Here is a 225,057-nt window from a genome sequence, read left to right on the forward strand (position 1 = left end):
AGGCGTTCTACGCCAGGGACCTGGCCGGCCGCGTCGTCCTGGTGGGCGTGCCCACCCCTGGCATGGAGCTGCAGCTGCCCCTGCTGGAGGTCTTCGGTCGCGGTGGCGCGCTGAAGTCCTCGTGGTACGGCGACTGCCTGCCGGAGCGTGACTTCCCGATGCTCGTGGACCAGTACCGTCTGGGCCGCCTGCCGCTGGACGAGTTCGTCACGGAGACCATCGCCCTGGACGAGGTGAACGAGGCCTTCGAGACGATGAAGTCCGGCGATGTCCTGCGCTCGGTGGTGGTGCTCTGATGGCGCGCATCGATCACCTGGTCACCTCCGGCACGTTCTCCCTGGACGGGGAGACGTTCGACGTGGACAACAACGTGTGGATCGTCGGCGGCGCGGAGCAGTGCGTCGTCATCGACCCGGCCCACGACGCCTCGGCCGTCTGGAAGAAGGTGAACGGCCGCCAGGTGCTGGCCATCGTCCTCACCCACGGCCACGACGACCACATCCGCCAGGTCCAGGAGTTCCGCCAGATGGTGGACGCCCCCGTGCTGCTCCACCCCGCCGACCGCATGCTCTGGGACGACGTCTTCCCCGACGAGGAGCCCGACGGCGCGCTCGCCGAGGGCGACGTCCTGCGCGTGGCCGGCGTCGAGCTGCGGGTGCTGCACACCCCCGGCCACTCCCCCGGCTCGGTCTGCCTGTACGCCCCCGCCCTGGGTGAGGCCGGCGACGACGGCGCCCCGACCGGCGTCGTGTTCTCCGGCGACACCCTGTTCCAGGGCGGGCCCGGCGCCACCGGCCGCTCGTACTCGGACTTCGACACGATCATCGAGTCCATCCGCGAGCGCCTGTTCCCGCTGCCGGAGGCCACCGTGGTCCACACCGGCCACGGCGACTCCACCACGATCGGCACGGAGAAGCCGCACCTGCAGGAGTGGATCGACCGCGGCCACTGAGGACGCGCCGAGGTGGGGAAGAATGGTCCCCCGTGACCATCCTCCCCGCCTCGCCCCCTCCCTCCGTGATCCTGCTCGGCGGCGCGTCGGGCTCCGGCAAGTCCTACCTGGCCCGGCGCCACGGCCGGCCCCACCTCTCGCTCGATGCGTTCTACCGTCCGCAGTCCGACGACGGCGCCGCGGGCGGGCCCGGCCCCGTGTTCCCGCGCACCCCGTACGGCGAGATCGACTGGGACCACCCCGGAACGTGGGATGAGCAGGCGGCCGTGGACGCCGTCGTCGAACTGCTCGAGGAGGGCGCCACGCGCGTGCCCGACTACGACATCTCCACGTCCTCCGTCCGCGGGCACAGCACCGTCGCGCTCGAGCCGGGCGGGGTGATCGTGGCGGAGGGCATCTTCGCCGAGCGCATGCCCGCGGCCCTCGACCGGGCCGGGGTCGGCTACGCGGCCTGGTACATCGACCAGGCGCGGACCACGACGGCGGCCCGCCGGTTCGTGCGCGACGTCGCCGAACGCCGCAAGCCGGTGCCGTTCCTCGTGCAGCGGGGCTGGTCCCTGTATCGGACGGACGCGGCGCGCCGGGCGGCGGCCGTGGCGGCCGGCTTCACCCCGCGGCGCAAGCGGGAGATCATCGCCGACCTCACGGCCTGACGGCCCGCCCGCAGCCGGGCCGCCCGTGCCCTCAGCCGGAGGTGCCCGCGCCGAGGACGGCGAGCTGCTCGTCCACGACCTCGAGCCCGGCGGCGGCCGCCCACGCCGTGTACTCCTCCCGCAGGGCCGCGGCGAACGCGGGCACGCTCACCCCGGGGCGCACGTCCTCGGCCGCGCCCGCCGTGCGCGGGTCCATGCCCAGGCCGAGCTCCCGGTAGACGTCGACGAGCACGGCCCGCAGCGGGGCGGGGTCGGACACCACCACGTGGGTGGAGAACAGGAACGCCCCCTTCACCACGCGCTGCGCGGAGCCGGCCAGCTTCACCGGGTAGGCCGGCGCAGGACCCTGCACGGAGAACTCGCCCGGGCAGTACTCCCCCGGGATCTCGCCCACGGAGGCGGGCACGCCCATGCGCGCGAACGCCCGCACGAACAGGTCGGCGAACTCCGCGAACCGGGCCTGCTGCGTGAGCGTGGCGTCCTCCTGCTGGCTCAGGTGGTCCACCACCAGGCAGCCGTGGTGGTAGGCCGCCGCCCGTCCGCCGGCCCGGCGCACCGCCGGCTCGAAGCCGTGGGCCCGGGCCGCCGCGGCCGCGGCCTCGAAGCCGGGCAGCCGCGCGTCGCGCTGGCCGAACGCGACCGTCGGTTCGGGCACGTAGACGCGGATCAGGTCGTCGAGGGCCCTCCCCTCGGCCGCGGCGGCGCGGAAGACGGCCAGCTCGCCCATGGCCCAGTCGAGGTCGTCAGCGGCCCCGAGGGTCCGTTCCTGCACGGCCCAGCGCAGCCGGGGAGCTGCGCTCACAGGCCGCCCTCGACCGGCCAGGAGCGCAGGGTGAGGGTCTGCTCGACGTGGGCGAACGGGCCGTCGTCGTCGTGGAGGACGGTGCTGGTCAGGCCCACGCCGTCCGGGCCCACCGTGACCTGCCCCGCGAGGCCGAGCCAGGGGCCGGTGGGCTCGCGGTACAGGTGGATCTGCAGGTCCACGTTGGGGAAGAACCACCCGCCCGGCTTCGCCGGCAGGGCCGGGGCGATCCCGTTGGCCGCGTCGGTGAGGCTGATCAGGCGCACCAGGTCGCTCGTGCTCTCCCCCGCCACCATCTCGCGGTCCGTGGTGAGCCACACCCGGCCGTGGCCCGGCCCGTGGCCGGGCAGGATGACGCCGTCGAGGGAGGCGATGTACCCGCCTCCCCATCCGTGGAGCGCGTTGTGCGCCTGCGCCTGCGAGCGCGGCGGGAGGGGCTCGTCCGGCAGCTGGGCGACGGCGGAGGTGTCCGAGGTGGACAGCAGCCAGGCGCGCAGCGTCAGCACGGTGCGGCCCCGGGCGTGAAGCACGGACTCGACGAGCTCGATGGTGCGGCCCGGGCGCAGGGTGCGCGTGACCACCTCGAGCTCGCCCGACCAGAGCGTGCCCAGGATGTCGTAGGAGAGCCGTCCCACCCGCAGCCCGGGGGTGGTCTCGTGCGCGGCCACCTCGTGCAGCAGCAGGCCCGAGACGGCGGCCATGTGCATCTCCTCTTCCCGCCATGCGCCCTGAGCGTGCACGGTGGAGCGCACGCGGGAGGTGCGGACGCCGTCGGCGTCCACGGTGGGCTCGCCGAGGCGGACGTAGAAGGCCAGGGGATCGTCGGCGACGGAGGTCGCGGGGGTGGAGGTGATGTCGGTCATGGGCCGAAGTCTGCCAGAACGACGACGACGGCCGGTGACGTCCCCGCGGGGATGTCACCGGCCGTCGTGGCGTGGGCCGAGCCGGGGTTCAGCGGCGCATGACCTTGCGGGCGATGCCGTTGCCGATCAGCTGCAGCGCCTGGACGAACACGATCACCACGATCACGGCCAGCCAGGTGACCTCCGGACGGAACCGGTTGTAGCCCTCCACGATGGCGAAGTTGCCGACGCCGCCGCCGCCGATGATGCCCGCCATCGCGGACATGTCCACGAGCGAGATGATCACGAACGTGAAGCCGAGGATCAGCGGGCCGAGGGCCTCGGGCAGCACCACGGTGCGCACGATCCGCATGCGGGAGGCGCCCATCGCGCGGGCGGCCTCGATCACGCCGGGGTCGAGGGAGACGAGGTTCTGCTCCACGATGCGGGCGATGCCGAACGTGGACGCCCAGATCATGCAGAACACCACGGCGGTGTTGCCGATGCCGCTGCCGAGCACCGCGATGGTCAGCGGCTGCAGGGCGGCGATGAGGATGACGAACGGGATGGGCCGGATCAGGTTCACGACGAAGTTCGTGACCAGGTAGACGGCACGGTTGGCGAAGATGCCGCCCGGACGCGTGGTGTAGAGGACGAGCCCGACCAGCAGGCCGAGGATGCCGCCGAGGATGAAGGCCCAGCCGACCATGTAGAGGGTGTCCCCCACGGCGGTCATCAGCTCGGGGCCGTAGTACCCCCAGTCGAGGTTCTGGAATCGGTCGATCACTGGTGCACCTCCTGCACGTCCCCGGCGCCGGCCAGGTCCGCGACGAACGCGTCCACCGCGGCGGCCTCGCCCGTGAGCGCCACGGTGAGCAGGCCGTACGCGGAGTCCTTGGTGGCGGACATGCCGCCGTGGACGATCTCGAAGCCCACGCCGCGCGTCGAGGCGGTGCCGAGCACGGCCGAGACCGCGGCGGAGTCCTTGAGCGAGACCATGATCAGCCGACCCTCGGTGCGCGCTCGGATGCGGGCCACCTCGTCGGCATTCGGCCGGTCCTTGAGTGCCGTGGCCACGAAGGACGCGGCGTCGGCGGAGTGGGCGGGCCGGGAGAAGAGGTCGTAGACCTTGCCGGTCTCCACCACGCGGCCGGTGTCCATCACGGCGACGCGGTCGGCGATCGAGCGGATGACCTCCATCTCGTGGGTGATGGCCACGATCGTGACCCCGAGCTCCTCGTTGACGCGGCGCAGCACGGAGAGCACCTCGTGCGTCGTCGAGGGATCCAGGGCGCTGGTGGCCTCGTCCGCGAGCAGGATCTCCGGCTCGGCGGCCAGGGCGCGGGCGATGCCGACGCGCTGCTTCTGGCCGCCCGAGAGCTGCTCCGGGTAGTGCTTGGCCTTGTCCGCCAGGCCGACGAACTCGAGCAGCTCCGCCACGCGAGCGCGGCGCGTGGACCGCGGCCAGCCGGCCGTGTCCAGGGCGAACTCGATGTTCCCGGCCACCGTGCGGGAGGTCAGCAGGTTGAACTGCTGGAACACCATGCCGATGCGGGTGCGCAGCGGACGCAGCTTCGCCTCGGAGAGGTGGGAGACCTGCTGGCCCAGCACCGTGACGGTGCCCGACGTCGGCTTCTCCAGCCCGTTGATCATGCGGATCAGGGTGGACTTGCCGGCGCCGGAGAAGCCGATCACACCGAAGACCTCGCCGCGGTTCACGCTGAGCGAGACGTCGTCCACGGCTGTGACGCCGCGGCCCTTCTTGGCGGCGTAGACGCGGCTGACGTGGTCGAAGACGATGACCGGCTCCCCCGGGGCGCCCTCAGAGTGGCGCCCCGGGGTGACCGCGTCACGGTCGGACGAATGGGAACCTGCCATGGATCAGGCGCCCTGCTTCGCGATCGCGTCCTGGTACTGCTTCAGGGTCTCGTCGATCTGGGCGGCGTCGAGCTGCACCGGCACGCTGGTGCCGGAGGAGAGCTTCGCGGACTCGTCCAGCACGGCCTGCTCGTGGTACAGGGCCGCGATCTTCTTGTAGGTCTCGTTCTCGCGGTCCGCGCGGCGCACGGCGAAGCCGTTGACGAACGGCTTGGCGGAGTCGGCCTTGGGGTCGTCCTTGAACAGGGCGGTGTTCGTGTCGATGCCGGCATCCGCCGAGAACGTGTTGTTGATGACCGAGCCCTGGACGGACTCGAGCGCGTTCACGGTCTGCTGGGCGGCCACGGTCTGGACCTTCACGGTGGAGGCGGCCTCGTCGATGTCCTTGGGCTCCGGGCGGATGGTCTCGTTGGACAGCTTCAGCAGGCCGGCGGCGACGAGCACGTTGATGGCACGGGCCTGGTTCACGGTGTCGTTCGGGATGGCGACGGTGTCGCCCTTCTGGAACTCGGAGACGTCCTTGTACTTCTTGGAGTACAGGGGCAGCGGGATGATCTCGGTGGTCCCGATCAGCGTCAGGTCCTTGCCGGAGGCCTGGTTGTAGTCGGCCAGGTAGGCGATGTGCTGGAACCAGTTCATGTCGATGTCGCCGTTGTCCAGCGCCGGGTTCGGCTGCGTGTACTCCGTGAAGTTGCGGATCTCGACGTCGATGCCGTGCTTCTCCTTGGCGAGCTTCACCAGGGCGCGGTGCGTCTCGTTCTCGGACACGACGCCGATGCGCACGGTCTGGGCGCCGTCGTCGCCCTTCTTCTCGGCCTGCGAGTTGCAGGCGGTCAGGGCGAGCGCGCCGACGGCGGCCAGGGACAGGCCGGCGAAGGAGCGGCGGGAGATGTTCGAGGGGGTCGTCATGGGGTTCTCCTTGGAGGACGGGGCGACGTCGCCGGCGCGGGTGGGCACGGCGGGTGCGGAACGGTGCGGGGTGGGCCGTGCGGTGGGTGATTCCCCGCGGGGCACAGCACGGCGGGCGGGGGCGAGAGACGCCCCGAGCCGGAGGCCGGGATCCTTTCGAACGCTGCTCTTGCCCGTCCCCCAGTCACCGCGGGCTCCCCTCGGGGGGTCTGCACGCAGCGGAGGCGGGCCGCTTCTCGGTCCGTTGCCACCCGTGAACATGGGGTTGGCGAGCGGCTCGTCATGGGACCACGTGGACCCGCCGAGGCGGGGTCCACAGCCGCTTCTCCTGAAGCTGGGCCCAAGCGTATCGCAGCGTGTGCGCTCCATCGGGCAGGGCGGTGACGCGCAGCGTCATACTGCGGGGCCCGGGGCCGACGAGTGATGCCCCTCGCGGGACGACGACGGCCGGGCGCCTCCGCGGGGAGGCGACCGGCCGGCGTCGGGACGGGGATCAGGCGGACGGGATCAGAAGTCCCAGTCCTCGTCCTCGGTGGCCTCGGCCTTGCCGATCACGTACGAGGAGCCGGAGCCGGAGAAGAAGTCGTGGTTCTCGTCCGAGTTCGGGGAGAGCGCGGAGAGGATCGCCGGGTTCACGTCCGTGGTCTCGGCCGGGAACATCGGCTCGTAGCCCAGGTTCATCAGCGCCTTGTTCGCGTTGTAGTGCAGGAACTTCTTCACGTCCTCGGCCAGGCCCACCGCGTCGTACAGGGAGTGGGTGTACTCGACCTCGTTCTCGTACAGCTCGAACATGAGCTCGAAGGTGAACGCCTTGAGCTCCTCGCGGCGCTCCTCGGGCAGGGTCTCGATGTTCCGCTGGTACTTGTAGCCGATGTAGTAGCCGTGCACGGCCTCGTCGCGGATGATCAGGCGGATCAGGTCCGCCGTGTTGGTGAGGCGCGCGTGGGAGGAGAGGTACATCGGCCAGTAGAAGCCGGAGTAGAAGAGGAAGGACTCCAGCAGCGTGGAGGCGATCTTCTTCTTGTATGGGTCCTCGCCGTCGTAGCGCTCCAGGATCAGCTGGGCCTTGCGCTGCAGGTTCGGGTTCTCGCGGGACCAGCGGAAGGCCTCGTCGATCTCCTTGGTGGAGGCCAGCGTGGAGAAGATCGAGGAGTAGGACTTCGCGTGCACGGACTCCATGAACGCGATGTTCGTGTAGACGGCCTCCTCGTGTGGGGTGATCGCGTCCGGGATCAGGGAGACGGCGCCGACGGTGCCCTGGATCGTGTCCAGCAGGGTCAGGCCGGTGAACACGCGCATGGAGAGCAGGCGCTCGTCGTCGGTGAGCTGGTTCCAGGACTGGACGTCGTTGGACAGCGGCACCTTCTCGGGCAGCCAGAAGTTGTTGACGAGGCGCTGCCAGACCTCGTTGTCCTTCTCGTCCTGGATGCGGTTCCAGTTGATGGCCTCGACGAGGTGATCGTGGACGGAGGGTCCGTGGTGCGGCTCAGTCATGGCAGGCACATCCTTCTGGAAGACATCGGTGGAATCATGCGGATCTCGGGGCGCGACGGCGGCGCGCGCGGGGCATGAAGTCGCGGGCCAGTCTAGGCCAGCGCACCTCCTTCGGCACTCGCGCCCCGGCGTGGTCGGCACGTGATCTTCGTCGTGCGCCTAGGGCGTGTTGCTAAAGGGTAGTAGTCAGCCAATGCAGTGTCGCGGCGAGGCAGAGCCCGGCGTGATAGCTCCGGGCGTACTTGTCCGAGCGCATCGCGATTCCTCGCCACTGTTTGAGCCGGTTGAAGCACCGCTCCACGACATTGCGGCCCCGATAGCGCTGGCGCTGGTCTTCACCGAAGTCGATCGGTCTTCCTGGGCGGCGGCGCCGGTGCGCGATCTGATCGGCCCGCTCGGGGATCGTGGCCGCGATGCCATGCCGGCGCAGCCAAGACCGGTTCGCCTTCGAGGGGTAGCCCTTGTCCGCAATCAGGCGGTCAGGCCGCGCCCTGGGCCGCCCACGGGCGCCGGCCACGCTGATCAGCTCCAGCGTGGTGGCCAACATCGAGGTGTCCGCCACCTGCCCGCCGGTCACCACGAACGCCAGCACCCTGCCCTTGCCATCACAGACCAGATGAGACTTCGTCGTCAGACCGCCGCGGGAGCGTCCGATGGCATGATCAGCCGGCTCGTCCCCGGATTTCTTGTAGTTCATCAGGGCCCCCTGTGGGGCGGGGCAGGGTCGCCCCGTGCTGATGGACGCGCACGATCGTGGAATCGATCGAGGCCACCCAATCCAGCTCGCCAGCCTGCTGTGCCATCGACTGAGTGCGCTCGAGCACGCGCTCCCACACACCCTGGGCGGCCCACCGGTTGAAGTTCTTGTAGATCGTGTTCCAGTTCCCGAACCGCTCGGGCAGATCCCGCCACGGAGCTCCGGTGCGGAAGCGCCACGCGGTGGCCTCGACCACCGCGCGCCGATCCACCGGGGGCCGACCCGTGGACTTCGGGGCAGGGAACAGCGGGCCGATCACGGCCCAGACCTCGTCCGAGATGACATCACGCGACACCCCTCAAGACTGGCGCACCCAAAGCTTGAAACCCTTTAGCAACACGCCCTAGGGTGACGACCATGCACGACTCCCTCCGCCCCACCCGGTCCTTCGTGGCGCTGCTCCGCAATCCGCGCATCCGGCGCGCCCTCGGCGCACTGCTGACCGGCTCAGAGGTCGCCGCCTCCGACCGCGGCGCGCTGAAGGCCGCCGAGTCCGTCGGCCTCACCCGCGCGGACGACGACGACACCCCGGTCCTGCAGGAGGCCTTCCTTGCGGACGCGGTCGCCGCCCTCGATCGGGCCCTCGGCCCGCTGGCCGTGCTGGACGGCGGGCGGATCCGCGTGGGCGACCTCCCGCACGGGGAGGTCGACGCGGCGGTGGGCGCCGTCGTCGAGCGTGTCCTCTCCCCCGGCGAGCGCGTCCCGGAGGCGACCCTCAACGACCGTCTGGCCCTCTTCGTCGTGGACGTGGCCTTCTTCCGCCGCCACGCCTACGACCTCGGCCTCGTGGACCGGGAGCTGGACGGCTCGGCGTACTGGCGGAGGTGACCACTCACCCGGCCGGGCTCCGGACGAACGACGGCGACGCACCCGCTCAAGGTGCGTCGCCGTCGTCGTGGGGCGAGCCGAGGCTCAGAGCATGCAGCTCACGCAGCCCTCGACCTCGGTTCCCTCGAGGGCGAGCTGGCGCAGGCGGATGTAGTAGATCGTCTTGATCCCCTTCGTCCACGCGTAGATCTGCGCGCGGTTCAGGTCACGGGTGGTGGCCGTGTCCTTGAAGAACAGCGTCAGGGACAGTCCCTGGTCCACGTGCTGCGTCGCCGCGGCGTACGTGTCGATGATCTTCTCGTAGCCGATCTCGTACGCGTCCTCGTAGTACTCGAGGTTCTCGTTGGTGAGGTACGGCGCCGGGTAGTACACGCGGCCGAGCTTGCCCTCCTTGCGGATCTCGATCTTCGAGGCCACCGGGTGGATCGAGGAGGTCGAGTTGTTGATGTAGGAGATCGAGCCCGTCGGCGGGACCGCCTGCAGGTTGCGGTTGAACAGGCCGTGCTCCATGACCTTTGCCTGGAGCTCGCGCCAGTCGTCCTGGGTGGGGATGTCGATGCCGGCGGTCTCGAACAGCTCGGCGACGCGGGCGGTGGCCGGCGTCCACTCCTGCTCGGTGTACTTCGCGAAGAACTCGCCGGAGGCGTACGTCGAGTCCTCGAAGCCGCCGAACTTCTGGCCGGTCTCCTGCGCGATCAGGTTCGAGGCCCGCAGCGCGTGGAAGAGCACCGTGTAGAAGTAGATGTTCGTGAAGTCCACTCCCTCCTCGGAGCCGTAGTGCACGTGCTCGCGGGCCAGGTAGCCGTGCAGGTTCATCTGGCCCAGGCCGATCGCGTGGGAGGCGGAGTTGCCCTTGGCGATGGACGGCACGGACTGGATGTCGCTCATCACGGACACCGCGGTCAGCGCGCGGATCGCGGTCTCCACGGAGCGCCCGAAGTCCGGGGAGTCCATGGTCTTCGCGATGTTCATGGAGCCGAGGTTGCAGGAGATGTCCTGGCCCACGTGGGCGTAGCTCAGGTCCTCGTTGTACTCGGAGGCCTCGGAGACCTGCAGGATCTCGGAGCACAGGTTGGACATGGTGATCCGGCCCTTGATGGGGTTGGCGCGGTTCACGGTGTCCTCGAACACGATGTACGGGTAGCCGGACTCGAACTGGATCTCGGCCAGGGTCTGGAAGAACTCACGCGCGTTGATCTTGGTCTTCTTGATCCGCGCGTCGTCCACCATCTCGTAGTACTTCTCCGTCACGGAGATCTCGGAGAAGGCCTTGCCGTACACGCGCTCGACGTCGTACGGGGAGAAGAGGTACATGTCCTCGTTGCGCTTGGCCAGCTCGAACGTGATGTCCGGGATCACGACGCCGAGGGAGAGCGTCTTGATGCGGATCTTCTCGTCCGCGTTCTCGCGCTTGGTGTCCAGGAACCGGTGGATGTCCGGGTGGTGCGCGTGCAGATAGACGGCGCCGGCGCCCTGGCGGGCCCCCAGCTGGTTCGCGTAGGAGAACGAGTCCTCCAGCAGCTTCATCACCGGGAGCACGCCCGAGGACTGGTTCTGGATGTGCTTGATGGGGGCGCCCTGCTCGCGCACGTTCGTCAGGGACAGGGCGACGCCGCCGCCGCGCTTGGACAGCTGGAGGGCGGAGTTGATGCCGCGGGCGATCGACTCCATGTTGTCCTCGATGCGCAGCAGGAAGCAGGAGACGAGCTCGCCGCGCTGGGCCTTGCCGGCGTTGAGGAACGTGGGGGTGGCCGGCTGGAAGCGGCCGGAGATCATCTCGTCCACGAGGTGGGTGGCGAGGGCCTCGTCGCCCGCGGCCAGGTGGAGGGCCACGACGGCGACGCGGTCCTCGTAGCGCTCCAGATAGCGCTTGCCGTCGAAGGTCTTGAGCGCGTAGGACGTGTAGAACTTGAACGCGCCGAGGAAGGTGGGGAAGCGGAACTTCGCCTTGTACGCGCGGTCGAACGTCGCCTTGACGAACTCCGGGGCGTACTGCGCGAACGTCTCCGGCTCGTAGTAGTGCTTCTCCTGCAGGTACTCGAGCTTCTCCTCGAGGTCGTGGAAGAACACCGTGTTGGTGTTGACGTGCTGCAAGAAGTACTGGCGGGCGGCGGCGTGGTCCGCCTCGAACTGGATCTTCCCATCCGACCCGTAGAGGTTCAGCATGGCGTTGAGCTCGTGGTAGCCCAGGTCCTGCCAGGCCTCGGGCATGTGCTTGGCCTGCTGGATGAGGTCGGCCTCGGTGACGGTCATGCGTGCTGTCCTTCTTCCAGGCGCTCGAGGCCCTCCCGGACGGCGACGACGTCCTCGGGGGTGCCCATGAGCTCGAACTTGTACATCAGGGGGACCTGGCACTTGCGGGAGATGATGTACCCCGCCGCGGCGTAGGCCCCGGAGAAATTGGTGTTGCCGGAGGCGATGACGCCCCGGATCAGCGCCCGGTTGCCCGGGACGTTGAGGAACTTGATGACCTGCTTGGGCACCTCCCCCCCGGTGTCCCCGCCCCCGCCGTAGGTGGGGGTCAGCAGCACGTAGGGGGCGGTGGCGCCGAGGGTCGGCTCCCGCGTGAGGAGGGGAAGGCGGGCGGCCTGTCCGAGGGGCAGGCCGAGCTTCTCGACGAATCGGTGGGTGTAGCCGGAGGCGGAGGAGAAGTAGATGAGCCGCGCGTCCGTGGGGACGAGCCCCTGCGCCTCCGCGTCCCGCATGTGGTTCGGGCCGGCGGTGGCCGTGGTCATCGCGGCGTCAGGCCACCTGGGTGGCCGCGGACTCGGCCAACTCGGCGATCTTGTCCGGACGGAAGCCGGACCAGGAGTCGGTGTCCGTGATGACCACCGGGGCCTGCATGAAGCCCAGGGCGCGCACGCGGTCCAGGGCCTCCGGGTCCTGGGACATGTCCACGGTCTCGTAGGCGATGCCCTTCTTGTCCAGTGCACGGTAGGTGGCGTTGCACTGGACGCAGGCCGGCTTGGTGTAGACGGTGACGGTCATGGCGGCTCGTCCTTCTTCCTCGGTGTGGTGAGTGCTGTCTCGGCCCGGAGGCCGTGGGAAGTCTGGTGCGACGGGCCCCTCTGCCGGCGATCCGGCGAGGGGCCTCGGTGCGCTGAATCGATACTACATCTGGGTGCCACGGGGTGCACTGAGCACTACATGTAGTAGTTACACCCGTGTGCTTCGAGTTGACATCCCGTCCACACCACGCTCCACAGGAGGGGGCGAATCACAACGGCGTAACCATGCGGGAGACGCGTGGTCGGGGTGTCGCTGTCCACAGCCGGCCGAGGCTGTGGAGGACCCCGTCCACACCCGGAGAGTCGATCCGGCCACACCGGAAGACGGCGTGTCCGGGGGTGTCGCGGACACAAGATGTGGGGCGGCGGCGGCCGTAGGGTCCCACCCGAACGCCCCGGTGGACTGGAGAGGACTTCGGGCGGGTCCCACGAAGAGACCCGCCCGGAATCACGGCATCAGAGCCGTTGAGCGCCTGTCACCTGCGGAGGATCACCGCGTCACGCGGCCAGCCCCAGACGACGCCGGGCCGCCACCAGCGCGCCCGCCCCCAGAGCGGCGACGCCGGCCAACCACCATGCCGCCTCGTCGCCCGTCTGGACCTTGGACGGGACCGTGTGCCCACCCTCGGCCGGGGCCGCGGCGTCCTCGACCGCGCGGTCCACGTATGGATGCAGGAGCGCGAGGCGGGAGCGGGTCACGCCGTCGGCGTCCTCGCCGTACACCAGGGCGTAGTCCGTCCCGTCGAACCGGGCCAGGGCCTCCGACATCCATTCCTTGTAGCCGTAGCCTCCGTCGACCTCCTTGAGTGCCGCCACCGGCTCGTCCACGCCGAAGAACGAGCCCTCCTGCCAGACCCCGGCGACGGGCAGGGAGTGCGTCTCGCCCTCGACGGTGACCTCGACCGCAGCCGGGGTGGAGGAGACGCCGAACGCAAAGGAGCCGTCCGCCGGACGGCCCAGGTCCGCCGGCTGGTGCAACGGCACGTCGATGCGCTCGACCTGGGGGCCCATGACCTCGGTGCCGTACTCGTAGGCGAAGCAGGCCTGGTCGGCGGCATTGGTGCCGGTCTCCACTTCCAGGACGGTGGCGGCCTCGGTCACGCCGTCCACACGCACCTCGACGACCGCCTGCCTCACGTCCGGACCGAGGGCCGCCACGATGTCGCGCGTCTCGAACGCACCGACCGGATCGCCTCCCGCGAAGGGGATCTGCACGGCGTCGGCGGCGTCGGAGCCGGCGGGTCGGACCGCCACAGTGACATCCTCGGCCGTGTGGGCCTCCGGGTCGGCCGCGGCGTCCTGGAGCACGAACGGGACGGACGCCGAGGAGGCGGTCGCGCCCGTCTCCTGGTCCGTGAAGGTGTACACACCGGCGGTGTCATAGACGCAGCCCCAGACCGCCTGCTCGCCGAGGTGCGGGGTGGCGGAGGCAGGGGCGGCCAGCACGGCGGCGGCGAGGCCGACGGTCCCTGCCGCGGTGATCAGGCGCATGGAGGCGGGGCGGATGCGGGGGTGTGAGGCGACATGGTCCACGACGGGCTCCTTCGGTGCGGTGCGGCCGAGCGGCCGCGGGTGAGTCCGGCCCTCCCGGCCGGATACTGCGAGTGTGGAGCCCGATGCCCCGCCCACGCAACAGCTGTGACGGAAGCGAGACCACCCCGTGTCCGGCTCGTGGCCGGAGCGGGCCGGCCGCCCCAGGCGGTCACCGAATGAGCAGGACGGCCGCGCCACGCTGCTGGCCGTGCTGGACTACCGCGACAACGGCACCGCCGTGTCCCTGACGCGGGCCTTCACCGTGCCGACGTTCCGCGGCCAGGGCCACGCGCCCACGCTGACCGCCGGGGCGGTGCAGGACATCGCCGAGTGCGGCGGGGCGGCCGGCGGCACGCACGTGGTGCCGATGTGCTGGTACGTGGCCCAGTGGTTCGACGAGCACCCCGAGCGGCAGGCCATGCTCGCCCGCGTCTGACCTCGCCCCCCGCGGAGCGAGACCTCCTCGGACGTGCGACGGGGCGGCCACCGGTCCTCCGGTGGCCGCCCCGTCGCGCATGCGGGATCAGCGCGTCACTTCGTGGTGATCCGCCGAGGTGCCGGATGCTCGGTCGTCCGATGGACGGGCTTGCCGCTCGTGGAGGGGGCCGCAACGGGCAGTGGCCCCGTGGATGCTAGGACAGCGGCGGCGAAGCGGGTGGTGCGCTGGGACAGGACGGCCTGCCGGTGGCGGGCGGCGCTGCGGGTGCAGGGCCGGGTGCGGGCCATGACGGGACTCCGTTCTCGAACGGCGCACCATGTGGTGCCCCTCACACGCTAGGGGCGCCCTCCGAGCCCGCCCAGCACGGGACGGACACGCTTCGGCGCCGATCCGGTTTCGGACTCGGGATGCGGCGCGCCCATTGCCCGGACGGCCCAGCGCGCATACGGTAAACATCGGTTTCACGATGAGCAACACCTGGCCCTGACATCGTCACACCCCGACCCCGAGCACCCCCGAGGCCCATGAAATCCCTGCCGCTGCACCCCACGCCGACCACCCCGCAGGTGGGCCGCCGCCTCCGCGCCCTGCGCGAGCAGGCGCGCATCTCCCTGGCCGACCTCGCCCAGGTGACGGGCCTGTCCAAGGGGTTCCTCTCGCGCGTCGAGCGGGACCTCACCAGCCCCTCGGTGGCCTCCCTCGTGGCCGTGTGCCAGGCGCTGGGCACCAGCCCGGGCCACGTGCTGGACGCCCCCGAGGTGACCGTGGTGCGCGGCGGCGAGGCGCCCGCGATCAGCCTCGGCGGCCAGGGGATCACCGAGAGCCTGCTCTCCCCGCCCGGGCTGCGGCCCCTGCAGGTGATCCGCGCGGAGATCGCCCCCGGCGGCACCGGTGAGGACGAGCTGTACACGGTGGACTGCGAGGTCGAGTCCGTGCACGTGGTCTCGGGCCGGCTGACGCTGCGCACCGTGGACGGCGCCCACGCCCTGGCCGCCGGGGACACCGCCACCTTCAGCGGCCAGGAGCCCCACTCCTGGCAGAACCCGGACCCGGACTCCCCCGCCCTGGTCCTCTGGATCCTCGCCGGACGCACCTGAGCACCTCCGTCCCGCGCCACCCCGTCCCATCCCCACCCCGCCCGACAACCCCAGGAGAGCACCATGCTCGAGATCCCCCGCGTCGAGGACAACGGCCGCCTCGGCCCCGTGAACTCCGCCCTCGTGCCCCGCTACGGCGGCGCCCCCACCTACGCGCTGCTGCCGCGCCTGGACGAGGCGGCCGCGGCCGGCGTCGCCCCGGAGATCAAGGTGGTCGGCGTGCCGTTCGACGCCGGCGTCTCCTACCGCCCCGGTGCACGTTTTGGGTCCGGCCACGTGCGGCAGTCCTCGCGGCTGCTGCGCCCGTACAACCCGGCCACGGAGACCTCCCCCTTCGCGCAGGCCCAGGTGGTGGACACCGGGGACATGGCGGTGAACCCGTTCCACATCGGCGAGGCCCTCGAGTCGATCCAGCAGGACGCCATGGACCTCACCGAGGACGGCGCCTCGCTCATGACCATCGGCGGCGACCACACGATCGCCCTGCCGCTGCTGCGCGCCGCCTCCGCCCGTGCGGGTGAGCCCGTGGCCCTGCTGCACTTCGACGCCCACCTGGACACGTGGGACACCTACTTCGGCGCCGCGTACACCCACGGCACCCCGTTCCGCCGCGCCGTGGAGGAGGGGATCCTGGACACCGAGGCCATCTCGCATGTGGGCACCCGCGGCCCGCTCTACGGCAAGAAGGACCTCGACGACGACCACCGCATGGGCTTCGGCATCGTCACCTCCTCGGACGTGTTCCGCAAGGGCGTCGACGAGATCGTGGACCAGCTGCGCCAGCGCATCGGGGGCCGGCCGCTCTACATCTCCGTGGACATCGACGTCCTCGACCCCGCGCACGCGCCGGGCACCGGCACCCCCGAGGCCGGCGGCCTCACGAGCCGCGAGCTGCTCGAGATCCTCCGTGGCCTGCGCGGCCTGGACATCGTCGGTGCCGACCTCGTGGAGGTGGCCCCGGCCTACGACCACGCCGAGCTGACCGGCGTCGCCGCCTCCCACGTGGCCTACGACCTGATCTCCCTGATGGCCGACCGCCGCGCCACCCGCGCGGCCGCAGAGGGCGGGGTGGACGCATGAGCGCCCGCCACGACGCGGCCGTCCCCCAGGAGGCCGCGGACATGGCGGCCGCCGCCGGAGGCGCTGGCGGCGGCACGGCCCGCCGCAACGGCGGCGACCTGGCCGTCGAGACGCTCCACGCCCTGGGCGCACGGACCGTGTTCGGCATCCCCGGCCAGCACGCGCTCGGCCTGTTCGACGCCCTGTCCCGCTCGAGCCTGCGGTTCGTGTCCAGCCGCGTGGAGAACAACGCCGCCTTCGCCGCGGACGGGTACGCCCGTGCCACCGGCGAGGTCGGCGTCCTCTTCCTCTCCACCGGCCCGGGCGCGCTGACGTCCCTCGCCGGCCTGCAGGAGGCGTACGCCACGGGCGTGCCGATGCTCGTGATCGCCTCGCAGATCCCGCTCTCCGGGCTCGGTGCCCGGCGCAAGGGCATGCTGCACCAGCTGGACGACCAGAAAGCCTCCGCGAAGAACGTGACCAAGGCCCAGTTCACGGTCCACCACGCCTCGGGCATCCCCTCGGCCATCCAGGACGCGTGGGCCGAGGCCGTCACCGTGCCGCAGGGGCCGGTGTGGGTGGAGATCCCGCAGGACGTGCTGCTCGGCGAGGTCATGGTGCCCCCGGTGCAGGACGCGCTCGCGGTGCCCTACGACCATCCGCCGCGCGCCGAGCTCGTGGCCGAGTCTGTGCGCTGGCTGCGCGGGGCGGAGCGGGTGGCGATCGTGGCCGGCGGCGGCGTGCGCCGCTCCGGCCGGGCCGCGATGGCGAGCCTGCGGGAGGTCGCGGAGCTGCTCCAGGCGCCCGTGGTCTGCTCGCCGGGCGGCAACACCGCCTTCCCGTGGGGGCACCCGCTGTCCCTGGGCGGCTGGGTGGAGGACCGGCACGTCACGGAGCTGCTGGAGGACGCCGAGGTGCTGCTCGTCGTGGGCTCCTCCCTGGGCGAGGTCACCTCGAACTACTTCACGCTCGAGCCCCGCGGCCGGCTCATCCAGGTCGACGCCGAGCCGCGCGTGCTGGAGACCAACCATCCCACGCTGGGTGTGCGGGCCGATGCCGGGCAGGCCCTGGCCGCCCTCGCGGACGCGCTTCGCGCGGACGAGACCGCCCGCCCGGCCGAGCGCCCCTGGCACGGCCGCACCCCCGCGGACGTGGTGGCCGAAGTCAACGCGAAGGTCACGGCGCGCCTGGACGCCCAGGACCTGGGCCGCGAGCGCCGGCTCCTGGCGGACATCCGGGCGGCGGTCCCGTCGACCATGCAGACGTTCTGGGACATGACCATCGCCGCGTACTGGGGCTGGAACTGCTGGGACGCGCAGGACGGCGAGTTCCACTCGGCGCAGGGCGCCGGCGGGCTGGGCTACGGCTTCCCCGCGGCGTTCGGGGCGTCGGTGGGCCTGGCCTCGGCCGGGCGCGACGCGCGGGTGCTGGCCGTGGCCGGGGACGGCTCGGCGATGTACTCGATCGCCGAGCTCGCCGCGGCCCGCCAGCACGACGCGGACGTCACGTGGCTGATCATCGACGACGGCGGGTACGGCATCCTGCGCGAGTACATGGAGGGCGCGTTCGGCAAGGCCACGGCCACCGAGCTGGCCCGCCCGGACTTCGCGGCCCTGGCGACCTCCTTCGGGGTGCCCGCCGAGACGGTGGGAGTGGAGGACGTGCGCGGCGCGCTCGAGCGCGCGTTCCAGGAGGACGGGCCGAACGTCGTCGTGGTGCAGACCCGCCTGGCGATGTGGGCGCCCAGCCACCTCGAGGCCCCCGTCCCCGCGGACGAGGCCGGCCCCGGCCTCGCCGAGACCACCCGACCGGAAGGACGCGCCGCATGAGCACCCTCGACCCCGCGGGCGCACGCGCCCACCTGGCCCGCCGGGCCACCACCGTCCAGCAGTCGGCCGTGCGCGACGTCTTCGACATCGCCATGGACCCGGACCTGGTGTCCCTGGCCGGCGGCAACCCGTGGCTCGCCGGCCTGCCCCTGGAGGAGCTCGGAGCCACGGCCGCCCGCCTGGTGGCGGAGCAGGGCACCGCGTCCCTGCAGTACGGGCCGGGCCAGGGCCTGGAGTGCATGCGCGTGGCGGCGTGCGCGGTCATGGCCGCGGACGGGATCCCGGACGCCGACCCGGAGCTCGTGGTGATCACCCCCGGCTCCCAGGCCGCGATCGACACCGCCTGCCGCGCGTTCGCGGACCCGGGCGACGTCGTCGTGGTGGAGGACCCCACGTTCGTGGGCGCGCTGACCTCCTTCCAGACGTGGGAGCTCGAGGCCGTGGCCACGCCCACGGACGAGCACGGCCTGGTCCCCGCGGACCTGGACGCCACGCTGGCGCGACTCGAGGCCGAGGGCCGCCGTGTGGCGTTCCTCTACACGATCCCGTCCTTCGCCAACCCCTCCGGACTGCTGCTGCCCGCCGACCGGCGCGACGACGTCGCCGCGGTGTGTGAGCGGCACGGCGTGCTGATCGTCGAGGACAACCCCTACGGGCAGATCGCGTTCGACGGCGCCCCCGTCGCCCCGATCGCCGCCGCCCACCGCGAGCGCACCGTGTACTTGGGCACGATGTCCAAGATCTTCTCCCCAGGCGTGCGCGTGGGCTGGGCCCTGGTGCCCGAGGCGCTGCACCGCGAGTTCTACCTCTGCGCGGAGTCGGCGTTCATCCACGCCTCCACGACGTCGCAGATGCTCTCCACCGCCTTCGTCACGGAGTACGACTGGCAGGACCACGTCCGAGGGGTGACGGGCCTGTACCGGAGCCGCGCGCAGGCCCTGCAGGCGGCGATCGCCGAGCACTGGGACCCCGGCTTCACCTTCACGCCGCCGGCGGGCGGGTTCTTCCTCTGGGGCTCCCTGCCCGCGGGCGTGGACGCCGTGGAGCTGATGCATCGGGGCATCGCCGCCGGGGCCGTGTTCGTGCCCGGTGCAGCCTTCACGCCCGTCCCCGGGACGCACTCCACACTGCGCCTGGCCTACTCCTTCGTGGATGAGGAGACACTGGCCGAGGGTGTGCGCCGCCTGGCGCCCGTGGTCAACACCGCCGTGGAGGGGGCGCGGTGAGCTGACGTGGCGCGGTGCGGACGCCTCCCGGGGGCCCGGAACACCCGGGGCCGTGTGCGCGTTCCCCGTGGCATGGATGCATCCGACTCCCCGACCACGTTCACCCGGAACGACGCCGCCTCCCGCTATGAGCTCCACGACGCCTCCGGCGAGCTGCTGGCCGCGCTCGACTACCGCGACAACGGCACCGCGGTGTCCCTGACCCGCGCGTTCACGGTGCCGGTGCACCGCCGGCAGGGGCACGCGGCCACGCTCACCGCCGGCGCCGTGGCGGACATCGAGGCCCGCGGCGGGGCGGCCGGCGGCACCACGGTGGTCCCGATGTGCTGGTACGTGGCCCGCTGGTTCGAGGAGCACCCCGAGAAGGCGGGGCTCCTGGACGCGCGGTGAGCGGAGCGCACGACGACGGCCCCGCACCTCGACGGGTGTGGGGCCGTCGCGCGTCGGCGGGCTCAGCCGGCGTCGGGGACGTCGCGGGTCAGCGGGCCTCGCCGAGGCCGAACCGGCGCCGGGCGGCGACCAGTGCGCCGGCCCCGAGAGCCCCGAGGCCGACGGCCCACCAGGCCGCCTCGTCACCGGTCTGCACCTTCCCGGGCACGGCGTGCTCAGCGTCCGGCGCGGTCGGGGCGGGGTCCTCGCCCGCGCCCAGCTGGGCGAGGACGTGCGACTCGGCGTAGGGCAATGCGCCCTGCTCGCCGGGGACGACCACGAGTCGGCCGTGCTGGGGCTCCTCCGCGAGCACGGTGACGCCACCGCCGGGGGTGCCGGAGGAGGGGCCGCCCTGGAGGTACACCATCCGGGACCCGGGGGCGGACAGCAGCGTGCGCTCGTCCGCGTCGGGGCGGTAGGCGAAGTCGTAGTCCTGCGGACCGGAGGCCCCACCGGCTCGCCGGGGACGTCGTCGCCCAGGTGTGCGTCGGGGCCGTACACCGCCGAGCCGGTCTCGCGGCCGTCCACGTAGAGGGTGAGGACCACGTGGTCGACGCCCTCGTCGGCCAGCACGCGGCGGGCCCCCACGACGTCCACGACGCCGCGCTCCAGCTCTGAGTCGGAGGGGAACTCGACGTCCGTCTCCAGGCCCCGCTCCCCGGCGATCGGCGTGTCTGCGGCGGAGGTGACGGTGAAGGGGGCCACGGTCATGCGGATCTCGTCGGCGTCGACGTCGTGCTCGGTGTCCACGACGAGGACCGTCGGGTCCCCCGGCACGGTGGTGAACCTGGCGAGGTCCTGGCGAACGCCCCCGGCCTGGGCCCCGGCCGCGCCGGTGTCGGCGTCCCCGCCCGGTCGGCGGGGACGACCCCAGGTTGCGTCCGGCGAGGGGTCTGCACCAGACCTGTGGCCGAGTTGTGCCCGATCCGTTCTCCCTCGTGATCGGCGCGCGGTGATCGGCCCGAGCACCCGCGCCGCCGTCAGTCGACGCTGACGGCCCGGGACAAGGACCCGTCGGCATCGTCCTGCGCCTCCGCGACGTCGTAGCGGCGCCGGACGAACACCCGCAGCTGGGCGGCGACGCCCGCGATCTCCTCGGCGGCGAAGTGGTCGCGCCGCCACACGGCGTGCAGGTGGACCTCCAGACGTCGGCCCCCGGCCCGGATGGGCAGGGGGCGCAGCCCGAAGGCGGGGTCCTCCGTGACGACGGCGACCGCGGTGCCGTTCGCCGCGAGCGCCTGGGCGACGCGGCCGGAGTTGGCCTCCACCACCTGGCGCGGGGCCGCCCCGGCGACTTCGAGCGCGGCGTCGAACACACGGCGGGCCTTGAAGGAGCGGGACGGCAGCACGAGGCGGGCGCCGGCCAGCTCCGCGGCGTCCAGCTCGTCCCGGTCCGCCCAGGGGTGGCCCGGGGCCACGCAGGCCCACACGGGCATGCTCTGCAGCGGCAGAGCGGCGACGTCGTCGGGCGGGGTGGAGGGCAGGACCACCAGGTCCAGGCGCGCGACCGAGTCCTGCAGGGAGTCGTCGAGCTGGGTCTCGGTCACGCGCACGGCGGGGTCGCCCTCCCCCAGCACCGTGAGGAACGGGATCACGACGTCGATGAGGGTGGTGCCGGGCGCCCCGAGGGAGAGCTCCGTCAGCCGCCCCGCCGCGAGGATCCGCGCCGCCTGCCGCGCGTGCGCGTGCGCCGCGAGCAGGCTGCGGGCCACGGGAAGCCATGCCTGCCCCGCTGGCGTGATCCGCAGCCGCGCGCCCTCGGGCGCGAACAGGGCCAGGCCGAGGTCGCGCTGGAGGCGCTGCAGATGGCGGGTGAGGGCGGACTGGCCGAGGCCGAGTTCGCGTGCGGCGGCCGTGACGGTGCCCTCGTCGACCACCGCCACGAAGGTGCGCAGCAGCGCCGGGTCGAGGAGGTGGTCCAGGTCGAGGGCCCGTCCCCCCGCGGCGATGCTGTCCATGCCTCGAGAGAATAGCCCGCATCCACATTCATCATTGGACGTGATGCCCCCGCCGGCCGGACGATGGAGGCGCGCCCCACGGGGACGCCCCGATCCACCGTCCAAGGAGCCCCCGATGACCTCCCCCGTCACCGCCCCTGAACAGTCCCGCCACATCGCCACGGAGCTGCCCGGCCCGAAGTCCCGCGAGCTGGCTGCCCGCCAGGCTGGCGCCGTGCCCGCCGGCGTCGCCACCACCATGCCGGTGTTCGCCTCCCGCGCCGGTGGCGGCATCATCGAGGACGTCGACGGCAACCGCCTGATCGACCTCGGCTCCGGCATCGCCGTGACCTCCGTGGGCGCCTCCCACCCCAAGGTCGTCGAGGCCGTGCAGGAGCAGGTCGCCGACTTCACCCACACCTGCTTCATGATCACCCCCTACGAGGGCTACGTCGCCGTCGCCGAGAAGCTGGGCGAGAAGGCCCCGATCTCCGGGGAGACCCGCACCGCCCTCTTCAACTCCGGCTCCGAGGCCGTGGAGAACGCCGTCAAGGTGGCCCGCGCCTACACCCGCAAGCAGGCCGTCGTCGCCTTCGACCACGCCTACCACGGCCGCACCACGCTGACCATGTCGCTGACGGCCAAGTCGATGCCCTACAAGCACAGCTTCGGCCCGTTCGCCCCGGAGGTCTACCGCGTGGCCGGCTCCTACCCGCTGCGCGACGGCCTCAACGGCGCCGCCGCGGCGAAGAAGGCCATCTCCGCGATGGAGAAGCAGATCGGCGCCGACAACCTGGCCGCCGTCATCATGGAGCCCCTCCAGGGAGAGGGCGGCTTCATCGTCCCCGCCGAGGGCTTCCTGCAGGCGATCGTCGAGTGGTGCACGGCCAACGATGTGCTGTTCATCGCGGACGAGGTGCAGTCCGGCTTCGCCCGCACCGGCGCCTGGTCCGCCTCCGAGCTGGAGGGCATCGAGCCCGACCTGATGTGCACCGCCAAGGGCATCGCCGGCGGCATGCCGCTGTCCGCGGTCACCGGCCGCGCCGAGGTCATGGACGCCGTGCACCCGGGCGGCCTGGGCGGCACCTACGGCGGCAACCCCGTCGCGACCGCCGCCTCCCTGGCCGTGTTCGAGGCCATCGAGGAGGACGGCCTGCTGCAGGAGGCGCAGATGATCGAGCGCGTCATCCGGGAGCACTTCGAGCAGAACGCCGACGAGCGCATCGCCGAGGTGCGCGGCCGCGGCGGCATGATGGCGATCGAGTTCGTCGACCCCGCCAGCGGCGAGCCCGACGCCGCCCTCACGGGCAAGCTCGCGGCGGCCGTCCGCGCGGCCGGCGTCGTGCTGCTCACCTGTGGCACCTACGGCAACGTCGTCCGCTTCCTGCCCCCGCTGACCATCGGCGAGGAGCTGCTGCGCGAGGGCCTGGCCGAGGTCACCACGGCGCTGCAGTCCGCCTGACCCACGTCCCTGGCCACGAGGGCCTCCGCCGTCCGGCGGGGCCCTCGCGGCGTTCCCGGACCACCGGCGGGCATGACCGCGGCCCTCGTCGAGCGGCCGGGGCGGCGATGCCGCCGGCCGCCGCGTGGACCTCGTGCGATGACCCGCGCCGGGGTCAGCCGTTCCGGGTGGACGCGGCCCCGGTCGTGGAGGCGGTCGACGACGCCGCCCCCGGCTGGGCGGACGCGCCCGGCGTGGGCCGGGGGCTGGCCGTGTCCGCCGGCGTCGGCGTCGGCTGGGCGCTCGGGCTCGGGCCGGTGGAGGAGCCGTCCGCGGACGAGCTCGTCGCGGGCGGCGGCAGCGTGGACCACATCTCGTAGAGGGCAGAGGGCGTGTAGTCGACGTTGGCGCCGTCGCCGCCGGCCTGGCTGGGCAGGGAGATCGGGCCCTGGTAGCCGGAGTTGGGGGCCGTGGGCGAGGGCACGGCCGCCACCACGCCGTTCTCGCCGAGCTTCTCGAGGATCCGCTGCATGCGGGGCCGGTCCGCGTCGATCAGGTCCGAGGCGATCTTCTTGGTCTCCTCGTCCGTGCCCTCATCCGACTCCGTGCCGGCCAGACTCACGCCGCCCTGCAGCAGACGGTGGACCTGCAGCAGGTAGATGCGGCCGGCGGCGTCGTCGTCGGCGGTGACGAGGGCGGACTGATCGGAGGCCGTGAGCAGCCCCGCCCGGATGTCGGCGGCGGCCTGCTGACCCTTGGAGGCCTGGATCTCGGAGGGGTCGCCGGTGGGGCGGCCGCTCGGCTTCGTGTCGTCCACCAGGGGCTCGGGGGCGGCGGGCACCTCGAGGCCCCACGCCTGCAGGCGCGAGGACAGGTCGCCGATCCGCTGGTTCGCGACGTCCTTGTGCTGCTGGGCCATGTCCCGCACCTCGCCGTCCATGTCGGGGCGGGAGAGCACGTGGTCCGCCTCCTGGACCACCTGGTACTGGTTCTGCAGGAGCGAGGCGACGAACCGCTGGTCCGCCGCGAGCGGGTCGGCCTTGGTGGCGCTGGGGGTCGCGAGCACACCCTCGAGATAGGTGTTGGACCCGGAGCCGGCGGGCACGGGCTGGGCCGACGTGCCGCAGCCGGCCAGCACCAGCGAGAGCCCCAGCAGGCCGCCGGCGGCCGCGGACCAGCGCACAGGGCACACGGGGGCGGTGGCGTCGGTGGCTCGGTTCATGGAAGGCGGTCCTCTCGGGCGGATGACGGGCGCGGCCGGCGGCCCGCGGGACCTCCGGCCCTCAAACGGTACGCGCTCCGGAGCCCGCCTGGGAAACGGCGCGCGGCACGCGAACCCTTCAGCCGATGCGGGTGGCCTGCGTGACCCAGTTGTTCGTCGACCAGCCGGTCATCCCGGACCCGTCCACCAGGTCGCACGTGATCAGCGTGACCTTGTTGCCCGCCTCGGGCAGCTCCCACGCCCAGGCGTAGTCCGGGCTCTGCGTCAGGTCGTCCTTGTCCATGGAGCGCACGTCGAAGTCCGTGCGGAACTCGGCCTGCGTGCCGTCGTCGTACGTGATCACGACGATCGACCCGGCCTTGAGGGTCTGGAGGTTCCAGAACACGTCCTTCAGCCCGGAGTGGATGACGTGCCCGGCGATCACTCCCGGGTGCGCCGAGCGCTCGCCGGGGGTGGTCGTCCACTGTGGCGGCCCGTACCAGCCGGCCATCTGCGGGTCGGGGTTGAGCTCCCCGTCGTCCCGCGTCTGGACGAGCTCCACCGGCGCGCCGACGACCTGCTCCCCGTCCGCGTAGACGTCGATGTGGACCGGGGCCGCCGTGATGCGCTCCCAGGAGGCGGCCGGCTTCGTCATGCGGGAGTCCGTGCCCGTCGGGGTCGCGGACGACGACGCCGTGGCGGTCGAGGACGCGGCCCCCACGGCGGGAGCGGCCGCCTCGGTCGACGCGGGCGTGGTCGAGGACGTCGGCGACGCCGGCGTGGTCGTCGAGGACGTCGGCGACGCCGGCGTGGTCGTCGACGCCGCGGCCGAGGACGCTGAGGTGGCCGCGGGCACGGATGGGCCGGCCGACGCGGAAGCGGATGTCGAGGAGGGGGATCCCGTGGCGGCGGAGGGGGTGGAGGACGCCGTCGAGGCGCGGGCGGAGACCGTGGGCGCGGCGCTGATCGGCACGTCCCCGAAGGCGAACATCCCGCGGAGGGCGAAGGCGCCCACGCCGAGGCAGATCAGCAGGAGCAGCGCCCAGACGGCGCGCTTGACGGTGGTGCTCATGGCTTCCCTCCTGGGTCCTCGGACCCGTGCTCAGGCGCCGACCGGGGGCGGACCGTCTCCGGCCCGCCCCCGCTCGACGATGGACTCGACGGTCAGCCTGCCATGCCCGGGCGGCGACGCGCGGCCACGAGGGCCCCGGCGCCGAGGACGGCCGCACTGGCCAGCCACCAGATGGGCTCGCCGCCGGTCTGGACCTTGCCGGGCCTGGTGTGCTGCTCGGCCGAGACGGTCGTCTCCGGGACGGTGGCCTCCGGGGCCGGGGGCAGCGCTCCCATCTGCTGGAGCATGGCGGCGATCGCGGGGTCCTCGACGTCCAGGGGCATGCCGCCGAGGACGCCGTCCTGGGCGTCGGGGGCACCCGCCGCGGCCGCGGGGAGCTCCTGGCCGACGTGGACCGTCACGGTGGGCAGGTGGGCCACGTGGTCGCTGGTGAGATCCAGGGAGAAGGTGTCCGTGCCGGTGAAGCCGGCGTCGGGCACGTACCAGGTGCGCACGGACAGGTCCTCGCGGTCGCGGAAGGTGACCACCGTGCCATGGGCGGCCTCCGTCATGACCATCGGGTGCACGTCGTCGAAGAGGGCGGGGTCCACCGGGTAGCGGACCTCCATCGCCCGCACGCCGGGGGCCATGACGACGTCGGCGCTCCACGACAGCGGCATGTCCCCGAGCACGGCACGCACCGGGCCGGGAGCGGCGACGAGCGCGCCGCCCGTGGCGTCGGCGAGGTCGGCGTCGGGGCCGACGACGAGCGCCATGTCGAGCTCCTTCTGGTCGCCCGAGAACACGTGGTAGGCGACGGTGCCGGTGCCGGCCTCGCCCAGGACCCGGCGGGTCTCCAGGACGTCGATCGTGCCGCCGTCGAGGACGTCGACCGCGGTGAAGGGGACCGCCGCAGCCGGGCCGGTCGGCGTGCCCTCGGCGTCAGAGGGGGAGACGGTCACCGTCAGGTCGGCGGGGTCGAAGCCGTAGAAGGTCTGGAAGGTCGCCTCGTCGACAGACTCGGGGTCCATGCCGAAGAAGAGGCCGTGCGGGTAGCCGTGGTCATCGGTCCAGTCGTAGGCCTGCTCGGCGGAGGCCGGGGCAGCCAGGGCGGCGGCGGCCAGGCCGGAGGCGAGGACGGCGGCGGCGAGGCGGGGGGCGCAGGAGGGGCGGGTGACGAACATGGTGCGAGCTCCTGTCGCTGAGCTGTGGAAGGAAGTCCCCGGGGGCCGGCGCGGGGGTCGGTGGCCGGGGACACGGCCACCGTGTCACGGGTGCGGGAGCGCGATCCAGGGGGGCCGCGCATCGACGCGGAACCGTAGCCCCCCTGTGACCGCGCCGTGACCGGTGGGCGGGCCGCTCCTCCTCCGCGCCCCGGAGCGGGGCCAGGACGCCGACGAGGCCGACCCCCGGAGGGGCCGGCCCCGTCGTGCGACCGCGGAGCGCGGCCGTCGGCCCGCGGGCCGAGGGGGGTGTCAGCGGGTCAGGCCGAGGCGACGACGGGCGACGACCAGCGCGCCGGCACCCAGGGCGGCGGCGCCGGCCAGCCACCAGGCGGGCTCGCCGCCGGTCTGGACCTTGCCGGGCACCTCGTGGCCGTCGGCCGGCGTCGTGGGGGCCGTCTCCTCACCGGTCTCGGCCGGGGTGGAGGGGGCCGTGGTCGAGGGGGTCGGCTCGTCGGAGGGGTCCGTGGGAGCGGGCTCCTCGGTGGGGGCGGGCTCCTCGACGGGCTCGGCCGGGGCCACCGGTGCGTCGACGGACGGGGCCGTGCCCTGCTCGCCCTCGATGTCCTGGACGTAGGCGGAGTACTCCACGGTGCGCTTGATGCCGTCGGAGGTGAGCACCACGGTGAACGTGTCCAGGCCCTCGAAGCCCTCGGCGGGGGTGTACAGGTAGGCGCCCGAGCCCACGGTCACGGTGCCGTGCTGCGGCTGGACGGTCACCACGGCGGCGACGCCGGAGGCGGCGTTGCCGGCCTCGTCCACGGCGAGCGGCTCGTAGAGCCAGCCGTCGACGTCAACGGGGACGCTGCGGGTGGACACGGTGGCCCAGTCCTCGAACGCCACGAAGTCCTCGGCGTCGACGTCCTCGTAGCCGGCTCCGGGGGTGTAGGTCAGGCCGAAGGCCTCCTGGCCGGCGGCGTCGACGGTGAGGGTGTACGGCTGGTCGGCGCCGCCGGCGGCGGCCCGCACGTCCTCGAGGAGCACGACGCCGCCGTCGCTCTCCCCATAGAACTCGAACGGGACGGGCGTCTGAGTGCCGTCCGCGGCGGTGACGACGACCTTCACCTGGTCGGCGGTGAAGTTGTCCACCAGAGAGAAGCCGAGCAGGCCCTCGGAGGTGAGCGAGGTGTCGAACAGGCCCGAGGGCACGCCGTGGGCGCTGGTCCAGGTGGCGGCCGAGGCGGGGGCGGCACCGAGGCCGGTGATGAGGGCGACGCCGGCCGCCGCGGCGGCCAGGCGGGGAGTGGTCTTCTTCAAGGTGTCCTCCGTGATGGGGGCGGGGCGCGTCCGCGCGCCGCGCAGGGCGATGACGACGCGACGGGCCGACACGGTGTCAGCCGGGTCACAGCTGTGAATCTACTGGTCCACCGCCGTGCAGACCAGACCCTCCCCCCCGCCCTGGACGCCCCGGACGGGCAGGTCAGCGGCGGGCGGCCCGCGCCTGTGCGAACGCCGCCTGCCAGGCCTTCCAGGGCAACAGCACGCACTTGACCCGGCCGGGGAACTTCGCGGCCCCCACGAGGGCGACGCCGTCGCCGATCAGCTCCTCGTCCCCGGCTTCCTTGCCGCGCTGGTGCATGACGTGGTCGAAGTGGTCCCAGACCGCCTGGGCCTCGGCCTCCGGCCGCCCGTGCAGGAGCTCGGCCATGATCGAGGCGCTGGCCCGGCTCATCGCGCACCCGGCGGCCTCGTAGGAGACGTCCTCCACGACGACGTCGGGGCCCTCCCCCGTCAGGCGGACGCGCAGCGTGACCTCGTCCCCGCAGGTGGGGTTCACGTGATGCACCTCGGCGTCGAAGGGCTCGCGCAGCCCCGCATGCCGCGGATGACGATCGTGGTCGAAGACCAGGTCGGTGTAGAGGCTGGTGAGGTTCATCGGCCGAATCCCTGGAAGAAGGCGAGGGTCTGGGCGAGGCCGTCCGCGAACGCGTCCACCTCGTCCAGGGTGGAGTACACGCTGAAGCTGGCCCGGGTCGTGCCCGGCACCCCGTAGCGCCGGTGCAGCGGCCACGCGCAGTGGTGCCCCACGCGGACCTGCACCCCCAGGGAGTCCAGGACCTGGCCCACGTCGTGCGGGTGGATCCCCTCCACGGCGAAGCTCACCGCCCCTGAGCGCTCGGGGCCGGCCGGGGCGCCGATGACCCGCACGCGGTCCATGCCGGCCAGGTGCTCCAGCGCACGGGCGGTCAGCGCGTGCTCGTGCTCGGCCACCGCGTCCATGCCGAGGGCGGAGAGGTAGTCGCAGGCGGCGGCCAGGCCCACGGCCTGGGAGATCGGCGGGGTGCCGGCCTCGAACCGCGCGGGAGGCTCCGCGTAGGTCGAGCGGTCCAGGTGGACCACCTCGATCATCGAGCCGCCCAGCAGGAACGGGGGCAGCTCGGCGAGGAGCTCGTAGCGTCCCCAGAGCGCCCCGATGCCCGTGGGGCCGAGCATCTTGTGGCCCGAGAACGCGAGGAAGTCGACGCCCAGGGCGGCCACGTCCACCGGCATGTGGGGCACGGACTGGCAGGCGTCCAGCACCGTCAGCGCCCCGACGGCCCGGGCGGCCTCCCCCAGCGTGGCCACGGGATTCACCGTGCCGGTGACGTTGGACTGGTGGGTGAACGCCACGACCTTGGTCCGCTCGGTCACGAGGGAGCCGAGGTCCACGAGGTCGAGGGCGAAGTCCTCGCCCAGCGGGATGTGGCGGAGCGTCGCGCCGGTGCGGCGGGCGAGCTCCTGCCACGGCACCAGGTTCGCGTGGTGCTCCATCTCCGTCACGAGGATCTCGTCGCCCGCCCGCACGCGCAGGTGCTCGGGCGTGGCGTCGTCGCCGTTGCCGAGGGCATAGGCCACGAGGTTGAGGGCCTCCGTGGCGTTCCGCGTGAACACCAGCTCGCGAGGATCCGTGGCGCCGACGAACGCGGCGACGGTCTCCCGGGCGGACTCGTAGCGGTCCGTGGCCGCCTCGGCCAGCTGGTGGGCCCCGCGCTTCACGGCGGCATTGGAGATGGTCAGGAACTCGACCTCGGCCTCGATCACCTGCCGCGGCCGCTGGCTCGTGGCGCCGGAGTCGAGGTAGACGAGCGGACGGCCGTCCGCGAGGGTGCTGCGCAGGATCGGGAAGTCCTGCCGGACGGCGGCGACGTCCAGGGCCATGGTCACTGTCCTTCCGTGCTTCGGCGGGTGACGACGAAGGCCCGGTCCGTGCGGACCGGGCCTTCATGCTCGTGGACCTAGCGGGAGGCTTGTCGAAACTTGCCCCGCCGTTGGTTCGGATGGTGCGAGCACACCAGTTGATCCGCGCTGGGCGGCACAGGACGCACCGCCGGACGCGCCACCCACAGCAGGCGCCGCGAGCATCCGAAGACCTCCTCCAGCGAGCGGAAGCCGCTTACGCTGCAGGCGGGTCTCTGAAGACCGTGGCCCGACAGGTTGGTCTTGGACACGAGCGGCTCGCTCGTCTCCTTCGGGAACGCGGTGTCGTTCTCCGTAACCACTCACCGTCCAGCAGCGAGATTCGGCTGATGTGTGCCATGTATGAGCAAGGGGCTTCACTGGCGCGCGTGGGCGACAAGTTCGGCTACACGACGGCAACAGTCCGTAAGCATCTACGGAAGGCCGGCGTCCTGATGCGAGAGGCGCATGGGAGCGTCTCGAACGCGCGCGTACCAGCACGCTCATGCTCGAGCGCGTCGCCAGCTTGATGGAGTCAGGAGCGACGCGAACACGGAAGGGCGGACTGCGTACCACAGCCCAGGAGCCATCTGCGCCTAGGATTATGCCGAGCACTGGGGCGAGCGCCATCAGAGCCATGACCAGGAGGGCATGCCATGGCGGTAACACAATGGCCAATCGAGATGGCTGAGCTATCGAGTCTAGTCTTGGACCCTCGCAATGTTCGAGTTCGGGCAGGGCGAGGTGACGGCCTTGCGCATGCGGACGACGAGCACGCAGAACAAGCCATCGCGAAGTACATGGTCGAGGCGGAGGACCTCTTCGATCTAATGCGGGATATCCTGCGCGATGGGTATCTAGATAACGAGATCCCGGTCGTGGTCCGCGACGCGGATAAGTTCATCGTCGCGGAAGGCAACCGCAGGACAACCGCCTTGAAGATCATCGCAAATCCCAAGCTCCTGGGAAATCCCATGTCACTGCGAGTTGAGCGCATGAAGGCCCGGTACCCCGACCACGACTCCCCGACTTCTATTCGCGTGATGATTGCGCCGACATGGGAGGCTGCCCAGCCGTTGCTCGCGCGCCTCCACACAGGTCAGCCTAAGAAGTCCTGGATTCGAGAACAGCAGGCCATCTTCTACCATGCCCAACTTTCTGACGAAGTGACCGTCGACGATCTGAGGGTTCGATACCCATCTGAAGCCTCAACAATTCCAAAGAAAATTCGCATGGGCGAAATGCGCGAAGTAATTCGTCGCCTCAAATACGATGACTCCAGCCTGCGGGACTTCGTAATGAACAGCGAACTCAAGATGACCACATTCGAGTACGCCTACACCCCGAAAAAGCTCCATTCTGCCCTTGGCCTTGAATTCACTAAGGACGGGCTTCTTGTCAGTAAGGACATCAGCGATGGGCAGCGTCGTGGACTTATCTATCTCCTAGGACGATTCAAGGACAAGTCGCTAAACACACGGTCACCAGAACTTATCGCTAAGAACGCCACGGAGCATGAAGAATTTTCCAAGCTACTTCGCGGGATAGTGGAAGGCACGCCCTTGGAAGCCTCAACCGAGGATGAGGGAGCCACCAAGGATCACACCAACAACCAAGACGGCGAGCCAGGTGAGGCCAGCGGCGAGAGGAACAGCGCAGCCCCGGATGATATCTCCCGCGATGAAGGCCGACACCGTGGTACCAGTGAGACGGATGAAGCTTCCACGAGCGGAGACGCGACAGCCTCACGCGGCCCTAACCGGGGAGATACAAAGTCTCGGCTGAACATGGAAGGCTTTGAGTACCAAGGAACCTCTCCCGGCATGCGGAGGCGTTTCGAAGAGTTGAGACGGCTGGACGTACGCGATTTCCCCAACGCCACCCACGATTTGCTGCGTACAGTTCTGGAGTGCTCAATCAAAGACTATTTCCAATCCAAAGGTCAACCCCTGCCGCCGGGCAAGACCATTGGAGCATGCATAGGGGAACTGGCGCGCGAGTTCCAGGGCAATCCAAAAATGACAGCCCTGATCAATTCAATCAACCGCAAAGGCAGGCTCACTGCCGAGCAGTACGCAGGGACAACACCTTCCCTAAATGCTAGCAACCACGAATTAGACCACTTTGCAGTCGGCCCCGATGTCCATGCAGCGTGGGACAGGATTCAGCCGATTCTCAAAGAGATCGTGGGGACTAAGAAGCAGTCGTAATGCCTGCGATCGAGGGACTCAGGCGAGCACCCGGGCAACCGGCCTTGAAGCAATAAGAAGCTCGCGCGCTTTCCCGGTCCGATTTGCACTGTAGTTCAACTCATACTCTCGCACATCATGTTTGGCGTAGATGCGCCGTATAAAGTCCGAAGGATCGTATGTGACAATCCAGTTTCCGTCTGGACACCGATCCAGGCTCTTTGCAAGCTGGGCATGATCCCGATAAGTGAATGAGTTCAGGTAGAGACTTCCCCCCGCTTCCACATACGGCGGGTCGATGTAGGTGAACGAAGAAGGATCCCCCGCGTATTGCCGCGCAACCGAAGCACCATCAAGACTTATCACCGTAATCCTAGAGGAGAGTTCTCCAATGCGAGAGATTCTCTCCGCCAACTGCTGCCGGTTGTACCGCGCGTCGATCTTGTAGTTCCCCGATTGATCCATGCCTCCAATGGGGCCAGCATTGAGAATTCCCGATCTATTTGTTCTATTAAGATAGAAGAAAGCGAATCCTAACGCGAGATAGTTGCTCTCATTGGCTTCCCGATACACATGTTTCTGATTGCGCCACTCATCCACATTGAGTGGCGTATTGACGACTAGGTCAGCAAACTTGTCGGGATACTCAACAACGGCTCTCCAGAATGAGTGCACGGCCGGGTCAATGTCGTTGATGACGAGCTCTTGCACTCGATCTTGTCTGAGCAACGCGATTCCCGCCCCCACACCGCCAGCGTAAGGCTCCACATAGCGGGCGTTGCTGATGCCGAGCCGCTCGATGACGTCACCAAAGAAGTTGGCCAACGCAGCCTTGCCACCCGGATAGCGCAGTGGACTGAAGGCCGCATTTCGCCCACTAGCTCGCACCTGGAGCGGCGAGTCCATCACGAGCGCCGTCATCGTGCACCACCTTCTCGACCGGAGTCGCTCGATGGCTTGGCACGAAACGTGGCGACGCGGCATGCGCCTGAGCAGTACCGCGCATCTGCCCGGGCAACGAACAGCGAACCGCAACGGGCACACCTGTGCGTCTTGCCGGCACGTCGCATCTGTTCATGTCGCAGTCGCCGAATCTGCGCAGCCAACGCATCGTCAGATAGTGATTCGGGTCGAGCCATGTAACAAGTATAACCGTTACTGCCGGCTGAGGTGGACTCATCAGCGGCGTGTTGTACAGCCGCACCCGCTTCCATTGCACCCGCGCAGGGGGTAGCCTCGTAAACGGCGGCCTCTACCTGCGTGGCCCACCGTTGGATGCGGTGGTTGACCTGATGGCTTCGGCTTGAGTGGTCCTCTTGTTTCCTTGTCGCCGATGACGAGGAGAGGACTGTGCTCATGTTCCGCCTGATCTGGATCGCCAGCATCCACACGCGTGACCTCCTGCACCGCTACATGCCGACCAACATCGTGTTGGGCAAGCTCCGCACGCGGCGGGGGCTGAAGTGGGGCGTACCTGCGATGTTGCTGACCATCCCGTACCTCGCGGTCGCGAACATCCTGACGATTCTCATCGACCGCGGTGCGCCGGGTTGGTTCCACTTACTGGTGCTGCTGTTTATCTGGAACGCGTTCAAGTTCCTGGTCACGGGCCCGGTGAGCGTGGTGCTTTTGGTGCGAGCCCGCACGGTTGAGCGTCGCGACCGGCGCCTGCTGTCACGTTCGCCAGCGCCCACGGTTTGACAGCCGCGCGTGGCTCACGGGCTGTGTGGCGCACCTTCTCGGCGAAGTCTGTTCGAGGAGGGGCCGTCATGTCTGGTGTCGCTGGTCTTGGTGTTGATGAACGGCGTGCCCGGGTGGTGCTGGCGCTGTTGGCGGAGCCGGATGATCCCGTCACGGGCGGGCTGCTGCGTCGCCTGGGTGCGGTTGAGACGCTCGGGTTGCTCGACACCGACACGACTGTGCCTGGGTTGGGTCGGGTTGATGGTCAGGTGTGGCGTGACCGTCTCACGTCACAGGGCAGGCTGGATGGGCTGGATCAGCGGCTGCGCGTGCTTGAGGAGAGCGGGATCGTCATTCTGATTCCGGGGGATGCGCAGTGGCCTCGGGCCCTGGATGATCTCGGCGAGCGTGCCCCATATGTTCTGTTCGTGCGGGGCGCAGCGTCGTTCTTGGCGCGGCCAATGCAGGACTTGGTGACGGTTACGGGGTCTCGGGCGGCCTCTGCGTATGGGGAGTATGTCGCCGCCGAGCTGGCGGGCGACCTCGCGAACAGGGAGCGCGTACTGGTGGCTGGGGGCGCTTATGGTGTCGAGTCAGCTGTGCACCGTGCGGCGTTGGCGGCCGGTGGGGACACGATCGCAGTGCTCGCAGGTGGTGTGGACCGCCCCTACCCGAGCGGGAATCGTGACTTGCTAGACCGGGTGGGTGATGTGGGTGCACTGGTCAGCGAGCTTCCTCCCGGATCAGTGCCGACGCGGCACCGATTCCTGGCCCGCTCCCGACTGCTGGGAGCCATGTCAGCCGCGACGGTAGTCGTGGAGGCCGGCGCACGGTCGGGGGCAATAGGCGTGGCAGCCGAAGCCCACCAGCTCGGACGCCAAGTCGGTGCAGTGCCGGGGCCGGTCACCAGCGTCACCAGTCATGGTCCACATGAGCTGCTCCGTGCCGGCCACGCACGCCTGGTCACCTCCGCTGCCGACGTCGAAGAACTCACCGCCAACCGCGCGACCCATCGCCCGGGGCTGTCAGCCGACTTCACGCGGCACACGGCGCCGGCGGCTGGACCGCCGGAACGATCTCTGTAGCCCGGTCGGCAGACTCATGGGGTCTCGCACCATCCCTGCGGACGGTGCGAGACCCCTTCTTTGCGCCCGTCATTACAGGTCGAGGTGCCGCGTCGCCTGGGCAGCGGGACGTCCACGCTCGTCCTCCATGGTCGGGCGAGTCAGCGTCCGGACCGCTGTTTCGGCCCGGGCACGGTCGATCCTCTGCGCCGTGTCTTCGGGCTGGGCGCCGAGCGGGGTGGGGTCGGTGATCTGGTAACGGTCTCGGTAGGCGGCCACCACTACAGCGCGGCGTCGCCACTGCTGCCGCTCCCGCCCACTGGTGGGTATCGGACCGAGGGCTGTAACCCATGGTTCGTGGGTGTGGAGGGCTGTGTCGAGGACGGCTTCTGCTCGGGTTTCGATGAGGTGTCGGCGTTCGGTCAGGGCTTGCTGCATATCGGGGGTCATGGGGCCGGTGGCTTCCGGAATGAGCCCAGCGATAAGGCGCGGTGCCTGTCGGGTGCGGCCGGAGCCTGCGGGGCGGGTGGTGGCGTTGGCGAGGCGGTGGTGGATGACGGAGGCGATGTCGTCGGCGTCGGCGAACCCGCGCGCTCGGATGAGGCGTGGTAGGAGGGTGTCGACGTTGTGGTGGTTGGCTTCGGCCCGGCGCAGTTCCGCAGTCAGGGCGCTGAAGGCGTCGGAGTCGATGACGGCTTGGGCTTGATCGCCGGTGAGCCCGGAGCCGCGGACCAGGGTGGTCCAGCGGTCGTGTTGGGCTGCGGCGGCGATGGTTTCGTATTCGGCGGCGAGTTGAGCGATCGAGCCCCACCGGTCCTGCTCGGCAGTGATGGTCTCGTGCGCCGACAGTTCAGCACCGCTGTGTTGGAGCACGCCGTAGAGGACCGTGCGGGCGGTGGCGTCGGGACTGTCGCCCGGATGCGCCGTGGCGTGATCGTCGGGACGGTCGAGGATGACGTAGGCCTTGTTTGATTCCCGTCCGCGGGTCATGGCGACATACAGGTTCTCCCTGGTGGTGGTGGGTTCGACGAGGACGTGGGCGGTGTCGGTGGTGATGCCTTGGGCGCGGTGTGCGGTGACGGCGTAGCCGAGGTCGACGTGCTCGGCCACGTAGTCTGCGGGCAGGACGATGCTGTTGCCGAACCGGGTCCCGGGTGGGCGGATCGTGATGGACCCGTCGTCATGCACGGCGGTGATGGTCCAGGTTTGGCCGTTGCGGACCCAGCCGTGCCGGTTCCGCAGCCGCCGGTCGTTGCGGCGGGTGATGATCGTGTCCCCCACGCCCGCTGCTGATCCGTCGGACAGGGTGATTTCGGGGCCGGGCTTCAGCGTGCCGTCAAGGATGAGGTCGGCGCGGGCGCGGACGTTGAGGGCGGTGACGTTCTCGCGGGTTTCGGCGATCAGCACCGACACCAACCCCGCCTGGCGGTCGTGGCGCCAGGCGGTGTAGGCGGCATCGGTCATGGCCTCGGCGTCACCATCATGGATGCGATCGTGTGCCAGGTAGGTGTCGATGACTGGTGCGCGGCCGTGCCGCAGCTCCAGGGACGCGGTCTTCTCCCAGTCGTGGGTGAAGCGGTGAACGTCGACCAGCTCGGGGGCATCGTCGCGGTCGTGGATCAACAGGCTGAACGCACCACCGGCATCGACGGACTGGAGCTGGGCGTAGTCACCGACGAGCAGGACCTTCGCCCCCGCCTCCTCCGCTGCCTGCGTGATCCGGTCCAAGGACAGGGTGCCGGCGAGGGAGGCTTCGTCGATGATGACGAGCTGACCGGCATGGAAGGTGGCGCCGGTGTGTTGGTGGGTGGTCCACCACTTCGCCGTGTTCTCGGTGGCGATCCTCAGATCGTCGGCCAGCACCTGCGCCGCCACCGCCGACGGGGCCAGTCCTACTACCGAGCCGGCACCATGCTCGGTCTCCCATGCCCGGCGGAGAGCGTTCATGGCCGTTGTCTTCCCGGCTCCGGCCGGCCCCACCAATACATCCACGACCCGGCCCGACACCGCAACCGACGCCAAAGCTGCAGCCTGGTCACGACCGAGCACCCGCCCCTCCGCGTCAGGGCGACCGGTGATGGCCTCGACGGTGGCGAGGTCGACACTCTGCCCGGTGGTGGCCCGGGTCCGTTGCAGGAGGCGGTCTTCGGCGGCCAGGAGGGTGTCGGAGGAGAACACCGTGGAGTGCTTCGGACGAAACACGCTGGTGCCGTCCAGGCGACGGAACTCCACCGGGCTCGTGGTCAGCTCGGGTGGGGTCAGGCGCAGGGACGCGTGTTCGGCGGCGTCGGCGACCATGGCGGTGATGGCTTCGCGGTCCTCGACGGTGGCGAACCGCCACCCCATCGTTTGGCGGGCGGCTTCGGCCATCAGGTTCCAGCGCCGCCACGTCGAACGCTTCTCACCGACCACCTCGACCACCGACCGCCCGACCTGCCCGATCAGATCCAACGGCACATCATCAGCCCGCAACAGCATCTGCCGCTCCCCGACCGTGATGGTGCGCGCCCACACGGTTGCGTCCACGCCGAGCTGCTGGCTGGCGCGGGTGCGCCACTCGGCGGTCAGCTCCGCCAAGGATCGGAGCTGCTTGTCCGGACGGGTTCCGAGCGTGGCCTGGGCGCGCAACCGGATCACGGTGGCATCGGATGGCTGCCGTCCGTGGGTGGCCACGTACTCGGCCACCAGCCGGTCCTTCTCCACCTCGATCTGCCGCGCCCGCGTGGAGAACTCCGCTGCCAACTCCTCGGGGACGTCGGTGATCGCCCAGGACGGGTTCCGGTCCCGGCCCATCTCCCGCGGCTCCCAGCTCACGCCGAGGGTGCGGGTCATGTGGTCGGCGAACACGGCCTCGTGCAGCTCCGACAACGCGACCACTGCGGCATGCATCGGACGCCCATCCAGACTCCGCCACTTCCCATCCAACACCGTGCGGGCCTTGTTGCTGATCACCACATGCGTGTGCAAGTGCGGGTCCCCGGCGCGGGAGTCGAAGTGATCGAACGCCGTTGCGATCAAACCGGTGACGTCGACCTGTGCAACCGCGCCATCGCCAGCAGTTGCGCCCGTGCGGGTGGCTGCAACCTCGCGCTCCATGAACGCAACCACGGCCGCAACCGCCTCATGATGGGCTTGCGCAATCAACGCCTGCGTCCCCGCGTCCGCAACCGCCCATAACACCGACGCCGATTTCGGCACACTGAACGTGAAATCAAACCCCGCCACCGCACGCCGCGACCCCCGCGCAGCCTCCTCCGCCTCAATCTGCGCAACCCTCCGACCCCGCTCCACCGCCCCCAGCGCCGGGTCCAGTTGGTTGACACGGTCCGCAACCCGATCCGCCGTCGAGCTGTACACCGGATACGCCCGCCCCAACGGCACACCGGTGATCGGGTCCCGCCCCATCCCCACCAGCAACTGGAGCTGTGCCTCTGAGACCTGGGCGCCGGGGGCGATTTCGCCATTACCCAGAGCGGTGACGCCGGAGCCGAGCCAGCGTCCGGGCGGGGTGCCCGCCTCGGCGTAGTAGCGGGTCAACGGAGTCGACAGCGACCGGTCACCATCGCCAGCCGCCACGGTGCGCAGCAGGTACTTGTAGCCATCGCCGGCCGACATCACCCGCATCGACACCGTCACCCAAACCACCCCTTACCTGCTCGTCACACAGGTGAGCCGGCAGCCTCCCAACCTCGATCTGCAAGACGCGTGGCAGCTCTATGGGGTCACTCACGGAGGTGGAGGTTCGTCGGGCACGGACGGCCTGCAAGTCAGTTCTGGCCTGTGGCGATACGGATCTGCGCGTCTTTGACGCATGGACGGGTTATTGGGTCGCCGAGTGGCGGGGGTCGCCTACGCTGGTTGGCATGTTGGTTTACGGCACTGCTTCGCTGCGTCTGCGCAGCCGCTAACAGCGGCGAGCACCCTCCACAGGTTGTTGCTCCCGTCCCGGTGATCACGGCCGGGCGGCTCTTTCAGCGTGCCCGGCTCCGCAACAACCACGGAGCAAACAGTGCCTACCTATCGAGGTGGCCGTCATGAGCACGGCCAGAACTTCCTGACTGACCCATCCACCATTGCCACGCTCACACGGCTCGTGGCTGCCACCGAGGCACCGATCATCGAGATCGGCCCCGGTGACGGAGCACTCACCACCCCGCTGGCCAAGCTCGGGCGACCGGTGACCGCCGTCGAGATCGACACCCGGCTCGCCCGACGCTTGACCCAACGGCTCCCGTCGCACGTGGAGGTCGTCGCCGACGACTTCCTGGACTACCGGCTTCCAACATCGGCGCATGTGCTCGTCGGCAACCTGCCGTTTCACCAGACCACGGCAATGCTGCGACGCATCCTGCACGCCCCGGCATGGACCGATGCCATCGTGCTCGTGCAATGGGAAGTTGCGCGGCGCAGAGCAGGCGTCGGCGGTGCCACGATGATGACCGCGCAATGGGCGCCCTGGTTCACCTTCACGTTGCACAGTCGTGTTCCCGCTCACGCGTTCACCCCACGTCCGGGCGTCGACGGCGGAATCATCACCATCCACCGCCGCGAACACCCGCTACTGCCCCCGGCGCGGCGACGCCAGTTCCACGCCCTGGTCCACCGCGTCTACACCGGTCCCGGACGTGGGCTCGCCCAGATCCTCGCACGCACCACCACACTCGGCTCTCCACAGGCGGCACAGGCGTGGCTGACACGCCAGGGCGTGAACGCTGCCGGACTGCCGAGAGACTTGCCCGTCGAGGCATGGGTGGACTTGTTCAAGACCACGGGCTCCTCGCCACCGCCCCGCCGCACGCAGTCGTCCTCAGGAAGGCGGCGGCGATGAGTACCGAACCCTCGTGGCGAGTCTGCCCGGACGAGACCACACCCAGCCATGCGTGCCCGACCGAGACAGCCGCACACCATGCAGCACGGCTCCTCGCTCAAGACCCCGGACGGGATTGGCGGCTTCGTGACCTTGCCGACCTCGTGCACCTGTCAACGTCACAACTGGGCAGGGCCTTCAGCCAACGCTTCGGGATGCCTCCCATCCAGTACCTGGCTCACGTTCGCGCCCACAGACTGGCCGAGCTCCTGATAGAGACTGATCTTCCGATCGGTGTCGCCATGGCACAGGTCGGGTGGCGCAGCCGCGGCCACGCCGCACGACAGTTCACCGCCATCGTCGGGGTCAGCCCATCCGCGTATCGACGCACCGCGACCCAACGAGCAAGCTTGAGATGCCCGTGCTGTGGCCAGCGAAACGAGCTGCCCCGATGACGGCCACAGAGCGCTCTGGCCTCGGCCCTGCCAGGACAGAGATCCGTGACACGGTCATCCGGATGCGGGCTGACCTCGCTCACCGGTGGACCTTGGCCGAACTCGCACGAGATGCACACCTGTCGCGGTCACGGCTCGGGGGCCTGTTCGTGGAGCAGTTCGGCGTCCCTCCAATCGCGTTGCTGGCTCGGTTGCGGGTGCGGGAGATGGCTCGCCTGTTGCGGGAGTCGGACCTAACAGGCCTCTAGCGGGGCCGCCCCACCACGCAGGATCCATTCATGCTTACTGTTCATTGATGCTATGACAAAGATGCGTTGGACTCACGAATGGCTTCCCTGCAGGGTTGATACGGGAGGAACGCTCCCCCGTACGTGCGGGGCGGGGACCGTGCCTCGAAAACCACTACTCGAACGGAAGGTTGCAGGCGTGGACGTCACGATCGTGGGAACAGGTGCGATGGGAGCTCCGATCGCAGAGAACTTGTTGAAGGCTGGGTTTGAAGTCGGGGTGTGGAATCGGAACCCCGCTCGTTCCGAGGCCCTCGCTGGTTTGGGGGCTATTGCCGCGCCTGGACCGGATGAGGGATTCGGGTCGCCAGTGGTGTTGTCCGTGCTAGCTGATGACGCGGCCGTTCGCGAGGTGTTCCTCGACTCTCCCGCCCTGGAAGTGATGAACCAGGGATCGGTCCATGTGAACCTGGCTACCATCAGCCCGTCGCTCGCCTCGGAGGCAGCCGGACGGCATACCGGTGCGGGCGTGGGGTATGTGGCAGCCCCCATGTTCGGCGGTGTGCCTGTTGCTCAGGCGGGACGCCTCAACATCGTCACGGCTGGTCAAACTGAGGTGGTGGAGCGTGTTCGCCCCTATCTGGACGCGTTCAGCGCCGCCTTGTGGCCGGTGGGAGAGGACCCGGCGCAGGCGAACGTGCTGAAGGTCGCCGGACAGATCCTCATCGCCTCGGCGATTCAGGCGATGTCGGAGGCGGTCAGCGTCGTGGAGCGGTCTGGCGGCGATGTGAACCGGGCGGTGGAAGTTTTTACGTCAACGATCACGCCGGGGCCCGTGTACTCCATGTACGGGGCAATGATTGCGGAGTCGCGTTACGAGCCCGCACGGTTTACCCCGATCCTTGGCCGCAAGGACGTGGACCTCGCCCGCAGCCAGGCCGCTGCTGAGGGCCTTCGGCTCCCCTTCGGCGACTTGCTCTCTGGGTTGCTTCGCGAGGCGTTGGCTGCAGGGCACGAGTCGCGCGACTGGGCAGTCCTTGGAGAGATGCAGCGTCACCGCAACGGAGGCGAGGGCGCATGAGCGCGGTCTCGAATGCACCGCGTCCGCGGCTCCCCTGGGGCGCGCTGCTTGCCTTGTCCGCGTCGGGATTCCTGGCCATCTTCACCGAGACGATTCCGGCTGGCCTGCTTCCGGAGCTATCTCGCGGGCTCGGCGTCACCGAGTCTGCTGCGGGTCAACTGGTGACGCTGTACGCCATGGGATCGGTTGTCGCAGCGATCCCACTGGTGGCAGCAACACAGACGGTGAACCGCAAGAAGGTGTTGCTGGCAGCGGTCGCCACGCTGGGCGCGTTCAACCTCGTGACTGCCGCCGCGCCGTGGCTGCCCGTGATCCTCGCGGCGCGGTTCGTGGCAGGTGCGGCCGCGGCGCTGGTGTGGGGAGTCCTGGCTGGGTTTGCCCGGAGTTTGGTTGCTCCCCAGTTGCAGGGCCGCGCCTTGGCCGTCACTGGCTTGGGTCAGCCCATCGCACTGGCTGGTGGGGTACCGCTGGGCTCCTTTGCGGCTTCGGTCATGGACTGGCGTTGGGTCTTTGTCGCCATCTCAGTCGCTGCTGGTGGCCTTGCTGTGTGGATCGCTGCGGCCGTTCAGAACGTGGAGGGCTCGCCTCGGCGGCAACGAGAGCCTCTGCGGCGCGTGGTCATGTTGCCTGGCGTTCGACTCATTTTCGCCGTGACCGGCTGTTGGATCTTGGCCCACAACATGCTGTACACCTACGCAGCTCCGTTGCTGAACCGCACTGACCTGCGCCTCGACGTGGGGTTGGGGCTGTTTGGTGTCGCTTCCATGATTGGCATCAGCTTGGTCGGCATGGTGATCGATCGAGCGCTGCGTCTTGTGTCCGCGATTTGCGTGACGGCCATGTGCCTGGCCACGACAGTGTGGCTACTGCCTCAGGTCGGGATTGCGCTGGCCGTCGCGTCGGTTGTCGCATGGGGGTTGAGTTTTGGTGGCGCTCCTGTACTGCTGCAGACGGCTCTCGCTGATCGGGCGGGAGAGCACACAGACGCGGCACAGTCGGTGTTCGTCACCGTGTTCAATCTCGCTGTCGCTGGTGGTGGATTTATGGGAGGCATGCTGCTGGCATCAAGCGGTACGGCTGGCATTGCGACCACCTCGGCTGTGCTCTGCTTGGTAGCCGTGGGCATGATTGTTCTCGCTCGCGCGGCCTTCCCAGCGGGCCACCGTCACAAGGACGAGACTGACGAGTCTGTTGTTGCGCCATCGGAGTGCTCGGCATGATGAGAGGTGGCGAAGGCGAGAAAGGCCTTGGTGGCAGGGCTGGGGTTGAAGTCGTTCCACGCGAGGTACTCCACCCGGCGAGGGGCGTCGCGAACCTCCACGGAAATCAGATCATCACCGTCGGGGACCACATGCGCGGAGAGCAAGGCGACGGCGAGTCCGTGGCGAATCAGCCCGAGGATGAGATCCACGGTCATCGCTTCGAAAGCCACGTCTCGCTGAAGATTGGCGGCTTGAAATGCCAGGTCAGATTGAGCTCGACCTGCGGTGCCACTGGTGAAATCAACGAACCGTTCGCCGGCGATCTCCTCAAGAGTCACGTGGGGCCGCCGCGCCAACCGATGCGAAGCAGGAAGCACTGCAACCAGACACTCACGGGAGAGCTCCTCGGTCGCCACCTCCGTTGGTGGGGTGCACTCGGGCAGGCCCAGGAAAGCGGCATCAAGGCGGCCGGCATGAATGTCAGCCAGGAACTGCTCGCTACCCCCAGTGCGCAGGGAGATGCGGACCTCAGGGTGCGCCTTGTGATAGCGCGCCAAGAGAGACGGCACATCGACCGCGGTCACGGTGGGGATCACTCCGAGGCTGAGCGTGCCACGAATATCTCCCGTGGCGGCCGCAGCCTCGGCAATCGCACGGTCGGCCGCAGCCAAACTCTGGCGAGCGGCCTCGACAAACACCACACCCGACGGAGTGGGCTCCACTCGCCGCGACGTGCGGGCAAACAGTTGGATTCCGATCTCTCGTTCCAACGCCTTGATCTGATGACTGAGCGCCGATTGCACCACAAAGCAGCGTTCCGCGGCCCGAGTGAAGCTCCGCTCCTCAGCGACCGCGACCACGTATCGCAACTGCTGCAGTTCCATAGACCCATGATGCACCTGCATCCCTCATCTCCCAAGTATGCAGCAAGATCACTGACAGTGTCGGGAGAGTAGATGCCCATGTCGAGTGCCTCCCAGGCGCCCGCAGCCACGACCGAACCACCTGGAACACCGTCAGGGTGGATCGCGCTCACAGCAATTGCGCCCGTCGTGTGGGGCACCACCTACATCGTCACAACCCATTTGCTGCCATCGGGGCATCCACTCTTCGCGGCATTCATGCGTACCTTGCCAGCCGGGCTTATCGCAGTCATGATCGCTCGGAAATTGCCCCACGGTGAGTGGTGGTGGAAGAGCTTCGTGCTGGGAACCCTCAACATGGGGGTCTTCTTCCCACTTCTCTTCGTTGCAGCGCAACGGCTCCCTGGCGGTGTGGCTGCAACGCTAGGGGCAGCCCAGCCGATTGTGGTGGCTCTTCTCGCGTCTGCCATCCTCCACGAGAGGTTGACATCGTGGCGACTTTCGTGGGCTGTTGTTGGGCTGCTGGGGGTCGGAATGGTCGTCTTGGGCCCAGGTGCTTCCCTCGATCCAATTGGGCTCATGGCCGGTCTTGGCGGCGCGGTGTCGATGGGGTCCGGAGTCGTCCTGTCCAAGAAATGGCGGCAACCACAGGGGGTGGGTGCTGTCGCGTTCGCGGGTTGGCAACTCACAGGTGGTGGACTCTTCTTGGCGTTGCCTACACTGGTCGTGGACGGCATTCCAAACGGCATCGACTCGCGCGCCGTTGCTGGGTACGCGTGGCTCGGGCTCATCGGAGCCCTGATGGCCTACACGATCTGGTTCGCCGGAATCCGCAGGCTCTCCGTCACCCCGACCGCCTTGCTCGGCCTGCTCTCACCTCTCACAGCGGCAGCCTTGGGATCTCTTGTCGCGGGCGAAGCTCTCAACATCATTCAGCTGTGCGGTTTCGCAACCGCTTTGACCGCCCTGATCGCAGGCCAGCTTTCGCCGCGAGCGAGACGACGAGTCCTCCCATGAACGGGTTGCAACACCAGGCTGTGCCGAACGCTGACGCGCCCGGAGGCCTCATGTCCAGTGACACCGATGTTCGAATCGAGCGGAAGAGCCCCAGCTCAAATTCCAGCGCATTCATGGCAGTACCGATGCGGCGTGAAGTGTGGGCAGCGATCGATACGATGCGGCAAGACCTCGGGCATCAATGGTCGATCGCCGAGTTGGCTCGGATCGCGCATGTGTCGGGCTCACACCTGATGAGGCTGTTCACAGAGGAGATCGGACTTGCGCCGATCTCATGGCTCGCACGGGAGCGCGTTCAGGAGATGGCTCGCCTGCTACGAGAAACCTCCCTGTCGATCCTGGAAATTGCTCGGCAGGTCGGTTGGCGAGACCGGGGCCACGCTTCAGATCAATTCAAGCGGTTTACGGGGTTCACCCCTAGCCAATATCGTTTCAGGCAACGCGAGGTCCAAGAGCGGCACTGCTTGTGGTGCGGCCAACCCATCCCACCTGATGACACACGCGTTGAGGTCGGAGATCATCGCAATGCCATGGGCGATCTGATCATTTGAGGTCGTTCCACCTGACAGGAATCTGTTTCTGCTGCTAGTCACGGTGTGACACGTCGGGTTCGTTGGGTTCCTGGCGGTCACTGTAGGGGTTCCTTGTTGTCCGTCTTCTAGTGCTGGTGGTTCCGGCGTACCTGATGGTCACCGGGTCGGTTCTTCGACCCGGTGGGCAGGTTCGCGGAAGGAGACCGTCATGGCAACGTCGGGCAAGGATGCTCGGGCGGCGCGGGAGGCGAAGCTTGATGCTCTGCATGAGCGGCTGACGGGTGCGGTCGAGCAGCTGGTCTCGGGTGAGGATTGGGCCCGGGCGTTGGCGTTCGCGGCCCGGTTCCGCGCACGGTCGTTCGCGAACACGATTCTGATCTTCACCCAGCATCAGGAGGCCTACGGGCTGGGTCTGGTGCCGGACCCAGTGCCGTCGCATGTGGCGGGCTATCGGCAGTGGCAGCAGTTGGGTCGCCAGGTGTCGAAGGGGCAGCCGGGGTATCAGATTTTGGCGCCGGTGACGGGACGGTTCGCGTCGGCGACCCCGCAGGATGCTGAGTCGTGGCGACGGCTGGGGAAGGGCGAGAAGCCGCGTGCGGGTGAGACGGTGCGCACGAAGATGGTCGGCGTCCGCCCCGCCTACGTCTGGGATGCCTCCCAGACCACTGGCGAGCCGATTCCTGAGCCGCCGGCGCCGCGGCTGTTGGAGGGGCATGCTCCCGCTGGGTTGTGGGAGGGCCTCGCCGCCCAAGTCCTGTCTGCTGGGTTTGAGCTGCGACAGGTTGCGGATGCGTCGGAGATTTTCGGGGCGAATGGGCTGACCGATTACGCCAGTCGGGTGGTGTCGGTGCGTACGGACATGGACCCGGCCGCACAGGTGAAGACCCTGGCCCATGAGCTGGGCCACGTCCTGTTGCATGGCCCGGACGCTAGTGAGGCGCGGCAGCATCGTGGGATCGGTGAGGTGGAGGCCGAATCGGTCGCGTTGATGGTGGGTGCCGCGCATGGCATGGACACCTCCGGCTACACCGTCCCGTACGTGTCGACGTGGGCGGCCCGGGTGGAGGGCCAGGACCCGGTCGAGGTGGTCAAGACCACCGGGGAACGAGTCCGCAAGACCGCGCTGGGGATTCTAGAGCAGCTCGACACGGTGCAGGTCGGCAACGGCACACCTCCCGGCCTGGAACGCGACACCCCCACTCGCGACCCCGCGACACGGCAGGCCCCGGTTGCACCGGCGGTGTCGGAGCCGGCAGGGCGGGTGGTGTCGGGGCCTGAGGCGGTGGCGCTATGAGCCCGAACCTCTACCACCTGGCCCGGCTTCTCGCTCCTGGTTCGGACAGGTCGCTGGGGCGGGTGGCGGGTGATCTTGCTTCGGCGCATGTGCCGGTGTTTCCGTGCGTGCCCGGGCAGAAGCGCCCCCTCACTGCCCGAGGGTTCCACGACGCTTCCACTGACCTCGCCCAGATCGAGCATTGGTGGGCGCGGTGGCCGGAGGCGAACCTGGGGCTGCCGACCGGGGCGTCCGGTGTCGTGGTCGTGGATGTTGATGTCCGCGAGCACGTGGATGGCCGGGAGAGCATGCGCTGCGCCCTCAATGCGGGGCGGGTGGGGATGCCGGTGTTCACGGTGGTCTCCCCCTCGGGTGGACGGCATGGCTACTACCCGGCCACGCCGGATGTGGTGCAGCGGTCGTGGCAGGTTGCCCGGGCCGGTGTGGATTTCCGCGGGGATGGCGGCTACATCCTCATCCCACCCTCACACACCACTGCCGGCTCATATCGGCTGGCCACCGTCCGGCAAGGGGCGGCGTCCGGGATCGACAGCGACACCCTGCGGGACTTCCTCGACCCCCGGCCCGCCCTGAAACCGCGCGCTGCTGATCGCGGCATGGCTCAGAGTGAGCCTGGGGTGGTGGTGTGGCGGCTGGCTGCGTGGGTGGCGGGTTTGGGCGAGGGCGAGAGGAATCGAGGGTTGTTCTGGGCGGCCTGCCGGGCCGCGGAACACGACATCACACCAGCCACCGCAGTCGAAACACTTGGGGCTGCTGCCGCTGAGGCGGGGCTCGGTCCGCGGGAGATCGCCGCCACCGTGCGGTCGGCCTACCGCACCACCCACCCCACCACGTCTACCGCACGCAGGGCCACCGAACCAGCGGCAGCATCGCCGGTGCGGGTGCCGGTAGGCGCGGGGTGGGGGCTGGCGTGAGGGCGCGGCGGTGGGCGGTGCGGACGGCGGTCGCGGGGACGGTGTTCATCGCGATCGGGGCATTCTGGCTGTCCTTCACCGCCCTGGCTGATCTCGCGGCCCGTTCGGGCATCGGGGCAGGTCAGGCGTGGGCGTGGCCGCTGATCGTCGACGGCATCATCGTGGTCGCCACCGTCGCCGTCGTCGCTCTGGCTGGGCAGAAGGCTGCCTGGTATCCCTGGGCCCTGTTGATCGGCGGCGCAGTCGTCTCGGTCACTGCCAACGCCCTGCACGCCATCGTCGCCGCCGACGCCGACGTCCCGGCCTTGTTGGCGGCAGCGATCGCCGCCGTTCCGCCCGTGGTGCTGCTGGCGATCACCCACCTCACCGTCATCCTCACCCGCGCCACCAGCCCCGAGACGCAGACCGTGATCTGGCAAACCATCGCCCAACAGAACGACCAGCCCACACCAGCCCCAAGACCGGGCATCGAGGCAGAGCCTCCACCGGCGGCACTCCTACAGCACGACGTCAGCGACACCGTCGGCCTTGGCGATGAACGACCGACCACACCGGAATCCGGTCCGTCTCCGATGAAGCACGCCGAGGCAAAGCCCGCGCCCGAGGCTTCGACTCCGACAGCTCCTAATGGGGAGACCGTTCGAGGCGTTTCCGAGATGGCTGGGGTGGGTCGGCGGGAGCGGGCTGCCGGGTTGCGGAGTGAGGGGTGGTCGAACAAGCAGATTGCCTCCGAGCTGGGCGTGCATCCGTCCACGGTGGGCCGCTGGCTCACCTCCACACCAACGAGGAGCTCTGAACCTGACACCAACCCATCGATCAAGGAGGAATCATGAGCACCCACGAACACGAGCACCACCCGGTGGAGCCGCCGGTCCACGACGACTACGGCCCACCCGATCCCGAAGAACTCGCCCTGACCACCCCCAGCCCCCTCGCCGAGAACCTCGACCAGGAGACGGTGAGTGAGCGAGGCGATCTTGTCCCACCCAAGGCGCCGGTGGAAGAACTCAACGAGCAGCTCGCCCCCGACATCGACGGACCAGACGCGGGCTTCCCGGAGCTGGATGAGGGGGCGGAAGGAGTGCCGGAGGCGGTCAAGGCCCGCACCGCCCGGACAACCAGCCGGCCAGTGGGTCGGCAGGTGGGGCGGGGTGTGGAGTGGGTGCGTCCGACCGATCTGCTGGCCCGGCGTGGCGCCACAGTCGCTGGCCGCGGCATCCACTTCCAGACCGCACTGAGCCAGAAGACCCGCCACGGCATAACGGTGAGTACGCGGCGGATCGGTGATCGGGCCGCGTGGTTGGCGCCGTTGTCGGCCTTCGGCCGGGGCCGGGCCCAGTCGGTGCCGGGTCGGTCCGCGGTGGGGATGAGCTGAGCGTGGTGACCAGCAATGACGACTCTCGCCAACACGACGACACCACTGCCGCCGATGTCTGGGGTGGGGGTGCGCACCTGCTTGTCAGGAGGCACCACCATGACCCACACCACAACACCAACCACCGGCACCGCCGCGGAGACCGGGAGGGGGTCGTCTGCAACGCCGTCGACACCCCACCCCGACAGGGCTGACTTCCGCACCAGTGAAGGGCTGCGGGCTCTGCTGGAGCATCTGGCCGAGCACGGATGGCGCAACAACCCCCAAGCCAAAGAGCTGTTGGAGTTCGCGGCGGAGCGGTTCGCACCCTTGGCGCGCAAGCACGGCCTGGACGTGTGGGAGGCCGCATCGGCGGCGTTTGATGTGATGCGCACGCCGGCGGCAAGGAAGGCCGCAGACCCATGGGCGGTGGTCACGCATGCGGTGCGGATCACCTGCATCTACGAAGAACGCGCCCAAGGGCTCATGTGTTCAGTCCACCAGGCCCGCCGCGCCCACATCTCTGCCCACCACGACCCCGAACGGTTCTCCGACCGCGAAACACCCCTGTACGAATACCATCCCGCGTTCCATCTCACCGACCTACACCACCGTGAGGATGCGGAGCCAAGCGAGGATGTGGGGGCGAGTGTGCAGGCAGCAGTGGCGGATGCGACCGGTTTGTTCGCACTGCTGGGCTGGCCCGAAGCCTCCGCCCGAGCCGGCGTGGATCACGTCACCAATGCCTTGGCCCGGATCGGGTCACGGCGCGGCACCTACGAAGCCTTGCGGCGCGACAAACACGCCCGCGCCCTGCTCGACCTTCCCGCCCCAGCCTGGACCTGTCTCCTACGTGTCCTGCTCGGCCATCCCGAACCTGCCTACGCCACCACGACGGCCGGGCGCGGGATCCTGCTGCGTCTGCTGCTCGGAGAAACACTGGCTGACCTGTTGGGTGATGACGCCCTGGTGGCCTCCATCGTTCGTGCCACACCAGGGCGGGGACGGGTGCGGTCATGAGTACCCCGGGGCACATCGAGCTGGACCGCGCCGTTGACTCCCTGCATGTCGGTCGACGTCACCGTGCCGACCTGGGTGACATCGATGCGCTGGCGGCCTCGATTGAGCGCGATGGGTTGTTGCAGCCGTTGACGGTCAGCCCCGACGGGGTGCTGATCTGCGGGGCACGCCGGCTGGCGGCGATCAAGCAGCTCGGCTGGCGCACCGTCAACGTGTGGGTCCGCTCCGGCATCTCCGACCGGCTCGGCCATCTGCTGGCCGAACAAGACGACAACGTCCTACACAAGCCGCTCACCGCGCTGGAAGCCGCCGCCCTCTACCGCGAACTGAAATCACTCATGGCCGAGGATGCTGCGCGTCGCAAGGCCGCGACCCAGTTCCGCAGCGACAACCAGCCCGGAACCCACGGTCCCGGAAAATTTCCGGAACCGTCGGGAGCCACCGGTGAGGCTCGTGAGCAGGCTGCCGGAATGATCCCCGGCGGGGCCTCGTACAAGACGCTGGACAAGATCGGCTACCTCGAACACGCCGCCACCGACGAGACGCTGCCCGAACACGTGAGGGCCGCGGCGCAGCGGGGGTTGGAGCAGATCGACGCGGGCAGCCCGGTCCATCCGATCTACGAGACCATCCGCAACCACACCGCCAACCCCGATGCTGGCGATGAGGCGTTGCATCAGGCCGCGGCCGACGCCCTCGCCCGCGTCCAATCCGCCGGTAGACCGAAACCCGCCCCGGCCAAGAAACCCAACAGCACCCCCGAGAGCGGGCCGGTGCAGTACCCGGTGCGAGCGTTCGTGGTGACGTGGACCGAACTGGACCAGTGGTGGACCCACTACGACCCGGCCGTGCTCGCCGTCGAACTCACCGACGAACACGTCGCCACGTTCCTGCGCGTGATCGAACACACCATCGCGTTCGCCGACGCCCTCCAAGCCGCCCTCACCAACCATGACGACACCACCACCGCATCCGGCACTGTTACTGAGAGTGATGACGGACATGCAGGTGGGCGTCCGCAGTTACGCGCGGTCTAATTGTCCAATCCGTGGATGGTGATTGAGACGGCGCAGGATGTGGGATAGCGGTTTGATCTGGACGTGCTGGCCGGCGTGTTAACCGGCGGAGGCCGGGAGTCGTCCGAAATCAGTGGTGAGCCATTCCTCGATAGAGGGGCTGGGGAAGACGGGTACGTCGATGCCGGTGGCAGTTGGCTCGGGCGTGGCGTGTTGAATGCGGTCGAGCCGGAACAGCCGCCAGTCGGTGCGTTGAATGTCGTAGGCAATCAGGTACCAGGCGCCTTTGCGCAGCGCGTGCCGGTAGGGACGTATGTGGCGTTCGCTCACCTTGCTGTGCTGGTCAGTGTAGGTGAAGCGCAGGTTCTGTCCTTGGGCCACGGCCTCTGCCAGCACACCGAGGAGCCGCCAATCAACCGGCGCGGCGACGGGAGTGATCACTTGGGTCGCCAATGCCGTCGCTGCTGCCTGTTGACGCAGCTTCGGCGGGAGGAGCTGTTCCAGCTTGGTGCGCACCGTCGCTGCCTCGTTGACGCCGCCGGCTTCCAGGAGGAGTAGCCCGGTGACGAGTGAGCAGACCTCGTCGGCGTCTAGCAGCAGGGGCGGGATCTTGACGCTCGGCACGAGTCGATACGTTGCGCCAGGTCCGGGCGCGGACCGAATGTCGTATCCCAGGGATCGCAATCTGGCGACGTCACGGCGAACCGTCCGGTCTGCGATGCCGAGGCGCTGCGCGAGGTCTGCTGCTGTCCAGGCGCGTCCGGTCTGCAGCAGTGACAGCAGCTGTAGGGCGCGTGATGACGGACTTTCCACACGGCCATTATCGGCCTAGATGAGGACTAGAACAGGCCGGATCTGTCGTTAGCGTGGTGTGCGAGACCTCATGAAAGGAGACTCGCATGCGCATTGCGGTCACGACCCCGATGGGCCACGTCGGGAGGCACGTCACATCCATGCTGATCAGATCCGGAGTGCGCCCACTACTCCTAGCTCGAAGACCCGAGAACGTCACCCCGGGGCTACGGAAGCACGCCGACATCGTCAAGGCGAATTCCACCGACCCTGCGCAGGTGACCGCGGCGACACAGGGCGTAGACGCGATCTATTGGGTCGATCCCAGTGTGATGTCATCCGACCCCCTAGCCGACTACACCCTAGCCACGGAAGCTCTGGTGAAGGCGGTTACCGCCAACGGAATCGGCCGCGTCGTGTTCCAAAGCAGCATCGGTGCCGAGAAGCGTCACGGCGTCGGCGAGATTGACGGCCTGGCAGGCACCGAGGTCGCCCTGGACACCCTCGATGTAGATGTCACCCACCTGCGGTGCGGCTACTTCTTCACCAACCTGCTGCTGGACATTGATGCAGTGCGGCAGGGGCAACTGACGACAGTGCTGCCACTCGACCAGCCAATGAGCTGGGTGGCTCCACGCGATATCGCCGAGGTCGCCAGCCTCACCCTGCTCAACACGCAGTGGCACGGCCACCGAGTCCAAGCCGTCCACGGACCACAAGACCTGTCCTGGCGTCAGGTGGCCGAGACCTTGACTGCCCATGTCGGTCACCAGGTCCACGCGGAGCAAATCACTGACACCGAGATGCTCCAGCGCTACCTTGCCGCAGGGATGGCTCCAATGATGGCCGACGCCATCCTCGGCATGAGCACCGGACTGCGCGATGGCTTCCGCCCCGAACAGCCGAGAACTCTGGCAACGACCACACCCACAACTTTGACCAGCTGGATCCACGAGGAACTTATCCCGGTGCTCTGATTCCAAAGACTCGTCAACGTCCCTCAGCGGGCGGTCTCCTCGGTGTTCTGGTGGGTGCACCTGCTGGGCATGGACACTTCCGATCGTTCGTCGCGTCGCCGGCTCGTGCTGATCGCTGCCGGCTCAGTCACGGCCCTGGTGTGTGGGGTCGGGATCTACGGCCTGGCCACCGGCCCCCGCACCCCGACCAGCACCCCGGGCACGTCACCGACCATCACCACCAGCCCGTCCCCCTCCGCAACCAGCACCGCCAAGCCTTCGGCCTCGGGGGCGCCGCTGGTGCCACCGGTGGCGAGTAGTGCTGATCCGGAGCAGTTCGCTCGCAATGTCGCGACCACGCTGTTTGCGTGGGACACCACCACCGGGCTGCTGCCGCTGGACTACACCTCGGCGATCCTCGCCGTCGGGGACCCCAGCGGCACCGAACAAGCCGGCCTCGCCACCGACGTCGCCGCCTACCTGCCCTCGCGGACCGCCTGGCAGGACCTGCGTGAGTACGGCACCAGTCAGCATCTGACGATCGCCCGCGCCTACATCCCCGACCAGTGGGGCGAAGCCGTTGCCCAGGCACCCGAGGGGCAACTCGCACCAGGCACGGTCGCCTACACCATCGAGGGCACCCGGCACCGCACCGGAACCTGGAACGGCGAACCAGTCGCCTCGGCCCACAAGGTGGAGTTCACCGTGTTCGTAGTCTGCGCGCCGACCTACGACACCTGCCACCTGCTGCGCCTGTCACAGCTCGACAACCCGCTGCGGTGACCCGGCCGTGAAGAAACTCGCCGTCATCGCTGCCGTGCTCGTGCTGTTCAGTCCCGCCCTGCTCCTGCTGGGGGTTGGGATGATCTTCAGCCCCGGCGCCAACGCCTCCTGCACCACCAGCACGACTGGCCCGTCGGTGGTGGGGCCGGTGCCGGACTCGCTGGACGTGACGACCGCTGACGGGCAGACCTTCACGCTGAACACCACCCAGCTCACCCATGCCGCCACCATCATCCAGACCGGATCCCAGATCGAGGGCGTCACGCGTGACGGGCTGCAGATCGCGCTCATGGCCGCGCTCACCGAGTCGAATCTGCGGATGCTGGCCAACACCAGCGTCTACCCCGACTCCGGGAATCACCCCAATGACGGGGACGCCTCCGACCACGACAGCCTCGGCCTGTTCCAGATGCGACCCCAAGCCGGATGGGGCACCGTCCCTGACCTCATGGACCCTGGCTACCAGGCGCGCGCGTTCTTCGGCGGACCCACCGGCCCCAACCACCCCTCACCCCGCGGACTGCTCGACATCCCCGGCTGGCAGACCCTGTCCAAGGGCGAAGCCGCCCAAGCCGTCGAGGTGTCGGCCTACCCCGACCGGTATGCGAACTACGAGCCCGTCGCCGAACAGATCCTCACTACCCTCACCACCCCCACAGCCGACAGCCCCCAGCTGCCCGAGACCGGGCGTGTGGTCTTCCCGCTGCCCGAGGGCACCTGGGTCGCCACCTCGCCATTTGGGATGCGGGTCCATCCCATCACCGGGGAGAACAAGCTCCACACCGGCGCGGACTACTCCGCCCCCGACGGCACCCCCGTCCTCGCCGCCGCCGACGGCATCGTCACCCACGCCTCGATGTCCGGCGGGTACGGCGGGCTGATCATCATCGAACACACCACCGGCGGGCAGAAGATCGCCACCGCCTACGCCCACCTGTGGGAGACCGGCATCCACGTCAATGTCGGCGACCAAGTCACCGCCGGACAACACATCGGCGATGTCGGCTCGGCCGGCTACTCCACCGGCGCACACCTGCACTTCGAACTCCGCCAAGGCGGCAGCGACGGCGAGTTCACCGACCCCCAGCCCTGGCTCGACCAACACACCAGCGGCAACCTTCCAGCCCCCACCACACCGGTCGAGCAGGAAGGCTGCAACCCGGTCGCGACCCAGCCCGCGCCGCCCCAAGGGCCCGATGCCGGAGACCCGGACCGCAAGGTCGATGACCCTACCACCGACGGACAGATCACCGCCCGCATGCTCCACGTCTACACCCAAGCCCTCACCGCCTACCCCGACAGCTCCTGGGCCTGCTACTCACCCCGCCCCGGCACCAAATCCGAACACCCCCTCGGACGAGCCTGTGACGTCACCTTCGGCAACGCCATCGGCTCCCGACCCACACCCCAGCAGCTCGAAGCCGGATGGGCGCTGACGAACTGGCTCCAAGACAACGCCGAAACCCTCGGCGTCGAGTACCTGATCTGGCAAGGCCAGATCTGGTCCCTCGCTCGCGATGCCGAGGGCTGGCGCCCCTACAACGGCGGTGGCATGCACGACCCCACCGACGTCACCGGCGGCCACTACGACCACGTCCACATCACCGTCAAAGAAGGCAGCTGATACCCGTGAACATCTACCCCGACTTCGGCGCCTTCGGCGACAACACCACCCTCCACACCGTGATCGGCGCCCTCTTGACGTTCGTCCTCGTCACCGCCGTCCTCACCATGCTCATCAGCGGCATCACCTGGGCCATCGCCACAGCGAACGGCAACCACACCACCGCCACCAAAGCCCGCACCGGACTCCTCGTCGCCCTCGGCACAGCCACCCTCGCCGGCGCCGGCATCACCTGGCTCAACTGGCTCATCAACCTCGGCGACCAGCTGTGAGCAGCTCGAAGACAGCTGTCAGAACGGTGGTTCGTCGGTCTTCAGCCAAGGGTTGGGTGGCGAGGACGGCTGTGCTTCATCCGGCAACGGGAGGGTGCTGACGACGTACAGGTTCAAGATGTCGTCACGGTCCAAGAACATGATCTGGCTACGTTTGGATGCGTCAAGGGCGTTGCCCAGCCAGTTTCGAGCTGACTTGGTGATTTCGCCGCCAGCCACGATGAACGCGTGATCGACCAGCACTCGACGGTTGACTTCGGGATCGAAGATCTCGTGGGCGAGCATCATGAGGGCCTGGTTATGGATCTCGGCCATATTCGCATTGCCAGCCTTGGTGACGCCCGAGGCATCAAGCTTGCCCTTCTTGGCCTGAAGGCCGAAGTACAAGACGTGTTGCGTAGGCAGCGTGTAACGCATCCACACGTCCTTGCCATACTCCAACGATTTGTCCTTGTGCCCTGCCGCAGTGATGCGGTGGTAGCCGAGTTGTCTGAACATCGGGAGCAGGATCTTCTCGATGAGGTCGTCCTCGCTACACGAGTCCAGATAGGCAGCAAGGAGTTTGCGGCGCTCCTGCTCTGCCTTGCTGAACGGCCGATGCGGGTTGGCGGCCAGCACGGTCACTGACTGGGTACCCATGTGCCGGAGGTAGCAGTGGTTGTCCTCCGCGTAGAACGCGTGAAACCCCTCGCGCTCCAGAACAGCGTTGAGGAGAGCCAGAGCGCGGGGCCGGTCAGGTCCTTCGTTGAGGCGATCAGCGGGACTCATGAGCTGATCGATCAAGCGGCAGAACAACTCCGGAGGATGGCTCGGACCTTCGTGCGGTTGAGCCAAAATGTCGTCGAGAACGTCCGCAACCCACTCCCTGCGCGTCGAGCCGTCGTGTCGATACTCGGTATCAAGGTCCTGAAAGAACTCCGTAATCCGGGAACTCGACCGGTAGGGAAAGTACTTGGCCTCATCCTCGGTCTCGGCATCGTCACGTCCCACGTTACCGACCACCAAGTCAGCCAACGCGACCAGATTCCTGCGCTTGAACTTCACCCTCGAAGTATCGCAGCAGCACCGAGGGCCGTCGATCACAACAGGAGCAGGCTGCACACCTGACAGGCAGACCTCCCCTGGTTGCCTGCCCTCCCGGTCGTCCCGGGGGCGGGTCCCTTTCGTCCTTCTGTCTGTGAGGAGCTTGCTGTGCTTGATCTGATGACGTCTGTCCTGCCCACGCTGCCGATGATGCTGCCGATGGAGGTGGACATCACGCCGAACGATGATGGGCTGCCGGGGATCGCGCAGCTGCGCAACATCGTGGCGGCGGTGATGACGATCGGGCTGATCCTGTCGGTGCTGGCGCTGATCATCTCCGCGATCGTGTGGGGCTTCGGCGCGAACTCCTCCAACCCGCACCTGGCCGGCCGCGGCAAGGTCGGTGTCCTGGTCTCCTGCGGGGCAGCGATCATCTGCGGTGCCGCGGTCACGCTGATCAACTTCTTCTGGAACGTCGGCCAGTCCGTCTAACCCCTACCCAACCGTTCCAACCCCACGTGTGAGGAGTGATTGCGGTGGGTGTGTGCGATCTGCCCGTCATCTCAGGTGTCTGCGAAACCGCTGGCGAAGCAGCCGCCTCACTGGTGTCGGCTCCGTTCGACTGGCTCGCCCAAGCCATGGGCTCAGCCGCGGGCTGGTTGTTCGAGGCCGTGTGGAACGTCTTCGACGCCACCACCCTGGTCGACATCACCAGTGACGGATACCTGTCGGTCTACAACCTGCTGTTCGGCATCGCGGTGTTCGTGATGCTGCTGTTCTTCTGCCTCCAACTCATCACCGGCCTCATCAGACGTGACCCCACGGCCCTCACCCGGGCCGCCCTCGGCCTCGCCAAGAGCGTGTTGGGGTCGTTCGTGGTGATCACCCTGACCGGGCTGCTGTTGGAGGTGGTCGACCAGCTGTGTGTCGGGATCGTCCAAGCCGCCGGCGAGACCACCGAATCGATGGGCGAGAAGATCACGATCCTCGCCGGCGGACTGACCGCGATCAACATCGCCGCCCCCGGGGTGGGGGCGATCATCACGATCTTCCTCGCCGGGCTCGCGATCACCTCCGCGGCGATCGTGTGGCTGTCGCTGCTGGTGCGCAAGGCGCTGCTGCTGGTCGCGATCGTGTTCGCACCCCTGGCCCTGTCGGGCTCGTCGTGGGACGCCACCAGGGGGTGGATCAGCAAGTGGGCGATGTTCGTGGTCGCGCTGATCTGTTCCAAGCTCGTGCTGGTCGTGATGTTCCTGGTCGCGATCACCCAAGTCGCCGCCCCGATCGATGGAGACCTATCCTCGATCAGCGACCCGCTGGCCGGGGTGGTGCTCATGGCGATGGCCGCGTTCGCCCCCTACCTGACCTACCGGTTCATCAGCTTCGTCGGGTTCGACATGTACCACGCGATCGGCGCCGAACAGGACGCCAAGAACTCCCTCAACCGCCCCATCCCCCTCCCCGACCGCCAGCCGGGCAACCCCCAACAGGTCCTCGACGGTAACAACAGCGGCAACGGCGGTGGTGGCGGGAAGCAGCCGCCGAAACCCAGCAGCCCGAACCCCTCGGCCTCCCAGGGCGGAACCGAGGCCGGAGCTGGCACTGGCGGAGCAGCAGGATCTGGGGCCTCCGGGTCGGGTGCCGCATCGGGTGGGTCTGCTGCCGCTGCGGGTCCTGCGGCCGCGGCAGTGATCGGGGTGCAGGTGGCCAAGGACGCCGCCACCGCGGGCCCGAAAGCCGGCGCCGAACTCGGTCAGCAGGCCGAGACCGCGGCAGACGCCGCCGACCACACCCCCACCCCCAACGGAGGCGCAGGCAATGGTGGGAATACTCCGCCGGCGCCTGCACCCGGTGGAACGCCGCCACAGCCGGGCACACCACCTGCCAGTACACAACCCACCCCGCCCAGCACCCCAAGCTCACAACCACCGGGGTCGTCCTCACATGGTGGGGGTGAGCAAGTGTCGCCGTCCGCGCCAGTGCCGAACCCGCCGCCCGCTGACAATCCGCCACCGCCGTCGAGTGCATGGAAGGAGCCGCAGGCATGAGCAGCCGCAAGAAGAACAACAGCCACGAACCGGAGGCGACCGGTTCGGAGCTGGTGCCGGTGAAGTTCTCCCGGCTCACCCGTCGCGGCATCCTGCTTGGCCTGTCCGCGGCCCAGCTGGTCACCGTCGGGATCGCGATCGCCACCATCATCACCGCCCTGTACGCGGGGGGCGGGATGTGGCTGGCCTACACCGCCCCCGTCTGGGCCACCGCCGTCCTCCTCACCTGGGTACCTGTCGCGGGACGCCCGGTCATCGAGTGGGTGCCCGTGGCCGGCTGGTGGGTCTACCGCACCACCATCGGCCAGCTCCTCTACCGGCGCCGCATCGTCACCCCACGCCCCGCCGGAACCCTCGCCCTGCCCGGCGACCAAGCCCGGCTGCGCGAGTACGAGGACCCGACCACGGGGGCGGGAATGATCCACGACCCCCACCAGAACACGCTCACGGTGGTGTGCGAGATCACCCACCCCGCGTTCGTGCTCCTCGACCCCGCCGAACAAGAACGACGCGTCACCGCCTGGGGCCGCGTCCTGGCCACCGTCTGCCGCTCCGGCAGGATCGCCACCCTGCAGATCCTGGAACGCACCCTGCCCGACTCCGGCACCGGACTGGCCGAATGGTGGACCACCCACGGACAGCCCGATGACACCAGCTGGGCTGCCACCACCTACGCCGAACTCATCAACCGCGCCGGCCCCGCCGGCGAACGCCACGCCACCACCCTGTCGCTATCCCTCGACATGAGAAACGCGGCGAGGCAGATCCGCACCGCCGGCGGCGGCATCCGCGGCGCCGCCGCCGTCCTGCGCCAAGAAATGAACACCCTCACCGCCGCACTCCGCTCAGCCGACCTCACCCCATCCGGTTGGCTCACCCCCGGCCAGATTGCGGTGATCCTGCGCTCGGCCTACGACCCCGCCATCGCCGCCACCCTGGAACGCCACGGCGAGATCGGCCACGACCTCGCCACCGCCGGACCGGTCGCGGTCAACGAAACCTGGAGTCGTATCCGCACCGACTCCGCCCACCACGCTGTGCTGTGGATCAGCGAATGGCCCCGCTCCATGGTCTACCCAGGTTTCCTCTCACCCATCCTGCTCTCCAGCGGAATCCAACGATCGTTCTCCCTGATCTGCACTCCCATGCGGTCCGACCAGGCCGCCCGCGACATCCGCAAGAAGAAGGTCGAGCACATCTCCGACCAAGCCCAACGCGCCAAAATCGGGCAGATCGAGGACGCTTCCCAGACGGCTGAGTACCACGATGTCCTCCAGCAAGAAGCCGACCTCACCGCTGGCCACGGCATTCTGCGCTACACCGGCCTGATCACCGTCACCGCCACCACGATCGAAGACCTCGACGCCCACGTCGCCGCCCTCGAACAGGCCGCCATCCAAGCCAACTGCGAAACCCGACTCCTCGCCGGGCAACAAGCCAAAGCCTTCACCGCCGCAGCCCTGCCCCTGTGTCGGCAGGTCTGAGAGAGCTGTCGCCTGTCGAGTCGGGTCAGGAAGTGGTGATCGTGTTCAGACGGCTGGTGATCCCTCTGGACAGCGCGGCGCGTCCTTCACCGTTGTTCAGGTACTTGAGTGCCCGAATCCCTTGAAGGTCGAAGGGAATGTCACTCATGGACTGGGCAACCAGGATGGTGTCGCGTCCAAGCGTGTGCGCGATACCGGTTTCGTAGAAGACGTTGGGATTCTTTTCGCTGAGATCGGCGATGACGACGCGGGCGCGCCAGATGAGGCTGAGCACGTCGTCGAGGATGTGGTCTCGTTCCCAGATGTCGTCGGCACGCAGACAACGCATCCCTGCCGCTTCGATGCCTTCCTTCAGGGACTCATACACCGCCGAAAAGGCCGGGCTGAATGGCATCATCACCGCCACGAGGTCAGGGTCGAAAGGTTCTGAGGTTGGGAACTGGAACACCTTGGGCTTAACCCTGGCAGAGAGCTCTTGGTCGAGGACGCGGTACAAGTCAACATCCTTGACAGCCCAGTGCGTCCGATGGAACTCCCAATCAGTGATGTCCAAAACGCCCGCTGCCGCCTCGATTCTGGGCGAGGGAATCGGTGCAATCGCGGGGTTAGGGACAAAGGAAAACGTGTAGCCATACCTGGACTTGTTCACATTTGTGACATGGCCGACGCGAGCAATCTGCGGCTCATCATCGAAACCAGTCTCCGGCATGAGCAGCGTCGGTAGGTTCAAGAGACGCTCGATCCTGACCTGGCCTACCTCCGGAGCGAGGTACTCCCGGACATCATCGGCCGTGTGCTCAAGCAAGCGATCAGCTCCGACCTCACCTCGCGTCAGGCCGATCAGCAGGTTGTACATCCCAGCGTCCCCTCTAGCGCACTGACCTCGAACTTGTGTCGAAGTCTCGGGCACCCGTGGCAGCCACGAATGCTCAACCCAAGTATCGCGCACCCTCCCGACTGCCATGGGCCCACGGTCGATGACGCACACCTCCTAGGTGTGATGTCCAGGGAGGTTGTTGAGCCTGCTGGCAGGTGCGGCTCCGATCGCGGAGTGGACTCGGTGATGATTGTAGAAGTGCACCCACCCAGGCAACGCGGCCCTGCGTTCGGTCTCTGAGCCGTAGAACTTGGCGTAGGCCCACCCGTCAGCGAGCGTGCGATGGAACCGCTCGATCTTCCCGTTCGTCTGCGGTCGGTAGGGCCGAGTCCGCTTGGGCTTGATCCCGAGCTCGGTGCAAGCATCCCGCCAGGCATGCGAGCGGTAGGCCGAACCGTTGTCCGAGAGCACCCGCTCCACCTCCACGCCCAGCTGCGCGAAGTGAGCGACCGCGCGGCGCAGCACCGCGATGGCGGTCTGGCTGCGTTCGTCGGAGTGCATCTCGACATACGCGAAGCGGGAGTGGTCATCGATCACGGTGTGCAGGAAGCCCACCCCGAGCCGGGGCTGGTATCGGGCATCACGGGTTCCTTCTCGGTCCGAAGTCGCCGCGCGGTGCTTCATGCCCTGCTGACGCCCGACGAATCGGTGCCCGCCCCCGTCGGGGATGCGTCCGAACTTCGTGACGTCAACGTGGATCAGCGAGCCGGGGTGGGGGTGCTCATAGCGGCGGATCGGCTCGGCGGTGACCCGGTCCAGACGGGCGAGGCGGTTGATCCGGCAACGCACGAGCACGGCATGGACGGTGGATGCCGGCATCCCGAGTTCTGAGGCGATCTGCACGGGCCCCAGGCGCCGGCGCCATCGGGCGGCCACGATCTGTTTCACCACCGCAGGCGGTGTTCTGGTCGGCATCGTGGACGGCCGGCTGGACCGGTCGACCATGCCTGCAGGTCCCTCGGCCCGGAAGCGTGTGGCCCATTTGCGGGCGGTGGGTGGGGAGACCATGAACATCTTGGCCGCGGTGGCGACCGGCCAGTGCTCCTCGACGATGAGCTTGGCCAGGCGTAGGCGGGCGCGAGGGGTCAGGGCGGCGTTAGCGTGGGACATGAAGGCCTTCTGTTCGCGTGAGCGGTTTCTTGACAACTCCACTCTCGCAACAGGAGGCCTTCGCCTGTCAGCTGCTCACGCAACAACGTCCCTGGACATCACACCTAGGGCGTGTCTGAGAATAGATGCACGAGTCAGCTGAGACCCTGGGGACATGTCCCGGTTCCAGATGCTCTCTGACACCCAATGGGAGTTGATCGCCCCGATGCTCCCGACCCGGACCGGCCGCGCCGGCAGGCCGTTCGCCGACGCCCGCGCCATGGTGGAGGCGATCATCTACCGGTACCGGTGCGGAATCGCTTGGAGGGATCTGCCCGAGGTCTACGGGCCCTGGCAGACCGTGTGGACCTGGCATCGGCGCTTGGCCGAAAAAGGCACCTGGGACACGGTGCTGGCCACGCTGACCGCCGCCGCTGACGCCGAAGGCCTGATCGATTGGTCGGTCTCGGTGGACTCCACGATCGCCCGCGCCCACCAGCACGCGACGAACATCACCCGCCACACAGGGGGATGGATCGAACTACAAGAATCCGCGTGAGGAGCCGGCCGATCACGGCATCGGGCGCTCCCGTGGCGGGCTGAGCACGAAGATCCATCAGCTCGTCGATGGGACCGGGCTGCCGCTGGTCAGCCTGATCACCCCCGGCCAGGCAGGGGACTCCCCGATGCTGCTTCCTCTTCTGGAGCAGCTGCGCGTGACCCGGCCAGTAGGGCGGCCCCGGACCCGCCCCGAGGCCGTGCTGGGCGATAAGGCGTACTCCTCCCGGGCGATCCGCACCCACCTACGCGCCCGCCGGATCAAGGCGGTCATCCCCGAACCGGCCGACCAGCAGGGCCACCGCAGACGGCGCGGTGCCCGCGGCGGGCGCCCCGTCAGCCTCGACGCGGACGCCTACAAGGGCCGCAACGTCATCGAGCGTCAGTACGCTCACCTGAAGCAGTGGCGGGGTCTGGCGACCCGGTATGACAAGTACGCGATCATCTACAGGGCCGCTGTGGTCCTGAATGCTGTGCTCGCATGGTCAAAACGATTGTCAGACATGCCCTAGGCGTACCACCGCTACGTAGAGAGGACTGTTGGGATGGCGACGTTTGTTGATCCGGTTGCTGATGCTGCTGAGGCTTATGAGGGGTTGCGCGGGTTGGCGCATGCCACCCGGGCCTTTGAGGATCCGGCTGACACGTACCGAGTGTTGGGCGAAGTGTCGGGGTCGGTGCGGCTGCTGCGGCAGGTCCTGGACCAGCTCTCTCGTGCGCATGCTGAGCACCGCGATATCGCGTTCACCGATGACCGCGTGCCTGCGGAGGCGGTGGCGTTGGCGGCGGCGGATGAGTTGCATCAGGCCGCCGACGGGCTGGATGAGGTCGCTGACCGGGTGATGCGCGCGCACGAAGCGTCCGGTCGGATCGCCTGGCACACCCACACCAGCCTTGAGCCCGAGCGTTCGCAGCGGTGGGTGAATGTGGTCTTCCTCCAGGGCACCGAGGCCGATGAAGTCTTGGAGCTGATTGATGTGCAGGGGGTGCAGGCGGGGATCGCGCATCTGGCGCAGTGGGACTTCGGCGACGAAACCACTGGCGCGGCGTTCGTGAACGGTGAGGTGTACCACGAGCTCCCGGCCGGGCAGTGGGATTGCACCTTCGAGGCCGACGGGTATGTGCTGACCTACAACCCACAGATGGGATATGTCGGACTGGTCCGCGAACACCCTGACACCGCCCCTGACCCCAGTCACGACGGGGACGTGGTGGCGGCACGGGACGCGTTCAGCGGTGTCACGTCCGAGCCTTCGCGTCGAGCAGCCGCGGGCACGGATTGGTTCGCGCCCAAAGCGGGTGGCGCAGCAGCGTCGTCTTCGGTGGGGCGGTCGCTGTGAGCGGCGAGAAGGAACGGCTGCACGCTGCGGTGTTGGTGTCCCCGGCTGCGGAGCGGCGGAAAGCTCGTAAGGCTCGTCGTCAGGCTGCGGCCCGGCTGCAGGCTGAGCGGGCCAGGGTCGAGCGTGAGGCGGCGAAGGCGAAAGCGCTGGCGGAACGGGAGGAGCGGAAGGCGACGACGTTTCTGCCGGCGGCGGGCGAGGCGGGGCCGGCGGCGTTGCGGTCGCCGGGACGGTTGCGGTTGCCGCGGCATCAGGACACCTCGGCCACGTTGGCTGGGGCGTATCCGTTCATGGCCGAAGGTGGCCTGGGGTCGGATGGGGTGTTCGTCGGTCAGGATCTGTATTCGGGTGGCAGTTTCGTCTACGACCCGTGGGTCCTCTACGCCCGCGGGATCATCACCGCCCCGAACCTGGTGCTTGCGGGGATCGTCGGGTCGGGAAAATCGTCGTTGGCGAAGTCGCTGTATACGCGGTCGTTGCCGTTCGGACGCCGCGTCTACGTCCCCGGCGACCCCAAGGGCGAACACACCGCGGTCGCCGAAGCGGTGGGCGGGAAGGCGATCGTGCTCGGCCACGGCCTCCACACCCGCCTGAATCCCCTGGATGAGGGACACCGTCCCGGCGGGCTCACCGACCAGGAGTGGGCGAGCACCGTCGCTTCCCGGCGCCGGGACCTGATCGGCGCGCTGGCCGAGACGGTGCTGGCGCGGGGGCTGACGCCGTTGGAGCACACCGCCATCGACCTCGCCCTCACCGCCACCGTGGCGGAGAACGAGGTGCCGATCCTGCCCATGGTCGTCGACCACATCCTCACCCCCAGCCACGACCCCGGCGGACGCCTGGCTGAAGACGGACGCCTGGTCGGACACGCCTTGCGGCGTCTGGTCGCAGGCGACCTCGCCGGCTTGTTCGACGGCCCCTCAACCGTGGCGTTCGATCCGGATCTACCGATGATCAGCCTCGACCTGTCCCGGGTGACCGAGAACTCCACCCTCATCAGTGTGTTGATGACGTGTAGCTCGGCGTGGATGGAATCGGCGCTGCTGGACCCCAATGGTGGGCAGCGGTGGGTGATCTATGACGAGGCCTGGCGGCTCATGTCCCATCCGGCGTTGTTGAAGCGAATGGATGCGCATTGGCGTCTGGCCCGGCATTACGGGATCGCGAACATGCTGATCTTCCACAAACTCTCCGACCTTGACAACGTCGGCGACGAAGGCTCTGCCATGCGCTCCCTGGCCAACTCGCTGTTGGCGAATGCGGAGACGCGGATCGTCTACCGCCAGGAATCCGATCAGCTCGGCCCCACCGCCACCGCCCTCGGCCTGACCGGAACCGAACAGACCCTGCTGCCAAACCTTGGCGTGGGTCAGGGGCTGTGGCGGATCAAGAACCGCTCGTTCGTGATCCAGCACCAGCTCCACCCCGGCGAGCTGGAGCTGTTCGACACCAGCAGCCGCCTCACCGCAGGAGTCAAGTAATGCCCAAGCTTCCCGCCCTGAGGCACCGCCGCAACGACCCGAGCGAGGCAGTGCCGGTGGTGTTGCGGCACGTGGTCATCACCGTCGACATCACCGGCACCCTGACGGTGACCGTCGACCAACAGCCGCATCTTCCGCAGGCGGGTGAGGTGTGGGGTCGGGGTGACTTCGGAGCGATCCTTGATGACCTGACCGAGCAGCGCCGCATTCCCGTGCGGGTGGATGTGTATGAGTCCGACGGCAGCCATTTCACCGACATCATCCACGCCCACCGACCACGACGCGCCCCCGAACCCGAGCCCGACGACCCAGCCGCTGCCGACGAGGAAGCCGCCGCGGACACTCCAGCGCCCCCGACAGATGATCCGGGCCGGCTGGTGGGGTTCTTGCCCGGTGAGACGGTGTTCCTCGGCCAGATCGTTGAGGAAGTGGCGGCGGATGAGAACGGCACCATCACCCCACCCGACACTGCCTTGGGTCCGGTGGTGGTGGTCGGACGGGCCTCCGGAACCGTCATCGTGCAGGAGACGCGATGAGTGCCTCGCAGCGGCAGAGTGGGTCGATGGGTGAGGAACTGACCAACGCCGCCCTCATCGGCCTCATCGCCTTGTTCCTCCTCACCCTCGTGCTCCGCGCGGCCGGGTCGGTGGCCGCGTTCCTCACCGGAGCACCCCAGCCCACAGCGAGCTGGGCCGCTGGCGCCGGGGTGTTGTTCAACCCCGGTAACCCCGCAGTCGCGTTGGGGGCGCCTGGTCTCAGCCCCGTCGCCTATTGGGTCACCACCATCGTCGCTCTGGGCGGGCTGGTCGCACTCGCGGGCTGGGGGTGGGTCGTGTGGCGGCGCCGTTCTCATGCTCAGGTGGTGGATCCGCATCGGTTGGCGGGGATCGCGACGCGGCACGAGGTCGCCCAGGTCGCCTCGGAGAAGGCGCTGCTGAAACGCGCGTCGACGTTGCGGCCGTCGCTGAAGGACCCGGCCCTGGGTGAGGTGGGGTATCGGCTCGGGACGTCGAAGGGGCAGGGGGTGTGGGCGAGTGTGGAGGACTCGATCCTGCTGATCGGCCCGCCCCGCTCCGGCAAGGGCCTGCACATCGTCATCCCCGCCATCCTCGACGCCCCCGGCCCCGTGGTCACCACCTCGACCCGGCCGGACAATCTGACCGCCACTCTCCGCGCCCGGCAGCGCCGTGGCCCGGTGGCGGTGTTCGACCCCCAGCACCTGGCCGAAGGACTCCCGGCGGGGATGCGCTGGTCACCCGTCCGCGGCTGTGAGGACTCGCTCACAGCGATGATCCGCGCCACCGGCCTGGCTTCTGCCACCGGGTTGTCGGCTGGTGGTGTGGAGTCGGGTGGGTTCTGGGAGGGCAAGACCCGCACCGCCCTCCAAGCCCTCCTCCACGCCGCGGCGTTGGACTCTCGAAAGCCGGCGGACTTGTTCCGGTGGACCCTCGACCCCGCCGCCGCAGCCGAAGCCGTCGCGATCCTCGCCAACCACCCCGATGCGGCAGCTGGGTGGGCCGATTCGCTGGGGGCGATGATCGACGCCGACCCCAAAACCCGCGACTCCATCTGGCAAGGCGTCGCCCTCGCCCTCGGCGCCCTCGCCGACCCCCGCGTCCTCGACGCGGTCACACCCCGCGACAACGAGACCCCCTTCGACCCCGAAACCTTCCTCCGCGAGTCCGGGACCCTCTACCTGCTCGCCACCGGCGCCGGCGCCGGAGCGTCGGCCGCGCTGGTGGCAGCGTTCATCGAAGACCTCATCGAAACCGCCCGCCGCCTCGCCGCCCGCTCACCCGGCGCACGCCTCGACCCACCCCTGCTCCTGGCGCTGGATGAGATCGGGAACCTCGCGCCCCTGCCGTCGCTGCCGACGTTGATGGCCGAAGGTGGCGGGACCGGGATCACCACCCTGCCCGTCTTGCAATCGCTCGCCCAAGCGCGCGACAAGTGGTCCGACCACCAAGCCGGAGCGATCTGGGACGCCGCCATCGTCAAACTCATCCTCGGCGGCGCCTCCAACAGCCGCGACCTCCAAGACCTCACCACCCTCATCGGCGAACGCGACGAATACACCGACTCCGTCACCCTCGGTGACCACGGGACCAGGTCGAACCAGCGCTCCGTACGGCGGGTGCCGATCCTGCCACCGGACCGCATCCGCACCCTCCCCTTCGGCACCGGCGTCGCCCTGCTGCGCTCCGCGCCGCCGATCATCACCGACCTGACCGCCTGGCCCACCCGTCCCGACGCCGAGGCCCTCAAGCGGGATCGCGCCCGGCTCGAACAGCTCCTGCAGAACCCCCGTGCATGACCGGGGTCGCGGGGTGCACCTGACCGGTACCAGGAGCCCGCACCACCAGCGGGCTGCAGTCCACGAGTTGAGAGGTACCGCGTCATGGCCATCCGCACCCAGGAATCCCTGTCCGGGTTCATCGCATCCGACCCACAGCTGACCTACACCGAACGCGGCGATGCCCGCTTCTACGCCCGCTACGGCCAGGAGAACTTCCAGCGCGAAGAAGACGGCACCTTCACCAAACTGGAGCCCTCCTTCGGCAACCTCGTGCTCTACCGCGCCACCGCCGAACGCGCCTTCCAACGCTTCACCAAAGGCGACCAGTTCGTCGCCGAAGGCTACGCCCACGACTACACCTACGAACGCGACGGACAACGCATCGCCGGCGAAGAGTTCGTCGCCAAGAAGATCGGCCACGACACCGCCCGCACCCGCTACGACGTCGACCGCACGCCCCGCCAAGCACTCGAACGTCAGGCGGCTGGGCAGGCCTTCGAACCACCCCAGCACCACCAGGCGACGCCTGCTACCGACAGCCTCAGCATGTGACCCGGGCGGACCGATCATGAGCACTCACAGCCCCGAGCCCGACGACCAGTACGACGACCCCGGCATCCTCGACGACCAGCCCGACATGTTCGACACGAACGCGCTGCCCGAACCCCCGCACCCGATCAACTGGAACCTGCTATCCGCGCAGGATCTGGAAGCCGAACTGCTGGAGCTGAACCGGTGGGTCGACTGGCTCCGCCACACCTACGGGCTGCCTGCCTCAGTCATCCCGCCCTACTGGCATCGTCACCCCGAACTTCTGTGGGAACTGTCCGCGCTGCACCTGCACTGGCTGTGCGCCTACGACCCCGAACAGAACGGCTCCGCACCTTTGGGATGGCACCGCGACTTCGCCGACGCCCGCCACCGCCTGCGCGACTGGGTCACCGCCTCCGGCACCCGTCTCGACCGGGACCGGCCCACCCGGCAGACCACCTGGCCCGGCGAAGAACCCCAACCCACCCACGGGGAGTCCGTGATCACTGACCGGGATGCCGACTTCGTTCAGTTCATCATCGACCAAGTCAACGAACGACAGGCTGCCGAAGACGCCTTCTACGCCAGCCTGGATGACCGGATCGACCCGGCGACCGGTGAGGTTCGCGACGATGTTCTGGGTCCTGAGGGTGGTTGAGGATGGTGCGCCGGTATCGCCGCGCCACGGCCCGGGTCGAGGCGGATCGGCCCCTGCGCGTGCGGTATGAGCCGCGTGAGGAGATCGATGCCGCGAAGGTTGCGGAGGTGTTGATCCGGATCGCGCTGCGCACCGCTGGCGACCAGCCCGGCGGGCAGTCCGGTGCCCATCTTCGTCGCCTGCTCGTAGCCGGTCGCTAAACTGGATCCACATCAAGTTTCGGCGCTGTTGGCACCTGCCTTGCTAAGCCCCGTTCGCGGGGTGTTCTTTTCGACTCTGACGTGACCGCCTCCGGCGCCCCACCCGCCCCCAGTTATGTGGGGGCTTGTGAAAGGCGGTCACCATGACACTCGATCAGCTCTCCGGCCTCGACATCTCAGGCCTTCGACGCCTCGCCTGCACCACACCACGCCCAGACGCCACAGCGACCGGGGCTGAGGGGCAGGTGGCGGCGATCAGCTACCTGCGGGTCTCGACCAAGGATCAGGCCACCCGCAACGGGCTGGAAGAGGGTCTGTCGATCCCGGCCCAGCGCGAAGCCGCGCAGCGCAAGGCCGAACAGCTCGGTGCGGTCATCATCAAGGAGTTCATCGAGCCCGGCGAGTCCGCCAAGACCGCCCAACGACGCGCGCTCCAAGAGATGCTCGACTACGCGACCACGCATCCGGTGCGGTACTGCATCATCAACAAGGTCGACCGCCTCGCCCGCAACCGGCTCGATGACGCCATGATCCACGCCGCGCTGCGGGATGCGAACATCAGTCTGGTGTCGGTCACTGAGAACATCGACGAGACCCCCTCGGGGATGCTGATGCACGGCATCCTGGCCTCCATGGCCGAGTTCTACTCGCTGAACCTGGCCCAGGAAGTCCTCAAAGGCATGACCCAGAAGGCCGCGATCGGTGGCACCCCCACCAAAGCGCCTCTGGGCTACCTCAACGTCCGCACCACCGACGCCCGAGGACGCGAGTCCCGCGAGATCGAGATCGACCCCGAACGCGCCGACCTCGTCCGTTTCGCGTTCACCGCCTACGCCACCGGGGACTGGTCCCTGTCGCGCCTGGCCAAGGAACTCACATCCCGTGGCTTGACCACCCGGCCCACCCCCTCGCAGCCGGCCAAACCAGTCACCACCACCGGACTGCACAAGATCCTGACCAACCCCTACTACCAGGGCACCGTCACCTTCCGCGGCGTCACCTACGACGGCTCCCACGAGCCCCTCGTCGACGCCGAGACCTGGCTGCGCGTCCAGACCAACCTCGACGCCAACAACGCCCGCGGCGAACGACCCCAGAAGTACGACCACTACCTCAAAGGCACGCTGTACTGCGCCTGCGGAGCCAAGCTCATGATCGAACGCCCCCGCGACAAGGCCGGGGACCGCTACGAGTACTTCACCTGCTCCGGACGACGCCGCAAGACCACCAACTGCACCCGCTCCGCGATCCTTGCCGAACGCGCCGAAGCGGAGATCGAACGCACCTACCAGCGCAATTCCCTGACCCAGACCCAGGCGGAGCACGTCCGGAAGGTCCTCAACGACGTGTTCGATCAGCTCGAAGGATCGCGCGAGGACGAACGCAAGCTCCTGACCGCCCAGCGCGACAAGCTCGAAGCCGAACGCCTCAAACTCGTCCAAGCTCACTACGCCGACGCGATCCCCCTCGACCTCCTCAAAAGCGAACAAGACCGCATCCGCGCCAGCCTCGATCAGATCACCAGACGGCTCGACAACCTCACCGACACCTACGCCGACGCCCGAACAGGCTTGGACCAGCTCACCGAACTCCTCGTCGACCTCGACGAGCTCTACAACAAGTGCGACCCAGCCGAACGACGCATCCTCAACCGCGCCCTGTTCACCCGCATCACCATCGACGACGAAGAGAACGCCACCTACACACCCGAGCAGACCACCGCCAGCGTCCTCGTACACACCAGCATCGATGCCCCGGCCCACGTCACCGCAGAAACAAAACTGCCCCGCCATCAGGCGGGGCAAGTTTCGATTTTCTCATCTTACGTGGAGGTAAGGGGATTCGAACCCCTGACCTTCTGCATGCCATGCAGACGCGCTACCAACTGCGCCATACCCCCGAGATCGGGCGCCCCCCGGAACCCGTGGGCGCCGCGGCGACTCGAGAACTGTATCCGAGCCGCCGCGGCACGCGCAAATCGGCGGCGCTCAGACCGGGTCGGTCCCCGGGTCCAGGCGCTCGAGGGCGAGCCCCTCCCCCGGGAGCAGGCGGAGGTCCGCCCCCTCCTGGGTGTAGCCGCCGGCGGGGGCGTCCGAGGCGAACCAGAGTGGGGCGTCGAGGTCCACCATGGTCACCGCCGGGTGGGCCAGGGAGAGCTGCACCGCCGCGGCGATCGAGATGCGCGGCTCCATCATCGAGCCGACCATGCACCCGATGCCGTGCTCGGCCGCGAGGTCCGCGATGGCCACGGCGTCGGCGAGCCCGCCGGTCTTGGCGAGCTTGACGTTGAACAGGTCAGCGGCGCCGGCCTCGATGAGCCGCCGGGCGTCCTCCGAGGACCACAGGGCCTCGTCCGCCATGATCGGCGTGGTCACGGCCGCGCGCACGCGCGCCAGCCCGGCCACGTCGGCGGCCGCGACGGGCTGCTCCACGAGGTCGACGGGCAGGCCCTCGTCCTCCATGCCGGAGATGATCGCGATCGCGTCCTCCACCGACCAGCCCTGGTTCGCGTCCAGGCGCAGGCGGGCCTGTGGGGCGGCCTCCAGCACGGCGTGCAGCCGCCGGCGGTCCTCCGCGACGTCCCGGCCCAGCTTGATCTTCAGGATCCGGGTCCCGGCGGCCACCGCCTCGGCGGCGCGGGCGGCCATCGTGGCCGGGTCCTCGAGGGACACCGTCATGTCGTTCTCCAGGGTCTGCTTCACCGCGGTCCCCGCCGGGGCCAGCAACGCCGTGAGCGGCACGCCGGCGGCACGGGCGACCGCGTCGTGCACGGCCACGTCCACGGCCGACCGGGCGCTCGTGGCACCCCGGGCCGGGGCGGGCAGGCGGGCCAGCAGGCCGTCCAGCCCGCCCGTGGCACCGGTGAGAGCGGGGCCGAAGACCCCGTCCACGGCGGTCTCGATGGACGCCGCGTCCTCCCCCGTCACCGCGACGGTCTCGGCGGCGGAGCCCTGGCCGACGGTGCCGTCTGAGAGCTCGACCTCCACGACCACGTACTCGACCGCCTCGGTGCGGCGGGCGGCCGTCACGAAGGGGTGGAGCAGCGGCGCCCGGTGGCGATGCCGGCGCACGGCCGCCACCGACACGGGGGCCTGACCGGGGGCGGGACTCATCCGAAGAGCCTCATGACGGCACCGCCGCCGAGCCCGGCGAACGTGCCGATCAGCTGGCCCATGAGGGCGAAGAGGACGCCCACGGGGACGAGGCGCTTGTCATAGGCGGCGGCGACGACCGGGGCGGAGGCCATGCCGCCCACGTTGGCGGTGGACGCGACCGTCAGCGAGAAGAGGTCGGCCTTGGCGAGCTTGGCGTACACGACCATGATCGCGCCGTGCACCAGCACGATGAGGACGCCCATCAGCAGGTAGACGGGCGCCTGCGTGATGCCGGAGAAGTCCGACCCCGAGGCGATCTGCCCCACCACGACGAACAGCATGAGGGAGCCGACCTCGGACGAGCCCGCCACCTTGCCCAGCGGCGTCTGGGCCGCGATGAGGCCGAGAATCGACACGATGATGATGGTCCACGCGGTGCCGTTGATGACGTCGCCGACCTTGGGGAGCAGCTTGCCGGCCTCGATGGACAGCGCGCCGACGAGGATCGACCCGAAGACGAGGACGGCCAGCGAGGTGCGGGTGATCGGCGTGTCGTCGTGCTCGACGCGCGCCGCGTGCTCGTCGATCCGGGAGGTGTCCGCCTTGGTCCAGCGGTTGAACGCGCCGGCGACCGCGACGGAGGAGAACATCAGCATCAGCCAGAACGAGTAGACGACCGTGTCCGTGATCAGGGCGAATCCGAACAGGTTCTCCGGGCCCTGGAGGATGTCGTTGACGGCCACCATGTTGGAGGAGCCGCCGGTCCAGGAGGCCAGCAGGGACGCCATGGGGATCCAGGACTGGGGATCCAGGGCCTGCCCGTCCAGGAGGCTGCGGAAGAGGCCGAACACCAGGAAGAACGCGGCCATGATGGAGAGCACCGTGACGAAGAACGTCAGGAGCAGCTTCGGGCCGAGCTTGGCGATGCGGCGCAGGTCGCAGCCGAGCAGCAGGACGAAGATCATGGACGGCAGCAGGAGGTCCTTGGTGGCCTTGAGCGCGTCGCGGGAGCCCTCGGCGTCGCCGAGGACGCCGAAGGTGTTCAGGGCGGCGCAGCCGAGGTACATCAGGACGAAGGCCGGAAGGTACTTGAACACCTTCCAACCGGTGTACGACTCGAGGGCGATGAGCAGGCCTGCCAGGCCCACCACCACGCCGAGCACCAGGACGGGATCGTTGATCACGGGGGTCTCGTTTCCGTGGGGACCGGCGCGGGTGCGAGGGCGACCGGCCCCGCACGACGCGGCCGGTCGCCGCGCGTCGTGCGCGGATCTCTGCCGTGACGCCTGCCACAGGCTACCGTGCTCCGCCGCACTCCCCGGTCGCTGCCAGGGGCGGATCGTCCCACATCACCTCAGGGCGGCGTCTCACCGGAGACGACGAAGGCCCGGTCCGTGCGGACCGGGCCTTCGTGCTCGTGGAGGTAAGGGGATTCGAACCCCTGACCTTCTGCATGCCATGCAGACGCGCTACCAACTGCGCCATACCCCCGAGGGATGCCACCGCGGTTCACGGTCCGTTTCCGGCCCGTCCACCTCTCGGCAACTCGACGATCGTACACCACCTTGCACGTCAGCACCAACTCGGCCATGCCCGGCGGCTCAGCGGGCCCGCGTCAGACGTCGTAGCCGAGCAGGCTCCAGGCCCCGGGGCCCTCCCCCGCGAAGGTCCCGTCCAGGATCACGGCCCGGGCGTTCGAGACCCGCGCCAGGTGCGCGAAGTCGGCGCCCTCGAGGGCGAGCGCGAGGCCGGCGGCGGCGCGGATCACTGCACCGTGGGCCACGATCAGGAGGGTGCGGGCGTCGGGCACCCGCGCCGGACGCGGCGTGGACCAGTCCTCCGGGACGTGTGCGGCGGCCGCGGCCAGCACGCGCTCGCCGCCGGCCCGCAGCACCTCGCCGCCCACGGGTCCTCCGTCGAGGTCCGGCACGGTGCGCCAGGCGTGGTGCTCATGGGGCCAGCGCGCCCCGATCTCGGTGAAGTCCAGGCCCTCCCACTCGCCGCCGCCCAGCTCCACGAGCCGGGAATCCACGGCGAGCTCGACGGCGCCCACGGCGTCCTCGAGGACGATCTCCGCGGTGCGCCGGGCTCGGATCAGCGGGGAGGACACGGCCACGAGGTCCTCCGCCGAGCGCAGCAGCTCCCCCACGGGACCGGCCGCCGCGGCGGCGGCCTGCCGCTCCCCCAGTGCGTTCAAAGGGACGTCGGTGCGGCCCTGGTACCGGTCCAGGGCGTTCCAGTCGGTCTCCCCGTGCCGCAGCAGCACCAGCCTCACGGCGGATCAGTCCTGCGCGGCGGCGTCGAGGGCGTCGTCGGGGCGCGTGGCCTCCTCCGGCAGGCCTAGGTCGATGGCCGGGCTGTCCTTCCAGAGCCGGTCCAGGGCGTAGAACTCGCGGTCCTCCCGGTGCTGCACGTGCACCACGAAGTGCCCGTAGTCCAACAGCACCCAGTGGCCGTCCGAGCGGCCCTCGCGGCGCAGGGGCTTCAGCTGCTCCTTCACGAGCAGGTCCTCCTCGATGCCGTCCACGATCGCGTTGACCTGGCGCTCGGAGGCGCCGGAGGCGATCAGGAAGGCGTCGGTCAGGCCGAGGCGCTCGGCGACGTCGACCGCCACGATGTGCGTGGCGACCTTCTCCGCGGCCGCGGCGGCGGCCACCTGCAGGGCGTCGAGGGTGGTCTGGGGAACGGTCACGGTGCTCCTTGGCGGCGTGCGGACCGCGACGGCGGAGGCCGGCGCGGAAGGGGCCGCGGGCGCGGCCCCGGAGATCAGCGGTTCAGAGGGCTCAGCGGGTGAGTGCGATGGCGCCGCGTCCGCCGAGGTCTCTGCCGCGGCGGGCGTCTCCCCGGCGGCCCACTGGCGGCCGGCCGACGGGACGATGCTCTCGGTCCCCGTGGTCTCGGGCAAGTGGAGGCGGCCCCACGGGGACGACTCCGCGACGGCCCGCAGCTCCGCGGTGTCCGGCCCGGTGCGCGGCAGCCCCTGGGCCAGGGCGCTGTGGCCGGGCTCCTCGGCGGCCGGCCTGGACGTCGGCGGGCGTCTCGGCGTCGGCCCCGATGAAGACCTCCGGCGAACCGTCCCCCGCAGCGGGGACCGATGCCGCGCCGGGGGCGCCGGTCACGGAGCCGTCCGCGGTCGCGTCGCCCGGCAGGCCGACCGACGGGCGATCGACGGGGCCGTACACGTCCTCCACCGAGGGACGGTCCTGGGGCACCGGGGCCCCCGCCGTGCCGCCACGCAGGCGCGTGCGCGCGGCCGGGCTGATGGGATCGCGCCGCCCATGCTCCTCCGTGAGGGCCGCCTCCTCCTCGGCGAGGACGGCGCGCAGCAGCTCCTCGTCCGGGTCCGGGCGGTGGGACTCGTGGGGCGTTGTCATGGCCGGTCTCCCTCCGGGGTGTAGAGGTGGTGCTTGTTGATGTACTGCACGACGCCGTCCGGGACCAGGTACCAGACGGGCCGGCCCCGCTCCACGCGGCGGCGGCAGTCCGTGGAGGAGATGGCCATCGCGGGGATCTCCATGAGGGAGATGTCCTCGCTCAGCCCGTAGTCCTCCAGCTGGTAGCCGGGCCGGGTGACGCCCACGAAGTGCGCCAGGTCCCAGAGCTCCTCGACGTCCTTCCACGTGAGGATCTGGTTCAGCGCGTCGGCGCCGGTGATGAAGAACAGCTCGGAGTCCGGGCGCTTCGCCCGGATGTCCCGCAGCGTGTCCACCGTGTAGGTGTTGCCCGGGCGCTCGATGTCCACGCGGGACACGGTGAAGCGCGGGTTGGACGCCGTGGCGATCACCGTCATGAGGTACCGGTGCTCGGCCGGGCTGACGCGTGTGTCCGACTTCTGCCAGGGCTGCCCGGTCGGGACGAAGACGACCTCGTCCAGGCCGAACTCCGCGGCGACCTCGCTCGCGGCGACGAGGTGCCCGTGGTGGATGGGGTCGAAGGTGCCGCCCATGACGCCCAGCCGGTGACGGCGGGACGTGGGGGGCGGGGCGGGGTCGCGGGTGGCGGACGTCATCGACGGCGCGTCAGGACGCGGGGTCGGCCGTGGGGGCACGGCCCTTCCCGCGTGCGACGTCAGTGCCCGGCGCTGTGGGAGCCGGTGCCGTGGGTGCCGTGGTGCTGCACGGCGGTGGTGGGCTCGGCGTGGCGCAGGCCCACGGAGCGCATGGACAGGATCGCCAGGAGGCCCGCCATCAGGAGCAGGAACACGATGATGCCGAACCAGACCGGCGGGATCGGCAGCTCATTGACGACGTGGTGGCCCTCCTCGGCGGCGGCCAGGACCAGGGCGGAGTTCAGCATGGGGTGCTCCTCGGGGGCGTCGGTGCGGGGGCTGGGACGAGGTCCCGGCCCGTGGGCTCCCGGCCATCCTAGCCGGTGGGGGCCGCGGGCCGGGGCGTGCGTCAGCGGCGGACCTGCCCCGCGCCGCGCAGGACCCACTTGGTGGTGGTCAGCTCCTCGAGGCCCATGGGCCCCCGGGCGTGCATGCGCTGGGTGGAGATGCCCACCTCGGCGCCCAGGCCGAGCTGACCGCCGTCGGTGAAGCGCGTGGAGGCGTTGACGATCACGGCCGCGGCGTCCACCTCGGAGACCCAGCGGTCCGCGTTCGCGAGGTCGTTGGTGACGATGGCCTCGGTGTGGCCGGTGGACCAGCGGCGGACGTGCTCCATGGCCTCGTCGATGGAGTCCACGGTGCGCACGGCCATCTCCATGTCCAGGTACTCCCGGCCCCAGTCCTCGTCGGACGCGGCCTGCGGCTCCCGGGCGTCCTGGCCGCGGTCCGCCGGGGAGGGGAGCCGGGCGCGGGAGGCCTCGTCCACGTGGAGCAGGACCCCGGCGCGGGTGAGGGCGCGCAGCACCTCGCGGCCGGCGCGCTCGGCGTCCTTGTGCAGGAGCAGGGTCTCGGCCGCGTTGCACACGGACGTGCGGTGGGTCTTCGCGTTGAGCGCGATGTCCACGGCCATGTCCGCGGGTGCGCTCGCGTCGATGAACAGGTGCACGTTGCCCTCGCCCGTCTCGATGACCGGCACGCGGGCCTCGGCGACGACGCGCTGGATCAGCTCGCGGCCGCCGCGCGGGATCAGCACGTCGACGGCGCCGCGCGTGGACATCAGCGCGGCCACGCCGGGGCGGCCGAGGTCGTCGATCCCCTGCACCAGGTCGGACTCGAAGCCCTGGTCGCGCAGCGCCTCCCGCAGCACCTGGATGAGGACCGCGTTCGTGTGCTCCGCCGCGGAGCCGCCGCGCAGGAGGACGGCGTTACCGGACTTCAGGGCGATGCCTGCGATGTCCACGGTGACGTTCGGGCGGGCCTCGTAGACGGCGCCCACCACGCCGAGCGGCACGCGCACCTGCTGCATGTGGATCCCGTTCGGCAGGTCCCCGCCGCGGACGACGGCGCCCACCGGATCCGGCAGGGAGGCCAGGTCCTCGAGGGCGACGGCCAGGGACTCGAGGCGGGGCTCGTCGAGGCGTAGGCGGTCCAGCATGGCGGCCGAGGTGCCGTTCTCCTCGCCGCGGGCGAGGTCCTCGGCGTTGGCCGCGAGGATCGACGCGGCGGCGGCGCGCACGGCGTCCGCCATGGAGCGCAGGAGGGCGTCCTTGCGCTCGCGCCCGGCCCGGGCCAGCTCGGGGGCGGCCGCTCGGGCACGCGCCGAGCGGGACCGCACCTCGGCCACGACGTCCGCACCCGGGCGCCCGTCCGCCGACGCCCCCTGTTCGGGGGTGGGCGTCTGCTGGACGCGCTCGGCGGGCTCGGTCTCGGTGTGCTCGGTGGTCATCCCCCCACTGTAGCCAGGCGGCGGCATCGACCCCAGGGGCATCCGCTCAGCGGAACGCCGAGTGCGTGGGCGCCAGCCGGACCCAGTCGTCCGCGTGGACGACCACGCCGTCGTAGCCGGCACCGATCTCCTCCTTCAGCTGGGCGGTCTGGCGCCCGAGCATCCGCGGCAGCTGCGACGAGGAATAGGCGGCCAGGCCGCGAGCCAGGACCGTCCCCTGCGCGTCGGCGATCTCCACCACGTCGCCCGCGGTGAAGTCGCCCTCCGCGGCCGTGATGCCGGCCGCGAGGAGGGACCGGCCGCGGTCGATCGCCCCGGCCACCGCGCCGTCGTCGATGGTGAGGCGGCCCCGGACCTGCGCCGTGAGGCCCAGCCAGGCCGCGCGGGCGGTCCGGCGTCGCCCCGCCGCGGAGAACCAGGTGCCGACGTCCTCACCGTCGAGGGCGGCGGAGGCCAGCGCCGCCGAGGTGAGCAGCGTGGGGATGCCGGTCGTGGCGGCGATCCCGGCGGCGTCCACCTTGGTGACCATGCCGCCCGTGCCCACGCCGGCGCTGCCCGGGGTGCGCACGTCCACCCCGCCCAGGTCGGTCTCCGCCGTGACCGTGTCGATCCGCCGGGAGCCCGGCCGCGAGGGGTGCCCGGTGTAGAGCGCGTCGACGTCGGACAGCAGGACCAGCAGGTCGGCCTTCACGAGGTTCGCGGTCAGCGCCGCGAGGCGGTCGTTGTCGCCGAACCGGATCTCGCGCGTGGCCACGGCGTCGTTCTCGTTGACGATCGGCAGCACGTCCAGCGTGAGCAGCCGCGCCAGCGCGCGGTGGGCGTTGATGTACTGGCCGCGGCGCATGAGCTCCTCGGCGGTGAGCAGCACCTGCGCCACGGTGGTGTCGAACCGGGCGAACGACTGCGAGTAGTAGGCCACCAGTCGGTTCTGCCCCACCGCGGCGGCGGCCTGCTGCGTGGCGGTGTCCTTCGGGCGCCGGCTCAGCCCCAGCGCCGGGAAGCCGGCGGCGATGGCGCCGGAGGAGACCAGCACCACCTGCGTGCCGCGCCCGCGCAGCCGGGCCACCAGCTCGACGAGCGCGTCGATCGCGTCCGTGTTCAGGCCCGTGCCCGTGGTCAGGGAGGACGAGCCCACCTTGATCACGACGCGGCGCGCGGCCCCGATGTCCGCGCGGGTGTGGACCGGGTTGGCCTTGGGGTCCTCCGCGCCGCGCGAGGACGGGGTGGCGTGGCGGTGCACGGTGCTCGGGCGGCGGGCCATCAGTCCAGCTCCTCCTCCTCCACGGGGTCGCCGGTCCAGAGCCCGGAGCGGCGCTCGGCCTCCATCTCCGCGCGGGTGGCCGCGCGGGCGGCGCGGCGCTGGTCCTGCTCGGCGCGCTTCTCCGCGCGCGTGGCGCGGGTGCGCTCCTCGAGGCGCAGGTCCGAGCCGCGCGGGCCGGCGAGCAGCTCGGCGCCCGCGGAGAGCGTGGGCTCCCAGTCGAAGACGACGCCCGTGGCGTCGTCGCCGATCACCACGGCGTCGCCGGGGCGGGCGCCCGCCTTGAACAGCGCGTCCTCGACGCCGGCGCGCTGCAGGCGGTCCGCCAGGTAGCCGATGGCCTCGTCGTTCTGGAAGTCCGTCTGCGCGACCCACTTCTCCGGCTTGTCGCCGCGGATCCGGAACAGCGGCTCCAGGTTCCGCTCCTCGCGGCGCACGGTGAAGTCGGCCTGGTCCCCGCGACGACGGCGCCGCGGCACCTCCACGACCGGAGCCTCCTCGGGCTCGGGCTCGCGTGCGCGCGCCTCCTCCACGAGGCCCGCCATGGCGAACTTCAGGGACTCGAGGCCGTCGTGGGCGAGGGCGGAGATGTCGAACACGCGCAGGCCGCGCTCCTCGAGCTGGGCGCGGACCAGGTCCGCCATCTCCCGGCCGTCCGGCAGGTCCGTCTTGTTCAGGGCGACCAGGCGGGGGCGCTCGTTCAGCGGCACGACGCCGGCCCCGCCCTGGGAGAAGACCGGCTCCACGGCATAGGCCTCGAGCTCGGCCTCGATGGCCTCGAAGTCCGAGAGGGGGTCCCGCTCCGGGTCCAGGGTGGCGCAGTCCAGCACGTGCACGAGCGCGGCGCAGCGCTCCACGTGGCGCAGGAACTCGAGGCCCAGGCCCTTGCCCTCGGAGGCCCCGGGGATGAGCCCGGGCACGTCCGCGACGGTGAAGCGCACGTCGCCGGCCTGGACGACCCCCAGGTTCGGGACGAGCGTGGTGAACGGGTAGTCGGCCACCTTCGGGCGGGCCGCCGAGATCGCCGCGATGAGCGAGGACTTGCCCGCCGAGGGGTAGCCCACGAGGGCGATGTCCGCGACGGACTTGACCTCGAGGATGAGCTCGCGCTCCTCACCCGGCAGGCCGAGGAGTGCGAAGCCGGGCGCCTTGCGCTTCACGGAGGACAGCGCCGCGTTGCCGAGTCCGCCCTGGCCGCCGGCCGCGGCCACGAAGGAGGCCCCCTCCCCCACGAGGTCGGCCAGGATGTTGCCGTCCGCGTCCTTGACCACGGTGCCGGCCGGCACGGGCAGCACCACGTCCTCGCCGTGGCGGCCGGCGCGGTGGTCGCCCATGCCGGGCTGGCCGTTGTCCGCGCTGCGATGCGGGGCGTGGTGGTAGTTCAGCAGGGTGGTGGTCTGGTGGTCCACGACCAGGGTGATGTCCCCGCCGTTGCCGCCGTTGCCGCCATCGGGACCGCCGAGGGGCTTGAACTTCTCGCGCTTGACGGACACGCAGCCGTGCCCGCCGTTGCCGGCGGTGAGGTGCAGGACCACGCGGTCCACGAAGGCGGCCATGGGGGACTCCTGACGGACGGGGCGGGGAGGGAGAAGGGTGGGACGACGACGGCGGGGGCGGGTGCTGGAGTGCAGCGACCCGCCCCCGCCGGGGCGTCATGCGGCGCGGGCCGCCTCCTGGACGGGGGCGGCGCCGGCGCTCATGCCGGGAGCGAGCAGGTCACTCGCCGGCGGCGACGATGTCCACGACCTTGCGGCCGCGGCGCTGGCCGAAGGACACGGTGCCCGCCGAGAGGGCGAACAGGGTGTCGTCCTTGCCGCGGCCCACGTTGCGGCCCGGGTGGAACTTGGTGCCGCGCTGGCGGATGAGGATCTCGCCGGCGTTGACGTCCTGGCCGCCGAAGCGCTTGACGCCGAGGTACTGCGGGTTGGAGTCGCGGCCGTTCTTCGAGGAACTGCCGGCCTTCTTGTGTGCCATTGCTGTTGCCTGTCTTTCTGGGAGCTGCGGGGTCTGCCGGTCGCGTCAGCGACTCAGGCGATCCCGGTGATCTTGACCGTGGAGAGCTCCGAGCGGTGGCCCTGGCGCTTCTTGTAGCCGGTCTTGTTCTTGTACTTGACGATGACGATCTTCTTGCCGCGGGAGTGGGAGACGACCTCGGCCGTCACCTTCACGTCGGCGGCGTCGGCGCCGGCCTTGACCTTGTCCCCGTCCACCAGCATCAGAGCGGGGAGCTCGACGGAGCCGCCCTCCTCAGCGGGGACGCGGTCAAGGGTAACGAGGTCACCGACGGAGACCTTCTCCTGGCGGCCGCCAGCGCGGACAATCGCGTACACCACTGTGGACTCACTTCTCTCGACGTTGCATGGTTACGTGTTCCGGTTCCACTCGCCCGCACCTCGACCGCTTCGCGTCCGGGTCCGGCGGGTCCCTCTCGGGGACATGCGGGAGCATGCGGGGTGAACACCGAGTGTCCATCATACTCGGTGCCCCCACCGGGGGCCAAACGCGGGCCCGTCGGCGCGTCGCCCCGCCGGCGCGGGCGGGGCGACGCGCGGGCTCACTCCCCGCGGACGATGTCCGCGGCCTTGACGCCCACCCCGAGCATGACCGGGGCCGCGGTCTCCCCGGCCGGGGCCGCCTGCGCGGCCTGGGCGGTGAAGCGGCCGCCGCCGGCGGCGGCGCCCTCCTGCACCTGCACCGTGGCGCCGTCCGCGGACACCGCCCGGCGCGACCGCCGGCGGGGCGCGGCGGCGGCGGGCCCCTCCCCCGCCACCGGGGCCGGGGCGGGCTCCGGAGCCGCCGTCGGCGTGGCGGCCGGGGTCGCCGGCGAGCGCTGTGCCGCCGCGGCGGCGTCCTCGGCGCGCCGGTCGACGGCCGCCTCCAGGGCATCCATGCCGGAGGGACGCGGGGCACTCACACCGTCGCTGGTGGCCCGTCGGGAGCGTCGGCGACGCGGCACGGCCACCGGCTCGCCGTCGAAGGTGACCACGGCGGCGGGCTCCGGCGAGGCCGGGGCCTCCTCCGCGGCGAGGGCCTCCTCGGCCTCGGCCGCACCCGCCGGCTCCTCCGGGTCCTGCTCGGCCTCGACGGAGGCCTCCGGAGCGGACGCCGGCGCGCCGGAGCCCTGCGGGGACTCGGCGCGCCGGCCGCCCCGCCGACGGGACCGGCGGCGGCCGCCGGAACGACCGTCCTCGTCCGCCTCGGCCTGGGCGGCCGGAGCGTCCGACGCGGAGTCGGCGTCGGCGTCCTCCGTCGCGGTCTCGGCCGGGTCGGGCGCCCCGGCCTCCGCCGGCGCGGGCTCGCCGGCGGCCTCCGCGGGGTGCTCGGCCGGGGCGTCCTGCTCCTCCGCGCTCCGGGCCGCGTCGTCCCCACCGCGCCCGCGGCCGCGACGACGGCCCCGGCGCTTGCGGCGACGGCCGCCGGACTCGGACTCGCCCTGCTCCTCGGCGTCGCCCGCGGGAGACGGGCGCACCTCGTCCGCCGCCTCCTCCGGCGCGTCCTCGGCCCGCGGGGCGGCCTCCTCCGAGGGCTCCTCGTCCGCGGCCTTGCCGGAGGCCTTGGCGATGGACATCAGGGCGGTGCGCGCGGCGGCGGCGCGCTCGGCGCGCAGGCGCTCCTCCTCGGTGAGCTCCGCTGCGGTCGGCTCGGCGGGGCCGCCCTCGCCGGACTCGGTCCCGCGGCGGCGCTTGTTCCGCCGGCGGGCCTCCGGCTCGGCGCGGTGCTCGTGGCCCCACCTGTTCCGCTCCACGGGGGTGTCCTGGATGAGGATGCCGCGGCCCCCGCAGTGCTCGCAGACCTCGGAGAAGACCTCCACGAGGCCGGTGCCCATGCGCTTGCGGGTCATCTGGACCAGGCCGAGCGAGGTCACCTCGGCGACCTGGTGCTTGGTCCGGTCCCGGCCCAGGCACTCGACCAGGCGGCGCAGCACGAGGTCCTGGTTGGACTCCAGCACCATGTCGATGAAGTCGATGACGATGATGCCGCCGATGTCCCGCAGGCGCAGCTGGCGCACGACCTCCTCGGCCGCCTCCAGGTTGTTCTTGGTGACGGTCTCCTCGAGGTTGCCGCCGGAGCCGGTGAACTTCCCGGTGTTCACGTCCACCACGGTCATGGCCTCGGTGCGGTCGATCACCAGGGAGCCGCCCGAGGGCAGGTAGACCTTGCGCTCGAGGGCCTTGTGCAGCTGCTCGTCCACGCGGTGCGTGGCGTAGAGGTCCTCGCCGTCGTGGTCCTCCGGAACCCAGTGGTGCAGGCGGTCCAGCAGGTGCGGCGCCACGTAGGTCACATACGCCTCGATGCTGTCCCAGGTGGCCTCGCCCTGGACGAGCATGGCGGAGAAGTCCTCGTTGAAGACGTCGCGGACCGTCTTGATGGTCAGGTCCGGCTCGGCGTAGAGCAGCTCAGGGGCCAGCGTCTTCGTGGAGGACGCCTTCTCCTGGATGCCCTCCCACTGCACGCGCAGGCGGTTGATGTCGTTCTGCAGCTCCTGCTCCGAGGTGCCCTCGGCTGCGGTGCGCACGATCACGCCGGCGTCCTGCGGCAGGTGGTCCTTGAGGATCTTCTTCAGGCGGGCGCGCTCCACGTCCGGCAGCTTGCGGGAGATGCCCGTCATGGTCCCGCCCGGCACGTACACGAGGTAGCGGCCCGGCAGGGAGATCTGGCTGGTCAGACGGGCGCCCTTGTGGCCGACCGGGTCCTTGGTCACCTGCACCAGGACGGTGTCGCCGGACTTCAGGGCGTTCTCGATCTTCTTGGCCTTGCCGTCCAGCTGGGCGGCGTCCCAGTCCACCTCGCCCGCGTAGAGCACGGCGTTGCGGCCGCGGCCGATGTCCACGAACGCGGCCTCCATGGACGGCAGCACGTTCTGCACCTTGCCAAGGTAGACGTTGCCGATCATCGAGTCCTGCGTGGTGTTGGAGACGAAGTGCTCCGCGAGCACGCCGTCCTCCAGGACCGCGATCTGGATGCGGTGCTCGCGCTGGCGGACCAGCATCTTCCGATCCACCGACTCGCGGCGGGCCAGGAACTCGGCCTCCGTGATGACGGTGCGGCGACGCCCGCCCGAGCGGGACTCGCGGCGCCGCTGGCGCTTGGCCTCGAGGCGGGTGGAGCCCTTGACGCCCTGCACGGCCTCCGGGCCGGTGCTCAGGGCCCGGCGAGGGGCGCGCACGCGGGTGACGGTGTCCTCGGGGTCGCCGTCCTCGCCGCCGGCGAGCTCCATGTCCACGGTGCCGCGGCGGCGACGGCGACGGCGACGCGAGACCGCGGGGCGGTCCTCGTCGTCCTCGTCGTCCGCGTGCGCGTCGTCGGCGGCGCCCTCCGGCACCGGGTCCGCGGCGGGGCGGCGCCGCCGGCGCTCCACCGTCTCCGCCTCGATCAGGGGCAGCAGCCCCTCCGGCACCGCGAAGGGGTTGGTGGGGTCGAACCGGACGTCCGGGGCGGCCGTGGCCTCGGCGGCCTCCCCCGCGGGGGACTCGGCGACCTCCGCCGCGGTCTCCTCCTCCGTCGCCTCCACGGGGGTCGTCGACCCCTCGGCCGTCTCGTGGGTGTCCTGCGTCGTGCTCTCGTCCGCCGCCATGGCAGCACCTCCCGCCGGGCGGCGGTCCACACCGTCCGTCGCGCGGCGACTCAGGCCCGCCGCCGGCCGCGTTGCCCCGTCGACGCGCAGGGCGTCCTCGGGTGCGCCGGGAGACGGGCTCCAGGAAAGTCCGGTGATGGACCACGGGCGCCAGGGGCGTTCCCGCGGAACCGCTGCGACGCACCGATCCGGGCCCTCTCGGATGTCCTCGCCGGGCGGCGCCCCGGCCGTCCCGGATCCCGGGGCGGGCGCGTCCCGGGGTCCCGGGCGGGCGTCACGGCGGCGGCCCGTGGGCGGGCGCGCAGCGGGCAGACCCGCGGTGTGGGCACGGATCGACCGGTCGCCATTCTCTCATACCCGTCCCAAGGCGACCCCACGCAGGCCGCAACGCACCGCGGGCCCGCCCAGGGCCGGTGCCTAGATGTACTGATCGGGGACGTTGGTCAATCGTGAGAACGGCGGCTGGTTCCCGCAGGCGGTGTGGGGCCGGTGCTGGTTGTAGTAGTGCAGCCAGCCATCGAGCTCGCCGCGTCGTTCGGCCTCGGAGGTGTAGCAGCGGGCGTAGGCCCACCCATCGGCCAGGGTCCGATGGAATCTCTCGATCTTGCCGTTGGTCTGCGGCCGATACGGTCGCGTGCGCTTGTGCTTGATGCCGAGCTCGTGACAGGTATCCCGCCACAGGTGCGATCGGTAGGCGCCGCCGTTGTCTGACAGCACCCGCTCGACGGTCACACCTCGCCGGTTGAACCACTCCACGGCCCGCACCAGCACGGCCGAGGCTGTCACGGCGGTTTCGTCGTCGTGGATCTCGGCGTAGGCGACGCGGGAGTGGTCGTCGATGACGGTGTGGACGTAGGCCTTGCCCATCAACGGGTCGGAGTACTTGCTCCTGAGCTTGCCTGGTGTAGCTGCCCGGTTCTTCTCGCCCTGGCGGCGTCCGACGTAGCGCCAGCCTCCCCCATCGGGGATGTTGCCGAGCTTCTTCACGTCGACGTGGAGCATCGCGCCGGGATGGTCGTGCTCGTAACGGCGCACCGGTTCCCCCGTGGCGCGGTCCACATGCGACAGCCGGTTCAGGTGGGCGTCGGTCAGGATCCGGTGGACCGTCGACGGCGCGATCCCCAGCCGACATGCCAACTGCACGGGTCCTTCTCGGAGTCGGAGCCGCAGCTGGATACAGCGGCGAGTGACCGTCGGGCTGGTCTTGTTCGGTGAGTGGTGCGGTCGCGAAGAGCGGTCCTGCATGGACTCGCCCGCTCGGTGGCGGTCCGCCCAGCGCTTCACGGTGGGCCAGGAGACCTGGAAGCGGGCGGCAACCTCGCTGATCGGCCATCCGTCGTCGACGACGAGTTGGGCGACCTTCAAGCGGTGGCGAGGTGTGAGGGCGGCGTTGGCATGGGACATGGCTGCTCCATGCGGCAGCGGGCGGCCCAAGAGGGGCCGCCCGCTGCCGCTGTTGGTCGTTGAAGTGTCAGGTCACAAGGCGGGGATCAGTTCCTCTTGCATCCAGCCAGCAAGGCTCGTTGGAGTCGTGCTGGTTGCTGTGCGCAGTTGTTCCGGGTGGAAGTCGTCGCGCAGTCCAGTGCTCATGCCCAACACGGCGTCGGCCATTGCCGGGGGCATGCCAGCCGTGAGGTATTGCTGGCGCATCAGGTCATCGCTGATCTGCTCTGCCTGGACATGCCGCCCGGTCAGGTCGGTGAGAAGCGCGGCCACGTCGTTCCACGACAGATCCTGCGGGCCATGGACCGCCTGTACCCGATGTCCATGCCACGACGGGTTCAGCAGTGTCAGCGCGGCAACCTCGGCGATGTCGCGCGGCGAGACCCAGCTGAACTGATGGTCCAGAGGCAGGACCGTCCGCAACCGTCCCTGGCGCACATCCTCCATGCTCAGCAGCAGGTTGGTGAAGAAGTAGCCGCAACGCAGGTGCGTCACGTCCGCGTCCAGGCGGTCGAGGGCGACCTCGGTGGCGGCGAGGCCGTCGATCTCACCGACCCCATGCCGCTTCTCCGCACCGACGCTGCTCTGGAACACGACCCGAGCAATGGTATTCGCCTCGACCGCGGCGACGATGGCCTGCGTCGCCCTGGCGTAGTCAGCCAGCGGATCAGCCGATGCGGTGCTCGGGTCGACCCAGTAGATGGCATCTACCCCGCGGGTGGCCTTCACGACCTGCTCGGGGTCAGTGGAGTCAGCTTCCACGACGTCGACGTGTGTGAGGAGATCGATGGGGATCTTGGATGGGGTGCGGGCCAGAAGCAGTGGCCGCACACCGGCACGGATCATCATGCCGGTCAGGTGGGTGCCGACATTTCCTGTCGGGGTGGTCACAGCGATACGCATTGGAGTCTCTTCTCAGGGCCGCTCATGCTCCGACGCTACCGAGAGACGAGGCCTGTTCCTGGCCGCATCTCGACGGATAATCGATGCATGGACAGTCCCTCGGCACGCTCGCTACGCCTGTTGGCGCTGCTGCAAACGGGACGTCGGTGGACCGTGGCTGACCTGAGCCGCCGACTCGAGGTGGCACCTCGGACGGTTCGCCGTGATGTCGCCCGGCTGCGGATGCTGGGCTACGACATTCAGTCCCACCCGGGCCCCGGCGGGGCATACGTTCTTGCCCCGAGCATCAAGATCCCACCGCTTCTCCTGGACGCCGACGAGGTCTGCGCGCTTGTCACGGGGCTCCTCATCCTTGAAGCAGGCTTCGCAGACGACAGCGCAACTACCGTGAGAGCCAAGCTTGAGCGACTTCTACCTCCCAGCCTGCGTCAACGAGCCGTCGCCGCTGCCGCGGCTACCCAGGTCCTCACCGCCACGCACGCGTTCGATTGGCCCGCCCTGGGGATGATCGCGGACACCATCGCGGTTGGACAGCATCTGGGCTTCGCATACACCGACCAACACGGTCACGCGAGCAACCGGATCGTTCAGCCGTACCGCCAGGTCCTGCGCCACGGCATCTGGTACCTCGTCGCCTACGACACGCAGCGTGAGGACTGGCGCCTGTTCCGCAGCGACCGCGTTCACGAACCTGAGCCCCGAACGCCAGCACCGGGATACGAGGCCCACCCCTTCCCTGACGAGTCCATCCACCGCTGGCTCATCACCGACTTCGGACGCGCCGCACAACACGTCAACTAACGTCCTCGGGTAGTACAACTAAGCCAGTTCTCGAGCGTCAACGGCGTCGAGAACTGGTTGCAGCAGCCTGGGCACGCACACCATGGCTGAACCCTAGCCAGGGGCCCTGGTGGGACCGGGCCGCGCCTCATGCGGGCGGGGAATCGGGTCCCGTGGACCCTCACCGCCGCCCGAAGCCAGCCAGCATCACGGCGAGGTCGTCCTCTGCGCCGGCCCGAGCACCCGACGTGCTGCCCAGGGCCTCTGCGGTGAGGCGCCCGATGTGCACAGCGGCCGGCGCTGGTGCGGGTGCACCGGCGGGCAGGGCGAGGTCGTGATGGTGCACGGCGAGCTCCACGGCCCAGGTGGCCAGCATGTCCCCGGCGGTGAGCACATGGCCCTGGAACGCGATCGACTCCTCGATCAGAGTGTCCGCTGCATGTCGCAGTCCTGCACTCACCTGGTTCAGGTGCTCAAGCGCGTTCCTGGGACGGGCATAAGCGGAAGCGGTGCGGCGCGTCATGAGGATCCCGGGCACCGGGTCCTTCTCCGGTTCGTACGTGGTCCAGTAGGACGCGGCGTCGACATCGGGGGTGTCGTCCGTGCGGGCCGCCAGGCCGGCGAGCATCTCCTGCAGCCCCAGGCGCACGTGCACCAGGCAGTCGAGCCGAGACCAGCCGTGGACGTGGCTGACTCCGAGCAGGGTGAGGTCGTCGAGAGAGCTGGCGCCCTCCTCGAAGGCGTCGAGCGCGGCGAGGAACGCCGTTCGGGCCTCGGCCAGGGGGACGCTGTAGGGCTTCATGACTGTCGGTTCCTCCTCCAGGCTCCGGCCTCGGAGGTGTGACGCGACGGTGATCAGCTCGGCGTTCCCGGGCGCTGGGCGGCCGTCAGCGAACGTCACCATGTCCTCCAGCCCTGCTCGCGTGTCTAGTCCGAGCCGTCCAGCCAGCTTGAGGGCGGGCCAGGCAGACCGCTCCTCGCCGTGGAGCAGCAGGGGCATGGCCGGTTCAGCGCGGCGGACGCCCTGGACGAGCACGAGCGCCTCGGACTCCACCTCCTCCGCGGGTATGTCCTGCACCTCGATCAGCACGCGCAGGCACCGCGACCGCAGGGGTGAGGCAAGCCATGCGGTGAGGCCCTCCTGGTGCCAGATGCCGGCTTCGACGCCGATGCCTCGGTCCAGGAGCGTCGCCGCGATCTGGTCGGCACCGGGTTCATGCCAGTTCACGGAGGCGAAGTCCGGCAGCGTCTGCCAACCAACGATCGCCTGCCGTCGGTCCTCCACCGACGGTAGAGCCCAAGCTCCCGTCGTCACCCCCACCGGGACGCCGGCGCATCGCGCCCTCACTTCGCGGACCCAGCGGCCGACGTCGGGGTTCTGGAGGCTGTCCTGTCCGTGAGCGTCCTTCGGGTGGACGTGGACGGCGTCAGCTCCGGCCGCGACGGCCTCGGCACACTCGGCTGCCACGCGGACGGGGTCGGCGCTGAGAGCGGGGTGCTCGGCGATGTCGCGGGCTCCGTTGACGCAGACCTGAAGCATCATGCCCAATACACTACCGACCCTCTCGAGTCCCTCCATCGGTAGCGGCGCATAGCCATGTAGGAGCCGGGAGTGTCGAGTTGCAGCCCAGATTCCACACGACGCGCGGCGAACTCTTCGCATATCGGGCGGGATCCGGTTGGCGTGAAAACTGGGTGTCCAGGTGGGTGCTCCCGGGCGCCCCAAGACTCGCCAGAAACGTACGGGCGGCTGCGGCTCTGGCGGGTTGGTTGTGGCGAGTCATGTGGCGGGCGGACAGGGCCGGAGGTGGCGCGCACGGCGCACGGCGGGACCCCTCGCCACAAACGACCGATTCTGCCGCCCGGCCGTGGGCCAGGAGTCAGGACGGGAGGAAGAACTCAGTCAGAACAGCGGTGAGCTGTTCGGGGTTGTCTTCGGCCATGTGGTGGCCGGAGTCGATGACGGCGCTTTCGGGGCGATGGGCGCACCAGGATTCCCACACTTCCGCCGGGTTCCCGTAGAGGTCCTCCATGTCGTCGTGCTTCGACCATGCGACCAGCGTGGGGCACTGGATCTGATGGCCGCGTGCACGGTCGCGTGCATCGGCGTCTCGGTCGACGTGGAGGCTGGCCCGGTAGTCCGCGATCATGGAGCGCACGGTCTGAGGGTCGCTGATGGCGGCCACCATGTCCTGGTAGTTCTCCTGTCCCATCTTCTGGGCGTCGGGCTGGTACCAGGCCAAGGGGTCCGCGCAGATCACTCGCTCGGCGTGGGGGGAGGCGAAGAAGAACCAGTGCCACCACTTCTCCGCGAAGCGGGCATCAGCGCGCTCGAGGGCCTCCAGGATCGGGACGCAGTCCAATACAGCCATACGGTCCACCCGCTCTGGAAAGTCCAGGGCGGTGCGGTACGCCACGTAGCTGCCCCGGTCGTGGCCGACGACGCTGAAGTGATCGTGGCCGAGGTGCGTCATGAGCAGGGCGATGTCGCCGGCCATGGTGCGGTCGCTGTGGGTGTGAAGGTCGTCGCTGGGCTCTGGGGCGCTGGACTGCCCGTATCCGCGCAGGTCCGGGCAGACCACCCGGAGACCCGCGTCTGCCAGAGCGGGGGCGACCCTATGCCAGGTTGCATGGGTGCGAGGGTGGCCGTGGAGGAGGACGACTGCCGGCCCTTCGCCCCCGGTGGCGACGCGAAGCGTGACGCCCGACGGCAGCGGGATGTGTTCGAGGGCGAAGCCGGGAATCGTCATGACGCTCATCGTCGAGGACCGTTGCCCATGACACAAGGCGGCGATCGAAGTGGTGTCGGTGCCGAGTCTACTGGCGAAGAGGTGAGCGGCCACAAACGACCGTTTACGCCCGTGTCAGGGATCGCCAAAGCCCTGACTTGGCACCTCAACGGGATCGGTTTCGAGGGTGTTGACGCGCTTGACGCTCATTTCCTCTGCGGTAGTTGCCTGTCAGGCGCGCCATGAACTCCTGGGGGTCGCCCGCTTCGACGTCCTCTAAGAAGGAAGCCGCTCTGACGCCCCGCAAGACCGTCGCCTGCTTGCCGCGATGCGTAATGATCACTTCACCAGCTCGTTCGACGTAATCGAACCCCTCAGGTCTTGGCATAACGGCGAGCCTACTGATCAGGCCTCCCCTCGGACCAGCACATTTTTCTGAGGCGTGAGCGGCCGCAGCGCCGCCGTGTAGCTCAAACGAAGGTGAAGCGTCCCGGGTTTCGTGCCGCTCCTATGTGGGTGCCAGCTCTCGGTTGAGGGCGGCGTAGTAGGCAGTCTCGTACTCGGCCGGGGTGGTCATAGCCAGGGACGAGTGGAGCCTTCGATTGTTGTACCACTCGACCCATCCGGCGGTGGCGTACTCCACGTCGGCGATGGTCTTGTACGGGCCGTTGTGGAAGATCGTGGTGGTGATGCACTCGGTCCTGTACAAGCCGATGACGCATTCCATGAGCGCGTTGTCATACGCATCGGCGACGGTCCCGATGGACGCGGCGATGCCCTCGGCGGCCAGGTGCTCGGCGAAGCAAAGGCTCGTGTACTGCGACCCGGCATCGCTGTGCGCGATCAGCTCGCCGGGCTGCACAGGGTGCCCGTGCCGGTCACGGTCCCACAACGCGATCCGCAGCGGGGTCAGAACCAGCGGGGTCGTCTTGGCCGTCGCGGCATGCCAGGCGAGGATTCTCTGCGAGTAGCAGTCCAGCACGAACGCGACGTATACGAAGCCCGCCCACGTGCGCACATAGGTGAAGTCCGCGACCCACTTCGTGTTCGGCGCGGCCGCGGTGAAGTCTCGATTGAGCAGGTCACCGGCACGGCAGCCGTCCTTGGCCGGGACGGTGGTGCGCACTGGCCTGCCTCGACGCACACCGTTCATCCCCGCAACCCGCATGAGCCGGTCCACACGACCGGCGCCGACCTGGTGACCTTCTCGACGCAGCCACGCGGTCATCTTCCGACGCCCGTACAGCCCTTCCGGGGTGCCGACAAGGTCGTGCAGGACGTTGAGCAGGACCGCGTCGGACGTGTCACGAGCCGACGCGCTGCGGCGGCGCCACGCCCGGTAGGTGCGTGCGGCGATCTGACAGCCCTCCTGACGGAGCACCCTGCAGATCGACTCGACCGCATGCCCCTTGGCGCGCATCTGATCGATGAATCCCATGATCATCGGTTGCGGGGGTCGAGCTCCCCCGCGAAGAAAATCGAGGCCTTGCGCAGGATCTCGTTGTCCTCCCGCAATCGCTTGACCTCGCCGCGCAGGCGCTTGAGCTCGGCCAGGTCATCGCTGGTCGGCCCGTCCTTGAGGCCGGCGTCGACGCGGTGCTGACAGACCCAGCGGCGCAAGGTCTCGCGCCCCACGTCGACCTTCGGCGACACCAAAGCCACGGCCTTCGTGACTGACCCGGCTTCCTCGACACGGTCCAGGACCATCCGCACCGCGCGGTCCTTCACCTCGGGATCGAACTTCTTCGGCATGAACAACATCCTCTCGAACTCGAAAGGAAGCGGCATCACACCCTGGACGCTTCAGGTGCGCTGATGACGACACTTGAACCCGGTTGTCAACTCAAGTTGACGCGGCGAGCCTCGCTTGAAAGACGTGTGGCAGCTCATGAGGCGCTCCGGGCTGGGGTTGACTCAGGCGGGTCCGCTCGCGGAACAGACGTCTGGCCGACGATGATCAGGCGATGGGACGCTCCGGCTGGGCGCTGCTAAAGACGGCGGTCGTGCACCGGGCAGATGATCTTTCCCGGCGATGGACGTCGCGCGGGGTGCGCTCACCGGACTGGAGGCTCAGTCGCGGCTAGCTTAAAGTCGGGGTGCCAGCGTCTATGTAGTGTCGCAGGCTGGGTAAGGTGATCAGTCGCCGCTGTCGCTTCCGATGAGGTCGAGCAGGCCCGGGAAGCGCGCATCGAGGTCGCGCCTGCGCAGAGTCACCTCGCTGCGGTTGCCCCGGTCGACCTGGTGCACCAGCCCGGCCTCGCGGAGCACCTTGAAGTGATGACTGCGCGTGGACTTCGACAGGTCCAGGCCGAAGCTCGTGCAGGAGCGCTCGCTGCCGTCCGCATCGTTCACCAGGTCATGAATGACGCGCCGCCGATGAGGGTCGGCCAGCGCCGACAGCACCGCACCGAGCTCGATCTCGTCCGGCTCCACACCGTCGGTCCTGCCAGCCATCGTCGCCCTCCATCTCCGTACAGCATCAAAGGTTCGACTTGCATCGTACCTCATGGTCGTGCCAGTCTAGCTACGTTCGTTCTGTATCGAACCTCTGTCATGTATCGAACCAAAGGAGTGCCCCGTGCCTCGACCTAGACTGCTGCTGGCCGTGATCCTGCTCGCTCAGTTCGTGATCCCGTTGTCCATCTCCGGCACCGCCGTCGCGCTCCCTGCGATCGCCAGCGACCTGGGTTCGGACCCGACGCCGTTGCAGTGGGTAGTCAACGGCTTCAACGTCGCCTTCGCGGTCTGCACGATCGTGTGGGGCGCCTGCTCCGACCGGATCGGCTACACGCGCTCGTTCCGGATCGGCATCGCCATCGCCATAGCCGGGGGCATCGTCAGCATGTTCGCCCCGAACATCGCCGTGCTGGACGCGGGCAGGATCATCGCCGGAATCGGCTCAGCCGCGGTACTCACCAGTGCCGCACCGATCCTCAGCCACCTATTCGAGGGCAAGGCCAGAGCGCAGGCGTTCGCGCTGTTCGGCACAATCAACGGCCTCGGCCTCGCCGCCGGCCCTGCCCTATCGGGTCTGCTCCTGTCCGCCTGGGGATGGCAGGGCATCTTCGCCGCGCACACGATCGTCCTGATTGTCGCGTTCATCGGTGCCGCACGGCTTCCCCAGCTTGGTCGGGGCGGAACCTCGCTGCGGGAGATCCTCGACTTCTCCGCGCTGAAGGCTCCGAAGTTCCTCGCCATGACACTCGTGCCGATCGCCGGGGCAATCGGCTTCGTGACGTTCCTGACCTACCTCCCCAGCGCGCTCGGAGCCATCCACGGGCTCACCGCCGGAGTCACCGGCGCACTGATGCTTGTCATGACTATCCCGGTGCTCATCGCCCCGGTCGCGGTTCACCGTCTCATGGAACGCAGCCACCTCACCCCGACCGCCATCGTCGCCGTCTCGTTCGCGTGCCTCATCGTCGGCGGCATCGGCGTGCTCTTGTTGCTAAGGCCCGATCTGCCGGTCGCACTCGGCGTCACTCCGATGATCCTGCTCGGCCTGGGCTTCGGCCTGCCGCTCGGGTTCGTCGACGCCGAAGCGCTGGCGGCCGTGCCCGCTGAACGAGCCGGAGCCGCCTCGGGCGTCATCAACCTCTTCCGCATCGGCTCTGAGGCAGTGTTCGTCGCCGCCTACGGCGCGCTCCTCGCCGCCGTCATCACCACAACCCTCCCCGGCACCACCGGTGAACTGATCGCTTCCGGCAGCCCGGGCGAACCGTGGATATACCACAGCGGCCTCATGGCCGCCGCCGGAACCATGATCGGGCTCGTCGCCATCGCCGGTGTCACGTTCCTCGCTCTCACCCGCGCCGCCAACCGCAGTGCCGTCACCGCCAGGCAGGTCGAAGTAGCGCGCTGAGACGAAGAGGGGACTGTAAGAACAACGGTGTGTGAGGGTCCGGCCTGATCCGAAAGGAGACGGCCGTGTCAGAGTCCACGACCGAGATGACAGGCCCGATGATCGATCCCGTGACCGGAGAGATCATCGATCAAAAGGACCTCGCCGAGCAGCTGCTCGCCCAGGCCAAGGAGCAAGGCGTGCGCCTGGTCGGGCCCGGCGGCCTGCTGAACCAGCTCACGAAGAACGTCCTCGAGACCGCCCTGGAAGCCGAGCTGACCGAGCACCTCGGGCACGACCACGGGCAGACCCCGATCGCGGCCAACATGCGCAACGGCACGAGGTCGAAGACCGTGCTGACCGAGATCGGCCCGGTCGAGATCGAGGTGCCCCGGGACCGGGACGGGTCCTTCGAGCCGGTGATTGTGCCCAAACGGAAGCGGCGCCTGGACGGGACCGACCAGATCGTGCTCTCTCTGTCAGCCCGCGGGCTGACCACCGGAGAGATCGCGGTGCACTTCGAGGAGGTCTACGGTGCGAAGGTCTCCAAGGACACCATCAGCCGGATCACCGAGAAGGTCGCCGGCGAACTGGCCGAGTGGTCCTCCCGTCCGCTGGACCCGCTCTAACCGGTGCTCTTCGTCGACGCGATTGTCGTGAAGGTCCGCGACGGGCAGGTGCGCAACACGCCGTTCTACGTCGTCATGGGCGTCACCGTGCACGGGGAACGCGACATCCTCGGGATCTGGGCCGGCGACGGCGCCGAAGGCGCCCGGTTCTGGCTGCAGGTCTTCTCCGAGCTGAAGATGAATCGCCCCGGGTTTGTTAGAGGCTCGTAAGTGCCGTCCCGGCGGGCGCGGGCGCGGGGTTCTCATGATGGTAGACGTCCTCGAACTCGACCGGAGGGACCAGCCTGATCTCGCCGTGCACACGACGATGGTTGAACCAGTCGACGTACTCCGCGACCGCGATCGCCAGGTCCTCGATGGACGTGAACGGGCCCTTGTTCCGGATCAGCTCGGCCTTGAACAGCGAGTTGAACGCCTCCGCGAGGACACTTATCGTAAGAATCCCCCGCCGAGCCGACCGAGGCGACTGCGCCGGCCTCGGCCAGCCGCTGGGTGTTCGCACGGCGACGTACTGGACTCCTTTATCGCTGTGATGCCGTAGCCCGGCCACGTCTTGGCCTGCACGCTGACGCGTCCAGAACGCCATCTCCAACGCGTCCAGGGCCAGGTCCGTGCGCAGCGACTTCGACAGCTGCCAGCCCAGCACCCGTCGGGAGAACACGTCGATGATGAACGCGGCGTACACCCATCCGCTGAAAGTGCGGCAGTAGGTGATGTCAGCGACCCACAGCTGGTTCGGAGCCGCCGCGGTGAAGTCTCGCTGGACCAGGTCTTGACGCTCATCCGGGCCGCGGCCTGGGACCGTGGTCCTCGGTCCCTTCGCGCGGCTGATCCCGCCCAGGCCTGCGGCTCGCATGAGCCGCTCCACCGTGCACCTGGCCACCTGCAGGCCCTCCCTCCGCAGTTGCGCGTGGACCTTCCGGGCCCCGTAGAGCCCGTAGTTGGCCTCATGCACCCGCCGGATTTCCACGAGCACCTGCACATCGCGCAGGCTGCGCACTGAAGGAGGGCGCGTCTTGGCCGCGTAGTACGTGCTCGGTGCGATCTGTGTGCCTGCCGCGGACAGCGTGGCGCAGATCGGCTCGACACCGAACTCGTGCTTGTGTTCGTCGATGTAGTCCACGATCAGCGCTGTGGGCGTCTCGAGCATCCGCCGCGAAGAAAGCCGACGCCGAGCGCAGGATCGCGTTCGCCCGCCGTAGTTCACGGTTCTCCTTCTCCAGCTCGGCCACCCGGGCGGCTTCGCTGGTCGTGATTCCGGGGCGGTGGCCGTGGTCGATCTCGGCTTGGCGGACCCAGTTGCGCAGCGTCTCGGGATTGATCCCGAGCTGTTCTCCTACGCGGCGGAATGCTCCGGTCCTCGTGGCGGGGTCTTGACGGGCTTCCAGTGTCATCCGCGTGGCGCGTTCGCGGAGCTCGTCGGGGTACTTCCGTGGTGCGGGCATGCTCTGCATCCTTCCGTTGGATCAGAGCCTCCACCAGACCCGGAGCGATTCAGTCGCAGGTGTCGCGCCACAGGTGTGACCGGTATGCCCCGCCATTGTCAGACAGCACCCGTTCGATGGTGACGCCGCGGTTTGCGAACCACTCGACCGCCCGGTGCAGGACGGCGACGGCGGTGATGGCAGTCTCGTCGTCGTGGACCTCGGTGTACGCGACGCGGGAGTGGTCGTCGATGACGGTGTGCACAAACGCGTACCCAAGCTTTGGGTTGTGCCACTTGTTCTTCGGCTTCCCGGGCGTGGCGGCGCGGTTGCGTTCGCCTTGGAGTCGGCCGACATAGCGCCAGCCGCCGCCGTCGGGGATATTCCCGAGCTTCTTCACGTCCACGTGCACCAGCGAGCCGGGATGGGGGTGTTCGTACCGGCGGATCGGCTCGCCGGTGGCACGGTCGACGTAGGACAGCCGGTTGAGGCGTGCCGTCGTGAGGATTCGGTGCACCGTCGATGGTGCGATGCCGAGTCGAGCGGCGAGCTGAACTGGGCCTTCGCGCAACCGCATTCGCAGGCTGACGCACCGCTTGGTCACCGTCTTCGGGGTCTTGTTCGGCGACACCCTCGGGCGCGAAGACCGGTCTTCCATGGACTCACCGGCGAGGTAGCGGTCGACCCACCGCTTCACCGTCGGCCAGGACACCTGGAAGCGGGCAGCAATCTCGCTGATCGGCCACCCGTCCTCGACGACGAGGCGAGCGACCTTCAGGCGGTGGCGGGGTGTCAGGGCGGCGTTCTTGTGGCTCATGGGGGCTTTCGGAACGGGATGAAGGGGGACAGCGCAGTGGCTGTCCCCCTTCATCGGCGAGGAGGAACCTAGGAGGCGAGAGCGGCGGTGGCGATCGCCTTGCCCAGATCCTCGGGGCGGCTCCACATCGGCCAGTGACCAGTAGGCAGGTCGATGAACTGGACGTCGATCAGGTCGTTGACGGCGGCGAACATAGGGTGTCGTGCCTGGGCCAGCTCAAGGACCTGGCTGGACGGCAGGGAGCAGCAGATCAGAGTGGTCGGCACGCCGTAGCGCCGATCATTGTTCAAAGAGACCGAGGCGCGGGCGACACCTGCAGGCTCGGGAACAGCGCGGGCGCGGAAGGTCTTGAGCTGGCCGTCGCTAAGCCCTTCGAGGCTGGCCTGCTGACCGAGCGTGTCAAAGTCAGGCAGCGGGAGCTCCTCGATGTCTTGCGGGAGCTCCGGCGCGAAGGCTGCTCCGTCCGTCATGGGCCCGGAATCGACCCAGATGACCCGGCGGAGCAGCTGCGGGATCCTGTCCGTGACAGTGCTTACCGCGGCGTTGGCGCCGCTGTGGCCCACGAGAACGACGTCGCCGCCGGCCTGTTCGACAAGGGCCTGGAGGGCATTGACCTGCTCCTGCAGAGTGGCGTTCTTCCGGTTGAGATCTTGCTCGTCGAGGCCCGGCGGGGTGACGGCCTCGACGTCGAGCCCGTGCTCCTTCAGGGCGGGCACTACGTCATCCCAGGCCCAGGCGCCCAGCCAGTAGCCGGGAACGAGGATGACGTGCGGTTGGTCCGTTGCGTTCGATGTCATGTGCTCGATGCTGGCAGGGCTCCTGGACAACGGAGTGGCACTATTTGTGACATGAATGTGGCGATGGTTCCCTGATGAAGCGTTCGGAACGCCTCCACGCACTGTCGGAGGCGCTCAGGCGCGGCGGGAAGCGTGGGAGGAGCGCGGAGGGACTGGCCCGTGAGTTCGGGGTGTCTGTCCGGACGATTAAAAGAGACCTGGCGGCACTCGAAGCATCCGGAGCGCCGCTGTGGTCCCGCCCTGGCCCAGGCGGAGGGTACGGGATCGTAGAAGGTGGTTCCCTGCCGCCGGTCGCATTGTCACCGGCTCAGGCCTTGGCACTGCTGGCAGCGGTCAAGGCCGCACCCGATGCGCCGTACTCCGATCTCGCTACAGCCGCCGTCCGCAAGATCGTGGATGTCCTCGACCCGCGCACTCGGGAGAAAGTAAGCGAGCTCGCGCAGCGAGTCTGGGTCGACTCGCCCCCCAGCACCTCTCGATCCGTCCGCTCGACCTGCGAACAGGCCATGACAGATCAACGAGTGCTGCGCATCGACTTCGTCTCCGCCGCTGGCGAGCACACCCGTCGCGACGTCGAGCCCATTCTGTTCGCCGGCACCCGTGGTAGCTGGTACCTCATCGGGTGGTGTCGACTGCGCGGTGCTGTGCGGTGGTTCTCTCTCGACCGCATTCGCAAAGCTACGCTCACGCGCCATCCATGCTCGGGCCACACCGTCGACGAGATCGGCACACCACCGGACACCGCCGCCAGCGTCGCCTTGGACTGAACTCGATCGGGTCAATCAACGTCTCAGGGCAGTACACCTAGATGTGATGTCCAGGGAGGTTGTTGAGCCTGCTGGCAGGTGCGGCTCCGATCGCGGAGTGGACTCGGTGATGATTGTAGAAGTGCACCCACCCAGGCAACGCGGCCCTGCGTTCGGTCTCTGAGCCGTAGAACTTGGCGTAGGCCCACCCGTCAGCGAGCGTGCGATGGAACCGCTCGATCTTCCCGTTCGTCTGCGGTCGGTAGGGCCGAGTCCGCTTGGGCTTGATCCCGAGCTCGGTGCAAGCATCCCGCCAGGCATGCGAGCGGTAGGCCGAACCGTTGTCCGAGAGCACCCGCTCCACCTCCACGCCCAGCTGCGCGAAGTGAGCGACCGCGCGGCGCAGCACCGCGATGGCGGTCTGGCTGCGTTCGTCGGAGTGCATCTCGACATACGCGAAGCGGGAGTGGTCATCGATCACGGTGTGCAGGAAGCCCACCCCGAGCCGGGGCTGGTATCGGGCATCACGGGTTCCTTCTCGGTCCGAAGTCGCCGCGCGGTGCTTCATGCCCTGCTGACGCCCGACGAATCGGTGCCCGCCCCCGTCGGGGATGCGTCCGAACTTCGTGACGTCGACGTGGATCAGCGAGCCGGGGTGGGGGTGCTCATAGCGGCGGATCGGCTCGGCGGTGACCCGGTCCAGACGGGCGAGGCGGTTGATCCGGCAGCGCACGAGCACGGCATGGACGGTGGATGCCGGCATCCCGAGTTCTGAGGCGATCTGCACGGGCCCCAGGCGCCGGCGCCTTCTGGCGGCCACGATCTGTTTCACCACTGCAGGCGATGTTCTGGTCGGCATCGTGGCCGGCCGGCTGGACCGGTCGACCATGCCTGCAGGTCCCTCGGCCCGGAAGCGGGTGGCCCATTTGCGTGCGGTGGGTGGGGAGACCATGAACATCTTGGCCGCGGTGGCGACCGCCCAGTGCTCATCGACGATGAGCTTGGCCAGGCGTAGACGGGCGCGAGGGGTCAGGGCGGCGTTAGCGTGGGACATGAAGGCCTTCTGTTCGCGTGAGCGGTTTCTTGACAACTCCACTCTCGCAACAGGAGGCCTTCGCCTGTCAGCTGCTCACGCAACAACGTCCCTGGACATCACACCTAGGGCATGTCTGACAATCGTTTTGACCATGCGAGCACAGCATTCAGGACCACAGCGGCCCTGTAGATGATCGCGTACTTGTCATACCGGGTCGCCAGACCCCGCCACTGCTTCAGGTGAGCGTACTGACGCTCGATGACGTTGCGGCCCTTGTAGGCGTCCGCGTCGAGGCTGACGGGGCGCCCGCCGCGGGCACCGCGCCGTCTGCGGTGGCCCTGCTGGTCGGCCGGTTCGGGGATGACCGCCTTGATCCGGCGGGCGCGTAGGTGGGTGCGGATCGCCCGGGAGGAGTACGCCTTATCGCCCAGCACGGCCTCGGGGCGGGTCCGGGGCCGCCCTACTGGCCGGGTCACGCGCAGCTGCTCCAGAAGAGGAAGCAGCATCGGGGAGTCCCCTGCCTGGCCGGGGGTGATCAGGCTGACCAGCGGCAGCCCGGTCCCATCGACGAGCTGATGGATCTTCGTGCTCAGCCCGCCACGGGAGCGCCCGATGCCGTGATCGGCCGGCTCCTCACGCGGATTCTTGTAGTTCGATCCATCCCCCTGTGTGGCGGGTGATGTTCGTCGCGTGCTGGTGGGCGCGGGCGATCGTGGAGTCCACCGAGACCGACCAATCGATCAGGCCTTCGGCGTCAGCGGCGGCGGTCAGCGTGGCCAGCACCGTGTCCCAGGTGCCTTTTTCGGCCAAGCGCCGATGCCAGGTCCACACGGTCTGCCAGGGCCCGTAGACCTCGGGCAGATCCCTCCAAGCGATTCCGCACCGGTACCGGTAGATGATCGCCTCCACCATGGCGCGGGCGTCGGCGAACGGCCTGCCGGCGCGGCCGGTCCGGGTCGGGAGCATCGGGGCGATCAACTCCCATTGGGTGTCAGAGAGCATCTGGAACCGGGACATGTCCCCAGGGTCTCAGCTGACTCGTGCATCTATTCTCAGACACGCCCTAGACTGCCCCCATGGACGTCACCGAGACCGCCGAGAACCCCCCAGCCCCGCGCGCGCACCACGCGGCGCACGCCCTGCCCGAGGACCGCTCCCTCTCCTGGTACGCACGCCCGCTCGGCACCGCCTGGATGCTCCTGATCACCTCGATCGTGGCGGTCACGGCCACGATCATCATCATCGTGGAGCGCTCGATCCTCGCGGAGAACCCGAACTACAGGACCAGCTGCGACATCAACCCCTGGCTCTCCTGCGGCACGGTGATGCAGTCCTGGCAGGCGCACACCTTCGGCTTCCCGAACACCTTCGTCGGCATCGTCGCGTTCCCGGTGCTCATCACGGTGGCCGTGTCCCTGTTCGCCGGCGCCCGCTTCGCCCGCTGGTACTGGGTGCTGATGAACGTGGGGATCCTGGCCGGCTTCGCCTTCGCCGCGTGGCTCTGGTACTCGGCCGTGTACTCGATCGGCACCCTGTGCCTCTACTGCATGATCGTCTGGGCGATGGTCATCCTGCAGCTGGTGCTGGTCACCTCGCGCAACCTGCAGACCGGCGCCCTGCCCTCCTCCCCCGGTCTCGCGCGCCTGGCCCAGGACTTCGCCTGGCCCGTGATCGTGCTCCTCTACGCGCTGGTCTTCGCCTCCATCCTGCTGCAGCTCGGCCTGGGCGTGATCGGGATCCGCTGACCCTCTCCGACGCTCGACGACGACGGCCGCCCACCGATGCAGGTGGGCGGCCGTCGTCGTCCCGGGGCGTGCGCACCGGGGAGGGGAGGGTTCACGCGAACCAGATGGCGAGCTCGCGCTCGGCGGAGAGCGTGGAGTCGGAGCCGTGCACGAGGTTCTTCTGCACGCCCGCACCCCAGTCGCGGGCGTAGTCGCCGCGGATGGTGCCGGGGGCGGCCACCGTGGGGTCGGTGGCGCCGGCCAGGGAGCGGAAGCCCTCGATCACGCGGTCGCCGGCCAGGCGCAGCGCGACGACGGGACCGGAGCCCATGAACTCGAGGAGGGGTTCGTAGAACGGCTTGCCCTCGTGCTCCTCGTAGTGCGCGGCGAGCATCTCGCGGGTCGGGACCAGCATCTTCAGGTCGACGACCTCGTAGCCCTTGCGCTCGATGCGCGCGATGATCTCGCCGGTCAGGCGACGCTCCACACCGTCGGGCTTGACGAGGACGAGGGTCTCTTCGGGGTGATGGGTCATGGCGTGCTCCTGTTCGGGAAGGGGGGCGCGGCTCACGGGTGCCGTCGCATCCACCCTAGTTGCCGCCCCGGGCGCCGGGCCCGGGGCGGGAGGCGGCGGACGGCGTGGAGCCGCTCACGTCCGGGGGCCGGCCTCCTCGGGGTGGGAGGCCTCCCACGCGGCCTGGGCGCGGGCCCGGGCGGCGTTCTCCCGGTCGATCTGGTCGCCCTTGGTGATCGCGTACCACCAGGTCAGCGCGAACAGCGGGCCGATCACGAACATCGAGTACTCCCAGAACCCGGACGCGATCAGCACCGCCTGGATCGCCCAGCCGATCGCCACCCCCAGGGGCTTCCGGACGAGGGCGCAGTCCAGGACGGCGACGGCGGCGAGGGCCGTGAACGCGACGGCCACCCACGGGGCGTGGTCGGCCCCGCGGTTGAGGCCGAACAGCGTCATCCCGAGGAAGAAGAGCAGCACGGCCTCCAGGCACAGCACGGTGGAGGCGAACATCGCGCGCACCGACCGTGCGCGCTTCCGCTGCCCCGGCCGCCAGGCGCGCTGGGTCTTCGTCTCCCGTGCGGGGCGCCAGTCCTCGGCGCCGAAGCGCTCGTCGGCGGGGCGCCCGGGGCGCGGCTCGGTCGGTCCGCTCATCGGGTGTGCTCCTCTCGGTCGTCCAGCAGCTCCAGGACCTCGGGGTCCACGGCGTCCGCGTCGTCGTCCTCGAGGCCGACGGCCGCGAGCAGGTCCGCGGGGTCCATGCCGCGGGCGGCCACGGTGACCGGCCCGGCGTGGGCCGGCGCGCCCAGCAGGGACCGGACCTCGGCGGCCAGGGTGATGGAGCCGAGCACGAGCACGCCGCCGGCGGTGCCGGAGGCCAGGGCGTCGGCGCTGGTCTCCACCGCCTCGGCCCGACCCACGGCCCACTCCAGCGCGTCCGGCACGGACTCGGTGATGAAGAGGTCGTCCTCGGGCCAGCCGGCGTCCACCGCGAGCGCGGCCAGGTCCCCGGCGGGGATGGCGCGCGGCGAGGCCGACTGGGTGAGCGCGACGTCCGAGATGAGGTCGCCGAACTCGCGGTGGAGGACCTCGAGCATGGTGCGGGCGTCCTTCTCCTGCAGCACGCCGACCACCAGGGCCAGGCGGGTGAAGGAGAAGACCTCCTGCACGGCCCGGGCGGTGACGGCGACGCCGTCGGGGTTGTGGGCGGCGTCCACGACGACGGTGGGCGCGGTGCGCAGCACCTCGAGCCGGCCGGGCGAGGTGACCTGGGCCAGGCCCTCGCGGAGCAGCTCGACGTCCAGGGGGCGCTGACCGCCGCCGAGGAACGCCTCCAGGGCGGCGACGGCGACGGCGAGGTTCTCCGCCTGGTGCGCCCCGTGCAGGGGCAGGAACAGCTCGCGGTACTCGTCGGCGAGGCCGCGCACGTCCACCTGCTGGCCGCCGACGGCGAGCCGGCGCTCCAGCACGCCGAACTCGACGCCCTCGAAGCGGAACGGCACGTCGGCGGCGCGGGCGGCCTCGAGGAGGACCTGGGCGGCGTCGGCGTCCTGGGCGGCGGAGACCAGGAAGCCGCCCGGCTTGATGATCCCGGCCTTCTCCTCGGCGATCTCCGCCTCGGTGTCGCCGAGCAGGTCGGTGTGGTCGAGGGAGATGGGGGTGACCACGGAGACCGCGCCGTCGGCGACGTTGGTGGCGTCCGTGATCCCGCCCAGGCCCACCTCGAGGACGACGACCTCGACGGGGGCGTCCGCGAACACCGCGAAGCCGAGCACGGTGACGGCCTCGAAGTACGTCAGGCGGGGTTCGCCGGCGGCCTCCAACTCGGCGTCGACCGTGTGGACCATGGGGAGGATCTCGCCCCAGACGCGCACGAAGTCCTCGTCGGCCACGGGCTCGCCGTCCACGCTGATGCGCTCGGTGACGCGCTCCAGGTGGGGCGAGGTGTAGCGGCCGGTGCGCAGGCCGTAGGCCCGCAGCACCGCCTCGATCATCCGGGCCGTCGACGTCTTGCCGTTGGTGCCGGTCAGGTGGATCACCGGCGCGGCGTGCTGGGGGTCACCCAGCAGGGCGAGCACCCGGCGCACCGGGTCCAGGCGCGGCTCCATGCGGTGCTCGGGGGCCCGGGCGAGCAGGTCCGCGTAGACCTCCTCGACCGTGCCGGGCACGCGGCCCTCGGCGGGGGCGCTCATGCCTGGGCCTTCGCGACGGCGACGGCCACGGTCTTCATGGCGTCGTCGGCGGGGTCCCTACGCGGGTCCGCGGCGCCGGAGTCCACGAGGTCCAGCTCGACGGTGAGGGTCTCCTGCGCCACCAGATCGCGATGGGACTCGAGCGCGGCGACCACGGGCGCCGGGCCCTCGATGCGGGTGCGCACCCGGTCCGCGACGTCCAGGCCGGCGTCCTTGCGGGCGGCCTGCACCGCGCGGATGACGTCGCGCGCGACGCCCTCGGCGGCCAGCTCTGCGGAGACCGCGGTCTCCAGGACCAGGAACCCTCCGCCGGGGAGCACGCCCACGGCGGTGCCCTCCGGGGCACCGGTCGAGACGGTGCGCAGCTCGTAGAGCTCGGGCGCCAGCGTCACCACGGCGCCGTCGGCGAGGGTCACGTCCAGGCCCTGCTCCCCCTCGGCGTAGGCGCCGGCGTCGACCGCCTTCTTGATCAGCGGGACCTGCCTGCCGAAGTGCTTGCCCAGCTCGCGGAAGTTGAGCTTCAGCTCGGTGCCGATGCCGTACCGGGAGATGGCCTCCTCGGAGAGCTCGGTGAGGCGCACCTCCTTGAGGTTGAGCTCGTCCGCCACGATCCGCGTGAACGTGCCCTCCAGCGCGGCCGCGTCCGGCACGACGACGGACATCGCCGCCAGCGGCAGGCGCACGCGGCGCTTGGCCCCCTTGCGCAGGGCCGAGCCCGCCGAGGTGATGGACCGCACCAGGTCCATGCGGGCCACCAGGGCGTCGGCCTCCGGGCCGTGCGGGAACAGGTCCGCGTCGGGGTAGTCGGTCAGGTGCACGGAGCGCCCTCCGGTGAGGCCGCGCCAGATCTCCTCGGCCACCAGCGGCAGCAGCGGGGCCGCGGCACGGGTGAACGCCTCCAGCACCGTGGAGAGCACGTCCATGGCGGCCGTGTCCTCGGCGAAGAAGCGCTCGCGGGAGCGGCGGATGTACCAGTTGGTCAGGGTGTCCATGAAGGCCCGCAGCGCGTCGGCGGCGTCGGAGACCTCGTAGGCGTCCAGGGCGGCCTTGACCTGACGGAGCATGGTGCCGCAGGCGGCGAGCACGTACTGGTCCAGCGGGTCCTCCGCGGTGTGCCGCTCGGACGCGCGGTACCCCTCCGGGCGCGCGCCGCCGTCGTGCGCGGTGTTGGCGTACAGCGTGAAGAAGTGCCACGCGTTCCACAGCGGCAGGATGACCTGGCGGGTGGCCTCGCGGATGCCCTCCTCCGTGACGATCAGGTTGCCGCCGCGCAGGATCGGGGAGGCCATGAGGAACCAGCGCATGGCGTCGGAGCCGTCGCGGTCGAGGACCTCGGTGACGTCCGGGTAGTTCCGCAGGGACTTGGACATCTTCTGCCCGTCCGAGCCCAGCACGATGCCGTGGGAGATCACGTGGGAGAACGCCGGCCGGTCGAACAGGGCGGTGGCCAGGATGTGCATCGTGTAGAACCAGCCGCGCGTCTGCCCGATGTACTCCACGATGAAGTCCGCCGGGTTGTGCGTGGGGAACCAGTCGGCGCGCTCGAACGGGTAGTGCACCTGGGCATAGGGCATGGAGCCGGAGTCGAACCAGACGTCCAGGACGTCCTCGACGCGGCGCATGGTGGCGCCGGCCGCCGCGGCCTCCGGGTCCGGGTGCGGGCGGGTGAGGTCGTCGATCCACGGGCGGTGCAGGTCCACCTCGCCGTCGGCGTTGCGGGGCAGGCGGCCGAACGCCTCCTCCAGCTCGGCCAGGGACCCGTAGACCTCCTGGAGCGGGTAGTCCGGGTGGTCGGACTCCCACACGGGGATCGGGGAGCCCCAGTAGCGGTTGCGGGAGATCGACCAGTCGCGGGCGTTGGCCACCCACGTGCCGAACTGGCCGTGCTTGACGTTGCCCGGGATCCAGGTGATGTCCTCGTTCAGCTCCAGCATGCGGTCCTTGACCTTCGTCACGGACACGTACCAGGAGGTGATGGCCCGGTAGATCAGGGGCGTGCGGCAACGCCAGCAGTGCGGGTAGGAGTGCTCGTAGGAGGCCTCGCGGGCGATCCGGCCGAGGGCGCGCAGGGCGCGGATGATGGTGCGGTTGGCCTCGAAGACCTGGACGCCGGCGATGTCCTTCAGGTCGCCGCGCCCCTGGCCCTCGCGGGCGAACAGCGGCAGGAAGCGGGCGCCCTCGTCCACGGAGAGCAGCACCGGGATGCCGTTGGCCTCGCAGACGCGCTGGTCGTCCTCGCCGTAGGCCGGGGCCTGGTGGACCACGCCGGTGCCGTCGTCGGTGGACACGTAGTCGTCCACGAGGATGCGGTGCACCCCGTCCAGGGTGAGCGTGCGGGCGCCGACCGGGAACGTCTCCCCCGCGTGCGCCTCGAACACGTCCGTGAACAGGGGTTCGTAGCGCAGGCCGCCCAGTCGGGCTCCCAGCACGGTGCGCTCGACGGCGGCGCGGGCCGCGTCGGCGTCGGCGTAGCCGAGCTCCTTGGCGTGCGCGCCCACCAGGTCCACGGCCAACAGGAAGCGCTCGGCGGCGGCCACCGTGGCGCCCTCCGGGCCGGCCGGCACCACGGCGTACTCGATCTCCGGGCCGACGGCGAGGGCCGCGTTGGTCGGCAGCGTCCACGGCGTGGTGGTCCAAGCCAGGACGTGCACGCCGGCGAGCTCGTCCGCGAGCGCGGCGTCCGCACCGCCGGCCGGGACCAGGGCGGCGTCGTCGGGCAGGCCAAGGATCGGGAAGGACACCGTGACGGAGGGGTCCTGGCGCATCTTGTAGACGTCGTCGTCCATGCGCAGCTCATGGTTGGACAGCGGAGTCTCGTCGTGCCAGCAGTAGGGCAGCACGCGGAAGCCGCGGTAGGTCAGGCCCTTGCGGTGGAGCTCGGAGAACGCCCAGATCACGGACTCCATGAAGTCCGGGGTGAGGGTCTTGTAGTCGTTGTCGAAGTCCACCCAGCGGGCCTGGCGGGTGACGTAGCGCCTCCACTCCTCGGTGTACTTCAGCACGGAGGAGCGGCAGGCGTCGTTGAACCGGTCGATGCCCATGGCCTCGATCTCGGACTTGTCCGTCATGCCCAGCTGCTTCATGGCTTCGAGCTCGGCGGGGAGGCCGTGGGTGTCCCAGCCGAAGCGGCGCTCCACGCGGCGGCCCTGCTGCGTCTGGTAGCGGGCCACGAGGTCCTTGACGTACCCGGTGAGCAGGTGGCCGTAGTGCGGCAGGCCGTTGGCGAAGGGCGGGCCGTCGTAGAAGACGAACTCGTTCTGGCTGCCGTCCTCGTTCACCGCGGGACGGGCGTCGATGGAGGCCTGGAAGGTGCCGTCCTCGTCCCAGTAGCGCAGGATGCGCTGCTCGATCTCCGGCAGCAGCGGGGAGGCGGGCGTGGCGCCGGCGGGGTCGGTGGAGGCGAGGGGGTACACGGCGGTCCTTCACGGGTCGGGGGTGCGGTCCGTGCGAGGACGCTCGTCGCGGCTCCGGGGAGCCGGGCGGGCGCGGTACCACCTCGCTTGCCGGGCGCGCGGCCCGACCTCTTCGTGACGGCTGTGACGGGCCTGCCCGTCCGGGTCTACTGGGGTCCGCGGGAGGGCCTGTTCTTCCGGAGGCTCGCCGGTGATGGCCGGGTCGACGCCTGTGGGCGCCAGTCTAGACGACGCACGCGGCGGCGCCGAAGGGGGCGCCGCCGCGTGACGGTGCTGGCCGGCCGAGCCGACCGCGAACCCGGGGTCAGATCCCGCCGCGGACGACGGCGGCGTGGTCGCCGTCGAGGTCCACGTGGACGGCGTCGCGGCCCGAGGCCCAGAACAGGAGCTCGCCGACGGGGCCGCTGACGGTCACGGGGGCCTTCACGGCAACGGCCTCGCGGGCCACCGTGATGGGGGCGCGGCCGGGAGCCTGGAGGACGACCGGAGCGGCGGACTTGCGCAGCAGCAGCGGGGCCATGCGGCGCAGCGAGCGGTAGAGGGCGTCCTCCTCGGAGGGCGTGAAGTCGCGGGGCGCGGGCGTCACGCCGCCGGCCACGGCCTCGCCGCGGCGGACGTCCTCGAGGTGGATGAAGTGCTCGGCGGCGTTGACGTGCCTGTCCGCCACACGCATCGGATTCAGCGAGGCGGGGCCCTGGGACCACTCGCCGACAACGTCGACGTACTCGCGGCGCTTGGTGTGGGCGGTCAGGCGGTCGAGGTGGCCGGCGAGCGGCTTGACGAACATGGAGGCCATGGCGTCCGGGCGGTTCTCACGAAGCCACAGGTGGGCGGCGAGGTCCCGGGTGCTCCAGCCCTCGCAGAGGGTCGGGGCGTGGGGGCCCTTCTCGAGCAGGAGGTCAGCGAGGCGGGCGCGTTCGGCTGCGGCGAAGGTGGTCATGGGCACCACGGTAGGGAGCGGGCCGCGGCGCGGGCGAGGGGTGGACCGCGCCCGGCCTCGCATCCACCCGACGGGAGGGCTCAGCCTCCGGCGCCGAGGAGGATGCTCTTCCGGGAGATGCGGGTCATCTCCTCCCGGTCCACGACCTTCACCCGCTCCCGCGCCACCGGCCCGGCCTCCGTCGCCTGCGCGCCCAAGGACTTCTCATGGTCATCCAGAGCATGCCAACCAGCCCACGTGGTGTACGGGACCTCACGGGACTCCAGCAGCTCGATCACGGACTCTTCCGACGGCTCCTGAGCCCGCCACAGCCCCGGCTCGTCCTCGATCAGATGCGTGATCGTCTCCAAGGAGTCACCCTTGGTGTGCCCGATCAACCCCACCGGACCCCGCTTGATCCACCCCGAGGCATACAGCCCCGGCACCGGGGCACCGTCCGCGTCGAGCACCCGGCCCTCCGCGTTCGGGATCACCCCGCGCACCTCATCGAACTCCACCCCCTCCACCGGAGACCCGAAGTACCCCACCGCCCGGTACACCGCCTGCACCGGATAGTCCACGGTCTCCCCCGTCGGACGGACCCCACCGGAACCGTCCAACTCCATCCGGCGCATCCGCAGACCATCCACCCGGCCGTCCCCGTCCTCGTCCAGGAACTGCTCCGGGGCCTGCAGGAAATGCAGGTGCAGCCGACGCGAGGCGCTCTGCTGACGGTCCTCCTGCTCCATGAGCCAGTTCGTCAGCGTCCCCACCATGGTGCGGACCTGGTTGTTCTCCTCGATGGCCTGCTCCGAGGCCTCATCGAAGTCGAAGTCCTCCTCGTACAGCACGATGTCCACATCCCGGGAATGCGCCAGCTCCCGCAGCTCCAACGGGGTGAACTTCACCTGCGCCGGCCCGCGCCGACCGAACACGTGCACGTCTGTGACCGGGGAGGCGGCCAGGTCCCGGTACACGTTGTCCGGGATCTCGGTGGGCAGCAGGTCCTCGGCATGCTTGGACAGGATCCGGGCCACATCCAGGGCCACGTTCCCGTTGCCGATCACCGCCACCTGGGTGGCCTCCAACGGCCAGTGCCGCGGCACATCCGGGTGCCCGTCATACCAGGCGGCGAAGTCCGCGCCACCGAACGAGCCGGCCAATTCCACCCCCGGCACGTCCAGGGCCGCGTCCCGCACCGCCCCGGTGGAGAACACGATCGCGTCATAGTGCCGACGCAGATCCGCCAGGCTCAGATCCGTGCCGTAGTCCACATTCCCCAGGAAACGGATGTCCCCGCGGTCCATGACCTTGTGCAGCGCGTTCACGATGCCCTTGATACGCGGATGGTCCGGGGCCACCCCGTAACGGATCAGGCCGAACGGGGCCGGGTACCGGTCGAACAGGTCGATGCTGACCCGGAAGTCCCGCTCCTCCTTGGTCAGGATGTCCGCCGTGTACACCCCGGCGGGCCCGGCACCGATGATGGCGATGCGCAACGGGCGGTCGGGCCTCGAGGACGAGGGGGTCGGGGTCATGCTCGTGCTCCTTCGGAGGTCGGGTTCAGGGTCGAGATCGGGGCAGGGACACCGGCCGCAGGCGCGCCGGTGGCGTAGGGGCTCAGGCGCACGACGTCGCCCACGACGATCACGGCGGGGTTCTCCACACCGACGGCGGCCGCCTGCGCGGCGATGGTCTCCACCGTGCCCACGGTGACCCGCTGGTCCGGCATCCAGCCACGCTCGATGATCGCCACGGGCGTCGCGCCGTCGAGGCCGCGCTCCGTCAGTCGGCGCGCGGTGTCCGCGAGCCGGCGCACGCCCATCAGCAGGACGAGCGTGTGGTCGGCCCGGGTGGGCACTTCGGCCAGCTCTTCGTGGCCGGTCACCAGCGTGAAGCCGGTGGCGACACCGCGATGGGTGACCGGGATCCCCGCGGCGGCGGGCACCGAGACGGCGCTCGTGACACCGGGGACCACCTCGACGTCGACGCCATGGGCGCGGCAGTGCGCAGCCTCCTCGCCGCCGCGGCCGAGCACGTACGGGTCGCCGCCCTTGAGCCGGACGACGAGGCGGCCGGCCCGGGCCTCCCGGACCAGGACGGCGTTGATCTCGTCCTGCGTGGCCAGGTGGTTCCCGGGGGCCTTGCCGACCTCGATCACGGGCACCGCCGGGTCCAGCTCGGCCAGGAGGGCGCGCGGGCCCAGCCGGTCGGCGACCACCACGTCGGCCTCCGCGAGCAGCTGTCGGCCGCGCACGGTGATGAGCCCGGAGTCGCCGGGGCCGCCGCCGACGAGGGCCACGCGACCGGGCTCGGAGGACGCGCGCCGCCGGCGCAGCGGCAGCCGCCCCGTGGACAGGGCGAGGGTGATCGCGTCCTTCAGGGCGCGGGCGCGGCGAGGGTCTCCCCCGGCGTTGACGGCCACGGTCACGTCCCCGGCCCGGGCGACGGCGGGCGTCCAGGCGGCGGAGGACTCGGCGTCGGAGGCGTCGACACACCAGACGCGGCGGGCCTCGGCGTCGGAGGCCACGGCCCCGTCCACGGCCCGGTCGCCGGTGGCGGTCTGGGCGAACCAGACCCCGTCGAGGTCGGACGGGCGGTAGGGGCGGCGGTGCAGGGTGAGCAGGCCGGCCGCCGCCAGCCGCTCCACCTCCTCCCCCGGCTCCGGGGCCACCACGGTGACGAGCGCGCCGGCGTCGAGGAGGGCGCCCACGCGGCGGCCGGCCACGCGCCCGCCGCCCACGATCAGGACGGGACGGCCGAGCAGACACAGGGAGGTGGGGTACAGATCGGACGCGGTCATCGCGTGCTCCCTTCCAGCAGCCCCTGGCGGCGCAGCATGCGCCGCTCGACGGGGCCGAATGCGGTCAGTTCGACGAGGACGCCGACGGCCAGGATGGCCAGGACGGCGCAGAGGACGACGGCGAGGTCGGACTCGGCCCGTCCCTGGTGGAGCAAGGTCCCGAGTCCGACGCCCATGGGCCCGCCGACGGCGATGATCTCGGCGGCCATGAGGCCTCGCCACGCGAAGGCCCAGCCCTGGCGCAGGCCGGAGACGAAGGCGGGCAGGGCGGCCGGGAGGACCACCAGCAGGGCGGTCTCGAGGCGCGAGGCGCCCAGCACGCGGGCCGCGCGACGCAGCTGCGGCGGCACCTGGTCCGTGCCGGTGGTGAGGCCGGCGACCACGGCGGGGACGGCGCCGGTGAGCATCACGAAGTACGCGGTGGCGTCGCTGAGGCCGAACCACAGCACCGCGAGCGGCACCCAGGCCACGTTGGGCAGCACCATCAGGGCCGTGAGCAGCGGGCCGAACGCCCGTCGCAGGACGCTGACCTGTCCGAGCAGCAGGCCCAGCCCGACGCCGACGACCACGGCGAGGGCGAAGCCCACGACGGCGCGGCCCACCGACGTCGCCACTGCCTGCTGGACGAGGCCCTGGGCCCACAGCGTCCCGAAGGCCCTGAGGACGTCGCCGGGACCGGTGATCGGCTCGCCGCGCGCAGCGGCCAGCCACGCGGCGACCTGCCAGATCGCCACGAGCAGGACGACGGCGGCCACCGGGAGCAGGACCCGGCTCCAGTCCCACCCGGCCAGACCCGTCCGTCGGGTCGAGTCGACGGCCTGGAGCGCGTCGAGGCCGCTGTCGAGCTCGCGCAGCTCGTCGTCGGCGGCGGCCCCCGGCGCGCGGCCGGGGGCGTCGAGGGTGGGGGTGTCAGTGCGCATGGCGACGGATCTCCTGACCGAGTCGGGCGGTGATGGCGGCCGTGAGGGCGGCCGCGGCGGGCGCGTCGTGGTGGGCGGCTGCGGGCACGTCCCATTCGGCGACGACGCGACCCGGCCGTGAGGACAGCAGCAGCACCCGCTGGCCGAGGCGGACGGCCTCGGCCACGTTGTGGGTGACGAACACGACTGTCCGACCGGTCTGCCGCCACACGCGCTCGAGCTCGACGTGCAGCAGGTCGCGGGTGATCGCGTCCAGCGCGGCGAACGGCTCGTCCATGAGCAGCAGGGGGCGGTCCTGGGCGAGGGCCCGGGCCAGGGCGACGCGCTGGCGCATGCCGCCGGAGAGCTGGTGGGGTCGCAGGTCGGCGGCGTCGCCCAGATGGACGAGGCGCAGCAGCTCCCCGGCACGCTCCCGACGCCCCGCTGCGGGCACGCCGGCGAACCGGAGGGCGAGCTCGATGTTGCCGCGGGCGGTGAGCCACGGGAAGAGGGCGGCGTCCTGGAACATGAACGCGGCCCCCTCCCGGGGGGTCTTGACGACGCCCGCGGTGGGCGCCTCGAGCCGGGCGATGAGGTTCAGCAGGGTGGACTTGCCGCATCCGGAGGCGCCGAGCAGGCAGACGAACTCGCCCGGCTCGATCCGCACGGAGACGTCCTCCAGCACGGGCGTGGGCCCGCCGAAGCTCTTGCCCACGTCCTCCATCACCACGGTCATGACCGCTCCCCTCGCGCCGTCGTCATCCGGATCAGGCCTCGTCGCCGCCGCGCACCATGCCGGCGGCGAGCGTGGCCCCGTCCTGGGGGTCGATCACGAGGAACGCCCCGGTGCGCCGATGCACGGCGTAGGGCTCCACGGGCAGCGGCGCGGCCAGGTGCAGGCGCACCTGTCCGATGTCGTTGAGCCCGAGGGTCTCGGCCGGGTCGAGCCGCAGGGTGTCCAGGTCGAGCCGGCCGGCCACCTCCTGGACGAGCGCCCGGACGACGGCGGTGCCGTGCTTGACGAGGACCTGCTGCCCGACGCGCAGCGGCGCGGCGGAGAGCCAGCACAGCGCGGCGGCCACCTCCGCGGTGGGGCGCGGGGCGGTGTCCGCGGCGGCGATCGTGTCCCCGCGGGCCACGTCCACCTCGTCGGCCAGGCGCAGGACCACCGACTGCGGGGAGGAGGCCTCCTCGAGGGACTCCCCGGCGGCGTCCACGCCCACCACGGTGGTGGTGCGCGCCGGCTGCCCCGGGGTGAGGACGGCGACGGCGTCCCCGGGCCGGACGGTGCCCGCCACGACCTGCCCGGCGTAGCCGCGGTAGTCGCGGAACACCTCGGGGTCGAGGCCGGGGGCCAGGGCGCCCTGGGGGCGCACCACGAGCTGCACCGGGAAGCGGAAGGAGGCCGCGGCGTCGTCCTCGGCGTCCGCCCCGGGCAGGGACTCGAGCAGCTCCATGAGCGTGGGGCCGGTGTACCAGTCCGTCCGCTCGGAACGGGTGACCACGTTGTCGCCCTGGAGGGCGGACACCGGGACGCTCACCGCGTCGGAGAGGCCGAGCTCCCGGGCCACGCGCCGGACGTCCTCGGCGATCGCGGTGAAGACCTCCTCCGAGTAGTCCACGAGATCGATCTTGTTGACGGCGACGATCACCTGCGGCACCCGCAGCAGGGCCACCACGCTGAGGTGGCGCCGGGTCTGCTCCACCACGCCCTTGCGGGCGTCCACGAGCAGCACGACGGCGTCGGCCGTCGAGGCGCCCGTGACGGTGTTCCGGGTGTACTGCACGTGCCCCGGGCAGTCGGCCAGCACGAAGGTGCGCCGGTCCGTGGCGAAGTACCGGTACGCGACGTCGATCGTGATCCCCTGCTCCCGCTCGGCGCGCAGGCCGTCGGTCAGCAGCGCCAGGTCCAGCCCGCCCTCGGCGCCGCCGAAGCCGCGCTCGGCGGAGGTGCGGGCCACGGCCTCGAGCTGGTCGGCCAGGACGGCCTTGGAGTCGTGCAGGAGGCGGCCCACGAGGGTGGACTTGCCGTCGTCGACCGAGCCGGCCGTGGCCAGGCGGAACAGGGTCCCGGCGGGGGCGTGCCGGTCCAGCAGTGCGGTGCTCATCAGAAGTACCCGTCCTTCTTGCGATCTTCCATGGCCGCCTCGGAGATGCGGTCGTCGGCGCGGGTGGCCCCGCGTTCGGTCAGGGTGGAGGCGGCGACCTCGAGCACGACGTCCTCGACGGTCGCGGCCTCCGAGAGGACGGCGCCGGTGCAGGACATGTCGCCCACCGTGCGGTAGCGCACCGTCCGCGTGGTGACCTCCTCGCCCTCGGCCGGCCGGGAGTGCTCCCCCACGGCGCGCCACATGCCGTCGCGGCGGAAGACCTCCCGCTCGTGCGCGTAGTAGATGGAGGGCAGCTCGATGCCCTCGCGGGCGATGTACCGCCACACGTCCAGCTCGGTCCAGTTGCTGATGGGGAACGCGCGGACGTGCTGGCCGGGGGTGTGACGGCCGTTGTAGAGGTTCCACAGCTCGGGGCGCTGGTTGCGCGGGTCCCACTGCCCGAACGCGTCCCGCAGGCTGATGATCCGCTCCTTGGCCCGCGCCTTGTCCTCGTCACGGCGGCCTCCCCCGAAGACGGCGTCGAACCGGTTGGTCCGGATCGTGTCCAGCAGGGGGGTGGTCTGCAGGGTGTTGCGGGTGCCGTCGGCGCGCTCACGCAGCTCGCCGCGGTCGATGTACTCCTGCACGGAGCCCACCACGAGCCGCAGGCCGAGCCGCTCCACCGTGCGGTCGCGGAACTCGAGGACCTCGGGGAAGTTGTGGCCGGTGTCCACGTGGACCACCGGGAAGGGGATCCTCCCCGGCCAGAAGGCCTTCGCGGCCAGGTGGAGCATCACCACGGAGTCCTTGCCGCCCGAGAAGAGCATGGCGGGGCGCTCGAACTCGGCCACCACCTCGCGGATGATGTGGATCGCCTCGGCCTCCAGGGCGTCCTGGACGTCGGGCCCGGCGGGGCTCACGGTCCCCGGGTCGGGGGCATGGGTGAGGGTCATCGTGTCTCCTTGGTCTGTCTCGGGAGCGGCGCTCAGACGTGGATGCCGCACTCGGTCTTCGCGGTCCCGGCCCAGCGCCCGGCTCGCGGGTCCTCCCCGGGGGCGACGGGGCGGGTGCAGGGGCGGCAGCCGATCGAGGGGTAGCCGTTCTGCAGGAGCAGGTTCACGGGCACGTCGTGGTCCGTGGCGTAGCCGACCAGGTCGTCGAAGCTCCATGGGGCGACGGGGTTGACCTTGACCATGCCGTGGGCCTCGTCCCAGCCCACCAGCGGGGTGTTCGTGCGCGTCGGAGCCTCGTCCCGGCGGACGCCGGTGAACCACAGGTCGTATCCGGCCAGCGCCCGGTTGAGGGGCTCGACCTTGCGCATCGCGCAGCACAGCCCCGGGTCGCGGGCGAACAGGTCCTTGCCGTGGCGCTCGTCCTGCTCGGCCACGGTCAGCTCCGGCAGCACGTCCACCACGGTGACGTCGAGGCGGCGGGCCACCTCGTCGCGCGTCGCGAGGGTCTCGGTGAAGTGGTAGCCGGTCTCCAGGAAGAGGACGTCCACGCCGGGCATCCGCTGCGCCACCAGGTGCGGCAGGACGGCGTCGGCCATGGAGCAGGCCACGGCGGCCCGGCGGAGGTCCACATGGCGGGCGGCCCAGTCGACCACCGCCTCGGCGGGTGCGTCCCAGCCGAGCTCGGCGGCGCCGGACTCCGCGAGCGCCTGCAGGCGCTCGAGGTCCTCGGTCGGACGGGTGGGGGGAACGGTGCTCATCGGAGGGCCTCCTCGTCGACTCGGTGCGCCCACCGGGCGAAGGTCTCGCCCGGCTCGCGCTGCTCGTCGTACCGGCGGACGAGGCGCTCGACGTAGTCGACCAGCCCGTCCGCGCGGACCTTCAGGCCGCGGACGCTGCGTCCGAGGCCGGCCTCGGCGCGGTCCACGGAGGCCAGCCCGCCGCCCAGGTGCACCTGGAAGCCGGGCGTCTGGCCGCCGTCGTCGTCCGGGAGCAGCTGCCCCTTCAGGCCGATGTCCGCGGTCTGGATGCGGGCGCAGGAGTTGGGGCAGCCGTTCACATGCAGGCTCAGCCGCTCGGGGAGGCGATCGGCGAGGTCGGCCAGGCGCTCCTCGAGCTGGGCGATCGCCGCGGTGGCGGTGTCCTTCGTGTCCACGATGGCGAGCTTGCAGAACTCCAGGCCCGTGCAGGCGATGGTGGAGCGGCGGAACACGGACGGCTCCGGGTCCAGCCCCAGCTCCTTCAAGCCGGCCACGACGGCGTCCACCCGGTCCCGCTCCACGTCCAGCACCACGATCTTCTGGTGCGGGGTGGTGCGCAGCCGCGTGGAGCCGTGGGCCTCGAGCAGATCCGCGAGGGCGGTGAGGGTCGTGCCGCTGGAGCGTCCGACGACGGGGGCGGCGCCGATGTAGAAGCGGCCGTCCTTCTGCTCGTGGACCCCCACGTGGTCGCCGGGACGAGTGGGCGGGGCCGGGGCGGGCCCGTCGGGCAGGGCGTAGCCGAGGTACTCCTCCTCCAGCACGGTGCGGAACCTCTCCGGCCCCCAGTCCTCGAGCAGGTACTTCATGCGGGCCTTGTTGCGCAGGCGCCGGTAGCCGTAGTCACGGAAGATGCTCACGACGGCGTGCCACACCTCGGGGGCGCGCTCGGCCGAGACGAAGGCGCCGATCCGGTCGGCCAGGCGGGCCTTCGTGGACAGGCCGCCGCCGACCCACAGGTCGTAGCCGGGGCCCAGCTCGGGGTGGACCACACCGATCAGGGAAACGTCGTTGATCTCGTGGACCACGTCCTGGGAGGGGTGTCCGGTGATGGCGGTCTTGAACTTGCGGGGCAGGTTGGAGACCTCGAGGTCGCCGATCCAGCGGTCCGCGATCTCCCGGATCACGGGCGTGGGGTCGATGATCTCGTCCGCGGCGATCCCGGCCACCGGTGAGCCGAGGATCACGCGCGGCACGTCGCCGCAGGCCTCGGTGGTGGACAGGCCCACGGACTCCAGGCGCCGCCAGATCTCGGGGACGTCCTCGACTCGGATCCAGTGCAGCTGGACGTTCTGCCGGTCGGTGATGTCCGCGGTGTCACGGCCGAAGTCGGTGGAGATCCCGCCGATCACGCGCAGCTGCTCGGTGGTGAGGTCGCCGCCGTCGATGCGCACGCGCAGCATGAAGTAGCGGTCCTCGAGCTCGTGGGGCTCGAGGGTGGCGGTCTTGCCGCCGTCGATCCCCTGCTTCCGCTGGGTGTACAGGCCCCACCAGCGGAAGCGGCCGTGCAGGTCGTCCGAGGGGATCGAGTCGAAGCCCTCCCGGGCGTAGACCTGCTCGATGCGCTCGCGGACGTTCAGGCCGTCGTCCTGCTGCTTGAACTCCTCGTTGTGGTTCAGGGGGGCGGTCCCGTCCACCTTCCACTGGCCGTGCGGCTTGGCGGAGGGACGGCGCGGGGTGCGCGCCGGCCTCGACGTCTCGTTCACCTGGGTCATGGCCGCCACGCTAGAAACCGGGCATGCCGGCCCCAAGATCGTCGACGCGGTTCGTCACGTTCCCGGGGCCGGGCCGCGGCGGGGACCCGGCCCGGCCCCGGTCGTGTGACGGACGGCTCAGCGGCCTCCGGCGGCTCCCCTCGGGGCCTCGGCGAGGGCGGACCGCAGCCGGTCCAGGGCGATCCGCGCCACCAGCGGATGCGGCAGCAGGGGGTCGGTGACCGCGTCCGCGCCGCTCTCGCCGAGTCGGTCGTGGAAGTACCCGGGGGCCAGGAGGTGGGCGGCCACCACGGCGCGACGGCCGGTGGCGCGCACCCGGGCGACGGCGTCGGGCACCCGGGGGGTGGCCGCCGCCCCGAACGCCGCGGTCACGGGCAGTCCCGTGGCCCGGGCCAGGGCCGCGGCCAGGGCGTGCACCTGGGCCTGACCGTCCGCGGCGCGGGTGCCGGCCGCCGCCAGGATGATGTCCGATGTCGCGGCCTCACCGGCCGGCACCGCCTGGGCCACCCGTTCGGCCAGAACGGTCACCAGGCGCGGCTCGACGTCGTCCTCCGCCCCGGCCAGCGGTGCGGCGGCGATCGTGTCGGGTCGGGCGGCCGCGGCGTGGTGGATGTCGTGGTGGACGTGGTGGCCCAGGGACAGCAGCAGCGGCACGATCACGGCCGGCTCCCCCGGGGGCAGGGCCGCCACGACCTCGTCGAGGGAGGGGCTCTGCACGTCCACGTAGGCCTCGTGGACCTGGGCGCCCGGCCCCTCGGCGTCCAGGAGGGCCGCCAGGTCGGCACGGAGGCCGTCGATCACGACGCGGCCGGCCGCATCATGCGTGCCGTGGGCGCAGGCGATCACGTGCAGCACGGGCGCGCTCATGCCGAGCCCACCGCGTCGGCCCGCACGTTCCACGGCCCGCCGCTCACCGGCGGATCACCTTGTGCTGGGCGGCCTGGGCGACCGGCCGCATCACGATCTGATCCAGGTTCACGTGGTGGGGCAGCTCGACGGCGTGGACGCACACCTCGGCGACGTCCTCGGCGGTGAGCGGCTTCTCCACGCCCGCGTAGACGGCGTCGGCGGCGGACTGGTCGCCGCCCAGGCGGTTGCGGGAGAACTCCTCGGTGTGGACCATGCCCGGGAGCACCTCGATCACCCGCACGTTGTGCTCGGCCTCCTCCAGGCGCAGCGCGCCGGTGAGCCCGTGCTGGCCCATCTTCGCGGCGTTGTAGCCGGCGCCGCCCTCGTAGGCGGTGACGGCGGCGGTCGAGGTCAGGTTGAGCACGGTGCCCTCGCCGTGGGTGCGGAGCATGGGCAGGAACGCCTGGCACATCGTCAGGGTGCCGAGCACGTTGACGCGGTACATCCACTCCCAGTCGGCGCGGTCGCCGTCGCCCACCGCGTCCGTGCCGAGCGCGCCGCCGGCGATGTTGACGAGGGTGTCGGCGCCGCCGTCGGCCTCGACGCGCGAGGCCAACGCGGCGACGGCGGCCTCGTCCGTGACGTCCAGGGGGGCGGGGACGACGTCGCCGCTCACGCCCTCGGCCCGGGCGTCGGCAGCGAGGGTCTCGAGGCGCTCGGCCCGGCGGCCGACGGCGTACACGCGCCAACCGCGGCGGGCGAGCTCGAGGGCCGTGGCGCGGCCGATGCCGCTCGTGGCCCCCGTCACGACGGCGGCGCGGGCGGGGTTCTTCGCAGGTTCATGGGTGTGGCTCACGCCTCCGACCGTAGCCGAGCCGCGCCGTTCGGAGCACCGCCCGGATCACCTCCGCCAGGTCGACCGACTGGAAGGGCGGGACGTCCCGGGCGTCGTCGCAGGCCCGGCCCGCCGCCCCGGTCATGGGAGGATGGCGGGCATGGCTGAGAACACGCAGGGCACAGACACGCCCATCGACGCATCGACCCCGTCCACCCCCGCCGCCGGCGCCGTGGCCGTGCCGGACAAGCCGGCCCTCGAAGGCCTCGAGGAGAAGCTGACCGCCCGCTGGGCCGACGAGCGCACCTATGCGTTCGACACGCAGACCACCCGCGAGCAGGTCTACTCGATCGACACTCCCCCGCCGACCGCCTCCGGCTCGCTGCACGTGGGCCACGTCTTCTCCTACACGCAGACCGACGTGCTCGCCCGCTACCAGCGCATGAACGGCAAGAACGTGTTCTACCCGATGGGCTGGGACGACAACGGCCTGCCCACCGAGCGCCGCGTGCAGAACTACTACGGCGTCCGCTGCGACCCCGCCAAGCCGTACGTGGAGGGCTACCGACCGCCGGAGAAGCCGGCGAAGAACCAGCGCGACTGGGACGTGATCTCCCGCAAGAACTTCATCGAGCTCTGCGAGGAGCTCGCCGTCGAGGACGAGAAGGTCTTCGAGGACCTCTTCACCCGTCTCGGCCTGTCCGTCGACTGGGACATGACCTACCGGACCATCGACGACGTCTCCCGTGCCGTCTCCCAGCGCGCCTTCCTGGCCGGCATCGCCTCGGGCGACGCCTATCTGGCCGAGGCCCCCACCATGTGGGACGTGACCTTCCGCACCGCCGTGGCCCAGGCCGAGCTCGAGGACCGCGAGGTCCCCGGCGCCTACCACCGCTACGCCTTCACCGCTGCGGACGGCGAGCAGGTCTTCATCGAGACCACCCGCCCCGAGCTGCTGGCCTCCTGCTCCGGCCTGGTCGCCCACCCGGACGACGAGCGCTACCAGCACCTGTTCGGCACGACCGTCACCTCCCCGCTGTACGGCGTGGAGGTCGAGGTCTTCCCGCACCCGCTGGCCAAGCCGGACAAGGGCTCCGGCATCGCCATGGTCTGCACCTTCGGCGACCTCAACGACGTCACCTGGTGGCGCGAGCTGCAGCTGCCGACCCGCACCCTGATCGGCCGTGACGGCCGGTTCGCCGCCGACACCCCCGAGTGGATCACCACGGACGCCGGCCGACAGGCCTATGCGGACACCGTGGCCGGCAAGACCGTGTTCTCCGCCAAGCAGGGTGTGGTGGACGCCCTCACCGCGGCCGGCCTGCTGGACGGAGAGCCGAAGAAGATCATGCACGCCGTGAACTTCTACGAGAAGGGCGACAAGCCGCTCGAGGTCGTCACCTCCCGCCAGTGGTACATCCGCAACGGCGGCCGCGACGCCGACCGCCGCGCGGAGCTGATCGAGCGCGGCCGCGAGCTCTCCTGGCACCCGGAGCACATGCGCCACCGCTACGAGAACTGGGTCGAGGGCCTCAACGGAGACTGGCTCGTCTCCCGCCAGCGCTTCTTCGGAGTGCCGATCCCGGTCTGGTACCCGCTGGACGCGGAGGGTGAGCCCGACTATGAGAACCCGATCCTCCCGGCCGACGAGCAGCTCCCCGTGGACCCGGCCGCCGAGGCCGCTCCGGGGTATTCCGAGGACCAGCGCGACGTCCCCGGCGGCTTCACCGGCGACCCGGACGTCCTGGACACCTGGGCCACCTCCTCACTGACCCCGCAGATCGTGGGCCGCTGGTCCCGGGACGACGCGTTCTTCAGCAGCGTGTTCCCGTTCGACCTGCGCCCGCAGGGCCACGACATCATCCGCACCTGGCTGTTCTCCACGGTGGTACGCGCCCACGCCCTCAATGGCTCCGTGCCGTGGACGGACACCGCGCTCTCCGGCTGGATCCTCGACCCGGACCGCAAGAAGATGTCCAAGTCCAAGGGCAACGTGGTGGTCCCGACCGACATCCTGGACCAGTTCGGCTCGGACGCGGTCCGCTACTGGGCCGCCTCAGCCCGCCTCGGCGCGGACACCGCCTACGAGGTGGCGCAGATGAAGATCGGCCGCCGCCTGGCCATCAAGCTGCTCAACGCCGCCAAGTTCGTGCTGAACCTGGGCGCCACCCAGGACGCCGTCATCCGCACGGCCGACGACGCCGCGGCCGTCACCAACCCGCTGGACGCCTCCCTGCTGGCGCGCCTCGCGGTCTCCGTGGAGCAGGCGACCCGCGCGTTCGAGGCCTACGACTACGCGCGTGCCCTCAACGTGACCGAGCAGTTCTTCTGGGCCTTCACCGACGACTACGTGGAGCTCGTGAAGGACCGTGCCTACGGCGGCCACGGCGAGGCCGAGCAGGCCTCTGTGGTGACCACGCTGGCCACCACCCTGGACGCCCTGCTGCGTCTGCTGGCCCCGTTCCAGCCGTTCGCCACCGAGGAGGTGTGGAGCTGGTGGCGCGCCGGCTCCGTGCACACCGCCGCGTGGCCGGGCGCCGCGGACGAGGTGGCGTCCCTGTCCTTCGCCGCCTCTTCCGGCGACGCCGAGGTCCTGCCCACCGTGGCGCAGGTCCTGGGCGGCGTCCGCAAGGCGAAGTCCGAGGCCAAGGTGAAGCAGCGGACCGAGGTGCGCTCCGCCGTGGTGACCGGGCCGGCCGAGTGGCTCGAGAAGCTGCGCGGCGGCCTGGCGGACCTCAAGGCGGCCGGCAACATCGCGGACCTGTCCCTCACGCAGGGCGAGGCCGGCGAGGCCGCGCCGCTGACCGTCTCCGACGTGCAGCTGGCACCGGTCGAGGACGACTGATCCCCGCCGCGCGTTCCCGGACGGTGTCTCGGGAGCGCACGCGGCACGACGACGGCCCCGTCGCCCGTCACGGGCGGCGGGGCCTTCGTCTGCCCGTCGCCGACGAGCGCAGCCGGACGTCAGCGGAAAATGAACTCAGGACACCCTTGCCTGAGTGAATTTCGGCACCGGATAAATCCTATTTCCCTCCCAGGTCCTCCCTGGCCGGCCACCCGAATCCCCTCGTAGCGTCCAGGCCGTGAACAGCCTCCCCCTGCACCCGCTGATGGTGCACCTGCCCGTCATCCTCATCCCGCTGACCGTGCTCATGGCCCTGCCGGCCGTGCTCTCCCGCCGCTGGTTCCAGTGGTCCGCCCCGCTGACGCTCGCCTTCTCCCTCGCAGCGGCGGTCGGCTCCGTGCTGACCGCGGCCACCGGTGAACAGCTCGCCGCGTCCGACGGCGAGGCCTCCGCCCTGCTGTGGCAGCATGCGCAGCTCGGTGAGAAGACCCGCAACCTGGCGATGCTCCTGTTCCTGCTCCTCCTCGTCTGGACCGCTCTGTCCTGGCACCGCTCCCCCGCCGCGCTGCGCCGCATCGGCGAGCGGATCCCCGCCCTCCACCTGGTGCTGGCGGTCCTGGTCCTGCTGGTCGGCGTGGCGGAGGTGGTCGTCGCGGTCCAGGCTGGCCACGCGGGAGCCCAGCTCGTCTGGCAGGGCGAGGGCTCCGGGACGCAGAGCGGAGGCGGGCTGGGCACCGGCGGCGGCCGCCCCTGAGTCCCTGACGTTCCCGCCCCCGCCTGGCGACACGGAACGGCCCCGACACCTCGAGGAGGTGACGGGGCCGTCATCGCGCCCGTGGCAGGGGGCCCGCTGCCGTCAGCGTGGGATGTTCGTGGCCCGGAGCTGGTACGTCGCAGCGTACGTCGGACAGCCTGCCGCCGGATCGGAGTTCGTCGGGAGGCGGCGGCACCCCCGTGGGGTGTCGTGGTGCACGTCCCGGTCGTGCTCCTGCCGCATGTCTGAGTGCGGTCACCGCGGCAGGGGTGGACACTGAGAGGATGAAACCGACACCCGATCCCGCCCCGGCCGGCCGCCGCGCCTCCGATGGCTCCGCCCGGCGGATGTCCGCCGCCCTCGCCGCCATGGGCGTGCTCCACTTCGTCCGCCCCGAACCCTTCGACGGGCTGATCCCGCCGTTCCTGCCCGGCTCGGCCCGCGCGTGGACCCACGGCTCCGGCGTGGCCGAGCTGGCCGTGGCGGGTCTGCTGGCCGTCCCGCACACCCGGCGCGCGGGCGGACGCGCCGCGCAGGCGCTCTTCCTCGGCGTGTGGCCCGGCAACGCGTGGATGGCCTGGCGGTGGCGACGCCGGCCCTGGCCGGCGCAACTGGTCTCCCTCGGGCGGCTGCCCCTGCAGGTCCCCCTGATCCGCGCGGCCGGCCGGGTGGCGCGCCGCTGACCCCCGCCGCCCCGCGCCCCCGACAACGCCGGCCCCGCACCTTCGCGCTGAAGGTGTGGGGCCGGCGTCGTGCGAGCCGGGGGCTCAGTCGAACTGCGGGTCGGTGGTGCGGGCGCGCTTGATCTCGTAGAAGTACGGGAACTGCGCCAGTCGGACGGCCGCGTCGAAGATCTCGCCGGCCTCCTCGCCGCGCGGGATGCGGGTCATCACCGGGCCGAAGAAGGCGGTGCCGTCGAAGGACACCACCGGGGTGCCGACGTCGTTGCCCACGAGTTCCTCGGCGGCGCGCTGCTTGGCACGGAGGTCGTCGTCGGCGGCGTCGGTGCGGGTGGCCTCGAGGATCGGGGCGGCGTCGAGGCCGAGCTCCGCCGCGGCCCCCGTGACGACGGCTTCGTAGTCCTGGTTCCCCTCGTTGTGGATGCGCGTCCCCACGGCCGTGTACCAGTCGGACAGCAGCTCCGGGTGGTGCTCGCCGACGTGGAGGGTGGCACGGCCCGGCATGAGGCCGCGGTCCGTGTGCCGGCGGTAGTCCTCGGGCAGCTCACGGCCCTCGTTGAGCATGTAGAGGGACATCTGGTGGAAGGTGACGGAGAGGTCCCGGACCTTCTCCACCTCGAGGATCCAGCGGGAAGTGATCCACGCGAAGGGGCAGGTGGGGTCGAAGTAGAAGTCGACGACGGGGGCGGTGTTCTCGCTCATGTCCGGACCAACCCCCGCGCGGGGCCGGGCATTCCCGGCTCAGGCCGTGCGGCGGCGGCGCTTGCGCTCGACCTCGGCGGGGATGAGCAGGGGCTCGGCCTGCCCCGTGACCACATCCCCGGAGATCACCACGGTGCCCACGTCCGTGCGCGAGGGCAGCTCGAACATCACCGGCTTGAGGACGTCCTCCATGATGGAGCGCAGCCCGCGGGCGCCGGTGCCCCGGGCCTGCGCGAGCTCCACCACCGCATCCAGCGCCTCGGGCTCGAACTCCAGCTCCACGCCGTCCATGAGGAACATCTTCTGGTACTGCTTGAGGAGCGCGTTCTTCGGCTCGGTGAGCACCCGCACGAGCTGGTCGTGGGTGAGGTCCTCCACCGTGGTGATGACGGGGAGCCGGCCGATGAACTCGGGGATCAGGCCGAACTTGAGCAGGTCCTCCGGGCGGACGTCCGCATAGGAGACCTCCCCGGAGCCCAGGTGGTTCAGCGGGGCGCCGAAGCCGATGCCCTTGCGACCGGCCCGGGAGCCGATGATCTCGTCGAGGCCCGCGAAGGCGCCCGCCACGATGAACAGCACGTTGGACGTGTCGATCTGCAGGAACTCCTGGTGCGGATGCTTGCGGCCGCCCTGCGGCGGGACCGACGCCACCGTGCCCTCGAGGATCTTCAGCAGCGCCTGCTGCACGCCCTCGCCGGAGACATCCCGGGTGATGGAGGGGTTCTCCGACTTCCGGGAGATCTTGTCGATCTCGTCGATGTAGATGATGCCCTGCTCGGCGCGCTTGACGTCGTGGTCCGCGGCCTGGATCAGCTTGAGGAGGATGTTCTCCACGTCCTCGCCCACGTAGCCGGCCTCCGTGAGGGAGGTGGCGTCCGCCACGGCGAACGGCACGTTGAGCATGCGCGCGAGCGTCTGGGCCAGGTAGGTCTTGCCGGAGCCGGTGGGGCCCACCATGAGGATGTTGGACTTGCCGACCTCGACGTCCGCGAGGTCGTCCCGCTCCTCCAGGCGCTCGGCGAGGTCCCCGCCGCGGCCCTGCGGCCCGCGCACCCGCTTGTAGTGGTTGTACACGGCGACGGCGAGGGACCGCTTGGCGGCCTCCTGGCCGATCACATAGCGCTCGAGGTGCTCGAAGATCTCCCGGGGGGTGGGGAGTTCGAGCTCGTCCGTCTCCGCGGCCTCGCCGAGCTCCTCCTCGATGATCTCGTTGCAGAGCTCGATGCACTCGTCGCAGATGTACACGCCCGGGCCCGCGATGAGCTTGCGGACCTGCTTCTGGCTCTTCCCGCAGAACGAGCACTTGAGCAGGTCGGCGCTCTCTCCGATGCGCGCCATGGGGTTCTCCTCCGGGTCAGGGGCGACCGAGGGCGGCGCACAGGCGGCGTCGTCGTCGGGATGTGGATCCAGGATAAGCACAGGGCCGGACGCGTTAAGCGCGTGCGGCGGGTCGTCCCGGACGGGACGGGCCCCGCCCGCCGCGGCGCGGCGGGCGGGGCCCGGGGGCCGGAGCGGTCAGGCTCCGGTGCGGGTGATCTTGCGGGGGGCCAGCACCTCGTCCACGAGGCCGTACTCCTTGGCGCCCTCGGCGGAGAGGAACTTGTCCCGGTCGATGTCCCGGGAGACGTCCTCGGGCGTCCGGTTGGACAGGGAGGCCAGGGTCTGCTCCATCCAGACGCGCATGCGGTTGATCTCGTTCGCGTGGATCTCCAGGTCCGTGGCGGTGCCGCGGTCACCCTGCATGGCGGGCTGGTGGATGAGCACGCGGGCGTTCGGCAGCGCCAGGCGCTTGCCGGGGGCGCCGGCGGCCAGCAGTACCGCCGCCGCGGAGGCGGCCTGGCCCAGGCACACGGTCTGCACCTCGGGGCGGATGAACTGCATGGTGTCGTAGATCGCCGTCATCGCGGTGAAAGAGCCGCCGGGCGAGTTGATGTAGAGCGTGATGTCGCGTTCGGAGTCCATGGCCTCCAGCACGAGCAGCTGCGCCATGATGTCGTCCGCCGAGGCGTCGTCCACCTGGGAGCCGAGGAACACGATGCGGTCCTCGAACAGCTTGGCGTAGGGGTCCTGGCGCTTGAAGCCGTACGGGGTGCGCTCCTCGAACTGCGGGAGGATGTAGCGCGCGCTCGGGGCGGCCTGGCTGGGCGTGCCGACGGGGAGGCCGGCGGGGAACTGGGTCATTCTGCTTCTCCTCGAGAGGTCTGCGGGCGGTCCGGGCGCGGGCTCAGCCCTCGACGCCGCCGCCGCCGGTCACGGACGCCGCGGACTGGGCGATGCGGTCGATGAAGCCGTACTCGAGGGCCTCCTGCGCGGTGAACCACTTGTCGCGCGCGTTGTCCTCCAGGATGGTCTCCACGGACTGGCCGGTCTGCGCGGCGGTGAGCTCGGCCATGATCTGCTTCATGTGCAGGATCAGCTGGGCCTGGATCCGGATGTCCGACTCCGTGCCGCCGATGCCGCCCGAGGGCTGGTGCATGAGGATGCGCGCGTGGGGGGTGGCGTAGCGCTTGCCCGGGGCGCCCGAGGCCAGCAGGAACTGGCCCATGGAGGCGGCGAGGCCGGTGGCGACGGTCACCACGTCGTTCGGGATGTACTGCATGGTGTCGTAGATCGCCATGCCCGCGGTGACGGAGCCGCCCGGGGAGTTGATGTACAGGTAGATGTCCTTCTCCGGGTCCTCCGCGGAGAGCAGGAGCAGCTGCGAGCAGATCGCGTTGGCGTTGTCGTCCCGCACGTCCGAGCCGAGCCAGATGATCCGGTTCTTGAGCAGCTGGTTGTAGAGGTAGTCCTCGCGCTGCGTCGGCTCCACCGACGTCATGCGGGGGGTGAGGTCCGTCATCACGGCCGCCTTCCTGTTCGGGTCAGGGTTCGGGCCCCCGACGCCCGCCTGGGGAGGCGGCGCGGACGGGTCCCGGATCGTGGTCGAGACTAGCCCGCGCGTCCCCGGCGCGGGTGCCCCCGCCGGGCCGTTTCGCTCATGGCGTGCCCCCGGCGCCACCCTCGCCCCCTCACGACGACGGCGCCCCCTCCCAGCGGAAGGGGGCGCCGTCGTCGCGCGTCACGCGGAGCGGGGAGGGATCAGGCCTCCTCGGACTCCTCGGCCTCGGCCTTCTTGGCGGCCGGCTTCTTCGCGGCGGCCTTCTTGGCGGCGGCCTTCTTGGCGGGGGCCTTCTTGGCCGGCTTCTCCTCCGCCTTCTCCTCCTCGGCGGCGGCGGGGGTGACGAAGGCGGTGAGGTCCACGGCGTTGCCGTCGGTGTCGGTGACCACGGCGTGCTCGAGGACCTTGGCTAGGGCCTTGCGGCGACGGACCTCGCCCATGATCATCGGGATCTGGCCGGCCTGGTCCAGCATCATCGCGAACTGGTTCGGGTCCATGCCGTACTCGGCGGAGGTCGCGAAGATGTACTCGATCAGCTCGCCCTGGTCCACGGTCACGGACTCGGCCTCGGCGACCTCGTCGAGGATGACCTCGTTGGCGAAGGCCTCGCGGGTGTTCTTCTCGAGCTCCTCGCGGTGCTCCGGGGTGTCGTGCTCGTCGCCCGCGGAGTGGCCGCCCTGGGAGAAGTGCTGCTCGAGCTGCTCGGCGATGACGTTCTCGGGGACCGGCACCTCCACGAGCTTGCCCAGCTCGGCGAGGACCTTGTCGCGGGCCTCGACGCCCTGGCGGGTCTCGGCGGCCTCCGCGGCCTTCTTCTTCAGGTCCTCCTTGAGCTCGGCGATGGTGTCGAACTCGGAGGCCAGCTGGGCGAAGTCGTCGTCCGCCTCGGGGAGCTCGCGCTCCTTCACGGCCTGCAGGACGAGCTTCACGGTGGCGGTCTCGCCGTCGTGCTCGCCGCCGTTGAGGGTGGTCTCGAAGGTGGCGTCCTCGCCGGCGGACAGGCCCTCGAGGGCCTCGTCGATGCCGTCGAGCATGGTGCCGGCGCCCACCTGGTAGGACAGGCCCTGGGCCTGGTCGACCTGCTCCTCGCCGACGGTGGCGGTCAGGTCCATGGTCACGAAGTCGTCCTTCGCGGCCGGGCGGTCCACATCCTTGAGGGTGCCGAAGCGGGAGCGCAGGGCGTCCAGCTGGGCCTGCTCGTCCTCGTCCGTGGCCTGGGCGGGCTCCACGGTGACCTCGATGCCCTTGTAGTCGGGCAGCTCGATGGTGGGGCGCACGTCGAACTCGGCGGTGAACTCCACCGGGCCCTCGGCAGCGGCCGGGGTGGCGGTGACGTCGACCTCGGGGGTGGAGATCGGGGTGACCTCGGCCTCGGCGAGGGCCTGGCCGAACCAGGTGTTCAGGCCGTCGTTCACGGCCTGGTCGACGACGGCCTCGCGGCCGAAGCGCTGCTCGATCAGGCGCGCCGGGACCTTGCCCTGACGGAAGCCGGGGACCTGCACCTGCATGGCGATGTCCTTGTAGGCCTTGTCCAGGACGGGCTTCACCTCCTCGAACGGCACCTCGACGGTCAGCTTGACGCGGGTCGGGCTGAGGTTCTCTGCGGTGGACTTGACCACGGACGGCTCCTGTTGAACTGGTTGTCGGATTGGATCGGACGTCGAGTCGGGGTGACAGGATTTGAACCTGCGGCCTCACGCTCCCAAAGCGCGCGCTCTACCAAGCTGAGCTACACCCCGCTGCGGGAACACCGCGCGGGGGGACGCCCTGCCGCGGCGCGCCGGGCACCCGAGACTCTGCCCGGGGGCAGACTGTGGAATCCTAGCGTGCCCTGCCGTCGGGGGCGAAAATCCGCCGCTGCCGACACCGCGCACCGCCCCTCAGCGGCGGCCCGTGAACCCGTCCATGGCGCGGTTCACTCCGAGGACGTCCATGACGCGGTCGAACGCCGGCACGGGCAGGGCACGCAGCGGCGCGATCAGCTGCACCGCCGGGGGCAGCACGAGGCGCTCGCGCCCGGCCTCGACGGCGTCCACCACCTGCGCGGCCACGGCCTCCGGCTCGAGGATGGGCAGCAGGGCCGGCACCTTCGTGCGGACTCCGGCGAACATGCCGGTGGAGATGTAGAAGGGGCAGACCACCAGCGAGGTCACCGGCGCGTCGGCGCGGCGCAGCTCGGCCCGCAGGGACTCGGCGAAGCCCACGGCCGCGTGCTTGGAGGCGGAGTAGTCGGTCTGCCGGGCCACGCCCACGAGACCGGCGGCCGAGGCGACGGTGACGACCGCGCCCCGACCCCGCTCGAGCATCCCGGGCAGGAGGGCGCGCGTGGTCCAGTACCCGGCCAGGGCGTTCACCTCGAACGTCCGGCGGATCCCCTCCTCCGTGGTCTCCAGCAGCGGGGTGCCGGTGACCACGCCGGCGTTGTTCACCAGCACGTCGACCGCCTCGGCGCGGGCCGCGGCGGCCTCGACGGCGGCGGTGTCCGTCACGTCCACGCATGCGGCCTCCCCGCGCGCCCCGAGGGCGGCGACCTCGGCCGCGACGGTGCGGGCGGCGGCGTCGTCCCGGTCCCAGACGTGGACGACGGCGGCGCCGCGCCGGGCGGCCTCGAGTGCCATGAGGCGGCCGATGCCGGAGCCGGCGCCGGTGATCAGGACGGCGCGGCCGGCCAGGGGCAGCGGGCGGCGCCCGCGGAGTCGGTTCAGGATGGGGGTCATGGGGAGGCCGTTCTGCCGGGACGGCGCCGGGTCCGCCGGGGAGGCGGGGGCTGCGCGCGTGCTAGGGTGGACGCCGCCGGTCCGCCGTCCAGGGGACCCGCGGGGACGTAGCTCAATGGTAGAGCCCCAGTCTTCCAAACTGGCTACGCGGGTTCGATTCCCGTCGTCCCCTCCACGAGCACCACATGCCGCAGAGCCCGGAGCGATCCGGACCCTGCGTCGTCTCCGGTTCCGTCAGTACAGGGTGCCGCCCGTGGCACCCAGGACCTCCCCCGAGACGTAGCTCGCCTCCGTGCTCGCGAGGAACACGTAGGCCGGGGCCATCTCCGCCGGCTGGCCCGGCCGGCCGAGCGGGGCGTCCTGGCCGAGCACGTCCACCTGCTCGGGTGCCCGGCCCAGGCTCACCTGGATGGGGGTCCAGATGGCCCCGGGCACCACGGCGTTGACGCGGATGCCGCGCGGGGTCAGCTGCTGGGCGAGCGCCTTGGTGATGCTGACGATGGCGCCCTTGGTCCCGGCGTAGTCCACCAGGCCCGGCAACGGCGTCGTGGCCTGCGTGGACGCGGTGTTCACGATCGCTGCGCCGGCGGGCAGGTGCGGGAGCGCCTCCTGGACGATCCAGATCAGCGCGAACACGTTGATCTCAAACGTGTCGCGGACCTGCCGGGGGTCCAGCTCCGCGAGGTCGTCCACGTACCTCTGCTCGCCGGCCACGTTGGCGATCAGGTCCAGCCCGCCCAGGAACTTGACGGCGTCGCGCACGAGGGCCCGGGTGGCGGCCTCGTCGCGCAGGTCCACCTCCCGTGCGACGTGGCGCACACCTTCGGCATCCAGGAGCTCTGTGGTGCGCGCCGCGTCCTCGGCCTCCTCCGGCAGGTGCGTGAAGACGACGTCGGCCCCCTCCCGCGCGTAGGCCAGGGCCACGGCGCGGCCGATGCCGCTGTCGCCTCCGGTGACGAGCGCGCGCCGGCCCTTCAGCCGGCCGATGCCCACATAGGTGTCCTCGCCGCAGTCCGGCTCGGGGTCCATGCGGGCGGAGAGGCCCGGCTCCTCCTGCGTCTGGCGCTCAGGAGCGAAGCGCGGGAACTGGGTCAGCGGATCGGGAAGGTCGTGGGTGCTCATGCAGCCACGCTAGGACCGGCTCCCGGCGACGCTCGAGGGACGGAGGTCCGAGCCCCCTCGCCGGCTCAGCGCTGGCAGTCGGTGCAGCGGAACAGGTTCCGCGCGGCCATCTCCTCCCGGACGATCGCGTCCTGCCCGCACACCCGGCACGGCATCCCCTGCCGCCGGTACACATAGTTCGCGTGCTCCGGCCAGGCGTCCTCGGCGGCCACGCCGGGCCGGTGCTCCGGGGCCGTGGTGACGATGCGCCCCAGGCGCACGCCATCGCGCATCAGCGCCTGCGCGTCGGCGTAGAGCGCGGCCAGGACGTCCGCCCCCACGTCCCGGGCGGGCGTCCAGGGGTCGAGGCCGGCGCGGAAGAGGACCTCGGCCCGGTAGATGTTCCCGATGCCGCCCACCATGGACTGGTCCATGAGCACGACGCCGACCGGCCGGCCCGTGCGGGCGGCTCGGGCGACGAAGGCGGCCGGGTCGTCGTCGTTGAGAGGGTCCGGGCCGAGCTTGGAGGTGACCTCCGCGAGTTCCTGCGGGGTGAGCACCCGGCAGGTGCCGGCGCCGATCAGGTCGGCCCAGCCGTGCGCGGACCGCAGGCGAAGACGCACCGTGGGTCGGGCCGGCGGGGGCTCGGCCGCGGCGAGCGCGCCGTGGTCCTCGGTCTCGCCGATGCGCCGGGGCGCACCGATGGAGGAGGCAGCCGCGAACGCCTCGTCGCCGCCGAAGGTCATGGCCCCGTACATGCCCAGGTGCACGTTGAGCGTCAGACCGCCCTCGATGTCCGCGAAGAAGTGCTTGCCGTGCGCCCACGCGCGCTCCAGGACGCGACCGTCGAGGAGGGCGGCGCCGTCGGCGAAGCGGCCCTGGGGGCTCGACGCGGCGAGCGCCTGCCCGCCGAAGACGTCCTGCACCTGCCGGGCGAGTCGGTGGATGGAGTGCCCCTCAGGCACTCACATCACCACCTCGCCGGTCTGCTCGTAGTGGGCGATCTTGCCGATGCGGCGCACGTGGCGCTCGTCCTCGGAGAAGGGCTCGGCGAGGAACGCCTCGATGATCGCGGTGGCCTCCTCGAGGGAGTGCTGCCTGCCGCCCACGGCGACGACGTTCGCGTCGTTGTGCTCGCGGGCGAGCTTCGCGGTGTCCAGGTTCCAGGCCAGGGCGGCGCGGACGCCGGCCACCTTGTTGGCGGCGATCTGCTCGCCGTTGCCGGAGCCGCCCAGCACGATGCCGAGCGAGTCCAATCCCTGCTCGCGGTCGGCGACGACGGCGCGGGCGGCGTTGATGCAGAAGCCCGGGTAGTCGTCCTGCGCGTCGTACTCGGTGGGTCCGTGGTCCACCATCTCGTAGCCGGCGGCGGTGAGGTGCTCCACCAGGTGGGCGGACAGCTCCATGCCGGCGTGGTCGGTGGCGATGTGGACGCGCATGCGCAGACTCCTTATGGGCGGGGGCTCGGGGTCCACGCCAGTCTAGTGAGGGGCGGGGCGCCCCGAGGGCGACGACGTGTCCCGTTTCCCGATGCTCTCCGACGCCCAGTGGGAGCCGATCACCCCGATGCTGCCTGCTCGCACGGGCCGGCCGGCAGGCCCTTCGCGGATGCGCGGATGATGGTCGAGGCCATCATCTACCGGTACAGGTGCTTCGATCGCCTGGCGCGATCTGCCCAAGGTCTTCGGGCCGTGGTGGAGAGGTGTGGACCTGGCACCGGCGCATGACCGAACAGGGCACCTGGGACACGGTGCTGACAACACTGACCCCTGCAGCGGACGCGGAAAGCTCGGTGGACTGGTCTCTATCCCGGTGGACTCCACGATCACCCGGGCACATCGGCACGCCACGAACCCCACCCGCCACACAGGGGGATGGATCGAACTCCAAGAGTCCGCGGGATGAGCCGGCCGATCACGGCATCGGACGCTCTCGCGGCGGGCTGAGCACGGAGATCCATCAGCTCGTGGACGGGACCGGGCTGCCGCTGGTCAGCCTGATCACCGCTGGCCACACCGGTGACTCGCCCATGCTTCTGCCGTTGCTGGCGCAGCTGCGCGTGGCCCACCCGGTAGACAGCCCGTGGGCCCCGACGCGGCCGCCGACAAGGGCCGCAACGTCATCGAGCGCCAGTACGCCCAACTCAAGCAGTGGTGCGTGCTGGCAACCCGGTATGACAAGTACGCGATCGTCTACCGGGCCGCGGTGATCCTGAAGGCGGTGCTCGGGTGGTCGAAGGCATTGTCAGACACGCCCTGGCGGGTTCCACCCCTCGCCCCACGTGTCCCCCTCGTGTCCGCGGCCGCCTGGCCGCCTGCGCAGACTCTAGGGCCGGCCCGCCCCGGGGCGCGCCGCTCACGACATCCGGGCCAGGTGGCACACTGGGGGCCATCACCGCATCGTGGCCCCCACCACAGGGACCGCATGCCGCCATCGACCCCGACACCCAGGAGGACGCGCACCGTGACCACCGCCGCCGCCATGAACATCACCCGCGAGGAGGCCGCCGCGCGCGCCGCGGCGCTGACCGTGGAGTCCTACCAGGTCGCCCTCGACCTGACCCGCGGCGCCGAGCGCTTCGGCTCCACCACCACCGTGACCTTCTCCGCCGCCGACGAGGCCGTGGGCACGCAGACGTGGATCGACTTCATGGCCACGCAGGCCCCCGAGGTGACGCTCAACGGCCAGGCCGTGGACGTGGCGGACTTCGACGGCGCGCGCCTGCCCATCGGACCGCTGGCGGCGGAGAACACCCTCGTGGTGGACGGCCTGGCCGACTACACGACCACCGGCGAGGGCCTGCACCGCTTCGTGGACCCCGTCGACGACGAGGTCTACCTCTACTCCCAGTTCGAGGTCCCGGACTCCCGCCGCATGTTCGCCGTGTTCGAGCAGCCCGACCTCAAGGCGACCTTCGCCTTCACCGTGACCGCCCCCGCGCACTGGGCCGTGGTGTCCAACCAGCCGGAGGCCGCCCACCGGACGCTCGGCGTCGTCGAGACCCCGGAGGCCCCGGAGGGGGTGGACGCCGCCGTGTGGGAGTTCACCCCCACCCCGCGCATCTCCTCCTACATCACCGCGCTCGTGGCGGGCCCGTACAAGTCCGTGCACTCCGAGCTCACCAGCGCCGACGGCCGCACCGTGCCGCTGGGCGTGTACTGCCGCGGCTCGCTCTTCGAGCACCTCGACGCGGACGAGGTCTTCGACCTGACCCGCCGCGGCTTCGAGTTCTTCGAGGCCCAGTACGGCCACCCCTACCCGTTCGACAAGTACGACCAGCTGTTCGTGCCCGAGTTCAACGCGGGCGCCATGGAGAACGCCGGCTGCGTGACCTTCCTGGAGTCCTACGTGTTCCGCGGCACCGTCACGGACGCCGTCCGCGAGCGCCGCGCCATCACGATCCTCCACGAGCTGGCCCACATGTGGTTCGGCGACCTGGTGACCATGAAGTGGTGGAACGACCTGTGGCTCAACGAGTCGTTCGCCGAGTTCATGTCCACGCTGGCCGCCGCGGAGAACACGCGGTACGAGGGCGCGTGGACCACGTTCTCCTCGATGGAGAAGAACTGGGCGTACCGCCAGGACCAGCTCTCCTCCACGCACCCGATCACGGCGGAGATCCGGGACCTCGACGACGTCCTCGTGAACTTCGACGGGATCACCTACGCCAAGGGTGCGTCCGTGCTGCGCCAGCTGGTGGCGTGGGTGGGCCAGGAGAACTTCATGGCCGGCGTGCGCGCGTACATCGAGAAGAACGCGTGGTCCAACACGGAGCTGCCGGACCTCATGACCGAGCTGGAGGCGGCCTCCGGGCGCGACCTCTCCGAGTGGACCCGCCTGTGGCTGGAGACCTCGGGCGTGAACACGCTGGCCGTGCAGGTGGACGCGGACTACGCCGGCACCATCACCTCCCTGCGCCTGCACCAGTCCGCCCCGGACGGCTCCCCCGCCGCCCCCGGCGACGACGTGCTGCGCCCGCACCGCATCGCCGTGGGCTTCTACGACCTCGACGAGGCGACCGGCCGACTGACCCGCACCGAGCGCTTCGAGCTCGACGCCGCCGGCGAGGTGACGGAGGTGGCGGAGGCCGCCGGGCGTCGTCGCCCGGCGCTGATCCTGCCCAACGACGACGACCTGGCCTACGCGAAGATCCGCCTGGACGACGCGTCCTGGGAGACCGCGGGCGCCCGTCTGGCGGACGTGGACTCCTCCCTGGCCCGCACCCTGCTGTGGGGTGCGGCCTGGGACACCGTGCGCGACGGCGAGGCCTCGGCCGCCTGGTTCGTGGACCTGATCCTGACGAACATCGGCCGAGAGCAGGACTCCACCGTGATCCAGACGCTGCTGCGCCAGCTGGCCACCGCGATCTCGCAGTACCTGCCGGAGGAGCGGTCCGCGCAGGTGCGCGCCGACGCGGCGAACCGCCTCTGGATGCTGGTGGAGCAGGCCGAGCCCGGCTCGGACGCGCAGCTGCAGTTCGTCAAGGCGTTCGCCCTGCACGCTCGCGAGGAGGGGCAGCTCACCGCCCTGGCGGACGTGTGGGACCGCTCCTCCGAGCTGCCCGGCCTGGACCTGACCACGGACCTGCGCTGGGAGCTGCTCACGGCTCTGGTGGCCGCCGGCCGTGCGGGCGAGACGGAGATCGCGGCAGCCGAGACCGAGGACCCCACCGCCACCGGCGCGCTCGCCGCGGCCCTGGCCCGTGCGGCCGTGCCCACGGCCGAGGCCAAGCAGACAGCGTGGGACCAGGTGGTGGCCGGCACGCTGTCCAACACCACGCAGCGCCAGGTGCTGCTGGGCTTCCAGCGCGCCCACGACCCGGCCCTGCTGGCCCCGTTCACGGACGCGTTCTTCGGCTCCATCCAGGACGTGTGGGGCTCCCGATCCCACGAGATGGCCGAGACCGTGGCCGTGCTCGGCTTCCCGTCCTCGCAGGTGTGCCAGGAGGTCGTGGACCGCGCCACCGCGCTCTCCGACGAGGTGCGCGGCACGAACGCGGGCCTGGCCCGCACGCTCGCCGAGTCCCGCGACGAGATGGCCCGCGCGCTGAAGGCCCGCGCGGCGGCCTGATGACCCGAGGCGGTCACCATGCACGCGGTGACCGCCTCCCCGACGCCCCGGCACCACGACTGGTGCCGGGGCGTCGGCTGCCCGGCCGCCTCGCTAGGGTGGGGCCCATGAAGCACACGTTCTCCCTGCGCGCGGAGTGGACCGGCGACCGCGGCACCGGCACCACCGGCGTCCGCGACTTCGACCGCTCCGTGGTGATCCAGGAGTCCGAGGTCGGCGAGATCCACGCCTCCGCAGCCCGCCCCTTCCGCGGCGACGCCGCCAAGTGGAACCCGGAGACGCTGCTGCTCGGCGCGCTGGCCGAGTGCCACGTCCTGTCCTATCTGCACGCCGCCGCCACCGGCGGCCTGGTGGTCACCGGCATGACCTGCGCCGCCGAGGGCACCCTCGAGGTGGACTCCGACGGCGCCGGCCGCTTCGCCTCGATCACCCTGCGCCCCGAGGTCGCCCTCCGGGACGAGGCCGACCGTGCCCGCGCCGACGAGCTGCACGCCGAGGCGCACCGGATGTGCTTCATCGCCAACTCGATCTCCGCCCCCATCACCGTGGAGGCCGGCCCCGGATCCTCCCCCACCCGGGGCGACGGCGCGGCGCTGCCCGACCACTCCGCCCGCCTGGGCGCGCCGCTGGCGGTGCTGCGCCCGCGCGTCGCGAACCGACCCACCCGGGTCACCGGCCTGGCGGACCGCCCCACCGAGGCCGAGCCCGTGGTCCGCGCCGATGCCCCCTCCGGCGCCGAGCAGGCCCGCGCCCGCGACGAGGCCACCGCGCGCGGCGAGCGACCGCCGTCGGCCACGCCGATCGCCACCCCGGCGCCCGGCGCCACCCCCGCCGCCAGCCCCGCGACGGCCGCACCCGGCCAGGCCACCAGCTTCTATGAGGCCGTCGGCGGGCACCCGACCTTCGAGAAGCTCGTGCACGTGTTCTACCAGGGGGTGCGCGAGGACCCTCTGCTGGCCCCGATGTACCCGCACCAGGACTGGGACGGCGCCGAGGAACGCCTGCGCATGTTCCTGGAGCAGTACTGGGGCGGGCCCCGCACCTACTCCGAGCGGCGCGGCCACCCCCGCCTGCGCATGCGGCACATGCCCTTCACGGTCGACCCCGCCGCCCGCGACGCCTGGCTGCGCCACATGCGCGCCGCCGTCGACGCGGTGGAGCTGTCTCCGCTGCACGAGGCCGAGCTCTGGGACTACCTGGAGCGCGCGGCGCACTCCCTGCAGAACTCGGCGTGAGCCGGGCTCACAGGCCCAGGGGGTAGGCGCCGCCGCCGGGCTCGTCCGCGGGCCACGGGTCGGCGCCCAGGGCCACGCGGAGGGCGCTGTGGTCGGTGAGCCGCACCGGCAGCGGGGCCCCGGTCAGGGCCTCCAGCGTGCGGCGGGCGAGACCCGCCGCCGAAGGCACGACGCCGACGTCCAGCTGGACCAGATGGAGGGCGAGCTCCACGGACCACGTGCGTAGGAAGTCCATGACGGACAGCACCTTGCCCTGGAAGCGGACCGGCCGGGGGTCCTGGAGGGCCGACGCCGCACACGCCCGCTCGGCGGCGTCCCTCAGGTGCGCCGTCGCGTCCGTGGGGCGGGCATAGGCGGAGGCGGTGCGGCGGAGCCACATGTGTCCCGGAACAGGGTCCTGCTCGTCGGCCGCAAAGGAGCTCCAGTAGGTCACGTCGTCGTGGTCGGGCGCATCGTCGGCCCGGACGCCGAGGCCTGCGGCCATCTCCTCCAGGCCGAGCCGAACGTGCACCACGAGGTCCAGACGGCTCCAGCCCCGGCAGAGCGAGGGATCGAGCAGCGCGAGGTCGTCCAGCCCGGACGCGGCCTCGGCGAACTGATGGGCCTGCTGCGCGAACCGCTCCGCCTCCCCCGCCACGCTCACACCCCGACGGCCGAGCGGCCGAGGACGAACCCGCCCGGGGTGTCCAGGCGGACCCATGGCCCCGCAGTGCTCAGCCGCGCCCGGCCGCCGGGGCGCAGGAATCCCAGGGCGTGCGCGCCGAAGGCCATGCCCGCGGGGAAGCCGATCTCGCCGCCGAGCCTCGGTCCCCACATCTGGGCGCGGACCTGGCGCACCATCGCCTCGCCGGGGTCCTGCGGCAGCGCGTCGCGGATGGCCTCCGCGCCCTTGACCGCCACCTCCGCGAGCTCGTCGTCCGGCACCTCCGCCCGCACCGTCCACCCGGCCCGGGGCGGGGTCAGGGCCGTCCACGTGACCCTCTCCCGACCCGGGGGGACGGGCAGGTCCAGGGCGACGGGGGTGCCGCCGAGCATCCGGGCGGTCCGCTCGGTCACCGCGCCGAGGGGGACCACGGCGTCCAGGTCCTCGACCGCGTCCGCCGAGGTCAAGCCCACGGTGCGCAGCCCCAGGACCACCGGGACGCCGTCGCCCAGCCCGTGGGGCTGGAGCACCGAGACCCACTGGGCGAGCATCGGCGTCCGGCGGGGGCCGGCCTCCGGCACCACGTGCAGGCGCATGCCGGTGTCCGCCACTCGGCGGGCGCGTGTGGCGAACTGGTCCAGGTCGCGGACGGCGCGCTCGTCGGTCAGGCGCAGGACGGGGACGGCGGCGCGGGCGGCGTCACGCGCGTCGCGGCGGGAGGAGGGCTGATCGGGCATGCCACGATTGTCCCAGGTCCGCTCGCGCGCCGCGGCGGAGCCCGCACCACACCCCCAGGAGGATCCCCATGAGCCCGAAGCCCCCGGCCCGTCCCGCCACCGCGCCGCAGGATCCCACCGAGGCGCTGCGCGGGCTCCTGGACCTCACCGACGCCGGACCCGACCCCGTCACCGGCGAGCCCCGGTTCGAGGGCCGCACCCCCGCACAGGTGGGCCCCCGCGTGTTCGGCGGCCAGGTGCTGGGCCAGGCCCTGGCGGCCGCCTCCCGCACGGTGCCGACCGCCCGTTCCGCCCACTCGCTCCACGGCTACTTCATCCGCCCCGGGGACGCGCTGCAGCCCATCACGTTCACCGTCGAGACGCTGCGGGACGGCCGCTCCTTCTCCGTCCGCCGGGTCCTGGCCTCCCAGAACGAGAAGGCCATCCTCGCCCTGACCTGCTCCTTCCAGGAGCCCACCGGCAGCGCGCTGGACCACCAGGTGGCCATGCCGGAGGGAGTGCCCCGGCCCGAGGACCTGCCCACCACGGCGGACGTGCTGGGCGGCATCAACCACCCCGTGGCCCAGGAGTGGGCCTGGTCCCGGCCGTTCGACATCCGCCACGTCACCCCGGCCATCTATGTGGACCCGGCCGCGGAGACCGAGAACCGCAACATGGTGTGGATGAAGACCTTCACGCCCCTGGCGGACGACCCCGCGCTGCACCTGGCGGCGCTCACCTACGCCTCGGACTACACGCTCCTCGAGCCGATCCTGCGGCAGCACGGCGTCGCCTGGATCCAGCCCGGCATGTCGGTGGCCTCCCTCGACCACGCGATGTGGTTCCACCGCCCGGCCCGCGTGGACGAGTGGCTGCTCTACGTGCAGGACTCCCCCACCGCCCAGGGTGCCCGCGGCCTGGGCCGCGGCCACGTGTTCACGCGCGACGGGGAGCTCGTGGCCACCGTCGCCCAGGAGGGCATGATCCGCCTCCCCGAGGGGCACGCCGCCACCGCCGCGAAGGCGAAGAACGTCGTCCAGCGGGCCGCGATGAAGACCGTCCTGCGGCGCACCTGGCGCGGCTGACGTCCGGTCCCCGACCGCCGCCGGGCCCGGCGATCCTTGCCACGGGCGGGCGTCGCCGTCGTACGTTCTTCCTCATGACCGAGCAGACCCCCGCCCCCGGGCCCGGCGTGGACTCCGTGTCCACGGGCGTGCACCGCGAGCCCTTCTCCGCCGTCGGACCCTGGAAGGACGACCCCGCCGCCGCCGGCCAGGTGGTCTTCACGTCCGTCCACTCCGGGCACGCCCTGCGCCCGGAGGTGGCCGAGCGGATGGTCCTGGCCGAGGCCGACCGGTTCCGCGAGGAGGACCCGTTCACGGACGCGATCGGGGCCGGCGTGGGCTCCGGCCTGGTGATGCACCGCTCGCGCTTCGAGGTCGACCTCAACCGCCCCCGCGCCACGAGCGTCTACACGTCCCCCGAGCAGTCCTGGGGGCTGGACGTGTGGCGCGGCGGCCGCCTGGACGAGGACGTCGCCGAGCGCAGCCGGCAGGTCCACGACGCCTGGTACGCCGAGCTCGGCCGCCGCCTGGACGTGCTCGCCGGCCGCGGCCCCTACGTCGTGTTCGACGTCCACTCCTACAACCACCGCCGCGACGGCGCGAAGGCTGCGCCCGCCCCGCAGGAGCAGAATCCGGACGTGAACGTCGGCACCGGCTCCGTGGACCGTGAGCCCTGGGCCCCGGTGGTGGACGGCTTCATGGACTCCATGGCCCGCCCCCTGGTGGCTGGGCTCGGGCGCCGCCTGGATGTCCGGGAGAACGTGAAGTTCTGGGGCCAGAACGAGGCCCGCTGGGCGCACCGCCGTCACCCGGACCAGGCCTGCGTCCTGGCCTTGGAGTTCAAGAAGGAGTTCATGGACGAGTGGACCGGCCAGCCCGACGCCGCCGTGGTCCGCGAGCTCTCCGCCGCCCTGGCGGACGCGGCCGACGCCGTCGCGCAGGCCCTCGCCGACGTGAAGGTGCCGACGCCGTGACCGGGAACGCCGGCAGGACCGCGACGGAGGACACCCACGGCACCATGCCCGCCGAGCATGCCGCGCACGACGACGACGGCGGGGTCACCCCGGGGGTGCGCGGCACCTCCCGCGTGGTCGCCTCCCGCATGCTGTCCCGGTGGAGCGGCGAGCACCCCGGCGGGGGGCTGTCCCTGGCCGACCGCGCCGTCGACCACGAGCTCGGCATGCTCGCCTCGACGTTCCGCTTCCTGCTGGACGTCACGCCCACGAACGTCGAGTCCGCGCGTCGGGCCTTCCTGGAGCGGGACGAGCTGGAGCCCTTCGCCTACCGCCGCCTCGAGGACGACCCCGAGGTGCTGCGTCAGGTCCTCTACGACATCCCCGTCCAGGACGTGGAGGACCCCGTGCTCGGCACCCTGCTGCGCAACAAGGAGCGGGAGATCGACCTCCAGCTGGAGATGCTGCAGGCCCGGGACACGTCCGACTTCATGCCCCTGAGCATCGAGCTCTACGGCGCCATCACGCCCGCCCTCCGGGAGACCGCGGAGCACATCCTCGACCAGGTCCCCGTCCCCGAGCCGGACGCCGACGAGGCCGTCGACGCCCCGACGTTCCTGGCCCTGGCGCGGGAGGAGATCGAGCGCTACCGGGACCAGGACGCGGACATCGAGGCGCATGCCGAGATCCGCCGCGACGTCTCCGGGGTCATGGTCTCCGGCGACACGCTGCTGGTGGGCCCGGAGTCCACGGTCCAGCGCCGCCGCGCCGACGCCCTCGTCCAGCACGAGGTGGGCACCCACCTCGTCACCCACGTCAACGGCTCCGCGCAGCCGATCGCCTGCCTCGCCACGGGCCTCGCCGGCTACGACGAGACGCAGGAGGGCCTGGCCGTGCTCGCCGAGATCGCCGCCGGGCAGCTCACCGCATTCCGGCTGCGCCAGCTCGCCGCCCGCGTGGTCACCGTGCACCGCATGGTGGCCGGGGCCGACTTCCGCGAGTGTCACCGCGCGCTCGTGGACGACGGCATCCCGGCGTCGTCGGCGTTCACCACGGTGATGCGCGCCTTCCGCTCCGGCGGCATGACGAAGGACGCCGTGTACCTGCGCGGCCTGCTGGACCTGGTGGACCACGTCCAGCGCGGCAACGAGCTGGACCTGTTCCTGCTCGGCAAGTTCTCCCTGGCGGACCTGCCGCTGCTGGAGGACCTGCGCACGCGTGGCATCCTGCGCCCCGCACGCATCCGGTCCCGCTGGCTCACCGACCCCGTCCACCTGGCCCGCCTGCGGGCCCTCGCGGACGTCACCGATCCGGCGGCCCTCGTGAACGCCTGACCACGGCAGACGCCTGACCCCGCCGGCCGCGGCACCACGCCGCCCGCCCCTCCACCCCCCGACACCCCTGGGAGAGACATGAAGATCGGATTCGTCGTCAACGACGTCGCCACGGAGAAGCCCGTCTACACCACCACCCGCCTGGCCATGGCCGCGCTGCAGGCCGGGCACGAGGCATACCTCGTCGGCGCGGGCGACGTCGCTTACGAGCCGGACGGCTCGCTGTCCGTGCTGGCCCACGGCACGCAGAAGAAGCACCGCTCCCTGGAGCGCCTGCTCGAGGAGGTCCAGGACCCCGCCAACGCCGCCCAGATGCCCGTCGACGAGCTGGACGTCGTCATGCTGCGCAACGACCCCGCCGACGACGCCACCGAGCGCCCCTGGGCGCCGACCGCCGCGGTGTCCTTCGGGCAGCTCATCGCCGCAGCCGGCGTGCTCGTGGTCAACGACCCGCACACCCTCGCCAACGCGCTCTCCAAGGCGTACTTCCAGCACTTCCCCGAACTGGTGCGCCCCACCACGCTGATCTCTCGGGACGAGGCCCTGATCTCCGAGTTCATCGACGAGCGCGGCGGCAAGGCGGTCCTGAAGCCGCTGCAGGGCTCGGGCGGGTCCGGCGTGTTCCTGGTGGACCGGAAGGAGTCCCCGAACCTCTCCCAGATCGTGGAGGCCATCGCCCGCGACGGCTACGTGGTGGCCCAGGAGTACCTGCCGGAGGCGAAGAACGGCGACGTGCGCATGTTCGTCATGAACGGCCGCCCGCTCGAGGTGGACGGCCGGATCGCCGCGTTCCGCCGCCGGTCCTCCTCCGACGATGTGCGCTCCAACATGTCCGCCGGCGGCACCGCCGAGAAGGTGGACGTCACCGACGAGATGCTGGCGCTGGTGGAGGCGGTGCGCCCCAAGCTCCTGGCCGACGGCATGTTCCTGGTGGGCCTGGACATCGTCGGCGACAAGCTCATGGAGGTGAACGTCTTCTCCCCCGGCGGCCTGGGCTCGTGCCAGTCCCTCTACGGTGTGGACTTCGCCCCCGCGATCATCCAGGACCTGGAGCGCAAGGTCGCCACCAAGGACCACTACCTGGGACGGATCGACAACACGCGCCTCGCCGCCCTCTGAGGGGTCGGACCGGGGACGACGCCGGCCGGCGTCGTCCCCGGTCCGTGAGGATCCGGTGGGAGGCGTCAGTCGCGGGTGAGCTTGCGGTGCGTGACGCGGTGCGGACGCGCGGCCTCCGGGCCGAGGCGCTCCACCTTGTTGGCCTCGTAGGACTCGAAGTTGCCCTCGTACCAGTACCAGTTGGCTGGGTTCTCCTCGGTGCCCTCGTACGCCAGCATGTGCGTGGCGGTGCGGTCCAGGAACCAGCGGTCGTGGGAGACCACGACGGCGCAGCCCGGGAACTCGAGCAGGGCGTTCTCCAGGGAGGTGAGCGTCTCCACGTCGAGGTCGTTGGTGGGCTCGTCGAGGAGGAGCAGGTTGCCGCCCTCCTTGAGGGTCAGCGCCAGGTTCAGGCGGTTGCGCTCACCGCCGGAGAGCACGCCGGCCTTCTTCTGCTGGTCCGGGCCCTTGAAGCCGAACGCGGAGACGTAGGCGCGGGACGGCATCTCGACGTTGCCGACCTTGATGTAGTCCAGGCCGTCGGAGACGACCTCCCACAGCGACTTCTCCGGGTCGATGTTGGTGCGGTTCTGGTCGACGTACGAGATCTTCACGGTCTCGCCGATCTTGAGGTCGCCGCCGTCCAGGGGCTCCAGGCCCACGATGGTCTTGAACAGGGTCGTCTTGCCCACGCCGTTCGGGCCGATCACGCCGACGATGCCGTTGCGCGGCAGCGAGAAGGACAGGCCGTCGATCAGCGTGCGCCCGTCGAAGCCCTTCTGCAGGTTCGTGGCCTCGATGACGACGTTGCCCAGGCGCGGTCCCGGCGGGATCTGGATCTCCTCGAAGTCCAGCTTGCGGGTCTTCTCCGCCTCGGCCGCCATCTCCTCGTAGCGGGCCAGGCGGGCCTTCGACTTGGCCTGGCGGCCCTTGGCGTTGGAGCGCACCCAGTCGAGCTCCTCGGCGAGGCGCTTGGCGAGCTTGGCGTCTTTCTTGCCCTGGATCTCCAGGCGCTGGCGCTTGGTCTCCAGGTAGGTGGAGTAGTTGCCCTCGTAGGGGTAGAGGCGGCCGCGGTCGACCTCGCAGATCCAGCCCGCGACGTGGTCGAGGAAGTAGCGGTCGTGGGTGACCGCGACGACGGCGCCCGGGTAGGAGGACAGGTGCTGCTCGAGCCACAGCACGGACTCGGCGTCCAGGTGGTTGGTGGGCTCGTCGAGGAGCAGCAGGTCGGGCTTGCTCAGCAGCAGCGCGCACAGGGCCACGCGGCGCTTCTCGCCGCCGGACAGGTGCGAGACCTGGGCCTCGGGCGGCGGGCAGCGCAGGGCGTCCATCGCCTGGTCCAGCTGGGAGTCGAGGTCCCACGCGTCGGCCGCGTCGATCTCGGTCTGCAGCTGGCCCATCTCCTCCATGAGCGCGTCGAAGTCCGCGTCCGGGTCGGCCATCTCCTCGGAGATCGCGTTGTAGCGCTGGATCTTGCCGTAGATCTCGCCGACGCCCTGCTGGACGTTCTCGAGCACGGTCTTGTCCTCGTCCAGCTTCGGCTCCTGGAGCAGGATGCCCACGGAGTAGCCGGGCGAGAGCCGGGCCTCACCGTTCGAGGGCTCGTCCAGGCCGGCCATGATCTTGAGGATCGTCGACTTGCCGGCGCCGTTGGGGCCGACCATGCCGATCTTGGCCCCGGGGAAGAACGACATGGTGACGTCGTCGAGGATCAGTTTGTCGCCCACCTTCTTGCGGGCCTTGACCATCGTGTAGATGAATTCCGCCATGCGCTCCAGGCTAGTGGGTGGGGGCGGGAATCGACTCATCCGGCCCTCGGGGCCGGATGAGTCCTCCCGGGGCGCCCGCTCAGGCGACCGCGAGTGCCCCCGCGGCCTCGTGCGCGTCCTCCGCCGACGACGCCGGGGCGTCGCCCCCGGTGAACGCGGGCGGCAGCGCGAGGCCGAACCCGTCCGCCGGGGCGGCGTCCAGGGAGGCGCCGGCGTCGGCGTCCACCGGGGCGTCCGCGCGCTCGACGGCGTCCGCGCGGCGCCCGTTGCGCATGAACGCGGAGGCCCCGTACGCCAGGTCGAGGCCGACGGCGTCCGCCACGACGTCCACGGAGGTGCCGGAGCGGTCCTCGGTGGACCAGTCCCGCACGCGGAGGCGGCCGGTGACGATCACGGGGTTGCCCTTCTTCACGGACTGGGCGGTGTTGGAGCCGAGCTGACCGAACGCGGAGACGCTGTACCAGTTGGTGTGGGCGTCGACCCACATGCCGGCGTCGCGGTCGAAGCGCCGCTCCGTGCTGGCCAGGCGGAAGCCCACCACGGCGGCGCCGGAGGCGGTGTGGCGGGTGGTGGGATCCGTGGCGACGAAGCCGCGGATGGTGACGGTGTCCTGCATGGGTCCCCCTCGGGTGTCGGGCCGGCGGTCCGGTCCGGGTCTGCGACGGACCGGGCGGCCCGTCTGCTCCCATCCCACCCCCGGGCCGCTCCCCCACGCCCGGCCGCCGGACCGTTCCGTGGACGGGCCCACCCCGGCGGTCCGCTGTGCAGGAGGGGTCGGCGGCTAGACTGGCCCGGCCCAGCCCCAGTAGCTCAGCCGGACAGAGCAGCGGCCTTCTAATCCGCCGGTCGGGGGTTCGAATCCCTCCTGGGGCGCTTCCCGGCGCGCGACGCCGTCCATCGGGCCGCCGCGCCGGGCGTGGCGCCCCCGTCCCGAGGAGGCCCCATGCCCGCCCGTCGCTTCCCCGGTCAGGACCGCGTGCGCACCTGGCTCCACGCTCCCCGCCCCGCGGTCCCGGCCGTCGCCGTGACCCGCAGGCAGGGCCTGCACCTGGGCCTCGTCCTGCTCGCGTTCGCGGCCCTGAGCATCACGCACTCGTTCCTGCGGTTCGCCACCTACGAGGCCAAGGGCTACGACCTCGGCATCTTCGACCAGGTGGTGCGCCAGTACGCGCTGTTCAACGCCCCGCTCAGCTCCGTCAAGGGCGTCGACTTCAACATCCTGGGCGACCACTTCCACCCGATCCTCGCGCTCCTGGCCCCCACCTACTGGATCTGGCCGGACCCGAGGATGCTCGGGATCATCATGGCCCTCGCGCTCTGCGCCGCGGCGGTGGCCGTCTACCTCACGGCCCGCCGCCGGGTCTCCCACGGCTGGTCGCTCGCCGCGGCCGGCGTCGTGCTCTTCTCCTGGCCGTTCCAGGCCATGGTCAACTGGGACTTCCACGAGGTCACCCTCGGCGTGCCGATCATGGCGTGGCTCGTCTGGGCCCTCGACGGGGAACGCCCCTGGCTGGCCCTGGGCCTCGGCACGGCGCTGCTCACGGTCCGGGAGGACATGGGCGTCACGGTGTGCGCCCTCGCCGTGGTCTTCGCGCTGCGCCGCCGCTGGGTGCAGGCGGGCCTCGCGCTGGTCCTGGGCCTGGCCGGCTACTGGTTCGCGACCTCCGTGGCCATCCCCCACTTCTCCCCCACCGGCGGCTTCGGCTACTGGCAGTTCCAGGCCCTTGGGCCGGACATGGGCTCCTCGCTGCTGACGATCCTCACCCGGCCCTGGGAGGCCGTCGCGGCGCTGTTCGACCACCCGCTCAAGCTCGCCCTCTGGCTCCTGCACCTGGTGCCGCTGCTGTTCCTCCCCGTGCTCAGCCCGCTGACGCTGCTCGCGCTGCCGATCCTGCTCTCCCGCCTGTGGAACGACCGCCTGAACGTCTGGGCGCCGGTCTACCAGTACGACGCGATCCTCGCCCCGATCCTGCTGCTCGCCGCCCTCGAGGCGGCCACCGGCCTGGCCGCCCGGTTCCCCCGCGTCCGTCGGCTCCCGCAGGTCCTCCTCGCGTGGGCGGGTGCCGTCACGCTGGCCGGCACCGCGTTCCTCCCCCAGGTCTTCCCCTTCCACCGCACCCTCACGGGCCAGATGACGACGACGCAGCACGCCCGGGACCTCGACCAGGCGGTCGGGATGATCCCGGACGGGGTGTGCGTGGAGGCCGCCGACAACGCGGTCCCGCACCTCACGGACCGCACCCACGTGGGCCTGCACGGGGACATCGGCGACGACCTCGCCACCTGGATGATCGTGGACACCTCCGTCACCGAGCTCGGCGGCTGGGACCCGCTCACCCCGGACCAGGCGCTCGAGCGGGCGCGGCGCCTCGGCTTCGAGCGGGTGTGGTCTCAGGGCGACGTCGTCGTCCTCCACCACCCCACGCGCCCGGTCTCCGCGACCTGCACGGACTACCTGCGCCACCGCTGAGCGCGTCCCTCCCCCGGGGACGACGACGGCCCCGCCTCGATCAGGCGGGGGCCGTCGTCGGGCGGGGCGGCTCAGCGGGTGGGCTGGAGCCCGTGCCCGGCCGGGGGCAGGAGGAACCGGTCGGCGGCCCCGGTGAAGACGCCGGCGTTCGGGTCCTCGGCCACACCCGGGGCGAGGGGCTCGACCCCCTGCTCGAGGGCGGACCGGCGCACCGGATCCCGCTCGGGGTCGCGGATGTCGCGGATCACGGTCACGCAGATCCAGATCAGCGTGGCCATGTGCAGCACGATCCCGGAGGCGTACCAGACGGTGACCCAGGTCCCGCCGAACTCGCCGCCCGACGTGATCCGGGCGGACTCCATCCACACGCCGGCCCAGTGGAAGAACTCGGCGGCCTGCCAGATCCAGAACTGCTTGCGCCGCGGGGTGGCCAGCACCACGAGCGGGATCAGCCACATCACGAACTGCGGGGAGTACACCTTGCCCAGCAGCAGGAACGCGGCCACGATCAGCAGGCACAGCTGGGCCAGGCGCGGGCGGTGCCGGCTGGACAGGCCCAGGTATGCCACACCGACACAGCACAGGGCGAACAGCCCGTTGGAGATCACGGAGAACGCCGAGCCCGAGAGGCCCGTCCAGGTGAACGCCAGCCACATCGAGGAGAAGGACACCTCGCGGTCCCCGGAGAACGTGTAGAACCGGGACCACTGATCGAACGCGGTGAGCATGAAGGGCACGTTGACGGCCAGCCAGGCCGCAGCGCCGGCGGCCAGCGCGCCGAGGAACCCCCTCCAGCGGCCGGTGCGCAGGGCGAGCACGAGCAGCGCGCCGAAGAAGAACAGCGGGTAGAGCTTCATGGCGGCGCCGAGGCCCAGCAGGAGGCCGGAGAGGACGGGCCGGTCCTCACTCCAGGCCCACAGGGCGAGGGCGGCGAGCATCACGGCCCACAGGTCCCAGTTGAGCATGGAGGTCAGGATGATGCCGGGCGCCACGGCGACCAGCAGGGCATCCTTGGAGCGGCCGCGGGCCGTGAAGGCCGTGGCCACCACGACGGCCATCCAGCACAGCACCACGCCGGCCGCGTTGACGTCGAAGTACGTCACCGTGCGCTCGGCGAGCGTGCCGGTGGACGGCACCAGCCAGGAGCTCGCGCCCGCGACCACGGCCAGCAGCGCCGGGTACTCCATCCACTGCTCCTCCGGCAGCGGCGTGTAGAACGGGAAGTACCCGTCGGAGAGCCCGCGCGTCGGGAAGAGCTGCGCGAAGTCGGAGTAGCACATGTGCACGTGCACACCGGGGGTCGCCCAGCCGTTCAGCCGGCACCACTGCTTGGTGAGGAGGCCGACGACGGCGGCCGCCGCGGTGACGGCGATCAGCACGCCGATCCACCGCGGCGAGGGGCGGCCGGCGGGGCGGAGTCCGGCGGCGGGGCGGGGCGCGGCGTCGGCCGCGCGCGGATGCGAGCTCACGGTTCTCATTCCTGGACGGGGGCGGTGGGGGTCGTGGGGGCGGCCAGCGCCCGGCGCGGAGCAGGCCGGCCGCGGGGTTCGATGGTCTCATCCGGCGGCCTGCGGCGGCGCGGGAAGAGCACGGCGGTGGAGGGGTCCCGCCGGACCAGTGCCCAGGCGGCGACCAGGCAGGCCAGCGCGGCGACGACGCGCACCAGCCCCAGCGGCAGCCACTGCGCCACGGAGATCTGGTCCACCACGCCGACCCCGCACAGCGCGAGGACGAGGGCGGTCAGGACCCACCCCAGCCAGCGCGGGTGGTCGACGACGCCCGGAAGTGGACGCGGGGCGCAGGCCAGCAGCGGCAGGAACCAGAGCAGGTACCAGGGCTGGATGATCGGCGCCGTCACGATCGCGACGACCAGCACCGCCGCCGAGGCGACCAGCGGCTCCCGCGGGCTGCGTCGCAGCGCCATCCAGGCCGTGAACGCGAGGGCGGCGCACGTCATGGCGGAGTAGAACCAGCCCGCGGCCTGACGCGCCGGGACGTCCGAGACCAGGTCCACGGCCCAGCCGAGGCCCAGCCCCAGCAGGCCGACCGGGGCGTAGGGGAAGGCGGCGTCGCCGCTGGTGGTCATGGCCCGCACCCAGCCGAACCAGAGGCCGGTGCCGGCGCCGAGCACGGTGAGCACCGCGGCGGCGATCACGGCGGCCGTGATCCACGGGCCGATCCGCTCCACGCGGCCGAGCCGGCGGGCCCCGACGCGGAACCGGCTCCACCCCCCGGGCAGGAGCATGGCGAGGAACGGCAGGGTGAGCGCCGTGAGCGGCTTGATGGCCACGGACAGGGCCACCAGCACCAGCCCGGCCAACGCGACGACGCGGCGCCGCCCCACGCGGACGAGCAGGGCCGCCCCGGCGAGCAGGAGGCCGGTCATCAGCGCGTCGTTGTGGGCGCCGGCCACCATGTAGAGGAGGAACAGCGGGTTGGCCACCGAGACCCACACGGCCCAGGCGGGCTCGCGGCCCGCCGCGGCGGCGAGCCGGGGGACGGCCCAGAGGCAGAGCGCCAGTCCGGCCAGCGCCAGCAGGCGGAACGCGGCGACGGACAGCTCCACCTGTCCCCCGGTGAGCCGCCAGATCCCCTCGGCGGAGAGCAGGAACAGCGGCCCGTACGGGGAGGGCGACTCGGCCCAGATCGAGTCCGCGCCGTGCATGAACCAGCCCGGCAGGCGGGAGATCCCGTCCTCGTACGGGTCCAGGCCGAGGGCCACCAGGCGCCCCTGCTGGAGGTAGGAGAAGACGTCGCGGGAGAAGATCGGCAACGCCGCCAGCAGGGGCAGCGACCAGAACAGGGCGGCGCGCGCGGCCAGGTGTCCGTCAGCGGTCCAGCGGCCCTGCAGGGAGCGGCCCAGACGGAGCCAGGCGCGCACCAGGGCGAACACGCCGACGGCCAGGAGCACGGCGCACAGCAGCACGCCCGCCAGGCCCGTACGCAGGGGCACCAGGAGAGTGGAGCCGGAGAACACCGACAACGGCGTCATCGGCTGCCAGCCCACGCCCCAGGAGGCGACCATCACCGCCAGGGCGGCCCAGAGCCCCTCGCGGACGGCGGCGGCGGGCTCGGGCGCCGCGGCGGGACCGTTCAGGGCCCGGGATCCCCGCCCGGAGGGGCCGCCGTCGTCCCGGCGCGCGCCGTCCACCGCCAGGGTCACCGCGCGCCCCGGGCGGCCGCGTCCTCGGACCCGGACTCTCCCAGGCGCTCGACGGGATGCGGACGGGTGTGCGGGGCGGCAGCGCCGCCGGTGGGGCGGCGCCGCAGGCGACGCACCCCCTCGCGCAGGGCGGGGCGGACGTGCCAGTGGTCCTTGATGAACCGGCTGGTCTTGCGGTCGACGGCGAGGATCCAGACAAGGCTGACCCCGGAGACCAGGAGGGACGCCGCGCGCACCTCCTCCGCGATGTCCAGGAACTGCCAGGTGAACAGCTGGTCCATGGCCCCGAACGCGAGGAAGTAGCCGACCGTGAACACGACCCACTTGATCTGCCAGTTGTCCCGGAGGCCGATCACCGCGAAGAAGGGCAGGAGCCAGAGCAGGTACCAGGGCTGCACGATGGGCGAGAGCACCACCAGCGTCGTGAACGCCCAGGTCATGCGGGTGAACACGCGGTCCTGCCGGCCTAGGAACATCAGGGCGAGCACGATCAGCACGGACAGGAGGCGGCACACCGACTTGTAGAAGCCCTCGATGGCCTGCAGGTCCGGGCCCAGCTGGAGCACCTCCATGAGCACGCGCGTGGCGATGGACATCATGCCCACGGGGGCCCACGGCGAGGTGCCCGATCCGGTGCCGGCCATGACCTCCAGCCAGCCGAATCCGAAGCCGTTGAGCCGGCCCACCAGCACCATCAGCGCCAGGGAGAGGCCGCCGGTCACCGCCCAGTACACGAACTTCCGCGACCAGCCGGCGCGCGGGCCGGCCCAGAGCAGCCCGATGAAGGGCAGCAGCACCAGGGTGATGGGCTTGACGCCGAGGGATGCCGTGACCAGGACGACGGCGGCCACCCCCCAGCCCACGTGCGACGCGGTGGACTGCCCGCCGCGAGGATGCCCGGCGCGCAGCGCGCACCACGTGCCGGCCAGGGCCAGGCCGACCATGAGGGCGTCGTTGTGGCCCGAGGCCACGAAGGAGACCGTGAACAGCGGGTTCGCGGCGCTGACCCACTGCGCCCAGGCCCCGTTCACGGACAGGCGCCGGGCCAGCAGGGGCACGAACACCATGGTCAGCACGACGCCGACCACCGCCACCAGCCGGAAGAGGAAGATCGCGAGGTCCGGGTTCATGTCCCCGGAGATGCGGACCACGACCTCCTCGATCCAGAGGAACACCGGCCCGTAGGGGGTCTCCGAGCCGGCCCAGGTGGCGTCGGCGCCGAGCTGGAACCAGTTGTTCAGGGAGGAGATCGCGTCGGTGTACGGGTCCTGCCCGTTGACCATGAGCCGCCCCTGGCCCACGTAGGCGAAGATGTCCCGGCTGAAGATCGGCAGTGCGAACACCATCGGCAGGCACCACAGGGCCGTGGCGACGTTCACCGTCCGTAGGGCGCCGGGCCCGAACGGCCGCACGGTCTGCCCCAGGCGCAGCCACGCCCAGAACATCACCCAGCAGCCGAGGGTGAGCAGCACGGTGCCCGTCATCACGCCGCTCTCCTGGGTGCGCCACGGGATCAGCCACTGCCAGCGGTTGATCGGCGACGCCGAGGCCAGCCATCCGACGCTGAAGGAGCCGGCGACCAGCATCAGCGAGCCCAGCAGGCCCACGAGGATGGGCCACAGGGGGCGGCCCGCGACCTGGGGATCGGCCCGCAGGCCTCCGACTCCGATGTACTCGGGACGGAATGCGGTGGATCCGGAGGGCCCGGCGGCCGGCACGCCCATGCGGCGGCTCCTTCTCTGCACACGTCGACGGCGTCCCGGGTCCTGACGGGCGGGACCGGGGTTCAGGGGAATCTACCACCGTCCGCCCCGCGAGTAGCCTGGCCCCATGAGCGAGACGAGCACCCCCGCGCCCGAAAGCGCCCCCCTGGTCTGGATCGACTGCGAGATGACGGGCCTGGACCCTGACGTCGACGTGCTGGTGGAGGTGGCGGTCCTCATCACGGACTCGGAGCTGAACGTCCTCGACGAGGGCCTGGACCTCGTGATCCGCCCCACCCCCGAGGCCCTCGCCCAGATGGACCCCTTCGTGCGGGACATGCACACCTCCTCCGGCCTGCTGCCGGAGCTGGCGGAGGGCCTCGAGCTCGACGACGCCGCCGCGCGCGTCCTCGAGTACATCGCCGCCCGTGTGCCCGCCGGCAAGGGGCTGCTGGCCGGCAACTCGGTGGGCCAGGACAAGCTGTTCCTCGCCCGTTACATGCCCGCCGTCATCGACCACCTGCACTACCGGATCGTGGACGTGTCGACCGTGAAGGAGCTGGCCCGCCGCTGGTACCCGCGCGCCTACTACCAGGCCCCCGCCAAGACCGGCGGCCACCGCGCCCTCGGCGACATCAGGGACTCGATCACGGAGCTGCGGTACTACCGCGAGGCCGTCATGGTCCCGGCCCCGGGTCCGACCTCGGAGGAGGCCCGCGCCATCGCGGAGGTGGTGTCCGGGGCGCAGGCCTGACCTCCCTCCCGAGGAGTCGGGGGGCCGAATTCGGCGCCCCGGCCGAACTCGTGTACAGTGGAGCCCGCTGCGTCGCGCGGGGAGCCCCCGCAGGACGCGCATGGTGGGTGTAGCTCAGTCGGCAGAGCGTCTGGTTGTGGTCCAGAAGGTCGCGGGTTCAATCCCCGTCACTCACCCCAAATGGGTCAGGTTTGAACTTTCGACCAAGGGACCGCCGTTGGTCGAGGTTCGAACCTGACCCATCTTCTTTGCCTCGGCGGCCCAGGTGAGGGCGTCGGCCTGCAAGCCTTCGATGCTCAGCCCGTCGTACGGCGTCTTGTAGCCGACCCGAACGTCGTTGTCCTCATCGACGTAGATCGCCTTGAACAGCGCCTGGTTGCACAGCCGGCGGTTCGCGTCGTCGGCTGCCTTGACTGTAGAAAACTCTGTCGGTCTTCACGACATCGAGCGCAAGCACCGGACGGAAGGGAATGTCGATGGCAGTTGAGATGGGGCTGTGGCGGGCGGACGGTGACCGGCTCAGCCGAATCACGCCTACCGCGATCGGGCTTGAGTCTCAGCTGGAGACATACATCGAGTCCGATCCCGGAATGCTTGGTGAGACGTTGCTGGTCCTCGGCCCACAAGTCGCCACAGCGTTCGCCGGCTTCATCGATCTGCTGGCGCTCGATGAAACGGCGTGCGTGCACGTCATCGAGCTGAAGCGCGATAGGACGCCCCGTGACGTCACTGCACAGGCACTGGACTACGGATCGTGGGTATCCGGACTGGGGCGAGCCGAGATCCAGAGCATCTTCGAGGCTTACAAGCCGGGGGTGGCGCTCGAAGAGGCTTTCACCGAATGTTTCAACGAGACACTGCCCGAGGAATTGAACAGCGCTCAGACGTTCACGATCGTTGCAGCAAGTGTCGACGCGGCCACCGAGCGCATCGTGCGTTTCCTCAATGAAGACTTCGGTGTGCCGATCAACGTCGTGTTTTTCCGTCATTTCGCGGACAACGGGGCAAAGTACCTCGTTCGAACGTGGCTGGTTGAGCACGAAGGGCAGCAGCAGAGCGCCGCTACTCCCGCGCGGCAGACAAAGACTCGCGAAGCATGGAACGGCAGCGACTGGTACGTCTCCTTTGGCGAAGACTCCGGTACGCGGCAGTGGTCCGACGGCCGCAAGTACGGCTTCGTCTCGGGCGGCGGCGGAAAGTGGTTCTCGCAGACGCTGAAGAACCTCCCGGTCGGAGCGCGCGTCTTCGTTCACATCCCGAAGACTGGATACGTCGGTGTCGGCACTGTAACCGGTGAGGCTCGCCGATTCGATCAGCTGCAAGTCGAGGTCGATGGAGTAGATCGTCTCGTCAAGGAGCTACCACTCTCGGGTAGCTACGCGCACGAAGGCGACATCGAGGACGTGAACGCCGAGTGGGCTGTCCCAGTGGCCTGGACGCACACGGTGCCCCGCGAGCGAGCGATCTGGAAGAACGGCATGTTCGCCAACCAGAACACGGCCGCGAAGCTCCGTCAGAAATTCACCATTGAACATGTGCTTGAGGAATTCGATATTGCAGACTGAAGTTGTGTCGGAAGAAGGTGTCTTCAAGGTCACATCACTCGAGCATGGAGCGCGAGTATTGATTGAGTCACGGCTACCACCGCTATCTCTTCAGGCTAGACGAGCTCGTCTCCAAGCACTCAAGTCACGTCTCGCTGACGCTGTCTCTGAAGCGACAGACTTTCACTTCACCCACGATGTTGAAGCCACGTTCAACTGGTTTATCTCCGATCGCGAGCGGTACCAGACCCATACAGCTGCGGACCTCGACAACGTGCTGAAGCCGCTCCTTGACGCGACAACAGGGCCAAATGGCGTCATGATCGATGACAATCAGGTCCAATCGATCCGCGCCTGGTGGATGCCCCCAAGCCATCCTGATGTTGTATTCACGTTGGAGCTCGCGTCGTTGCACCCCGACGACACTCTCAAACGTGCTGGAGCCGCATTCGTCGAGTTCACCCCGGATACGAGCTACCTATTGCCTGGAGAAGCGAAGGATCATTGGGCGTTGATGGTTGATGATTATCGTCGCTCAGTTGAGCATCAAGCGTATGCGCGTTCGCTCGGGTTAGCCGATGACGTTGTCGCGATGTCCGGGCCAATCGCTCGACCATGGCACACGCAGAGACTCAGGATGCAAGGGTTCACCGTTATCCACGAAAGTAGCTTTCCGAGGTCTTCTGACCTCATCTGACGAGACGTTGCACGATCTCTCACGCGTCTGGCAGATCGAGGACGCCGGGACTGCTGCACGGATAGGTGACAACTGACGGGCCTAACCCGAGGGGTTGGGCTGGAAGGATGTCCACCGTGTCCAAGCCGTACCCCAAGGAGTTCCGTGATGACGTCGTGCGCATCGCTAGGAACCGTGAGCCCGGTGTCGAGCTCTCCCAGATCGCGAAGGACTTCGGGATCCACTTCACAACGCTGTACGCGTGGATGAAGAAGGCCGACATCGAAGACGGCGACCGGCCCGGCACGACTGAGGCACAGTACGCTGAGCTGCGTGAAGCCAAGCGCCGGATCAGGACCCTCGAGCAAGAGGTCGAGGTCCTGCGACGCGCTGCCGCCTACCTCTCCCAGGCGCACCTTCCGGGAAAATGATGCACCCGCTCGTCCGCGAGCTGGCCGTTGACGGGATCCCTGTCGCGGTGACGTGCCGGGTCCTCAAGATCGCCCGCCAGCCCTACTACCGCTGGCTCGCCAGCCCAGTCACGCCCGCTGAACTCGACGAGGCCTACCGCGCGAACGCACTGTTCGATGCCCACAAGGACGACCCCGAGTTCGGCTACCGGTTCCTGGCCGACGAGGCACGTGAGGCCGGCGAATCGATGGCTGAGCGCACCGCCTGGCGAATCTGCTCCGACATGGGTTGGTGGAGTGCGTTTGGGAAGAAGCGCGGGCGCAACGGCAAGAAGCCCGGCTCACCGGTCCACGACGACCTGTGTGCGGTGACCGACGAGAAGGGCCGGATCCGGCATCAGTTCAACGCCGACGCCGTGAACGAGCTCTGGATCGGCGACATCACCGAACACCGCACCGGCGAAGATCGCCTCTACCTGTGCGCGTTCAAGGACGTCTACTCCAACCGGATCGTGGGCTACTCCATCGACTCTCGGATGAAGTCCAGCCTCGCGGTGACGGCCTTGAACAACGCCGTCGCCAGGCGCGGTGAGGTCGCCGGATGCGTGGTTCACACGGACAGAGGGTCGCAATGTCGAAGCCGGAAATTCGTTCACGCCCTCAACCGCCACGGCATGGTCGGATCCATGGGCCGCGTCGGAGCAACGGGCGACAACGCAGCCATGGCATCGTTCTTCGCGCTGCTCCAGAAGAACGTCCTCGAGCGCCGGTCCTGGGCCACCCGGGAAGACCTGCGGATCGCGATCGTGACCTGGATCGAACGGACCTACCACCGCCGCCGACGACAAGTCGCGCTCGGCCGATTGACCCCGATCGAGTACGAAGCCATCATGACCACGCCAGCCAGTCAGGCTGCGTGACTAGCCACTGTCACCGGTCCATGCAGCAGTCCCAGCCGCTGATAGGCTCAAACCACGGTACCTGGGCCCTCCGGGTTGGGCTATCTCGTCCCGGGCAGGGTGCGAATTCAATCTCGAACCCGTGGTTCACCGAGCTACAGCTCGCTGCGCGAGCCGGTCAGGGGTCTCCGCACTCTCCCGACGGTAGGGTCAGACAACTGATGGACTGTACCCAAGGAGGTGAACGCATTGACGCAGGAGTCGTCGCATAGCGCTGCCGGCCAAGCCCTCGGATACGTCCACCAATGCATGTGGGCACTCGTTGAACTAGGAAAGCGCGCCACCTCAGAGCCGGCGGCTCAGCTTCGGCTCGAAACCTTGGATGATATCGAATTTGATAGCGCCGGTTCGCCTGCTGAACTCCTGCAGATAAAGCATCACACACGCGGCGATGGTCCGCTCACAGCTCAAGCAGTTGATCTCTGGCGAACTCTGAATGTCTGGATGGACTTGCCTTCGGCCGACAAACTCGTGCTGCGTCTGGTCACCACCCGGACACTCAGTGAAGAGTCGGGCCTGATTCGCCTTCGTGACGGGGAGAACCGCGACACTTCTGTAGCACTCGAAGAGCTGTTAAAAGCGGCAAGAACATCGACGAGCAAGGCCACTGATAAATGGCGTGAGAAGTTCCTTCACCTCAACGAAACCGCCAGGGTTGAGTTGGTAGACCGCATCATCATCGACGATGGATCGTTACCAGCAGCCCACATCGACAAGGAACTGGTCCGAACCTTCCGGTATGCATACCCAACCGGACGAGACGACGTCTTCCTTCACCTCCTCAAAGGATGGTGGTCAGGTGTCTCGGTGCAGCTCTTGAGCAGGACGCTGGAGGCTGTGACTGGTCAAGACCTGATCGTGCAAGTCACAGAGATTGCAGACCAACTTAAGAGCGACGCCTTGCCCATTGATCCAGCCGTCATGCAGGAGCACGACGAGTCGATCTCTGATCTATATAAGGATCGGCCGTTCGTGCAGCAACTCCTCTGGATCGCCCTAGAAAACAACCGTCTCTGGAAAGCGATCCGGGACTATCATCGATCATTCACTCAACGCTCGTTCTGGCTTCGCCATCAACTCCTGGCGGAGACTGAACTTGACCGATTTGCCTTTCGCCTTCATGACGAATGGGAGCAAACCTTCGACTCGCGAATAGCCGCCATGAAACGAGAAGGGCGGACCGACCACGACGTCGTCGGCCAAGAAATTCTAGAGGAACTGGCGCGAGAGTCACGGGCACGTCTGCGAGACCGCTTTGACGAGCCCTGGTTCAACCGTGGAATGTTCCATGCGCTCGCCGATGGCGAGCTGGGGTATCGGGTTGGCTGGCATCCCGACTTCGAGTCGAAACTGGAGGAGATGCTTAGCCATGTGTCATCCACCTGAAGCGCCTGCCTCACCTCCAGCCCGCCCGCCAGAGGCCGTGGCACTCTTCAATACCGTCCTGACCTCGGAGCTGCTTGTGAACGCCTGCTGGGCAAAAGCGCAGCGAGGCACCACCGGCCTCGCGTGGCCCGCTGCTTACCTCATCTTGCCGCTCACTCTGCACCCGGAGACACGAGACAGCCTGCCCCGTGATCGACGGATCACCCTCGCTCGTTGGGCTGTACGAAATCACGACTTGCTCGCGGACATGGAATATCGAGTGGCGAACATGGCACTGCCAACCAAACGAGCCATCCGCCACGGCCTCCGAGCCGGGCGACTCGGACTTGACGGAACCAACCTTGTAGCGCTCGCTAGACCAAAAGGTGCCACGTCGCAATGGCCCACCGAACTGAGCGATTCTGTCAAAGCAGCACGTTTTTGCGGACAATGGTTTAACGCCATCGAGACGCACATGGCGTTTGAGCTACTCGGGATCGGAGGTTAATCGTGCACATCGTGTCGTTGGGAGTGTTCAATGAGTCGGGGCGACGTCGTGATGTCGAGTTTCGTCTGGGGGCTCTGAATATCCTGACCGGAAAGTCGAAGACCGGTAAGTCTGCGATACTCGATATCGTCGAATACTGCCTCGGAAGAAACACAGTAACAATCCCGACTGGAGTCATTAGCGATCACGCATCTTGGTACTACGTGATCGTTCAGTTCGCGGATGAACGCGTGCTGATCTGTCGACCGAACCCGGAGGGTGCCAGCACTTATCGGGCGATGATTCGTACAGGCGGTCTCGACCTCGCTGCGCCTACGTTCGACGAACTCGAAGTCAACGCTGACACGGAGGTCGTGAAAGACACACTCACCGAACGGCTCGGAATTGACTCCTTCACCATCGATCCCGAGGGTGGCTCTCTCAGGCAGTCCTTCGACGTCTCAGTCCGACAAGCACTCTTCTACTGCTTCCAGAATCAAGGGGAGATTGCCAGTCGTGATGTGCTCTTTCACCGACAGGTGGAGAACAACATCAAAACAACGATCCGCGACACACTTCCGTACTTCCTCGGTGCAGCGACGCCTGAGCAAAGCGCCCTGCGGCGCCAACTCGTAGCAACACGTAGAACTTTGCAACGAACCCAAAACAGCATCCGAGCTGCGGAAGCAGACCTCAACGAGCAGGACAGCCGAGTCACCCACCTGATTGAATCTGCGGTCAGCCTCGATGTGCTGCCTGCTAATGCGGGAATCGGAGCCAGAGAAGGAATTCGCGCGGTGTTGGAAGGCATCTTGGCCTATCGATCCGATAGCTTGTCTGCCGAAGAATCGGAGGAGTCGCGCCGAAGGAGAGAACTCGCGGAAGAAGGGCGAACGATCCGGACTCGAATCCGTGAAGTTGACGATCAGCTCGAACTGCTTAGCAAATTACAAGACGAACATAGTAACTCGCAGATCGAAGGCCAGTACCAGACTGAAAGGCTTCGCGCACTCGACCTGCTCGTCCCGAAGTCCGCACTGACCGACGGAGACGTGGGGGTTTGCCCGCTGTGCGATCAAGGTCTGGACCACCCAGACGAGACCGTTGATGAGTTGCGATCACTCCTGAACGCTCTGGAAACTCGCCTCGAAGCGTCGAAGGGGGTCTCCTCTCGGCGCCAAGCAACGATTGAACGTCTGGAGGCGAGCCGCGAACCGCTCGTGGAGGCACTCCGAGAAAACGTTGTTGAACTCGATGCCGTTGCCCAACAAGAATCTGCGATCGCAGCGGGCCGTGAGCGACGCGAGCGAATCGCATTCCTCCAGGGCCGGGTCAGCCAAGAACTCGAACGAGGTGTCGACATCGCTGCTGATCTCGCTGAACTGCGAAACGCTGAACGCCGGTATCGCGGACAGCTCGCGCGGCTGGAAGACCTTAGCGAGCGCGACGATCCCGCCGCCGCTCTTCGTGCCGCCATCGACTCGGTGTCTGAACTGATGACGGACTATGCGCGCTACCTTCGGCTTGAGGGTTCCGAGCATTACGTCCGACTTGACCCAGTTGAGCTGACCGTAGCCGTTCAGCGGCCTGGAGGCCGCGTCCCGCTCGGCCGCATGGGAAGCGCTGAGAACTGGGTCGGCTACCACCTCGTCGCTCACCTCGCTCTCCACCACTGGTTCGCCACGAACGATCGACCTGTTCCGCGGTTCCTCATGTTCGATCAACCGACGCAGGCATTCTTCCCCGAAGAGGTCGTAGATGCTGCTGACGATGAGAACGCAGACTGGGAAGCAGTCCGGAGACAATTCACACTGATGCGAGATGTAGTAGCTGCGCTTACCGGTGATCTCCAGGTCATCGTGTGTGACCACGCGAACCTCGCAGACGACTGGTTCCAAGACGCAGTCGTCGAAAACTGGCGAAACGGTGTCGCCTTTATCCCCACGGACTGGTTGGAGGACGAAGCTGGATGAACGCCAGAGCGGCAGGTGCTCCTGCTCTAGAGAAGCAGGTGTGACCTACCGGGCTGGCCCGCGGCGAAGGCAAACGGTAGAGGGTCTGCTGCACCTTCCGCCCTGTGTATGGCTATCGCCGTTCGCGATGCTCCTAGCTGTGATGTCCAGGGACGTTGTTGTGTGAACAGCTGACAGGCGAAGGCCTCCTGTTGCGAGAGTGGAGTTGTCAAGAAACCGCTCACGCGAACAGAAGGCCTTCATGTCCCACGCTAACGCCGCCCTGACCCCTCGCGCCCGCCTACGCCTGGCCAAGCTCATCGTCGATGAGCACTGGCCGGTCGCCACCGCGGCCAAGATGTTCATGGTCTCCCCACCCACCGCACGCAAATGGGCCACCCGCTTCCGGGCCGAGGGACCTGCAGGCATGGTCGACCGGTCCAGCCGGCCGGCCACGATGCCGACCAGAACACCGCCTGCAGTGGTGAAACAGATCGTGGCCGCCAGAAGGCGCCGACGCCTGGGGCCCGTGCAGATCGCCTCAGAACTCGGGATGCCGGCCTCCACCGTCCATGCCGTGCTCGTGCGCTGCCGGATCAACCGCCTCGCCCGTCTGGACCGGGTCACCGCCGAGCCGATCCGCCGCTATGAGCACCCCCACCCCGGCTCGCTGATCCACGTCGACGTCACGAAGTTCGGACGCATCCCCGACGGGGGCGGGCACCGATTCGTCGGGCGTCAGCAGGGCATGAAGCACCGCGCGGCGACCTCGGACCGCGAAGGAACCCGTGATGCCCGATACCAGCCCCGGCTCGGGGTGGGCTTCCTGCACACCGTGATCGATGACCACTCCCGCTTCGCGTATGTCGAGATGCACTCCGACGAACGCAGCCAGACCGCCATCGCGGTGCTGCGCCGCGCGGTCGCTCACTTCGCGCGCCTGGGCGTGGAGGTGGAGCGGGTGCTCTCGGACAACGGTTCGGCCTACCGCTCGCATGCCTGGCGGGATGCTTGCACCGAGCTCGGGATCAAGCCCAAGCGGACTCGGCCCTACCGACCGCAGACGAACGGGAAGATCGAGCGGTTCCATCGCACGCTCGCTGACGGGTGGGCCTACGCCAAGTTCTACGGCTCAGAGACCGAACGCAGGGCCGCGTTGCCTGGATGGCTGCACTTCTACAATCATCACCGAGTCCACTCCGCGATCGGAGCCGCACCTGCCAGCAGGCTCAACAACCTCCCTGGACATCACACCTAGCTGTAGGAGGGCATGACGTTGTTGACTCGGGCCGGGTCCCGGTCAGCATGCCCCCGCTCGAGGTGGCTGCCGCGAGCGGGGCCGCCCAGCGGCCGGTTCCGTCGCTCAGCTTCGCAGGGACGCCGCCGTCGGGCATCAACCGTTCGACGGACTCCTGCTCCGCTGCCGGGCGTAGAGTCGGCCGGGAGGGCGTCGACCCGGCGCCGCACCCCCGCCGACGAGGAGGCCTGCCCGTGTCCGTCGTGAAGATCAACGCCATCAGCGTCCCTGAGGGCGCCGGCCCGGAACTCGAGAAGCGGTTCGCCGTCCGCAAGCACGCGGTGGACCAGGAGCCGGGCTTCGAGGGCTTCCAGCTGCTCCGGCCCACCGCGGGCGAGGACCGCTACTTCGTGGTCACGACGTGGGCGTCGGAGGAGGACTTCCAGCGCTGGCGGGACGGGCGCATGCCCGCCGCCCACGCCGACGAGCAGGGCGGCCGCCCGACGCCGGTCGCCACGGGCGCCGACCTGCTCGAGTTGGAGGTCGTGGACCTGGGCTGAGCGCCGTCGTCGTGATGTCCCCGGCGGTAGGCTGGGGGTTCGTCCCTCCCCTCCACGCAGGCCCGTCCGGGCCGGGAAGCGCAGCGCCATGCCCTCCATCCGTCCCATCACCGTCTACGGCGAGCCCGTCCTGCACACGCGGGCCGCGGAGGTCGAGGTGATCGACGACTCGATCCGCGAGCTCGTCGAGGACATGTACGTCACGCAGGACGTGGCCAACGGGGTGGGGCTGGCCGCTCCGCAGGTGGGCGTGGGCCTGCGCGTGTTCACGTGGACGTTCCAGGACACCGGCGACGCCCCGAACCTCGGGCACGTGATCAACCCCGTCCTCACCATGCTCTCCAAGCCGTCCACGGAGGAGCCGGACCGTCACGAGGACACCGAGGGCTGCCTGTCCGTGCCCGGCCACGGCTTTCCTCTGAAGCGCTCCGCGCACGTCCGGATGACCGGCCAGCGCATGGACGGCTCGACGGTGGACATCGAGGCCACGGGCTGGTTCGCGCGGATCCTCCAGCACGAGTACGACCACCTCAACGGCACCCTCTACGTGAACCGCCTCGAGGGGAAGTGGGCCCGCCGCTGGAAGCGCGCCCAGCGCGCCGAGCGGCTGAACGTGCCCGGGGTGACCTGGCTGCCGGGCACCGACCCGGACCCCTTCGGCCACGACGTGGACGTCGACGAGGACGCCCCGGCCCACGAGCATCACGACCACGACCACGAGGGTCACGACCATGCCCAGGAGGCCCGGTGAGCGGCGTCGCCCTCTCCGCCGCCGGCCGGCAGGCCGCGGACGTGCCGGGCCTCGAGCGCGCCGCGACCCTGTTCCGCTCCGTGCCGGACTTCCCCACCGACGGCGTGGTGTTCCAGGACATCACCCCGGTCCTCGCGGACCCGGCCGCCCTGCGCGCCGTCGTGGAGGCGATGATCGCCCCGTTCGAGGGGGCCTACGACGCCGTCGCGGGCCTCGACGCGCGCGGCTTCCTGCTGGCCGGGTTCGCCGCGGCGCTCACCGGCACCGGCGTGATCCCGCTGCGCAAGGCCGGCAAGCTGCCGGTCTCCGTGGCCCACGTGGACTATGCCCTGGAGTACGGGGCCGCCTCCCTCGAGGCACCCCCGGAGCTCGCCGTGCCCGGGGTGCGCGTGCTCATCCTCGACGACGTCCTCGCCACCGGCGGCACCCTGGCCGCGGCGCGCGACCTCGCCGAACGGTGCGGCGCCGAGGTGGCCGGCTCCGCCGTCGTGCTGGAGGTGGAGGGCCTGGGCGGCCGCGAACGCTGCCCTGACGCCCTGACCCTGTTCTCTGCCTGAGCTCGCCGCGTGCCGCCCGTCACGCCGCTCCCCCACGACGACGGAGCCCCGCCTCACAGCGTGAGGCGGGGCTCCGCGCTCCCGTGCGGCGCGCCGCGGCGGGCGGGTCAGGCCTTCGGGAAGGACGGCACCTGCTGGCCGGCCATCTTCTCGACGACGCGGACCACCTGGTGCGAGTAGCCGTACTCGTTGTCGTACCAGACGTAGAGGATGGCGTTCTTGCCCTCGTTGTTCACGATGGTGGCGAGGCCGTCCACGACGCCGGCGCGGTCGGAGCCGACGAAGTCGGTGGAGACGACCTCCGGGGAGTCCACATAGCCGATCTGGCCGCGCAAGTCGCCGGTGAGGGACTCCTGCTTCAGGCGGGCGTTGATCTCCTCGACGGAGGTGGGCTTCTCCAGGGCGATGTTGATGATCGCCATGGACACGTCCGGGGTGGGCACGCGGATCGCGTTGCCGGAGAGCTTGCCCTTGAGCTCGGGCAGGGCCTTGGCCACGGCCTTGGCGGCGCCGGTCTCGGTGATGACCATGTTCATGCCGGCGGCGCGGCCGCGGCGGGCGCCCTTGTGGAAGTTGTCCACGAGGTTCTGGTCGTTGGTGTAGGCGTGCACGGTCTCCACGTGGCCGTGCTGCACGCCGTACTCGTCCTGGATGACCTTGAGCACCGGGGTGATGCCGTTGGTGGTGCAGGAGGCGGCGGAGACGATGGTGTCCTCGTCGAGGATGTCGTCCGAGTTCACGCCGAACACGATGTTCTTCATGTCGCCCTTGCCCGGGGCGGTGAGTAGGACCTTCGTGGCGCCCTTCGCCTGCAGGTGCTGAGACAGGCCCTCGACGTCGCGCCAGCGGCCGGTGTTGTCGACGACCAGCGCGTCCTTGATGCCGTAGGAGGTGTAGTCCACCGTGGTCGGGTCGTTCGAGTAGATGACCTGGATCTCAGTGCCGTTGGCGGTGATCACGTTGCGGTCCTCGTCGACCACGATCGTCCCGTCGAACGGGCCGTGGATCGAGTCGCGGCGCAGCAGGGAGGCGCGCTTGATCAGGTCGTCCTCGGAGTTCTTCCGCACGACGACGGCGCGCAGGCGCAGCTTGGATCCGCCGCCCGCGTGGTCCAGGAGGATGCGGGCCAGCAGGCGGCCGATGCGCCCGAAGCCGTACAGCACGACGTCCTGGGTCTCGCCCAGGCCCTCACCCGACTTGCCCGTGACGTCCGCGAGCTCGGCGTCGAGGAAGGCCTGCACGTCCTGGCCGGAGGCCTGCTGCTTGGCGGCCAGCTCGGCGAGGTCGATGTTCGCGGCGCCCAGGTCCATCCCGGCCATGGCCTCGACCAGCGGGAAGGTGGCCTCCACGCTCAGCGGGGCCTCCTGCACGCGGCGGGCGTAGCGGTGGGCCTTGATGATGTCGATCACGCCGCGGTTCACGAGGGAGCGCCCGTAGATCGAGGTGACCACGTTGTGCTCGCGGTACAGGGTGCCCAGCAGGGGGACCATCTTCTCCGCGAGCTTCTGCTGCGTGTTCCACTCGGGGGTCTGGGTCGAGGCGGTGTCTGCCACGGGAGTCCTTCCTAGAAGACTGTGGGGCCCGTCCGGGGATGGCCCGTCCGGGACCACGTCGTCGCCGGACCCCGCCATTCTATGCCGGGGGCGGAAGCCGGGCGCCAGCGAGACGCCGCGCCCCGGGCGCGTAGACTGGTGCGCCGGGACGGATCGGCGGACGGCCGCGTGCCCCTGCGGGGGGTGCGAGGAAAGTCCGGGCACCGCAGAGCAGGATGGTGGACAACATCCACCCGGGGAGACCCGCGGGCCAGTGCCACAGAGAGAAGACCGCCTCCGCGCCGTGTGCGCGGCGGTAAGGGTGAAAGGGTGGTGTAAGAGACCACCAGCGGCCCCGGTGACGGGGCCGGCTCGGTAAACCCCATCCGGTGCAAGGCCGAACAGGACGCGTCATGAGGGCTGCTCGCCCCAGCGTCCGGGTTGGCCGCTCGAGCCCGTCAGCAATGGCGGGCCCAGATGGATGGCCGTCACCTCGCGCGGGGCAACGCGCGCGAGGTACAGAACCCGGCTTACAGCCGGTCCGTCCCCCCGCCCGCCCTCCTCAGAGGTCGTCGTCCTCCACGCGCTGGAAGTCCAGGATGTAGACGTGCTCCGCCTCCGTGCGGGAGACCAGGCGGTACCCGTGCGACGCGCCGATCCGCACGAGCTGGGCCAGCGTGGGACGACGGCGGTCGCGGGGCCACTCCAGGCGGGCCCGCGGCGCGCCGGTGAAGGTCCGCTCCCGCAGCCGCCGTTCCAGGTCCGAGTCCCCACGGGCGCCCCCGCTGGAGCGCACGCCCAACCAGAACGCCGCCGCGATCACCAGCAGCACCACGGGGAAGACCCACCCCATGACGGGAATCGTCTGCATCGGCGTGCTCCTTCGACGGGTCGGCGTCGGCCCCACGGGCCGGTTCCGCGAGCGCGGACCCCACCACTGTGCCAGGTCGGCCGCCCGCGCGTCGCGGCTGGCTACCCTGGTGCGGTGCTGATCCTGCTGCCGCCCTCCGAGGGCAAGACCGGGCCGCGCTCCGGCCGCCCGCTCGACCTGTCCTCCTTGACCCTGGCCGACGACGACGCCGTCACGGCCGCGCGCGCCGAGCTCCTCCCGCGGCTGGCGGAGGCCTCGGCCCGGCCGGACGCCCTCGACATCCTGGGCGTGGGCGCCTCCCTGGCGGACGAGGTGGCCGCCAACACGCGGCTGGCGACGGCCCCCTCGGCGCCGGCCCGGAAGGTGTACACCGGGGTGCTGTTCGAGGCCCTGGACCTGACGTCCCTCTCCCCCGCCGCCAAGCGGCGCGCGGCCTCCGACGTGCTCGTCTTCTCCGCCCTGTTCGGAGCCACGACCCCCGGCGACCGCATCCCCGCGTACCGGCTGCCCGTCGGAGCCCGGCTGCCGGGCATGCCCGGGCTGGCCGCCTGGTGGCGGCCCCGGCTGGCTCCGGCGCTGGACGGGTACGCGGAGGCCCGCGGCGGGGTCGTGGTGGACTGCCGCTCCGGCGGCTACGCGGCCCAGTGGAAGGCGCCGGCCGAGCGCTCCCTCGCGGTGGACGTGTTCCAACTGCGCGCCGGGCGACGCACGGTGGTGTCCCACTTCGCCAAGCACACCCGCGGCCTCGTCGCCCGGGCCCTTCTGGAGGCCGGATCCCGGGCGGCGGGCACCCCGGCCACGGCCGCCGACGTCGTCGCGCGCGCCGGCGACGGAGGCGTCCCCGGGCAGCGGTGGGAGGTGGAGCTGGTGCCGCCCACGGGGCGGAAGGCCGGCAGCCTCCAGGTGATCCTGCCCGAGGAGTGAGCGGGGAACCCCTCAGGCCGGGTCGGCCACGAGCTCGACCTCGAACCCGTCCGCGGTCTCCAGGTAGGCGGCGTAGTGGTCGCGCCCGCCGGCGAAGGGGTGCCGGTCCTCAAACAGCAGGGTGAACCCGTGGTCGGCGGCCTGGGCCGCGATCCGGTCCACGTCCGCGCGGGTGCCGGCCCGGAAGGCGAGATGGTTCAGGCCGGGGCGGAGCCGGTCGTGCCCTCCCGGGGCGACGTCGCGCCCGGACTCCAGGACCAGGTAGTCCCCGGCGCCCCGGTACACCCGACCCTCGGCCCAGGCGTCACCCGGGGCGTAGCCGACCTGCTCGAACAGCCAGCCCAGGCTCTCCACGGCGGCGTCCAGGTCCGCGGCCCAGATCTCGACGTGGTGCAGGCGGCCGACCGGGCGGGGGCGCGTGCGCTCCTCCGGCACGGGCGGCTCCTCGAGGGGCTCCTTGTCCGGCTCGGCGGCGGGGGCGCCGGCCGACGTCGGCGCGGAGGGCGCCGTGACCGGCACCTTCGAGGCGCCGGCGTCCCACCGGCCGCCGCGGGCGCCGGCGTCCATGGCCTCATTGGAGAGCTGGTCCGCGTCCTTGTTCTGCGCGCGCGGGATCCACTCGTACGTGACCCGCGAGGGCGGCAGCACGGCGCGCGCCTGCTGGGCGAGCCGGCGCATGTCCTCGTGCTTGATCTTCCACCGGCCGGACATCTGCTCGACGACGAGCTTCGAGTCCATCTTCACGTGCACCCGGGCGTCGGGATCGAGGGTCTTGGCCATCTCGAGCCCGGCGATGAGCCCGGAGTACTCGGCCACGTTGTTGGAGGCCTTGCCCAGCGGGGCGGCATCCGTCATCAGGACGTCGCCCGTGGCCGGGTCGCGCACGAGGGCGCCGTAGCCGGCCACGCCGGGGTTGCCGCGCGAGCCGCCGTCCGCCTCGACCTGCAGGGTGCGTTCCGCCATGCCGTCCTCCCGGGGCGCCGTGGCGCCGGGTCCGTCCCGACGCGCGGTGCCCCACTCTAGTCAGGCACGGATGATCAGGATCCCGGTCTCCGGGTCCACGGCGACCTCGTCGGCGGGCGTCGCCAGGACGGCGTCCAGGTCCGCGGGCGAGAGCTCGGTGCCGGCGCCGGTGCGGCGGCCCTCGAGGCGCGTGGCCCCGATGCCAGCGTTCGCCGCCCGAGCCTCCTCGTAGCGGGCCAGGAGGTCGGCGGGTAGGCGCCCGGCCAGTCCGGCGCGGAGCGCGGCGAGCTCCCGGCCCTCCTCGGTGACGCGGCGCCCCTCGGCCCGGACCTCGTCGGCGCGTGCGGCCACCGCCGCCCTGGCCTCGTCGACGGCGGCGCGGGCCCGGGCGAGGGCCTCCTCGGCCTCGTCTGCGGCCTCCATCGCGGCCAGGGCGGCGCCCTCGTGCTCCGCCAGCAGGGACTCCAGCCCCTCGAGCTCGTGCTGGAGGGCAGTCAGCTCCTTGGAGCCGCCGTCGCCGGCGTCGAGATGGGCGCGCGTGCGGTCTCGGCGGGCGCGGGTGGTGGTGGCGCGCTCGGAGGCCTGCGCGGCCGCGGCGTCGGTCTCGCGCTCGTGGGCCTCCTGCTCCGCCGCGGCCTCCTCCGCCGCGGCGACGGCCTTCTGGAGATCGGCGAGCGCGGCGTCGGCGCGCAGCTGGGCCAGGCGCGTCTTGGCGCGGCCGATGCCCAGGTCGAGCTGCTGCAGCTCCAGCAGGCGGGCCTGCTCGGCGGCGGGTGCGGTGACGCGGTTCATGACGTGGTCCTCTCTGCGAGGCCGGACGGGAGGTGGAGGTCCCAGGGGTCGGTGACGAGCTCGGAGACGGTCATCCGCGCGCGGTGGCCGCCGCGGGCGAGCTCCTCCGCGAGGGCGGCGGCGCCGTCGGCGAGCCACAGCCACTCGCCGGCGAAGTGGGCGGTGTCCACGAGGGCCGGGCGGCCCCCGGCGTGCCGCGCGGCCTCCCGGGCCTCGGAGGCGGGGTGGTGGCGGAGGTCCGAGGTGACGTAGACGTCCGCGTCGGCGGCGCGGACGGCGTCGAACAGGCTGTCTCCCGCGCCGCCGCAGACGGCCACGCGGCGCACGGGCAGGTCGGCGTCCCCGGCCACCCGCACACCGCCGGCCGTCGCGGGCAGGAGGGCGGCCACGGTGCGGGCGAACTCGACCAGGGGCACGGGGGCGGGGAGCTCGCCCACCCGGCCGATCCCCTCGGCCCCGGAGCCCCCCGCCGAGGGCTGCAGCGGGGACACGTCCGTCAGTCCCAGGCGCCAGGCGATCGCGTCGGACACGCCGCCCACGGCGGAGTCGGCGTTCGTGTGCGCGGCCACCAGGGCGATGCCGTGCTCGATCAGGGTGTGCACGACCTCCCCCTTGAAGGCGCCGCCGTGTCCGACGGCGGCCACGGAAGTGGTGCCGCGCAACATCAGCGGGTGGTGGGTGACCACGAGGTCCGCCCCGATCCGGACGGCCTCGTCGACCACGTCCTGCACCGGGTCCACGGCCCACAGGACGTGCCGGACGGGACGCCCGGCGCGGCCGACCACAGGACCGACGGCGTCCCAGGACTCGGCGAGGCGGGCCGGCCAGAGGCGCTCCACGGCGGCGAGGACGTCCGACAGTCGGGGGACGTCCGAGGCGACGGCGTCGGTGGCGACGGCGCGGCCGCACGCGCCCTCGCCCGCGCCCTGGAGGGGATGGTCCGGGACGGTCATGGGAACATCATGCCCCGGCGGGTGCCCGGCGCACAGCTGTGCGAGCCCGGGCGACGCGCCGCGGGCCGGCCCGGCGGGAATGGAATGGCGCCGCGTGTTGCTGAGCCCGGCATGAGCGAGACCCCGGAGACCCCCTCAACCCCCGCCGCCCACGCGCCGCGGGTGCGCGAGCTGACCCTGGCGGGCGGCTGCTTCTGGTGCCTGGACGCCGTCTACCGGCGCGTGCGCGGTGTGCTCGCGGTGGAGTCCGGCTACACCGGCGGCCACACCCCGGACCCGGACTACGAGGCCGTGTGCACCGGCCAAACCGGCCACGCCGAGGCCGTCCGCGTGCGCTTCGACGAGGCGCAGGTCCCCGCGGAGGTCATCATGGACCTGTTCTTCACCGGCCACGACCCGACCTCGCTGAACCGGCAGGGCGCCGACGTCGGCACGCAGTACCGCTCCGCGGTGTTCGCCCACGACGAGGCCGAGGCGGACTTCTTCCGCTCCCAGCTCGCGCGTGCCCAGGAGCTCTACGAGGCGCCGATCGTCACCACCATCGAGCCGGCGGCCGCGTGGCACCCCGCCGAGTGGTACCACCAGGACTTCTACGCGAGCCGGCCGGGCAACGGCTACTGCCGCGTGGTGATCGACCCCAAGCTCGCCGCGGTCCGCCGGCGCCACGCCGCGTGGCTCACGGACGGCGCCTGAACGGCGCCCCGCGCTACCCTGACAGACGACCCGTCCCCACCCCGAATCCCCCAGGAGGCCTCCCATGGCGAAGATCCTCGACAACATCACCCAGGCCGTCGGCGGCACCCCCCTGGTGCGCCTGAACTCCCTGACCGAGGGCCTGCCCGGCGACGTCGCCGTGAAGGTCGAGTTCTACAACCCGGCGAACTCCGTGAAGGACCGCATCGGCGTCGCCATCGTGGACGCCGCGGAGAAGTCGGGGCAGCTCACCCCCGGCGGCACCATCGTGGAGGGCACCTCCGGCAACACCGGCATCGCCCTGGCCATGGTCGGCGCCGCCCGCGGCTACAAGGTGATCCTCACCATGCCGGAGACCATGTCCGCCGAGCGTCGCGTGATGCTCCGCGCCTTCGGCGCCGAGATCGTGCTGACCCCGGGCGCGGACGGCATGCGCGGCGCCGTCGAGCGGGCCCAGCAGATCGTCAGGGACACCCCCAACTCCATCTGGGCCCAGCAGTTCGCCAACGAGGCCAACGTGCGGGCCCACTACACGACGACGGGCCCGGAGATCTGGGACGCGACCGGCGGCGCCGTGGACACGTTCATCGCGGGCGTGGGCACCGGCGGCACCATCACCGGCGCCGGCCGCTACCTGCGCGAGCAGAAGCCGGACGTCAAGCTGATCGCCGTGGAGCCGTCGGACTCCCCGATCCTCTCCGGCGGCCAGGCGGGCCCCCACAAGATCCAGGGCATCGGTGCCAACTTCGTCCCCGAGATCCTGGACACCGAGCTCTACGACGAGGTCTACGCGGCCACCTTCGAGGAGTCCATCGCCACCTCCCGCGCGCTCGGCGCCCGCGAGGGCATCCTCGGCGGCATCTCCACCGGCGCGATCGTCTCCGCCGCCCTGAAGGAGGCCGCGAAGCCCGAGTCCGAGGGCAAGCTGATCGTCGCCGTCGTCTGCGACTTCGGCGAGCGCTACATCTCCACCGCCCTCTTCGAGGACGTCCGCGGCTGAGCCGTCCCCGACCGAAAGGCACCCCCGCCGTGGGCATCCGCTCCCGCATCAAGGAAGACATCGCCACCGTGCGCAGCCATGACCCCGCCGCGCGCGGCGACCTGGAGGTCGTGCTGGCCTACTCGGGCCTGCACGCCGTGTGGTCGCACCGGGTCGCCCACCGCATGTGGCAGGTCGGCCGGCTGAAAACGCCGGCCCGGCTGCTCTCGCAGGCGGCGCGCGCGCTGACCGGCATCGAGATCCACCCGGGTGCGACGATCGGCCGCCGGCTCTTCATCGACCACGGCATGGGCGTCGTGATCGGCGAGACCGCGGAGATCGGGGACGACGTCATGCTGTACCACGGCGTGACCCTCGGCGGGCGGTCCCTGGAGAAGGTCAAGCGCCACCCCACGCTGCGCGACGGGGTGGTGGTCGGTGCGGGGGCCAAGATCCTCGGCCCCGTGGAGATCGGCGAGGGCACCTCGGTGGGGGCGAACGCCGTCGTCGTCAAGGACACCCCGCCCGACTCGATCGCCACCGGCATCCCGGCCTCCGTGCGCCTGCGCACCTCCCCGGCGGAGAAGAAGCCCCTGGTGGACCCCGCCGAGTACGTGGACCCCGCCATGTGGATCTGACGGCGGTCCGCTTCCCGGCGCGACGACGCCCCCGCCCCGCATCGCGCGGGGCGGGGGCGTCGTCGTCGGGGGGACGGGCGAGGTCCGCTCAGCGGGCGGTCTCGTCCGTGGGGTCGCCCTCGGCCGGCTGCGGCATGACCACGGGGGCGCCGTCGCCGTCGACCTCGGTGCGGTCGCCGGACCACAGCGTGTGGAACGAGCCGTCACGGTCCGTGCGGCGGTAGGTGTGCGCCCCGAAGAAGTCGCGCTGACCCTGGATCAGGGCGGCGGGAAGCCGGTCGGCGCGCAGGCCGTCGTAGTAGGCCAGGGCGGAGGAGAACACCGGCACGGGCACCCCGGCGGCGACGGCGGCGCCCACCACGCGGCGCCAGGCCGGCAGCGCCTCGGCCATGGCCTGGGCGAACTCGGGGGCGAACAGCAGGTTCAGGGGCTGACCCTCGGCACGGGTGCCGGGCTCCGGGTGGCGCGACGTGTCCCGTCCGCCGAACGCCTTCATGATCACGTCGAGCAGGTCGGCGCGGATGATGCAGCCGTCGCGCCACAGGGACGCGATGGTGCCCAGGTCCAGGGCCCAGCCGTACTCGATGGCGGCGGCCGAGAGCATGTCCAGGCCCTGCGCGTAGGCCACGAGCTTGGAGGCGAAGAGGGCCTGGCGCACGTCCTCCACGAACGCGTCGCGGTCCTGCGGGGAGACGGCGGGCGCGGACTCGACGCCGGCGGCGAGCACCTCGCGCGCCGTGGCCCGGACCTCGGTCTGGGCGGAGAGGGAGCGGGCGAACACGGACTCGGCGATCGCCGCCACGGGCGAGCCCACGTCCAGTCCGGAGATCGCGGTCCAGCGGCCGGTGCCCTTCTGCCCCGCCTCGTCCACGATCACGTCGACGAGCGGCGCACCGGTGGCGGCGTCCACCTGCTGGAGCACCTCGGCGGTGATCTCGATCAGGTAGGAGGCCAGCTCGGTCTGGTTCCACGCGTCGAACACCTGGGCCTGCTCGGCGGGCTCGATCCCGGCCACGCGGCGCAGCAGGTCGAAGGCCTCGCCGATGACCTCCATGTCCGCGTACTCGATGCCGTTGTGGACCATCTTCACGTAGTGCCCGGCGCCGTCGGTGCCGATCCACGCGCAGCACGGCTCTCCGTCGTACGACGCGGCGATGTCCTCCAGCAGCGGGCCGAGGGCGGCGTACGACTCCTCCGGGCCGCCGGGCATGATGGCCGGCCCGTTGAGGGCGCCCTCCTCGCCGCCGGAGACGCCGACGCCCACGAAGTGCAGGCCCTTCTCGGCGAGGGCGGCCTCGCGGCGGCGGGTGTCCTCGTAGTGCGAGTTGCCGGCGTCGATCACGATGTCGCCCTCGTCCAGCAGCGGGACGAGCTGGTCGATGACGGCGTCCACCGGAGCGCCGGCCTTGACCATGATCAGGACGCGGCGGGGGGAGGCCAGGGAGCCGACGAGCTCCTCCAGGGTCTCCGTCGCCACGAAGGAGCCCTCATGGCCGTGCTCCGCCACGAGGGCGTCGGTCTTCGCACGACTGCGGTTGTGCAGGGCCACGGTGTACCCGTGCCGGGCGAAGTTGCGCGCCAGATTGGCGCCCATCACGGCCAGGCCGGTGACACCGATGTCGGCGGTCCCCCGGACGGTGCTGGTCTCGGTCATCGCGTCTGGTCTCCTTCTCGGAACGGGTCTCGGGACGTCTGCCCCAGCCTACGTCGGGCCTCAGTCGCCGACGGCGTCGCGCCCGCGCTGGACGATCAGCGGGTCCGGGACGCCCACGACGTCATGGTCCTTGCCCTCGTACTCGAACCGGGACAGGAAGTAGCGCATCGCGTTGAGGCGGGCGCGCTTCTTGTCGTTGGACTTGATGGAGATCCACGGGGCGTGGTCGGTGTCCGTGTGGAGGAACATGGCCTCCTTGGCCTCCGTGTACGCCTCCCAGCGGTCGAGGGACTCCAGGTCCATCGGGGAGAGCTTCCACTGGCGCACCGGGTCGATCTGGCGGATCGCGAAGCGGGTGCGCTGCTCGGTCTGGGTCACGGAGAACCAGAACTTGGTGAGGTGGACGCCGTCCTCGACGAGCATCTTCTCGAACACGGGCACCTGGCGCATGAACAGGTCGTACTGGTGGTCAGTGGAGAAGCCCATCACGCGCTCGACGCCGGACCGGTTGTACCAGGAGCGGTCGAACAGCACGATCTCCCCGGCGGTGGGGAAGTGCTGGATGTAGCGCTGGAAGTACCACTGGCCGAGCTCCCGCTCGGTGGGTTTGCTCAGGGCGACGGTGCGGGCGGTGCGCGGGTTCAGGTGCTCGGTGAAGCGCTTGATGGTGCCGCCCTTGCCGGCGGCGTCGCGGCCCTCGAAGACGATGATGTGGCGCTGGCCGGTGTCCTCGCCCCAGTACTGCAGCTTCAGCAGCTCGATCTGGAGGCGGTACTTCTCGATCTCGTACTCCTCGCGGGAGAGGCGCTCCTCGTAGGGGTAGTCCTCCTTCCACGTCTCCACGGCGCGGCCCTGGGGGTCGATCAGGTCCGGGTCGTTGGTGTGGCCGTCGGAGACGGTGTAGCCGCCGTCGCGCAGATTGTCGATGAACTCGCGCAGGTTCTCTCGGGGGGCGTCGGGCTGCAGCAGCTCCATGGCGGACTCCTTCACGTGGCGGGACGGACGGGGCACGACGACGCCGCGCGCCGCGGCCCCCTGCTCGCCCCATTATGGCGGTCGGCCCCCGCCCGGGACGGGCCACGGCGGTCCGCACGGGTGAACAGCCGGTGAACGCGCGCGGGCTCACTCGAAACGCGGCACGGGGCGGTCCGGGTGCCGGTAGGCCTCACGCATGTGGTCGGAGGTGAGGATGTCCCCCACCCCGATCATCAGCAGGGAGAACACGATCTGTTCGGTGACCATCCACACGGGGTACAGGCCCGGGACGGCCGCGAGGACCAGGGTGATCACGGGGAAGACCTGGGCGAACAGGCGCAGGCGCTGGTAGGCCCAGCGCCAGCCGGCCGCGGCCCGGAGGGCGAAGTAGAAGAAGTAGAAGAGGGTGGCCGTCATGCCCAGCACCACCACGGCGCGCATCCAGGCGCTCATGGCCACCGGGTGGCCCTGCACGGTGAGCCAGACCGCGATCCCGACGGCGGCCGCTCCGATGACGAGTTCGGCCGTCAGGATCCAGGTGATCCACCGGAAGTCCCGCCTGGTGCGCGGGTGGTGCAGCGCCGCAGGGGCGATGCGCAGGTGCGCCTGGCGGCCTCCGGCGATCCGGTCGATGCGGCGCATCAGCTGTTCGAGTTCCACGGGCGCAGTGTAGGTCCGCCGCCGGGGCGGAGGGTGTTTGGGTGGGTCCATGGCCGCACCCGACTTCGTCCTGTCCCTGCGCGAGCATGTGGGGCACGCTCCGCTCTGGCTCTCCGGCGTGAAGGCGGTGGCGCTGCGTGCCGGGGACCGCGAGGTGCTCCTGGTCCGCCGAGCGGACGACGGCCGCTGGACCCTGCCGGCGGGCATCCTCGAGCCGGGTGAGGAGCCCGCGGACGCCGCCGTGCGCGAGGTCGCCGAGGAGACGGGGGTGCGCTGTGCTCCGCGGCGGCTGGCCGGCGTCGGGACGACGGCCGGGGCCGTCTACCCCAACGGGGACCGCGCCCGCTACCTGGACGTGGTCCTCGTGCTGGACGAGACGGGCGGCCACGCCCACGTGGCGGACGACGAGAACCTCGAGGTCGGCTGGTTCTCCGTGGACGGCCTGTCGGACCTGCCGCCGCTGCACGCCCGCGCGCTCTCCTGGGCGCTCGAGGACGGACCCGCGCGCTTCGTCGCGGGCGGGGACGTCCTGCCCTGAGCCCGGGCGCGGGCCGGGCCGGGGCTCCTCAGTCCGCCGCGGGCCGGGCCGCCCCGGGCCGGCGGGCGCCGATCAGCGCGTCGACGGCGTCGACCGCCGCGCGGGCCGTGCCGGCGTCCACGAACTGTGCGACGGCGTCGGCGTAGCGAGGGTGGCCCGGCAGCTTGAGGCCGACGCTCGCACCGTCCGTGGCGGGGAGGATCCAGAGGCGGGCGGCGGGGTCGGCCGCGGTCTCGTCGGCGGCGTCCTGCTCCTCGAACTCGCGGTCGTAGCCCGCCCACTCCACCCCCGGGCGCTCGGTGTCCGCGCCGTCCATCAGGTCCGCCCCGCCCATGCGCAGGTAGGTGACGGACTGCAGGAGCCGGTCCAGGGTGCGGGCCGTGGTCCGGCCGGCCAGCTCGTCCTGGAACAGAGCCAGCACGTGCCAGCCTGCGGCGTCCTGGAGGAACAGCATGGTCTGTTCGGCCTCGCCGCCGGTGATCACGGCCAGGTGACGGGGGCCGGCGTCGGAGGGGGCGGGCAGCTTCCAGAAGCCGTGGGGCGTCGCGGGCATGGGCTCCTCCTGCAGGGCCGGTGGGGTCGGGGGCGGGCGCCGGGAGGCGCCCCGCGGGCCGTCCCACCCTACGCCCCGGCGGGCCCCGCACGCCTGGCCCTTCGCCGCAGACTCGGGCACGCTGGCCGGATGGATCCCGTGACCGTGCTCTCCGCCTCCCTCGCCCACCCCGAAGCGATCGTCGCCGCCGCCGGACGGGCGCGGGTGCCCGTGTCGGTGGCCGCGGCCCTGGCCGAGCTGGAGTCGGGCGGCCGCAACGTGTTCGGCAACGACGTCGGCGGCGTGTTCTCCTCCCCCGGCGCCCCGGACGTCGAGGTGACGCCGGAGCGCGTCGCCGAGCTCCGCCGGCGAGTGGCGGACGGCGAGCGCTCCAACGGCGTGGGCCCGGCGCAGATCACCTGGCCGCCCCTCTTCGACCGCGCCGACGCCGAGGGCCTGGACCTCGCCGACCCCGAGGACAACATGACGCTCGGCCTGAGCCTGTTGCGGGACAGCGCCCGCGGGGACTTCTCCGTGGCCGGCCTCGAGCGGGCGGGCACGCTCTACAACGCGGGCACGCTTGCGGGCGGCGTCACCGACTACGGGCGCCGCCTGGCCGCGGCCGCGGCGGCCTGGGAGAGGCGCCTCACCGCACGGGGCTGACCCTGAGGACCCGCGCCCGCGCGCGGGACACGGATCGGTGAGACGCCCGGGACGAGCGCCACCGGCCGCCTCGATATGCTGGGCCTGTGTCTGGCGGCGACGTCGGACGTCCCGGCCGCCCACCTCATTCCCTGGAGAACCCCATGCCTCGACTGCACAGTGCCCACGACACCGCCGACAACGCCCCCGGCGCCCGTGCGCTGAGCGGCGTCGGCGCCGCCCGCCATCGGGCGCTGCGGCCCGCCGCCGTCCTGTTCACCGCGGGCCTGTTGCTCACCGGCTGCGCGGGCCCGGACGGCGCGCCGGCCGGAGGCTCCCCGGAGGCCGGTGCGTCCACCACCGAGGACGCGGGGGCCTCGAGCGGCACGGCCGGCGGGTCCGCCGGAGGCCAGTCGGGCGCGTCGGAGAGCCGGGCCGAGGGCTCGCCCCCCGTGGATCCGGCCGACTTCCCGGCGTCCAACACCACCAAGCTGACCCGCGTGGAGACCATCAAGGACCCCGGCCTGACGCCGAAGTCCATCGTCTCCAATCAGCACGGGCTCGCGATCGCCAACAACATGATGTACCGGCACAACGTCATGCTCTTCGACACCCGGAGCCGCGAGGTCGTCCAGACGCTCGAGGACACCGTGGACACGGACGCCATGGGCATCGACGGCCTGTCCGGCGTGGTCAACGGCTCGCCGGTGGAGGCCGCGTGGACCCAGGACGGCAGGTACGCCTACGTCTCCAACTACCAGCTGACCGGCGGCGAGGGCACCGGCGTCAAGCCGGATGACAACTGCACCGCCGGCTCGGCGATCTCCCCCTCCCTCGTGTACCGGTACTCGGTGGAGGAGAAGAAGTGGGACGCCGCCTACCGCGTCGGCCGGGTGCCCAAGTACCTGGCCCTGTCCCCGGACGACTCCCGCCTGCTGGTCAGCAACTGGTGCGACGCGACCCTGTCCGTCCTCGACGCCGAGACCGGGGAGCTCCAGCACACCATCCCCCTGGACACCATGCCCCGCGGCATCGTGGTACTGCCGGACAACAAGACCGCCTACGTCGTCGCCATGTGGGCGGACAAGCTCTACCGCGTGGACCTCGACGCCGGCACCGCCGAGCTGGTCATGAACACCGGCCCCCAGCCGCGCCACCTCTCCCTGTCCCCGGACGGGAAGACGCTGTACATGACGGTGGCCGGCGCCGACCGGATCGTGAAGCTCGACGCCGCCACCGGCAAGGTCCTCGCCAGCGCCTCCGCCGGCGATGAGCCGCGCTCCATGGACGTCTCCAGGGACGGCACCGCGCTGTACGTCGTCAACTACGAGGCGTCCACGCTGACCAAGATCGACGCCGAGACCCTCGAGATCCTCGACACGGCTCCGGCCGGCGAGAACACCGTCGGCGTCACCTACGACGACCCCACCGGGCAGGTCTGGGTGGCCAACTACGGTGGCACCGTCGACGTCTACGACGACACCGACGGCGTGGGCCCGGGCGCCGCCGGCTCCGCGCAGCCCACCGCCGACGCCCCGGGGGACTGACCTCGCACCGGCCGGCCCCGCGGGCCGGCCGGTCGCCGCTCCGGGCGGCTCAGAGGGCCAGGTTCACGAGCAGCACGTAGGCGAGCGTGCCCGCTCCGATGGACAGCAGGGTGCGCCGCCCGCCGAGCAGGTGCACGAGCACCGTCACGGCGCCCGCCGCGAGCGTGCAGCCGACGCGCGGCCAGTCCACCGGGTCGCCGGGGGCGAGGGCCGCGGAGTCGAGGACCATCACCACGGCGAGGATCGTCAGGATCCCGGCGGGCATCCACACCGCCAGGCGCGCCACGAGCCGGGACTCGCGCAGCGGGCGCAGCAGGACGAACGGCAGGGCCCGCAGCAGGAAGGTCACGCCGCCGGCCACGAGCGCGGCGGCCACGATGTACCCGGGGTGCACGACGCCGTCGATCATCGGCCCGCCTCCGCGTCCACCGTCGTCAGCTCGGCCGCCTCAGCGGCTCCGGGGGAGGTGGCACCGAGCTCCTTGACCGCCGGCAGCGGGAGGCGCGCCCCGCGCTCGGCCGCGACGTGCGCCGCCATCAGGGCCGCCACGAACCCGAGGAACGAGGCGACCAGCAGCGCGCTCGGCGCGACGACGAGCCCCACCCCGACGGCGGCCGCGGCGGCGAGCACGAGCAGGACGTGGCGGCGGGTGCGCGCGGCGTCGAGGGCGAGGACGATGAACAGGGCGGTGAGGGCGAACTCGAGGCCCTCCACCGGTGCCGGCAGCAGCCCGGCCGCCACGACGCCCACAAGACCGCCGACCACCCAGTACAGGTGGAGGCTGACCTGGGTGGCGAGCAGCCGCGGGGCGGTCCAGCCACGCGGATGGGCGGCGGTGATGGCGTAGGCCTCGTCGATGAGCCCGCCCATCGAGTACAGCCGGGCCAGCGGGTTCCGCACCACGCGCAGCGGGAAGCCGAACGCGTAGAACACGTGCCGGAAGTTCAGCAGGAACACGGTCACGGCGATCCCCGCCAGGGACGTCCCCGCGGCCAGCAGGCTCACCAGCAGCAGCTCCACCGAGCCGGCGAACACCACCACGGACAGCAGCGGGGCGGCCCACCCGGGGAGTCCGGCCTGCACCACGAGCATCCCGAAGGCCACGCCCAGCGGGAACAGCCCCAGTCCGGCCGGTCCCGACAGGCGGACCCCCTCGGCGACCTCCGCACGGCGGGTCGGCAGGGCGTCCGGCACGCCGGACGCCGCGGGCGACGGCGGTGTGATCTCAGTCATGGTCGGGCCAGGGTGCCACAGTCCATGCGCCCCGTCCGCCGCGACGACGCAGGGTGACGGGACGGCGCGGTGCGGAAGAGGACCCCCACAGCCCTCTCACGGTGAATGCGGGGCGGTTTTCCACGGGTTACCGTTGTCCATGACGTCCGGGCGCTCCGCGGCGCGCCGTCGGACCTCGACCGGACGTGCCGCGCCATTCCGGACCCCTCCGATCCGACCGCCGAGGGGCCCTCCTGCGTCCGAACCCGGCCCGCTGACCAGGAGTATCACCGCATGGAACACATCTCAGGACGCCCGCTCACCCGCCGCGGCACGCTGCTGGGGCTCGGCGGCGCCGGGGTCGCCGGGGCGCTGGGCCTGACGGGCTGCTCCTCCGCGCAGACGACCTCCGCTCCGCAGACCTCGGCGTCTCCGTCGTCCTCCCCCGTCGCGGCGACGGGGATCGAGGACCTCGCCGTGGGCCAGGACGCCGTGGTGCGCGCGTCGCTGACGACCGCCTGGCTCAAGCCCGACGTGGACCGTGGCTGGACGGACGAGCCCGTCACCCAGGCCGACCCCCGGCCTGACGAGTGGCTCCCCCGCATGGACGACACCCTGCAGCGGGGGCTGCTCGGCCGCAGCGACACCCAGGCGGCCCTCGGCTCCCGCGTCACCGTGCGCGAGCTCTCCGGGGACTGGGCGAGGGTCAGCTTCCTGGACCAGGCCGCGCCGAACGACTTCGGCCACCAGACCAGCTGGGTGCCGCGCGCCCACGTCGTGCGCGATCTCGGCTTCCTCTCCGCCCAGCAGGCCGACGGGGCCCCGATCATGCGCGTGACCGCGCACAGCACCGGGGTATACGAGGGCGAGGACATGGAGAAGACCCTCGTGGTCGTCCCCCTCGGGACGCGCCTGCCGCTGCTGGAGGAGGGCGACGAGGCCTCGAAGGTCCTGCTGCCGGACGAGCGGGAGGGTTGGATCGCCGCCGCGGACACGGCCGTGGGCGAGCCCGCCCTCGGCACGGCCGAGCAGGTCTTCGAGACCGCGCGCTCCTTCGAGGGCACGCCGTACCTATGGGGTGGCATGAGCCGGTTCGGCATCGACTGCTCCGGCTTCACCTACACGGTGCTGCGCGCGCACGGCATCCTGCTGCCCCGCGATTCCGGTCCTCAGCTCTACGACTCGGGACTTCCCAGGGTGGCCGCCGACGACCTCACCCCGGGCGACCTGCTGTTCTACTCGCACGTGCCCGGGGGCCGGCGGATCCGCCACGTCGCCCTGTACCTCGGCAAGGGGCGCGGCATCAACGCCCCCTTCGTGGGGCGCCCGGTCACCGTCGAGACGCTGGAGCAGCTCAACGCGAAACACGACTACGCCGGCGCGGTGCGCCCCCGGTACGCCCAGGCCTGACCGCCCCACGGGCCGGTGTTCCCTCGAGGTCGGACGACGACGGCCCCGGGACCACATCGTGTGGTCCCGGGGCCGTCGCCCACGGTGGACCCAGAGGGATTCGAACCCCCGACCTGCTCGGTGTAAACGAGACGCTCTGACCGGCTGAGCTATGGGTCCCGGCCGCACCGTCCGGACCGCGGACGGCACCCGCCCAGCCTAGCGCCGCCGACCGAGCGCGCCCTCCGCAGCCCGCCGGTGCGCCTGCGCCGTGCGGGGTCCGCCGGGCTCCCCGGGGCGGACCCGGACCAGCTCGGTCCCCGACTCGTCCACGAGGACGGAGACGCGTCGCGGGCGGCCCGTGGTCTCGTCCAGCAGGCCGAACCGGGCGGCCGCGGCACCGTGGGGCCAGAAGTCCGAGAGCAGCACGCACTCCGCCGGCAGGCCCGTCCGGTCGGCGACCTCTCGGAGGACGGGGGCGGCGTCGCAGGAGACCACGCGCAGGCCCACGTCCTCCGCGGCGAGCTCGACGGCCAACGGCCCCAGCCAGGCGAGCTCCCCCGCACAGACGGGGGTGAACGCCCCGGGAAGGAACACCAGCCAGGCGGCGCGCTCCCCCGAGACCACGGGCGGCCACGGCCAGGGCGTGCCGTGGATGTCCCGCAGGGCCGGCTCAGCCACCGCGCTTCTCGAGCCGCACGGCGGCCCAGTCCGCGCTGCCGCCGGCGCCCGTCGTGACGTGCAGCCCTGCCGTGGCGGCGGCCTCCGCGACGTCCGTGGGGCTCACGTGCCCGGGGCGGCCGTTGCGGGGCGTCATCAGCCAGACCGGGCCCGCGTCGAGGGAGCGCTGGGCGTCCACGAGCGCGTCCGTGAGGTCCGAGACGTCGCCGTCGTCCGTCCGCCACCAGAACAGCACCGCGTCCGCCGGCTCCTGGTCCTCCTCGGTGAGCAGCTCCTCGCCCAGGGCGTCCTCGAGCGCGTCACGGAAGTCGAAGTCGATGTAGTCGTCATACCCCCACTCCTGGACGAGCTCTCCTGCGGTCAGGCCGTAGGCGTCCAGCAGCTCCTGGTGCGTCGAGGTCCCGTCCGACGGGGTCTCCATGCGCGCGCTCCTCCTTGAGACGAGGACGGGGCGGAGCGGGTCTCCAGCGCCGTCCGGTGCGGGTGACACGCACCACCATACGCCGTGGCCCTCCGGACAACGGGGCCCGGACGCGGGCGCGCAGCCCCGTGCGCCATTAGGCTGGCCGACGACGCGTACCGCTGCCGGCGACCGGCCGCAGGCGCGAGCGGCCGGCCGGGCCTCACCGGCGGACCGCAGGACACCCCGCGGAGCACCCCTCCGCACGAGACCCCAGGAGGCACCGTGAGCGCAGCCGAAGAGAGCTCGCAGATCGTCAGCGGTCTGACCAGCCAGCGCCCGGACAAGGACCCGCAGGAGACCGCCGAGTGGATCGAGTCGTTCGACGGGCTCGTCGACGAGCGCGGCACGGAGCGCGCGGAGTACATCATGCGCTCGCTGATGCAGCGCGCCGGCGCCAAGTCCGTCGCCCTGCCGCACGTGACCACCACGGACTACGTGAACACGATCCCGGCCGACCAGGAGCCCGAGTACCCGGGCGACGAGGAGCTGGAGCGCCGCTACCGCAACTACCTGCGGTGGAACGCCATGGCCCTCGTGCAGCGCGCCCAGCGCGACGCCGTCGGCGTCGGCGGCCACATCTCCTCCTACGCGGGCCAGGCGACCCTCTACGAGGTGGGCCTGAACCACTTCTTCCGCGGCCAGGACCACCCGGGCGGCGGCGACCACATCTTCTTCCAGGGCCACTCCTCGCCGGGCAACTACGCCCGCGCGTTCCTCGAGGGCCGCCTGACCGAGGAGGACCTCGACGGCTTCCGCCAGGAGAAGTCCCGCCAGGGGCACGCCCTGCCCTCCTACCCGCACCCGCGGATGATGCCGCACTTCTGGCAGTACCCCACCGTGTCCATGGGCCTGGGGCCGATGAACGCCATCTTCCAGGCGCAGACCAACCGGTACCTGCACAACAACGGCATCAAGGACACCTCCGACCAGCACGTGTGGGCCTTCCTCGGCGACGGCGAGATGGACGAGCCCGAGTCGCGCGGCCAGCTGCACGTCGCGGCCAACGACAAGCTCGACAACCTCACCTTCGTGGTCAACTGCAACCTGCAGCGCCTCGACGGCCCGGTGCGCGGCAACGGCAAGATCGTCCAGGAGCTGGAGTCGTACTTCCGCGGCGCCGGCTGGAACGTCATCAAGGTCCTCTGGGGCCGCGAGTGGGATCCGCTGCTGGAGGCCGACGACGAGGGCGAGCTCGTGCGCATCATGAACGAGACGCTCGACGGCGACTACCAGACCTACAAGGCCGAGTCCGGTGGCTTCGTGCGCGAGCACTTCTTCGGCCGGTCCTCCGTCACCAAGGAGATGGTGGCGGACATGACCGACGACGAGATCTGGGGCCTCAAGCGCGGCGGCCACGACTACAAGAAGGTCTACGCCGCCTACAAGGCCGCCATGGAGCACAAGGGCCAGCCCACCGTGATCCTGGCCCACACCATCAAGGGCTACGGCCTGGGCAAGTCCTTCGAGGGCCGCAACGCCACCCACCAGATGAAGAAGCTGACGGTGGACGACCTCAAGGTGTTCCGGGACCGCCACCGCATCCCGATCTCGGACGAGCAGATCGAGAAGGACCCGTACAACATCCCGTACTACCACCCGGGCGCCGACGCCCCGGAGATCACGTACATGATGGAGCGGCGCAAGGAGCTGGGCGGCTTCGTGCCGGAGCGCCGCAGCACGTACCACCAGATCCCGCTGCCGCCCGAGTCCGTGTACAAGCAGGCCCGCAAGGGATCGGGCAAGCAGCAGGCCGCCACCACCATGGCGTTCGTGCGCCTGCTCAAGGACCTGATGCGGGACAAGAACATGGGACCGCGCTTCGTGCCGATCATCCCGGACGAGGCCCGCACCTTCGGCATGGACTCGTTCTTCCCGACCGCGAAGATCTACAACCCCAAGGGCCAGAACTACCTGTCCGTGGACCGGGACCTGTTCCTGTCCTACAAGGAGTCCCCGCAGGGGAAGATCTACCACGTCGGCATCAACGAGGACGGCGCCACCGCGGCGTTCAACGCGATCGGCACGGCGTACTCCACGCACGGCGAGCCGATGATCCCGGTGTACATCTTCTACTCGATGTTCGGTTTCCAGCGGACCGCGGACAACATCTGGGCCGCAGGCGACCAGCTCGCGCGCGGCTTCATGATCGGCGCCACCGCGGGGCGCACCACCCTCGCCGGCGAGGGCACCCAGCACATGGACGGTCACTCCCCCGTCCTGGCGTCCACGAACCCGGCCGTGAAGCACTACGACCCGGCGTACTCGTACGAGATCGCCCACATCGTGCGCCAGGGCCTGGAGGACATGTACGGCGACCACGAGGACGGCGACGCCCGCCGCAACGTCATCTACTACCTGACGGTCTACAACGAGCCGATCACCCACATCGAGGAGCCCGAGGGTCTCGACGTGGAGGGCCTGCTCAAGGGCATCTACCGTCTCTCCGAGGGCCAGGGCGACGGCCCGAAGGTCCAGCTCCTGGGCTCCGGCGTCTCCGTGCCGTGGGCGCTCGACGCCCAGAGGATCCTCTCCGAGGAGTGGGGCGTGAACGCCTCCGTGTGGTCGGTGACCTCCTACAACGAGCTGTACCGCGACGCCGTCGCGGCGGAGAAGGACGCCCTGAAGGACCCGTCCGCCACTCCCCGCGTGCCCTACGTGACGCAGGCGCTGCAGGGGGCCGAGGGCCCGATCGTGGCCACCTCGGACTACTCCACCTCGTGGACGAACCAGATCCGCCCGTTCGTGCCGAACCGCTTCTCGGCGCTCGGCGCCGACGAGTTCGGCTTCGCGGATACCCGCGCCGCCGCCCGTCGGTACTTCCTCATCGACACCCACTCGATGGTGGTCCGCGCGCTGCAGCTCCTCGAGGAGGAGGGCGGGGTCGAGCGGGGCACGGCCGCGAAGGCGCACGAGAAGTACCGCCTGGACGACGTCACCGCCGGCACCACCGGCATCGCGGGCGGCGACGCCTGATCCCCCCGGCCCGGCTCGCCCGCTGAGCCCGACGACGGCCGGTCGCCTCCCCTGCGGAGGCGGCCGGCCGTCGTCGTCCCCCGTGTAGGAATGCCACAACCGCCCCTAGGATGTGGCGCATGCCCGCTCCCCGCCCCTCCGCCCCCCGCAGGGTCAGCGCCGACGGACTGGCCCGCCTGCGCGCGCACCTGGGGACGTTCAACACCGCCACCCTGCGTCGGCTGGACGAGACCCTGCCCTGGTACCGGGAGCTCACCCCGGACGAGCGCAGCGCCCTGGGGCTCATCGCGCAGCGCGCCCTGCAGGGGTTCATCACCTCGTTCGAACGGCCGCAGACCACCACGGTGGACGTGCTGCGCGACGTGTTCGGCCAGTCGCCCACGGAGCTGACCCGGGCGATCTCCCTGCACCGAGCTCTGCAGCTGATCCGCACGATCGTCGACGTCGTGGAGACCGGGGTGCCGGACGCCGTCTCCGAGGCCGACCAGCCGGTGGTCGCGGAGCACGTGCTCCACTACTCGAGGGAGATCGCGTTCGCGATCGCCGACGTCTACGCCCGCGCCGCCGAGCTGCGCGGCGCCATGGACTCCCGGCTCGAGGCCGTGCTCCTGGACGCCGTGCTCCGCGGCCAGGAGCCGGACGAGATCCAGCACCGCGCCACCGCGTTCGGCTGGCGCGGCGGGGACGGCGTGATGGTGATGGCCGGCTCCGCGCGCGACGGCGCCACCGCCGCGTTCCTGCCCGGGCTCCGCCGCGACGCCGCCCGCCTCCAGTGCGAGCTGCTGGTGGGCGTGCAGTCCCGGCGCCTGGTGCTCGTGGTGGGGTCCGTGAGCGACCCCGACGCGGTGGCGGAGGCGCTGCTGCCCTGGTTCGCGGACGGGCCGGTGATCGTCGGCCCGGTCGTGGACTCCCTGCTGGAGGCGCACGTGTCGGCGCACCATGCGCTGGCCGGGCTCGGCGCGGCGGCCGCGCACCCGCGCGCCGGCCGCCCCGCCCGCTCGGACGACCTGCTGCCCGAGCGCGCCCTCGCCGGGGACGCGACCGCGTGCGCGGCGCTCGTGGACGGCGTCTACGCCGCCCTGGCCGACGCCGGGCCGAGCCTGCTCGAGACCGTGGACGTCTACACGGCGTGCGGGCACTCCCTCGAGGGGACGGCCCGCGAGCTGTACGTCCACGCGAACACCGTCCGGTACCGCCTGCGGAGGGCCGCCGAGGTGACGGGCTGGGACCCGCAGCGGCCCCGGGACGCCTACGTGCTGCAGACGGCGGTGGCGCTCGGCAGGCTGTCCGAGGGGGCTCCCCGGTTGTAGAATCCCTCCAAAGCGCGCGTCGGAGGTTCGGCGCCCGCACGGGCGCCGCCGGACGGTCCGGCCTGCCAGAGTGGAGACCATGCTTGCGATCGTCTGCCCCGGACAGGGCTCCCAGACCCCCGGCTTCCTCGCCCCCTGGCGCGAGCTGGAGGGCGTGCCCTCCCTGCTGGACCGCCTCTCCGCGGCCGCCGGCGTGGACCTGACCGCGCACGGGACGGTCTCGGACGAGGAGACGATCAAGGACACCGCCGTGGCCCAGCCGCTCATCGTGGCGGCCGGCCTCGTCGCCGCGGACGTGCTGGGCCTGGACGCGCTCGCCCCCGACCGCGTGCTCGCCGCCGGCCACTCCGTGGGCGAGATCACCGCCGCCGCCGTGGCGGGCGTGCTCTCCCCGGAGGACGCCCTCGCGCTCGTGCGGGTGCGTGCCACCGGCATGGCCGAGGCCGCGGCCGCCACCCCCACGGGCATGGCCGCCGTCGTCGGCGGGGACCAGGACGAGGTCCTGGCGGCCGTCGAGGCCGCGGGCCTCACGCCCGCGAACGTGAACGGGGGCGGTCAGATCGTCGCGGCCGGCACCCAGGACGCGCTCGACGCCCTCGCGGCGCAGCCCCCGGCCCGCGCCCGGGTGATCCCGCTCAAGGTGGCCGGGGCGTTCCACACGGAGCACATGCGCCCCGCCGTGGACGCGCTCGCCGCCCACGTCACGGGCCTCTCCCCCGCCGACCCCCGCCTGACGCTGCTCTCCAACCGCGAAGGCGCCGCCGTGGCCTCCGGAACCGAGGTCCTCGAGCGCATCGTGAACCAGGTGACCCGCCCCGTCCGCTGGGACCTCTGCATGGAGGCCATGGCGGAGCGCGGCGTCACCGGCATCATGGAGGTGCTGCCCGGCGGCACCCTGGCCGGCCTCGCCAAGCGCGGCCTCAAGGGGGTCCCCTCGCTGGCCGTGAAGGCCCCGGACGACCTCGACGCCGCCCGCGCCTTCATCGCCGAGCACACCGCCTGACGCCCTCCCGCGCCGCATCGTCACAGAGAAGAGCACCATGACCGTCACCCTGAAGCAGCACGAGCGTCCCGCCGGCAGCCGGATCGTGTCCGTCGGCGCCTACCGCCCCGCCACCCTCGTCCCGAACGAGGACCTGGTCGGGCCGATCGACTCGTCCGACGAATGGATCCGCCAGCGCACCGGCATCGTCACCCGCCAGCGGGCCACGCCCGAGGAGACCGTCGTCACCATGGCTGTCGGCGCCGGCCGGGAGGCCCTCCAGCGCGCCGGGCTGGAGGCCTCCGACCTCGGCGCGGTCGTCGTCGCCACCGTGACGTTCCCCTACCCGACCCCGTCCGCCGCGGCCGCCGTGGCCGACGCCCTCGGCGCCACCCCCGCCCCGGCCTACGACATCTCCGCGGCCTGCGCGGGCTACTGCTACGGCGTGGCGCAGGCCGACGCCCTCGTGCGCGCCGGCTCCGCGCAGCACGTCCTCGTGGTGGGCGTGGAGCGGCTCTCCGACTTCATCGACCCCACCGACCGCTCGATCTCCTTCCTGCTGGGCGACGGCGCCGGCGCCGTGGTGGTCTCCGCCTCGGACGAGGCCGGGATCGCGCCCTCCGTCTGGGGCTCGGACGGCTCGCGCTGGAGCACCATCTCCCCCACCCGCTCGCTCCTGGACCTGCGCGCCGAGGTGGAGCACGCCCGCGAGACCGGGGACGCCTCGGCCATCATCGGCGCCGAGGAGATGCTGTGGCCGACGCTCCGCCAGGACGGCCCCTCCGTCTTCCGCTGGGCCGTGTGGTCCATGGCGGAGAAGGCGCGGGAGGCGCTCGACGCCGCCGGTGTTGAGCCGGAGGACCTCGCCGCCTTCATCCCCCACCAGGCCAACATGCGGATCATCGACGAGTTCGCCAAGCAGCTGAAGCTGCCGGAGTCCGTCGTCGTCGCCCGGGACATCGCGGAGGCCGGCAACACGTCGGCCGCCTCGATCCCGCTGGCCATGCACAGACTGCTACAGGAGCACCCGGAGCTCTCCGGGGGCCTCGCCCTGCAGATCGGCTTCGGCGCCGGGCTGGTCTACGGCGCCCAGGTGGTGCGCCTCCCCTGAGGCCCCGCCGGTCTGATTCACTGACCACGTACACCCGTACACCCATCACCCCCATCTGAGAAGGAGACGCCCCATGGCTTCCAAGGAAGAGATCCTCGCCGGCCTGGCCGAGATCGTGAACGAGGAGACCGGCCTCGAGACCGCCGACGTCCAGCCGGAGAAGTCCTTCACCGACGACCTCGACATCGACTCGATCTCCATGATGACGATCGTCGTGAACGCCGAGGACAAGTTCGGTGTGAAGATCCCGGACGAGGAGGTCAAGAACCTCAAGACCGTCCAGGACGCCGTCGACTTCATCGACCAGGCCCAGGCCTGATCCCCACGGCGCGCTCGGCGCGCCGCCCCGGGCGGAGTCCGGGGACGCGGCCGGCGGGCTGAGCCCCGCCGGGCGTCCCCGGACCGCCTCGCCCTCCGGGGCCCCCGAACCTCTCCCACCCCACTCGAACGACAGCGAGGACACCGTGACCCGCACCGCACTGATCACCGGACTGGGCGCCACGACGCCGATCGGCGGCGACGTGCCCACGTTCTGGGCCAACGCCCAGAAGGGCGTCTCCGGCGCCGCCACGATGCAGCACGAGTGGGTGGAGCAGTACGACCTGCCCGTGACCTTCGCCGCGGAGCTGGCCGTGCCGACCTCCGAGGTGCTCTCCAAGGTGGAGCTCAAGCGCCAGGACCCCAGCACGCAGATGGCCACGGTCGCCGCGCGTGAGGCGTGGGCCGACGCGGGCCTCGCCGACGCGGACGTGGATCCCGAGCGCCTGGCCGTGGCCATGGGCACCGGCATCGGCGGGGTGTGGACCATCCTCGACGCGTGGGACGCCCTTCGTGAGCGGGGGCCGCGCCGCGTGATGCCCATGACGGTCCCCATGCTCATGCCCAACGGCGCGGCCGGCGCGCTGTCCCTCGAGTTCGGCGCCCGCGCGGGCGCCCGGACCGTGGTGGCGGCCTGCGCCGCCGGCACCGAGGCCCTGGACACGGCCCTGACGCTGATCCGGACCGGGCAGGCCGACGTGGTGCTCTGCGGGGCCACCGAGGCGGCGGTCCACCCCATGCCGATGGCCGCGTTCGCGGCCATGCAGGCGCTGTCGAAGCGCAACGACGACCCGCAGTCCGCCTCCCGCCCCTACGACGTGGACCGCGACGGCTTCGTGCTGGGCGAGGGCGCCGGCGTCATGGTCGTGGAGTCCGAGGAGCATGCGGCCGCCCGCGGCGCCCGCGTGTACGCCCGCCTGGCCGGCACCGGGGTCACCTCCGACTCCCATCACATCACCGCCCCCGAGCCCGAGGGCCTGGGCGCCACCCGCGCGATGCGCCGCGCCCTGGCCGACGCCGGGCTGCGCCCGGAGGACGTGGGCCACGTCAACGCCCACGCGACCTCCACCCCCAAGGGCGACGCCCCCGAGTACCTCGCGATGAAGGCCGTCTTCGGCACCGGACTCGACGACGTCCTGGTCTCGGCGACCAAGTCCCAGACCGGCCACCTGCTGGGCGCCTCCGGCGCGATCGAGTCCATCCTCTCGGTGCTGGCCGTCCACCACGGCGTCGCCCCCGTGACGATCAACCTGGAGAACCAGGACCCGGAGATCCCCCTCAATGTGGTGACCGGCACCCCGGCTGCCCTGCCGGCGGACCGTCGAGTGGTCGTGAAGAACTCCTTCGGCTTCGGCGGGCACAACGCCGTGGCCGTGTTCACCGGAGTCTGACCGGCCGCCACGGTGTCCGCGGCGGCGGGCACGTGGGGCGCCCCGCTCAGCCGGCCCGGTGGAGCCAGCGGACCGGCGCACCGGCGGCGGCCCGGCGGAACGGCTCCAGCTCGTCGTCCCAGGCCTCCCCGAGGGCGAGGGACAGCTCGTGGACCAACACGGTCGGGTCTCCTCCGCCGGCCTCGTAGGCGTACCGGATGCGCTCCTCGGAGACCATGATGTTGCCGGAGACGTCCGTGGTCGCGTGGAACACCCCCAGCTCGGGGGTGTGGGACCAGCGCGAGCCGTCGACGCCCGCCGACGGCGTCTCCGTGATCTCGAAGCGCAGGCCCGGCCACCGGCGCAGCGCCGACGCGAGCCGTGCCCCCGAGCCCTGGGCGGCGGACCAGTGGAGTTCGGCGCAGACGGTGCCGGCCTCTGCGGGCTGGTCGCGCCAGTCCACCGGGTCGCCCGGGCCCAGGACGGAGGTGAGCGTCCACTCCACGTGCGGGCACACCGCCGTGGGGGCGGAGAGCAGGTGGACCACTCCGTTCGTGGTGATGTCGGGCATGGGGCCTCCGGGTCTGGCCGCGCGCCGCGTCCGGCGGTGCGGCGGCACCTGACGGGCGTCCGGTCCGGTCATTGTCCCGGACGTCGGCCTGCGCGGCAACGGTGGGGCGGGCGACACGCCGACCCTGGGGGCGGTCAGGCCCGCGGATGGGCCCGCCGGTAGCCGTCCCTGAGGCGGTCGACGGAGACGTGGGTGTAGCGCTGGGTCGTCTGGAGGGACGAATGACCCAGCAGCTCCTGGACGGAGCGCAGGTCCGCCCCGCCGTCCAGGAGGTGGGTGGCGGCGGTGTGGCGCAGGGCGTGCGGGCCGCGGGCCGCGGTGTCCCCGAGGCGTTCGAGGGCGCGGTCGACGGCGCCGCGCAGGACGCGCACGTCGGCCCGGCCCCCGCGGGCGCCCAGCAGCAGGGCCACGCCGGAGTGCTCGGTGGCGAGCACCGGGCGGGCGACCCGCAGCCAGCGCTCGACGGCGGCGGCTGCGGGGGCGCCGAAGGGGACGGTGCGCTGGCGGTCTCCCTTGCCGGTGAGCCGGGCCGTGCGCCGGTCGAGGTCGAGGTCGTCCACGTCGAGCGCGGCGACCTCGGCGACGCGGGCCCCGGTCGCATAGAGCAGCTCGAACAGGGCCACGTCGCGGGCCGCGAGCGCCGCGCCGTGCAGGTCATCGGCGCGTCGGGCCTCGTGGACGCGTTCCTCGGCGGCCTGGAGGAGCCGCTGCGCCTGCTCTGCCTGGAGGACCTGCGGCAGCCGGGAGTCGGGTGCCGGCGCGCGCAGGCGAAGCGTGGGGTCGTCGGGGCGCAGGCCGGATCGGTGGAGCCACCCGAGGAAGGTGCGGGCGGCAGCGACGCGGCGGGCCACGGTCGCGCGGGAGAGGCCTTGGTCGCGCATCCGCGCGAGCCATCGGCGCAGGTCCTCGAGGTCGACCTCGGCGAACGCGTCGGCCCCGTCGTCCGTGACGTGGGCGGCCAGGTGGCGCAGGTCGGCCAGGTAGGCGCGGACGGTGCGGGGCCTGCGACCGCGCTCGTGGAGGAGATGCTCGGCGAACGCCTCGAGCCATGCCTCATCCCGGGCGGAGGCCGGTGGCAGCGGCGCCCCCGGGGCGTGGTGGGCGTGGGGCGGGTGCATGCCCTCCACTGTGCCATCCGTCGGGGGCGCTCCCCCACCGTGCGGCTCACTCCGGTGCCCGGCGCCAGAGGTCGCCTCGGCGTTCGGCCAGCCGCCGGCCCTCCAACCGGGTGAGGACGGCGAGCACCGTGGGGAGGGCGAGCCCCGCGGAGGAGGTCAGGTTGTCCACGGGGACGGCACGCCGCAGCGGCAGTGCCTCGTGGACGAGCAGCTCCTCCACGGTGAGCCCGTCCGTGGGCCGTCCGGGGCTGCGCGAGGCCTCACCCCGGGTGGTCGTGGCCGGGGAGGCTGCCGGCGGCTCCCCGGGTCGGGGCGGTTCCAGCAGTGTCAGGGCCTGCGCGGGGTCGGCGATCAGCCGGGTCGGCCCCTCCTGCAGGAGGCGGTGGCACCCGGCGGAGGAGGGCGAGGTCACCGGGCCCGGGACGGCGCCCACCTCGCGGCCGAGGCCGTGCGCGTGGCCCGCAGTGTTCTGGGCGCCGGAGCGCCAGCGGGCCTCGACCACCACGACGGCCCCGGAGAGCGCGGCGATGAGCCGATTGCGGTGCAGGAACCGGTACCGGGTGGGCGTGGCGCCGGGAGGCATCTCGGAGAGGAGCAGCCCCTCCTCCATGACGGCGCGCAACAGGCGTTCGTGCCCGGCGGGATAGAACCGGTCCAGCCCCCCGGCGAGGACCGCGACGGTCGGCGGCACTCCGGGTGCGGCGTCGTCGTGGGATCCGGGTCCGGAGCGCCGACCGGCGGCCGCGGCCGTCTCGAGCGCCGCCTCGTGGGCGGCCCCGTCGATGCCGTAGGCGCCCCCGGAGACGATGCACACGCCCGCCGCGGAGGCGCATGCGACGACGTCCCGGGTGACCTGCCGCCCGTAGGCAGTCGCCTCCCGGCTGCCCACGACGGCGAGGGCCCGGGGCAGGGGTGGCAGGGTGCCCCGCCCGCGGAACCACAGGCCCACGGGCGCGGCGTCGCCGAGATCGTCCAGACCCGCCGGCCAGGCCGGGTCCTCCGGGATGAGCAGGCCCCCGCCGAGCCGGTGGAGTGCGACCAGGTCCCGCACGGGGTCCAGCCGCGCTGACCGGGGCGCCCAGCGGGCGAGTCCGGCGCTCCACCGCCGGGCGAACGCGTCCTGGCCCAGCCGGTCGGCGAGGAGGTCCCGTTCTGCCGCCTCGATCCGCGCCGCGCCGGTGAGAAGCGTGAGCGCGCGCTCAGGGCCGAGCGCGGCGACGGTGGCGAGCGCGAGGTCGTCCCCGGGCTCCACGAGCCGGGTGAGGGCGGCCCGGGCGACCCGCGGGCCGTCCGGGCGGGCGTTCTGCGCGGTCTCCCCCGCGGTGGTCATCGGTCCTCCTCCGATCGGATCCGCAGCTGCAGGGCGATCTCGACGTCCTGCGCTTCCGGGCAGGAGGCCCCCCGCAGGTCGGCCAGCGTCCACGCCAGGCGCAGCACCCGGCCGTGGCCGCGGGCACTGAGCTCGCCGCGATCCACCGCGCGGTCGGCGGTGGCGCGCGCCTCCGGGGGGACGGCGAAGCGGCCGGAGCGCAGCAGGGCGGCGGGCACATGGGCGTTGCGGCACACCCCCGGCGGGAGCGATCCCTCGCGGGCCGCCGCGGCCCAGCGCGCATCCTGCGCTGCGACGGCGGCGGCCACCCGGGCGGCGACGGCGCGACTGGGCTCGGCCTCCGGGGCGGCGGCCAGCTGGTCCGCCCGGACGGGACGGACGGAGACCTGCACGTCCACACGGTCCAGCAACGGGCCGGAGAGCCGAGCGGCGTACTTGCGCCGCTGCAGCGAGGTGCACCGGCAGTGGGCGCCCGTCCCGGAGCCGAAGCCGCACGGACACGGGTTCGCCGCCAGCACGAGCTGGAACCGCGCGGGGTAGGCGACCGAGCCGTGCGCCCGGTGGACGATCATCTCCCCCGACTCCAGAGGCTGGCGCAGGGCGTCCAACGCACGGCGCTCGAACTCCGGCGCCTCATCCAAGAAGAGCACCCCGCCATGGGCCAGGGACACGGCGCCCGGGCGGCCGAGTCCGGTGCCACCCCCGACCAGCGCCGCCATGGAGGCCGAGTGGTGGGGCGCCTCGAAGGGCGGCGTCCGGCGCAGCCCCCGCGCGGACGGCTCGAGGCCGCGCAGCGAGCGCAGGGCGGCGGTCTCCAGTGCGGTGCGGTCGTCGAGGGGCGGGAGGATCCCCGGGAGCCGCTCGGCGAGCATCGTCTTGCCCGCGCCCGGCGGTCCGGACAGCAGCAGGTGGTGTCCCCCGGCGGCGGCGACCTCGAGCGCGAAGCGTGCCTCGGCCTGCCCGGCGACCTCGGCCAGGTCCGGGACCGGCCCCGAGGGGCCCTCCTGGCCGGCGGCCGGCCCCCGCCCGGCCGTGCCGGAGGGGCCCGAGGGGCGGGCCACGGACGCGTCGGGGCGGCCGCCGAAGGCGAGGATCGCCTCGTGCAGGTGCGCAAACCCCCGCACCCGCGCGCCGGGGACCAGCTCGGCCTCCGCCACGGCGTCCGCGGCCACCACGACGCGGTCGTGTCCCGCGTCCACGGCGGCCATGACCATCGCCACGGTCTCCGGGGCGCGGTGCAGGGTGCCGTCCAGGCCCAGCTCAGCGAGGAAGACGGGACCGTCCACGCCCTGCACCCGCCCGTCCGCGGCGTAAGCGGCGAGGACGATGGCAAGGTCGTGTGCGGCGCCGCGCTTGTGCACGCCGGCCGGCAGCAGGTTCACCGTGAGGTGGCGCCGGGTCAGGGGCAGGCCGGCGTTGCGGGCGGCCGAGCGGATGCGGTCCCGGCTCTCCTGAAGTGCCTGGTCCGGCAGCCCCAGCAGCGTGAACCCGGGCAGGGACTGGGCGATGTCCGCCTCCACGTCCACCACGGTGCCCCGCAGGCCGGTCAGGGAGATCGAGCGCGTGCGTCCGATGCCGCTCACGGCCGCACGTCCTGCACGAGGTCGAAGTGCACCCCGCCGGTGCGCGGGACGAGCACGGCGACGGCGTCCACCCGCCACTGCTGCGAGCGCAGCGGCCGTCCCTCCCGGGCTGCCGCCTCGCGCACCCACGCCGCGGTGAGCCGGTGCAGCCGCAGCAGCTTGCGGCGTCCGATCGCCTCCAGCGGGTCCCCGTAGGCCAGACCCGAGCGGGTCTTCACCTCGACGCCCACCCACCACGGCCCATGCCGGGCGACGAGGTCCAGCTCACCGTCCTCACCGCGCCAGTTGCGGGCCACGATCTGGTAGCCGCGCTCCGCGAGCCAGCGTGCTGCCGCGTCCTCGCCGTACCGGCCCAGCGCCGTGTGTGCCGTGCTGCCGCGCCGGGCGGCGGGCGTCGTCGTCGTCGTGTCCAGGGGGACCACCTCCTGGCCCCATGCTGGCCGCCGCCGCACCGTCCACGGGGGCGGGATCCGGCAATGTGGGGGACGGACCGCGCCTGGGGCACCTGTGCAGGACAGGTGGCCCGCTGCGGACGCCTCGGACCCCCGTCGACGCCCGGGCTCAGCGCCCCAGGTCGCCCCGCAGCCCGCCGTCCTCGGGGACCTGGAGCTCGTCGCGCGGGAGCTCCTCGATGTTCACGTCCTTGAACGTCAGCACGCGCACGCGGCGGATGAACCGGGCCGTGCGGTAGACGTCCCACACCCACGCGTCCTCGAGCGTGAGCTCGAAGAACACCTCGCCGTCGGTCTGGTGCGGGGTGAGCGTCACCGCGTTCGCCAGGTAGAACCGCCGCTCGGTCTCCACGACGTACCGGAACAGCCCCACGACGTCCCGGTACTCGCGGTACAGGAGCAGCTCGGCCTCGGCCTCGAAATCCTCGACGTCGTCCGTGCTCATGCCCGGGCCTCCTCACCGCTCGTCCCCGCGGCCCGGCGGATGCCGGACGCCCGACCATCCTCCCCCCGGCACCGCCCCCGCGTCGAACGCGCCCCGCCGACGGCGCGGCAGCGGCACCGCAGGGCGAGCCTCAGAAGAGCACGTCCGGCTCCGCCCCGGTGCCCGGCACCCCGAGGTTCCAGGAACGGCGATGGTGCTCGGTGACCCCCAGCTCCACGAGGGCGGACCGGTGCGCGGCCGCCCCGTAGCCCTTGTTCCCGGCCCATCCGTAGGCCGGGTGGGCCGCCGAGAGCGCGATCATGGCGTCGTCGCGGCCCACCTTCGCGGCGATCGACGCCGCCGCCACGGTGGCGCAGCGGTCCTCCGCCTTGACCATCATGTGCGGCGCCGGCGGGACGGGCCCGGTGACGACGTCGTCCATCCCGCCGCCGCGGGCGTGGCGCAGCCAGTCGTCGGAGCCGTCGAGGATCAGGGCCACGGGCTCCTCCCCCAGCGCGGCCAGGAGACCGGCCCACGCGCGGCACCCGGCCAGCGCGAGGGCCCGGGTGATGCCGAGCCGATCGATCTCGGCGGGGCTCGCCTCCCCCAGGACGACGCCGGCCGCCCACGCCTCGATCTCGGAGGCCAGGGCGCGCCGCCGCCGGTCAGTCAGGGCCTTGGAGTCCCGCACGGCCGGCACGACCCCGAGGGCGGGCACACGCGCGGCGCAGACGCCCACGGTCACGGGGCCGGCGAGGGCGCCCCGGCCGACCTCGTCCATCCCCGCCACCAGGGCGCTCGCCCCCGGGCCGATCGCGGCCTCGGCCAGGGACGCCTCCACGTCCAGTCCGGCGCGCACCACCGGAGGCCGCGGGCTCACGGCAGCTTCGCCAGGGGGCCGGGCCCCACGGCCCCGGCCCGGTCGAGGGGCCACACGACGCCCTCGACCCGGCCCACGACGTCGTCCACGGACACCATGCCGCCGCCCGGCCCGTGCTGGTGCTGACGGGAGTCCTGGGACGCGGACCGGTGGTCGCCCAGCACCCACAGGCCGCCGTCCGGCACGACGACGTCGAACGCCTCCTGCGCGGCCGGTCCCGCCACGTACGGCTCGTCGACGGGCACGCCGTTGACCTCCAGCCGCGCGTCCTCCGGGCTCCACCGGACCCGGTCCCCGGGCAGGCCGACGACCCGCTTGACCAGGTGACCCTCCTGCGTGCCGAGCCCGAGGGCGGCGACCGCGGCGTGCAGCGGGTCGGCGTGGACGGCCTCCGCGCCGGCGAGCCAGCCGCGCGCGTCGCGGAACACGACGACGTCCCCGCGGCGCAGCTCCAGCGGACCGGGCACGAGCAGGTCCACGGCCACGCGGTCCCCGGGCCGCAGGGTGGGCTCCATGGAGGCGGAGGGGATGGCGAACATGCGCACGAGGAGCAGCTGGACCGCCAGCAGGAGGGCCAGCGTGACGGCGACGGTGACGGCGGCCGCGCGCAGCGGGTGCCCCGGGTGCTCCGCCGCGGGCGCCGCCGCGGGATCCGCGGTCCCGGCCGCGGCGGGGGTGACGGGCGCCTCAGCCACGGGACCCGTCCTGCGCGCCCGCGGGGACGTCCCCGCGGCGGTCGAGGGGCCAGGCGACCGAGTCGACCCGCCCGATGACCTTCTCCACCGGGATGAGGCCGCCGCCGGGGGCGCCGAGCAGGGCGCGGGAGTCTCGGGAGACGTCGCGGTTGTCCCCGAGCACCACCATGCGTCCCTCCGGCACCTCGAAGGCCCACGTGCTCCGGGACGCCGGGGCGGCCGCGTCCACCGTGCGGCCGAGGTAGGACTCGTCGAGGGGCGCGCCGTTGCGCTCCAGGCGGCCGTCGGCGGTGCAGCAGGACAGGGTGTCCCCCGGCAGCGCGAGCACGCGCTTGACGTACACGTCCTGAGCGGCGCCGACGCCCCAGAACGCCGCCACGTCCTCCAGGCCCCGGTCGAGGGCCGTGCGAGAGCGGTAGGGGGCCAGGCTCCCGGCGCCGTCGAACACCACGACGTCCCCGTGCTCCAGGCCTGCGCCGTCGGCCGCGGCGGTGTCCACGTGCACCCGGTCCCCGGGCAGCAGCGTCGGCTCCATGGACCCGGACGGCACGAGGTAGACGGGGCCGGTGAACGCTCGCAGGAGCGCGGCCGCCACGACGGCGCCCGCGAGGGTCAGCAGGACGAGGGCCCACCAGGGCCGGCCGGCCTCCCCGGACGCGCGGGAGCCCCGCGACCGGTTCCGGTCACGGGGCTCCTGTGCGCGCATGGTGCGTCTCCGGACGGCCGCGGGGGCCGCCCGGAGCGAATCACTTGGCGTCGGCGCGCTTCTCGCGGATGCGGGCGGCCTTGCCGTGGCGATCGCGCATGTAGTACAGCTTCGCGCGGCGCACGTCGCCCTTGGTGAGGACCTCGATCTTGTCGATCACCGGGGAGTGCACCGGGAAGACGCGCTCCACGCCCACGCCGAAGGACACCTTGCGGACGCGGAAGGTCTCACGCACGCCGTGGCCCTGGCGGCCCATGACGTAGCCCTGGAAGACCTGCACGCGGGCGGTCTTGCCCTCGATGATGTTCACGTGCACCTTGACGGTGTCGCCGGGGCCGAACGCGGGGATGTCCTCGCGGAGGGAGGCCTTGTCGAAGGAGTCGAGGATGTGCATGCTGCTTCTCCCTGGTGGACGCCGCAGGTCATCCACGTGGTCTGCCGGGCGGCGTCGCCCCGCGCGTCGGCGGGGCGGGACGGCCGTCCCGAAGTCCTGGTTCCGGGCCGGCCGCGATCGCGGGGCCCGTGGTCCGTGCCGTCGACGCGCGCCCCCTGCGGCAGGTCGGGCGTCCGGTGGACACGAGGATCCATTATGCCACACACCCGACGCGCGGGCGGCGTCAGTCCTCCGCGGCGGACCCGGCGTGGTGGGCGGCCCAGAGATCGGGCCGACGGATCCGCGTGCGCTCCTCCTGCTGGTCACGGCGCCAGGCGGCGATCCTGCCGTGGTCCCCGGAGAGCAGCACGGGCGGCACCTCGCGGTCCCTCCACATGGACGGCTTGGTGTAGACGGGGTACTCGAGCAGGCCGTCCTCATGGGACTCCTCCACGAGGGACTCCGGGTTGCCCACCACCCCGGGCACGAGCCGGCCGACGGCCTCGATCACGGCCAACGCCGCGACCTCGCCGCCGTTGAGCACGTAGTCCCCGAGGGAGAACAGGCGCACGTCGAAGAGGTCCTCGGCCCAGCCGAACACGCGCTCGTCGATGCCCTCGTAGCGGCCGCAGGCGAACGCCAGGTGCTCGGCCTGGGCGAGCTCGCGCGCCGTGGCCTGGGTGAACGGCGTGCCCGAGGGGGTGGGCACCATGAGGATCGGCTTCGCCGGGGCGGCCATGGGGCTCGCGGCGGCGACCGCCTCCAGGGACAGGGCCCAGGGCTCGGGCTTCATCACCATGCCGGCGCCGCCGCCGTAGGGGGTGTCGTCCACGGTGCGGTGGCGGTCCGTGGTGACGTCCCGCAGGTCGTGGACGTGCACGTCCACGAGCCCCTCGCGGCGGGCCTTGCCCAGCAGGGAGACGTCCAGGACGGCCATGTACTCGGGGAAGATGCTGACGACGTCGATGCGCACGGCTCAGCCCTCGCCCGCCGTGGTCTCGGAGGCCAGCTCGAGCAGCCCGGGCGGCGGAGCGACCACCACGACGCCGGCCTCCTGGTCCACCTCGGGGACGATCTCCTCCACGAACGGGACGAGGGCGTCGTCACCGGTCGCGTCCAGGCGGACCTGCAGCAGGTCCTGCACGGTGCCCGTGAGCAGCCCGGTCACGACGCCCACACGGGCGCCGTCGACGTGGACCTCGAGGTCGAGGAGGTCGTCCTCGTACCAGGCGTCGTCCTCGACCTTTTCCAGGGGCGCGGCGTACAGCTGGGCGCCGCGCAGCGCCTCGGCGGCGTTGCGGTCGGGGACCTCGGCGAAGCCCACCACGAGGATGGCCTTGTTCCACCGGGCGCGCGTGACGGTGAGCGCCGCCGGGGCGCCGGGCGGGCCCTGGCGCACCTCGAGACGGGAGTCGGCGGCGAAGCGGGCCTCGGGGTCGTCGGTGAACAGCTGGACGGTCACCTCCCCTCGGATGCCGTGGGGCTTGCCGATCCGCGCGACGCGGACCTGGCCCTCGGTCTCGGCGGGCTGGGGTGCGGGGCTCATGGGTCTCTCTTCTTCGGCGGGCGGATCGGGGCGGGCGGTCGCGCCGGACGGGTGGCGCCCCGGTCCCGGGACGACGACGGCCCGCACCGTCGGGGGACGGTGCGGGCCGTGTCGGCGGGCGAGCCGGGGGCTCAGCGGGCCCGGTCGGTCTCCACCACGTCCACGCGGACGGGGTGGCCGGCCAGGCCGTCGAGCACGGTGCGCAGCGCGGTGGCGGTGCGCCCCTGGCGGCCGATCACGCGGCCGAGATCCTCCGGAGCCACCCGAACCTCCAGCATCTCCCCGCGCCGCTGGGGGCGCGAGGCGACGCGGACGGCGTCCGGGGTGTCCACGATGCCGCGGACGAGGTGCTCCAGGGCCTCGGCCAGCATGCTCACTCGGCCTTCTCGGCATCCTCGGCCGGGGCCTCGGCGTCGGCGGCCTCCTCGACCGGGGCCTCAGCCTCGGCGGACTCGGCCGGGGCCTCCTCCTGCTTGGGCTCCTCGGGGAGGATCACGGACTCCTTGGCGGGGGCCACGAAGGCCTCCTTCTCACCCTTGGTCTTCAGGGTGCCCTCGGCGCCGGCCTCGCCCTTGAACTTCTGCCAGTCGCCGGTGATCTTCAGGAGGGCGGCCACCTGCTCGGTCGGCTGGGCGCCGACGGACAGCCAGTACTGCGCGCGCTCCGAGTCGATCTCGATGAACGAGGGCTCCTCGGTGGGGTGGTACTTGCCGATCTCCTCGATGGCACGGCCATCGCGACGGGTGCGCGAGTCCATGACGACGACGCGGTAGTAGGGGGCGCGAATCTTGCCGAAGCGCTTCAGACGGATCTTGACAGCCACGTGTGTGGTTCTCCTTCAGGGATCTGGGGGCCGGTCGGCGGCGCCGCGTGGGGGCAGCGGGGCCGGGTGACCGACGAACGGAACGGAGCGCGCGGAGGATAGAGGGTCGTCCGGGCTCACGCTCAGTGCTGGACCATTCTGCCAGACGACGCCGCCCGCGCGCACCTCGGACGCGCGGGCGGGGCGGGGTGCACCCGGGCTGGCTCGGCTCAGCGGTCCTTGAGGTACTTCTCGAAGCCCGCGGGCAGGTTCAGCTGGGACGGGTCGAAGTCGGTCATGTCGGGCATCGTCCCGCCCTGCCCGAACACGCCGCCGGCGGCGGGGCGGGATCGGCGCTCCTCCAGGGCCCTGCGCTCGGCGGCCGCCTTGGCGGGGTTGCCGGACTTCACCTTGGTCTTCTTGGCGTTCCTGCCCTTGGACTTGCGGCCCGGGCCGGGGCCCATGCCCGGCATGCCGGGGACGCCGCCGCCGGCGAGCTTCTTCATCATCTTCTGCGCCTCGGCGAAGCGCTCCAGGAGGGCGTTCACCTCGGTCACCTGCACGCCCGATCCCTTGGCGATGCGGGCGCGCCGGGAGCCGTTGATGATCTTCGGGGCGACGCGCTCGTGCGGCGTCATGGAGTGGATGATCGCCTCGACGCGGCCGATCGAGGACTCGTCGAACTGCTCGAGCTGCTGCCGCATGCCCTGGGCGCCGGGCATCATGCCCAGCAGCTTCTTCATGGAGCCCATCTTCTTGAGCTGCTGCATCTGGGTCAGGAAGTCGTCGAAGGTGAAGTCCTCCTGGTCCGCGAACTTCTTGGCCATCTTTTCGGCCTCGGCGCGGTCCCAGTTCTGCTCGGCCTGCTCGATCAGGGAGAGCACGTCGCCCATGTCGAGGATGCGGGAGGCCATGCGGTCCGGGTGGAAGACCTCGAAGTCCTTCAGGCCCTCGCCGGTGGAGGCGAACATGATCGGCTTGCCGGTCACGTGGCGCACGGACAGGGCCGCGCCGCCGCGGGCGTCGCCGTCGAGCTTGGTGAGGACGACGCCGGTGAAACCGACGCCCTCGTTGAACGCCTGGGCGGTGGCCACGGCGTCCTGGCCGATCATCGCGTCGATGACGAAGAGGACCTCGTCCGGCTGGACGGCGGCGCGGATGTCCGCGGCCTGCTGCATCAACTCGGCGTCCACGCCGAGACGGCCGGCGGTGTCGATGATGACGACGTCGTGGTACTTGGTGTTGGCCTCGTCGATGCCGGCACGGGCCACCTGGACCGGGTCGCCCGTGGCGGCCTCGAACTCGGAGGACACGCCCGGGTGCGGGGCGAACACCGGGACGCCGGCGCGCTCGCCGTTGACCTGCAGCTGCTTGACGGCGTTGGGGCGCTGGAGGTCGCAGGCCACGAGCAGCGGGGTGTGGCCCTGGGACTTGAGCAGGTGGGCGAGCTTGCCGGCCAGGGTCGTCTTGCCGGCGCCCTGGAGGCCCACCAGCATGATCACGGTGGTGCCGGTCTTGGCGTGCTGGATGCGCCGGGTCTCCCCGCCGAGGATCGCCACGAGCTCCTCGTTGACGATCTTGACGACCTGCTGGCCCGGGTTCAGGGCCTGCGAGACCTCCTCGCCGAGGGCCCGCTCCTTGATCTGCGCGATGAACTGGCGCACCACGGGCACCGCGACGTCCGCGTCCAGGAGGGCGCGGCGGATCTCGCGCGCGGTGGCGTCGATGTCCGCCTCGGTGAGCCGCCCCTTGCCCTTGAGGTTGCGGAACGTGGCTGTGAGGCGGTCGGACAGGGAGGTGAACACGGCGGGTGTGGTCCTTCGAAGCGGGGTCGACTGATCCGGACTCGGTCGGTCGCGGGCGCCGGGGGTCTGCCCCCGGCGCCCGCCAAGCCTAGCAACCCGAGCCGGGGCTCACTCCGCGGCGGCCGTGCTGCGGGCCTGCGCGTCCGTCGGCACGGGCACGCCGCCGAAGCCGACGTCGTAGGCCGTCTCGTCGTGCAGCGTCAGGTCGACGCCGCGCTCCTCCTCCTCGACGCTGACGCGCAGGCCGAGGGTCGCGCGGAGCACGAAGGCGATCACCGCGGTGACGACGGCGGTGAACACCACCGCGACGACGACGGCGACGGTCTGCGCGAGGAGCAGGGATCCGTCCCCGCCGTGGAAGAGGCCCGCGTGCCCGGTCTCCGGCAGCGCGAACAGCCCGATCAGCAGGGTGCCCAGGATGCCCGCGGTCAGGTGCACGCCGACCACGTCCAGCGAGTCGTCGAAGCCCCAGCGGTACTTCAGGTTCACCGCGAGGGCACAGGCCGCGCCGGCGACGAGGCCGATGACGACGGCCCCCAGCGGGCTGACGAAGGCGCAGGCCGGCGTGATCGCCACGAGGCCCGAGACGATCCCCGAGGCGGTGCCGATCGACGTCGGGCGCCCCCGGCGCAGCCACTCGACGAGGACCCAGCCGAGCATGCCGGCGGCCGCGGCGACGAGCGTGGTGACCCAGGTGAGGCCGAGCTGCTCCACATCGGAGGCCGCACCGCTGTTGAATCCGAACCAGCCGAACCACAGCAGGGCCGCACCGAGCATCGTGAACGGCACGTTGTGGGGCCGGTGGGCGGCGTCGACGCCGAAGCCCTGACGCTTGCCCATCATCATGGCCAGGACGAGCGCGGCCACGCCGGCGCTGATGTGCACCACGAGCCCGCCCGCGAAGTCGAGCGCCTCGCCCAGCCGGGCGCCGATCGCGCCGTCGGCGGAGAGCAGGCCGCCGCCCCAGACCATGTAGGCCAGCGGCGCGTAGACCAGCGTGACCCACACCGGCACGAACACGCACCAGGTCGAGAACTTGGCGCGGTCGGCGACCGCGCCGGAGATCAGGGCCACCGCGATGATCGCGAAGGTGGCCGAGAAGCCGACGGAGATCAGGTCCCCGTCCGCCATGGACTGCACGGCGCCCAGATCGTTCAGCGGGCTGCCCACGATCCCGGCCAGCCCGTCGCCGCTGGTCATGCCGTAGGCCCACAGGATCCACGCCACGCCGATGAGGCCCATGGACACGAACGACATCATCATCATGTTCAGTGCCGACTTCGCGCGGGTCATCCCGCCGTAGAAGAGGGCCAGTCCGGGGGTCATCAGGAGCACCAGTGCGGCCGCCGTCACGGTCCACACCGCTCCGGCGTCCAGGGGTGTCGTCTCGGTCATCAGGGGCCGCCCTTCGGTCTGCGCCGGCGGGCCCCGCGCGAGCGCCGAACCCGTTCGGCGTCGCTGCCCGGCCCGTGATCGGGCCGTTGGGGGGAGCATAGCGTCCGCGTCGTTCCGCGACGGAATGTGACGCGCGCCTCTCTCGAGGGGTGCGCCGGGTCCGCGGGGTGCGGCCGCCCGGGACGCGAGCGGGCCCCGTCCGACCGTGTCGGACGGGGCCCGGAGGCGTGGCGGATCAGGCGGCCAGCAGCGCGTCCACGAAGCCCTCGGCGGAGAACGGCGCGAGGTCGTCCGCGCCCTCGCCCAGGCCGATGAGCTTGACGGGCACGCCGAGCTGGCGCTGGATCGCGACGACGATGCCGCCCTTGGCGGTGCCGTCCAGCTTGGTGAGCACGATGCCGGTGACGTCCACGACCTCTGCGAAGACCTTCGCCTGGGTCAGGCCGTTCTGGCCCGTGGTGGCGTCCAGGACCAGGAGGACCTCGTCCACCTCGGCCTGCTTCTCGATGACGCGCTTGATCTTGCCGAGCTCGTCCATCAGGTTGGCCTTGTTCTGCAGTCGGCCGGCGGTGTCCACGAGCACGACGTCCGCCTCGCGCTCGATGCCGGTCTTCACGGCCTCGAAGGCCACCGACGCGGGGTCCGCGCCCTCGACGTCCGAGCGGACCGTCTCCACGCCCACGCGGGCGCCCCAGGTGGCGAGCTGCTCGGCGGCGGCGGCGCGGAAGGTGTCCGCGGCGCCCAGCACCACGGTGCGGTCCTCGGCGACGAGCACGCGGGCGAGCTTGCCCACGGTGGTGGTCTTGCCGACGCCGTTGACGCCCACGACCATCGTCACGGCCGGGTGGCCGTCGTGCGGGGTGGCGGCCAGGCGGCGGTCCATGGAGGGGTCCACCATGGCGACGAGCTCCTCGCGCAGCAGCGCGCGCACCGACTCCGGGTCGCGGGTGCCGTCCACGGTCACCCGGGCCTTGAGCCGGTCCACGAGCTCCATGGTGGGCTCGGTGCCGAGGTCCGCCATGAGGAGGGTCTCCTCGATCTCGTCCCACACGTCCTCGTCGATGTGGTCGCGCGAGAGCAGGGCCAGCAGCCCCTTGCCGAAGACGTTGTTGGACTTGAGCAGGCGCGCGCGCAGGCGCTGCAGGCGGGTGCCGGCGGCCTCGGGGCGCTCCAACTGCCGCTCGGGGGCCTCCGCGGCCTCCACGGGCTCAGCCACGGGCGCGGCGGCGTGGGAGCCGGCCCGCCCCGTCTCCTCCAGCGCCTCCTCCGGGGCGGGCGCGGAGGACGGATCGGCCACGAGACCGGCAGGGGCGGGATCGTCGGAGTCGCGGAGCTCGGTGTAGGTGCCCTTCGGCGGGGCGACGGGGCGGTCGAGCAGACCGACCAGCACGACGCCGAGCAGCAGGGCCAGGACGACGGAGATGACGATGACTGTGATCACGGGTTCCAGTCTGTCACAGGGGACGGAGGCCCGGCCGGGGCCGCGGGCGGGCGAGGGACCGCGCCCCGCCGCCGCGCCCGGTGAGAGTGAGAGGATGTGCGGCATGCCCACCACCCCGTCCGCCGCCCGCGCGCCCCTGCCGCGCGAGATCAAGGTGCTCGTGGCGGCCGCGTTCGTCATCGCCATCGGCTTCGGCATCATCGCTCCGCTGCTGCCCCAGTACGCCGAGCGCTTCGCGTCGGACTTCGCGAACCCGGCCACCGCCGTGGCCGCCGTCGTCTCGGCCTTCGGACTGACGCGCCTACTGTTCGCGCCGCTGTCCGGACGGCTGACCAACCGCCTCGGCGAGACCCCCGTGTACATGACGGGCGTCCTGATCGTGGCGGCGTCCATGTACTTGATCGCGTTCGCGCAGGACTACACGCAGCTGCTGGTGTTCCGCGGCCTCGGCGGCGTGGGATCCACCCTGTTCACCGTCTCCGCCATGGCCTTCCTGGCCAGCAAGTCCCCGCCCTCGATGCGGGGCCGGGTGTCCGGGGCGTACGCCTCCGCGTTCCTGATCGGCAACATCGTCGGGCCGATCGTGGGCTCCGTCCTCTCCGTGTTCGGCTACCGGGTGCCGTTCCTGATCTACGGCACCTCCCTGGTGATCGCGGCGGCCATCGTGTTCTTCATGCTCAAGGACACCCGCCTGCATGACCGCGCCGCCGCCGACTCCCGCCCGGTGATGCGGCTCAGGGAGGCCCTGGACCACCCCTCCTACCGGGCGGCTCTCGTGTCCATGTTCGCCAACGGATGGGCCACCTTCGGCGTGCGCAACGCGGTCACCCCGCTCTTCGCCGCGAGCGCGTTCACCGGGACCGCCCTGCTGGGCTGGACGGTCACCCAGGAGAACCAGGCGCTCATGGCCGGTCTGGCGCTGTCCGTGTTCGCCGCGGGCAACGTGGCGGCCGTGACGTTCAGCTCCCGGCTCTCCGACGTCCGCGGTCGCAAGCCGCTCATCCTCCTCGGACTGGCCGTAATGGCCGTGTGCACGGGCGTGATCGGCTGGATGACCTCGCCCCTGCTGTTCCTGGTGGCCTGCCTGCTGGCCGGCGCGGGGACCGGCACGCTCAACGCCCCGCAGCAGGCCGCCGTCTCGGACCTGGTGGGCCAAGGCCGCAAGGCGGGGCCGGTGATGTCCGTAGCGCAGATGGCGGCGGACCTGGGAGCCATCTCCGGCCCGATGCTCGTGGGCCTCGTGGTGGACGGGGCCGGCTACGGCTGGGCGTTCGCCGTCACGGGCGCCGTCCTCGCCGTCGGCTTCCTCGCATGGCTCCGGGCCCCGGAGACCAACCTGCCGATCGTGCCCGGCGGTCCCCGCACCGGGTCCCTGCCGAAGATCGCCCCCGAGGACGTCGCGCCGCCGCACCACCGGGAGGCGTGAGGGGGCACCTAAGTTGCCCCCCCGAAACGGCAGGTCTTCAGAGGGCGTGGCGGGGACTGAATTCCACCTCCTGGACGGAAGGCAGGTGCATGTCCGTGGCCGGGAGGACGACGCGCGGCCGGTACGTGGTCCGAAGGTCCTCCACGAACGCCCTGGCCTCATCCACCTTCTGCGCGGCGAGCATCTCGTTGTACTGCTCATAGCGATCCATCACGCGCTGGGGGCTCCCCTCCATCACGGGACGTCCCTTGTCCAACCACAGAACCTTGTTGGACGAGTCGAGGATGGTCTTGTTGTCGTGGCTGACCAGGACGACGGCCCCGGCCTTGCGCTTGAGCTCCTGCATGCGCTCCTTGGCGCGGGCCCGGAACTGCGAGTCCCCCACGTTGAGCGCCTCGTCGATGACGAGCACCTCGGGATCACGGCTTGTGGCGATCGCAAATCGCAGCCGAGCACTCATGCCGGAGGAGTACGTCTCGATGGGCAGGTCGATGGCCTCCCCGAGACCCGTGCTGGCTGCGATCTCGGGCGTCTTGGCCATCACTTCGTCCTTGGCCATTCCGAGCGCCAGGCATCCCAGCACGATGTTCTGACGGCCGGACATGGCGGGCACCAATGCGGCGTTGACACCGAGCATCATGGGGGTGGCTGTGGCCAGCACACGGCCAGTGGAGGGGGCGAGCTTGCCCGCGATGATCTGAGACAGCGTCGACTTGCCCGAGCCGTTGCGGCCTACCAGCCCCAATGTGCGGCCCTGCTCCAGGCCGAGGGTCATCTCGTGCAATGCATGGACAGGTACCCGCGGCGGCTGGCGCAGCGCGCGGGCGAGCCCCCTCCGCCACGCAGGGAGCGCCGCCACGCTGTCGGCGGCACTGGACGGCACCCGGTAGGTCATGGACACACGATCCAAGACGAGGGCGTAGTCGACGGTCGTGTCGGTCATCGGTTGAGGTCCTTCGCATAGCGCTCCTCGCCGAGCCAGAAGACGACGACGCCCACCACCAGGAGCCCGACCGACCACGCAGCGAGGATGCCCCACGCGACGGGCGACGGGGACCGGCCGTACAGCAGAAGGTCACGGGATATGTCGAGCACCTGGTACATCGGGTTCAACTGCAGCACGGCGAGCACGTTCGGCTGGGAGACGAACCGGTCGAAGGAGTAGAAGACCGCCGACCCGTACATCCAGAGGCGGATGCCGAAGCCCACGATCTGCGAGAGGTCGCGGACCCGGGACACTGCGCGGGCTAGGAGCAGCCCGACACCCGCGACCAGCATCAGCTGCAGTGCGACGACGACGGGGAACAGGAGCCACCACCACGTCACCTGTGCATGCGGAGGCAGGATGAGCACCGCCAGGAGCATGGCGGCCAAGGTGAAGCCGTAGGCGAGCACCTCGCGTGCCAACGCTGTCAGCGGCAGGACCGCACGGGGAAGCTGGAATGCGTCTGCCACGTTGTTCCTCGCCGTCAGGGAACGGGACAGGGCCGTCACCGCCCGGGTGGTGAACGTGAACATGAACACGCCCACGGTGAGGTAGCCGATGAAGTTCTCGACACCCAGCGAGGTCCTCAGAAGGACACCGAAGACCAGGAAGTACGTGGCCCCATTGAGGATCGGGTTCAGCAACAGCCACACGTTGCCCAACCGATGTCGCCGGTTCTGTGCCTGCACAGCCGCCACTGCGTCGTAGCGCACGTAGTGACGTAGCCGCCAGAGACGAGTCACGTAGTCGCCCAGGCTGGGACGTCGCCCGACGCGCTCCAGTCTGCTCTCGTCCACCCTCAGCTCGACGGGCGGCGATGTCGCCTCGACACGATCGGTCACGCGGGTCCCTCCTGCACGGGCTTGACGGTGGAGCCCGCACCATCGGCACGGACGTCCCCGATTCGGATCGCAAGTATACGAGGGCCCACCCGCTCCCGATGCGGTTCGATAGGGTGAAGCGAGCCACGCGTCCACCGTGGCCAGCACCGACTCTGGAGCCGCGTCCATGCCCCTGAAGATCATGCCCATCTACGGCACCCGCCCCGAGGCCATCAAGATGGCACCGATCGTGAACGCCCTGCGCGCCGACGATCGGTTCGAGTGCTTCACGACGGTCACCGGCCAGCACCGCGAGATGCTCGACCAGGTCAACGCGATCTTCGGCATCACGCCGGACGCGGACCTTGACATCATGCGCCCGAACCAGACGCTCAACGGGATCATGAGCGTCATGCTGGAGGGACTCGACGAACTCCTCGTCCGTGAGCGTCCCGACGCTGTCGTGGTCCAGGGCGACACAACGACGTCGACCGCCGGCGCGATCGCAGCCTTCTACCGCGGCATCCCGGTGGTCCACGCCGAGGCCGGGCTGCGCTCCGGCGACCTGTTCTCCCCGTTCCCGGAGGAGGCGAACCGCAAGATCACCTCCCAGATCGCCTCGCTGCATCTGGCACCGACCTCGGTCTCGCGCGCCAACCTCGAGCGCGAGGCCATCGACTCCGCGGCGATCACCGTCACCGGGAACACCGTCATCGATGCGCTGCTCGAGACGGTCGCCCAGCAGCTGCCGTTCACCGACCCTCGGCTCGCTGAGCTCGCCGAGCGCCGTGCGGCCGATCCGCAGAGCCGCGTCCTCCTGGTCACCACCCATCGACGGGAGAACCAGGGTGAGGCCATGCGCGGAGTGGGTCGGGCACTGGCCCGGCTGGCCCAGAGCCACCCGAACTTGACGATCGTGCTCCCGGCCCACCGCAACCCGGTCGTGCGCGAGGCCGTCCTGCCGACGCTGGAGGGGATCGACTCCGTGATCGTGACCGAGCCCCTCCCCTACGGAGAGTTCACCCGGATGATGGATCTCGCCGATGTCGTGCTGACCGACTCGGGTGGCGTGCAGGAGGAGGCGCCATCGCTGGGCAAGCCTGTGCTTGTCATGCGGGACAACACGGAGCGTCCGGAGGCGGTGCACGCAGGCACCGTCCGCCTCATTGGCACCGACGAGGAGCGTCTGGTCGAGGAGACGTCTCTCCTGTTGACGGACCCCGACGCCTATGCCGCCATGGCCCACGCCGTGAACCCCTACGGCGATGGCCGTGCGGGGCTGCGAACGGTGGCCGCGATCGCCCAGCTCCTGGGAGTGGGAGATCGCCTGGACGAGTTCGGAGCCTGAGCCCCTCTCCGCTCATCACACCTGCCTCCGGTCGTCGACCGGGGGCAGGTGTGTCTCTGCCCCGCTCGCGACTGAAGAGATGCAAGTCTGAGACCATGGTCACGTCCGCCTCGTGACGTGGCCGGACCGGCGCGGGGGCGTGACCCCGCATTTGAGAGGACCCCATGAAGAAGATCACCCGCTCCCTCGCCTCCGTGGCCGCAGCGCTCGGCCTCGCCGGCGCCGGGCTCGTGGCCGCCCCCGCCGCTCAGGCAGCCGACCTGACATGCTCGGGCATCATCTCCGGCCGCACCATGACCGGGGACATCACCGTCCCCGGGGGCGCCACCTGCACCATCCGTTCCAGCACGGTCACGGCGGACTACGTGTACGTCGCTCCCAATGCCACGCTGATCACGGAGAACTCGTCTGTCAGCGGGTTCATCTCCGTGGAGCGTGGCGCTACCCTGCGTGCAACGGAGGGCTCCCTCGGCGACGTGCTCGCGGACAGCCAGAAGCTCATCCGCATCCACGGCACGTCGGTGGGAAGCCTGAACGTCTCGCAGGGCGGCACGGTCACCACCACCCGTATGCGGGTGCGCGACGATGCCTACTTCCACGGCATGGGCGGCACCGTCTCGCATTCCTGGGGCCGGTTCTCCAATTACGTCAGCCAGTACGGGTCCGCCCGCAACCGCTTCATGATCCGCTCCTCGGTCGTGGGTGCGGACGTGTCTGTGCAGCAGTCCGGTCACGTTCTCGTCGGCAGGAACACGGTCTACGGGAACATCTTCGTCCACGACAACCGGGGAACGATCTACATCGAGGGCAACCGGGCGGACCTTTACCTGTCGTGTGACGGGAACCGCTACCAGCCCACGGGTGGAAACAACACCGCTTGGGACAAGTGGGGCCAGTGCGCCGCCCTGTGACCCGTTGACGGGTCAGGGGCCCGCGGTCGTCTCGACCGCGGGCCCCTGCATTCCAAAGCCGTCACTCGCCGGCGACCAGCTCCGACCAGCGGTCGAGAGAGCGACCGCCGTCGAACCGAGCCGACGTCTCCCGCCGCGCGGTGTCGGCGGCGGCACGGAACACCTCCGGTTCGCGGAGACCAAGGATGCGACGGGCCATGGACTCGAGCGTGGGGCTGAGCCACTCGGCGGGGAAAATGCGGTCGGCGCCCGGCCAGGCGAGCACGGCCGGCACCGCGCCGTTTTGCGCGCCGTCCACCGAGGTGAAGTGGAACGACTCGAAGTCGGAGACGGACAGGCCGATGCCGATGGACGAGTACCAGCGGTCAAGTTCGGCGCGGTCGGTGCTGAACCCGTCCAGGTGGACGGCGCCCTGGAGCGCGGGGTCCTGTGCGATCCGCTCCCGGATCGTCCCGTAGTAGGCCATTTCCTCCTCACGGGCGGCCATCCACGGGTAGTCCTCGGGCTGCTTCCCCTTCACGCGCAGGGAATATCGGGGATCCTCGCGGCGGAGCATCGCAAGGAGGTCGAGGGCGCGGTCGAAGCGCTTGCCTCGCGGCACGATCCCCACGAGCCCGAGCACGAAGCGGGAGTCGGGGTCCCGCTTGAGACCCGCTCCGGGCAGGACGATGTTGGGGATCACTTCGGAGGGACGGGCCGCGACGCCGCGGTAACGGCGGGCGGAATCACGGATGTGCGGTGCAACGAAGATGAACCGGTCCACGGCGGGCAGGTTCATTCGAGACCAGTTGTCCCGGAAGAGCTCCTGCGAATGGACACGCACGTACAGCCGCTGGCCCTCACGCTTGTGCTTGGAGTACCAGACGGCGTTGCCCAGGCCCCACTCGCACAGGACGACGTCGGCCCAGTCGACGAGCTCGCGGCTGAGCTCATCGTCATGATCCTGGTGGGAAGCCCACTGGTCGAGGCGGACCTCGTGGCCGTCGGACCGGAATCGGTTGATCAGCTCGCCGGCGAACTTGAGGTCGTGGCCGGCGACGACCACGCGCAGGGGCCGTTCCATGCGGTCGAGCGCCTCAGGCGTCAGTGCGACGGCGGCCGGGCGCTGCTTCGCGCCCAGGTCCTCCACCGACTCGAGCAGGCCACGGCGCACGGTGACGACGCCGTCGTCACCCCCACCCCACCTGAGCACCAGGGAGGCGCCGGACGGCACGGGGGCGCCGCCTACGACCGCCAGAGGGGTCGCCAGGTCGGTCACCGGTGTCGTGTCCAGTACGGCGGCGCTGTAACCCGAGTCAAGGAGCACGTTGGCCAGGTCCTCGTGTACCACGCGGTCCAGCCGCGCTCCGTCCCACTCCCACGCCAGGTGTGCCGGGTCCAGACTCGCGCTCCCGGCGGATACCTCGATCCCGGCGGCGGAGAGCCGCTCCCGCACCGTCTCCGACATCTCGTCGGCCACCACCCTGTCGACCGGGCGTGTCTGGGCCAGGAGCCCGTCCCAGTCGGCCCGGTCCGCGGGGCCTGTCAGCACCACAGTCGTGCCGGGCGTCGGATCGGGGCTGACGGCCAGACCCAGCCGACGCAGCAGGACGAGGAGCCGGTCGGACAGCGTGTGGCTCCGGCGAACGAGCCGGCGGAGGTTCCATCCCTGCACATTGCGCAGACCGGGATCCGAGAGCAACGTGGACATCGCGCGCTCGGCAACCTCTCGGCGGCCGATGGTCGGGACCAGTCCGCGGAACATGTGGTTCACACCGGCCGACGGACCGGAGGCGACCACGCCGCCGGCGCAGCTGATCTCCATGACCCGGCGGGAGAACATCGTCTCCGACGCGGTCACCGAGTTCACGTTCACGTGCAGGGGGTACCGGCGGTAGGCCTTGACCATCTCCGAGTACGGCAGGCCGCCCTCGACGAAGGGCTGCAGCTCCTCCGGGAACCGGTACGGGGAGTCCGGCAGGTCCGCCTGACGGTCGTAGATCGTCACGCCAAACGGGCGTGCGACGTGGAGGAGCCCCCGCAGCACCTCGGATCGGTCTCTGTACCGGTCCCCGTAGTACGAACCGGCGTACATGACCGGGCGGTCGGCCACGGCCGGACCGTCAGTCACCGGGTGGTGGAGGGAGGGCTGCGCGAAGAACGCCATGCTCCCCACGGTCTGACGGGAGCGGTCCACCCGCGCCTGATACCCCTGGATCGAGCGGTTGTCCGTGGTGAGCACCAGATCGAAGAGGCGCGCGTTCTCCACGAACCGGTTGAAGTGGACCGGGTCTTCCTTGTTCCAGAAGACGGTGGGGACGCCGGCGGCCCGGCAGTCCTCCAGGAGGGCCCGAAGGTCGGCGGACTCCTCGTCGGAGTAGTGGCCGACGCCGCGGGTCCACGCACCGTCGTTGCCGGACCAGGCGGACTCGACGAACACGGCGTCGAGGCGCTCCTCCGCAAGCTGACGCCGCCAGCCCTGGCCCGCACGCTGGAGGGGGACTGTCTGGACCTGCTCCGCGAGGCCGGAGGTCGTGAAGGTATCCGCGATGACGCCGAGTCGCACGGTGGACAGCGGGCGCGATCCGCCCTCGGCTCCAGTCGAGGGGACGGCCGCCAGGATTCCGGATCCCAGGTGGGCTCCGAGCACGTCCCAGCGCCGCTCCCGCAGCGCCCACGCACGCCCGCTACGGCCGAGGTCGAGGCGCCGCTCGGGATCGTCCAGGAGGCCCGCGATGGCCTCCGCCAGGCCGTGACGGTCACCCGCCGGAAACACCACAGCCCCACCGCACTCCTCGGCGAGGCTGCGCAGCACCGGCAGGTCCGAGAGCACCACGGGGACGCCTGCGGCGAGCGCCTCCAGCGGCTTCAGGGGGCTCACGAGACGCGTGACGCGGGTGGCGGTGCGCGGGCATGCGACGACGTCCACCTCGCTCATGAGCGCGGGGATGAGGTCGGCATCGATGCGCCCGAGCAGGTGCACGGGGAGTGACGTGTCGCGCTCCGCGGCGATCTCCTTGAGACGCGGCAGGACGGGGCCGTCGCCGGCTACGACGAGTTGGAAGTCGTCGCGCTCCTCCGCCAGTTGGAGACATGCCTCCAGCAGGTCCTCGAGGCCCTCGTAGGACACCAGCGAACCCAGGTAGCCGATCACAGCACGATCGGGGTCCAGCCCGAGGCGCCGGTGCAACTCGCCGACCGCGGGCAGCGGCTGGAACTGCTCGGGGTCCACGCCGTTCGGGGTGACGGTCATCCGGTCGGGGTCCACGCCCCGGCCCCGCAGCTCGTCGCGCATCTCAGCGGTGAGCACGAACACGTGGTCGGCCTCGACCATGACCAGGTCCTCAAGACGGCCGGCCAGCTCGCCTCGCTCCTGGAGGCCCTCCTCCCCCGGCTCCATGCCGTACTCCCAGAAACCCCGCACCTCGTATGTGAAGGGCAGCCCCGACAGGCGGGCGGCGATCAGGGCGGGCAACGCCGTGATGTGGTTCGACGCGGCGTGCACGTGGGCGGGTCGGTTGCGCGCGATCACCTGGAGGTACGAGTCCACCGCGCTCTCCAGGTAGGCGGCGAGCGCCTGGTTGCGCAACGACGGCCCGAACGAGTAGACGTGCTCGATGCCGTCCACGAGCTCCGGGTAGGACTGCTTCTTGCGTGCGGCGCGGGTGACCTTGGCGTCCCACGGGAAGCCCGGACGGGCGGCGACGACGACGTCGTGGCCCGCGTCGCGGAGGCCGGCCACGATGCCGCGCGTGCGGATCGCGTAGCCGTTGGACTGGTAGGGGTGCACGCCGTGGGCGCAGTAGAGGATCCGGCCGGCCTCGGGGCGGAGGGCGGTCCCGACCGCCCGGGCCGGGACGACCGGCGGGTGGTCGAGCAGTCGGGCCTGCTCCCGCACGTTCCGCGCGAGCTTGGCCTGGGCCGGGGTGAACTGCCCCACCAGCTCGGGGTGCTCCTCCAGGGCCGCGGCGGGGGCACGGAGCTGGCCGTCCCGGTAGAGCGCGGCCACCAGGGCGTGGAGGGCGGACGCGCTCGGCCGCTCCGCGAGCGCGGCGCGGAGGGCGGCGAGCGTGCGCTCGCCGGTCGGCTCCGCGGCGGGGGCGGGCGTGGCGACGGCGGCGTCGGCCCGCTCGGGGGCGGGGGCCGCGGCCCGCGTCCTGGCGAGAGGGCGGCGGAGCGTCTCCGACCACCGCCCGGGGGTGCGCAGCAGGCGCTTCACGCGCGCCGCCGCGGCGTGGGCGGGGGCTCGGCGGGCGTGGTAGATCCAGCGGCGGATCTGCCTGACACGGCCGGTGTTGAGCACGCGCAGCCGCCACGGCACCTCGGCCACGTGATCGGACGGCTCGGGGGTCCCCGGACCCGCGACGTCGGCGGCCTCCAGGTCCGTGCCGCCGTCGGACGCGTCGTGGGTAGCGTCGGCGCGGGACCGCACGCCCCGGATCAGCTCCTCCGCCCCGGCGTATCGGACGCGGACTCCCACGTCACGGCTTGTCCACAGGGCCATTTCGTCGATCTGACGCACGCAGCGATCTCCTAGAACGGTGGGGCCGAGGCGGCCGGGGTCATGCGCCGGCCCGGCATGCTCGTGTGCGCGCCGGGCCGGCTGGGTGGATCAGTGGGGGGCGAGGCCCGTCAGCGCCACTGCCCGCGCGTGTCGATCACGCGCTTGCCCGCGGTCTGCTCGCCGAGGCCGGCGAACGCGTCGTGGTCCACGAGCAGCAGGACGACGTCGGCCTCGGCCACGGCCTGCTCGGCCGGGACGAAGCGCACGTTCTCCTTGCCCTGCAGCTTCGCGGGCAGCTCATCCACGTGCGGCTCGGACACGAGCACGGTGGAGCCGGAGAACTCGTCCGCGAGCTGGGCGGCGATGTTCAGCGCCGGCGACTCGCGCAGGTCGTCGATGTTCGGCTTAAAGGCGAGGCCGAGGGCAGCGACGACCGCCGGGCGGCCCTCCTTCTGCTGCACGTCGAACGCGGCGGCTTTGGCCCGCTCGATGACCCACTGCGGCTTGGCGTCGTTGATCTCGCGGGCGGCGCGGATGATGCGCGCGGTCTGCGGGGCGGCGTCCACGATGAACCACGGGTCCACCGCGATGCAGTGCCCGCCGACGCCGGGGCCCGGCTGAAGGATGTTCACGCGGGGGTGGTGGTTGGCGAGCCCGATGAGCTCCCAGACGTCGATCCCCTGCTCGGCGCAGATCAGGGACAGCTCGTTGGCGAACGCGATGTTCACGTCGCGGAAGGAGTTCTCCACGAGCTTGGCCATCTCCGCGGTGCGGCAGTCGGTCAGGAGGATCTCGCCCTCGCAGAAGGAGCGGTACAGGTCCCGGGCGCGCTCGGCGGCGGCCGGGGTGGAGCCGCCCACGATGCGGTCGTTGGTGACGAGCTCCACCATCACGCGGCCGGGGAGCACGCGCTCGGGGCAGTGCACGAAGTCCAGCGGGGCGTCCTTCAGGTCCGGACGAACCTCGCGGATCACGTCGGCCATGTGGTCGGTGGCGCCGGGGGGCGAGGTGGACTCGAGGATCACGAGCTCGTCTCCGGTGAGCTGCGGGGCCAGCCCGCGCGCGGCGGCCTCGATGTAGGACAGGTCCGGGGCGTGGTCGCCCTGGAAGGGGGTGGGCACCGCGACGATGTAGGCGTCGGCCTTGGGGGTCTCCAGGGAGGCGTCCAGGCGGCCGGCGGCCACGTTGCGCTCGACGAAGTCGGCGAGGTCGGGCTCCACGAAGGGGACCTTGCCGGCGTTGACCGCGTCCACGGTCCGCGGGCTGACGTCCACGCCATGGACGGTCAGCCCGTTCTCCGCCAGGATCGCGGCGGTCGGCAGGCCGATGTAGCCCAGGCCGATGACGGCGACGGTCTTGATCTGCGTCACGTTCTGTATTCCCATCCTCGCGTTCACGTCCCGGCATCGCAGCGCGGGCGGTGTCCCCATCATAGTCAGCCGCCCCGGACGGCACCCCGGTCGGCGACGTCGACGACGGCGCCCAGGCGCGCGTAGAGCTCTGTGTAGCGGCGCGCGTTCGCCGCCCAGGTGCGCTCGGCGAGCACCCAGGCGCGGGCCCGGTCGCCCATCGCCGCGGCGGCGTTGGGGTCCGCAAGCAACGCCTCGACGGCTTCGGCCCACGCCTCTGGATCGGAGGCCGGGACCGTCGCCCCGGTCTCGCCCTCGGCCACCAGCTCCTGCAGCGCGGGCAGCCGGGAGAGTAGCACGGGCCGGGCCGACGCCATGGCCTCCAGCGGCTTCATGGGGGTCACGTCGCGGGTCACGGAGGTGTCCCGGCGGGGCACGCAGAACACGTCGAGTGCCTGGTGGCACAGGGGCGCCCGCGCGCGCTCCACCCGGCCGAGCAGGTCCACCCGGTCGCGCACCCCCAACTGCTCCGCGAGGGCGGCCAGGCCGGGCAGGGCGGTGCCGTCGCCGGCCACGAGCAGGCGCAGCCGCGGGCGGCGGTCCGCCAGGAGCGCGACGACCCGCACGAGGTCGTCCAGCCCCTCGTAGGGGACGACGGAGCTGACCGTGCCGATGTACTCGGCGTCCGGGGCCAGCCCCAGAGCCCGACGCGCGGCGGCGCGCTCCCCCGGCGCGTCCAGGAAGGCCCCGCCCACCGCGTTCGGGCTGAGCACCACGTCCTCCGGGTCCACGCCGTCCTCGGCCAGGCGGGCGCGCATGGTCTCGGCGAGGGTCACGACGCCGTCGGCCCGCGCCGCCGCCTCGGCCTCCCGGGTGCGGAAGGCTCGGTACCGCTCCGACATCAGCGCCTGCGGGCCCCGCGTGGACGCCCACGTGTCGGCGAGCTGTCCGCGCACCTCGTACACCCACGGGATGCCCACGGCCTCGGCCACGGCCGCGGTCACGGCCGCGTTCACCCAGTGGGTGGTGGTGTGGAGCACCGCCGGCCGCTCGCGCAGGACGAGCCGCAGCAGGGCGGCGGCGTGCTGGTCCAGTCGGGCGCCGAAGCCCGGCGCGAGGGCCGCCGGCAGCAGGCGGTGGTAGGCGACCCCGTCCACGCGGTCCACGTCCTCCGCGGCCAGCACGCCGGTCTGGACGGGCCACCCCAGGCGCGTCACCGCCGCCACGGACCAGCCCGCGTCCCGGACCGCCGTCAGCAGGCTGTGGGAGCGCTGGACGTAGCCGGAGCCGGTGTGGGGCAGGGAGTTGGTGAGCACGAACAGGACGTGCCCGGGGCGGGGCTCGTAGTCGGCGGCGAGGGCGCGGTCCTCCGCGGAGAGGCAGACGGGCCGCCCCAGGAGGGAGTCGCGCTCGGCCGCCAGCCGCGCCCGCAGCCGGCCCTGGCGACCGTGCGGGGAGAGGACGAGGACGGCTCCGGTCATGTCCCCGCGGTGCCAGCGCAGGCGCGCCCGCGCCTCCGCGGCGCCGGGGGCGTCCGCCGGGACGTCGGCCAGGAGGCGCTCGGCGTCCTCGTCGCGGCCGGCGGCCAGGAGCACCTCGGCCCGACGCGCACGCTCGCGGGGCCCGGGGGCGTCGTCGGCGTCGACGAGGGCGGCCTGCAGCTGCTCCTCGCGACCGAGCATGGCCAGCCCGATGCCGCGCGGCACCGCTACGCGCGCGGGGACGTCCGCCAGCACGCCGCCCACGCGCGCACGGAGGCCCGTGGGCAGCCTCCGTGAGACCTGCAGGGCGAGGACCACGGGGTCGTCGAGCAGGTGGTCCGCGACGGTCCGGCCGGTGAGGGCGGCGTTGGCGGCGAGTCGTCGGACGCGGGGGGCGCGGGGGCTCATGCGGTGGTCTCCGTCCGGGTGCGGCGGGAAGGGCGGGCGGCCACTCGGCGCAGGAGCGCCTCGTAGCGGCGTGCCGTCGTGGGCAGGTCGCCGTGCGCGGCGGCCCAGCGGCGGCCGGCGTCCCCGACGCGGGTGCGGGCCGGGTCGTCGGCGAGGGCGTCGAGGTGGGCGACGAGGTCCTCGACCCCAGGCCCGACGACGTCGGCGGCCCCGGAGCGCTCCAGCATGAGGGCGGCCTCACCGGAGAGCTGGCCGGTCACGTGCCGGCCCACGGCGAGGGCCTCGTAGGTCTTGGAGGGGATGGTGTGGCGGAAGCTGGGCCAGTCCGGCCGCAGGCACACCACCAGGGTGTCCGCCCACGCGTACTGCTCCGTCAGCGCGGCACCGGACACCGGCGGCACGAACTCCACCCCGGCCTCCAGCTCCGCGTTCAGGGCCTCGAGCGCGGCCCGGCGGGTGCCGTCGCCGACGATCCGCACGTGCACGCCCGGGTGTGTGGCACGCTGCCGGGCGGCGGCCTCCACGAGCCGCTCGAGCCCCTGGCTCTCCCCCAGGTTGCCCAGGTACAGCACGTGCAGCTCGCCGGCGGTCCGGTCCCGCGGCGGGGCCACGGGGACGCGCTCGAGGTCCACGCCGTTGGCGAGCACCTCGACGCGGCGCATGCCGCGGCCGCGCAGCGTGGCCGCGAAGCCCTCAGTCACCGTGACGACGAGGTCGGCGGCGCGCTGGCCGCCCGTGACCACCCGCTCCATCAGGGTGCCGAGCAGGCCCGGGTGCACGCCCGCCTCCCGGGCGAGGTCCGGCCAGGCGTCCCGCATCTCTACGACCAGCGGGCGGCGGCGCAGCACGGCCAGGGCCCGCCCGGCCACGACCACCGGCAGCGCCGGCAGGGTGGCCACCACCACGTCCGGGCGCGGCAGGACGAGGCCGCGCGGCACCGCCAGCACCGCGTGCACGGCGGCGGCGGCGAACCGGCCGTTGCGCCCGTCGCCCGAGCCCAGCAGCCGCGGCGTGGGACGCAGGCGCTCGCCGTGCTCGCCGACGCGGGTGCGCAGCCCGCCGGGGACCAGCACGTCGACCTCCCAGCCGGCCGCGCGCAGGGCCTGCACCACGGCGGCCCAGCGCCGGGCGGGCGGGGTGCGCTCCGGACGGTACGAGTGGGTCACCAGCAGCAGGCGCGGGGCACGTCCGCCGGCGCGGGTGCGGCGCTCACCCACCGCAGGGGTCCTCGCCCAGCAGGGTCCCCTCGCCGGCCGGCGGCGCCGCGGCCAGCTCGGTCAGCAGGGGCGTTGCCCCCGGCGCGGCGGCCAGGGCCGGCTGGACGTCCTCCCCCGCCGCGAGCGCCTCGGGGTCGTGCGCGCGGAGGTAGGACTCGACGTCGTCGCGCTGAAGGGCGTCCCGCAGGGCGGCCATCCTGTCCGCGTCGAGGAGCACGACGTCCTGGCCGTCCGGACTCGTGCCGTAGCCGGCGCGGGGCACGGTGAACATGGTCAGCGCGGAGCGGTCGACGCCGCGCAGCTGCCAGGCCAGCGAGGCCAGGGTGGCGGAGTCCAGGCCCTCGTCCACCGTCAGGTGGTCGGAGAGGCCGGCCACCACATCCACGGCGCGGGGCGGGTTGAGGACCACGGCCGGGTCCAGGAACGCGGCGACGGCGCCGCGCACGAACCGCTGCTGGTTCTGCACCCGCATCACGTCCCCCTCGGGGAAGGCGTGGCGCTCGCGCACGTAGCGCAGGGCCGCGGTGTCCTTCAGCTCGATCCGCCCGCGCGGGTAGAAGGAGGGGTTCTTCTGGCCCGAGGAGAACGCGTGCGGGTTGCACACCTCGACGCCGCCCAGGGCGGTGGTCATGCCGCGGAAGCCCTGGAAGTCCAGTTCCGCGAGGTGGTGGACGGGCACCCCGAGCAGCTTGTCCAGCATGGCCGCCGTCAGCTCCGGGCCGCCGAGCTCGTAGGCGGCGTTGGCCTTGCGCTGCCCGCGGCCGGGGATCTCCACCAGGGAGTCACGCAGCACGGAGATCACGTAGACGTGCCGGCGGTCGGCCGGGACGTGGACGAGCATCATGGTGTCCGAGCGCTGGCTGGTCTCCGCCGAGTCCTCCGCGGCGCGGGAGTCCGAGCCCAGCACCAGGAAGTTCACCGGGCCGTCGTTCCCCGGGTCCGCGAAGGCGGCGGCCGACACCGTCTGCCGGTGTCCGTCGAAGGTGCGGGCGAGGAGCAGGCCGTAGGCGCCGAGGGCGACGACCAGCAGCAGCGCCAGCACCCCCAGCACCGCGAGGAACCGGCGCAGCGGGCGGCGGCGTCGGGCCCGGCCGCCTCCGCTCCGGCGGGTGGCGGGCGGGGTCGACGTCGGGGGCGCGGCGGGGGCGGGACCCCGCAGGCCCTCCAGGGGGTCGGCCGCGCCTCCCGGGCGCTCCGGAGGGATCCACGGCTGCTGCGGGGGCTGGGTCACTCGGCTCTCCTGGTCGGACGGTCGCGTCCAGTCTAGGGACCCCGGGGGCTCAGCGGGACGGCGAGCGGCGCGGGACGGGCTGGCAGACGGGGCAGCGGTGGGAGGCCCGGCCCATGAACGGCTCACGCACGATCAGCGTCCGGCGCCCCTCGGCGGTGCAGCGCCGGCAGGGCTGGCCCGTGCGCCCGTAGGCCTCGAGGGAGCGCGCGAAGTAGCCGGAGCGGCCGTCGACGTTGACGTAGAGGGCGTCGAAGCTGGTGCCGCCCACCGCCAGGGCGCGGCGCATCACGTCCTGGACGGCGGCGAGGACCGCGCGGGTCTGGGCGCGGGCCATGCGCTGCGTGGGGCGCTCCGGGTGCAGCCGGGCCGCCCAGAGGGCCTCATCCGCGTAGATGTTCCCGATGCCCGAGACCAGGGTCTGGTCGAGCAGCGACCGCTTGAGGGTGGAGCGTCGTCGCACCAGGCGCCGGTGCACGGCGTCCGGGTCGAAGTCGGGGTGCAGGGGGTCCAGGGCGATGTGCGCCGCGGAGGCCGGCACCGCGTCCCCGGTCTCCGGGCCGACGACGACGGGGTCGAGCCACCAGCCGCCGAACAGGCGCTGGTCCACGAACCGCAGCTCCCGGTCCGAGCCGTCGGCGGCCGTGATGGGCAGGCGCAGTCGCAGGTGCCGCTGGTCCGGCGCACCGGGTTCGTCCACCCGGACCTGGCCGGACATGCCCAGGTGCACCACGACGGCGTCGTCGGCGTCCTCGAGGGGCAGCCAGAGGAACTTGCCCCGGCGGGCGGGCTCCGCCAGGACCGCCCCCGACAGCCGCTCGCGGAGGGCCTCCGCGCCCCCGGGGCTGCGGCGCACGGAGCGCGCGTCGAGGACGTCGAGGTCCGCGGCGCGGGCGCCGGAGGCCCACCGTGCCATGCCCCTGCGGACGACCTCGGCCTCGGGCAGCTCGGGCACCGCTCAGCTCCCGGCGGCGGGCAGGGTGGCGGACAGCTCCGGCCAGCCCTCGGCGGCGGCGTCGCGCTCCGCCTGCTTCTTGGAGCTGGCCACGGCGGAGCCGAAGGCGCGCCCGCCCACGGTGAGGGTGGCGCGGAAGCGCGGATCATGCGCGGGGCCCTGGCCCTCGATGTCGTAGCGGACCTCGCCCAACCCGTGGCGGGAGGCGGCCTCCGCCACCACGGTCTTCCAGTCGGTGCTCTCGCGCAGCAGGCCCGGCTCGTCGAGGAGCGGCACGACGTGGCGATGGACGAGCGCGGCCGCGGCCACGGCGCCGTGGTCGCGGTAGACGGCGCCGATCAGCGCCTCGAAGGTGTCCGCCAGGATCGAGTCCTTGTCCGCTCCCCCGGTGCGCGTCTCGCCCGTGCCCAGCCGGACGTGCGGGCCGACGCCGATGCGCCGCGCCACCTTGGCCAGGGCGCGGGTGGAGACGATCGCGGCACGGCGGCGCGCCAGGTCCCCCTCGGGGAGGTCCGGGAACGCGGTGAACAGGTGGTCCGTCACCACGAAGCCCAGCACCGAGTCCCCGAGGAACTCCAGGCGCTCGTTGGTGGGCAGGCCACCGTGCTCGTACGCGTACGAGCGATGCGTCAGAGCGCGCTCGAGCGTCCCGGCGGTGATGTGCACGCCGAGACGCTCGAGAAGCGCAGAGGACTCCGGGACGGGGACGGACCCCGTCCGGGTCTGCGGGGACGCCATGTCAGGCGTCGGCGACCTTGCGGCCCTTGTACTCGTAGAACAGGGGGGTGCCGGCGGCGTCGGTCTTCAGCTCCGCCTGGTGGGGCAGACGGTAGGACACGCGGCCGTTCTCCACGGTCTTCACCAGGGAGGGAGCCTCCGCCTTCCACTGGGAACGACGGGCACGGGTGTTGGCACGGGACATCTTCCGCTTCGGGACTGCCACGACTTATCTCTTCTCTGTCTCGGTGATGGAGGTCTCTTCGGTGGTGTCCGCGAGGGCCGCGAGCGCGGCCCAGCGCGGGTCCACCCGTTCGTGGGCGTGCCCGGCGGGCGCGTCCTCGAGCCGGATGCCGCAGTCGGCGCACAGGCCCTCGCAGTCCGGCCGGCACAGCGGCTGGAACGGCAGGGCGGTGACCACGGCGTCCCGGAACACGGGCTCCAGGTCCACGGTCTCGTGCTCCACGAGCGGCTGCTCGTCGTCGCCCTCGGCGGGCGGATCGGCGAGGAACAGCTCCTGCAGGTCCACGGTGATCCCCTCGTGCAGCGGTAGCAGACACCGGCTGCACTCGCCCGTCAGGTCCGCGTGCGCGGTGCCCGTGACGAGCACGCCCTCGTGGACCGCCTCGAGCCGGAGCTCGAGGTCCACGGGATCGCCCTCGGGGATGCCCAGCATGGGCATGGACACGGCGGCCGGGGCCGGCAGCCGCGTGGTCAGCTCGCGCTGGACCCCGGCTCCGCGCGCCAGATCGCGCACGGAGAGCACCCACGGGGAGGGTGCGCCGGACGGCACGGTGGTGGCCATGGGGGCTCCTCTCGGCAGGCGGGGTGTGGGTCCGCGACCCCCACGGGGCCGCGCGGTCCGGCGCGGAACGACGTCCGGCCAGGATGGACCGACTGCCCATCCTACCGGCTCGGGCCCGCTGGACCAAAGCGGACGGGCGGCGCGGCGCTCAGAGCCCGGCGGCGAACCCCTTGAGCCACTCGCGCAGGTCCCCGCCGAGCTCCGGGTGCCGCACGCCGAGCTCCACGACGGCCTGCAGGTAGCCGAGCTTGTCGCCCGTGTCGTAGCGGCGGCCGCGGAACACCACGGCGTGCACGCCGAAGCCCTCCCCCTCGCCGGCGGCCAGCGTCTGCAGGGCGTCGGTGAGCTGGATCTCGCCGCCGCGGCCGGGGGCCGTGCGCTCCAGCACCTCGAACACCTGGGGCGCCAGCACGTAGCGGCCGATGATCGCCAGGTTCGAGGGGGCGTCCCCGCGGGCCGGCTTCTCCACGAGGGAGGTGACCGCCACGACGTCGTCGTCCTCACCGTCCACCGGGGCCACGGCCGCGACGCCGTAGGCGCTGACCGCGTCCTCCGGGACCTCCATCAGGGCGATCACGGACCCGCCCAGGCGATGCTGGACGTCGATCATGCGGGCCAGCAGGCCCTCGTCCTCGCCGATGAGGTCGTCGCCGAGCAGCACGGCGAAGGGCTCGTCGCCGACGTGGCGGCGCGCGCAGCCCACCGCATGGCCGAGGCCGAGGGCCTCGCCCTGGCGGACGTAGTGGATGTCCCCCACGAGGTCCGAGGCCCGGATGAGGTCGATGCGCTTGGTGTCGCCCTTGGCCTCGAGGACCTGCTCCAGCGCCGGGTGGCGGTCGAAGTGGTCCTCGAGCGCGCGCTTGTTGCGCCCGGTGATCATCAGCACGTCGCCCAGGCCGGCGGACACGGCCTCGGCGACGACGTACTCGATGGCGGGACGGTCCACGACCGGCAGCATCTCCTTGGGCATCGCCTTGGTGGCGGGCAGGAAGCGCGTGCCGAGCCCGGCGGCGGGGATGACGGCCTTGCGCGTGCGCGGGCGGGTCGGCGATGCGGCGGTGGACTGCTCGGTCATGGGATCTCCGGGTGCGGGGGCGGCGGTCAGGTGAGTGCTCGGCGGGCCCGGGGTCACGGGCGGGTCGCCTCGAGGCGGGCGTGGACGACGGCGGGCACGAACTCGCGGACGTCGCCGCCGAGGCCGTGGACCTCCTTGATCAGGGAGGAGGACAGGTGGGTGTAGCGGGCGTCCGCGGTGAGGAAGACGGTCTCCACGCCGGTGAGGTGGCGGTTCATGGCGGCCATGGGGGCCTCGAACTCGAGGTCGGTGCCGTTGCGCAGGCCCTTGACGATCACGCCGGCCCCGATCTCCCGGCAGAACTCCGCGAGCAGGCCCGGGCCCATGGCCTCGGCGCTCACGCCGGCCAGCCCCTGGACGCTGGCGCGGATCAGCTCGAGCCGCTCGTCCGTGCTGAAGCGGTAGCGCTTGGCCGGATTGTCCGAGACGGCGACGACGACCTCGTCGAACATGCTCGCCGCCCGGGCGATGACCTCGAGGTGCCCCTTGTGGAGGGGATCGAAGGAACCGGGGCAGACGGCGCGACGCATGGGCTCACCCTAACCCGCTGAGCACGGTCAGGCGATGCCCGTCCTCCCCTCCCGCTCGCGGTCGGACAGGGCCGGTGCGACGCCCGATACAGTGCCGCCATGTCCCACGACTCGCCCTCCCCCACCGACGCCGCCGCGGCCCCGTCCGACGTGCGCCTCGCCGGGCCCTGGCGCGCGGCCTCCGCCGCCGCCGGCGTCCTCCGCGACGGCGCCCCCGTGCCCACCGTGTTCGAGACGATGACGGCCCTGGCCGTCGAGCACGGGGCCGTGAACCTCGGCCAGGGCTTCCCGGACGCGGACGGTCCGCCCGAGCTCCTCGCCCTCGCCGCGGAGGCGGTCACCACCGGACCCAACCAGTACGCCCCGGG

Annotated in this window: 205 protein-coding genes, 7 tRNA genes, 1 other RNA gene, 8 pseudogenes and 1 other annotated feature (2 of these 222 cut by a window edge); of the genes and pseudogenes, 91 read left to right on the top strand and 130 right to left on the bottom strand. The window is 71.1% G+C overall.

From position 1 onward, the window contains the following. The 3 genes in view from KW076_RS08730 to KW076_RS08740 are tightly spaced (at most 32 nt apart) and all read left to right on the top strand, a layout consistent with a single transcriptional unit that may run on beyond the window. On the top strand, positions 1-296 hold the final stretch of the coding sequence (locus tag KW076_RS08730) for an S-(hydroxymethyl)mycothiol dehydrogenase (protein WP_224354983.1). It extends 799 nt beyond the left edge of the window; 296 of the gene's 1,095 nt are visible here — the last part of the coding sequence; the start codon falls outside the window, past its left edge; it ends in the stop codon at positions 294-296. Beyond that, a complete protein-coding gene (locus KW076_RS08735) occupies positions 296-952 on the top strand; it encodes an MBL fold metallo-hydrolase (RefSeq protein ID WP_004167600.1) in 657 nt (218 codons plus the stop codon). The genes KW076_RS08730 and KW076_RS08735 overlap by 1 nt, the downstream gene beginning before the upstream one ends. A 32-nt stretch (positions 953-984) precedes the next feature. Further along, positions 985-1,605: a uridine kinase family protein gene (locus KW076_RS08740; protein WP_017487884.1), complete on the top strand. Its 621-nt coding sequence runs from the start codon at positions 985-987 to the stop codon at positions 1,603-1,605. A 31-nt stretch (positions 1,606-1,636) separates the two neighbouring features. On the opposite strand, the gene KW076_RS08745 is transcribed toward KW076_RS08740, so the two are convergent. From KW076_RS08745 to KW076_RS08775, 7 genes and pseudogenes are all read right to left on the bottom strand, one after another. Next, positions 1,637-2,407: a lipoate--protein ligase family protein gene (locus KW076_RS08745; protein ID WP_224354984.1), complete on the bottom strand. Its 771-nt coding sequence runs from the start codon at positions 2,405-2,407 to the stop codon at positions 1,637-1,639. Continuing rightward, positions 2,404-3,270, bottom strand: a complete 867-nt coding sequence (locus KW076_RS08750; protein ID WP_224354985.1) for a thioesterase family protein — start codon at positions 3,268-3,270, stop codon at positions 2,404-2,406. The genes KW076_RS08745 and KW076_RS08750 overlap by 4 nt, the downstream gene beginning before the upstream one ends. An 88-nt stretch (positions 3,271-3,358) precedes the next feature. Next, on the bottom strand, positions 3,359-4,036 hold the full coding sequence (locus tag KW076_RS08755; protein WP_224354986.1) for a methionine ABC transporter permease: 678 nt from the start codon (positions 4,034-4,036) through the stop codon (positions 3,359-3,361). After that, positions 4,033-5,127: a methionine ABC transporter ATP-binding protein gene (locus tag KW076_RS08760; protein ID WP_224354987.1), complete on the bottom strand. Its 1,095-nt coding sequence runs from the start codon at positions 5,125-5,127 to the stop codon at positions 4,033-4,035. The genes KW076_RS08755 and KW076_RS08760 overlap by 4 nt, the downstream gene beginning before the upstream one ends. Before the next feature lie 3 nt (positions 5,128-5,130). Beyond that, entirely contained in the window at positions 5,131-6,036 is a 906-nt protein-coding gene (locus tag KW076_RS08765; protein WP_224354988.1) for a MetQ/NlpA family ABC transporter substrate-binding protein, read from the bottom strand. A gap of 507 nt (positions 6,037-6,543) precedes the next feature. Continuing rightward, on the bottom strand, positions 6,544-7,530 hold the full coding sequence (gene nrdF / locus KW076_RS08770) for a class 1b ribonucleoside-diphosphate reductase subunit beta (RefSeq protein ID WP_224354989.1): 987 nt from the start codon (positions 7,528-7,530) through the stop codon (positions 6,544-6,546). A 172-nt stretch (positions 7,531-7,702) separates the two neighbouring features. Further along, positions 7,703-8,582 (bottom strand): annotated as a pseudogene (locus KW076_RS08775) (IS5 family transposase). 62 nt (positions 8,583-8,644) lie between these two features. Between KW076_RS08775 and KW076_RS08780 the strand changes: the two are divergent. Beyond that, a complete protein-coding gene (locus KW076_RS08780; RefSeq protein ID WP_224354990.1) occupies positions 8,645-9,115 on the top strand; it encodes a DUF2087 domain-containing protein in 471 nt (156 codons plus the stop codon). 84 nt (positions 9,116-9,199) lie between these two features. On the opposite strand, the gene nrdE is transcribed toward KW076_RS08780, so the two are convergent. The 4 genes from nrdE to KW076_RS08800 all read right to left on the bottom strand — a co-directional run bounded on the left by nrdE (position 9,200) and on the right by KW076_RS08800 (position 13,656). Beyond that, a complete protein-coding gene (gene nrdE, locus KW076_RS08785) occupies positions 9,200-11,326 on the bottom strand; it encodes a class 1b ribonucleoside-diphosphate reductase subunit alpha (protein WP_434084375.1) in 2,127 nt (708 codons plus the stop codon). A 38-nt stretch (positions 11,327-11,364) separates the two neighbouring features. Further along, complete coding sequence (gene nrdI, locus KW076_RS08790) at positions 11,365-11,820, bottom strand: class Ib ribonucleoside-diphosphate reductase assembly flavoprotein NrdI (protein WP_434084376.1); 456 nt, start codon at positions 11,818-11,820, stop codon at positions 11,365-11,367. 37 nt (positions 11,821-11,857) lie between these two features. Beyond that, on the bottom strand, positions 11,858-12,103 hold the full coding sequence (nrdH, locus tag KW076_RS08795; RefSeq protein ID WP_224354993.1) for a glutaredoxin-like protein NrdH: 246 nt from the start codon (positions 12,101-12,103) through the stop codon (positions 11,858-11,860). A gap of 518 nt (positions 12,104-12,621) precedes the next feature. Beyond that, entirely contained in the window at positions 12,622-13,656 is a 1,035-nt protein-coding gene (locus KW076_RS08800) for a hypothetical protein (protein WP_224354994.1), read from the bottom strand. Positions 13,657-13,783: 127 nt separating this feature from the next. Here KW076_RS08800 and KW076_RS08805 point away from each other — a divergent pair, with 127 nt between their 5' ends. The 6 genes from KW076_RS08805 to KW076_RS08830 all read left to right on the top strand — a co-directional run bounded on the left by KW076_RS08805 (position 13,784) and on the right by KW076_RS08830 (position 19,696). Then, a complete protein-coding gene (locus tag KW076_RS08805; protein ID WP_224354995.1) occupies positions 13,784-14,092 on the top strand; it encodes a GNAT family N-acetyltransferase in 309 nt (102 codons plus the stop codon). A gap of 527 nt (positions 14,093-14,619) precedes the next feature. Then, entirely contained in the window at positions 14,620-15,192 is a 573-nt protein-coding gene (locus KW076_RS08810; RefSeq protein WP_224354996.1) for a helix-turn-helix domain-containing protein, read from the top strand. A gap of 63 nt (positions 15,193-15,255) precedes the next feature. After that, the gene (gene speB / locus KW076_RS08815; RefSeq protein ID WP_224354997.1) at positions 15,256-16,272 is read left to right on the top strand and encodes an agmatinase; all 1,017 of its coding nucleotides are present in this window, start codon (positions 15,256-15,258) and stop codon (positions 16,270-16,272) included. Positions 16,273-16,313: 41 nt separating this feature from the next. Next, a complete protein-coding gene (locus KW076_RS08820) occupies positions 16,314-18,080 on the top strand; it encodes a thiamine pyrophosphate-binding protein (RefSeq protein ID WP_224356819.1) in 1,767 nt (588 codons plus the stop codon). Beyond that, positions 18,077-19,306 (top strand): aminotransferase-like domain-containing protein, encoded by a 1,230-nt coding sequence (locus tag KW076_RS08825; protein ID WP_224354998.1) that lies wholly within the window; start codon positions 18,077-18,079, stop codon positions 19,304-19,306. Before KW076_RS08820 ends, KW076_RS08825 begins: the two co-directional genes overlap by 4 nt. Positions 19,307-19,378: 72 nt before the next feature. Then, complete coding sequence (locus KW076_RS08830) at positions 19,379-19,696, top strand: GNAT family N-acetyltransferase (RefSeq protein ID WP_224354999.1); 318 nt, start codon at positions 19,379-19,381, stop codon at positions 19,694-19,696. Positions 19,697-19,784: 88 nt separating this feature from the next. Here the strand turns inward: KW076_RS08830 and KW076_RS08835 are convergent, their stop codons facing one another. Further along, the gene (locus tag KW076_RS08835; protein WP_224355000.1) at positions 19,785-20,102 is read right to left on the bottom strand and encodes a hypothetical protein; all 318 of its coding nucleotides are present in this window, start codon (positions 20,100-20,102) and stop codon (positions 19,785-19,787) included. A gap of 613 nt (positions 20,103-20,715) precedes the next feature. Further along, positions 20,716-21,693, bottom strand: a complete 978-nt coding sequence (locus KW076_RS08840; protein WP_224355001.1) for a LysR family transcriptional regulator — start codon at positions 21,691-21,693, stop codon at positions 20,716-20,718. 115 nt (positions 21,694-21,808) lie between these two features. Between KW076_RS08840 and gabT the strand changes: the two genes are divergently transcribed. Further along, a complete protein-coding gene (gene gabT / locus KW076_RS08845) occupies positions 21,809-23,134 on the top strand; it encodes a 4-aminobutyrate--2-oxoglutarate transaminase (protein ID WP_224355002.1) in 1,326 nt (441 codons plus the stop codon). A gap of 154 nt (positions 23,135-23,288) precedes the next feature. Here gabT and KW076_RS08850 read toward each other — a convergent pair whose 3' ends face one another. The 6 genes from KW076_RS08850 to KW076_RS08875 all read right to left on the bottom strand — a co-directional run bounded on the left by KW076_RS08850 (position 23,289) and on the right by KW076_RS08875 (position 29,726). Beyond that, positions 23,289-24,335 carry a DUF305 domain-containing protein gene (locus KW076_RS08850; protein WP_224355003.1) on the bottom strand — a complete coding sequence of 349 codons (1,047 nt, stop codon included), beginning with the start codon at positions 24,333-24,335 and terminating at the stop codon, positions 23,289-23,291. 118 nt (positions 24,336-24,453) lie between these two features. Beyond that, on the bottom strand, positions 24,454-25,386 hold the full coding sequence (locus KW076_RS08855; protein WP_224355004.1) for a class F sortase: 933 nt from the start codon (positions 25,384-25,386) through the stop codon (positions 24,454-24,456). Positions 25,387-25,478: 92 nt separating this feature from the next. Next, positions 25,479-26,549, bottom strand: a complete 1,071-nt coding sequence (locus KW076_RS08860) for a hypothetical protein (RefSeq protein WP_224355005.1) — start codon at positions 26,547-26,549, stop codon at positions 25,479-25,481. Between the two features lie 291 nt (positions 26,550-26,840). Beyond that, positions 26,841-27,917 carry an Ig-like domain-containing protein gene (locus KW076_RS08865; protein WP_224355006.1) on the bottom strand — a complete coding sequence of 359 codons (1,077 nt, stop codon included), beginning with the start codon at positions 27,915-27,917 and terminating at the stop codon, positions 26,841-26,843. Positions 27,918-28,008: 91 nt separating this feature from the next. Then, positions 28,009-28,464 (bottom strand): Fe-S cluster assembly sulfur transfer protein SufU, encoded by a 456-nt coding sequence (gene sufU, locus KW076_RS08870; protein WP_224355007.1) that lies wholly within the window; start codon positions 28,462-28,464, stop codon positions 28,009-28,011. Beyond that, a complete protein-coding gene (locus tag KW076_RS08875) occupies positions 28,461-29,726 on the bottom strand; it encodes an aminotransferase class V-fold PLP-dependent enzyme (RefSeq protein WP_224355008.1) in 1,266 nt (421 codons plus the stop codon). Before KW076_RS08875 ends, sufU begins: the two co-directional genes overlap by 4 nt. Positions 29,727-30,451: 725 nt before the next feature. Here KW076_RS08875 and KW076_RS08880 point away from each other — a divergent pair. After that, positions 30,452-31,954 carry a hypothetical protein gene (locus tag KW076_RS08880; protein ID WP_224355009.1) on the top strand — a complete coding sequence of 501 codons (1,503 nt, stop codon included), beginning with the start codon at positions 30,452-30,454 and terminating at the stop codon, positions 31,952-31,954. Positions 31,955-31,972: 18 nt separating this feature from the next. Here KW076_RS08880 and KW076_RS08885 read toward each other — a convergent pair whose 3' ends face one another. Beyond that, positions 31,973-32,854 (bottom strand): DNA adenine methylase, encoded by an 882-nt coding sequence (locus KW076_RS08885; RefSeq protein WP_224355010.1) that lies wholly within the window; start codon positions 32,852-32,854, stop codon positions 31,973-31,975. 435 nt (positions 32,855-33,289) lie between these two features. Between KW076_RS08885 and KW076_RS08890 the strand changes: the two genes are divergently transcribed. Both KW076_RS08890 and KW076_RS08895 read left to right on the top strand, forming a co-directional pair. Then, on the top strand, positions 33,290-33,634 hold the full coding sequence (locus KW076_RS08890; RefSeq protein ID WP_224355011.1) for a sulfate permease: 345 nt from the start codon (positions 33,290-33,292) through the stop codon (positions 33,632-33,634). A gap of 68 nt (positions 33,635-33,702) precedes the next feature. Next, positions 33,703-34,698 carry a DNA-processing protein DprA gene (locus tag KW076_RS08895; RefSeq protein WP_224355012.1) on the top strand — a complete coding sequence of 332 codons (996 nt, stop codon included), beginning with the start codon at positions 33,703-33,705 and terminating at the stop codon, positions 34,696-34,698. A 72-nt stretch (positions 34,699-34,770) separates the two neighbouring features. Here KW076_RS08895 and mobF read toward each other — a convergent pair whose 3' ends face one another. After that, positions 34,771-38,301, bottom strand: a complete 3,531-nt coding sequence (gene mobF / locus KW076_RS08900) for a MobF family relaxase (protein ID WP_224356820.1) — start codon at positions 38,299-38,301, stop codon at positions 34,771-34,773. Between the two features lie 385 nt (positions 38,302-38,686). Here mobF and erm point away from each other — a divergent pair, with 385 nt between their 5' ends. From erm to KW076_RS08920, 4 genes are all read left to right on the top strand, one after another. Continuing rightward, positions 38,687-39,505 (top strand): 23S ribosomal RNA methyltransferase Erm, encoded by an 819-nt coding sequence (gene erm, locus KW076_RS08905; protein WP_224355013.1) that lies wholly within the window; start codon positions 38,687-38,689, stop codon positions 39,503-39,505. Continuing rightward, positions 39,502-39,939: a helix-turn-helix transcriptional regulator gene (locus tag KW076_RS12645; protein WP_224355014.1), complete on the top strand. Its 438-nt coding sequence runs from the start codon at positions 39,502-39,504 to the stop codon at positions 39,937-39,939. The genes erm and KW076_RS12645 overlap by 4 nt, the downstream gene beginning before the upstream one ends. Before the next feature lie 426 nt (positions 39,940-40,365). Then, complete coding sequence (locus KW076_RS08915; RefSeq protein ID WP_491562377.1) at positions 40,366-41,247, top strand: NAD(P)-dependent oxidoreductase; 882 nt, start codon at positions 40,366-40,368, stop codon at positions 41,245-41,247. Continuing rightward, positions 41,244-42,467, top strand: a complete 1,224-nt coding sequence (locus KW076_RS08920) for an MFS transporter (RefSeq protein WP_224355015.1) — start codon at positions 41,244-41,246, stop codon at positions 42,465-42,467. Before KW076_RS08915 ends, KW076_RS08920 begins: the two co-directional genes overlap by 4 nt. On the opposite strand, the gene KW076_RS08925 is transcribed toward KW076_RS08920, so the two are convergent. Continuing rightward, on the bottom strand, positions 42,413-43,333 hold the full coding sequence (locus KW076_RS08925) for a LysR family transcriptional regulator (protein WP_224355016.1): 921 nt from the start codon (positions 43,331-43,333) through the stop codon (positions 42,413-42,415). The two genes, KW076_RS08920 and KW076_RS08925, sit on opposite strands and share 55 nt — an antisense overlap. Positions 43,334-43,411: 78 nt before the next feature. Here KW076_RS08925 and KW076_RS08930 point away from each other — a divergent pair, with 78 nt between their 5' ends. The 8 genes from KW076_RS08930 (at position 43,412) to KW076_RS08965 (ending at position 50,481) form a co-directional block, all read left to right on the top strand. After that, positions 43,412-44,329, top strand: coding sequence for a DMT family transporter (locus tag KW076_RS08930; protein ID WP_224355017.1), 918 nt, complete (start codon positions 43,412-43,414; stop codon positions 44,327-44,329). A gap of 50 nt (positions 44,330-44,379) precedes the next feature. Further along, entirely contained in the window at positions 44,380-44,880 is a 501-nt protein-coding gene (locus tag KW076_RS08935; RefSeq protein ID WP_224355018.1) for a helix-turn-helix domain-containing protein, read from the top strand. A 190-nt stretch (positions 44,881-45,070) separates the two neighbouring features. Then, complete coding sequence (locus tag KW076_RS08940) at positions 45,071-46,156, top strand: ArdC-like ssDNA-binding domain-containing protein (RefSeq protein ID WP_224355019.1); 1,086 nt, start codon at positions 45,071-45,073, stop codon at positions 46,154-46,156. Further along, positions 46,153-47,070 (top strand): bifunctional DNA primase/polymerase, encoded by a 918-nt coding sequence (locus KW076_RS08945; protein WP_224355020.1) that lies wholly within the window; start codon positions 46,153-46,155, stop codon positions 47,068-47,070. Before KW076_RS08940 ends, KW076_RS08945 begins: the two co-directional genes overlap by 4 nt. 17 nt (positions 47,071-47,087) lie before the next feature. Next, positions 47,088-47,903 (top strand): DUF2637 domain-containing protein, encoded by an 816-nt coding sequence (locus KW076_RS08950; protein ID WP_224355021.1) that lies wholly within the window; start codon positions 47,088-47,090, stop codon positions 47,901-47,903. Further along, positions 47,900-48,445, top strand: a complete 546-nt coding sequence (locus KW076_RS08955; protein ID WP_224355022.1) for a hypothetical protein — start codon at positions 47,900-47,902, stop codon at positions 48,443-48,445. Before KW076_RS08950 ends, KW076_RS08955 begins: the two co-directional genes overlap by 4 nt. Before the next feature lie 99 nt (positions 48,446-48,544). Next, a complete protein-coding gene (locus tag KW076_RS08960) occupies positions 48,545-49,444 on the top strand; it encodes a hypothetical protein (RefSeq protein WP_224355023.1) in 900 nt (299 codons plus the stop codon). Further along, positions 49,441-50,481 carry a ParB N-terminal domain-containing protein gene (locus KW076_RS08965; RefSeq protein ID WP_224355024.1) on the top strand — a complete coding sequence of 347 codons (1,041 nt, stop codon included), beginning with the start codon at positions 49,441-49,443 and terminating at the stop codon, positions 50,479-50,481. The genes KW076_RS08960 and KW076_RS08965 overlap by 4 nt, the downstream gene beginning before the upstream one ends. Before the next feature lie 78 nt (positions 50,482-50,559). Here the strand turns inward: KW076_RS08965 and KW076_RS08970 are convergent, their stop codons facing one another. After that, entirely contained in the window at positions 50,560-51,084 is a 525-nt protein-coding gene (locus KW076_RS08970; RefSeq protein WP_224356822.1) for a helix-turn-helix transcriptional regulator, read from the bottom strand. A 27-nt stretch (positions 51,085-51,111) separates the two neighbouring features. Next, positions 51,112-51,273: pseudogene (locus KW076_RS08975) on the bottom strand (HTH domain-containing protein); the annotation flags it as partial. Positions 51,274-51,359: 86 nt separating this feature from the next. On the opposite strand from KW076_RS08975, the gene KW076_RS08980 reads away from it, so the two are divergent. The 4 genes from KW076_RS08980 to KW076_RS08995 all read left to right on the top strand — a co-directional run bounded on the left by KW076_RS08980 (position 51,360) and on the right by KW076_RS08995 (position 54,887). After that, complete coding sequence (locus KW076_RS08980; protein ID WP_224355025.1) at positions 51,360-52,229, top strand: NAD(P)H-binding protein; 870 nt, start codon at positions 51,360-51,362, stop codon at positions 52,227-52,229. Positions 52,230-52,298: 69 nt separating this feature from the next. Further along, complete coding sequence (locus KW076_RS08985; protein WP_224355026.1) at positions 52,299-52,991, top strand: hypothetical protein; 693 nt, start codon at positions 52,299-52,301, stop codon at positions 52,989-52,991. 7 nt (positions 52,992-52,998) lie between these two features. Further along, on the top strand, positions 52,999-54,615 hold the full coding sequence (locus KW076_RS12590; protein WP_224355027.1) for a M23 family metallopeptidase: 1,617 nt from the start codon (positions 52,999-53,001) through the stop codon (positions 54,613-54,615). A gap of 5 nt (positions 54,616-54,620) precedes the next feature. Further along, positions 54,621-54,887, top strand: coding sequence for a DUF6112 family protein (locus KW076_RS08995; RefSeq protein ID WP_224355028.1), 267 nt, complete (start codon positions 54,621-54,623; stop codon positions 54,885-54,887). A gap of 18 nt (positions 54,888-54,905) precedes the next feature. Here the strand turns inward: KW076_RS08995 and KW076_RS09000 are convergent, their stop codons facing one another. Continuing rightward, entirely contained in the window at positions 54,906-55,931 is a 1,026-nt protein-coding gene (locus tag KW076_RS09000; RefSeq protein WP_124969781.1) for a hypothetical protein, read from the bottom strand. A gap of 159 nt (positions 55,932-56,090) precedes the next feature. On the opposite strand from KW076_RS09000, the gene KW076_RS09005 reads away from it, so the two are divergent. Genes KW076_RS09005 through KW076_RS09015 form a run of 3 tightly spaced genes read left to right on the top strand, consistent with a single transcriptional unit; the run spans position 56,091 to position 59,442 of the window. Further along, the gene (locus tag KW076_RS09005; protein ID WP_224355029.1) at positions 56,091-56,402 is read left to right on the top strand and encodes a DUF6112 family protein; all 312 of its coding nucleotides are present in this window, start codon (positions 56,091-56,093) and stop codon (positions 56,400-56,402) included. Between the two features lie 44 nt (positions 56,403-56,446). Then, positions 56,447-57,958, top strand: coding sequence for a conjugal transfer protein TrbL (locus tag KW076_RS09010; protein ID WP_224355030.1), 1,512 nt, complete (start codon positions 56,447-56,449; stop codon positions 57,956-57,958). Beyond that, positions 57,955-59,442: an SCO6880 family protein gene (locus tag KW076_RS09015; RefSeq protein ID WP_224355031.1), complete on the top strand. Its 1,488-nt coding sequence runs from the start codon at positions 57,955-57,957 to the stop codon at positions 59,440-59,442. Before KW076_RS09010 ends, KW076_RS09015 begins: the two co-directional genes overlap by 4 nt. Positions 59,443-59,467: 25 nt before the next feature. Here KW076_RS09015 and KW076_RS09020 read toward each other — a convergent pair whose 3' ends face one another. Continuing rightward, positions 59,468-60,298, bottom strand: coding sequence for a hypothetical protein (locus KW076_RS09020; protein WP_224355032.1), 831 nt, complete (start codon positions 60,296-60,298; stop codon positions 59,468-59,470). A 135-nt stretch (positions 60,299-60,433) separates the two neighbouring features. Beyond that, a complete protein-coding gene (locus KW076_RS09025) occupies positions 60,434-61,429 on the bottom strand; it encodes an IS481 family transposase (RefSeq protein WP_224355033.1) in 996 nt (331 codons plus the stop codon). 154 nt (positions 61,430-61,583) lie between these two features. Here KW076_RS09025 and KW076_RS09030 point away from each other — a divergent pair. From KW076_RS09030 to KW076_RS12650, 8 genes and pseudogenes are all read left to right on the top strand, one after another. After that, a protein-coding gene (locus tag KW076_RS09030) for an IS5 family transposase (RefSeq protein WP_224355034.1) occupies positions 61,584-62,478 on the top strand; the annotation gives its coding sequence in 2 pieces (ribosomal slippage) (positions 61,584-61,940 and positions 61,942-62,478; 894 coding nt in all). A gap of 33 nt (positions 62,479-62,511) precedes the next feature. After that, positions 62,512-63,306, top strand: coding sequence for a hypothetical protein (locus KW076_RS09035; RefSeq protein ID WP_224355035.1), 795 nt, complete (start codon positions 62,512-62,514; stop codon positions 63,304-63,306). Then, positions 63,303-64,787 carry an ATP-binding protein gene (locus KW076_RS09040; RefSeq protein ID WP_224355036.1) on the top strand — a complete coding sequence of 495 codons (1,485 nt, stop codon included), beginning with the start codon at positions 63,303-63,305 and terminating at the stop codon, positions 64,785-64,787. Before KW076_RS09035 ends, KW076_RS09040 begins: the two co-directional genes overlap by 4 nt. After that, positions 64,787-65,323 (top strand): hypothetical protein, encoded by a 537-nt coding sequence (locus KW076_RS09045; protein WP_224355037.1) that lies wholly within the window; start codon positions 64,787-64,789, stop codon positions 65,321-65,323. The genes KW076_RS09040 and KW076_RS09045 overlap by 1 nt, the downstream gene beginning before the upstream one ends. Continuing rightward, a complete protein-coding gene (locus KW076_RS09050; RefSeq protein WP_224355038.1) occupies positions 65,320-67,101 on the top strand; it encodes a type IV secretory system conjugative DNA transfer family protein in 1,782 nt (593 codons plus the stop codon). The genes KW076_RS09045 and KW076_RS09050 overlap by 4 nt, the downstream gene beginning before the upstream one ends. 84 nt (positions 67,102-67,185) lie before the next feature. Further along, positions 67,186-67,635: a single-stranded DNA-binding protein gene (locus KW076_RS09055; protein WP_224355039.1), complete on the top strand. Its 450-nt coding sequence runs from the start codon at positions 67,186-67,188 to the stop codon at positions 67,633-67,635. A gap of 85 nt (positions 67,636-67,720) precedes the next feature. Further along, entirely contained in the window at positions 67,721-68,272 is a 552-nt protein-coding gene (locus tag KW076_RS09060) for a DUF4913 domain-containing protein (RefSeq protein WP_224356823.1), read from the top strand. Between the two features lie 343 nt (positions 68,273-68,615). After that, a pseudogene (locus KW076_RS12650) lies at positions 68,616-69,698 on the top strand (recombinase family protein); the annotation flags it as partial. Between the two features lie 601 nt (positions 69,699-70,299). On the opposite strand, the gene KW076_RS09070 reads toward KW076_RS12650, so the two are convergent. From KW076_RS09070 to KW076_RS09150, 17 genes are all read right to left on the bottom strand, one after another. After that, positions 70,300-70,372 (bottom strand) — tRNA-Ala (locus tag KW076_RS09070). Positions 70,373-70,460: 88 nt separating this feature from the next. Continuing rightward, positions 70,461-71,585 (bottom strand): dipeptide epimerase, encoded by a 1,125-nt coding sequence (locus KW076_RS09075; RefSeq protein ID WP_224355040.1) that lies wholly within the window; start codon positions 71,583-71,585, stop codon positions 70,461-70,463. Continuing rightward, entirely contained in the window at positions 71,582-72,751 is a 1,170-nt protein-coding gene (locus KW076_RS09080) for a DUF819 family protein (RefSeq protein WP_224355041.1), read from the bottom strand. The genes KW076_RS09075 and KW076_RS09080 overlap by 4 nt, the downstream gene beginning before the upstream one ends. A 234-nt stretch (positions 72,752-72,985) precedes the next feature. After that, a tRNA-Ala gene (locus KW076_RS09085) sits at positions 72,986-73,058 on the bottom strand. 124 nt (positions 73,059-73,182) lie between these two features. After that, positions 73,183-73,842, bottom strand: a complete 660-nt coding sequence (locus KW076_RS09090) for a histidine phosphatase family protein (protein WP_224355042.1) — start codon at positions 73,840-73,842, stop codon at positions 73,183-73,185. Positions 73,843-73,848: 6 nt separating this feature from the next. Beyond that, positions 73,849-74,259, bottom strand: a complete 411-nt coding sequence (gene rsfS, locus KW076_RS09095; RefSeq protein ID WP_224355043.1) for a ribosome silencing factor — start codon at positions 74,257-74,259, stop codon at positions 73,849-73,851. A 91-nt stretch (positions 74,260-74,350) separates the two neighbouring features. Continuing rightward, positions 74,351-74,941: a hypothetical protein gene (locus tag KW076_RS09100; protein ID WP_224355044.1), complete on the bottom strand. Its 591-nt coding sequence runs from the start codon at positions 74,939-74,941 to the stop codon at positions 74,351-74,353. Further along, the gene (gene nadD, locus KW076_RS09105; protein ID WP_224355045.1) at positions 74,938-75,576 is read right to left on the bottom strand and encodes a nicotinate-nucleotide adenylyltransferase; all 639 of its coding nucleotides are present in this window, start codon (positions 75,574-75,576) and stop codon (positions 74,938-74,940) included. The genes KW076_RS09100 and nadD overlap by 4 nt, the downstream gene beginning before the upstream one ends. Before the next feature lie 59 nt (positions 75,577-75,635). Next, positions 75,636-75,863 (bottom strand): hypothetical protein, encoded by a 228-nt coding sequence (locus tag KW076_RS09110; protein WP_224355046.1) that lies wholly within the window; start codon positions 75,861-75,863, stop codon positions 75,636-75,638. Positions 75,864-75,964: 101 nt separating this feature from the next. After that, positions 75,965-77,341 carry a glutamate-5-semialdehyde dehydrogenase gene (locus tag KW076_RS09115; protein ID WP_224355047.1) on the bottom strand — a complete coding sequence of 459 codons (1,377 nt, stop codon included), beginning with the start codon at positions 77,339-77,341 and terminating at the stop codon, positions 75,965-75,967. Between the two features lie 46 nt (positions 77,342-77,387). Further along, the gene (gene proB, locus KW076_RS09120) at positions 77,388-78,602 is read right to left on the bottom strand and encodes a glutamate 5-kinase (protein WP_224355048.1); all 1,215 of its coding nucleotides are present in this window, start codon (positions 78,600-78,602) and stop codon (positions 77,388-77,390) included. Further along, positions 78,602-80,155 carry a GTPase ObgE gene (gene obgE / locus KW076_RS09125; RefSeq protein ID WP_224355049.1) on the bottom strand — a complete coding sequence of 518 codons (1,554 nt, stop codon included), beginning with the start codon at positions 80,153-80,155 and terminating at the stop codon, positions 78,602-78,604. The genes proB and obgE overlap by 1 nt, the downstream gene beginning before the upstream one ends. Before the next feature lie 160 nt (positions 80,156-80,315). Then, the gene (gene rpmA, locus KW076_RS09130) at positions 80,316-80,573 is read right to left on the bottom strand and encodes a 50S ribosomal protein L27 (RefSeq protein ID WP_224355050.1); all 258 of its coding nucleotides are present in this window, start codon (positions 80,571-80,573) and stop codon (positions 80,316-80,318) included. Between the two features lie 53 nt (positions 80,574-80,626). Next, the gene (rplU, locus tag KW076_RS09135; protein WP_224355051.1) at positions 80,627-80,932 is read right to left on the bottom strand and encodes a 50S ribosomal protein L21; all 306 of its coding nucleotides are present in this window, start codon (positions 80,930-80,932) and stop codon (positions 80,627-80,629) included. 221 nt (positions 80,933-81,153) lie between these two features. Continuing rightward, entirely contained in the window at positions 81,154-84,174 is a 3,021-nt protein-coding gene (locus KW076_RS09140) for an Rne/Rng family ribonuclease (RefSeq protein ID WP_224355052.1), read from the bottom strand. 417 nt (positions 84,175-84,591) lie between these two features. Beyond that, on the bottom strand, positions 84,592-85,578 hold the full coding sequence (locus KW076_RS09145) for an IS481 family transposase (protein ID WP_224355053.1): 987 nt from the start codon (positions 85,576-85,578) through the stop codon (positions 84,592-84,594). A 72-nt stretch (positions 85,579-85,650) separates the two neighbouring features. Beyond that, positions 85,651-86,520 (bottom strand): NmrA family NAD(P)-binding protein, encoded by an 870-nt coding sequence (locus KW076_RS09150; protein ID WP_224355054.1) that lies wholly within the window; start codon positions 86,518-86,520, stop codon positions 85,651-85,653. A gap of 87 nt (positions 86,521-86,607) precedes the next feature. On the opposite strand from KW076_RS09150, the gene KW076_RS09155 reads away from it, so the two are divergent. After that, positions 86,608-87,321: a helix-turn-helix transcriptional regulator gene (locus KW076_RS09155; protein ID WP_224355055.1), complete on the top strand. Its 714-nt coding sequence runs from the start codon at positions 86,608-86,610 to the stop codon at positions 87,319-87,321. Positions 87,322-87,481: 160 nt separating this feature from the next. On the opposite strand, the gene KW076_RS09160 is transcribed toward KW076_RS09155, so the two are convergent. The 4 genes from KW076_RS09160 to KW076_RS09175 all read right to left on the bottom strand — a co-directional run bounded on the left by KW076_RS09160 (position 87,482) and on the right by KW076_RS09175 (position 92,483). Then, positions 87,482-88,843: a 3-keto-5-aminohexanoate cleavage protein gene (locus KW076_RS09160; protein WP_224355056.1), complete on the bottom strand. Its 1,362-nt coding sequence runs from the start codon at positions 88,841-88,843 to the stop codon at positions 87,482-87,484. 337 nt (positions 88,844-89,180) lie between these two features. Continuing rightward, positions 89,181-90,059 carry an alpha/beta fold hydrolase gene (locus KW076_RS09165; RefSeq protein ID WP_224355057.1) on the bottom strand — a complete coding sequence of 293 codons (879 nt, stop codon included), beginning with the start codon at positions 90,057-90,059 and terminating at the stop codon, positions 89,181-89,183. Between the two features lie 478 nt (positions 90,060-90,537). Further along, positions 90,538-91,781, bottom strand: a protein-coding gene (locus tag KW076_RS09170) for an IS3 family transposase (protein ID WP_224355058.1) whose coding sequence is annotated in 2 segments (ribosomal slippage) — positions 90,538-91,508 and positions 91,508-91,781 — 1,245 coding nt in all. Because the reading frame shifts where the segments join, the coding sequence is not laid out codon by codon here. Then, positions 91,378-91,512: a sequence feature (AL1L pseudoknot), on the bottom strand. (Overlaps the previous gene by 135 nt.) Positions 91,782-92,165: 384 nt before the next feature. Beyond that, positions 92,166-92,483 carry an ArsR/SmtB family transcription factor gene (locus tag KW076_RS09175; protein WP_103384811.1) on the bottom strand — a complete coding sequence of 106 codons (318 nt, stop codon included), beginning with the start codon at positions 92,481-92,483 and terminating at the stop codon, positions 92,166-92,168. 151 nt (positions 92,484-92,634) lie between these two features. Between KW076_RS09175 and KW076_RS09180 the strand changes: the two genes are divergently transcribed. Next, positions 92,635-93,891 carry an MFS transporter gene (locus KW076_RS09180; protein WP_224355059.1) on the top strand — a complete coding sequence of 419 codons (1,257 nt, stop codon included), beginning with the start codon at positions 92,635-92,637 and terminating at the stop codon, positions 93,889-93,891. A 98-nt stretch (positions 93,892-93,989) separates the two neighbouring features. After that, positions 93,990-94,676 (top strand): annotated as a pseudogene (locus KW076_RS09185) (IS256 family transposase); the annotation flags it as partial. Between the two features lie 19 nt (positions 94,677-94,695). On the opposite strand, the gene KW076_RS09190 reads toward KW076_RS09185, so the two are convergent. The 4 genes and pseudogenes from KW076_RS09190 to KW076_RS09205 all read right to left on the bottom strand — a co-directional run bounded on the left by KW076_RS09190 (position 94,696) and on the right by KW076_RS09205 (position 97,537). Further along, positions 94,696-95,649, bottom strand: a complete 954-nt coding sequence (locus KW076_RS09190) for an IS3 family transposase (RefSeq protein WP_224355060.1) — start codon at positions 95,647-95,649, stop codon at positions 94,696-94,698. A gap of 94 nt (positions 95,650-95,743) precedes the next feature. After that, a pseudogene (locus tag KW076_RS12540) lies at positions 95,744-95,953 on the bottom strand (transposase); the annotation flags it as partial. A gap of 46 nt (positions 95,954-95,999) precedes the next feature. After that, a pseudogene (locus KW076_RS09200) lies at positions 96,000-96,740 on the bottom strand (helix-turn-helix domain-containing protein); the annotation flags it as partial. 68 nt (positions 96,741-96,808) lie between these two features. Then, entirely contained in the window at positions 96,809-97,537 is a 729-nt protein-coding gene (locus KW076_RS09205; RefSeq protein ID WP_206397126.1) for an alpha/beta fold hydrolase, read from the bottom strand. Between the two features lie 74 nt (positions 97,538-97,611). On the opposite strand from KW076_RS09205, the gene KW076_RS09210 reads away from it, so the two are divergent. Further along, positions 97,612-98,304 carry a helix-turn-helix transcriptional regulator gene (locus tag KW076_RS09210; RefSeq protein WP_224355061.1) on the top strand — a complete coding sequence of 231 codons (693 nt, stop codon included), beginning with the start codon at positions 97,612-97,614 and terminating at the stop codon, positions 98,302-98,304. 37 nt (positions 98,305-98,341) lie between these two features. On the opposite strand, the gene KW076_RS09215 is transcribed toward KW076_RS09210, so the two are convergent. Further along, positions 98,342-99,337 (bottom strand): IS481 family transposase, encoded by a 996-nt coding sequence (locus KW076_RS09215; protein WP_224355062.1) that lies wholly within the window; start codon positions 99,335-99,337, stop codon positions 98,342-98,344. Between the two features lie 104 nt (positions 99,338-99,441). Continuing rightward, a protein-coding gene (locus tag KW076_RS09220; RefSeq protein ID WP_224355034.1) for an IS5 family transposase occupies positions 99,442-100,336 on the bottom strand; the annotation gives its coding sequence in 2 pieces (ribosomal slippage) (positions 99,442-99,978 and positions 99,980-100,336; 894 coding nt in all). A gap of 59 nt (positions 100,337-100,395) precedes the next feature. On the opposite strand from KW076_RS09220, the gene KW076_RS09225 reads away from it, so the two are divergent. Continuing rightward, positions 100,396-101,064 (top strand): vitamin K epoxide reductase family protein, encoded by a 669-nt coding sequence (locus tag KW076_RS09225; RefSeq protein WP_224355063.1) that lies wholly within the window; start codon positions 100,396-100,398, stop codon positions 101,062-101,064. A gap of 91 nt (positions 101,065-101,155) precedes the next feature. Here the strand turns inward: KW076_RS09225 and ndk are convergent, their stop codons facing one another. The 15 genes from ndk to KW076_RS09300 form a co-directional block, all read right to left on the bottom strand. Further along, a complete protein-coding gene (gene ndk, locus KW076_RS09230) occupies positions 101,156-101,578 on the bottom strand; it encodes a nucleoside-diphosphate kinase (RefSeq protein WP_224355064.1) in 423 nt (140 codons plus the stop codon). 114 nt (positions 101,579-101,692) lie between these two features. Then, positions 101,693-102,211 (bottom strand): DUF4233 domain-containing protein, encoded by a 519-nt coding sequence (locus tag KW076_RS09235; RefSeq protein ID WP_224355065.1) that lies wholly within the window; start codon positions 102,209-102,211, stop codon positions 101,693-101,695. Further along, on the bottom strand, positions 102,208-103,749 hold the full coding sequence (locus KW076_RS09240; protein ID WP_224355066.1) for a bifunctional folylpolyglutamate synthase/dihydrofolate synthase: 1,542 nt from the start codon (positions 103,747-103,749) through the stop codon (positions 102,208-102,210). The genes KW076_RS09235 and KW076_RS09240 overlap by 4 nt, the downstream gene beginning before the upstream one ends. After that, positions 103,746-107,162, bottom strand: a complete 3,417-nt coding sequence (gene ileS / locus KW076_RS09245; protein WP_224355067.1) for an isoleucine--tRNA ligase — start codon at positions 107,160-107,162, stop codon at positions 103,746-103,748. Before ileS ends, KW076_RS09240 begins: the two co-directional genes overlap by 4 nt. Positions 107,163-107,466: 304 nt before the next feature. After that, complete coding sequence (locus KW076_RS09250; protein WP_224355068.1) at positions 107,467-108,102, bottom strand: TIGR03085 family metal-binding protein; 636 nt, start codon at positions 108,100-108,102, stop codon at positions 107,467-107,469. A gap of 80 nt (positions 108,103-108,182) precedes the next feature. Further along, positions 108,183-109,619 carry an FAD-dependent oxidoreductase gene (locus tag KW076_RS09255; RefSeq protein WP_224355069.1) on the bottom strand — a complete coding sequence of 479 codons (1,437 nt, stop codon included), beginning with the start codon at positions 109,617-109,619 and terminating at the stop codon, positions 108,183-108,185. Next, positions 109,616-110,884: a uroporphyrinogen-III C-methyltransferase gene (gene cobA, locus KW076_RS09260; RefSeq protein WP_224355070.1), complete on the bottom strand. Its 1,269-nt coding sequence runs from the start codon at positions 110,882-110,884 to the stop codon at positions 109,616-109,618. The genes KW076_RS09255 and cobA overlap by 4 nt, the downstream gene beginning before the upstream one ends. After that, positions 110,881-111,804 carry an ABC transporter permease gene (locus KW076_RS09265; RefSeq protein WP_224355071.1) on the bottom strand — a complete coding sequence of 308 codons (924 nt, stop codon included), beginning with the start codon at positions 111,802-111,804 and terminating at the stop codon, positions 110,881-110,883. The genes cobA and KW076_RS09265 overlap by 4 nt, the downstream gene beginning before the upstream one ends. After that, positions 111,794-112,519 carry an ABC transporter ATP-binding protein gene (locus tag KW076_RS09270; protein ID WP_224355072.1) on the bottom strand — a complete coding sequence of 242 codons (726 nt, stop codon included), beginning with the start codon at positions 112,517-112,519 and terminating at the stop codon, positions 111,794-111,796. Before KW076_RS09270 ends, KW076_RS09265 begins: the two co-directional genes overlap by 11 nt. A gap of 31 nt (positions 112,520-112,550) precedes the next feature. Then, positions 112,551-113,891 (bottom strand): sulfate adenylyltransferase subunit 1, encoded by a 1,341-nt coding sequence (locus KW076_RS09275; protein ID WP_224355073.1) that lies wholly within the window; start codon positions 113,889-113,891, stop codon positions 112,551-112,553. Continuing rightward, the gene (gene cysD / locus KW076_RS09280; RefSeq protein ID WP_002855962.1) at positions 113,891-114,826 is read right to left on the bottom strand and encodes a sulfate adenylyltransferase subunit CysD; all 936 of its coding nucleotides are present in this window, start codon (positions 114,824-114,826) and stop codon (positions 113,891-113,893) included. The genes KW076_RS09275 and cysD overlap by 1 nt, the downstream gene beginning before the upstream one ends. Positions 114,827-114,858: 32 nt before the next feature. Next, positions 114,859-115,584: a phosphoadenylyl-sulfate reductase gene (locus tag KW076_RS09285; protein ID WP_049146121.1), complete on the bottom strand. Its 726-nt coding sequence runs from the start codon at positions 115,582-115,584 to the stop codon at positions 114,859-114,861. After that, positions 115,581-117,296 (bottom strand): nitrite/sulfite reductase, encoded by a 1,716-nt coding sequence (locus tag KW076_RS09290; protein ID WP_224355074.1) that lies wholly within the window; start codon positions 117,294-117,296, stop codon positions 115,581-115,583. The genes KW076_RS09285 and KW076_RS09290 overlap by 4 nt, the downstream gene beginning before the upstream one ends. Positions 117,297-117,413: 117 nt before the next feature. Beyond that, complete coding sequence (locus KW076_RS09295; RefSeq protein WP_224355075.1) at positions 117,414-118,163, bottom strand: sirohydrochlorin chelatase; 750 nt, start codon at positions 118,161-118,163, stop codon at positions 117,414-117,416. A gap of 43 nt (positions 118,164-118,206) precedes the next feature. After that, positions 118,207-119,001 carry an SDR family oxidoreductase gene (locus tag KW076_RS09300; protein WP_224355076.1) on the bottom strand — a complete coding sequence of 265 codons (795 nt, stop codon included), beginning with the start codon at positions 118,999-119,001 and terminating at the stop codon, positions 118,207-118,209. 139 nt (positions 119,002-119,140) lie between these two features. Between KW076_RS09300 and valS the strand changes: the two genes are divergently transcribed. From valS to KW076_RS09315, 3 genes are all read left to right on the top strand, one after another. Further along, positions 119,141-121,825 (top strand): valine--tRNA ligase, encoded by a 2,685-nt coding sequence (gene valS / locus KW076_RS09305; protein ID WP_224355077.1) that lies wholly within the window; start codon positions 119,141-119,143, stop codon positions 121,823-121,825. Between the two features lie 238 nt (positions 121,826-122,063). Beyond that, positions 122,064-122,579 carry a DUF2231 domain-containing protein gene (locus KW076_RS09310; RefSeq protein ID WP_224355078.1) on the top strand — a complete coding sequence of 172 codons (516 nt, stop codon included), beginning with the start codon at positions 122,064-122,066 and terminating at the stop codon, positions 122,577-122,579. A gap of 347 nt (positions 122,580-122,926) precedes the next feature. Continuing rightward, complete coding sequence (locus tag KW076_RS09315) at positions 122,927-123,262, top strand: DoxX family protein (RefSeq protein WP_224356824.1); 336 nt, start codon at positions 122,927-122,929, stop codon at positions 123,260-123,262. 84 nt (positions 123,263-123,346) lie between these two features. On the opposite strand, the gene KW076_RS09320 is transcribed toward KW076_RS09315, so the two are convergent. From KW076_RS09320 to KW076_RS09350, 7 genes are all read right to left on the bottom strand, one after another. Next, complete coding sequence (locus KW076_RS09320) at positions 123,347-123,961, bottom strand: mycothiol-dependent nitroreductase Rv2466c family protein (protein ID WP_224355079.1); 615 nt, start codon at positions 123,959-123,961, stop codon at positions 123,347-123,349. Positions 123,962-124,000: 39 nt separating this feature from the next. After that, positions 124,001-125,299 carry an ATP-dependent Clp protease ATP-binding subunit ClpX gene (gene clpX / locus KW076_RS09325; protein ID WP_224355080.1) on the bottom strand — a complete coding sequence of 433 codons (1,299 nt, stop codon included), beginning with the start codon at positions 125,297-125,299 and terminating at the stop codon, positions 124,001-124,003. A 177-nt stretch (positions 125,300-125,476) separates the two neighbouring features. Next, complete coding sequence (locus tag KW076_RS09330; RefSeq protein ID WP_224355081.1) at positions 125,477-126,142, bottom strand: ATP-dependent Clp protease proteolytic subunit; 666 nt, start codon at positions 126,140-126,142, stop codon at positions 125,477-125,479. 43 nt (positions 126,143-126,185) lie between these two features. Next, positions 126,186-126,800: a ClpP family protease gene (locus KW076_RS09335; protein ID WP_224355082.1), complete on the bottom strand. Its 615-nt coding sequence runs from the start codon at positions 126,798-126,800 to the stop codon at positions 126,186-126,188. A 239-nt stretch (positions 126,801-127,039) separates the two neighbouring features. Next, the gene (gene tig / locus KW076_RS09340; RefSeq protein ID WP_224355083.1) at positions 127,040-128,458 is read right to left on the bottom strand and encodes a trigger factor; all 1,419 of its coding nucleotides are present in this window, start codon (positions 128,456-128,458) and stop codon (positions 127,040-127,042) included. A 46-nt stretch (positions 128,459-128,504) separates the two neighbouring features. Further along, positions 128,505-128,578, bottom strand: a tRNA-Pro gene (locus KW076_RS09345). 141 nt (positions 128,579-128,719) lie between these two features. Beyond that, positions 128,720-129,556 (bottom strand): SDR family oxidoreductase, encoded by an 837-nt coding sequence (locus tag KW076_RS09350; RefSeq protein WP_224355084.1) that lies wholly within the window; start codon positions 129,554-129,556, stop codon positions 128,720-128,722. Between the two features lie 101 nt (positions 129,557-129,657). Here KW076_RS09350 and KW076_RS09355 point away from each other — a divergent pair. Next, a tRNA-Gly gene (locus KW076_RS09355) sits at positions 129,658-129,731 on the top strand. A gap of 59 nt (positions 129,732-129,790) precedes the next feature. Here the strand turns inward: KW076_RS09355 and KW076_RS09360 are convergent. From KW076_RS09360 to KW076_RS09370, 3 genes are all read right to left on the bottom strand, one after another. After that, the gene (locus KW076_RS09360) at positions 129,791-130,678 is read right to left on the bottom strand and encodes an SDR family oxidoreductase (RefSeq protein ID WP_224355085.1); all 888 of its coding nucleotides are present in this window, start codon (positions 130,676-130,678) and stop codon (positions 129,791-129,793) included. 65 nt (positions 130,679-130,743) lie between these two features. Continuing rightward, entirely contained in the window at positions 130,744-131,622 is an 879-nt protein-coding gene (locus KW076_RS09365) for an Fpg/Nei family DNA glycosylase (protein ID WP_224355086.1), read from the bottom strand. Continuing rightward, positions 131,623-132,096: a ribose-5-phosphate isomerase gene (locus KW076_RS09370; protein ID WP_224355087.1), complete on the bottom strand. Its 474-nt coding sequence runs from the start codon at positions 132,094-132,096 to the stop codon at positions 131,623-131,625. It lies immediately after the preceding gene. A gap of 76 nt (positions 132,097-132,172) precedes the next feature. Here KW076_RS09370 and KW076_RS09375 point away from each other — a divergent pair. The 4 genes and pseudogenes from KW076_RS09375 to KW076_RS09390 all read left to right on the top strand — a co-directional run. Next, positions 132,173-132,913, top strand: a pseudogene (locus KW076_RS09375) (IS5 family transposase); the annotation flags it as partial. Positions 132,914-133,138: 225 nt separating this feature from the next. Further along, the gene (gene pepN, locus KW076_RS09380; RefSeq protein WP_224356825.1) at positions 133,139-135,727 is read left to right on the top strand and encodes an aminopeptidase N; all 2,589 of its coding nucleotides are present in this window, start codon (positions 133,139-133,141) and stop codon (positions 135,725-135,727) included. A 107-nt stretch (positions 135,728-135,834) separates the two neighbouring features. Then, positions 135,835-136,266, top strand: a pseudogene (locus KW076_RS09385) (OsmC family protein); the annotation flags it as partial. Positions 136,267-136,527: 261 nt separating this feature from the next. Then, positions 136,528-136,962, top strand: a complete 435-nt coding sequence (locus KW076_RS09390; protein WP_224356826.1) for a globin — start codon at positions 136,528-136,530, stop codon at positions 136,960-136,962. Positions 136,963-136,969: 7 nt separating this feature from the next. On the opposite strand, the gene KW076_RS09395 is transcribed toward KW076_RS09390, so the two are convergent. Both KW076_RS09395 and KW076_RS09400 read right to left on the bottom strand, forming a co-directional pair. Further along, positions 136,970-137,605, bottom strand: a complete 636-nt coding sequence (locus KW076_RS09395; protein WP_224355088.1) for a maleylpyruvate isomerase N-terminal domain-containing protein — start codon at positions 137,603-137,605, stop codon at positions 136,970-136,972. Continuing rightward, positions 137,602-138,342, bottom strand: coding sequence for a DUF8185 domain-containing protein (locus KW076_RS09400; protein WP_224355089.1), 741 nt, complete (start codon positions 138,340-138,342; stop codon positions 137,602-137,604). Before KW076_RS09400 ends, KW076_RS09395 begins: the two co-directional genes overlap by 4 nt. Positions 138,343-138,410: 68 nt before the next feature. Between KW076_RS09400 and KW076_RS09405 the strand changes: the two genes are divergently transcribed. The 4 genes from KW076_RS09405 (at position 138,411) to KW076_RS09420 (ending at position 142,791) form a co-directional block, all read left to right on the top strand. Next, the gene (locus KW076_RS09405; protein WP_224355090.1) at positions 138,411-139,406 is read left to right on the top strand and encodes an acyl-CoA thioesterase; all 996 of its coding nucleotides are present in this window, start codon (positions 138,411-138,413) and stop codon (positions 139,404-139,406) included. 74 nt (positions 139,407-139,480) lie between these two features. Next, positions 139,481-140,359: an N-formylglutamate amidohydrolase gene (locus tag KW076_RS09410; protein ID WP_224355091.1), complete on the top strand. Its 879-nt coding sequence runs from the start codon at positions 139,481-139,483 to the stop codon at positions 140,357-140,359. Continuing rightward, positions 140,356-141,672 carry a peptidase MATCAP family protein gene (locus KW076_RS09415; protein ID WP_224355092.1) on the top strand — a complete coding sequence of 439 codons (1,317 nt, stop codon included), beginning with the start codon at positions 140,356-140,358 and terminating at the stop codon, positions 141,670-141,672. Before KW076_RS09410 ends, KW076_RS09415 begins: the two co-directional genes overlap by 4 nt. Positions 141,673-141,750: 78 nt before the next feature. Beyond that, entirely contained in the window at positions 141,751-142,791 is a 1,041-nt protein-coding gene (locus tag KW076_RS09420) for a glutathione synthetase (RefSeq protein WP_224355093.1), read from the top strand. 65 nt (positions 142,792-142,856) lie between these two features. Here the strand turns inward: KW076_RS09420 and ettA are convergent, their stop codons facing one another. Continuing rightward, the gene (gene ettA, locus KW076_RS09425; protein WP_224355094.1) at positions 142,857-144,539 is read right to left on the bottom strand and encodes an energy-dependent translational throttle protein EttA; all 1,683 of its coding nucleotides are present in this window, start codon (positions 144,537-144,539) and stop codon (positions 142,857-142,859) included. 79 nt (positions 144,540-144,618) lie between these two features. Then, positions 144,619-145,155: a single-stranded DNA-binding protein gene (locus KW076_RS09430; protein ID WP_224355095.1), complete on the bottom strand. Its 537-nt coding sequence runs from the start codon at positions 145,153-145,155 to the stop codon at positions 144,619-144,621. Between the two features lie 183 nt (positions 145,156-145,338). Here KW076_RS09430 and KW076_RS09435 point away from each other — a divergent pair. Further along, a tRNA-Arg gene (locus KW076_RS09435) sits at positions 145,339-145,412 on the top strand. Between the two features lie 70 nt (positions 145,413-145,482). Continuing rightward, positions 145,483-147,009 carry a DUF2079 domain-containing protein gene (locus KW076_RS09440; RefSeq protein WP_224355096.1) on the top strand — a complete coding sequence of 509 codons (1,527 nt, stop codon included), beginning with the start codon at positions 145,483-145,485 and terminating at the stop codon, positions 147,007-147,009. A gap of 71 nt (positions 147,010-147,080) precedes the next feature. Here KW076_RS09440 and KW076_RS09445 read toward each other — a convergent pair whose 3' ends face one another. Genes KW076_RS09445 through mptB (KW076_RS09455) form a run of 3 tightly spaced genes read right to left on the bottom strand, consistent with a single transcriptional unit; the run spans position 147,081 to position 151,896 of the window. After that, positions 147,081-148,478: a glycosyltransferase family 87 protein gene (locus KW076_RS09445; protein ID WP_224355097.1), complete on the bottom strand. Its 1,398-nt coding sequence runs from the start codon at positions 148,476-148,478 to the stop codon at positions 147,081-147,083. A gap of 5 nt (positions 148,479-148,483) precedes the next feature. Continuing rightward, positions 148,484-150,172: a polyprenol phosphomannose-dependent alpha 1,6 mannosyltransferase MptB gene (gene mptB / locus KW076_RS09450; protein WP_224355098.1), complete on the bottom strand. Its 1,689-nt coding sequence runs from the start codon at positions 150,170-150,172 to the stop codon at positions 148,484-148,486. After that, positions 150,169-151,896 (bottom strand): polyprenol phosphomannose-dependent alpha 1,6 mannosyltransferase MptB, encoded by a 1,728-nt coding sequence (gene mptB / locus KW076_RS09455; RefSeq protein WP_224355099.1) that lies wholly within the window; start codon positions 151,894-151,896, stop codon positions 150,169-150,171. Before mptB (KW076_RS09455) ends, mptB (KW076_RS09450) begins: the two co-directional genes overlap by 4 nt. A 106-nt stretch (positions 151,897-152,002) precedes the next feature. Between mptB (KW076_RS09455) and orn the strand changes: the two genes are divergently transcribed. The 12 genes from orn (at position 152,003) to KW076_RS09515 (ending at position 163,127) form a co-directional block, all read left to right on the top strand. Next, positions 152,003-152,629, top strand: a complete 627-nt coding sequence (gene orn / locus KW076_RS09460; protein WP_224355100.1) for an oligoribonuclease — start codon at positions 152,003-152,005, stop codon at positions 152,627-152,629. Positions 152,630-152,732: 103 nt separating this feature from the next. After that, positions 152,733-152,808, top strand: a tRNA-His gene (locus KW076_RS09465). Between the two features lie 297 nt (positions 152,809-153,105). Further along, the gene (locus KW076_RS09470; RefSeq protein ID WP_224355101.1) at positions 153,106-154,194 is read left to right on the top strand and encodes a DUF8606 domain-containing protein; all 1,089 of its coding nucleotides are present in this window, start codon (positions 153,106-153,108) and stop codon (positions 154,192-154,194) included. 4 nt (positions 154,195-154,198) lie between these two features. Further along, positions 154,199-154,870, top strand: a complete 672-nt coding sequence (locus KW076_RS09475) for a RusA family crossover junction endodeoxyribonuclease (protein ID WP_224355102.1) — start codon at positions 154,199-154,201, stop codon at positions 154,868-154,870. A gap of 116 nt (positions 154,871-154,986) precedes the next feature. Beyond that, a protein-coding gene (locus KW076_RS09480) for an IS3 family transposase (RefSeq protein WP_434084316.1) occupies positions 154,987-156,179 on the top strand; the annotation gives its coding sequence in 2 pieces (ribosomal slippage) (positions 154,987-155,271 and positions 155,274-156,179; 1,191 coding nt in all). 219 nt (positions 156,180-156,398) lie between these two features. Continuing rightward, complete coding sequence (locus KW076_RS09485) at positions 156,399-157,604, top strand: ABC-three component system protein (RefSeq protein WP_224355104.1); 1,206 nt, start codon at positions 156,399-156,401, stop codon at positions 157,602-157,604. Next, positions 157,588-158,091 (top strand): three component ABC system middle component, encoded by a 504-nt coding sequence (locus tag KW076_RS12655; protein WP_224355105.1) that lies wholly within the window; start codon positions 157,588-157,590, stop codon positions 158,089-158,091. The genes KW076_RS09485 and KW076_RS12655 overlap by 17 nt, the downstream gene beginning before the upstream one ends. 2 nt (positions 158,092-158,093) lie before the next feature. After that, positions 158,094-160,043, top strand: coding sequence for a DUF3732 domain-containing protein (locus KW076_RS09495; protein ID WP_224355106.1), 1,950 nt, complete (start codon positions 158,094-158,096; stop codon positions 160,041-160,043). A gap of 241 nt (positions 160,044-160,284) precedes the next feature. After that, on the top strand, positions 160,285-161,280 hold the full coding sequence (locus tag KW076_RS09500) for an IS481 family transposase (protein WP_224355107.1): 996 nt from the start codon (positions 160,285-160,287) through the stop codon (positions 161,278-161,280). 233 nt (positions 161,281-161,513) lie between these two features. Next, complete coding sequence (locus KW076_RS09505) at positions 161,514-161,819, top strand: antibiotic biosynthesis monooxygenase family protein (RefSeq protein WP_224355108.1); 306 nt, start codon at positions 161,514-161,516, stop codon at positions 161,817-161,819. 88 nt (positions 161,820-161,907) lie between these two features. Continuing rightward, positions 161,908-162,570, top strand: a complete 663-nt coding sequence (def, locus tag KW076_RS09510; RefSeq protein ID WP_224355109.1) for a peptide deformylase — start codon at positions 161,908-161,910, stop codon at positions 162,568-162,570. Next, on the top strand, positions 162,567-163,127 hold the full coding sequence (locus KW076_RS09515; protein ID WP_224355110.1) for an adenine phosphoribosyltransferase: 561 nt from the start codon (positions 162,567-162,569) through the stop codon (positions 163,125-163,127). Before def ends, KW076_RS09515 begins: the two co-directional genes overlap by 4 nt. Before the next feature lie 107 nt (positions 163,128-163,234). Here the strand turns inward: KW076_RS09515 and KW076_RS09520 are convergent, their stop codons facing one another. Continuing rightward, positions 163,235-164,680 (bottom strand): glyceraldehyde-3-phosphate dehydrogenase, encoded by a 1,446-nt coding sequence (locus KW076_RS09520; RefSeq protein ID WP_224355111.1) that lies wholly within the window; start codon positions 164,678-164,680, stop codon positions 163,235-163,237. A gap of 148 nt (positions 164,681-164,828) precedes the next feature. Here KW076_RS09520 and rnpB point away from each other — a divergent pair. Continuing rightward, positions 164,829-165,208: RNase P RNA component class A (gene rnpB, locus KW076_RS09525), an RNA gene on the top strand. 13 nt (positions 165,209-165,221) lie between these two features. Here rnpB and KW076_RS09530 read toward each other — a convergent pair. Then, positions 165,222-165,530 carry a hypothetical protein gene (locus KW076_RS09530; RefSeq protein ID WP_224355112.1) on the bottom strand — a complete coding sequence of 103 codons (309 nt, stop codon included), beginning with the start codon at positions 165,528-165,530 and terminating at the stop codon, positions 165,222-165,224. Positions 165,531-165,644: 114 nt separating this feature from the next. Here KW076_RS09530 and KW076_RS09535 point away from each other — a divergent pair, with 114 nt between their 5' ends. Next, positions 165,645-166,454, top strand: a complete 810-nt coding sequence (locus KW076_RS09535; RefSeq protein ID WP_224355113.1) for a YaaA family protein — start codon at positions 165,645-165,647, stop codon at positions 166,452-166,454. A 12-nt stretch (positions 166,455-166,466) separates the two neighbouring features. Here KW076_RS09535 and KW076_RS09540 read toward each other — a convergent pair whose 3' ends face one another. Genes KW076_RS09540 through KW076_RS09550 form a run of 3 tightly spaced genes read right to left on the bottom strand, consistent with a single transcriptional unit; the run spans position 166,467 to position 169,162 of the window. Continuing rightward, positions 166,467-167,417, bottom strand: coding sequence for a reverse transcriptase-like protein (locus KW076_RS09540; protein ID WP_224355114.1), 951 nt, complete (start codon positions 167,415-167,417; stop codon positions 166,467-166,469). A gap of 60 nt (positions 167,418-167,477) precedes the next feature. After that, a complete protein-coding gene (locus KW076_RS09545; protein WP_224355115.1) occupies positions 167,478-168,209 on the bottom strand; it encodes a CT398-like coiled coil hairpin domain-containing protein in 732 nt (243 codons plus the stop codon). Further along, positions 168,206-169,162: a Nif3-like dinuclear metal center hexameric protein gene (locus tag KW076_RS09550; protein ID WP_224355116.1), complete on the bottom strand. Its 957-nt coding sequence runs from the start codon at positions 169,160-169,162 to the stop codon at positions 168,206-168,208. The genes KW076_RS09545 and KW076_RS09550 overlap by 4 nt, the downstream gene beginning before the upstream one ends. Before the next feature lie 111 nt (positions 169,163-169,273). Between KW076_RS09550 and msrA the strand changes: the two genes are divergently transcribed. The 3 genes from msrA (at position 169,274) to epsC (ending at position 171,472) form a co-directional block, all read left to right on the top strand. After that, complete coding sequence (gene msrA, locus KW076_RS09555; protein WP_224355117.1) at positions 169,274-169,855, top strand: peptide-methionine (S)-S-oxide reductase MsrA; 582 nt, start codon at positions 169,274-169,276, stop codon at positions 169,853-169,855. 64 nt (positions 169,856-169,919) lie between these two features. After that, on the top strand, positions 169,920-170,855 hold the full coding sequence (cysK, locus tag KW076_RS09560) for a cysteine synthase A (RefSeq protein ID WP_224355118.1): 936 nt from the start codon (positions 169,920-169,922) through the stop codon (positions 170,853-170,855). 29 nt (positions 170,856-170,884) lie between these two features. Further along, the gene (gene epsC / locus KW076_RS09565; protein ID WP_224355119.1) at positions 170,885-171,472 is read left to right on the top strand and encodes a serine O-acetyltransferase EpsC; all 588 of its coding nucleotides are present in this window, start codon (positions 170,885-170,887) and stop codon (positions 171,470-171,472) included. Positions 171,473-171,560: 88 nt separating this feature from the next. Here epsC and gnd read toward each other — a convergent pair whose 3' ends face one another. The 3 genes from gnd to KW076_RS09580 form a co-directional block, all read right to left on the bottom strand. Continuing rightward, positions 171,561-173,126: an NADP-dependent phosphogluconate dehydrogenase gene (gnd, locus tag KW076_RS09570; protein WP_224355120.1), complete on the bottom strand. Its 1,566-nt coding sequence runs from the start codon at positions 173,124-173,126 to the stop codon at positions 171,561-171,563. Between the two features lie 60 nt (positions 173,127-173,186). After that, positions 173,187-174,101, bottom strand: coding sequence for a polyphosphate kinase 2 (ppk2, locus tag KW076_RS09575; protein ID WP_224355121.1), 915 nt, complete (start codon positions 174,099-174,101; stop codon positions 173,187-173,189). A 147-nt stretch (positions 174,102-174,248) separates the two neighbouring features. Next, positions 174,249-174,761, bottom strand: a complete 513-nt coding sequence (locus KW076_RS09580) for a hypothetical protein (RefSeq protein ID WP_224355122.1) — start codon at positions 174,759-174,761, stop codon at positions 174,249-174,251. Positions 174,762-174,810: 49 nt separating this feature from the next. On the opposite strand from KW076_RS09580, the gene KW076_RS09585 reads away from it, so the two are divergent. Further along, complete coding sequence (locus tag KW076_RS09585) at positions 174,811-175,299, top strand: NUDIX hydrolase (protein WP_224355123.1); 489 nt, start codon at positions 174,811-174,813, stop codon at positions 175,297-175,299. A 28-nt stretch (positions 175,300-175,327) separates the two neighbouring features. Here KW076_RS09585 and KW076_RS09590 read toward each other — a convergent pair whose 3' ends face one another. Then, positions 175,328-175,852, bottom strand: a complete 525-nt coding sequence (locus tag KW076_RS09590) for a hypothetical protein (RefSeq protein WP_224355124.1) — start codon at positions 175,850-175,852, stop codon at positions 175,328-175,330. Positions 175,853-175,981: 129 nt separating this feature from the next. On the opposite strand from KW076_RS09590, the gene KW076_RS09595 reads away from it, so the two are divergent. After that, positions 175,982-176,494 carry a hypothetical protein gene (locus tag KW076_RS09595; RefSeq protein WP_224355125.1) on the top strand — a complete coding sequence of 171 codons (513 nt, stop codon included), beginning with the start codon at positions 175,982-175,984 and terminating at the stop codon, positions 176,492-176,494. 143 nt (positions 176,495-176,637) lie between these two features. Then, positions 176,638-178,020, top strand: a complete 1,383-nt coding sequence (locus KW076_RS09600) for a YncE family protein (RefSeq protein ID WP_224355126.1) — start codon at positions 176,638-176,640, stop codon at positions 178,018-178,020. 49 nt (positions 178,021-178,069) lie between these two features. Here the strand turns inward: KW076_RS09600 and KW076_RS09605 are convergent, their stop codons facing one another. Together KW076_RS09605 and KW076_RS09610 are read right to left on the bottom strand one after the other, a co-directional pair. After that, positions 178,070-178,429 carry a branched-chain amino acid transporter permease gene (locus KW076_RS09605; RefSeq protein WP_224355127.1) on the bottom strand — a complete coding sequence of 120 codons (360 nt, stop codon included), beginning with the start codon at positions 178,427-178,429 and terminating at the stop codon, positions 178,070-178,072. After that, positions 178,426-179,253: an AzlC family ABC transporter permease gene (locus KW076_RS09610; RefSeq protein WP_224355128.1), complete on the bottom strand. Its 828-nt coding sequence runs from the start codon at positions 179,251-179,253 to the stop codon at positions 178,426-178,428. The genes KW076_RS09605 and KW076_RS09610 overlap by 4 nt, the downstream gene beginning before the upstream one ends. Positions 179,254-179,526: 273 nt before the next feature. Between KW076_RS09610 and KW076_RS09615 the strand changes: the two genes are divergently transcribed. Then, positions 179,527-180,642, top strand: coding sequence for a C40 family peptidase (locus tag KW076_RS09615; protein ID WP_224355129.1), 1,116 nt, complete (start codon positions 179,527-179,529; stop codon positions 180,640-180,642). 85 nt (positions 180,643-180,727) lie between these two features. Here KW076_RS09615 and KW076_RS09620 read toward each other — a convergent pair. From KW076_RS09620 to KW076_RS09630, 3 genes are all read right to left on the bottom strand, one after another. Then, positions 180,728-180,801, bottom strand: a tRNA-Val gene (locus KW076_RS09620). Between the two features lie 39 nt (positions 180,802-180,840). After that, on the bottom strand, positions 180,841-181,302 hold the full coding sequence (locus tag KW076_RS09625) for a redoxin domain-containing protein (RefSeq protein WP_224355130.1): 462 nt from the start codon (positions 181,300-181,302) through the stop codon (positions 180,841-180,843). Further along, positions 181,295-181,723 carry a DUF3052 domain-containing protein gene (locus tag KW076_RS09630; protein ID WP_224355131.1) on the bottom strand — a complete coding sequence of 143 codons (429 nt, stop codon included), beginning with the start codon at positions 181,721-181,723 and terminating at the stop codon, positions 181,295-181,297. Before KW076_RS09630 ends, KW076_RS09625 begins: the two co-directional genes overlap by 8 nt. Positions 181,724-181,987: 264 nt before the next feature. Between KW076_RS09630 and aceE the strand changes: the two genes are divergently transcribed. The 6 genes from aceE to KW076_RS09660 all read left to right on the top strand — a co-directional run bounded on the left by aceE (position 181,988) and on the right by KW076_RS09660 (position 189,850). Then, positions 181,988-184,738: a pyruvate dehydrogenase (acetyl-transferring), homodimeric type gene (aceE, locus tag KW076_RS09635; RefSeq protein WP_224355132.1), complete on the top strand. Its 2,751-nt coding sequence runs from the start codon at positions 181,988-181,990 to the stop codon at positions 184,736-184,738. Positions 184,739-184,857: 119 nt separating this feature from the next. Further along, positions 184,858-186,048 (top strand): PucR family transcriptional regulator, encoded by a 1,191-nt coding sequence (locus KW076_RS09640; RefSeq protein ID WP_224355133.1) that lies wholly within the window; start codon positions 184,858-184,860, stop codon positions 186,046-186,048. A 79-nt stretch (positions 186,049-186,127) separates the two neighbouring features. Continuing rightward, positions 186,128-187,051, top strand: a complete 924-nt coding sequence (locus tag KW076_RS09645) for an ACP S-malonyltransferase (protein ID WP_224355134.1) — start codon at positions 186,128-186,130, stop codon at positions 187,049-187,051. Positions 187,052-187,088: 37 nt separating this feature from the next. Further along, on the top strand, positions 187,089-188,141 hold the full coding sequence (locus KW076_RS09650; protein ID WP_224355135.1) for a beta-ketoacyl-ACP synthase III: 1,053 nt from the start codon (positions 187,089-187,091) through the stop codon (positions 188,139-188,141). 73 nt (positions 188,142-188,214) lie between these two features. Then, a complete protein-coding gene (locus tag KW076_RS09655) occupies positions 188,215-188,460 on the top strand; it encodes an acyl carrier protein (protein WP_224355136.1) in 246 nt (81 codons plus the stop codon). Between the two features lie 145 nt (positions 188,461-188,605). Further along, entirely contained in the window at positions 188,606-189,850 is a 1,245-nt protein-coding gene (locus KW076_RS09660; RefSeq protein ID WP_224355137.1) for a beta-ketoacyl-[acyl-carrier-protein] synthase family protein, read from the top strand. Positions 189,851-189,896: 46 nt separating this feature from the next. Here KW076_RS09660 and KW076_RS09665 read toward each other — a convergent pair whose 3' ends face one another. From KW076_RS09665 to ftsY, 17 genes are all read right to left on the bottom strand, one after another. Then, a complete protein-coding gene (locus KW076_RS09665; RefSeq protein WP_224355138.1) occupies positions 189,897-190,400 on the bottom strand; it encodes a DUF3145 domain-containing protein in 504 nt (167 codons plus the stop codon). 134 nt (positions 190,401-190,534) lie between these two features. Beyond that, the gene (locus tag KW076_RS09670; protein WP_224355139.1) at positions 190,535-191,518 is read right to left on the bottom strand and encodes a tyrosine-type recombinase/integrase; all 984 of its coding nucleotides are present in this window, start codon (positions 191,516-191,518) and stop codon (positions 190,535-190,537) included. 46 nt (positions 191,519-191,564) lie between these two features. Further along, positions 191,565-192,848, bottom strand: coding sequence for a DNA-processing protein DprA (locus KW076_RS09675; protein WP_224355140.1), 1,284 nt, complete (start codon positions 192,846-192,848; stop codon positions 191,565-191,567). After that, complete coding sequence (locus tag KW076_RS09680; protein WP_224355141.1) at positions 192,845-194,431, bottom strand: YifB family Mg chelatase-like AAA ATPase; 1,587 nt, start codon at positions 194,429-194,431, stop codon at positions 192,845-192,847. The genes KW076_RS09675 and KW076_RS09680 overlap by 4 nt, the downstream gene beginning before the upstream one ends. Continuing rightward, entirely contained in the window at positions 194,428-194,853 is a 426-nt protein-coding gene (locus tag KW076_RS09685) for a YraN family protein (protein ID WP_370643460.1), read from the bottom strand. The genes KW076_RS09680 and KW076_RS09685 overlap by 4 nt, the downstream gene beginning before the upstream one ends. A 139-nt stretch (positions 194,854-194,992) precedes the next feature. Then, a complete protein-coding gene (locus tag KW076_RS09690) occupies positions 194,993-195,328 on the bottom strand; it encodes a DUF2469 domain-containing protein (RefSeq protein WP_224355142.1) in 336 nt (111 codons plus the stop codon). Positions 195,329-195,458: 130 nt separating this feature from the next. After that, positions 195,459-196,187, bottom strand: a complete 729-nt coding sequence (rnhB, locus tag KW076_RS09695) for a ribonuclease HII (RefSeq protein WP_224355143.1) — start codon at positions 196,185-196,187, stop codon at positions 195,459-195,461. Beyond that, positions 196,184-196,882, bottom strand: a complete 699-nt coding sequence (lepB, locus tag KW076_RS09700) for a signal peptidase I (RefSeq protein WP_224355144.1) — start codon at positions 196,880-196,882, stop codon at positions 196,184-196,186. Before lepB (KW076_RS09700) ends, rnhB begins: the two co-directional genes overlap by 4 nt. Then, complete coding sequence (lepB, locus tag KW076_RS09705) at positions 196,875-197,588, bottom strand: signal peptidase I (RefSeq protein ID WP_224355145.1); 714 nt, start codon at positions 197,586-197,588, stop codon at positions 196,875-196,877. The genes lepB (KW076_RS09700) and lepB (KW076_RS09705) overlap by 8 nt, the downstream gene beginning before the upstream one ends. 40 nt (positions 197,589-197,628) lie before the next feature. Next, entirely contained in the window at positions 197,629-197,982 is a 354-nt protein-coding gene (rplS, locus tag KW076_RS09710; protein ID WP_224355146.1) for a 50S ribosomal protein L19, read from the bottom strand. Between the two features lie 223 nt (positions 197,983-198,205). Further along, the gene (trmD, locus tag KW076_RS09715) at positions 198,206-198,934 is read right to left on the bottom strand and encodes a tRNA (guanosine(37)-N1)-methyltransferase TrmD (RefSeq protein WP_224355147.1); all 729 of its coding nucleotides are present in this window, start codon (positions 198,932-198,934) and stop codon (positions 198,206-198,208) included. Positions 198,935-198,937: 3 nt separating this feature from the next. Then, positions 198,938-199,507, bottom strand: a complete 570-nt coding sequence (gene rimM, locus KW076_RS09720; RefSeq protein WP_224355148.1) for a ribosome maturation factor RimM — start codon at positions 199,505-199,507, stop codon at positions 198,938-198,940. A 131-nt stretch (positions 199,508-199,638) separates the two neighbouring features. Then, the gene (locus KW076_RS09725) at positions 199,639-199,878 is read right to left on the bottom strand and encodes an RNA-binding protein (RefSeq protein ID WP_224356828.1); all 240 of its coding nucleotides are present in this window, start codon (positions 199,876-199,878) and stop codon (positions 199,639-199,641) included. A 2-nt stretch (positions 199,879-199,880) separates the two neighbouring features. Next, positions 199,881-200,330: a 30S ribosomal protein S16 gene (gene rpsP, locus KW076_RS09730; RefSeq protein WP_224355149.1), complete on the bottom strand. Its 450-nt coding sequence runs from the start codon at positions 200,328-200,330 to the stop codon at positions 199,881-199,883. Positions 200,331-200,539: 209 nt separating this feature from the next. Beyond that, entirely contained in the window at positions 200,540-202,114 is a 1,575-nt protein-coding gene (gene ffh / locus KW076_RS09735; protein ID WP_224355150.1) for a signal recognition particle protein, read from the bottom strand. Positions 202,115-202,222: 108 nt separating this feature from the next. Further along, positions 202,223-203,509, bottom strand: coding sequence for an ammonium transporter (locus tag KW076_RS09740; protein ID WP_224355151.1), 1,287 nt, complete (start codon positions 203,507-203,509; stop codon positions 202,223-202,225). Positions 203,510-203,744: 235 nt separating this feature from the next. Further along, complete coding sequence (gene ftsY / locus KW076_RS09745) at positions 203,745-204,959, bottom strand: signal recognition particle-docking protein FtsY (protein WP_224356829.1); 1,215 nt, start codon at positions 204,957-204,959, stop codon at positions 203,745-203,747. A 94-nt stretch (positions 204,960-205,053) separates the two neighbouring features. On the opposite strand from ftsY, the gene KW076_RS09750 reads away from it, so the two are divergent. Next, on the top strand, positions 205,054-206,376 hold the full coding sequence (locus KW076_RS09750) for an MFS transporter (protein WP_224355152.1): 1,323 nt from the start codon (positions 205,054-205,056) through the stop codon (positions 206,374-206,376). 37 nt (positions 206,377-206,413) lie between these two features. Here KW076_RS09750 and KW076_RS09755 read toward each other — a convergent pair whose 3' ends face one another. Both KW076_RS09755 and KW076_RS09760 read right to left on the bottom strand, forming a co-directional pair. Then, positions 206,414-207,319 (bottom strand): ABC transporter ATP-binding protein, encoded by a 906-nt coding sequence (locus tag KW076_RS09755; RefSeq protein ID WP_224355153.1) that lies wholly within the window; start codon positions 207,317-207,319, stop codon positions 206,414-206,416. Then, complete coding sequence (locus tag KW076_RS09760) at positions 207,316-208,203, bottom strand: ABC transporter permease (protein ID WP_224355154.1); 888 nt, start codon at positions 208,201-208,203, stop codon at positions 207,316-207,318. Before KW076_RS09760 ends, KW076_RS09755 begins: the two co-directional genes overlap by 4 nt. Positions 208,204-208,369: 166 nt before the next feature. On the opposite strand from KW076_RS09760, the gene wecB reads away from it, so the two are divergent. Together wecB and KW076_RS09770 are read left to right on the top strand one after the other, a co-directional pair. Continuing rightward, on the top strand, positions 208,370-209,530 hold the full coding sequence (wecB, locus tag KW076_RS09765) for a non-hydrolyzing UDP-N-acetylglucosamine 2-epimerase (protein WP_224355155.1): 1,161 nt from the start codon (positions 208,370-208,372) through the stop codon (positions 209,528-209,530). A 164-nt stretch (positions 209,531-209,694) separates the two neighbouring features. Then, complete coding sequence (locus tag KW076_RS09770; RefSeq protein WP_224355156.1) at positions 209,695-210,441, top strand: hypothetical protein; 747 nt, start codon at positions 209,695-209,697, stop codon at positions 210,439-210,441. A 61-nt stretch (positions 210,442-210,502) separates the two neighbouring features. On the opposite strand, the gene KW076_RS09775 is transcribed toward KW076_RS09770, so the two are convergent. From KW076_RS09775 to coaD, 11 genes are all read right to left on the bottom strand, one after another. After that, a complete protein-coding gene (locus tag KW076_RS09775; RefSeq protein WP_224355157.1) occupies positions 210,503-214,942 on the bottom strand; it encodes a glycosyltransferase in 4,440 nt (1,479 codons plus the stop codon). A gap of 110 nt (positions 214,943-215,052) precedes the next feature. Further along, positions 215,053-216,294, bottom strand: coding sequence for a UDP-N-acetyl-D-mannosamine dehydrogenase (gene wecC / locus KW076_RS09780; RefSeq protein WP_286670216.1), 1,242 nt, complete (start codon positions 216,292-216,294; stop codon positions 215,053-215,055). Positions 216,295-216,359: 65 nt separating this feature from the next. Beyond that, positions 216,360-218,162, bottom strand: coding sequence for a glycosyltransferase family 4 protein (locus tag KW076_RS09785; protein ID WP_224355159.1), 1,803 nt, complete (start codon positions 218,160-218,162; stop codon positions 216,360-216,362). Then, positions 218,159-219,379 (bottom strand): glycosyltransferase family 4 protein, encoded by a 1,221-nt coding sequence (locus KW076_RS09790; protein WP_224355160.1) that lies wholly within the window; start codon positions 219,377-219,379, stop codon positions 218,159-218,161. Before KW076_RS09790 ends, KW076_RS09785 begins: the two co-directional genes overlap by 4 nt. Continuing rightward, positions 219,372-220,610, bottom strand: coding sequence for an LCP family protein (locus KW076_RS09795; protein WP_224355161.1), 1,239 nt, complete (start codon positions 220,608-220,610; stop codon positions 219,372-219,374). Before KW076_RS09795 ends, KW076_RS09790 begins: the two co-directional genes overlap by 8 nt. Positions 220,611-220,659: 49 nt before the next feature. After that, positions 220,660-221,562 carry a bifunctional DNA-formamidopyrimidine glycosylase/DNA-(apurinic or apyrimidinic site) lyase gene (gene mutM / locus KW076_RS09800; protein ID WP_224355162.1) on the bottom strand — a complete coding sequence of 301 codons (903 nt, stop codon included), beginning with the start codon at positions 221,560-221,562 and terminating at the stop codon, positions 220,660-220,662. A 3-nt stretch (positions 221,563-221,565) separates the two neighbouring features. Then, on the bottom strand, positions 221,566-222,300 hold the full coding sequence (rnc, locus tag KW076_RS09805) for a ribonuclease III (protein ID WP_434084317.1): 735 nt from the start codon (positions 222,298-222,300) through the stop codon (positions 221,566-221,568). A 1-nt stretch (position 222,301) separates the two neighbouring features. Further along, positions 222,302-222,505 (bottom strand): 50S ribosomal protein L32, encoded by a 204-nt coding sequence (rpmF, locus tag KW076_RS09810; RefSeq protein WP_224355164.1) that lies wholly within the window; start codon positions 222,503-222,505, stop codon positions 222,302-222,304. A 3-nt stretch (positions 222,506-222,508) separates the two neighbouring features. Next, entirely contained in the window at positions 222,509-223,084 is a 576-nt protein-coding gene (locus tag KW076_RS09815; protein WP_224355165.1) for a YceD family protein, read from the bottom strand. Positions 223,085-223,232: 148 nt separating this feature from the next. Then, positions 223,233-224,159, bottom strand: a complete 927-nt coding sequence (gene galU, locus KW076_RS09820; RefSeq protein ID WP_224355166.1) for a UTP--glucose-1-phosphate uridylyltransferase GalU — start codon at positions 224,157-224,159, stop codon at positions 223,233-223,235. A 53-nt stretch (positions 224,160-224,212) separates the two neighbouring features. After that, positions 224,213-224,689, bottom strand: a complete 477-nt coding sequence (gene coaD, locus KW076_RS09825) for a pantetheine-phosphate adenylyltransferase (RefSeq protein WP_224355167.1) — start codon at positions 224,687-224,689, stop codon at positions 224,213-224,215. A gap of 99 nt (positions 224,690-224,788) precedes the next feature. Here coaD and KW076_RS09830 point away from each other — a divergent pair, with 99 nt between their 5' ends. After that, a protein-coding gene (locus tag KW076_RS09830) for an aminotransferase class I/II-fold pyridoxal phosphate-dependent enzyme (RefSeq protein ID WP_224355168.1) crosses the window boundary here: on the top strand, positions 224,789-225,057 show its beginning. The gene runs 988 nt beyond the window's last position; the window shows 269 of its 1,257 coding nt (coding positions 1-269); the start codon lies at positions 224,789-224,791; its stop codon lies beyond the right edge, outside the window.

It is taken from the genome of Micrococcus porci, assembly GCF_020097155.1.
Classification (GTDB): Bacteria; Actinomycetota; Actinomycetes; order Actinomycetales; family Micrococcaceae; genus Micrococcus; species Micrococcus porci.

What these genes read in the sequence shown, in the direction of transcription:
- KW076_RS09690 (WP_224355142.1), bottom strand. Translation starts at nt 195,328, where the DNA reads ATGAGCACGGACGACGTCGAGGATTTCGAGGCCGAGGCCGAGCTGCTC.
- KW076_RS09545 (WP_224355115.1), bottom strand. Translation starts at nt 168,209, where the DNA reads ATGAACCGCGTCACCGCACCCGCCGCCGAGCAGGCCCGCCTGCTGGAG.
- KW076_RS09115 (WP_224355047.1), bottom strand. Translation starts at nt 77,341, where the DNA reads ATGACCACCGAGCACACCGAGACCGAGCCCGCCGAGCGCGTCCAGCAG.
- KW076_RS09075 (WP_224355040.1), bottom strand. Translation starts at nt 71,585, where the DNA reads ATGAGTCCCGCCCCCGGTCAGGCCCCCGTGTCGGTGGCGGCCGTGCGC.
- KW076_RS09605 (WP_224355127.1), bottom strand. Translation starts at nt 178,429, where the DNA reads ATGATCGACGGCGTCGTGCACCCCGGGTACATCGTGGCCGCCGCGCTC.
- KW076_RS12645 (WP_224355014.1), top strand. Translation starts at nt 39,502, where the DNA reads ATGAGTACCGAACCCTCGTGGCGAGTCTGCCCGGACGAGACCACACCC.
- KW076_RS09530 (WP_224355112.1), bottom strand. Translation starts at nt 165,530, where the DNA reads ATGCAGACGATTCCCGTCATGGGGTGGGTCTTCCCCGTGGTGCTGCTG.
- obgE (WP_224355049.1), bottom strand. Translation starts at nt 80,155, where the DNA reads ATGGCCGCCTTCGTGGACCGCGTGGTCCTGCACCTCACCGCCGGCAAC.
- KW076_RS09675 (WP_224355140.1), bottom strand. Translation starts at nt 192,848, where the DNA reads ATGACCACCGCGGGGGAGACCGCGCAGAACGCCCGCCCGGACGGCCCG.
- ppk2 (WP_224355121.1), bottom strand. Translation starts at nt 174,101, where the DNA reads ATGGAGCTGCTGCAGCCCGACGCCCCCCGAGAGAACCTGCGCGAGTTC.
- mptB (WP_224355099.1), bottom strand. Translation starts at nt 151,896, where the DNA reads ATGGGCGTGCCGGCCGCCGGGCCCTCCGGATCCACCGCATTCCGTCCC.
- KW076_RS08735 (WP_004167600.1), top strand. Translation starts at nt 296, where the DNA reads ATGGCGCGCATCGATCACCTGGTCACCTCCGGCACGTTCTCCCTGGAC.
- clpX (WP_224355080.1), bottom strand. Translation starts at nt 125,299, where the DNA reads ATGGCGCGCATCGGAGAGAGCGCCGACCTGCTCAAGTGCTCGTTCTGC.
- KW076_RS08925 (WP_224355016.1), bottom strand. Translation starts at nt 43,333, where the DNA reads ATGGAACTGCAGCAGTTGCGATACGTGGTCGCGGTCGCTGAGGAGCGG.
- KW076_RS09140 (WP_224355052.1), bottom strand. Translation starts at nt 84,174, where the DNA reads ATGGCGGCGGACGAGAGCACGACGCAGGACACCCACGAGACGGCCGAG.
- KW076_RS09270 (WP_224355072.1), bottom strand. Translation starts at nt 112,519, where the DNA reads ATGACCGTGGTGATGGAGGACGTGGGCAAGAGCTTCGGCGGGCCCACG.
- sufU (WP_224355007.1), bottom strand. Translation starts at nt 28,464, where the DNA reads ATGAACCTCACCAGCCTCTACACCGACCTGGTCTTCGACCACGATCGT.
- KW076_RS09190 (WP_224355060.1), bottom strand. Translation starts at nt 95,649, where the DNA reads ATGCTCGAGACGCCCACAGCGCTGATCGTGGACTACATCGACGAACAC.
- KW076_RS09160 (WP_224355056.1), bottom strand. Translation starts at nt 88,843, where the DNA reads ATGATGCTTCAGGTCTGCGTCAACGGAGCCCGCGACATCGCCGAGCAC.
- KW076_RS09360 (WP_224355085.1), bottom strand. Translation starts at nt 130,678, where the DNA reads ATGAGCACCCACGACCTTCCCGATCCGCTGACCCAGTTCCCGCGCTTC.
- KW076_RS09725 (WP_224356828.1), bottom strand. Translation starts at nt 199,878, where the DNA reads ATGCTGGCCGAGGCCCTGGAGCACCTCGTCCGCGGCATCGTGGACACC.
- KW076_RS08985 (WP_224355026.1), top strand. Translation starts at nt 52,299, where the DNA reads ATGGACACTTCCGATCGTTCGTCGCGTCGCCGGCTCGTGCTGATCGCT.
- KW076_RS09145 (WP_224355053.1), bottom strand. Translation starts at nt 85,578, where the DNA reads ATGTCCCATGCCAACGCCGCCCTCACACCTCGCCACCGCTTGAAGGTC.
- cobA (WP_224355070.1), bottom strand. Translation starts at nt 110,884, where the DNA reads ATGACCGCGTCCGATCTGTACCCCACCTCCCTGTGTCTGCTCGGCCGT.
- KW076_RS09060 (WP_224356823.1), top strand. Translation starts at nt 67,721, where the DNA reads ATGTTCGACACGAACGCGCTGCCCGAACCCCCGCACCCGATCAACTGG.
- KW076_RS08750 (WP_224354985.1), bottom strand. Translation starts at nt 3,270, where the DNA reads ATGACCGACATCACCTCCACCCCCGCGACCTCCGTCGCCGACGATCCC.
- def (WP_224355109.1), top strand. Translation starts at nt 161,908, where the DNA reads ATGCCCTCCATCCGTCCCATCACCGTCTACGGCGAGCCCGTCCTGCAC.
- KW076_RS09610 (WP_224355128.1), bottom strand. Translation starts at nt 179,253, where the DNA reads ATGACTGAGATCACACCGCCGTCGCCCGCGGCGTCCGGCGTGCCGGAC.
- gnd (WP_224355120.1), bottom strand. Translation starts at nt 173,126, where the DNA reads ATGACCGAGACCAGCACCGTCCGGGGGACCGCCGACATCGGTGTCACC.
- KW076_RS09210 (WP_224355061.1), top strand. Translation starts at nt 97,612, where the DNA reads ATGAAGCGTTCGGAACGCCTCCACGCACTGTCGGAGGCGCTCAGGCGC.
- KW076_RS09250 (WP_224355068.1), bottom strand. Translation starts at nt 108,102, where the DNA reads ATGACCACCTTCGCCGCAGCCGAACGCGCCCGCCTCGCTGACCTCCTG.
- KW076_RS09290 (WP_224355074.1), bottom strand. Translation starts at nt 117,296, where the DNA reads ATGACCCAGGTGAACGAGACGTCGAGGCCGGCGCGCACCCCGCGCCGT.
- KW076_RS08855 (WP_224355004.1), bottom strand. Translation starts at nt 25,386, where the DNA reads ATGAGCACCACCGTCAAGCGCGCCGTCTGGGCGCTGCTCCTGCTGATC.
- KW076_RS09470 (WP_224355101.1), top strand. Translation starts at nt 153,106, where the DNA reads ATGGCAGTTGAGATGGGGCTGTGGCGGGCGGACGGTGACCGGCTCAGC.
- KW076_RS08940 (WP_224355019.1), top strand. Translation starts at nt 45,071, where the DNA reads ATGGCAACGTCGGGCAAGGATGCTCGGGCGGCGCGGGAGGCGAAGCTT.
- KW076_RS09585 (WP_224355123.1), top strand. Translation starts at nt 174,811, where the DNA reads ATGGCCGCACCCGACTTCGTCCTGTCCCTGCGCGAGCATGTGGGGCAC.
- nadD (WP_224355045.1), bottom strand. Translation starts at nt 75,576, where the DNA reads ATGACGTCCGCCACCCGCGACCCCGCCCCGCCCCCCACGTCCCGCCGT.
- KW076_RS08965 (WP_224355024.1), top strand. Translation starts at nt 49,441, where the DNA reads ATGAGTACCCCGGGGCACATCGAGCTGGACCGCGCCGTTGACTCCCTG.
- KW076_RS08895 (WP_224355012.1), top strand. Translation starts at nt 33,703, where the DNA reads ATGTCTGGTGTCGCTGGTCTTGGTGTTGATGAACGGCGTGCCCGGGTG.
- KW076_RS09020 (WP_224355032.1), bottom strand. Translation starts at nt 60,298, where the DNA reads ATGTACAACCTGCTGATCGGCCTGACGCGAGGTGAGGTCGGAGCTGAT.
- rnc (WP_434084317.1), bottom strand. Translation starts at nt 222,300, where the DNA reads ATGGCGTCCCCGCAGACCCGGACGGGGTCCGTCCCCGTCCCGGAGTCC.
- cysD (WP_002855962.1), bottom strand. Translation starts at nt 114,826, where the DNA reads ATGACCCTCACCCATGCCCCCGACCCGGGGACCGTGAGCCCCGCCGGG.
- KW076_RS08930 (WP_224355017.1), top strand. Translation starts at nt 43,412, where the DNA reads ATGTCGAGTGCCTCCCAGGCGCCCGCAGCCACGACCGAACCACCTGGA.
- KW076_RS09320 (WP_224355079.1), bottom strand. Translation starts at nt 123,961, where the DNA reads ATGAGCGAGAACACCGCCCCCGTCGTCGACTTCTACTTCGACCCCACC.
- mobF (WP_224356820.1), bottom strand. Translation starts at nt 38,301, where the DNA reads ATGCGGGTGATGTCGGCCGGCGATGGCTACAAGTACCTGCTGCGCACC.
- KW076_RS09400 (WP_224355089.1), bottom strand. Translation starts at nt 138,342, where the DNA reads ATGCCCGATCAGCCCTCCTCCCGCCGCGACGCGCGTGACGCCGCCCGC.
- KW076_RS09500 (WP_224355107.1), top strand. Translation starts at nt 160,285, where the DNA reads ATGTCCCACGCTAACGCCGCCCTGACCCCTCGCGCCCGCCTACGCCTG.
- KW076_RS09815 (WP_224355165.1), bottom strand. Translation starts at nt 223,084, where the DNA reads ATGGCCACCACCGTGCCGTCCGGCGCACCCTCCCCGTGGGTGCTCTCC.
- pepN (WP_224356825.1), top strand. Translation starts at nt 133,139, where the DNA reads ATGAACATCACCCGCGAGGAGGCCGCCGCGCGCGCCGCGGCGCTGACC.
- KW076_RS08765 (WP_224354988.1), bottom strand. Translation starts at nt 6,036, where the DNA reads ATGACGACCCCCTCGAACATCTCCCGCCGCTCCTTCGCCGGCCTGTCC.
- KW076_RS09100 (WP_224355044.1), bottom strand. Translation starts at nt 74,941, where the DNA reads ATGACAACGCCCCACGAGTCCCACCGCCCGGACCCGGACGAGGAGCTG.
- nrdE (WP_434084375.1), bottom strand. Translation starts at nt 11,326, where the DNA reads ATGCCCGAGGCCTGGCAGGACCTGGGCTACCACGAGCTCAACGCCATG.
- KW076_RS08885 (WP_224355010.1), bottom strand. Translation starts at nt 32,854, where the DNA reads ATGACGGCGCTCGTGATGGACTCGCCGCTCCAGGTGCGAGCTAGTGGG.
- KW076_RS09650 (WP_224355135.1), top strand. Translation starts at nt 187,089, where the DNA reads ATGACCGTCACCCTGAAGCAGCACGAGCGTCCCGCCGGCAGCCGGATC.
- KW076_RS09630 (WP_224355131.1), bottom strand. Translation starts at nt 181,723, where the DNA reads ATGGAGACCCCGTCGGACGGGACCTCGACGCACCAGGAGCTGCTGGAC.
- rimM (WP_224355148.1), bottom strand. Translation starts at nt 199,507, where the DNA reads ATGAGCCCCGCACCCCAGCCCGCCGAGACCGAGGGCCAGGTCCGCGTC.
- KW076_RS09050 (WP_224355038.1), top strand. Translation starts at nt 65,320, where the DNA reads ATGAGTGCCTCGCAGCGGCAGAGTGGGTCGATGGGTGAGGAACTGACC.
- speB (WP_224354997.1), top strand. Translation starts at nt 15,256, where the DNA reads ATGCTCGAGATCCCCCGCGTCGAGGACAACGGCCGCCTCGGCCCCGTG.
- KW076_RS08835 (WP_224355000.1), bottom strand. Translation starts at nt 20,102, where the DNA reads ATGGTGTACCTCCAGGGCGGCCCCTCCTCCGGCACCCCCGGCGGTGGC.
- KW076_RS09110 (WP_224355046.1), bottom strand. Translation starts at nt 75,863, where the DNA reads ATGCTGAACTCCGCCCTGGTCCTGGCCGCCGCCGAGGAGGGCCACCAC.
- ettA (WP_224355094.1), bottom strand. Translation starts at nt 144,539, where the DNA reads ATGGCGGAATTCATCTACACGATGGTCAAGGCCCGCAAGAAGGTGGGC.
- KW076_RS09655 (WP_224355136.1), top strand. Translation starts at nt 188,215, where the DNA reads ATGGCTTCCAAGGAAGAGATCCTCGCCGGCCTGGCCGAGATCGTGAAC.
- KW076_RS09315 (WP_224356824.1), top strand. Translation starts at nt 122,927, where the DNA reads ATGTCCGCCGCCCTCGCCGCCATGGGCGTGCTCCACTTCGTCCGCCCC.
- KW076_RS09410 (WP_224355091.1), top strand. Translation starts at nt 139,481, where the DNA reads ATGACCGAGCAGACCCCCGCCCCCGGGCCCGGCGTGGACTCCGTGTCC.
- KW076_RS09665 (WP_224355138.1), bottom strand. Translation starts at nt 190,400, where the DNA reads ATGCCCGACATCACCACGAACGGAGTGGTCCACCTGCTCTCCGCCCCC.
- wecB (WP_224355155.1), top strand. Translation starts at nt 208,370, where the DNA reads ATGCCCCTGAAGATCATGCCCATCTACGGCACCCGCCCCGAGGCCATC.
- KW076_RS08850 (WP_224355003.1), bottom strand. Translation starts at nt 24,335, where the DNA reads ATGAACCGAGCCACCGACGCCACCGCCCCCGTGTGCCCTGTGCGCTGG.
- ndk (WP_224355064.1), bottom strand. Translation starts at nt 101,578, where the DNA reads ATGACCCATCACCCCGAAGAGACCCTCGTCCTCGTCAAGCCCGACGGT.
- KW076_RS09005 (WP_224355029.1), top strand. Translation starts at nt 56,091, where the DNA reads ATGACGTCTGTCCTGCCCACGCTGCCGATGATGCTGCCGATGGAGGTG.
- coaD (WP_224355167.1), bottom strand. Translation starts at nt 224,689, where the DNA reads ATGCGTCGCGCCGTCTGCCCCGGTTCCTTCGATCCCCTCCACAAGGGG.
- KW076_RS09600 (WP_224355126.1), top strand. Translation starts at nt 176,638, where the DNA reads ATGCCTCGACTGCACAGTGCCCACGACACCGCCGACAACGCCCCCGGC.
- KW076_RS09350 (WP_224355084.1), bottom strand. Translation starts at nt 129,556, where the DNA reads ATGACCCCCATCCTGAACCGACTCCGCGGGCGCCGCCCGCTGCCCCTG.
- KW076_RS09225 (WP_224355063.1), top strand. Translation starts at nt 100,396, where the DNA reads ATGGACGTCACCGAGACCGCCGAGAACCCCCCAGCCCCGCGCGCGCAC.
- KW076_RS09440 (WP_224355096.1), top strand. Translation starts at nt 145,483, where the DNA reads ATGCCCGCCCGTCGCTTCCCCGGTCAGGACCGCGTGCGCACCTGGCTC.
- KW076_RS09785 (WP_224355159.1), bottom strand. Translation starts at nt 218,162, where the DNA reads ATGAGCCCCCGCGCCCCCCGCGTCCGACGACTCGCCGCCAACGCCGCC.
- rplS (WP_224355146.1), bottom strand. Translation starts at nt 197,982, where the DNA reads ATGCACATCCTCGACTCCTTCGACAAGGCCTCCCTCCGCGAGGACATC.
- nrdI (WP_434084376.1), bottom strand. Translation starts at nt 11,820, where the DNA reads ATGCGGGACGCGGAGGCGCAGGGGCTCGTCCCCACGGACGCGCGGCTC.
- KW076_RS09370 (WP_224355087.1), bottom strand. Translation starts at nt 132,096, where the DNA reads ATGCGCGTCCACATCGCCACCGACCACGCCGGCATGGAGCTGTCCGCC.
- KW076_RS09740 (WP_224355151.1), bottom strand. Translation starts at nt 203,509, where the DNA reads ATGACCGAGACGACACCCCTGGACGCCGGAGCGGTGTGGACCGTGACG.
- KW076_RS09025 (WP_224355033.1), bottom strand. Translation starts at nt 61,429, where the DNA reads ATGTCCCACGCTAACGCCGCCCTGACCCCTCGCGCCCGCCTACGCCTG.
- KW076_RS09240 (WP_224355066.1), bottom strand. Translation starts at nt 103,749, where the DNA reads ATGAGCGCCCCCGCCGAGGGCCGCGTGCCCGGCACGGTCGAGGAGGTC.
- KW076_RS08760 (WP_224354987.1), bottom strand. Translation starts at nt 5,127, where the DNA reads ATGGCAGGTTCCCATTCGTCCGACCGTGACGCGGTCACCCCGGGGCGC.
- gabT (WP_224355002.1), top strand. Translation starts at nt 21,809, where the DNA reads ATGACCTCCCCCGTCACCGCCCCTGAACAGTCCCGCCACATCGCCACG.
- KW076_RS09215 (WP_224355062.1), bottom strand. Translation starts at nt 99,337, where the DNA reads ATGTCCCACGCTAACGCCGCCCTGACCCCTCGCGCCCGTCTACGCCTG.
- KW076_RS08830 (WP_224354999.1), top strand. Translation starts at nt 19,379, where the DNA reads ATGGATGCATCCGACTCCCCGACCACGTTCACCCGGAACGACGCCGCC.
- KW076_RS09540 (WP_224355114.1), bottom strand. Translation starts at nt 167,417, where the DNA reads ATGGCGGAACGCACCCTGCAGGTCGAGGCGGACGGCGGCTCGCGCGGC.
- KW076_RS09645 (WP_224355134.1), top strand. Translation starts at nt 186,128, where the DNA reads ATGCTTGCGATCGTCTGCCCCGGACAGGGCTCCCAGACCCCCGGCTTC.
- KW076_RS09265 (WP_224355071.1), bottom strand. Translation starts at nt 111,804, where the DNA reads ATGCGCACTGACACCCCCACCCTCGACGCCCCCGGCCGCGCGCCGGGG.
- rpmA (WP_224355050.1), bottom strand. Translation starts at nt 80,573, where the DNA reads ATGGCACACAAGAAGGCCGGCAGTTCCTCGAAGAACGGCCGCGACTCC.
- KW076_RS09670 (WP_224355139.1), bottom strand. Translation starts at nt 191,518, where the DNA reads ATGCACCCGCCCCACGCCCACCACGCCCCGGGGGCGCCGCTGCCACCG.
- KW076_RS09405 (WP_224355090.1), top strand. Translation starts at nt 138,411, where the DNA reads ATGAGCCCGAAGCCCCCGGCCCGTCCCGCCACCGCGCCGCAGGATCCC.
- KW076_RS09755 (WP_224355153.1), bottom strand. Translation starts at nt 207,319, where the DNA reads ATGACCGACACGACCGTCGACTACGCCCTCGTCTTGGATCGTGTGTCC.
- KW076_RS09750 (WP_224355152.1), top strand. Translation starts at nt 205,054, where the DNA reads ATGCCCACCACCCCGTCCGCCGCCCGCGCGCCCCTGCCGCGCGAGATC.
- orn (WP_224355100.1), top strand. Translation starts at nt 152,003, where the DNA reads ATGAGCGAGACGAGCACCCCCGCGCCCGAAAGCGCCCCCCTGGTCTGG.
- cysK (WP_224355118.1), top strand. Translation starts at nt 169,920, where the DNA reads ATGGCGAAGATCCTCGACAACATCACCCAGGCCGTCGGCGGCACCCCC.
- KW076_RS08890 (WP_224355011.1), top strand. Translation starts at nt 33,290, where the DNA reads ATGTTCCGCCTGATCTGGATCGCCAGCATCCACACGCGTGACCTCCTG.
- KW076_RS09590 (WP_224355124.1), bottom strand. Translation starts at nt 175,852, where the DNA reads ATGCCCGCGACGCCCCACGGCTTCTGGAAGCTGCCCGCCCCCTCCGAC.
- KW076_RS09035 (WP_224355035.1), top strand. Translation starts at nt 62,512, where the DNA reads ATGGCGACGTTTGTTGATCCGGTTGCTGATGCTGCTGAGGCTTATGAG.
- KW076_RS09615 (WP_224355129.1), top strand. Translation starts at nt 179,527, where the DNA reads ATGGAACACATCTCAGGACGCCCGCTCACCCGCCGCGGCACGCTGCTG.
- KW076_RS08820 (WP_224356819.1), top strand. Translation starts at nt 16,314, where the DNA reads ATGGCGGCCGCCGCCGGAGGCGCTGGCGGCGGCACGGCCCGCCGCAAC.
- lepB (WP_224355145.1), bottom strand. Translation starts at nt 197,588, where the DNA reads ATGCGCGCACAGGAGCCCCGTGACCGGAACCGGTCGCGGGGCTCCCGC.
- KW076_RS08955 (WP_224355022.1), top strand. Translation starts at nt 47,900, where the DNA reads ATGAGCACCCACGAACACGAGCACCACCCGGTGGAGCCGCCGGTCCAC.
- KW076_RS09155 (WP_224355055.1), top strand. Translation starts at nt 86,608, where the DNA reads ATGGACAGTCCCTCGGCACGCTCGCTACGCCTGTTGGCGCTGCTGCAA.
- KW076_RS08945 (WP_224355020.1), top strand. Translation starts at nt 46,153, where the DNA reads ATGAGCCCGAACCTCTACCACCTGGCCCGGCTTCTCGCTCCTGGTTCG.
- KW076_RS09330 (WP_224355081.1), bottom strand. Translation starts at nt 126,142, where the DNA reads ATGACCCAGTTCCCCGCCGGCCTCCCCGTCGGCACGCCCAGCCAGGCC.
- KW076_RS08810 (WP_224354996.1), top strand. Translation starts at nt 14,620, where the DNA reads ATGAAATCCCTGCCGCTGCACCCCACGCCGACCACCCCGCAGGTGGGC.
- KW076_RS08860 (WP_224355005.1), bottom strand. Translation starts at nt 26,549, where the DNA reads ATGTTCGTCACCCGCCCCTCCTGCGCCCCCCGCCTCGCCGCCGCCGTC.
- KW076_RS09055 (WP_224355039.1), top strand. Translation starts at nt 67,186, where the DNA reads ATGGCCATCCGCACCCAGGAATCCCTGTCCGGGTTCATCGCATCCGAC.
- KW076_RS09165 (WP_224355057.1), bottom strand. Translation starts at nt 90,059, where the DNA reads ATGAGCGTCATGACGATTCCCGGCTTCGCCCTCGAACACATCCCGCTG.
- KW076_RS08875 (WP_224355008.1), bottom strand. Translation starts at nt 29,726, where the DNA reads ATGGCCCTGGACGTCGCCGCCGTCCGGCAGGACTTCCCGATCCTGCGC.
- KW076_RS09175 (WP_103384811.1), bottom strand. Translation starts at nt 92,483, where the DNA reads ATGGCTGGCAGGACCGACGGTGTGGAGCCGGACGAGATCGAGCTCGGT.
- proB (WP_224355048.1), bottom strand. Translation starts at nt 78,602, where the DNA reads ATGGCCCGCCGCCCGAGCACCGTGCACCGCCACGCCACCCCGTCCTCG.
- KW076_RS09045 (WP_224355037.1), top strand. Translation starts at nt 64,787, where the DNA reads ATGCCCAAGCTTCCCGCCCTGAGGCACCGCCGCAACGACCCGAGCGAG.
- KW076_RS09205 (WP_206397126.1), bottom strand. Translation starts at nt 97,537, where the DNA reads ATGACATCGAACGCAACGGACCAACCGCACGTCATCCTCGTTCCCGGC.
- KW076_RS08840 (WP_224355001.1), bottom strand. Translation starts at nt 21,693, where the DNA reads ATGGACAGCATCGCCGCGGGGGGACGGGCCCTCGACCTGGACCACCTC.
- KW076_RS09595 (WP_224355125.1), top strand. Translation starts at nt 175,982, where the DNA reads ATGGATCCCGTGACCGTGCTCTCCGCCTCCCTCGCCCACCCCGAAGCG.
- KW076_RS12655 (WP_224355105.1), top strand. Translation starts at nt 157,588, where the DNA reads ATGTGTCATCCACCTGAAGCGCCTGCCTCACCTCCAGCCCGCCCGCCA.
- KW076_RS09335 (WP_224355082.1), bottom strand. Translation starts at nt 126,800, where the DNA reads ATGACGGACCTCACCCCCCGCATGACGTCGGTGGAGCCGACGCAGCGC.
- msrA (WP_224355117.1), top strand. Translation starts at nt 169,274, where the DNA reads ATGAGCGAGACCCCGGAGACCCCCTCAACCCCCGCCGCCCACGCGCCG.
- KW076_RS08935 (WP_224355018.1), top strand. Translation starts at nt 44,380, where the DNA reads ATGTCCAGTGACACCGATGTTCGAATCGAGCGGAAGAGCCCCAGCTCA.
- nrdF (WP_224354989.1), bottom strand. Translation starts at nt 7,530, where the DNA reads ATGACTGAGCCGCACCACGGACCCTCCGTCCACGATCACCTCGTCGAG.
- KW076_RS09640 (WP_224355133.1), top strand. Translation starts at nt 184,858, where the DNA reads ATGCCCGCTCCCCGCCCCTCCGCCCCCCGCAGGGTCAGCGCCGACGGA.
- galU (WP_224355166.1), bottom strand. Translation starts at nt 224,159, where the DNA reads ATGACCGAGCAGTCCACCGCCGCATCGCCGACCCGCCCGCGCACGCGC.
- KW076_RS09770 (WP_224355156.1), top strand. Translation starts at nt 209,695, where the DNA reads ATGAAGAAGATCACCCGCTCCCTCGCCTCCGTGGCCGCAGCGCTCGGC.
- KW076_RS08980 (WP_224355025.1), top strand. Translation starts at nt 51,360, where the DNA reads ATGCGCATTGCGGTCACGACCCCGATGGGCCACGTCGGGAGGCACGTC.
- KW076_RS08780 (WP_224354990.1), top strand. Translation starts at nt 8,645, where the DNA reads ATGCACGACTCCCTCCGCCCCACCCGGTCCTTCGTGGCGCTGCTCCGC.
- KW076_RS09430 (WP_224355095.1), bottom strand. Translation starts at nt 145,155, where the DNA reads ATGCAGGACACCGTCACCATCCGCGGCTTCGTCGCCACGGATCCCACC.
- KW076_RS09015 (WP_224355031.1), top strand. Translation starts at nt 57,955, where the DNA reads ATGAGCAGCCGCAAGAAGAACAACAGCCACGAACCGGAGGCGACCGGT.
- KW076_RS09150 (WP_224355054.1), bottom strand. Translation starts at nt 86,520, where the DNA reads ATGCGTATCGCTGTGACCACCCCGACAGGAAATGTCGGCACCCACCTG.
- nrdH (WP_224354993.1), bottom strand. Translation starts at nt 12,103, where the DNA reads ATGACCGTCACCGTCTACACCAAGCCGGCCTGCGTCCAGTGCAACGCC.
- KW076_RS09275 (WP_224355073.1), bottom strand. Translation starts at nt 113,891, where the DNA reads ATGAGCACCGCACTGCTGGACCGGCACGCCCCCGCCGGGACCCTGTTC.
- KW076_RS09285 (WP_049146121.1), bottom strand. Translation starts at nt 115,584, where the DNA reads ATGAGCACCGTTCCCCCCACCCGTCCGACCGAGGACCTCGAGCGCCTG.
- KW076_RS09295 (WP_224355075.1), bottom strand. Translation starts at nt 118,163, where the DNA reads ATGAGCGCGCCCGTGCTGCACGTGATCGCCTGCGCCCACGGCACGCAT.
- KW076_RS08960 (WP_224355023.1), top strand. Translation starts at nt 48,545, where the DNA reads ATGACCCACACCACAACACCAACCACCGGCACCGCCGCGGAGACCGGG.
- KW076_RS09255 (WP_224355069.1), bottom strand. Translation starts at nt 109,619, where the DNA reads ATGACCCCGACCCCCTCGTCCTCGAGGCCCGACCGCCCGTTGCGCATC.
- KW076_RS08920 (WP_224355015.1), top strand. Translation starts at nt 41,244, where the DNA reads ATGAGCGCGGTCTCGAATGCACCGCGTCCGCGGCTCCCCTGGGGCGCG.
- valS (WP_224355077.1), top strand. Translation starts at nt 119,141, where the DNA reads ATGGCTGAGAACACGCAGGGCACAGACACGCCCATCGACGCATCGACC.
- KW076_RS09235 (WP_224355065.1), bottom strand. Translation starts at nt 102,211, where the DNA reads ATGAGCGGACCGACCGAGCCGCGCCCCGGGCGCCCCGCCGACGAGCGC.
- KW076_RS09420 (WP_224355093.1), top strand. Translation starts at nt 141,751, where the DNA reads ATGAAGATCGGATTCGTCGTCAACGACGTCGCCACGGAGAAGCCCGTC.
- KW076_RS09550 (WP_224355116.1), bottom strand. Translation starts at nt 169,162, where the DNA reads ATGACCGTCCCGGACCATCCCCTCCAGGGCGCGGGCGAGGGCGCGTGC.
- KW076_RS08825 (WP_224354998.1), top strand. Translation starts at nt 18,077, where the DNA reads ATGAGCACCCTCGACCCCGCGGGCGCACGCGCCCACCTGGCCCGCCGG.